We start from the raw sequence: 230,686 nt of genomic DNA, 5'->3' as shown, positions 1-230,686 counted from the left end.
TGGAACGTCGCCTGGCCGAAATTCGCGACCGGCAGACTCCTGCTTCTGCCGACCTGACGGAACGACCGGCCCAAGGCCCCCCCGCTTCCACCGAGCCGGCCGGAGCCGGCACCGCGGAGCCCCTCGCCGCTCCTACCCCGGAGGTCGTCGCCACCACCGAATCAGCTGCCCATATTCCGGCTCGCCCCGAAGCTGACGGCCCAGCGCAGGCCCCAGGCTCCGCCGGTGAAGCCCGGGCCGTTGCCCACTATGGCACCACTGCTCCCGCGGCCCAGGAGGCCGCGCCAGCCGCCGAGCCCGGGCAATCCGCCACCCCGCACGTTACGCCGGAGGTACACGTACCCGCCACCGAGACGGTAGCAGAAGCGTTGGAAAGTAGTCCCACCGTTGGCTCCTTGCCTACTTCTTCCGATGCACCCGCCTTGGAGGAAGACGAAGAGTACGTGGCGGAGCAGCCCGCCGTTGATTTTGCCAGTCTGCCTTTGCCCGAGCAGGGCGCCTACCTGCTGTCCCTGCTCCAGCGGCCTGATGCCCGCCAGAACCGGCGCCAGATTTTTGACTTGCACCGCCAGTACGAGGCAGGCGTACAGGCCGCCCGGCAGCGCGGCGGCGAAGCCGGAAGCCAACCGGAAGAGGTTGCCTCGGCTGAGCCGGCTGGGCACGCCGAACTCACCAAGGCCCTGCAGGATTTCCGTGAAAGCCGCTCCCGCGACGCGAAAGCCGAGGATGAGCAGCGGGCTAAGAACCTGGCCCACAAGCAGTACCTATTGTCCCAGCTTCGCCAGCTAGTGGAGTCGGCGGAAACCAAGGATAGCTCGGCCCGCATAAAAGCCCTACAGCACGACTGGAAAGCCACGGGCCCCGTGCCCCAGAAGGAAGCCCAGGAGCTGTGGAACAGCTACCACGCCCTACTCGATATTTACTACAACAACCGCGGCCTGTTCTTCGAGATGAAGGAGCTGGACCGCCGGCGTAATCTGGAGGCAAAAGAAGCGTTGATTGCCCGGGCCGGGGCGCTGCAGCAGCAGCCCAGCATCAATAAGGCCTTGCAGGAGCTGCGGCAGCTGCACGAGGAATGGAAGCACATCGGCCCCGTGCCCAACGAGCAGCGCGAAACGCTCTGGCAGCGCTTTTTGCAGGCTTCGGAGCAGGTCCACGATCGTAAAAAGGAGTTTCTCACGGCGCGGCAAACCCAGGAAAATGCCAACCTGGAGCGTAAGGCTGCCCTACTGGAGCAACTGCGGCCCTTTGGCGAGTTTCAGACGGAACGCGTAAACGAGTGGCGCGCCAAAACCGATGAGTTGCAGAAACTCAAGGAAGCCTGGGATGCGGCCGGCTTGGTTCCGCGCGACAAGGCCGAAACAATGAACAAGCAGTTCTGGGTAGCGTACAAGGGCTTTTTCCAACGGAAGAACCAGTTCTTTAAGGCCCTGGATGAGGAGAAGAATGCTAATCTGAAGCGCAAGCTCGAGTTGTGCGAGCAGGCGGAAGCGGCGTTGCAGAACCCGAACTGGGAAGAAGCCCGCGAAACTGTAATCCGCCTCCAGAAAGACTGGAAACTGATTGGGCGCGTGCCTGAAAAACAGTCTGACAAAGTCTGGAACCGTTTCCGCACGGCCTGCGACTCCTTCTTCGACCGCAAAAAAGAAGAAACCCGGCAACGGGAGCAACACGCCCAGCACCTGAGTCAGGAGCAAACCCAACACCTGACCCGCTTAGCCGAAACCGTGGCTACGCTCTCTGCTGAGCAGCCTGGTACGCTGGAAGGCTTCCGCCACCAGGTAGCCGAGTGGCAAGCCTTCGACGGGGCCGCTCGTCATGCCGACCGGGCCGAGGAAAGGTTTCAGGCCCTTATGGCCAAGTATCTTGATACCGTACCAGGACTTTCCTATGCCGAACGCAACGATTTGCTCTTCACTCTGCAAGTCGAACGGCTTAAATCGGCCCCAGATGCTCAGCAACTCCTCTATAAAAAAGAGCAAGCCCTACGGCGGGAAATTAATGAGCTGGAGAACGACATATCTACATTAAAAACCAATCTGGAATTCTTCGCCCGCTCTAAGAATGCCAGCCAGCTCCGGCAAGAGTATCAAGGCCGCATTGACGACGCGCAAAGCCGGATTGACGGGTTGAAAAAGCAGCTTCGCACTATCCGCAGCTAGTCTATTTTTCCGCAGGCGTGCAAAAATGCTCCCCACTCACATGGGGAGCATTTTTTTTATAAAACGATAAGTCAAGCACTTACCTATCCAGCCCGAGAATTTCTGATAAATCACTTTGCTGATTTAATCGGAGCTGCTACTTTTGTCCAACCTAAACGCCTCCTTAGCTCAGCTGGTAGAGCAACTGACTTGTAATCAGTAGGTCGCTGGTTCGATCCCGGCAGGGGGCTCACAGGCTTTCAAACCCGTTGTAAATCAATGATTTGCAACGGGTTTTTTCGTTCTGTGCCTCTTTCCTGTTGAACAGGCTCGCCAGACGTCCTGCTCTCCTACTGACTACACCAAAAAGCCCCGACAGTTGTGAGCTGTCGGGGCTTTTTGGTATGGGATGCAATAGGTAGTGTGGGGCAAGATACGGAGTACTGCTTAGGTTGGTTTTAGCTTCAGTGCTGGCACCAACTGGCTGAGCACCCACGGACTGGACTAAACTGTCGAGTCGTAAAGCCAGCACCGAACACCAGCAGCCATACCCACCACGGGGTGCCATTTTTCGCGCTGGTTGCCGTAGGCTAAGCACCGGGTGCCGTAGCTGCGGCCCCGCCCTTCTGGCCCGCCTTGGTGTTGTCGGTAGCTTGGTGCGCCTGGCCTACCTGTACTGGTGCCTCTGCTTTCTTGGTCTCTACCTGGGTAGCTGTGTTGCCGTCGCCTACTTGGTAGATGATGGTACTGTTCTTGACCTTCTGCTTTTTAGGCTGAACTGGAGGAAGTAGGCTAAACAGCCGACGGGGCGGGCTTGCTAGGCTGTTTCTATTAAGCTTTCCTCTTTTTTCCTAGCAAGCTTTCCTCACTTCTGCCTGAGCTTGCTTTATGGTGAAGTGAGTCCGGGAGCTTCGCAGATAAGCTTGTCAATGTTGACAGGCTATTTGAGCAGCTCTCTACAGGCTCCGGTTTGGAGCCAGTGCAGCTGGTTAGCAAGAAAACAACCCCAACCGCTAACACCACCAGTCGCAGACCTGCGCTCAACCGTTCAGGATGCCGAGGGCTCACGCGGCGTAGGGCACGGTCCCAAAAGGGCAGTCTGTCCTACCTCAAACGCGGGGTGCCGGGCCGCCAAGTTCAGCACGGGGTCAAATAGGAGTATCCGGCTCAGGATGGCGGCTATCAAGTGGGGCCAAGTTGGGGCCAGGTACAGCGCCCAACAGTACGCCAGGGGGCCAATGATGTGTAGCGCCACCGACTGCTCTTTTGCCTCTTACCGGGCGGGGTGCGGTGAATGGCAGGCATCAGCCGGCCCTGCATGAAGGCCAGCAGCGCCACAAACACCGGCCAGAATAAGAGCTCTACCATGCGCAGCCAGCCGGAATGGTGTGCGTGTAGCCGCCGGCATCCTCGTAGGTCTGGGTAGCCCAGCGTACGGTATCAGCCGTCTGAGCCGTGTGCAACTCGATGGCGGCCGGGGCGGGGGTGCGCTGGCAGTTGAGCAGACTGGAGCCTGCCAGCTGCCGGATAATCACAGCGGGCAGTAGGTCGCGCTTGCGAGCGACCTCGGCTTCGTTGCGAAAGGCGCGCCACACGGTCACCACGACGAACACCGCTGCTGACCAGAAGGTGGCGTAGCTCCACCAGGTGTCCTTGTCGTGCAGGTTGTAGTCGAGCACTACTACAGCCGCTGCGCAAGCAGGGCGTGCTGACGGAGCAGGAGTTTGAGGAGCAGAAGCGGCGGGTGCTGCGGTAGGTTCACTCTGCCCTGCTCTATATCTTGCACAATGCAACACGGCTACCTCTTGCGGGCTCTCATCCCTCTACTCCTGCTCCTTACTTCATTTATCGGTTCCGGTTGGGCCCCTTTCGCCGTGGATGAGCAGTTGCAGGTGCTGCTTCCCCATCCTGCCCAGGAGATGGATATGGCCAAGTTAACGGGACGCAGCCTGCCCAACACCCGGGTGCTCTGGACCACTGATTCCCTCGCGCTTTACCAGATTATACAGGTGAAGCTGACGCCAGAACAGATGGCAACGGTGATGGGCGAAGAGAACCGTCAGAAATACTACAATGGCGTACTCAAAGGCCTGCTCAACGCACAAACCGATGGCGTCCTGTTAGAGCGCACGTGGTTCTCTACGGCGGCGGGCCCCGGCATGGAAGTGAAAGTCAGAGCTCGTCATCAAAGCACGGGCAAACTGGTGGTGAAGTACTCCCGTAGCCTGCTGGCCAACGGGGTAGGCTACGCCTTCAACTTTATTCCCAAGGACCTAACCGATACGGCAGGTGTAAGTGGCGCTGAGCAGCGCCGCCGTTTCTTTTCCTCTATTCAGCTAATCCCCGCCCACAAGAAGTAGCCCACCGACCTGGTTTATTTCACCCGGCTATTCCCCCTCATGTCTTCGCTTCCGCCTACTGCCCCCGAAGCCCCACCCGCTGCTCCGCGGGGCATGCCCCCCCCTACTGCTACTGGTGCTCTGGTTCATCGGTAGCTGTGCCGTAGTCGTAGCCATCATCGTGCTCGAAGTCGCCAACTACTCGCGCAGCAACGACGACCTACAGTCGAGCACCTACCTGCTGTTGATTCTGAGCCTGGTAGCCGGCTTGCTTGGCATCATCAATGCCTGTGTCGACAAGAGCGTGGTCCGGGTCGTGGCAGTCGTTGTGGGCCTGCTGCCTGTGGAACTGCTTGCCCTATTGGTCTACGAAATATCTGATTCCTTCTCTCGGCAAACGTCCTATGAACAGCCGGAGGCCATGACCCGGGAGGACTGGCAGGAAGTGAAGCGCCGGGAAGAAATGATCCGCACCCACCCGTACACGGGGCGCGATTCCATCGAACCCTACTACACGGCCGAGCAGATGCCCAGCCTGACCGGCAAACCCGAATACCAGCCGGATCCGAGCAAGTCCTACGTAGAGTTGGGCCGGCTACTCAGCCGCCGGGCTACGCCTACCCTAGACTCTGCGCAGCCGCGCCCCGATACCGTCTTCGTCAGCTTCACCGTGGGTCCGTACGGCGGCATTTTTCAAGAGCAGATTCAATACCGGAATACTCCCAAAAGCGCAGCTCATAAGCAGGCGGAAGAGGCCGTGCTGTTGGCTGTGCACGACGTACCGCGCCTGCACCCCGGCCGCATCAACGGCAAGCCGGTGTCCGTGCGCATTCACGTGGCCGTCCCACTGCCAGGGCCGTAATACCTACTCAGCTGACCGGTGCCCGTGAGTAGCGTTCTTCGGCATATTGAGAGCATACGGAAAGCCCCTCCGATGTGGAGGGGCTTTTCGTTTCTACCCATGCCTCCAGTACTGCCTACTTAGGCTTGTTCATCTGCTCGTGCGACGCACTCATCCTGTCCAGGTACTGCTGCAGCGGCTCCATGCCCATCGCAGCGCGGCGCTTGTCCACGTTCTTGGGGTCGCGCAACGACCGGGGTACGGCCTTCCCCAGTCCCGGGCCTTTGTACTCCACCTGCGTGCCGTACTCCAACGGCTGACCCGCATTCAGGGCTACCCGGTCGGTCAGGTAGGCGTAGTTGACGGCGCTGGCATTCTGGCGCTTCACCTCGGGCAGCATCAGCCCCAGCACCTGCCGCTGGAAAGCGGGGTGCGCGTCGGCGTGCTGCACCAGCAGCCAGAAGTTGTTGGAGCTTTTCTCCCCCACCTGCCGGAAGCCCGGGTATCCGATCTGCCGCACGATCTTCTCCAGCACGGGTTGGTGGCGGGCATAGTTCTCCTTCTCCACCTGCTCCAAATGCCGGCCGGCGCTGTCGGGCAGTTGCTTGAACAGCTGCTGCATGGGCCACTGATCGACGTAGGCCAGGCTGTCCAGCGTCTTGCTCAGCTTCGGGTATAGCACGGGTGTGGTCTGGGCAGTCGCAGCGCCCACGCCCCACAGGGCAGCAAGTACGGCAAGTCGTTTCATCCCCAGCAAACTAGCGAATCCGTGCCAATTATGGAGTACTACCCCCAGGCGCTACTACCAGGAGTCGGCCAGCCGGCATTTATAAGGCTACCTCCTCAAGTTCCGTAAAATCTATGAAATAGAATGCAGCTCGGTAGCCCTCCAGCTTGCTAAAAATGTGTCGCAAATGCCCCCGCAGAATGTCGCGTTTAGCGGCCCTGCAGGGGCATTTTAGCCGCTACTTTTGCCCTGTACCCACTACACCACTACGCACATGGCAACTACTATTTATGTCAACCTACCCGTCAAGGACCTCAGCGCTTCGGTAGCCTTCTTCACCCAGTTGGGGTTTCACTTCAACCCCCAGATGAGTGACGAAAGAGGCACCTGCATGATCATCAGCGACACCATCTACGTGATGCTGCTGGTGGAGCCGTTCTTCCAGACGTTCACGGCCAAGCCCTTGGTCAATGCCCACCAGGCCAACGAAATGATTCTCTGTGTATCGGCCGACAGCCGCGCGGAGGTGGACCGCCTCGCTGACGCGGCCCTGGCCGCCGGGGGAATAGCCGTGCCGCAGCAGCCGCAAAACGACATGGAATTCATGTACGACCGCAACTTCCAGGACCTCGACGGCCACCTCTGGAATATTATGTACATGGACATGGACCTGGCCTGCGCCCAGCAGGCGGCTACTTCCGAAACGGCCGCCCAGTAACTAAGGGTGCAACCATTTGGAGTGGTGACGTCATCTGCTTGGTAAAGCCTCCTCTCCACCTCTTTACCATGCGTACACGACTACCTATCTGTCTGCTGCTCTTTTCCCTGGCAGCCTGCGCTTCCAAGAACGACGATGCAGAGCCCGACCCTTCTTGCATCGACGTGACCCAAATCAAGCCGGGCCCCTGCCCGGCCAACGTGGACCCGGTTTGTGGCTGCAATGGCAAAACTTATCTGAATAGCTGCGAAGCCGGCCGAGCTGGCCTAGTTTCTTCTACGCCGGGTGCGTGTAAGTAACTCTGGTAGGCCATATACAACAAAAGCCCCTTCACATCGGAGGGGCTTTTTACTTGTAGGAGGTAGAGCAGAAGGCTTACCGGCGGAAAAAGCCTTTGGCTTCCCAGGCCGCCACGTTCTGCGTGCGCACGAAGCGCGTTTCCATGTGGCCCCAGGCATCGTGCCGGTACATGACCGTTTTCCCGACTTCCCGCTCGTGCAGGGACAGGAGCCGATCGGCATGGGAGACGGCAGGCACAGCTTCTTCGCTGGCTTTGCGGGGGCGTTTAACTGAAGTTGACATACCAGGGCAACGCGGCCCTTCTCCAAAAGGATCCATCGGGCACCTGGCCACGAGTGGCGGCAACGCAGAAGTAAGCCCCTGCAGGAGAGAAGTGCCTTTTAAGGCACAACTTCCTCCCTTAGCAATTCGGCGGAAGTCGAGCGCGCCCCCCTCACCTTCGAGGAGGTCATGCAGCTCTACCGCCATGAGCCCCTGGAACTCAAGGAAGGCAGCACCAACTACCAGTCCCGGCGGCAGGTGCGGGATGCCTTCGTCTTCAACTGCCTCACCGGGTCCCGCTCCTCGGACCTGGCTCGCCTGAAGCCCTCGGACCTTACACTTGAAACGTTCCGCGACGAAGACGGCACCACCCGCCAGCGGCCCATTCTGGCCTACGACCAGCAGAAGATCAAACGCGATAAGAAAAGGTGCGCGTGGCCTTGGACCCGATTGCCTACGTAGTCCGTTATACTGTCTTCGACGGCAGCCTTCTGGCTCCGGTCGGTGAGGAATGCTTGCGCAGCTACCGTGAAAGTTTAGGCAGCCCGTAGTTCGGCCTCATAGTAGCAGTCCCAGTACCCATTATCGAGGCGGTAGACATTGACGCGGCGGACGAGACCCGTGCGAGGGTGTCGTTCCTTTACCTGGCCACGCCACACAATTCTATGGGGCCGGGCATCGGAACCGGGCTGTACGGGCTGGCCGAGGGTATAGGCAAAAGGTACGGGGGCTAGGCCAGACTCAAAGTCGGAAAAGGCTGCCGCTTCCGGAAAGGGTGCAGGTAGCACCGGATCTGCTGCCGAGCATGCTTCCTCATGCCAGGCCAGCGGTTCGCCGCACGCCAAACACAGGGAGGCATCACTCTCCTCGATAGGAAAAGCTTCTCCTGGCTGGCCAGGGAAAGCTACGGGGTCTACTTCCTCACCTGAGCCGATGTCCAGAAGTATTATTTGCGGACTCTTTTTTCTGACAGCCATACCCAACTAGCTAAATAGGTGAGCTAAATTAGCTTACGCTAACTATTTTGGCAAGACACTTCCTTGGCAGTGATTATGCGCTAGGCCTGCATATTAGTACGCCTGGTCGCTTCAGACGCAAGCCCCTGCTGCGAATACAGGGCGAGCAGGGGGCAACAGGTCAGCAACCAGGGAGCACATGCGGCTTTGGCCGCGCTTAGTGGCGTAGAGTAGCCTCTTGCCCAAGAATTGCTACGCTGGTCCGTCAACAGGACAGGGGTACACCTCTTGAGACGGGCCGCCAGAGGCGACGCAAAGAGTTGTTCTGTGTTTAGCACGAAGACATACCCTTTTCTTCGCTTTAGCTGCCTTCCTATTTTTTGTAGAGCAGCGCATAAGAGCCCTGACGCCGGCGGGACCGGGGCGGGCGCTCCGTGAACACGCTGGCCCAGGGGTGCATGCTTACGCAGACGCCGGCGCCTACTCATTGCCAGCAACTAAACCACCAAGAATACAGGCTGCATTTTGTAGTTTTCCGCCATGGTTAACTTCTTTTGCTTTTCTCTGCCGCTTGTCTTTCTATTGGCTCTAAGCAGCTGCCATTCCGCGCCTCCGGCCGCTAGTGCGGCTGCACCTGCGGCCCCGGCGCCAGGGTCTGGTTCCGGAGCAACGACGACGGCTGCGGCCCGTGCGGCCGTGGCCCGATACGTGCAGCAGCAACCTAACCCGGCTCTCTACCAGCTGGATTCAGCCCGCGTGCTGGAACTGGAGGCGCAGTGGCAGGTGCTTGTACCCCGCACCGACTGGGTTGGTCGCATGCCCAACAAAGCGGCTTTTACCGTGGACAAGGCCACGGGCACCGTTACTGGTTTACCCGTGAAGTAGCTGCTTACGCGCAGAGCCGACGCGCCCCGGCTGTCTTTGAAGGCGGACGCGTTAGGCTCCCGGTCTGTCTCTGCTACCTTCCTAGTACGTCACCGGTACAATGCTACTGGTTTCCGGCCTGCCTCTTTAGTACGAAAACCTTGGTGGTCGCTTACATGAGCATCCCGATGGCTACGCGGTGGTTCCCCATAACGAAGGGCCGCGCCAAGTTGCTACCTATCAGACCTTTCATGCTATGTAGAAGACCTGCTCAACTACCGAGGCTGGGATAAGACGCTGGCTAACCAGCGCCTGCTCCTGCCCTTCACGGACGAGGAACGCGCCTGAATGCAGAGGCCAGTGGCTGACCGTCTTCTACGCCTTACAGCCCTAGATGACGGCGTCCGCGCTGCCCGACGATGTATTTGCCCGCCTGGCCATGAGCACCCTCGTGCAGGGAGCCGGTGAAGGAACCCTGACTTACCTCAGGTACTTGCTCCGATATGCAAGCTACACACGGTATAGTTCCGTATACCTCCCCATGGCAACTACCTCGCTCTCCGACCCGGATTTCTCTTTCCAGCCTTATTCAACCAACGACCACGCGCTGGCAGACCTGGCGGCCTTGACGGGCTTATTCAATCCGGCGTTGCTTGTGGATGAGCTACTAGAGCCAGGCACCGGGGCCGCCGCCGAAGCGGCGGCCCCGGTGCCCAGAGCGAAGCCACCTGAGTAGGCTCTGGAGCCTGCACCGAGGGTTTGGTATGCTTGTTGCCGTTACACAGGGGTACCCTGTATTCCTCCATGTCTGATACGGAAGTAGCTTTTCGGGCCGCTCTGCATGATGAGCACCACGCCACGGCAGCAGTTTTACTAGCTCAATTGGTATCGGCTCACCACGCCCAGCGGGCTCCCCTATCTTTTGCCCAGGATATTCGGCTGCAACGCTACTGCCTGGATCTACTTTCCCAGCGTTCCGTAGCCGGGGCCGATGCCCTGCTTCGGATAGCAATTACCTGGGTGCTATAGCCCTGCCCTCCTCTAGCACGTAGGGGTTCCCCGCGCAGGACTGCGTATTTTATCCGTTCTACAGCTGAGCTGGCAGCGACTAGCAGAAGGGCACTATCCCCTAGTATACCTGGGGTAGGCAGGCTATTGCCGGAAATAAGTCAGGGCCGACCAGGGCGACCATTCCTGGCTGTGCCGCCGCCGAGCGGGGCGGGGTTGCCGGACTGGGCGGGGCCGCGGCAGGGCCGCCAGGCGAATTCGTGCCGGAAGGGTGGTATAGCGGGGTTGAATAGCTGGGCGCGGGGGCCCCCCAATAGCATTTTCAGCAAATAACGCGGGGCGCCCGTGCCGGTCGTAGAGCCAGCCTTGGTGCACCCAGCCCAGGTAGCGGCCCTGGGCCGTGTAGAGCAGTTCCTGCTCGAACCAGGCCACGACGTTACCTTTTGTATCGTACACCCCCTCGCAGGCATCATCAGCATATGCTACCGGAACGCCAGCCGTATTGTAGAGCGGAATCATCAGATGCAGGCATAAAATTCCGCTTACTAACGAAATCTGTCCGGTAACCGGATTGCCAGGCTTCAGCACCCGCCCCGTACGTGAGGCACTATTCAGCGTGGGAGCGTGCCGCTTACTCTGGACCGTTATCCACGCGGGCTTCCACCTGCTGCTGCACTGTAGGACTTACGGCCGAAAGTAAATCGTAGCCAGTGGCCGCCTCAATGGCATCCACGCTGGTGCGGTACTGGGTCCAGTCAGCGGCGAGGGCATTGGTGTTGGGCGTGTCCACGGCAATAACGCGGGTAGCTGCCGTAACCCGGGCCGCGTCTTGCTCGCCGGTGGGCAGGATAACAATAACTTTCCAGAGGTGGGCCGGTACGGTAATGCGCCCCTGATCCAGGGTAGTCCTGTACCCCCCGGTGCCCGTACCACCCCGGCCGTAGCTGCCACACACTACGTAGAGCTCGTTGGCGCCACCAGACAGTTGGCGCCGGCAGAACTCCTCCAGGCTGGCCCAGGTTTGCTGGTTGTTCCGTGGGGCCTGGGGCACCATATTCGTCATCAGGAAGGTAGCGGCGTTGTCAGCCACGGTGGCGGTGCGGTCGGCCGAAGGGCACTGGTGGCCGCGGTCGAAGCCCGAGCCAGCGTAGCTGGCGCTGGTGACGTGGTGCCAGGCAATGGGCAGCTCGTCGTCGGGTCGGAAAGTATCCTGCCGGGCCGCCGAGCCCAGCCAGCGCGTCGTCAGGTGCCAGCTCACCCAGTTGGGCTTGCCCTGGTCGCGGTGGTACGAGAGGGCAAACTGTGGTTTGAGCAGCAGGTAGTTGGATGGCGTGCGCGCGTCGGTTGTAGCGCCGCTGGGGTTACCCAGGGTAAGGTGCTCGGACAGGTCGGAAGCCGGGTGTAGGTCGTCGGTGGCGCAGGACCAGGTGCCGGCCAGCACAGCGGCACTCAGCACCCGGCGGACCCACTGGCGCGGGAGCGAAAGGAAAAGCATAGCACAAAGGTAAGACTAGCGGCTGCTTTCAGCCGAAGGAAAAGCAGTTGAGGCCGTTACCCCGCTGGGCCCTAAGCGCCCCGAAAGCTGCCCTCCCCGGCCGGGCGGGCCCTGACAAAGCGCTCCGGCAGGAAGAAGCCGTGCCCTACCTAGGCCCTCTTCCTGCCGGAGCGCTGGGCGCTTCCTGGGTGAAGCATCCTCTGCGGTGGTCTTTGGGCGCGAGCCGGGAGCCAGCCTGAATTTTACGGGTCCGTTTCCCTTGCGTACCTTTCCCCATGATTCGACGCTTTCTGGTGCTGGGGCTGCTCGGGCTGCTGGCCTCCTCCGGACGGGCGCAAAGTCCGCAAACCCGCCCCCTGTACCGAGCCTTGCAGCACGCCTCCTCCGATACGGCCCGCGTGCTGCTGCTGGCGGACTTGGCGGCAACTTACCGCTATTCCCGCTTTGACTCCGTACAGTGGTACGCCCGGCAGGGTCTGGCCCTGGCCCGGCGCATTGGGTATACCAAAGGGGAAGGACGTTGTCTTTCGCGCATTGCCCTGCTGCTGGGAGAACGGGGCAACCTGCCCCAGGCGCTGCGCGTCGACCTGCAGGCCCTGCGCCTTAACGAAGCCAGCCACGACCTGGAAGGCACGGCCCGGACGCTTAATCAGACCGGACTGCTGTATTTCGCCCTGGATGACTACCGCCCCTCCCTGCATTATTATTTCCGGGCCCGGCGGCTCTACCAGCAGGCCCACACCCAGGATACCTCCCAGCTCATCAGTGTGTTAACCAATCTGGGCGCCAGCTACGAAGGCCTGCACCGCTACGATTCGGCGGCCTTTTTCCTTCGCCGGGCCTGGCAGCTGACCACGCGCGCCCGCAGCCTTTCCCGCAGCTGCTGGGGCAACCCGGCGCCCTACGTGCTGCGCGAGCTGGGCCGGCTGCACGTTGCGCAGGGCCAGCCCGAAACGGCCCTGCGCTTTTACCGGCGCAGCGTACGAAGCGCCAGCCCCGAAAACGACCGGCGCAGCGCCAGCCGCTCCTACCAGTACATGGCCGAGCTTTACCAGGCCCGGCAGCAGCCAGACTCGAGCATCTACTATGCCCGCAAGGCCCTGGCCCTGGGTCAGTCGCTGCCGTTTATGGTGGGCATCGTCCGCAACAGCAAGTTGCTTACCCAGGCCTTTCGGCAGCGGCAGCAGCCGGATAGCACACTCAAGTACATGGGCTTGCTGCTCATGGCGCAGGATAGCCTGCATAACCCGCGGCGCATTAAGCAGTTGGATGCCCTGGGCTTTGCCGAGCAGCAGCGCCTACGCCAGCTGGAAGAAGAGCGTCGTGCTTTCGCCGGGCAGGTCCGCACCGCGGCTCTGCTAGCCGGCGTGGGCGTATTGCTGCTGGTGTCCATGCTGCTGAGCCGCAGCAACCGCCGCCAGCAGCGCACCAACCGGCACTTGCAGAGCCTCAACCAGCAGGTCACGCACCAGGCCCGGGAGCTTACGGCCCAGCGCGACCATCTGGCCCGCACCCTGCAGGAACTCAAAATTGCGCAAAGCCAGCTGGTGCTGCGGGAAAAAATGGCGTCGCTGGGAGAGCTGATGGCCGGCGTAGCCCACGAAATTCAAACCCCGGTCAGCTCGGTGCGCAAGTTCGCGGCTATCAGCGCCGAGTTGTGTACCGAGCTGCGGCAGGAAGTGGGCCGCCTTATCGAGCGGCCCTACGAACGGGAGCTGCTGGATGAGATGCTGCAGAACCTACTGCAAAATCAAACCCGGATGCTGCAGTTTGCCCAGCGGGCCGATTCTATTGTGCGCGGTATGCTGGAATACTCCCAGGAGGGCAGCGGCCCCCGCCAACTCACGCGCCTCAACGACTTAACCGAAGAATACCTGCGACTCACCTACCACGATGTGCGGGCCAAGAACCGCTACTTCACGGCGGCCCTGCTGCTGCGCCTGGACCCGGCCGTCGACTCGGTGCAGATCGTCCGGCAGGACATTGGGCGGGCCCTGGCGGGCGTGTTCAGCGCCGCGCTGCTGGCCGTGTTGCAGCGCCAAGCGGATGCGGAGCCGGAGGAAGGCTACATTCCGCAGGTAGAGCTGCACACCCGTCGCCTGGCCGACGACGTGGAAATCAGGGTGAGTGACAATGGCGTGGGGTTGTCGGCAGAAGCCCTGGCAACCTTGTTTCAGCGCTTCCCCACCCCTGACGCGCCCACTGACCTGAGCCTGCCGCTCAGCTATGACCTGATTACGAAAGGACTAGGCGGACAACTTACGGCTACGAGCCAGCCCGGGCGGGGCACCGAGTACCTCATTACCCTGCGGCTGCCGGCGCAACCTGCCACGGCCTAACTACGCGGCGAGCTACTGCGGAACCCGCACTCTACTATTTCGGCAACTACCCCCTTCCATTTTGAAAGGGCTAGCGGAGCCGCGCGCGTATCGCCCTAGCCAGGCTTTTATTATTACAATCTGATTATCAATAATATATATAACCACAAGCAAAAAACCGGGGGCGTCGGCACTGGTCTTGGCAATAGGCTGCCATCCACCAAACGCTACCTGCTTAATGCCTCTCTTCGACAACATCGCCAAAGCGGCCAAGGACTTCTTCATTGAAGAAACTACCCCCACGGGTCCGGCGCTGGCGGCTTCTGCCGGGCGTCCGTTGCCCGGAGTGGTTCCGCTGGCCTTCGGAACGAGTCCGGTTGCCGCCCCGCCTACCCCTGCTGGCATCACCCAACCCGAGCAGCGCCACCTCGACCACATTCAGAGCCTGCTTGCCGGCGACGGCAAAGACTTCGTGGCCTATACCAAAATGGTGAAGAGCCTGCAGGCCAGTGGCCTTTCGGGCCCGATTCTCTACCAGACGGCTTTCAACGCCTTCACGGCCGTGACGGGCCTGGACCTGACTACCCTGCTAAACTCGGCGGAACAGGTGGAGCTAAAGCTGACGGCCGACCGCAACCGGATTTTGGAGCGCCACCGCGAGAAGCTGGGCGAAATCCGCATTCCCAACGTGGCGCCCAGCGCCCTGGTGCAGCTGCAGCAGCAGGAGCAGCAGCTGCAACTAGCCCTCACGGAGCTGGCCCGCCAGCTGGAGGAAAAGCAGCAGCAGCTCCAGGCCACCCGCCAGCAGCTGCAGGAGCAGCAGCAGAAAGCCGCCGCGGCCCTGGCGTCCTATGAAATGGCCCACGCGGCGGCCGCCACTGAGCTGCAGGCCCACCGCCAGGCTACTCAGTCTTTCCTGCTGAAGTAACAACCCGGCCTTACGGCGCAGGAGAACACCCTGCGCCCTACCCCTTACTCTAGTCGCAGCCCTCGGCGGCGCACCGCTTTCATCTGCCACTTAATCTTCCTTTTATACCTATGAACACATCGTTTCCTTCTGAGCTCAAACCCGGCCTGAGCGGCACCTTGCCCAAGTGGCAACAGCCCGAAAAGGTGGCCGGCTGGGTGTTTCTGGGCGGCGTGGTGGCCGCCGGCGTGTACAGCTGGGGCACCATCGTGCCGTTCCTGGTAGATGTGGTGTTTGACACCGTGAAGCTCGGCATCGGGCTGGGGGTGCTGTTCGGGGCCTTTCTGCTCTTCACCACCCCCCGCATCAAGGCGGGCTTCTGGTACGCCGGGCAGCGGATTTTCCGCACGGCGGCGGGCATCTTCGTCAACACCGACCCCATCGGCATCATGGAGGACTACATCCGAAGCACCTCGCAGGAAGCTCGCAAGATGGAGGAGGAAGTCGGCCACGTGGAAGGCGCCCACGAGCTGGTGAAGCGCAAGCTGGAAGCCAACACCCTGCAGATGCGCGAGTACCTGGCCCTGGCCGACGCGGCTACCCGCCAGCGCGAACCCGACGCGGCCGAAAGCTACGCCTCCCGTGCCGCCCAACTGCAGGACTACAATCAGCGCCTGCTGCCCATGCTCACCACCACCCAGAACGTGAGCCTGGTGATGCGCCAGATCCTGAAAGCCGCCCTGCGCCAGATCGACAACAGCAAGTTCAAAGTAGGCCTGCTCAAGGACGAGTACGAGCTGGTGAAGCGCACCAGCAGCGGTATGCGGGCGGCCATGAACATCCTGCGCGGCGACCCGGACAAGAAGTACTTCTTCGACCTGGCCACCGACCGCGTGGCCCAGGACATGGCCCAGCAGCTCGGCCAGATCAAGCAGGCCATGCGCTACAGCCAGGAGTTCGTGAAGGAAATGGACATCCAGAACGGCGTCATGAGCGAGAAAGGCCAGCGCCTGCTGGAAAAGTACCAGAAGGGTGAGTTCAACGCCCTGCTCGACGAAAAGCCCGCCCCCATGACCACCGCCCAAACCCGCACCGCTACCACCGACGCCTACCGCAGCCTGCTCGACTAAGGCTTAGCAGTCTGCTTCGCTCCACTACCCCTCCTCACGTTTTAAACTCTCTTTCTCTCCCTATATCATGACAACTCGCGGTAAAATTGTATTGGGCGCCCTGCTCGTGGCGCTGCTCTACTTCGGCATCAACAAAGTGGTGTCCAGTGGGCTCCTCTTTAAAAAGGCGGCCACCGAATCGGTGGTGCTCAGCTCCATTGAGTTGCCTACGGCGGCCGGCGGCTCCCGCGCCAATGTGGCCGTGCCCCTGGCCCCCCTGCCCTCCAGCACGCCCGCCGAAAAAGGCACGCCCGTGGTGTGGGAGGTAATGGCCTGGAACTCGCAGATGGCGGGCATGCTCGCCAACGGTGGTCCCCGCACTACCCAGGGCTCAAGCATGGCCGCCGGTGGCCTGGATATGCAGATTGTGCGCCAGGACGACGTAGCCAAAATGCAGGCCGATCTGGTGAAAAACGCCCTGGACCTGCAGCAAAACCCCGAAACGCCGGGTTTGCTGGTAAGCATCATGGGCGACGGGCTGCCGGCCTTCTCGGCGGTGCAGCCGCAGCTGGAAAAAGCCGGCACCAGCCTCCAGATTATTCCTTACTCGGTAGGTAAATCGTTTGGCGAAGACAAGCTGATGGGCCCCAAGGAGTGGCTCGACAACCCCAAGGCGGCCCTGGGCAAAACCATTGCCTGCTACCTGCGCGACGGGGACCAGAACATTGCCCTGAAGTGGTGCGCCGACAACGGCCTGAAAGTCAACCCCGACGAAACCACCTACGACCCCGAAGCGGTGAACTTCTTGGCCTCTTCCGACTTCCTGGTGGCCGCCGAGAAATACATCATCGGTAAGCCCGAGCAGCGCACGAAGGTGGTAAATGGCAAGAATACTGGCGTGAAAGTAGACGTAGTAGCCGATGCCGTAGCCACCTGGACGCCCGGCGACGTGAACATTGCTCGCCAGAAGGGCGGCCTCGTCAACATCGTGTCTACCAAGGACTACTCGAACCAGATGCCCAACATCATGGTCACGACCAAGCGCTGGTACGATGCTCACCAGAAAGAAGTGGAAGGCCTGATTACTGCCTTCGCCGTAGCTGGCGACCAGGTAAAAAGCCACCCCGAAGCCCTGCAGCGCGCCGCCGATATTTCGGCTGAAGTGTACGGCGACAAGGACAAGCCCGGCGCGTACTGGCTGCGCTACTACAAGGGCGTGAGTGAGGCCGACCGCAACGGGGAGGTAGTGGAGCTGGGCGGCAGCAAGGCCTTCAACTTCGCCGATAACCTGGCCTTGTTTGGCCTCAACGAGGGCGGCACCAACATCTACGCGGCTGTGTACAAAACCTTCGGCGACGTGCAGAGCCGTCTCTACCCCCGAGAGCTGCCCAGCTACGTACCCCTGGACCAGATGCTGGACCTCGCCCCCCTGCGCAAACTGCAGGACAAATACCGCGGCAAAACCCTGGCCCCGGCCGAGCAGCAGCAGTTTGCCGCCGATGACGAAATCCGCCAGAGCGTGAGCCGCCGGGCCTGGAACATTGAGTTCAACACCGGTCAAAGCTCCTTCACGCCAGCCGCCGAGCGCCAGCTCCAGCAGCTCTTCAACGACCTGGTAGTAGCCGGCCGCCTGAAAGTAGCCGTGCACGGCCACACCGATAACGTGGGCGACCCACAAAAGAACCAGCAGCTCTCCGAGGACCGCGCCCTGGCCGTGGAGTACTGGCTGGAGCAGCGCAGCTCCAGCGCCTTCCCCGAAGGCCGCGTGCAGGTGTACGCCCACGGCGCCACCGAGCCGGTAGCCCCCAACGCTACCTCCGAAGGCAAAGCCAAGAATCGCCGCGTGGAAATCGTGCTGGGTAATTAAAGGGTGAATAGTGAAATGGTGAGGTAGTGATTGTCTGGCATCCTGAGCGCTCAGCAAAGGACCTCTGCAGCGGGTAAGTTTTGCTACCCCCAATAAAGCAAAAAAGGTCTTTTGCTGGGGGCTCAGGATGCCAGACGATTTTTCAATTCCTTCTTAGCCTTTCTCCCATGAAAGAACTCTTTTCTCCCAATGGCCGCCCCCCGCGTACAACGTTCGCGCTGATGATTGCTGCCCAGGGTGCCCTACTGCTGCTTCTGTGGCTGCTGTATCCGTTGCGCCTGTTCCCGTCTCTGGGCGACGTGCTCCGCTCTTTGGCGGATATGGTAACCACCCAGGGCCTGATTCAGGAGCTGTGGGCCAGCATGAGCACGGCCCTGCAGGCCCTGGGAGCCGCCACGGTGGTGGCCCTGCTCATTTCCTACCTCACGGCTCTACCCTTTTTCCGACCCTTGGCTTACGCGGCCTCCAAGATGCGCTACCTCACTCTCACCGGCCTAACCTTCTTTATGGCTCTGATGGTAAGCTCGGGCCACGAGGTGAAGCTATCAGTCCTGATTTTCGCCACCACCGTCTACCTCGTCACAGGCATGACTTCGGTGATCCTGACCACCACCCAACAGGAAATGGACCACGCCCGCACCCTAGGCCTGGGCGAGTGGCGCAGCTTCTGTGAGGTAGTAGTGCTGGGCAAGCTCGATGAGATGCTGGAAGTAGTGCGCCAGAACTTCGCCATTATCTGGACGATGATTACCCTGGTGGAAACCCTCTACCAATCGGAAGGCGGCATTGGGCTGCTGCTCTACAAGCAAAACCGCTACCTCCACCTCGATGGGGTAGTGGCCATTCAGCTTGTCATCCTGGCCGCTGGTGCCGCCCAGGACTACCTTTTCGGCCTGCTGCGTCGGGTGTTTTTCCCTTACTCTGAGCTGGCGGCCGTGCGGTGATGTAGCGGAGACGTTGCTTAGCCTAGAGACGCGACACTTCGCGTCTCGGCGTCAGCTGATGTTGTTTACGCCGGGTCGTTCATCCACAATTGTTCTTACGCCGAGACGTGAAGTGTCGCGTCTCTACAGCCGGGCACACTATTTCCGCATAACCCAACCATTCAGCTCACAAGTTCACCCTTGAAATGACCCCGTATTTCTATAAATCCCCGGTGCTCACCCTCGACAATGTGTCGATGGAATTTGCGGGTGAACCTATTCTGCGCGACATTTCAGCCCAGGTGCTCGACGTGTGCCGGCCGGGCATGAACCAGGGGCAGGTGGTCGGCTTCTACGGCCGCTCGGGCATGGGCAAATCCGTACTCTGCCGCATTATGGCCGGGCTGATGGCCCCGAGCAGCGGTACGGTGCTAGTAGGCCAGAAGCAGCACGCAGTAGCGCCCGGCGCGGTGGGCTTCGTGCAGCAGCAGTACCCGCTGTTCAACCACCGCACCTTGCACGACAACCTGCTGGTAGCCGCCGCCCGCAAGTACCCCGATGCCGCCGAAGCCCGCCGCCTGGCCGATTCCTACCTGGAGCGGTTTCAGCTGGCCGCGCACCGCAAAAAGTACCCCGCCCACCTCTCCGGCGGGCAGCGTCAGCGCGCCGCCATTGCCCAGCAGCTGCTCTGCTCCGACCACCTCATCCTACTCGACGAGCCCTTCTCCGGCCTCGACGTGGCCATGATTGACGAGGTCAAGAAAATTATCCTCGAAGTAACCACCATGGACGAGCTAAACACCGTCGTCATCGTTTCCCACGACATCCAGACCACCACCGCCCTGGCCGACCGGCTCTGGCTGCTGGGCCAGGAGCGGGACGCCAGCGGCCAGCTGGTGCCCGGCGCCACCATCAGTCCCCAGCACCAGTACAACCTGGCCGAAATGGGCTTGGCCTGGCACGAAAACGTGGAAGCCGAACCCGAATTCAACCGCTTCGTGGAGTACCTGAAAGATGAGATTCGGCAGAGCGCTTAACACAGAACGAGTTGCTGACCAAGGAAGCACCTTAGGTGCCGTCTTCGTGGCTTGGGTAACAGCAGTTCCTTCCACTACCTTCGCCTAGGTTACTCCATATACATGTTTACGTATTTCTCCCGTACACTCGCGCTCGTGGGGCTGCTGCTTAGCACCTCTATTCTGCAGTGCTTTCTACTAACAGCAACCGGCCAGTCACTGCCTCCCAGCAAGGTGCAAGAACCCGTGTATCGCTATGTGGAAGAAATGCCGCGGCTGCCTTACATAGGGGCCAGCACCGAAGCACTACAGAACGCGGTGCAACAGCGCCTCGTGTTCCCGCGGGGCACTATGCTGCCAGCGGATAAGCGCGTGTTTGTAGACTTCACGGTAGAAAAAGATGGTAAGGTAACCCAGTTGAAAATCCTCAAGAGCGCTGACCCGAGCCTAGACGCTGTTGTGCTGAACGCGGTACGCCAGCTGCCTACCTTTATTCCCGGCAAGCAAAATGCTCAGCCCGTGCGCGTTACGCTCACCCTACCGCTTACGTTGGTTATGAACCCCTGGGACCCAACGATGGATGCTACGGCCCTGCGCACCGAAGCCCAAACCTGCCAGTCGGGAATAGCGCGCCGCCAGCCCGGCGAAGCAGATACCACCTTTTTGCAGCGCGTGCTTCCCGTTTCATTTTACCTCGGTCGTAAGCCAATTATCTACGCATGGCGGTCAAGTGCCTTTGGTAAACAGCTGGTGTTTTCGGCCAATGGATATGGGGATAATGCTATCAACTTATTCCTCTTTGTGCTGGACCCATACCAAAACGATACTTACGCTGTGCATTCCTTCAATATGGAATCTATGGGTGACCTGACTACGGAGGAAGCCATTTTCTTCGCTGATGTTGATCAAGATGGACAGAAAGAATTGCTGGTGCTCAACGAATGCAGTTTGAAGGAGACCCTCCAGGATGATGACGGTAACGAGCTACACGGACGTGTCGCACACTACGAAACGCGGGTTTTTCAATACCAGGGCTTAAGCAACGCTGGCAGGCCGCAGTACCGCGAGGACCCGACGCCCCGCGACTACCTCAACGAATTACCCACGGCAGCGGCCGTCCGACAAGCCCTGGTTCGCCATCAACGGCCGAAGCCACCCCAGCAGAAGCCGGCGAACAAGAATCTGAAGTAGCCTTTGCCCCCACATTACTCTTGATTCTATCATTCTCACTACTAATTCCCCAAAATGCCCACCGGTACCCTCCTCCTCATCGACGACGAAGCCCGCCTGCGCCAGCTGTTGGCGCGGGTGCTGGAGCTGGAAGGCTACTCCGTGCTGCAAGCGCCCGATGCCACCCGCGGTCTGGAAATGCTCCAGCAGCACGCCGATGCTGTGCTGGTAGTGGTGTCCGATGTGAAGCTGCCCGACGCCCACGGCGTGGACCTGATTCCGAGGCTCAAGGCCAAGGCCCCCGATATTGAAATCGTGCTGCTTACCGCCTTCGGCACCATTCCCGACGGGGTGCGGGCCATGAAGCAGGGCGCCTTCGACTACCTCACCAAGGGCGACTTCGAGCAGCAGTTGGTGGTAGTGGTGGAGCGCGCCGCCGAAAAAGCCCGCCTGCGCCGCCGCGTGGCCGAGCTGGAGCGGCGCATGAGTCAGCGTTACAGCTTCGAGAGCATGATTGGCGCGGCCCCGGCTCTGCGCCGCGCCCAGGACCTGGCCCGCCAAGTAGCCCCTACGGATAGCACCGTGCTGCTGGAAGGCCCCACGGGAGCCGGCAAGGAACTCTTTGCCCAGGCCATTCACGAAGCCAGTGAGCGGAAACACAAGCCCTTCGTGGCCGTGAACTGCTCGGCTTTCCCCAAGGACTTGCTCGAATCGGAGCTATTTGGCTACAAGAAAGGCGCCTTTACTGGGGCCTTGGCCGATAAGAAAGGCTTGCTGGAGGAAGCTTCGGGCGGCACCTTGTTTCTGGATGAAATCGGGGAGCTGGAGCTGAATGTGCAGGCCAAGTTCCTTAGGGTGCTGGAAACGCGCCAGTTCACCAAGCTCGGCGACACCAAGCCTACCAGCGTGAACGTGCGCATCGTAGCTGCCACCAACCGCAACCTCAAGCAGGAAGCAGCCGCCGGTAACTTCCGCCCCGACCTCTACTACCGCCTTTCTGTCTTCACCATCAACGTACCTAGCCTGCAGGAGCGGGCCGCCGACGTGCCGGCCCTGGCCGAGTATTTCCTGCAGCACTTCGCGGCACAGCTGCGCAAGCGCCTACCCAGCCTGGAGCCCGAGTGCGTAGAGCTCCTCCAACGCTACGAGTGGCCCGGCAACGTGCGCGAGCTGAAAAACGTGCTGGAGCGCGCTGCCATCCTCGCCCCCGCCGACCAGCCCCTCTCGGCCGGCTACCTCCCCGACGAGTTCCACGCCCTACCCTCTCCTCTCAGCCCCGACGCCGACCCCACCGACCAGAGTCTGCGCGCCGTGGAAGCCCGCCATATTCGCCAGGTGCTCTACCAGGTGCAGGGCAACAAAACCGAAGCTGCCCGCCGCCTCGCCATCGGCCTCACTACCCTCTACCGCAAGGTGCAGGAGTACGGGCTGTGAACGATAGGCCAGGAAGTGAATAGAGATGAAGCCGCTGGAAGTTATCGAAGCCAAACGCAAGCATCTGGCCCGGCTAGCCAATCAGCAAGGTGCAGCCGGTGAGGTGCGCTTACTGCAGGAAATGGAGAACTGGGTGCCCCGGCCTCGTGGTAAAGGGTTAAAAATCCTCCTTGACTGCTTACGCGCAACGGGTATCAGCATTAAGGCAAGCAGCTTCGATGCTATTGAGCTTCCGAATGTTCAGGCACTGGATTTTACCAGCTCTGAACAGGTGCGAGAGCTACTACCAGAAATGGTATTTATTGAGATAAAAACAGCTAATCAAGCTCGGGTTAAAGCCGACTTCTCGGGCTTCTTCTTCGCGCTTACCGAAAGCGAAATACAAGCGGCCGACGCGCTGGGAAGCCGTCATAAAGTGGCGCTTCGCAACAACATCACGGGCGAAACCCGCATCACCTCCGTGCCTGAAATTCTCGGACGCGCGAAATCATCCAGTTGGCAATTATCTGTACAACTGTAAACTCCACTCATGTCCCTCAAACTAAAAATTCGTCTCAGCATTCTGGTAATGCTGACTTTGCTGCTGGGCTTGGGCGGGTACACGCTACTGACCGTGCAACAACTGAGCGTGGGGACGCGCAGTGTTCAACGGGCTAATTTCCGCTCAGTAGAGTATGGGGAGCAGATGTTGCGGGCCCTGGAGCAGTTACAGGATCAGCCCACAGCGCAAGCACCCTTGGTTCAGCTGCGGCGGGCCCTGACCCGCGAGGCCGCTAACATCACCGAAGCAGGCGAGCTGGAACTGGTAGATACGCTTACCCAGCAGGTAGCGGAGTATCAGCGCCTCGTGGATGACCGGGCGCCTGCCCCCCAGCAACTCGTAAAGCTGCACCAATTGCGGGCTGAAACTCACCGCATGATGCAGCTGAATGCGGCCTCGTTTAATCAGCAAACGGCACAAACGACCCGCTTTGCGGCGCGCTCACGCCATACCGTGCTCATGCTGCTGTTACTGAGCAGTGCTGTGGGGCTGGGGCTGGTTGTGCGGCTGCCGCGGGTAGTGCTGCGCCCCCTGCGCCGCCTGCGGGCCGATGTGGAGGACATAGCCAGCCCCGGGCCGGCTACCCGCGTTTCCATTGCCAAAAACGACGAGGTAGGTGCCGTAGCTCTGGCCCTCAACCGTGCCTTTGGCTACATGCAGGACCAACGCAGCGTAACGCGGGCCGCCCTGGCCACGGAGCGCAGCCGATTGGAAAGCCTCATTGAACACCTCGATGAAGGCCTGCTCCTGCTCGACCCCGAGCGGTGCGTGCTGCTGGCTAACCCCGTGGCCCGGGAACTACTAGGCCGCACGGCTGCCGACCTGGTAGGCCAGCGGGCCGAAGAGTTAAGCCGGGAATCGGGGCTGCTGCGGGAGCTGTTCCGCCCCTTGCTGGAGCAGGAATCGGTGCGGGCCGAGGAGGTGCCCCAGCCCGTCATGCTCACCATTGCCCGGCCCGACGGCGAAACGGCCTACTATCGTCTCACCGTCAGCCACATTGTAAGTCGCAACCGCGAAACAAGCCGCACGGAGTTTGTGGGGCACATTCTGTCCCTGCGCAACGTGTCGGATTTTAAAAAGCTGGACGAGGTGAAGTCGAACTTCCTGGCTACCGTTTCGCACGAGTTGAAAACGCCCCTGGCCAGCATCAACCTGAGTTTGATGCTGCTGCAAGACGAGCGCACCGACCCCGAGGAGCGCCTGCGCATCGCCGACGGCATCCGCGACGAAACCCAGCGCCTACTCGGCATGGTAGGTCAGCTGCTGGCCGTTTCGCGCCTTGATGCTGGCGCCGGCATTCAGCTTGACCTCCAACCAATTACCCTAGCCGAGGTGGTGGACTACGCTACCGATACCGTGCAGCCCCAACTCGACGACAAAGAGCTGCAGCTCCAAGTGCAGCTACCTCCCGACTTGCCCGCTGCCCGCGCCGACGTGGAGAAGACCACCTGGGTACTCATCAACCTGCTGGCCAACGCCATCCGCTATTCCCCGCGCGGTGCCGCCCTCACTGTGCGGGCTTCCTACCGCCAGGAGCAGTTGGAAATCAGTGTGCAGGACTGCGGGCCGGGCATTCCGCCGGAATACCACGAGCGGATTTTTCAGCGGTTTGCCCAGGTGCCCAATGCCTCGGGCCACAAGGGCGGCTCGGGGCTGGGGCTAAGCATTTCCCGCGAATTTATTGAGGCCCAGGGCGGACGACTCTGGGTGGAAAGCCAGCCCGGGCAAGGCAGCCAGTTTCGGTTTACGCTACCCCAAGCCGGCAGTGTGGCTCGGTAGCGTAAATCGTTTTCCCGGGCGCCGTCACAACCGCGCTGTTTTATGCTGCCTGATAGAAAGCTTCGGCCCACGCCAACCAGCAATGCGGTGCTTAAACTGCTGCCTAACGCAGGATGCCGGATGTTTTCTCATGTCACAAACGGCCACGGATTGACCTTGGCAGATGCACCGTAGCGCACCACCTTTGTGCATCCCTCCGGCGCATGGAGGCCCAGCCTTAACCGCCGACACCGTTCCCGTTCCTTTTCCACAACCACTACTCGAAGGCCAGGGCCCGCGCCCTGGCCTTTGTGCGTGGGGAGGCCCAGCCGGGACGTAGACGCAGGAAAAGGAACACGGTAGAATGCGCCGTATGTTTGCAGTACCATGAAAGCTACTGCTGACTCGCTCACTACCTTACTAGCCCAGCACGGGCTGCGGCAGACACCGGTACGCCGGGGAGTACTGCGGCTGCTAGCCTCCTCCCCCTTTGCGCTTACTAGCCACGAGTTGGAACAGGCCCTCGGCACCGATACTGACCGGATTACGTTGTACCGCACGCTTAAAACCTTCGAGGAAAAGGGCCTTATTCACCGCGTCATCGACAATACCGACGTTATCCGATACGCGGCCTGCTCGACCCACTGTACGGAGCACGCCCACTCCGATGACCACGTGCACTTCAAATGCACCCAGTGCCAGCACACCTACTGCCTCGACCACGTCACGATTCCGCCCGTGCTGCTCCCCCAGGGCTTCCGGGTAGAGTCGCGCGACTACCTGCTGGCCGGCATCTGCCAGCAGTGCCAGGGCGCAGCCTAGCGCGGCGTCGCTGCCATACCAAGGCCCGCCGGATGGTACCATCCGGCGGGCCTTGGTATGGCAGTGGCTGTAAACTTGCTCTGGCTAGTGGCCGCGGGCCAGCAGGGCAATGCCCACCACAATGCTGACTAGCCCCAGAGCCTGGGGCCAGGAAAGCGTTTCGCGGAGCACCACCAGCCCCAGCACGGCCGTCAGCAGCACCGAGCCGCCCACAATAACCGGCGTGCCCACCGAGGACGCCACCCCCCGGCTGAACACGATGAAGGTCAGGATTTCGGCCAGTCCTACCCCCACTCCGGCCGCCATAGCCAGGCCTACCCCCTTGCCGCTCAGCTCCAGGGGCTGGCCCTTCAGGCGCAGCCATACCAGCCACAAGCCACCCAAACCAGCGGCCACCAGCTGCAGAATTACTGCGCCGGCGGCGGCCGAAACGTGGTCGGCGGCCAGCTTGATAAAGAAGTTATAGAGGGCCAGGCACAGGGCCGTGAGCAGGGCCAGCACAAGCCACTGCATGCTACTCGGCTGCTAAACGAGCCAGCAGATCCTGCTGCAGTTGCTGCCAGTTGGCATAGTTCGCCGATTCGGCCCAGCGGACCTGCAGGGCCGAGCTGTTGAGCACGGCTTCCACGGCTTCCTGGGCCAGCTCCGCCAGGTCCTCGTCGGCCTCCATCCCATTCACGGCCAGGGTAAGGCCGGGCAGGAAATCGGGGGTAGGATGCCCCTGAATAGCCGCCACGATTTCGGCGGCGGCCAGGGCCTGGCTGGCTTCTTCCTCGTCCAGCTCCTCCTCAGCTTCGGCGGCGGTGGCCAGCACCTCGTAGAGCAGCGCTTCGTTGGGGTTGCTGCGGAATTCCTCGGCCAGGTCGGCCGCGGCATCGTTGTCGAAATTATGGTAGTCCCAGGTGGCCATGTAGTCTGTCAGTTGATAATGGGTGATTTCCGGTATTAGCTGGCTGCAAATAGAGCAGTAGCAGGTCCTAGCCCCTTCTCTACGATTCTCCACCGACCACGTTTGGCGGCAACCCAGCGGTAGTCATTTTTATCAGCCGCATCCAGGTGCCAGTCAATGTCTTCAGCCCAGTACAACATTTCTTGTTGCCACTGACACACAGCCTGCAGGATGATGCTCAACCCAGTATCCACGTTACGCTCATCCTGTACCCAGTTAAATTCAATCACATCCTCAAATACCCATTCAAGGACAGCATTGTCCTTAAACTGGCTCTGAAACCGCATTTTGATGATGGTCTGGTTATCGAAGTGCATAGCCTGCCGCTCATCCACGTACTCCCGGTTCTGCACGGCCACTTCCTTCAGACAGCTGTCGTGAAAACTGCGGTATGTGCGCATTAGCAGGTCGATATCAGCCTGACTTTGCAAAACCTGCCACATAGTAATCGTGCAGAGGGGTAGAGGATATGGTCTGGTTAGATACTGGTAAGCGGAATCGAGCTTACTTAAACTTCTCCTTCAGCAGCTCAATCTCAATGGCGGGGGAAATCTTCTCGTAGAGCACGTGGTAGGCGGCCGAGGTGATGGGCATGTTCACCTGCAGGCGGCGGTTCATCTCGTAGATGCTTTTCACGGCGTAGTAGCCCTCGGCAATCATATTCATTTCCAGCTGGGCCGACTTCACGGAGTAGCCCCGGCCCACCATGCTGCCGAAGGTGCGGTTGCGCGAGAACTGCGAGTAGGCCGTCACCAGCAAGTCGCCGAGGTAGGCCGAGGCCGACAGGTCGCGGGGCTGGGGGTTGACGGCGTGCACAAAGCGGCGGATTTCCTGCACGGCGTTACTCACCAGCACGGCCTGGAAATTGTCGCCGTAGCCCAGGCCGTGGGCAATGCCGCCGGTCAGGGCAATGATGTTTTTCATCACGGCGCAGTACTCAATCCCGTCGAGGTCCTGGGCGGGGTTGGCTTTTACGTAGCGGTTGCGCAGCAAGCGGCTGAAGTCCTCGGCCAGCTCGGCATCCGGGGAGCCGATGGTCAGGTAGCTCTGCTTTTCCAGGGCCACTTCCTCGGCATGGCAGGGGCCGGCCACTACCCCCAGCCGGGTGTGGGGCAGCCGGAACCGGTCGGCCACGTAGTCCGTCACCAGCACGTTTTTGCCCGGAATCATGCCCTTAATGGCCGAGATGATGCGCTTGTGCTTCAGGGCGTCGCGGTCCAGCTTGTCGAGGGTGCTTTGCACGAAGGCGGCCGGCACGGCCAGCACCAGCCAGTCGGCCTCGCGCACGGCGTCTTCCAGGTCGGTGGTAGGGTGCACCCGGTTCAGGTCGTGGGCCACGGAGGAGAGGTAGCGCGGGTTGTGGCGGGTGCGCAGCAGGTGCTGCACGTCGTCCTTGCTGCGCATCCACCAGTGGACGCGGCTGCCATTTTCGGAGAGAATTTTGGTCAGCGCGGTGGCCCAGGAGCCGCCGCCAAGCATGGCTATTTTTTCCAAGGGGTGGGAAGTGGGGAGTAGTGAAATGGTGAGCTGGTAAAATGGTGCGCTGGTGAGTTTGTCGATCAGGCCGCGCGGTTCGGCGCTACTAGCACGCCAGCGCACCATTTTACCAATACGTCAATCTTAGCTAAAAAAAACGGAAGGCCGCCCTGCTGTAGGCAAGGGCGGCCTTCCGCAGCAGATTACTGGCTCAGCTTGAGCGAGTAACGTCTTTACGGCTTATTCTTCCTCGGCCGGGCCTTCCTTCAGGGCCGCCTTGTCGAGGCTCTTGGCATCTTTCACGACTACCGCGGCCCCATCCTTGAGGGTTTTCGATACGGCCCGGAACGGCCCGCTTACTACCTGGTCACCGGCCTGAATGCCGCTCACGATTTCCATGTTCTCGAAGTCGCTGATGCCGGTTTTCACGGGGGTCAGCACGGCTTTGCCGTTGCGGATCAGGAAGACGACCTCCTGCACGTCGGGCGGCGCGCTGCTGGCCGCGGCCGGCGCGGCGCCGCCGGCACTGCCCCGGCCTACGCGCACTACCGGTGCCCCTTTTTGGGCCGAGCCGGCGGTGCGGGCGCTGTCGGAGCGGGTAGTAACGGCGGCCAGCGGCACGCTCAGCACGTTGGCCTTGCGGCTGGTGATAATGTCGACGGAGGCCGTCATGCCCGGGCGGAACGGCACAATGGTGCGGCCCTTCACCGTGCGCTGCAGCTGCCGGTACGACTCGGGCAGCAGGCGGATGCGCACCTCAAACTCCGTGACGGCCTCGGCCGTGAGGGCGTCCTTGGCCGTGTTGGCAATGGCCGTCACCAGCCCCCGGAACTTCTGGTCCTGGCTGGCGTAGGAGTCCACTTCCACGTCGGCCGAGTCGCCCAGGTCCACGTTGATGATGTCGTTTTCGTTTACGCTCACCCGCACCTCCATGTTGTTGAGGTTGGCAATACGCATGATTTCGGTGCCGGCCATCTGGGAGGTACCCACTACCCGCTCGCCCTTCTTCACGTTGAGCTTGCTCACGGTGCCGCTCACGGGTGCGTAGATGGTGGTTTTGTTGAGGTTTTTGCGGGCTTCCTCCAGGCTGGCCTGGGCGCTGCGCACGTTGCTTTGGGCCGCCCGAATGCTCTGGCGGGCCGAGTTGATTTCCTCCTGCGAGGCCTCGTAGGCGGCCTTGCTGGCCTCGTAATCGGCCTGAGAAATTACTTTTTGCTTGTAGAGTGAGGCGTTGCGGCGGTAGCTCAGCTCGGTTTGGCGGGCGTTGGCCAGCAGCTGCTGCAGCCGGGCCTGGCTCTGGCCCACGTTGGCCCGCTGGCTGCCCACCACGGCGCTCTGCTGGTTTACCATCGCCTCGTAGTTATCCGGGCGGATGCGCAGCAGCAGCTGCCCCTTCTTCACGGAGTCGCCTTCCTCCACGTACAGCTCCGTGATTTCGCCCGACACGTCAGGCGAAATCTTTACTTCCGTTTCGGGCTGCACTTTGCCCGAGGCGCTTACCTTCTCTACGATGGTAGTCGGCGCTGCTTTGGCCGCCAGCACTTCCGTACCGGCTGGTTTGCCAATCCAGCCCTGTTTTTTCGCCACCACGATGCCGCCAATCAATACCAGCATAATAGCCAGCAGAATGTACAGGGTGCGGTTATTTCGCATAAATCAAGGAGTGAAGAAGTGAAGGAGTAAGGGAGTAAAGGAGCAACTGAGTGGAACGACGGTTCGTACCTCACTCAGTTGCTCCTTCACTCATTCACAGTTGAATAGGCCGCCCCTGGTAGAAGTCCAGCACTTTGCGGCGGAAAATGAATTCGTACTTGGCCTGAATCATCGTCGACTCGGCGGCCGTGAGGTTGTTTTTGGCAATGTTGAACTCCGTGCCGTTGAGCAGGCCGTTGTTGAAGCGGATTTCGGCGTTGCGGTAGGCCGTAGTCAGGGCTTCTACCTGGCGGCGCGCGGAGAGGTAGCGGCGCTGCGCCGCAATGGCATCGGCGTAAGCCTGCTGAATGCTCTGGCGCAGCTGCAGGCGCGTTTGCTCGGCCCGCAGCTCCTGCTGCTGGATGTTGATTTGGGCGCGCTGCACGCTGGTGCGCGTTTGCAGCCCGTTCAGAATCGGGATTTGCAGCGAAAACTGCAGGCTTTTCCCCAGGTTATCTTTTAGCTGATTAGAGAATTTGGCGGGCAAAAACTCGGATTTCGGCTGGCCGGGCTGGAGCAGAAAATACTGGGAGGGTACTGGCTGCCCCGTTATGCCGGGCTGAAAGATGGGAATCTGCACCGCTTGCGTAGAATCGCCGCTGAATACCCGCGCCAGCCGCGACGAGGAGAAACCCGTGAAGATGCCGGCCCCGAAGGCCAGGCGGGGGTAGTAGCCACCGCGGGCAATATCGAGGCTGCGCTGGGCGGAGCGCACCCGCAGATCGGCGGCCTTAATTTCGGGTAGCAGGCTCTGGGCCGTCTGGTAGGTTCCGTCGGGGTCGGCCTCCAGCAGCGGCTGGTCATCGGGGTCAGCCAGTGGGGGCACCTCAATCTGAAAGCCCGTAGGTGAGGGCAAATTCAGCAGTTGCGTAAGCGAGAGGCGGGCCAGGTCGCGCTGGTTTTGGGCCGTAATCACGTTCAGCTCATCACTGGCCAGCTGGGCCTGAATGTCCAGTAGGTTGCTTTCCGGAATAGAGCCGGCCCGCAGCAGCTTTTGCGTGCGCTCTACCTGGGAGCGGGTGCTGCTTACGCGCACCTCATTGGTGCGCACCAGCTCCTCGGCCAACACGAGCTGCAGGAAGGCCGAGGCCACGTTCAGGGCCAGGTCATTGCGGGACTTCTCAATATCCAGCACGCTGGCCTCCGAGTCCAGGGCGTTGCGCTTTACCGTATTGCGCAGCTGAAAGCCCGAAAACAGCGTTACCTGGGAGTTGGCCGAGAAGTTGTTGGAGCGGATGGTCTGGCTAACGAAGTCGTTGGTCAGCGGGTCGAGGCTGGTGCCGTAGTTCCAGGCCTGGGTGCCCGAGAGGTTAGCCGTGGGCAGCAGCGTTGCCCGGCTCTGGCGCAGGGTAGCGTTCTGCAGCTCGGAAGTGAGTTGCTGCTGGCGCACCGTCAGGTTGTTTTGCAGGGCGTAGTCGATGGAGCGCTGCAGCGTCCAGGGGCCAGTGGGGGCTGCCGCCGGCAACGTTCCGGCCGGGGGCTGGGCCGGGGTAGCAGGCACGGTCGTTTGCGCCTGCCCCGGCCCGGCGGCCAGCAGTCCGCCCGACATACTCAGCAGCAGCCAGTAAAAACGCTTCATAGCAACAAAGAGAAAGGAAAGTGGGCAGTAGGGACCCTGGCCGCCGGGCCCCTGCGCGGAGACCGGCCACCAAAGGTATCAGGTGGCGCAGGGTGCCGGGTAGTAAATCAACCAACTCCGCAAAATTTACCGTTAACCGGAACGTTGCGGCGCTTAGTTCTTAGTCGATGGTGGGAATATACGTGACGCGGTGCACCCAGCGCAACTGCCGCAGGTACTCCAGGGTAATGGGGCGCAGGCTGGAGTCAACCTCGATAAACTGCCGGGCCACGTCGTTCTTGCCCTTGCGCGAGACGAACATGGTGGCAATGTTGCACTCATCGTGGGCAATGACGGAGGCAATAAAGGCAATGGAGCCCGGCACGTCGTCCGCGTCGAGGATGAGCGTATGCAGCGAGGCGGAGAAATCGGACGGAAAGCCATCCACTTCCACAATCCGGATGACGCCGCCCCCCCGGCTCTGGCCCACCACTTCCACGGCCTGGCCCGTGCGCTCGTCGCGCAATTGCAGGCGGATGGTGTTGGGGTGCATGGTGGAGGCGTTGCCTACCCCCTGAAACGTGTACTGGAGCCCGGCTTCCTTGGCGTGGTCGAAGGCTTCGCGGATGCGCACGTCATCGGTGGGCATGCCCAGCAGCCCGGCCACAATGGCGCGGTCGGAGCCGTGGCCCTCGTAGGTGCGGGCAAAGGAGTTGTAAAACGTAATGGTGGCGTGGGTGGGCGTGCTGCCCAGAATACGGATGGCGGCGCGGGCAATGCGCACTACCCCGGCGGTGTGCGAAGAACTGGGCCCTATCATCACGGGCCCAATCATGTCGAAAATACTGGATTTCTCTGCCATTGCGTAAAGGTAGAAGATGAGGCGACATGTAAATGGCAATAAGGCGAGAGGGAACGGGAGAATGATAAGAGCAGGCAGAAAGCGGCCCGAGGGTAGAGTAAAGTAGTCCGTAGGCTCTCAGGCTGAACCCAACCGCAGAATCTCTACGGAAGGTGTAGCGGTAGAAGGGTAGCCAGCGGTAGAGGTCCTGCGCCTGGGCTTAGCAAGACAGTCAGGGGATGCTGTTCAACGCCTCAGGAAACCGGTCACGTCCTTTCTCTCCCCTCCTTTTTCCCATCTTTGCAGCCACTTCCTACCTTCCACCTTCCGCCATGACTTCTCCGGAATCTGACTTTTCGCCGGCTGTGCTGGCTCAGCTCCGCCGCCTGCAGGAGCGCTACGCGGCCGACGACCAGGACCTGGCCGCCTACCTCGAAGGCCTCTACCATACCCGTTACCTCGGCTACTGGGACTACATTCAGCTGGATACGCTGCTAAGCTTGCAGCGCCCGCTCACCACTATTCCCGACGAGAAGATTTTCATCATCTACCACCAGATTACGGAGCTTTACTTCCAGCTCTGCCTCTGCGAGTACGAGCAGCTGGGCAACCTGGCTACCCCCACCGTGGAGGAGGTAGTGCTGCGCGTGGGCCGCATCAACCGCTACTTCGAAAACCTGATCGACTCATTCGATGTGATGGTGGACGGCATGGACAAGCAGCAGTTTCTGGAGTTTCGGATGGCCCTGATGCCGGCCTCGGGTTTCCAGAGCGTGCAGTACCGCATGATTGAGCTGGCCAGCACGGCCCTAAGCAATCTGGTACCCGAGGAGCGCCGCCGCCTGCTGGGCGAAGCTGCCGCCCACGACGAGCTGATGGGCTGCATCTACTGGAAATCGGGCGCTACGGTGGTCGAAACCGGCGCCAAGGCGCTTACGCTCATTGAGTTCGAAAAGAAGTACGCCGACAAGCTGCTGGAACACGCCCGCCACTTTGAGGGCCGCAACGTGTGGGCCGTGGTGCAGCGCCTCCCCCCCGGTCCCGAGGGCCGCGAGAATCCGCGCCTGCTGCGCCAGCTCAAGCAGCTGGACGTGTGCGTGAACGTGAACTGGCCCCTGATGCACTACAAATCGGCGGTGCGCTACCTGGAGCGCCGCCCCGATGCCATTGCGGCCACCGGCGGCACCAACTGGAAGCAATACCTGCCTCCCAAGTTTCAGCGCCGCATCTTCTACCCCCAACTCTGGACCGAGCAGGAGCTAGCCGACTGGGGCAAAGGCTGGGTGGAAAGCGTGCTGGGCGGGGAGTAGGCCGGCTTGCTCTTGCTTACTTGCTGCACCCCGCTGGCCGCCCCCCCCCTTCCGGCTGTTACCCTGAATTCACCGTGCCTATGCGCTTACCTCTGCTTGCACTCTTCAGGGTAGCCTTTTGGGGCGCGGCCCAGGCTCAACAAAAGCCGGTAACCGTTACGGCCACTGATTACCGGGGCTCTGGCGTCATCATAGAAGCGCAGAATACCAGTCCCGTCCGTACACTATTGTCCTGACGTGCGACTTGGTCAATATGCAGCCTACCGCGCCGTTACCAGTGCGCAAAGTGGTTGTGCCTTCCCAGAAGAAAGTGGTGCTGGTTCGGCTCCTTCCTGATGCGGGCCAGCCCTACCGGTACACGTACAATTTTCGGTAGTACTTAGGCAATACCCTGGGCGTTACTCTTACCCCAGACTACAGCTACAATCTTCCTTTCGAAGTTGGGCAAGAACATGCCGTCATCCAAGGCTACAACGGCACGTTTTCCCACGCCAATAAATCGGCAGTTGATTTTGGCATGCCTGAAAACACGGTGGTTTGTGCCGCCCGGGGGGAGTAGTGGCCGAAGTTAAGCAAGACTCTAACCCCGGCTGCCCGCTTAGTACCTGCAAAGAGCAGGGCAATTATATCGTCATCTTTCACGAAGACGGCACCTATGCTACCTATGTACATTTCCGCCACGAGGGTAGCCTCGTACAGCCCGGGCAAACCGTAACAAAAGGCCAACCCATTGGCTACAGCGGAAATACGGGCTGGTCCTCAGGTCCGCACCTGCATTTTGAAGTAGACACGCCCGGCGAGCCTGATAAAGCTACAGTGCCTGTGAAGTTCAGTGCTGGTGGCGAGGTAGTAGATCAGCTCCTACAGGGGCAGCGCTACACTTGGTAAATCAACCAACTCCCCAAACAGAGGCCCCTGCTTTTCTATATAGATAAGCAGGGGCCTCTGTTTGGGCGTAGCTATGGAATGACGTTTACTTTACTTGAAAGCTGACCTGGGTATCTTCCCAACCGAGCGTCACTTGGCCGCCTTTGTCAGCCGTGATGCGGAACTGCTCCAGGGTGTGGGGCGTGGCTGCCGGGGTAGCCTTCACGCGCAGCACATCGTCGGCAGGCTGATACTCGTAGGCGCCCCACTGGTTGGGGTTGCGGTTAAAGATGATGGTCCACTCCTTCTGGTTGGGAATGGTGAACAGGGCATATTTACCTGCGGGCAAGGGCTGCCCCTGCACGGTCACGTCCTGGTTTACGCTGAAGGTAGTAGCCTCATTGGCTCCTGTGCGCCAGACCTGACCGTAAGGAACCAGCCCCCCGAAAATTTTGCGCTCCTTGGCCGAGGGCTGGCTGTAGTGAATCGTGAACGTGGCCCTACCGGCCCCGCCAGTAACGACGGCCGGCGGACTGGGCCGGCCAGGTTTCTCCTCGGGGTCTTTCTTGGGGGAGCAGGCGGCAGCCGCTGCCAGCAGCAGCAACGTCAGCAGGGAGTACCACCGCGCGGGCGGATGAGGGCAGGGCATAGAAGAAGGGAACATACGCGGAAAGGCGGGCGGAGAAAGGCTCCGGCAGGCCGGAAAAGGCCCATCAGGATGCTATAGCAAGAATTATACCTTAACTGACTGGCGTTGGTTACCAGCCGACCTGGCGACGCAAAACTCTGGGGTGCGCAAGTAGCTACTCGGCATGCTTCCTCTTTGAAGCTAAATTTATTTCCCTGCTCCGCTGCGCACTGCTCTTGCCCGCCTCCTGCCCGCCCCGGCTGGTTACCTGGGCAGCGCCACACCCGCCACCGGCTCCAACCCTGCTCAATGCGAAAACCGGTCCCTGCAGTACTCCCGTAGAAGCACCCTTACCGGACAGATTGACAATAGCCGCGGCTAGGTTAAACTACTGGACGCGCGGCGTCAGAGCAACTGCCTCTCTGCCTTGCCCCGCTGGTACAGTGTCAGGGCTGGGGCTGCCCGCAGGTGACGACGCATTACCACGGTACCTACAGCTTCGCGGTTACCCCGGCCGGAAAATACGCGGTAGGCACACTTAAAGCTGATACTGCCCAACTCACCTACACACTCACGATTCAGCAGCTAGCCGTTCCTCCTCTTCCAAGCGCAGCCGGGAGGTAGCGCGGGTATCGGGAGTGCGCAGGTACACCACCAGGGAAAAGGCCGCACAGGCGGTTACGTACCAGTAAAACCAGGTTTCCACGCCGTAGTCTTTGGCCAGCAGGGCAACGTATTCTGCCGAGCCCCCGAAGATGGCCACCGTAAGGGCGTACGGCAGCCCCACCCCCAGCGCCCGGATTTCCGTCGGGAACAGTTCGGCTTTTACTACTGCATTGATGGAAGTGTAGCCGCTCACAACTACCAGCGCCAGCAGCAGCAGCCCGAAGGCTACCCCCGGGCTAGCCGCCTGGCCTAGGGCCGTAAGCAAGGGCACGGTGCCCAGGGTAGCGCCTATCCCGAAGAACACCAGCACCGGCCGGCGCCCCACTCGGTCGGAAATAGCGCCCATCAGGGGTTGCAGCAGCATGGCCACGCCCAGGGCTCCAAAGGAAACCAGGGTAGCCTGGTCCTTGGTAAAGCCGGCGGTGTTCACCAGAAACTTCTGCACGTAGGTAGTAAAGGTGTAAAACACCACGGTGCCGCCTAAGGTGAGGCCGACTACTGTCAGTACTTCGCGCGGGTGCTGGAGCAGAAGGCGTAGTTGGTCGAACTTCTGCGCGGGGGTAGCGGCGGCAGTTTGGCGGGTAAAGGCATCGGTTTCTTCCATGCTCCGGCGCAGGTACAAGGCCACCAGGGCCGCAGCGGCCCCAATGCCGAAGGGCACGCGCCAGCCCCAGGCGTACAGCTCCTCCGTGGTAAGGGCCTGCTGCAAGCCCAGCTGCACCAGCAAGGCCAGCAACTGCCCGGCTATAAGCGTTACGTACTGAAAGCTGGAGAAAAAGCCCCGGTTGCGCTGGTCGGCCATTTCGCTGAGGTAGGTGGCCGAGGTGCCGTACTCACCGCCCACGCTCAGGCCCTGGAGTAGGCGCGCTACCACCAGCAACACCGGCGCCGCTACCCCAATCTGCTGGTACGAAGGCGTGAGAGCAATGAGCAGGGACCCGCCGCACATAAGCAGCACCGAGGCCAGCAGGGCCGCTTTGCGCCCGGCGCGGTCGGCGTACACACCCATCAGCCACCCTCCCAGGGGCCGCATCAGAAAGCCCACCGCAAAAATGGCCGCCGAGTTCAGCAACTGGGCCGTAAGGTCGCCCTTGGGGAAGAAAGCCGGCGCGAAATACAAGGCAAAGGCCGAGTACACGTACCAATCGTACCACTCTACCAGGTTGCCCACCGACCCACTGAAGATCGAACGGATGCGCGAGGCCATGGTACGCGGTGCAGGAGGTAGGGAGTGCGGCATAAGCACGGGGTAGCAGGAAAGGAAAAGGCCCGAAAATAGAACAACTCAGGGAAGCAACCGGCTGTATACGCCGCTTCGGCAGCTTCTGCTACCTTTGGCCCCTTGTTCTTTGACTGTTGTTCAGTCAGCCGAGCGGCAGGTTGCCGGCCCCGGGCCGGCATGAAAAGGGAACCGGGTGCAATTCCCGGACAGACGCGCTACTGTAAGTATCAGCCCTCAAGGGCAAGTGCTTCCCCGCGTAGCCCATTACCCGGCAGGGTGAGAAGGGCGGGACGCATGATACAAGTCAGGAGACCTGCCCGCCGCTTTTGTTGAGAAGGCTCCTTCGCGACCAGAGGGCCTTGTCGGGTGCTGCTACGGGTGGGCTTCGGCTTCACCGGCCGGGTTTCAGATGCCGGCCGGGCAGCGGGAGTGCGTGCGTAGTGGGGCTCCGGGAAGGTAGCTACGCAAAACAGGAGCCGTGAGCGGCAGCAGAGGCAGAAACCTCATTTTCTCACTTTTCCTACCCTATGCTGACGCTGGAAGAAAAAATTAGCCGCGCTGAAACGCGCATTTTCAAAGCCGTTTTCCCCAACACCACCAACCACTACGACACCCTGTTCGGGGGCACTACCCTGCATATGATGGACGAGGTAGCCTTTATTACTGCCACCCGGTTCAGTCGCCTGAAAATGGTCACGGTATCCTCCGATAAGGTCGATTTCACCCACCCCATCCCCGGCGGCACGCTGGTAGAGTTGATTGGCCGCGTGGAGCACGTAGGCAACACCAGCCTGAAAGTGCGCGTGGAGCTGTTCGTGGAGCAGATGTACTCCGAGGACCGCCACCGGGCAGTATCCGGGCTATTTACCTTCGTGGCAATTGATGAGCACAAGCGGCCGGTGCGTATCTTGGGGCCTGATACTGCCACGACATAGCGGCCACCCTATTTTTTTGCAGTAGCAACCACCTCAGTGCGTACGGGTTATTTGCCCCGGCAAGGCTTTTTATAGACTCGCCCGAACCTTATCCGCCTGTTTCAAGGTTACACTAGCCAGTCCCTCCGTCGTATAGATATGGCAACCGACCCGCACTATACTCCTGAAATGAATGCCCGCCTGGAACAGTCGTTTCGGGAAGCGGACCTCGCCCGCGAAGAATTAACTGACTCTATGGCAAATTCTGTGGCCGCTAACTGCGACCTACTCCACCACGGCCTGGTAAGCGCCAAGGGTTTGGAAGTCACGACGGAAATGTACCGTCACTTGCTGGGGCAGTTGCTCCGCCATCCGTCGGGCGAGGTGCGCACGCAGGCCCTTACCCTGTTCAACGAGTCGATGGAAAAGTTCTGGCCTCGTTTGCAGAACTACCCGCCCCCATCTGGCGGCGAATAAGCCCTGCGTTGCTGTGCACTGATTTGCGGCGTCTGGTTTCAGAAGTTCTTTTCCGGGCTTCATGAAGCCAGACGCTGTTTTTGGCTGCGTATCTTTGCGGCCCCGAAACCTGGTTACCGGTTCAAAGGCTAACTCCCTTTCACCTCTCTCATGTCTTCTCAGAAACAAGAAATTGAGCTACTGCTCCCGCCGGAGGTAGCCTACGACGAGCTGGCCCGCTACCGCGCCCTGCTCGATGCCGCGGGCCTCGTGCCCGGTCAGGCCGATTTTGTGCACCTGCGCAAGCGCTCCATCGACGCGCGCGGCCGCCAGCCCCTGGTGCGCCTGCGGGCCGACATTTACCAGACGCCGCCCCCCACCGACCTGTTTGGCCCCTGGTTCCACTACCCCGATGTCAGCCGGGCCCGCCGCTCGGTGCTCATCGTGGGGGCGGGCCCGGCCGGGCTGTTTGCGGCGTTGCGGGCCATTGAGCTGGGAATAAAACCCATTGTGGTAGAACGCGGCAAAGACGTGCGCACTCGCCGCCGCGACCTGGCGGCCCTCAACAAGGAGCACGTAGTAAACCCCGATTCCAACTACTGCTTTGGCGAAGGCGGAGCCGGCACCTACTCCGACGGCAAGCTCTACACCCGCTCTACCAAGCGCGGCGACATTCAGCGCGTCCTGCGCCTGCTGGTGCAGCACGGTGCTACCCCCGATATTCTGGTGGATGCTCACCCCCACATCGGAACCAACAAGCTGCCCTACGTGGTGGCGGCCCTGCGCGAGAGTGTGCGCCAGGCCGGCGGCGAAGTGCGCTTCGATACCCGCGTAGATGACCTCATCCTCGAAGATAACCGCCTGCGCGGGGTAGTAACCGCCACCGGTGAAGCCCTGGAAGCCGACGCCGTGATTCTGGCTACCGGTCACTCCGCCCGCGACATCTACGAGTTGCTGCACCGCCGCGGCGTGCTCATCGAGGCCAAGCCCTTTGCCTTGGGCGTACGCGTAGAGCACCCGCAAGCCCTCATCGACCAGGCCCAGTACCGCCGCCAGGACCGGGGCGTGCTACCGGCGGCTTCGTACTCGCTGGTGCACCAGACGCAGTGGAAAAACCAGCAGCGCGGCGTTTTCTCGTTCTGCATGTGCCCCGGCGGCTTTATCGTGCCGGCGGCTACCTCGCCCGGCGAGGTAGTAGTGAACGGCATGAGCCCCAGCCGGCGCGACTCGCGCTTTGCCAACTCGGGCATTGTGGCAGCCGTGGAGCTGGAAGACATGGACGTGCGCCAGCACGGTGCCCTGGCGGGCCTGCGGTTTCAGCAGGAAATTGAGCAGCGGGCCTGCCGCCTGGCCGGTAATACCCAGCTGGCCCCCGCCCAGCGCCTCGGCGACTTCCTGAAAAGCAAAGTGTCGCCGCAGCTGCTGGAAACCAGCTACCAGCCCGGCTTGGTGTCGGTGCCGATGGACCAAGTGCTGGGGCCAGCCCTGGCCGAACGTCTGCGCCAGGGCTTCCAGAACTTCGGCCGCAAGATTCCGGGCTACGCCACCAACCTGGCCCAGATTGTGGGAGTAGAAAGCCGCACCTCCTCACCCGTGCGCATCCCCCGCGACCGGGCCACGCTGCAGCACCCGGAGGTGCAGGGCTTGTTTCCGTGCGGCGAAGGGGCAGGCTACGCCGGCGGCATCGTGTCGGCGGCCATGGATGGAGAACGGTGCGCGGAAGCGGCGTTTGCAGCCATCGGCACGAAATAATCGTTATAAGGAGAAATTAACCCTCTGTCATCCGGAGCGCGAGTATAGGACCTTTCCCGGGGGTAGCTTCCACTCCCCCAACTACCCAAGCAAAGCGGTAGAGGATGGGGTTCTTCGCTCCTGCTCCCGCATGACACCTTTTCTTTCCCTCGTATGAAAAAGACCCTTGTGTTGGGGGCTACTGATAACCCCTCCCGCTACGCCTACCGCGCGGTGCATCAGCTTAAAAGTCACGGCCACGAGGTAGTGCCCGTGGGTATCCGCAACGGCCAGGTGGCCGGCCTCGATATTCGCACCGACCGGCCCACGGCCGAGGGCATTGACACGGTAACACTGTACGTTGGTCCCCAGAACCAGCCCGGCTGGTACGACTACATCCTCGACCTGAACCCCAAGCGCATCATCTTCAACCCCGGCACCGAAAACCCGGAACTGGAGGAACTGGCTCAGCAGCGCGGCATCCGCACCGAGGAAGCCTGCACCCTGGTCATGCTGTCGGTCGGTAATTATTAAAATTCTGTTGTCTAGCCACCTATTCTTTCCTACTCGGCAACCACACTGTTCTCCTTCCCTAGCTACGTGTGGTAGGCGGTAGGTAAGAGTGGCTCTTGCCTGTTCACCGCATGAAGGCTGATAGGTGGCGTCAACAAACTCCACATCTTCCATATTTCAATTCCACACAGTCCGATTGAAGGCGTGCGATTTTTTCTTCTACGAACTGATTTACCGCCATTTCAATTCCACACAGTCCGATTGAAGGCTTTTACCTATCACTGAAGGATTATGGCAGAATACCATTTCAATTCCACACAGTCCGATTGAAGGCTCCCTCCCGTACCCGAATGTTGACCAAGCGGCTTAATTTCAATTCCACACAGTCCGATTGAAGGTCTGCCCGCCTTGCTATGCCGTAGGGTCTGTGAGGTATTTCAATTCCACACAGTCCGATTGAAGGTCAACCTCTGGGAAGAAATCATGAAGGATTCTACCTATTTCAATTCCACACAGTCCGATTGAAGGGGCGCTGCTGCTCCAGGCCAACGGCAAGCCCCTGATATTTCAATTCCACACAGTCCGATTGAAGGCCTGCGGAAGTTCCTCTCTGGAGAGTTGACCAAGAAATTTCAATTCCACACAGTCCGATTGAAGGACCATCAGCGGGAACATTCCCATGCTGGTCTTGTGCATTTCAATTCCACACAGTCCGATTGAAGGACTATCACTCAGGCCGGGGGAAGTACCTACTCCCAATTTCAATTCCACACAGTCCGATTGAAGGAAAGCAAGAGGTTTGCGGCTGACCAACTACCCCCCAATTTCAATTCCACACAGTCCGATTGAAGGCTTTTGGCGCTCCTTGCGCTTGTCCACGCGAGGAGCTATTTCAATTCCACACAGTCCGATTGAAGGTCCGAATCTTCGCCCGATACCTCCAGGTACACATCAGATTTCAATTCCACACAGTCCGATTGAAGGCAAAATACTGCGGGTCCTTGCTCGCCCCGTTACCGAATTTCAATTCCACACAGTCCGATTGAAGGCAGGGTAAGAGCAGGGATATAGACCCCCTCGGTAACATTTCAATTCCACACAGTCCGATTGAAGGTTGCCGGGAAGGTAGTCTCTAACCCCATCGTTTCATTTCAATTCCACACAGTCCGATTGAAGGGATGTTTCGCCGAGAGCGAGAGTAGTAAACATGGACATTTCAATTCCACACAGTCCGATTGAAGGTAGCGGAGTATCCTGTCTGCAAACCGCTGGAGATAATTTCAATTCCACACAGTCCGATTGAAGGAAAGCTGAGCGACTACTTAAACCTGAAAACAGAGACATTTCAATTCCACACAGTCCGATTGAAGGCTAGCGCGAGACATTATGCTGTACGCAGCTGCTCAATTTCAATTCCACACAGTCCGATTGAAGGCATAGTCGGCTACCTCGTAGATATGCACGGAGGTAAAATTTCAATTCCACACAGTCCGATTGAAGGCCAAAATACTGCGGGTCCTTGCTCGCCCCGTTACCGAATTTCAATTCCACACAGTCCGATTGAAGGTAGCAAGGCGGGCAGAACAGCCGGGAGGATGAGTAGAATTTCAATTCCACACAGTCCGATTGAAGGCGGCCGTCCGGATAGCCGATTCGGTTATCTCCTGAAATTTCAATTCCACACAGTCCGATTGAAGGTCGTGGAAATCAAAATTAAGAGGGTCCCGCTCAGCTATTTCAATTCCACACAGTCCGATTGAAGGTCCGGAGTGCCCTGCTGCTCGCGCCCACTCCGGAAGCTATTTCAATTCCACACAGTCCGATTGAAGGGCCACGATTGAGGCTAAGCGTGCCCTCGACTACCTATTTCAATTCCACACAGTCCGATTGAAGGTAATGCTCCCGTAAGGGTCGGCCCCGCTCCCGTACCATTTCAATTCCACACAGTCCGATTGAAGGCTTCCCTCAAGCCTCACCAGGTAGATTCGGTGGTGTATTTCAATTCCACACAGTCCGATTGAAGGGGGCTGACGCGTCTGTTCAATGATGCCAAGATTAGCGATTTCAATTCCACACAGTCCGATTGAAGGCCAGCAGCAGAAAAACAAGGAGCTAGCCGGAGACCGAATTTCAATTCCACACAGTCCGATTGAAGGCCGCACGGCGCCCTCGGCGGTGGTCAGGCTGGTAACATTTCAATTCCACACAGTCCGATTGAAGGGTAGAGCTCGTACACGTCCTTGATCGAGTCCAGGTAATTTCAATTCCACACAGTCCGATTGAAGGAGGTTTTGGCCTGGCCGTGCATGAGCTGGCTGGGTAATTTCAATTCCACACAGTCCGATTGAAGGGAAAGCGTCCGATGTAGCCGAGGAAGCCGAAAAAAAATTTCAATTCCACACAGTCCGATTGAAGGTTTCCAGCTCGTACGTTTTCTCCCAGCTCAGAATGTATTTCAATTCCACACAGTCCGATTGAAGGTTCCTGTACAAGGCTGGATCGCTTGCCACCTCAATCATTTCAATTCCACACAGTCCGATTGAAGGCCCCATGCCCGCAGCCACCATGGCCCGGTACGCCGAATTTCAATTCCACACAGTCCGATTGAAGGCTGAACTCTCCGAGCTTGCTTTCCAGATCGTTCCAGATTTCAATTCCACACAGTCCGATTGAAGGGGCGAAGCGTGCCCCAATCACGGTAGCCACGGCATCATTTCAATTCCACACAGTCCGATTGAAGGGGCGATAATCCGCCATTTGATGTGCGTGCGCAAACCATTTCAATTCCACACAGTCCGATTGAAGGGGCCTTCTCCATCGGCTGCGGCCTCGGTTATAATACATTTCAATTCCACACAGTCCGATTGAAGGTTTGTTACATGGCTAAAAGCCGTAAATCGCCCATCAAATTTCAATTCCACACAGTCCGATTGAAGGAGGTCCAGGATATTAAAGTCATGCTCTTCGGCGGTATTTCAATTCCACACAGTCCGATTGAAGGCCAGCGGCAGCCCGACCCACTGTACGCCTTGAGCCTATTTCAATTCCACACAGTCCGATTGAAGGTTTTCGGTCGCGCAAGCTCTGTTGCTGACCGCCCTATTTCAATTCCACACAGTCCGATTGAAGGTGGACACCCTGGAGTACCTGCTGGAGTGCTCCAGCCATTTCAATTCCACACAGTCCGATTGAAGGACAATTACGCAAGCTAAAAAAGAAAAATGCTCGTGAAATTTCAATTCCACACAGTCCGATTGAAGGATTTCTACAAGCCCGCCCCGGCCACCGTGCAGCGCTATTTCAATTCCACACAGTCCGATTGAAGGTCGGGCTATCCTGCAGCGTGCTCAGCACGGCATGCTATTTCAATTCCACACAGTCCGATTGAAGGCAGCTAGGGGCAGGCGGCTACCGGCCGCCAATACCAATTTCAATTCCACACAGTCCGATTGAAGGAAAGCGACGAAACGATTTACACCCCCTTCGGCCTGATTTCAATTCCACACAGTCCGATTGAAGGGAGAATAGCTTGGTAGGCGGGCAGCAGCAGGCCGATTTCAATTCCACACAGTCCGATTGAAGGATAGCGGCTTGAGCCGCCAGCGTGCGCGGGTCAACTATTTCAATTCCACACAGTCCGATTGAAGGCCTAGTACTATAAAAAAAGCCCCGGCCAGTAGGTCATTTCAATTCCACACAGTCCGATTGAAGGTCGGGGCGGGGAATGATCGGAATGTTGCGGAATTTATTTCAATTCCACACAGTCCGATTGAAGGCCGTTTCTTCGACAAGTTCTTTGTGGCCGAGTTCGATTTCAATTCCACACAGTCCGATTGAAGGCTGAGGTGAAGACGTGGCACTGCGACTGGAAAGCCCTATTTCAATTCCACACAGTCCGATTGAAGGTGCCTTTTTCGAGTAAAACTCAGAGGCTTTAAAATATTTCAATTCCACACAGTCCGATTGAAGGTCGTAGAGATTAACCATACTAAATATTTGATTTTTATTTCAATTCCACACAGTCCGATTGAAGGCCGGCCCCGGTGCTTGATGCCGTAGTCAGGCAGAATCATTTCAATTCCACACAGTCCGATTGAAGGGCAAGAACGCCGAGCCTCGCCGCTGGGTGACTACGAATTTCAATTCCACACAGTCCGATTGAAGGGTTGGCGTCGCGCACGCTTAGGCGGTAGCTACCCGCATTTCAATTCCACACAGTCCGATTGAAGGCAGCAGCAGAAGTACGTGACCATATCTGGAGCTACATTTCAATTCCACACAGTCCGATTGAAGGTGCTGGATTCAGGATGTGACAATAGTAGAGCTGATTATTTCAATTCCACACAGTCCGATTGAAGGGCGGCCTCGGCCATTGCCAACCGCAAAGTAGCCCTATTTCAATTCCACACAGTCCGATTGAAGGCGTTCGGCAGCATCATTATCCAGCGCTTCGAGCGCATTTCAATTCCACACAGTCCGATTGAAGGACGTGTTTACGTTGGTCGTAAACGAGTTGGTGGCCAAATTTCAATTCCACACAGTCCGATTGAAGGAGGAATTTGCTTCTATTGTTTCGGAAGTGAAGCTGATTTCAATTCCACACAGTCCGATTGAAGGCTGATGGCCGATCCCAATCAGAAAATCTTCCTGATTATTTCAATTCCACACAGTCCGATTGAAGGTCACCTTCAGGTCGGTGTGGTAGTCGCCGGCCCGCTATTTCAATTCCACACAGTCCGATTGAAGGCATCACCTCGTTCGTGCGCCGGGAAAAGCAGGTGCTATTTCAATTCCACACAGTCCGATTGAAGGAGAATAAGCCCATTACCAGCGGCACAGGGCAGAACGATTTCAATTCCACACAGTCCGATTGAAGGTCGGCACGGGTGTTTTTTGAGAAACCGGAGCACCTATTTCAATTCCACACAGTCCGATTGAAGGCCCTTGTCACCTACCTCACTCAAACGGCGGAAGGGATTTCAATTCCACACAGTCCGATTGAAGGCCTGGTGCAACTGCATTCGGAATTTTTCGTATGTTTATTTCAATTCCACACAGTCCGATTGAAGGGTTATTGCTGGCGCTGTTGCTGCTGGTGCTTATTTCATTTCAATTCCACACAGTCCGATTGAAGGTCTAATCGCGGTGGTCGTTCCGAAGCGGCTAGCGGAATTTCAATTCCACACAGTCCGATTGAAGGGCTTCGGCTGCAAGCATGGTATTATCCACGGCTACCATTTCAATTCCACACAGTCCGATTGAAGGCCCTCATGGGTGACGCGGAAATCGCTTTCGCTAAGCTATTTCAATTCCACACAGTCCGATTGAAGGGAAATAGTTACCGGCTCATACAGGAACACGGACGAATTTCAATTCCACACAGTCCGATTGAAGGGCACGGACAAGTCGCCCCCGGCCGCTAAGGATACCATTTCAATTCCACACAGTCCGATTGAAGGATGCTTGGTAGCCACGGGCAATCAACTCCTCCTTCAATTTCAATTCCACACAGTCCGATTGAAGGTCGGTGACGCTGGGTACCAACTCAATTTCGTAGGGCTATTTCAATTCCACACAGTCCGATTGAAGGGAATACCCGTTCCGCGCGCTGCTCCAGCGGCCCGACATTTCAATTCCACACAGTCCGATTGAAGGAGTGCTGCTTCGGGGACAACTCAGCCTGCTCATAGAATTTCAATTCCACACAGTCCGATTGAAGGACCGTGGTATGCAGGCTGCCTTGCCCGTTCAGCAGTGATTTCAATTCCACACAGTCCGATTGAAGGCTTTGCCCTCGTGCAGCACCGTCCCCTCGAAGCCGGATTTCAATTCCACACAGTCCGATTGAAGGGAGGTGAAGTATCGCAGTGATATTGAGCAGCTCAACCATTTCAATTCCACACAGTCCGATTGAAGGCGCGGCCGTGGAGCTGGACAGGAACAAGGCCACCGTATTTCAATTCCACACAGTCCGATTGAAGGCGGGCCGCTCTCAACTCTACCTGCGCGACGTGAACGTATTTCAATTCCACACAGTCCGATTGAAGGCTTGCCGGATTACGCCATAGATATGATCTTTATCCCAATTTCAATTCCACACAGTCCGATTGAAGGTTTACGGGCACATCACCGTGTGGATAGATACAAACATTTCAATTCCACACAGTCCGATTGAAGGGCTCTATTTTGGAAAATAGTTTGACATAGATTTTAATTTCAATTCCACACAGTCCGATTGAAGGTCCACCAACCAGGTGTGCAAACGACACCGCCCTGAAATTTCAATTCCACACAGTCCGATTGAAGGGGGAATATCTGCTAGCCCGCATCGGCGAGGAGGCGCTATTTCAATTCCACACAGTCCGATTGAAGGCAGGAGGCCGTGGGTCCCCTGGCTCAGGTGCTCGTAATTTCAATTCCACACAGTCCGATTGAAGGCCGGGTGAACAGCAACCGCACCTACTCCGTGAGCTATTTCAATTCCACACAGTCCGATTGAAGGCTCGTCGAACAAGTCCGGGTGCCAGCTTTCTTCTAATTTCAATTCCACACAGTCCGATTGAAGGACGGCTTACCTGGTCGGACCGCTGAAATAGGTCGGCATTTCAATTCCACACAGTCCGATTGAAGGTTACTGCTTCCCTATAGGTTGTTCTTTCCCTCTTACATTTCAATTCCACACAGTCCGATTGAAGGATGGGCAACTATTCATTCGCTACCTGGTAAACATTTCAATTCCACACAGTCCGATTGAAGGCCGGGGCCTGAGCAGCCAACGCTTCTTCCAGCGTAATTTCAATTCCACACAGTCCGATTGAAGGACTATTGAACAACTCCCTGCTGCTGGCCGGGGAGCAGATTTCAATTCCACACAGTCCGATTGAAGGTCTGATTCAGCAGGGAGAGGAACCGAGCAACTAACAAATTTCAATTCCACACAGTCCGATTGAAGGCCGCCTGCCCACCGACGAGCGGGCAGCCTACTCCCTATTTCAATTCCACACAGTCCGATTGAAGGGCTTTATTCCTGCCGAGCCCGACGTGCGCATTACCTATTTCAATTCCACACAGTCCGATTGAAGGGTGCTGTTTTGCGGCCGCGAGGGCTGCACGTAGCTGTATTTCAATTCCACACAGTCCGATTGAAGGCACGGCCCCGAAGCCTTGGAGACTCACGCCCCCGCCATTTCAATTCCACACAGTCCGATTGAAGGGGGCCGCTGGTCGCCACTATAGCGATTACGGTAGATGATTTCAATTCCACACAGTCCGATTGAAGGCAGCGCGTTGCTGCAATGCACGACCACGCCAGGCGGATTTCAATTCCACACAGTCCGATTGAAGGGGGTTCAGGTTGTTGAGAATCGTTCGGGCATACTCATTTCAATTCCACACAGTCCGATTGAAGGCTTATAGCGAGAGGTAGATTTTTTGCCGCCAATGAAATTTCAATTCCACACAGTCCGATTGAAGGATAGTGTTGTCGTGTTGGCCCCCGCTGAGTATTACGATTTCAATTCCACACAGTCCGATTGAAGGTTATTGAGCAGGCTCAGAATCTGCTCCTTTTGGGCTATTTCAATTCCACACAGTCCGATTGAAGGGTTTTTAGGCAACATTTTGCGCTGCAAATGGAAATTAATTTCAATTCCACACAGTCCGATTGAAGGTGCTGTCTTAGGTTTGCAGAGCCAACTAGTACGAAAATTTCAATTCCACACAGTCCGATTGAAGGCGGAAGGTGGCCGGGTTGTATACGCCAGGCATGGTCATTTCAATTCCACACAGTCCGATTGAAGGTGTCACCATCCGAAAAGGCCCGCAGCAGAATGTTCGCATTTCAATTCCACACAGTCCGATTGAAGGTCGTCACGAAAAGGCCGCTACTGAAGCCTGAAGCTACACTTTTGCCAGTAATCTTGCATAGAAAAGTCGTCGAATGGCAATACCAGGATTTTACTGGGGCAGCGACGACCTTTGACGGTCAGGCAGTTAGCTTTTTAACAGACTCTATAAGCACCCAACCCACAGGACATGCTACCTGACCGACGACGGCACGTCTTCACAGAAAGGTATCCAGACGATTACGCTCCTGACCCACTACCTGTTTCTCCAGCCACTGCTGGCTACGGCTCTTAAAGATTAACACGCTGTCCTCATCAGTATCCAGGAAGTCATGCGCTTTGGCGAGCAACTCTTTTAGCTTAACCTCCGAAATCTCGCCTTCGAAAACTGAATTCTGAATCCAGTTCAGGTAGCGGCGGCAGAGCTTAAGCATCTTACCTACCCGCTTCTCCCGAATATCATACACCAATAGTACGTACATCTTACCACCAAGCTTTAAAGGGTTTGTATTCCTCCATCTGCATCAGGTGTTTGGTCAGCTTGTAGCATTCAAGCTTGATCAGGTGCTGGTAGCTGACGCTACGCTTGAGGCTGCGGTGCTGAATCGTTTCCTTCAAGCGCTCCTCAAACACGCGTACCACCGTTTTCCTACCTGCTTCCTTGAGCACGCAGCGACCTAAATCCTGCATAAAATCCTTTGGTTGAATTTCCTTCTTATTGAGCACCCGAAAAATTAGGCGGTCCACCAACAGGGGTTTAAAGATTTCGGCCAGGTCCAAGGCCAAGGAGAAACGGCGGGTGCCGGGCTCGTGCAGAAAGCTGATGGTGGGGTTGAGCTGGGTATGATAAATCTGCGAGAGGCAGGCCGAATAGCAGAGCATGTTGCCAAACGACATGAGCGCATTCAGCTCGTTTTGTGGGGGTTGGGTGGTGCGGGTCCCGAAGGCGTAATCGGTGGGCACGAGACGGTCAAAGGCGCCGTAGTAGGTCTGGCGGATGTTGCCTTCCAGGCCCATCAGCTCATCCACGGCCGTGGCGAAGGGCAGCGCCGCTACGTAGCCTTCAATCTGGCCTATCTCCTGCCCTACCTCCCGGCCACGGCCCTGGTAATAGCGCAGGTTCTTGAGCAGATTGAACGCCGAGCCTTCCACAAACTTGCGGGCCAGGGTAATGCGCTTGGCTTTGGAGGTGTAGTGTTGGGTCTGCTGCACCTGCAGCTTGCCCGCCAGCAGATACTCTTTAGCCATAAACGAGCCGGTGTAGTGCTCGTAGTAATCGAAAAAGTGCACCGAAATGCCGCTCTTCCCCAGAAAGTTATAGAGTGATGAGTTCGCATCGAGCGAACCGAACACATACAGGTCGGATACGTCTTCCACCGGCAGGTATTTCACCTGCCCTGGCAGCCCCTGCTCATCATAGGCAGTGTATTGCAGCGTATTATCCTTGCGGGCCAGCCGGCCAGGGTTGAATAAGTAATAGGTCTTTCGCATGAGATTTTGGGCTTAGAAATACTTATCGGGCTTGGTAGGTTAAACCGCTAGTTCGATTACATCAACGTCGCGTCTGCTTTACTCGCCCACGTAGCAGAACTCATAATAGCTACATTGCCTGCAGAGAGGTTTGTTAATGACAGGTGGGCACTCGGGTTTAGTGACGATAAGCTCAATAGCAGATTCCCACTCCGGAATGGCGGCCCGCTCGACGTCCGTGAGCGTTACCGCGTGCGTCTGGCGGCTCTTTGGATATTCCAGAACGCCGGTAGGCCCTTCTATCCCGTGCCGCTCCAGCACATAGAGGTAGTAGTGCAGCTGCGCGACGCTGGCGTGCTCTAACTTATCGGAACGCTTAATTTCGTGGATTACCCGGTCCTGCGGATCATAGAAATCTATCTTAATGCCCGCAATCTGCACTTCTCGGAAGCGGGCTGCCCGTTGCGGATACGCCGTCTGGTGTAGCAGCGTACCATCGGCCACGTTGGCGTGCGTGTGCTGAAAGCTGATGCCATTGTGAAACAGCCACAGCTTGCGGTGGCAGATATGGTAGTAATTGATATGCTTGCCGGTGATGTGCATAACGCTAGCGCATGAGTTAAAAACAGGACGGGCAGCCTCATTGCTGAAGGCTGCCCGTCCTGTTTTAGCCGGCTATCTGATTCTCATAGTCAAAGTCACGCAGACGCTGAGCAATATCCTGCTCGGCCCGCTCTAAGGCATCGGCAGCGCCATAAGCTCCGGCAATGTAGCCGCCAGCCGGTAGCGCGATATAGACCGTAGCTCCGGCGGTTTCGTCCAATATAGGCTTCGCAGTCGGCTTTTCCGTGTCCTCACGCAGTTGTCCCCGAATAGCTCCGGCCAGATGATTCGCATTATCGCTTACGGCCAGCGCCAGTGTTTCCATCAGGCTGAAGGTGCGGGCCTGGTTGCTGGTAATGCGCCAGTTGATAAGAGCATAGGCCAAGGCTGGGATGTACTTTTCGCGGTGTTCCTTGGGGGCCAGCAGACAAGGGCCAAACACATTGCGCGTTTCGGTCCAGCCTTTATCCTTCAATTCCTGCGTTTTTGACGGGTGCAACTCGGGCTCCAGTGTGTTGGTGGAAACACAGAACAACGTGCGCAGGTCCACACATACATCGTACACAAACAGACCAGACGCGCGGCTATGGTCCGGAATCCAGATGCGGTTGGGCAGGTTACGCTTGGTATTGAGCAGCAAGGTATCCACATCGTCTTGAGATAGTTCGTTGCCCTTTTCGTCGCGTACCCGTACTGGATGATGGGTAGGATGCGAGGTGCGGTCAAACGTCAGATTCTCCCGCTCTCTTTCCAGGCCACCGAGCAGTGGATGCAGGGGGCGCATGGCCGAAATAGAGAGCGGGCTACGGCGCTTGATCGTAAACTCCCCGGTTTCAGCGCGCATATAGCCGCCTAACAGCTGATCTACATGGGTTGGGTCGCAGGGCGACCAGGGTTCTTTCTGCTCGAACTGTACTTCTGTGTTTTTGCCCTTCTTGATTTGCCAGTTGAAGGTAATGGGAGCTGGCGGCACGTTGAGGCCAGTAGTCAGCGCATCCATAATGCTGCGCTTCACTTGCTGCCCGCTGGAATAAGCTTGGCGGATACCGAACTGCGCATCCGTATAATATTTCTGGCCGTCCTGCACGGCAAAGACGGTGTGTTCGGCGTGGCGCAGGCCCCGGAGGTAGATGTAAGGATTCATTAGTTAAGAGAAATGAATGAGTTAAAAACTAATTGGAGCCACTGCCGGCTCGGCGGGCCACGTAGCGGAACCGGGTGAGAATGGCAAACAAAGGGAAGTTGTCTACAGGCATGAGCATAATCTGGCGTACTGCTTCATCAAAAGCAGGCACGTACTCCGTCGCACTGCTCTTGGCTTCTTCAAGAATTTCGGTCAGACGCTCGATAAACGCAGGACGATGCTTGACGAAGACCTTCTCCACTTGGCGGTCTAGCGTGGTTTTTCCTTGGGTGGCTGTACCAGCGTACTGCTGCAGCGCCTCCGCTAATCGGTCGGCGGCGGTATAGAGTTCCTGATTGTTGAGCATGGCAAGTATCCAGATTTGTTGAAAGGCAAATTGAATGGCGGCTTCTTCGGTTTTGACGGAAAGGGGCTTGGGAGCGTAATCGGGACCACCTACGTACTCGCGCAGTTTGGCGGGCTCAATTGCTGCTAGGCCGATAGCTCCCAGCTGACAGGCCCGAGCGAATCCGTAATAAGTGGCGTAGAGCCGTAATAGCGCATCGATACCCGCACTTTGCACGGCTTCCGGAAACAGAAATAGCCTACTGTTTAAGTCACGCACCCGATTTATTCCATCCAGATGCAGCGGTACAAACCCAATGGTGCGGTTGGTTTGAGCCAAGCTGTATACATAGGCCGTCAGGTTACGCTTATAGTGGCTCGCCAGAGAGAAAATTACCTGTACCCATTCTTTCGTCGGCATCGAAAGCGTGCCGCTGGTATCTGCTAGCTCAATAGTGAAGCCGTCCCAAGGGTGTGCAGCCTCAAATAGCGGGCTAAGTGCATGAGTAAGCCAATGGCCATTCCAAGTGTCAATTTGGTTGCCTTTCATGTTAGGACGTTGCTCCAGATAAGTGCGGTAGTGCGCCCAGCCCTGAAACAGCGTCCATAACACGTCATCTTCATCCAGCAGCAACGACAGTCCACCGCTGACGCCGATACCCAAGGCTCCGCCAATCCAGGAGCAGTAAATTTCTTCGGTGCCTACCGTGGGCCCTACGCCCGATACTTGCCCGGACGTAGTGCCTTCCACCCCAGCCGCCGGAAACCCGATTACAAAGCTGGCGTCAGGAGCCACATTGGCTATTTTGTGGTGCAGAGTAGCTAACTGAATATCCGCTTCGGTTTTGCCGGCTACCAGGTTGCCCTGCGCTACTTTCTGCGCAAAGGGTGAGCTGGGCACCCACTGCAGGTAGCGTTTGTGTGCGTAAAAAAGCGGGTAGAGCTGCTGCTCGAAAAACTGTCGGGCTGACAATTCTTCCCCGGTTTGCTCCCGGTAAAGTCTGAGCAGCCGCCGGCCGATATAGCTGGTATACATGGCTGAATGGATTATAGAAATGGATTGTGCTCTTCGAACTGGAGGCCTAGCTCTTCATATTCCTCATTGCCGGGCACTACGAACGGCATATTGCCTACTTCCAGCCGCTCATACTTGGTTTTATGGGCGTACATACTGCGCCAGCTCACCGGAATTTCCAGCATCGTACGCGCCTCCCACTTAGCATCGAGGTAGGCTTGCCGGTCTGCTTCCAGAATGCAGGCCGTCGACTCAATGTCCAGCACGTCCACCAATACCGAGCGGGCATTGTTACACAATTCTCGCAGCGTACACCGGTCACCGTCCCAAATGACGTGGGTACTGATATTGGACACTTCCAACGTCGGGTATACTACGTCGATGCGAGCCTGCAACTCTTGCTCCGGCAATACGTGGCCGTGGTCAGGCAGCTGGGCAAAGCTGGCTTCGACGATGGCGCGGTCGTAGGGCAGGCAGCTAGGCGCGGGTTCCAATACATGGACTGGCTTAAGCTTACCAATAGTGTCGGCAGTACGGCGGCGGTTTACGCGCCCAAACCGTTGCACCAATGCGTCCAGCGGCGCGGCTTCGGTAATCATCCGGTCAAAGCTGATGTCCAGACTTACTTCCACTACCTGCGTGGAAACCACGAGGCAGGGGCCAGGATTTCTTGGGTCATTAAAGTCATTTTCGAGGCGCTGTTCCCGCTCGGCCCGGTCACCGCGCTTGAAGCGGCTGTGCAACAAGAGCCGCTTAACATCAGGAAACTGGTGACGCAGTTGCTTATACCGTTGCTGAGCGCCTTGCACCGTATTGCAGATGACTAATACCTTTTCCCCAGCATCCAGCGCCGCCTGCAGAATATCATCAGCCTCTTCAGGCCAGGCCGCCGGGTTTTCGGGGTTACGAGCCATCTTATGCACGGCGTGCCGATCAAACTGGCGGAGAGTTTCAGGGGGTAAGGCTACTTCTGCCACGGCATCCGGGCCACCCAACCGGCGCAGCAATTCTTGGTAAAGCACCGAGGGCATAGTGGCCGTCCCGATGTGGATGCGGCAGCCCAGCCGGGCCAGTGCAGCCACAATTTCCAACACCATCGATTGGGCCTGGGCTGCATAGGTATGCACCTCGTCCAGAATAATATCCGCGCCGCGTATATCCAGGATGACCGCCTCATAGCCTGGTGTACCGAATACTACAGCAGCCAACTGATGCGGCGTTAATACCTTCACCGAGGCCCCTACCAAAGATTGGAGCTGTTTTTCTACTATGCCCCGCTCTTCTACCAGCTGTGAAATAGCATGTTGCAGCCGTACATGACCACCTGTGTTGGCCGCCAGCATCCGCCGAAACATGGAGTTAATAGAGGCTTGGAAGGGCAGCGTATAGAATACGCGCCCCCGGCAGCGGCGAAGCAGATAATCGGTTTTGCCGGCACCCGTGGGAGCTACTACCAGTGTGTGCTGTTGAGGCTGATCGGCCCGCTCCAGAGACAGGGGATACAAAGGCGCCGACCGATTGAAAAAGGACAGATCGGGCGTGGCAAAAAGGGTTGCCAACTGGTCAGCCGCATCGTGCTGAAGTGCGGAGGCGAAATGATCTGCTGCTTGCAGCACCCCGCGCCATGCGGACCAGCCTTTACGCTTGGCCTCACAGTGCTGCACCGCGAACTGCACCGCGGCTTCGGCTTCGGCCCTGGGTATGGGGCGCGTGGCAATACCCAGCTTTGCCAGCACAGCCAGCGCGCCGGGTGCCCAGTCATCCCAGCCAGCCAGATGGTCCCGCTGCCAGGTATGGCTTCGGTCTTCTAGGTCCAGGATGCCTTTACCAAACAGGTCGTTGGGCTGGTGCATAGGCTTATGGTGCGCCACTACCATATCGATTACAGCCGGCCAGTCTGCCCGCGCTACCAGCGGCAGAAACCCCAGCGACGATAACTCGTGCCGGTGCAGAATCGTGTTTGCGGCCAGAGTGGTTTTAGGTGCCCGTAGTTTACTCTGAAAGGCAGGATGTGCTTTGCCCAGGTCATGCAGGGCGGCCCCGAGCAACGTCAGGCGCTCATCGTGCCCGGTAGCCCGCGCCACGGCAGTAGCCACTTCCATAACGTGCCGGGTGTGGGCTTCAAGGCTAAGCTCGCCGCCGTGGCTGGCACTTTTGGCCAAGATATCGTCGGTATTCATAGCGCCGCGGCCACCTGGCGAATAGGGTTGCCGGTAATTTCCAGCCGTCCATGCATCGGAGCACCTTCTGCGAAACGGTTGAAGCCTACCAGAAAAGCCCCTGTTTCGGAGGCGTCTGCTGGGCGGAGTTCGAACCCGGCTAAGGCGTTAAAATCGGCCTCATCTAAGATCAGGGGCTCGGTGGGCAGGACAATATCTTCGTTGCGACATAGGCACAGATGCTGGCTGGCAGCCAAATCGGCTTCTTCCGCGCTGGCAAAGGCCAGGTGCAGTTCTGGCTCCAGTAGTACTCCCCGCATTAGAATAGCGCGAGGGCGCGTCATCTGCTGCTTTTTCTTCTCGTGAATCCAGCCCCGGGGTTGGGTCTGTTCCTGCTGCATACTCAGCCCGGTATAGGTCAGCTTATGCCGGAGAATAGCAGAAACGCCGAGCTTTTGGCGCATACCTTCAATGACTGAAGGAGTTAAGAATTGCTGGGAATAGGTTTCTCCGTCCCGAACGGCCGTCCATGGCTTGAGGTAGCCAAACGGGCCGGTGTACTTCACTGCGTAAAGCATAGTGCGAACTTGATAAATCGTGTAACAATCTACTCCAGCGCTCCGCATCCCAGCCCCGTCGAGTGGCCTACTCCTACGCACCAGGCAAACCGGATTTGCTCGGCGGTGCCGGTGACGATGACGGGGCACTGGCTGGCGCGGCACTGCACGGCTTTGTACCGGAACAGCTTGCTTTTCGCGCCGGGGTAGTCCCGGTCAAAGCGGACGGCGGCGCCGGTATCATCGAGGCCGGCTTGGCGAAGCTTGTGGCGCAGGGTTTGGGTCAACAGCTCGTCGGTGCGCGGGTCGTGGTAAGTAAGATGATCGGCCGGTTTGCCGGGCTGGGTTTCCCACTTCACAAATACAGGGCTGAGCACCCGAAACCACTGCTCACCATCCTGGAAGGCGGGCGGCGTGATAAGGCGGGCGTCGCGCACGGTCAGGCCCAGACCCGGCTCTGGCACCCGGATAATGCCGCCGACGAGCTGGTGAATCAGCTGCGGGTCGTGGGCGGAGATGCTCCAGTGGGCGCCGTCGCGGAACCAGAGGCCGCCACGGCTGCCCCGGCCGCCGCGCAGCCAGGAGAGGGAATAGAGCGAAAGGCCATCGTGGAGGTCGTCGTTGTGGCCCAGCCAGCGGTGGAAGGCGCCTTTCAGGGTAGGTAGGTGGTCGAATGGGACAGCCTGGCTGGCTGTGAGGTATAGCTGCAGACGCATTTCTGACTACTAATGATATTGGTAATTCGGCTCACCAATTTGAAATAATATATTTGTATTACCTAATAAAACCCTACGTCAAACATATATTTTTATTATAAATACTATTCCTATTAGTCACTAAAACGTAGCCGAAGCCGGCCAGGGGGTTCAGAGTAAACAGGCAGGTAGCAACATCCGGAAAATCAGCTCGCCATGCCAACCCCCGACACTTAGCCCACCAGCGCTACGGTTCCGAGCCAACGGTTAGCTTCGGGCCAGATGCTGCGGCGCGCTTATCATAGAAGGCTCTTTGCTTTATCAGCAGCAATAAGCTCCTTGAGAATTTTTCTGGCTGATTATCAGTGGCATTATATTTCCGCTGAGTTAGACAGCACCTTTTTTTACTTCCCAGGCAACCCCTACCCCTCACTTTCCATCTAGCCCCTCAAACGCCCTGCTTTGATCTGAACTTTACCCTTCCTTCCGTGACTGATGCTGACCTCATAGCCGCCTGCCGCCAAGGGAGCAGTCGGGCCCAGAAGCTGCTTTACGAGCGGTTTGCCGGGCTGATGCTCTCCGTGTGCCTGCGCTATCTGCGACGGCGCGAAGATGCCGAGGAAGCCCTCATTGTGGGGTTCACAAAAGTGTTCCGGGCCCTGGATCAGTACCGGCACGAAGGCTCCTTCGAGGGCTGGATTCGCCGGATTGTCGTAAACGAGGCCCTGGGCATGCTGCGGCGCAAAGAGCCCCTGCACCTGGCCATCGACGACCTGACCTACGAAACGCCCGCTACCCCCGCCGAAGCCGAAAGCCGCCTAAATGCCGACGATATGCTGGCCCTGCTGGCTGAGCTGCCGGCCGGCTACCGGACCGTTTTTAACCTGTACGCCCTGGAGGGCTACACCCACCCCGAAATCGGCGAGCTGCTCGGTATTTCGGAGGGCACCAGTAAGTCGCAGCTCAGTAAGGCCCGGGCCATGCTCCAGCGCCGCCTCGCGGTAGCCAGCGCCCAAGCCCAACCGGCGGCCTCCTCCACCCACACTCCGAAAGAACTGTATGCAACCGGAAGATATTGATAAGCTGTTTCGCGAGCGGCTGCAGGGCCACGCGCCTACCCCGCCCGCTTTCCTCTGGGCCGAAATTGAGGCCGAGATGCAGCCCCGCCGCAAGCGCCCTGTGCTATGGCTGGCTGCGGCGGCCGTAACGCTGCTCACACTGCTGGGCGGCGCCTGGTGGGTGCTGACGGGTAGCAGCCCCGGCCGCCCCGGCACCCGCGAAATGGCGGCTACTACGACCCGCCCCACGCCCGGAATCAGTAAAGAAAATATTTCTGCTCCCCAGGCAACGCCTACCCCCGCTTCTCCATCTAGCCTCCCAGAAGCCCAGGCCAATAAGCCAGCCGCCGTAGTGGCCACTACGGCACCTTCTTCCGAAGCCCGGTCTGCGGGTGTACAACCAGCCCCCGCTTCGGAGAACAGCCTGCCCGCCCGGCCCCAGGCTTCTACGGCCCCCGCGCCGCGCCAGCTCGCCCTGGCCAGTGCCCCCGCTGCTCCTACCCGTCCTACACTTCCGGAACGTGGACCGGACCCGGAGCTGGACCGCCCCGCGGAGTTGCCTACCGCTACGGTGGCCCTTACCGGCCCCATTGAAGTGGAAGTGCGCCCGGGCACGGAAGCTGCGGCTTTAGCGGCCGCGCCTACCCGCCGCCCCCGCCTGACTTCCTTGCTCCGGCAGGCCCGCAACGCCGTGAAAGGCGAGCGGGTGAGCCTCACCGAGGCCGGGCTACCCGAATCGGTAACGGTGCAGGCTCATGTGGCTGGTCGTACGCTTACCAAAACCATTCAACTCTAACTCTCCCGCTTTACGCGCCTTGTATCATGAAACGCTACTTTGCTCTCCTTGCCTTTCTGCTGATGGGTCTGGCCTCGACCAGCACTGCCCGCGCCGCCGCGCACCCCGGCAACGACGACACTATTCTGGTGAAGCTGCCCAACCAGGCTACCATGACGCTTTACGTCAAGGATAAAGCCCAGCTCCGGCAGATGCGCCAGTACAAGCTTGACTCCCTGCTGGTGCTGCTCGACGCTTACATCACCCAGGCTGAGGCCGCTGGCAAAAACTCTAAATCGGAGCAGGTGACCATGGAGTTCTATCCCGCCAAGGAGCAACCCGGCAAAAAGGTACCCGAGCAAATCCGTATTACGGTGCGCAACCAAGGCCCCGGCAGCCAGACCAAATCAGCGGACCGGGTGGACGTAGTACTGGGCCGGGCCTTTGGGATGACAGTGTATGACAAGCCCGATGACAAGGAAGGCGTGTCCGTTCGGATCAGCTCTACGCCAGACTCGGTAAAAGAAGCCCAGCGCAAAGCCAAGAATGATGAAAAATCTAACCGCGCCGTACACAGCAACTTTAACATCGACCTGGGCCTGAACACGCTGGTAAACCGTGAAACGCCCGTGGGCGGCGAGGGCTTTGACCTCCGCCCCATCGGTTCGCGCTACCTCAGCCTGAACTGGCACTATGACATCCGGGTAGGAGAAAAAGGCTCGCCCTTCCACCTGGTTACCGGTCCTGAGCTGGCCTTTAACAACTACATGCTAGACAAGAACTACCAGTTTTTTGATCTGGCCGGTCGCACGGTCGTCACCGTAGATCCGTTCTTCCCCGACCGGGAGCTACAGAAAAGCAAGCTGTCTGTTTCCAGCATCAACCTGCCGCTGATGGCTACGCTCAACTTCAAGAACAAGAAAGGCCGCGACGCCTTCCGCATCGGCGCCGGCGGGTTTGTGGGCTACCGCCTGGGCTCGCACACCAAAATCAAGTACGAGCAGGAGGGCAACACCAAGAAAGACAAGGACCGCGGCTCCTACAACCTGGCCGACTTCCAGTACGGCCTGCAGGGCACCATCGGCATCCGCGGCCTCGACCTCTTCGCCAAGTACAACCTCAACGACACGTTCAAAAACAACCGCGGACCCCAGGCTCAAACCCTCAGCTTCGGCATCTCCGTGCTGCAGTAGCAATGAATTGACCGTCCCGCGAGCCCCTAAGGGCAGCTTATAGGCAGAAAATAAAAGCCCGAGTGGGGCGACACCAATCGTTTAACGGATGGTGTCGCCCCACTCGGGCTTTAAACGGGTAAGGGGGTAGGCGTACTACCGGTATGCCACCCGCTGGGGCTGCTCTACGGCGCAACTTGCGCGTCAGACTGCTGGCTACCCCACTATTTCACCTCATGGCGGTAGAAGTTATCCAGCAGAATGGCCGCCGACACGGCAACGTTGAGGCTTTCGGCCTGGCCGCGGCCCGGAATGTGCAGGCGCTGGGTAAGGCAGGCTTCCACGGGGGGCGTCAGGCCGTGGCTCTCACTACCCATCACGAGCACGCCGGAGGGCTGCAGAGTCAGGCGGTGCACATTGTCGCCGTGCAGGTCGGCGCCGTACACGGGCAGATCAGAGGGTAGCGCGCTCAGCCAAGTAGGCAGGTCGCGCTGCCAGACGGGCACGCGGGTAAAGGAGCCCATCGTAGCCGACACAGTTTTGGGAGCCCAGGGGTCGGCGCACGTATCGGAGCAGACTACCCCGGCCAGTCCGTACCAGTCGGCCAGGCGGATGAGGGTGCCCACATTACCAGGGTCACGTACTTCGTCGAGGGCCAGGAAAAGCTGGCCGGCGGCGGGCTGCAGGGGTTTTTCCGGGGGCAGGCGGGCTACGGCTAGGGCCGTATTGTTGGTACTGAGCGTGCCCAGGCGGGTGAGTTCCTCTTCAGATACCACGTCCACGGGTAGGCCCGCCGGAATTTCCTGCCGGATTTTCTCACCGAATTCAGACGTAACCACCAGCCGTTCCGTTAGAATCCCGGAACTTAGCAGCTCCCGCACGCTTTTACCGCCTTCTACCAGGAAGGCCCCGTGCCGGGAACGGTACTTCTTCAGGTGCAGCGCGTGCACGTATTTCGCTACTGCTTTTGAAATCATATTCGCCAATTAAGGGTCGTGGCCCCACTGCAGGGCTTTTGTCGGGGAAAAACGGGGCGCGGGTGGCGCTGGGCAGCTTGCTGATAGCAGGCGGCCTGAGCGGCTGCTCGCCCCTGCGCTTGCTGAAACCAGGGCAGCGCCTGCTCAGCCGCGTAAAGGTAGAAGGCACTGAAAAGGCCGATGTTGAGCGGCTGCAAACACTGGTGCAGCAGAAGCCAAACAGCACCTTTCCGCTGCCAAAGGTAGCCATCTACCAGCTAGGCCGCTCCTTTTATAACCCCGAGCGCCTGCAACGCAAGCTCGAAGAGGACCGCACCCACTATGACCAGCTGATTAAGGCCGCCGGCACCGACTCGGCTGAGGTAGGCAAGCTGCTCACGAAGCGCGAGCGGCACACCCAACGCCACCAGCTGGCCCTCGACAAAGGCAACGCCATTATGCGCCTGGGCGAGCCGCCGGTTATCTACGACTCCACGCTGACGGCCGTGTCGGTGGAGCAACTGGGAACGTTCCTGAAGTCGAAGGGCTTTTTTCGCAGCTCGGTTTCCGTTACGGATACCGTGCCTACCCGGCAGTTTGCCCCCCTGCGCATCTTCACCCTCCGCTCGCCCTTCCACACCGATTCCCAGCGCGTCACGGTGGTGTACCGCATTCACGAAGGGCCAGCCTTTCACTACTCCCAGCTCGACTACGATATTGCCGACACGGCTATTTCGCGCCGGGTGCTGGCCAGCCAGCCCCAGAGCCTGCTCCGGGTAGGCAACCAGTACGACGAGGAACAGATTGGGGCCGAGCGCAACCGGATTGAGGACCTGCTCAAAAACCAGGGCTACTACGATTTTCGCCAGCAGTACATTACCCTGGAGGCGGATACCAGCTTCGCGCCTACCTCCGTGCGGCTGCGCACTATTATTTCCAAGCCTCTGCGCGGCGAGCAGCACCGCCTCTACACCGTCCGGCGGGTCAGCTTTATCACGGATGCCGGGCTGGTGCGCTTTGGCCGGCAGCGCGACACCATCATCCGCGACTCGGTGTACTACCTGGCGTATCAGCACAAGTTCAGCACCCGGGCCCTGGACCGCAAGCTGGTGGTGCGCCCCGGCGACGCCTACAGCGTGGCGAAAACCCAACTGACGCAGCGCCAGCTTTCCAACCTGGATATGTTCCGCTTCAGCACCGTTACGTACCGGCGCGTGCGGGGTGCGGAAGCGCCGGCCGACTCCGCCCGCGGCCTGCTCGACGCGACGGTGAATGCGTCGCCGGCCAAGAAATTCCAGGAAACCTCCGAGTTCGGGGCTACCTACGTGGCGGAAAAAACGGGCCCGTTTGGCAACGTGCGCCTGAAAATCAGGAACGTGTTTGGTGGGGCCGAGCTGCTGGAGTTTGGCTTGCGGGCTGGTTTCGAAGGACAATACAGCCTGGTTGGCCAGGTAGGCGACGTGAGCCGGGGCCGTAGCGTGCTGACTACTCAGTTGGGAGCCAACGTGAACCTGGTACTACCCCAGTTTCTGGTGCCGTGGCGGCCCAACCGCTACCTCAGTCAGTACAACCCGCGCACCCGCCTCAACGCCACGTACACCTACGTGCAGCGGCCGGACTACACGCGCACGAACGTTGAAGGCACGCTGGACTACATCTGGCAGCGCTCGGCTTTCCAGCAGTACGTGCTTACGCCCATTGACGTAAGCGTAATTCGGACTGCCAAAATAGATCAGGCGTTTGCTGACTACCTGCAAACCCTCCTGATCCGCCAGGGCTCACCGCTTTACCGCAGCTTCGATAACCTGTTTATTCCCAGCATCAACGCTACCTCGCTCTTTAATTCCAACGATTTCAACGAAACCCGCGACGCGCGCTACCTGCGGCTGTTCGCGGAAGTAGGTGGCCTGACCCGCAGCCTGTATCAAAAGCAGCCCTTGCTGAACAACCCCGAAAATCAGCAGGGCAACCGCCTGAAGATCTACGATTTCGCCAAGTTCACCGCTGATTACCGCCGCTACTATAAGCTGGGGCCGGAGTCTTACCTGGTGTACCGCCTGGCCGGCGGCGCGGCGGCGGCGCTTACTTCAACCCGTATTCAGAACACGGTTACCGGCGAGGTTGACAACGCCTACCTGATTCCGTACGACAAGTACCTTTTTGCCGGCGGTAGCTCCAGCGTGCGGGCCTGGAAGCCCCGCCGTCTGGGGGTGGGCTCCGCTACGCAGTACAAATACGACCCCGAGAATCCGGCTGACTTCCTCAAAGTAAACGGAGAAAAGGTGCGCGACTACGACCTGGAGCAACCTGGTGAACTCCTGCTGGAAGGCAACGTAGAGTACCGTTTTCCGCTTTACAGCTTTATTAAGGGTGCCGTGTTCACTGATTTTGGTAATGTGTGGATACTACGCAACCAGCCTATTAACCCCAATCAGAGCCAGACACAGCAGGACGAGCAGCGCCAGCGGCAGCAGGAATCTACCTTCCGCCTGAACAACTTCTACCGGCAATTTGCGGTGGGCTCCGGCATCGGCTTCCGGTTTGATTTCACCTTCCTGATTCTGCGCCTGGACGTGGCAACCAAGGTATACGACCCCACAGCACCGGGTAGCAAGTGGGCCATCCGCAAGTTCAGCCTGGCCGAAGACCAGACGGCGTTCAACTTAGGCATCGGCTACCCCTTCTAACAGGGCAAAGGTCAGCTAGCAACGAAAAACGCCCCACTACTGCAGTAGTGGGGCGTTTTTCGTTGCTAGCTGTTTTTTAGCTCAGTAGGCCAGCAACTCTTGCAGGGCGGCGCTTACCTTCTCGGGATTGGGGAGCATCTGCTTTTCCAGCTCTACGTTAAGGGCAATGGCGGGCAGGTTGGCGGCACCCAGGGTAAACACCGGCGCATCGAGCTGGCGGAAGCAGTGGCGCTGGATGCGGCCGGCCAGGCTTTCGGCGAAGGAGTTCAGCAGGGGTTCTTCCGTGAGCACCAGGGCTTTGCCGTGGCGGCGCACGGCGGCCTGCACGGCGTCCCAATCCAAGGGGTTCAAGCTGCGCAGGTCCAGGACTTCTACCTGACCGGGGAACTGCTTGCTGGCCGTTTTGGCCCAGTGCACGCCCATGCCGTACGTGATAACCACGCAGGTTTCGCCGTTGCGCAGCTTGGTGGCATCGGCTTCCTGCGCTACGGCCGCTTTGCCTAATGGAATAACGTAGCCCGCGGCGGGTTCTACGGTTTTGGCGTCTTCGGTACCGGGCACCTTGCTCCAATACAGGCCCTTGTGCTCCAGCAGCACTACCGGGTTGGGGTCGAGGAAGGCCGCGCGCAGCAGCCCCTTCATGTCGGCCGCGTTGCTGGGATACACCACCTTAATGCCCCGGATGGTGAGCAGGGTGCTTTCCACCGAGCCCGAGTGGTAGGGCCCGCCCCCGCCGTAAGCGCCCACCGGCACCCGAATCAGGCTTTGCACCGGAAACTTACCGTTGGAGAGGTAGCAGGATTTGCTTAGCTCCTCCACCAACTGGTTGAGGCCGGGCCAGATGTAGTCGGCAAACTGAATTTCGACAATGGCCTTGGCGCCCACGGCACTCATGCCGGCCGTGCTGCCCACAATGTAGGCCTCCTGGATGGGCGTGTTGAACACGCGGGCGTCGCCGTACTTTTTAGCCAGCAGGGCCGCTTCGCGAAACACGCCGCCCAGCTCCCCCCCTACGTCCTGGCCGTAGAACAAAGCTTCGGGGAACTCCCGCAGAATATCATCTACGGCGTGCAGGGCGGCATCTACCATCAGGGCTTTGTCGGCGCCGGCGGGGCTCCGCTCACCGGTTTCCTCGGTTACAGCCGGGGGCGCAAACTCGTGCTCAGCGAAGGTAGCCGGGTCGGGGGTAGGGGCAGCCAGGGCACGCTGGTAGTCGGCCAGCACGGTGGCACGGGCCTGGGCTCCTAGCTCCTGCAGATCGGCCTCTTCAAAGCCTAGTTCCAGCAACTGCTGATGAAAGCGGGGCAGCGGGTCCTGGAGGGTATGGTGGGCGAGATTGTCGCCGCGGTACCACTCGCGCCGTACGCCGCTGGTGTGGTGGCCCAGTAGGGGGCACTTGGCGTGCACCAGCACCGGCCCGCGCCGCTGGCGCACGTACTCGGTAGCCTGCTGCATGCCGGCGTAGCTGGCCAGAAAATCGGCCCCGTCGAACTGCAGGCGGTGCAGGCCTTTGAAGCCGGCCGCAAACTCGTAGGCATTCATGGCGCGCATCTCGCGGCTGGTCGCCGAAATACCCCAGTCGTTATCCTGCACCAGGTACATAATGGGCAGCTGGTGCAGCACCGCCATTTGCAGGGCTTCGGCTACCTCGCCTTCCGTCATGGCTCCGTCGCCGATGGAGCAGAGCACAACGGGCGGCACGGCGGGGGTAGCGGGAGCGGCACCCGAGCCTTTCGGAGGCAGACCTTGCCCTTCCAGGTACTTGATGCCGTGGGCCACGCCCGTAGCCGGAATGGCCTGCATGCCGGTGGCCGAGCTTTGGTGCGGAATGGTAGGCTGCCCCGGCCGCCGCAACGAGGGGTGACTGTAGTAGGTGCGCCCGCCCGAGAAGGGGTCGTCGCGCTTGGCCATCAACTGCAGCATCAGCTCGTAGGGGGCTACCCCCATGCCCAGCAGCATCGCATCGTCGCGGTAGTAGGGCGCGGCGTAGTCGTAGGGGGTCAGGTGGAAGGCGGCGGCCAGCTGAATGGCCTCGTGGCCGCGGGCGGTGGCGTGCACGTAGCGGGCGGTTACGGCCTTGTTTTCTTCGTAGAGACGAGCCAGCTCATCGGCCGTGCGCATCAGCAGGTAGGCCCGCCGCAGGGTGGCGCGGTCGGGCTGGATGGTAAACTCGGTTTCCAGAGTGGAGGTAGCGTCGGACAACATGGACGGGTGGTGGGGGTTGGTCCGGCGAAATTACGCAATGAATACGTGTTAGAACGGGTCTTCCTCCGAGTCGCATTCTATTCGCTACCCCTACTTGCTCAGGCCTCCCGCTGCCAGCACGCCCGGCCCGCTAGCGTTGGCAGCACGCTTGGTAATCTGCCATTAGCGGCGGCCGTTTACCTTCGCGCCCATGCTTACCGATTTGCTGATTACTCCTGCCACCGAAGCCGACCTCGCCGACCTGCTCCCCCTGGTTAACCGCGCTTATCGTGGCGACGCCTCCCGGCAGGGCTGGACCACCGAAGCCAACCTCCTGGACGGGCAGCGCACCGATGCCGAGGAGTTGCAAGAGCTGCTGCGGGCACCCGGTGCCACCTTCCTGCTGGCCCGCACCCCTGCCGGCCACCTGCTGGGTAGTGTGTATCTGAAAAACCAAGTGCCCGACCTGTACCTGGGCATGCTTTCGGTGGAACCGGCGCAGCAAGCCCAGGGCTTGGGTAAGTTTCTGCTGGCCGCTGCCGAAGCCCACGCCTGGCAGCAAGGATGCACCAGCCTCCTGATTTCGGTGATATCCGTGCGGGAGGAGCTGCTGGCCTGGTACGAGCGTCACGGCTTCCGGCGCACCGGCGAAACGGTTGCCTTCCCTACCGATACCCGTTTTGGCATCCCGCGCCAGAAGCTAGAGCTGTTGCTGCTGCGCAAGCCACTGGGGTAAAAGACCCAGCCGACATTCTCCCCCCGGCTGGCTGGGGCGGAGCCTTTACTGGACGGTGATTTTGCGGATGCGGTGCTTGTGGCCGTTGGCTACGTACAGGGTGCCCGATGCGTCCAGAGTTACGTCGCTGGGAAAGGCAATCTGGGCGCTGTTGCCCACGCCATCGGCGTAGCCTCGCTCCCCATTGCCAGCCACGGTGCTCACCTGTCCGTCGGCCGAAATACGCCGGATGCGGTGGTTGCCCATGTCGGCAACGTACACATTCCCCTGACAGTCGGCGGCGACGCCAGCCGGCCCCGAAAACTGTGCCGCAGCGGCATTGCCGTCAGCGTAGCCTAGTTCTCCACTGCCAGCCAGGGTGCTGACGACCCCGGCCGGGGAAATCTTGCGGATGCGGTTGTTCAAAAAATCCGCGACTAACAGGTTACCCGCACAATCAATGGTTACATCGGTAGGGGTAAAAAAGCGGGCGGCGGGGCCGGCTCCGTCGGCAAAGCCGCTGTTGGCCGCGGCGCTACCGGCCAGCGTGCTGACAACCCCGGCCGGAGAAATCTTACGGATGCAGTTATTGCCGCCATCAGCTACGTACATATTGCCTTGGGCATCGATAACCGGGCCACTCGGCGCGCGGAACCGGGCTTCGGTGGCGGCTCCGTCGGCATAGCCGTAGTAGCCGTTGCCAGCCAGGGTGCTGACGACACCCGATGGCGTTATCTTCCGAATCCGGTCTCCGTACTGCGTCACGTACACGTTGCCCTGGGCATCGGTAGCTAAGCCGTTGGGATAGTAAATCTGCGCCGTACCAACAGGGCCATCGACGTAGCCTTCCCCGCCGGTACCGGCGTAGGTGCTCACCACGCCGGCCGGGCTGATTTTACGAATGCGGCTGTTCCCGTAGTCGGCTACGTACACGTTGCCCTGAGCGTCGGCGGCTACGCTGCCGGGGCTGCTGAACTGGGCCGTAGTAGCCGAGCCATCCTGGAACCCGCCCAACTCGGTACCAGCCAATGTGCTGACCACATATACGGGGGCCGCGACGGGCTGCGGGGACTTCTCTTTGCACGACGCAATACTGAGGATACCAATAATTGCCCACAGCGGCCTGACGGGTAATTTCATAACACGAAAAGGGAATAGTGACTCTGGAATTGGGACCTAAAACGCCGGGCCGCGGGCGCAAAGATGAGTAATTGTTCGGACTGCACGGGATGGAATTTTAGCCTGCCACACCCCGGGCCCGGGCCCATCGGCTGGCACCTGTTTGTAAAGCCGACAAACCCCTACCTTTGCGGCTCAAAAATGGCGTCGGCCCTCCCCCTCTGTTTCGGGTAAACCCGGCGCAGTGCCGCGCCCGCGCCGAATTCCACAGTATGCATTCTAGCCCGTTTCCAACCCCGAGTTCCCAGCCCCGCTTCCGCGACACAGTGGAGCAATGGATGCGCCAGTTTCAGGACTGGCTGTGCCAGCAGCTTGAAGCCGCCGATGGGCTGGGCCGCTTCCAGGAAGATGCCTGGCAGCACCACGGCGGGGGGGGCGGCCGCTCGCGCGTACTCACCGGGGGCAACATTATCGAGAAGGGCGGGGTCAATTTCTCGGCCGTGGAGGGCACCATGAGCGAGCAGGCCGCCCGCGTGCTGCTGATGCCCGACCCGGGCTACTTTGCCACGGGTGTGTCGGTGGTGCAGCACCCGCGCAGCCCCCTGGTGCCTATCTCCCACATGAACGTACGCTACTTCGAGGCGGCTAGCGGGGAGGCCTGGTTTGGGGGCGGGCTGGACCTGACTCCCATCTACGTGGATGTAGCGCAGGCCCGCTGGTTTCACGAGCAGATCCAGGCCGTCTGCCAGCAACACGACGCCAGCTACTACCCCCGCTTCAAGCAGTGGGCCGATGAGTACTTCTACCTGCCCCACCGCCAGGAAACGCGCGGCATCGGGGGCCTGTTCTTCGACCGTCTCACGGTAGGGAAAGACGGTACGTTCGAGCACCTGTTTGCCTTTGTGCAGGCCGTAGGCGAAGTCTATGGCCGCAGCTACGCGGCCATCATGCGCCAGAATGCGGCCCTACCCTACTCCGACGAGCAGAAGCAGTGGCAGCTGGTGCGCCGCGGCCGCTACGCCGAGTTTAACCTGGCCTTCGACCGGGGGACGCGCTTCGGGCTGGAAACCGGGGGCCGCACCGAGAGCATTCTGATGAGCCTGCCGCCCCAGGCCGAGTGGCACTACAACCTGCAACCCCAGCCCGGCTCCCCCGAGGCCGCCACCCAACGGTGGCTGCAGAAGGGCATCGACTGGCTAACCGACCCTCCTACTACCGCTTGATCGAGCAACTCCAAGCCCTCGACCGTTGGCTGCTGTTGGGCGCCAACTCCCACCACACGCCCAAGCTGGATGCGTGGATGATTTTTTTCTCGGAGCGCCTGGTGTGGTTTCCGGCCTACTTCGTGCTGGTGGTGGTGCTTTGCTACCTCTTCCAGCGCCGCGCCCTGCTGCTGCTGCCCCTGCTGGGTCTCAGTGTAGCGTTGGCCGATGTTATTTCCAGCCGCTTTTTCAAACCTTACTTCGCCCGGCTGCGGCCCTGCCACGACGCTACCCTCTCCACAACCCTGAACCTGGTGAACGGTTGCGGCGGCCAGTTCGGCTTTCTTTCTTCGCACGCCGCTAACTCGTTTGCCCTGGCCGTTTTTATGGGCCTGGTGCTACCCGCGCAGTACAGAATCCCTAAAGTGCTGCTGTATATCTGGGCCGCATTGGTCAGCTACAGCCGCATGTACCTCGGGGCCCACTACCCCTCCGACGTAGTGGCGGGCGCTTTGCTCGGCTCCGCCACGGCGTGGGCCTGTGCGACGGCTTATCAGCGCCTAGCACCACGCTGGTGGCCGGTTACAGCTTCGTAAGATGAGATACTAACCCTATTCTACTGCCTATCCTGCCGTATTTCTGATGAATGATTAGTAGCCGTCTATTTTCCCTGCTAGCAGCCTTCCTCCTGGAAGCTACTGCTGTTGCCCAAGGAAACGCTAGTAGCTTTACTGCCGCGGCGGCTCCTGACACGCTACTCAGCTCCATTCCTCTCGCCGAGGTAAAAGTGCGCCCGAAAGCGACCACTGAGTTGTCAAGTATCGGCCGAAAACGATCTTCTCCCCATGGGGCTTTAGTTATTCCGGGATATCAATACGGGGTACTGTTTCGGCTTGAACCAGGTAGTGAAACCGGAATCGTAGAAACGATTACTGTCCGCCTGAAGCCCAACAAGCCAACAGAAGGGCGCATTCGCATTCGGCTGGTTAGCGTGGCGCCAGGAGCCTCACCTGCGCCCGGCGCGCATGACCTTTTGCCCGACGCGCCCGTGTACTCAGCGGCCTATCTTGCTGCACTCCCTACCCCCCTGCTCACGCTGAATATTGCTCGCAATGAGGTGCGGCTGCCGCCTGAGGGGGCCTACGTGCTGGTTGAAGGCCTGACCACCAGCCCAGTTGAAACGTGCGTACCGATGACGAAAGATGACCCTACCCCCTGGCAGATTATCACCGCTACCGATGCGCTGAACCCCGCTACGCACCGGCGTACTCCGGCCGGCAAGTTTCCGGCCGTTGCCTTCGCAACCTCTCTCACGTCCGTTGCCACAGTCTTTAAACACTGTCATCACCCAGCGTGGATACCCCGCCCCAGCTATAAACCCGGCCAACCCGACAACCTAGACGTTTCCTTGACGTTGCGCCCTGACTAGCTTTTCAGGCCATAAAAAAGCCCCCGCAGCACTATGCTGCGGGGCTTTCTGCTTCTTCAGAATTACTTATCTCCGGCGGGCTTTCGGTTGCCCGTGTGCCCATCGCCTTGGTCACCCTGACCGGGCTGGCTGGTTACTTTGGAGTTGTGGCGGTCATCCTGAGACAAGGAACGGTTGACGTCCACGGAGCTGGTAAATTCGCCTTTTTCGTTACGGCGCACGTAGCGCTTATCGCCAGGCGTAGGCTCTATCAATTCGCGTTTCGACATGATGTTCAGCGGATAGGTACCTTCCTGATACGCAGCTCTCTGCCCGCGGTTGGCTTATTTTCCCAGCAATTTCGCTACGTATTTGCCCACAATGTCAAACTCCAGATTTACGCGGTGGCCGGGCCGCAGATCCTGGAAAGTGGTGTGCTCGTAGGTGTAGGGAATAATAGCCACGCTGAAGCCGTCGTCGGTGCTGTTAAAGCAGGTCAGGCTGGTGCCGTTGATGCAGATGGAGCCTTTCTCCACGGTTACGCGGCCGGGGCCCGGCTCGTGGCGGAAGCGGAACAGCCAGGAGCCGTTCTGGTCCTCTACCGACTCGCACTCCGCCGTCAGGTCGACGTGGCCTTGCACGATGTGGCCATCAAAGCGGCCATTGGCGGCCAGGCACCGCTCCAGGTTCACGCGCTTGCCGGGAACCCACTGGCTCAGGTTGGTTTTCTGCAGAGTTTCATCAATGGCCGTTACCACGTGGGTGCCCGCCGCCGTGTCCACGGCCACCACCGTCAGGCATACCCCGTCGTGGGCCACGCTCTGGTCGATTTTCAGCTCAGGAGCGAAGCCGGAGGCTACTGTAAAGTGAATATTAGTGCCTTCGCGCCGCACAGCCCGAATGGTACCCAAGGTTTCAATAATGCCAGTGAACATATGCTTGCAATTAAAAGTCAGGAGGGAAAAGCAGGAACGAACCAGATGGGTGTTAAACAGCAATAGTGGTCAATTCCTCCTTCGTGATTCTTCCTATTGGTGCTACTTCCCCCTACCTTCCACAATGATTTTAAGGGTGTAAAGCAGTACCCGGAAATCCATGGCCAAGCTCATATTTTCGATGTAGAGAATATCGAATTTGAGCCGCTCCACCATTTGCTGCACCGTTTCGGCGTAGCCATATTTCACCTGTCCGAGGCTAGTGAGGCCGGGGCGGACGCGGTGCAGGTGGCGGTAGTGCGGGGCCAGCTGCACAATCTGATCAATGAAAAACTGCCGCTCCGGGCGGGGCCCTACAATGCTCATATCGCCCTTGATGACGTTCCAGAACTGGGGCAGCTCGTCGACGCGCACCTTGCGCATAAAGCGGCCCCAGGGCGTGATACGCGGGTCGTGGTCGGAGCTGAGGGCGGGGCCCTGCTTTTCGGCATCTACGTACATGGAGCGGAACTTATAAATGCGAAACGGGTGCCCATGCCGGCCAATGCGCTCCTGGGAATAGAACACCGGCCCGGGCGAGGAGAGCTTCACCATGATGGCGGCAAAGGCGTAGCCGGGCCAGGCCAGCAGCAGAAACAGCACCGAAACTACCACGTCGAGCAGGCGCTTGACCACGCGCTGCCAGGGCGACATCAAATCCTGCTTGATTTCAATCAGGGGCGTCCCAAATACGTGGCTGACCTTTACCGAGCCCAGCAGCATCTGGTAGAGGTCGGGCAGGATGCTGATACGGGCGGGCGTGCCTTCCAGCAGGGTCAGAATTTCCTCAATGGTGCGGTGTTCGGAAGGTTCAATGGCAATTATTACCTGCTCCACGTGCAGCACCCGAATCAGGGCCGGCAGCCGCCGGTAGGAGCCGCGCGCCGGTAGCTCAGCGGCCAGGGCCTCATCCACCACCTCGCCCAGGGGCGTAAAGCCGACCAACTGCAGGCCCAGGTGGCGCCCGGTACGGCGCAGTTCCTGATACGTTTCGCGGGCCAGCGTGCCGGAGCCGACCAGCAGGGTGTTGAACGTGATAATGCCGCCGCGCACCAGCCGCTGCACGCTGCTCACGGCCCACACCCGCAGCACGGCCGTAAGGGTGAAGTGCAGCAGAAAGTAAGCGGAAATCGTTTTGTAATAGCTGTGGTAATTCTGCACGCCTTGATCGTCGAGCAGCAGCACGAAAAAGATGATAATGGCGCCCAGAACAGAAACCTGCCCCAATCGGATTAGCTCCGAGAGGCGCGACTTGCGGAAAATGTCGCGGTATTCCCCCATCAGGGCGTACAGCACCGTCCAGAAACCGGCTATCAGCAGGGCTGAGCCGGAGAGGAAGGCTGCATCAGCCGCGAAGCGGTAGTTGCCGCTGATTTCCTGCAGCAGATACTTGCGCAACAGGAAAAAGCACATCCAGGCCAACAAGGCCGCCCCGAAGTCGGCTGCTATCAGCTTCAGTTTTTGGAGAGTACGAATCAAGAGGGAGGAAACTACCCGGCGGAGCCGGCAATCGGGGTAATTTTATGGGGCTAATGCTGTAATTTCGCGCTCCGTTCAAAGTTCTGCGCCGTGCTGGCCCAGTCTTTCGGAGTCGCGCAAAGGTAGGAAATACCCGCAATCTGCGGCGGAGCACTGCCTGCTCGCTCCCCATTCTTCGGTCCGAGCTGTTCCCCGGGCTTTTTCCTGCTTGTCTCATGCACGCTGATACCTACCGCCATCGTGGATTGCGCCGCGCTCTGGTAGAAGAGCTGCGCCGGAAAGGCATCCGCGATGAGCGGGTACTCACGGCCATTGGCACGGTGCCGCGCCACTTGTTTTTTGAGGCTGCCTTTCAGCCTCATGCTTACCAGGATAAAGCGTTTCCCATTGGGGAGGGCCAGACTATTTCACAGCCGTACACGGTGGCCTACCAAACTGAGTTGCTGCAAGTGCAGCCCGGCGAGCGGGTACTGGAAATCGGAACGGGCTCGGGCTACCAATGCTGCGTGCTGCTGGAGCTGACCCCGCACGTGTTCAGCATCGAGTACAACCAGGTTCTGTTTGAGCGCACTGCCCGCCGCCTAGCCACCTTGCACCGGCCCGCTCATCTGTTCTGCGGCGACGGCTCCCTGGGGCTACCCCAGCACGCGCCTTTCGATAAGATCTTGGTAACGGCCGGCTCCCCGGCGCTGCCGCGCCCCCTGCTGCGCCAGCTACGGGTAGGCGGCTCCCTGGTTATTCCCGTCGGCGATGAGCATACCCAGCGCATGGTGCGGGTAGTACGCGAAAGCGAGGAGGAGTTTTCCCGACAGGTGCTGGAGGAGTTTCGCTTTGTGCCCCTACTCGGCCAGGCCGGGTGGAAAGAATAAAGGCTGGGCGGCGAGAAGCTGGCTTACCTAAAGGGCCTATATTGTCTGTGTCAGGTAGATTGTATAGCCCCAGCTTGTGAAAAGACACCTTATCCTTCTCGCACTTTTAAGCGTGTCTGCCTCTGCCACGCACGCGCAAACCACGGCCGCTTGCCAGATTACAGGCAACATCAAAGGAGTAGGCAATCAGTCGGTCATTTTTTTCTACGACTGGCAGGGGCAGCAGCGCCGCGATACGGTACGGGCTCAAAACGACCGTTTCAGCTACACTGCGCACCCTACCGACGATGGTCAGCTCAATCTTAAGATTGTTCCGAGCCGCTTTACCACAATTTGGTTTGAGCCGGGGCAGGTAACAGTAACCGGCAGCATTGCAGAACCAGCTAAGCTCACTGTTACGGGTACTCCAGAGAATACCCTCACAACCTACTACAACCAGCGTATAAACTGGAAATTTGAGCAACGTGCCGCGGCACATCCCGACTCAATTCCAATTCTTGGCGCGTTAGTAGGCCAAGCCACGCGGGCATTTATAGCGGCGCACCCGAAAGCTCGAACCAGTGCCGACCTGCTCTACCAAGAGGCTAAATACAAAAACGACCGGCCGGTAGCCGAGTATGAACAGTTGCTACGACTTCTTTCCCCGACGGTTCAGAGTAGCCACCAAGGCCAAGCGGTAGCACGCCGCTTAACGGTGCTACGCAGTCAGCCCCAGATAGGTCAGCTGCTGCCCACCTTCACCATACCCGATACAGCCAATGTTGCCGTCTCGCTAGCCCGATTTAAGGGCCAGTATGTGCTGCTTGATTTCTGGGGCCATTGGTGCCGGCCCTGTATTCAGTCAATGCCACACTTAAAGCAACTCCAGGCGCAGTATGCCGCTCAGATGTCCATAGTGGGTATTGGCATGGAGTCAGCCGAGGATAAGCCGCTTTGGCTGAAAGCTATCCGGAAAAACCAACTTACCTGGACGCAGTTATCAGAACTCAAAGCAGATAAAGGAGTAATTGAACAGCTGCATGTGGAGCAGTTTCCTACGTACATGCTACTAGATAAGCAGGGCAAGCTGCTGGTCATGGCTTCGCAGCTAGGCCCCATTGAGGAGAAGCTAAGAAGCCTGGTTACGACGCCATAAAGGCTGCCCGGCGGAAAACACATGGCACACGGCGCCGCGTCCGTATCTTTGCGGCTTCAAGTGCTACCCCTTACTCTGCCGCAAAATGCGCAAACAAAAGCCCGTCAAAGACTCTTTTGTTCGGATGACCGAACTGGTGTTACCCAACGATACAAACACGCTTAACAACCTGATGGGGGGCCGCATGATGCACCTGATGGACGTAGCCGCGGCCATTTCGGCCCAGCGCCACTCCAACCGCATTGTCGTCACGGCTTCTGTGGATAACGTATCGTTCCGGGAAGGGATTAAGCTGGGCAGCGTCGTGACGCTGGAAGCGCAGGTAACGCGCTCCTTTAGCTCCTCTATGGAAGTGCACATCAACGTGTGGGCCGAAGACATTCCGAGCGACACCAAAATCAAATCCAACGAGGCGTTTTTCACTTTTGTGGCCGTAGACCAATCGGGCCGACCAATTGATGTGCCGGAGGCTGTGGCCGAGTCGGAAGAGGAAATTCAGCTATACGATGGGGCCCTGCGCCGTCGGCAGTTGCGCCTGGTGCTGGGCGGCCGTATGAGCCCGCACGAAGCCACGGAGCTGAAGGCACTTTTTAACATGGAATAGCAGGTTCTTTCGGCGGTCATAAAGTCTAGAAAAACCTGTATTTTCCGCTACCCCTGGCTGCTTGCCGAACTGTACCTGAATGGATACTGCCGCTACCCTCGCTTTCTTTCAAAACTTCTACACCGATGCTCCGCTGTACGTAGTAGCCGAACCTACTGCTGCCCCCCTTAACACTCCAGAAGCAACGGCACCAGCGACACCGGCGGCGGCTCCTACCCCAGCCCCGGCTGCTACGCCACCGCCTAATGTACCTGGCGCTCCTGCCCCGCCGCCTACCCCCGCTCTTTCCGGTAAGCTTCCTTCCCTGAGCAATCTGCCCCTGTCCGGCAACGCGGCTCCGGCTGCAGCGGCGGCTTCCGCTGCTCCGGTAGCAGAACGGGCACCAGTAGCTCCCGTTGCCTCGGCTCCTACCCCGCCAGCGGCCGCCGAGCCTTCGCGCCAGGCGGTTACGCTAACGGTAGCGCAGCTGCCGGCCGCCGCGGCCGCCCCGGCCGGCCGGGTGCAGCCAACGCCTACCCAGTCGCCGGTTGCGCACATTCCCTTCTCCACGCTGGGCAGCAACCCCAACGGCCTCGTGATTCTGGTGCGCGTATCCCCCGACGAGTTTCGGAAGCTGCCGCGCAATGTGTTTCTCAACAACCTCCTCAAGGCCATCCGCCTGATTGTGGAGGATGTGGTGCTGGTAAACGTGGAGCACCCGAGCTACCCGGTGGCGCTGTGCAGCTTGCGCCAGCATTTGGCAGCCCGGCAGTTCTTGGCGTTCGGCAAAAACCTGCTTGATGTGGCGGTGTATACCACCCAGCCTTACGAGCCCGTCCTGCTCTTCGGCGATACGGCTTTTCTGGGAGCCAGTGAAATCAGCATGCTAGAGTACGATGCCGGCCGCAAAAAACAGCTCTGGCAAGCCGTACAGCGCATGTTCATGAGTTAGCATAACAGGCTTTCAAGTAAGCTGGGCGCTGCTACCCATTGCAGAAGTGCTCAGCTTACACCTGAGAGCCAAAGACTCGTGTGGCTCTTCTTGCCACAACAAAAAAGGTCGGCCACGGTGGCCGACCTTTTTCGTTAAACTCTCCTACCCTCTACTTCAGCACCGAAGCCAGGGTAGCTTCCAGGGCTTCGCCGCGCAGGTTTTTGGCGATGATGCGGCCCTGGGGGTCAAGCAGGTAGGACTGCGGGATGGACTTGATGCCGTAGGTCTGGCCAGCAGCACTTTCCCAGCCTTTCAGGTCTGAAACATGGGTCCAGGTCAGCTTATCGTTCTGAATGGCCTTCAGCCACTTGCCGCGGTCTTGGTCAAAGGAAACGCTGTAAATCTCGAAGCCTTTAGTTTTGAACTTGTTGTAAGCCTTTACAACATTCGGGTTTTCCTGACGGCAGGGTCCGCACCAGGAGGCCCAGAAGTCGATGAGCACGTACTTGCCGCGCAGGCTGCTCAGGGTTACATCTTTTCCCTCGGGACTGGGCAGGCTGATTTCCGGTGCCTGCACACCTACTGCCGTGGTCCGCAGCGGCTCTAAGCGGGCTACCAGCGCTTTCGTGTAACGCGAATCGGGCCGGTTTTTCTTCAATACGTTGGCTACTGAGTCGGCCAGGGTAAAGTTATCATCGGGGTTGATAACGCTGGTCACCACAAACGCCGATACCACGGAGTTAGGGTTTTGGCGCACAAGGCGGGCCAGGTCGGAGGAGCCCCGGCTTTGCAAGGTCATGGCTTTTTGCTGCAGCGCGGCCAGCGAATCGGTGCGGCCGCTTTGCGCGGCTTGGGTGTAGCGCTGCTCCAGGCGCTGCATCTGCTGGCGCGAGGTCTGCATGGTGCGGTTAATCTGCTGGAGCAGCTCCGAATCGGGCGAGCCCTTCACGGTGTAGCTCTGGCCCAGCTGCTGCGCATCGCCGGTAAGCTGCACCTGCCGGCCGTTCTCCAAGGTCACCAGTGCCTGGTTCTGGTCATTGAGCTTCACCTGATAGATGCCTGCCTCCGGCAGGTTGCCCGTGAAGCGGAACTGGCCTTTGTCGTCCACCGTAGCCGTGTCGCGCGACACAAACTGCGTTTCCCCCAGCTCGGCTAGGTACACCTTGGTACCGGCAGGGGCATTTTGCAGCTGGCCGCTGAGCTGGTAGCTGCTGGCGTCAGCCGAGCCGGTAGCGCTGCTGGTGGGTGTCGTGTTTTTATTGCAGGCGTTGGTCATGCCCAGCAGGGCACCCACGTAAAGCAAGCTTTTCATCTTGTGCATCATTCGGAAAACTGACCGGTGGTGGCACCGGCACCGTGTGGCAATGGACGTAGAAACGGGCCGCAAGTTGCCACTTTTGGCGGGAATTGCGGCGGCGCTTCCTCAGCCTACCTACACGCAAGGCGCTGGGTTTGGTTCCGGCTTCCGGCGCAGGCTGCTGCGGGCCCTAATCCAGCGGAATATATTCGGCTATTTTCTGCCCCAGGGCCCGGCCGCGCAGGTTGCGAGCCAAGACTCGGCCTTCCGGGTCCAGCAGCACGGAGTACGGAATAGAGTGCACCCCATAGGCCCGGGCCCCCTCGCTTTGCCAGCCCCGCAGGTCCGAAACGTGATGCCAGGTCAGCTCGTCGGCGGCAATGGCCTGGTGCCACCGCGCCTTGTTCACGTCCAACGATACGCTGTAAATTTCCAGCCCGCGGCTGTGAAACTGGCCGTAGATTTTGCGCAGATTGGGGCTTTCCTGACGGCAAGGCCCGCACCAGGAAGCCCAGAAATCCACGAGCACGTACTTGCCGCGCAGGCTACTTAGCGCCAATTTGGTACCGTCGAGTCGAGGTAGGTTGATTTCCGGAGCTGCCGCCGAGGAGGCCTTGGCGGGCGCAACCGGCGGCACTGCGTTGGAAGTAGCCGGACGCTGACAGGAGCTTACCCCGACGGTGAAAAGGCCCGCAATACATACGCTACCAGACAAAAAGCGCATACCTGCATAAGTGAGGTAAAGGATGCTTGAAGTAAACAAAAAACCACTGGCCGTTGGGCCAGTGGTTTTTTGCAGACTAGCAAACAACGCTGCTTACGCTTCTAGTTTCTGGCGCAGGAGCTGGTTGGCCAGCTTGGGGTCGGCCTTGCCACCAGTCAGCTTCATCAGCTCACCCATGAACATGCCGGTCAGGCTCTTTTTGCCAGCCCGATACTCGGCTACTTTGGCCGGGTTGGCGTCCAGCACCTGCTGAATCATGGTTTCCAGGGCACCGGCGTCCGACTGCTGCAACAAGCCCTGGGCTTCGGCGGCGGCGGCGGCGGTTTGCGCCGGGTTTTCGAGCAGGTAGGGAAACAGCTGCTTGCTGGCTACCGAGTGGCCTACCTTGTTTTCGTCGATGAGTCCGATGATGTCGGCCAGGTGCTGGGGAGTGAGCGGGAACTGGTCGAGAGTTAGAGCGCGCTCATTAAGGTAGGCTTTTACGGGGCCGGTCACCCAGTTGGCGGCCGCTTTGGCGTTCGGGGTCAGGCGGGTCAGCTCATCGAAGAACAGGGCTACGTCCTTATCAGCCGTCAATACGTTGGCATCATAATCCGAAAGGCCCAGCTCACCGGTAAAGCGGGCGTACAGCTGCTGCGGCAGGGCTGGCAGCTCGGCCTGCACGCGGTGTAGCCACTCATCGTCGATGATAACCGGGGGCAAATCAGGCTCCGGGAAGTAGCGGTAGTCGTTCATCGTCTCCTTGCTGCGCTGCCCGCTGGTAGTGCCGGTCTGCGCGTCGAAGCCGCGGGTTTCACTGTCAATCACCTCGCCAGCTTCCACCAGGGCAATCTGCCGCTCGATTTCGTAGTCGATGGCGCGCTGCACATTGCGGAAGGAGTTCATGTTCTTCACCTCCACCTTGGTCCCGAACTGGTCGGCGCCTTTCAGCATCACCGAAATGTTGGCGTCGCAGCGCAGGGAGCCTTCCTCCATGTTGCCGTCGCAGATGCCCAGGTACTGCACCAGTTTCTTGATTTCCGAGAGGTAGGCGTAGGCTTCCTCCGAAGTTCGGATATCCGGCTCCGACACAATTTCAATCAGGGGCACGCCGGCGCGGTTCAGGTCCACAAGGGTTTCTACCTCCCCGGCCAAGTGCATGCTCTTGCCCGCGTCTTCCTCCATGTGAATGCGCGTGATGCCGATTTTCTTGGTCGAACCATCTGACAGGCGGACTTCTACGTGCCCGCCGGTGCAGATGGGGGTTTTATCCTGGGTAATCTGGTAACCCTTGGGCAGGTCGGGGTAGAAGTAGTTTTTGCGGGCAAACAGGTTGTCGCGCCGGATCTGGCAGTTGGTGGCCAGGCCCATTTTCATAGCGTACTCCACGGCCGTGTAGTTCACGCGGGGTAGCGTGCCAGGGTGGCCCAGGGTAATGACGCTGAGGTTATTATTGGGCAGAGCGCCGTACTCGTTTTCGTCGGAAGAGTACATTTTGCTGCGCGTGAGCAGCTGGGCGTGTACCTCCAGACCAATGACGGGCTGGTATTTGGCTTTAATGCTTTCGTCCATAGATAGTCGGGCGGGTAGGCCGCCGAGGCTGCAAGATACGGCACGGCTAGCTTTTGTGCTGCCAACTTTCAGCCAACAACCCGCAAGGTGCGCCTTATCCTCTGGCAGGCCTGGTAGCAGTTCTGGGTGGCGCTTCGGGTAACAAGGAAACAGAGCTTGTCAGCTTCTGGCTTAATCGTTGAAGACCGGAATGTAGGTAGCCTGGAAGGCATTGCCGGCCTGGTTGTAGGCGGCGGCCAGCTTCTGGTTCTGGGTGTTGTAGAGGTTGATGAAGCCGTTGAACTTGTCAGCGTCGGCTTTGGTGAGGGCGTCTTTGCGCTCCAGTAGCTCCTTCATTTGGGCAGCCTGGGTAGCGGCAAAGCCAGCGTAGAACTTCACCAGGTTGCGGGCCGCGTCGCGGTAGCGGGCATCTTTGCCGCGGAAGGCAGGAATGGCGGTTAGCTCGGTGGTAGCGGTTTTTGAGTCTTCTACTAGCTGCAGGCGGGCGGCTTCAAAAGCTGCCGGGTCTTGGGCGCTCATCGCATCGGTGAGCTTGGCCGTGGCCTTTTCAATGCGAAACTGGGCCAGGTACACCTTGTGCTGGTAGCTGTTCACCTCCGATACCTGGCGCATGTACTCGGCCAGGCGCTTGCCCTCGGGGTCGGCGGAAATAGTCATGTTGTGCCGCTTGGCAAACCGGCGCTGGGCTGCGTCCACGGAGTCGTTGACAACTTGCAGCTTGGCTTCGGCAATTTCCTGGAGCTTGAAGTACTGCTCCATGTTCTCAACCGTCGCCGTGCGGGTAGCGGCCAGCATATCCACCGCCTTGTAGTCCTCGGAGTACACTTTCAGCAGCTGGTAAAAGGCCTCGGTGGTTTGCTCCTTGAAGCCCTTATCATCCTTGAACGCGGGCATTTTGGCCACTTTATTCAGGGAAGCTTCGGTTTGCTTAATTAGGTCCTGGCGCTTGGCATCAATCTTCTTCTCGTTGTCGGAATGGGCCGACTTGCTGATGTAGCGCAGGTTTTTCTTGAGCATGGCCCGCTGTTCGGCCACAATAAAGTTATTGTAAGCGCCGGGGTCAGTAAAGGTTTGAGCCTGGGCGAGGGTAGCCAGGCCCGTGAGCAGGCCAGCGGTAATCAGGAGGGTAGAAAAGCGCATAGATTGGAAGTAAGGGTGATGGAGTTAGTTAATGGAAAATGTTACTGGAACGGCATAGCGGGTTGGAACTGTGAGGCCCGCTTTGCGGCCAGGCGCAAAGCGGCTCAGCTGCTTTACTACCCGCATGCTTTCCGCATCCAAACTGGGAAACAAAGAATTTTTCACGCGAATGTTGCGCACTTGCCCCTCTTCATCAACCACGAAATACACAAGCACTTTCCCCTGAATCCGGCTCGCCAGGGCATCCATGGGGTAGTGCAGATGTTGCGCAACGTAGCTCAATAGGCCGGGCATTCCAGCCGGGTACTGCGCTATTTCCTCCGCGTAGTGGCATGCCTCCGGAGTGCCCGTTGCGGACACACATTCCGTACTCTTTTGTATGCCCGCCACATACTGGTGCCGATGCCGGAGCCGGCCAGCTTGGTCGTAATAAAGTTGCGTTCCGTTCTGCCGCTTGCCTAGTTTTTCCTCCCGCCATTGCACTAGGCCGTTGGGTTGCCAGCGCGTGGTACTGAAGCTGGTGTCGCCCTGAGACCGGATACTGGCATGCACTACTTCCCGCAGATAGCTGTTGGCTACCGTAAACACGCTGTCGGTCCAGCGGCCGGGGCCAGTGATGTGGCGGTCCACAAGATAAGCTACATCATCATTGACGAAGATTTCCTGGAATCCGTAGTCGAGGTAGAAGGTTTTGACGGGCTGCTGAGCGGCCGCAGACATAGACAGCGTTAGCACTACCGCCAACGCAAGAAGATACTTCATATAATAACTTGACTACGTCGCCGCCAGCCTAGCAAATACAATACGCTTCACTAGGAGTCAGACGAATGGTAACAGACAAACAAAATGGGCGTTGAGCAGCAGTGAATTCACTATCGCCCAACGCCCATTGTCATTGCTCGGATGAACGGTCAAAAATACCGTCTTCCGCTTAACATCCAAGTTTAAGCCAGCTTCTCGCCTATCAACGCTTCGGCCTTATTAATAGCCGCACCCAAACCTGCTACGTTCTTGCCGCCGGCCGTCGCGAAGAAGGGCTGACCACCGCCCCCACCCTGGATTTCCTTGGCCAGCTCACGCACCAAAGCACTGGCATTGAGCTTGCCGCCTTTCGCCAGCTCGTCGTCCAGCATTACGGCCAGCTGGGGCTTACCATCGATTTCGGCGCCGAGTACGGCTACCAGGTTGGGCACCGCCTGGCGCAGGTTGAAGGCCAGGGTTTTGAGCGCGTCGGCAGAGGTAGCCTGCACCTGGGCGGCCAGGAAGTTCACCCCGTTGAGGGGCTTCACCTGGCCTACCAGCTGATCTTTCTGCTGATTGATGCTCTGCTGGGCAAACTGCTCGATTTGCTTGCGCAGGCCGGCAATTTCCTCGGTTTGCTTCTCGATGCTGGGGATGAGGTGCTGGGGGTTACCCAAGGCCTCGCGCACCTGGCCTAGCAGGTCGAGCTGCTGGTTCACGAAGGCTTCGGCGGCTTCGGCGGTTACGGCCTCAATGCGGCGCACGCCGGCTCCTACCGCGCTTTCCGAGGTAATCTTGAAGAAGCCAATGTCGCCGGTGGTGCGCACGTGGGTGCCACCGCAGAGCTCCACCGAGAAGTCCCGGTCGAAGGTGATGACGCGCACGAACTCGCCATACTTCTCCCCGAACAGGGCGGTAGCACCCAGGGCTTTAGCTTCGTCGATGGGCACGTTGCGGCGCTCATCCAGCGGAATCTGCTCCCGAATCTTGCGATTCACGATGGTTTCCACCTGCCGCAGCTGGTCGTCGGTTACCTTGGTGAAGTGAGAAAAGTCGAAGCGCAATAGTTTCTCGTTTACCAGGGAGCCTTTTTGCGCTACGTGGGTGCCGACTACCTCGCGCAGGGCAGCTTGCAGCAAGTGGGTAGCCGTGTGGTTGCGGCGAATCTGGTCGCGGCGGGCATGGTCAATCTGGGCCGAAAACTCGGCTTCCAGGTCCTGGGGCAGGTCGAGCACGGTGTGCACGATAAGGTCATTTTCCTTTTTCGTGTCCAGCACGCGCACCTTGCTTAGCGGCGACTCCAGAAAGCCCGTATCGCCAATCTGCCCGCCCGATTCGGCGTAAAACGGCGTCTGGTCGAGCACTACCTGGTACTCGGTTTTGCCTTTGCGGTCGGTGCGGCGGTAGCGCAGGATGCGGGCCGGGGCCTGCTCCTGGTCGTAGCCCACGAAAGCGGGCTGCTCTTCCGAGGGAGTTACAATGGTCCAGTCGCTCTGCTCAGCCTCTTGGGCGTTGCGGGAGCGATTCTTCTGGGCCTCCAGCTCTTTTTTGAAGCCTTCCTCATCTACGGTCAGTCCTTTTTCGCGGGCAATCAGGGCAGTAAGATCCAGCGGGAAACCGAAGGTATCCGACAGCTCGAAAGCCGTTTTGCCATCGATGCGGTTACCGTTCTGGCGCGCGGTTTCCTCCAGGGCATCCAAGCGGCGCAGGCCGTTTTCCAAGGTTTTCAGGAAGGCTACTTCCTCTTCCTCTATTACACGCTGCACAAACTGCTGCTGCTGCTTGAGCTCGGGGAAGATGCCGGCCATCTGGTCGGCCAGCACGGGCACTAGCTTGTAGAGGAAGGGCTGCTTCTGATTCAGACTCGAAAACGCGTAGCGCACGGCCCGGCGCAGAATCCGGCGGATTACGTAGCCAGCCTTCACGTTGCTAGGCAGCTGCCCATCGGCCACAGCGAAGGAGATGGTGCGGATGTGGTCGGCAATAACCCGGATGGCAATGTCGGTTTTCTCGTTTTCGGTGGCCGGCTGGTCGTTCACGGTGGCGGGGGCAGTGCCGTGGTACTGCAAGCCAGCCTCAGCGGCAATAAACTGAATCAGCGGCTGGAACACGTCGGTGTCGTAATTCGACTTTACGCCCGACACGGCCATCATCAGACGCTCGAAGCCCATGCCGGTATCCACGTTCTGGGAGGGTAGCTTGATGAGCGACTTGTCGGCGCGGCGCTCGAACTCCATGAACACGTTGTTCCAGATTTCGACAACCTGCGGGTGGTCGGCATTCACCAGCTCGGCGCCGCCTTTCTGGGCTACCTCGGCCTCGTCGCGCAAGTCGATGTGGATTTCGGTGCAGGGGCCGCAGGGGCCCGTGTCGCCCATTTCCCAGAAGTTATCCTTCTTGTTGCCGGGCAGAATGCGCTCCTCGGCCACATATTGGCGCCACAACTCCTGGGTTTCGGTATCGGGGCCGAGGCCGTCGCCTTTGTCGCCTTCAAAATAGGTTACGTAGAGGCGGTCCTTGGGCAGCTTATACACTTCCGTAAGCAGTTCCCAGGCCCAGGCAATGGCGTCTTTCTTGAAGTAATCACCAAACGACCAGTTGCCAAGCATCTCGAACATGGTGTGGTGGTAGGTGTCGTAGCCTACCTCTTCCAGGTCGTTGTGCTTGCCCGATACGCGCAGGCACTTCTGGGTGTCGGCAATGCGCTTGAAGGGGGCGGGCTTGTTGCCGAGGAAGTAATCCTTGAACGGGGCCATGCCCGAGTTGATGAACAGCAGCGTGGGGTCGTCCTTCACCACAATGGGCGCCGAGGGCACAATGTGGTGGCCTTTGGAGGCGAAGAAATCCAGGAACTGCTGGCGGACGTGGCTGGCGGTAGGGAGTGACATGATAGTAGCACGAAGCAGAAGCTTCGCGAAGTGTAAGGTTCGGAGGAATTGGCAGCGGCCGGTATTTTGGCTACTTTTCGCAAGTAAAAATAATTGCGCCAGCGGCAAAGGTAGCCCATCTTGCAGAAGTGAGAAATGAGAAATGAGAGCTCAGAGGCAGTCTGGTCTTTTCCTCCCGCTCTTTTTCAGTTCCCACCTCCTTCTCCCATCTCCATTCTAACTTCTCATTTCTAAAAAATGCCCTATAAAGAGCGCGACATCGAGAAGCAATACTTCACTATCGGTGAGGTAGCGGCCCAGTTCAACGTGGCTCCTTCCCTAATTCGGTTCTGGGAAACCGAGTTTGAGGAACTGCGCCCGCGCAAAAGCAAGAAGGGCAACCGCCTCTATACGCCCCAGGACATTGACATCTTCCGCACCATTTACCACCTGGTAAAGGAACGCGGCTATACCATCCCTGGGGCCCGCGACATGCTCAAGCAGAAAGGCCCCCAGCTCAAGGAGAAAATCGACGTGATTCAGAGCCTGGAGCGGGTCCGCAAGTTCATGGTTACGATGAAGAAGGAGCTGGACGCCATTGGTAAGGCCCAGCAGGGGTAGGAAATGGAATCTATACTACTTATTGCTGAGAAGGCAACCTTATTACCTGCTTTCAAAGAATCTATCCAAAAAGCCTTTCCATGTAGTGTAATTAATGATCAGCCGGGTTTAACTGGCTTTGTCGTTCAGGTTAAGAAGTCAAACCGGCTCTATGTAGATTATTATGGCTCATCACTGAGCGCTATACTTGGTTGGACCGAAACTGAACTTGCATTAATAGACCACCATTTTCCGGCTGGATTTCATTTGTATAATATTCATTATCGGAGCATCGAGACTATAAAGAAGGTAATTATGGAAGTCGCAGCATCTCAAAAAATGCTGATTGATAATGATTTTGGCACATTCCTGACAGCTGATAGCTTTGTGTCTAAGATAATGCAAAATCCTTATTGGGATTGGCGGAATGATAATTCTAGAGTATAGCTAACCCGTTATTATGCCTATTTCCACCCTCGACGATACCCTCCTCCACGAAGTCGCCCTTACTTTATTCCCCAACATCGGGCCGCAGCTGACGCGGCAGCTGATGAGTTACGGGGGCTCGGCCCGGAATGTGCTGCACCTGCCGCCGGGCAAGCTGCGCAAGATTCCGGGGGTAGGCCCCGCCACAGTGGCCATCCTGACCGGAGCAGAGCGTACGGCCGCCCTGAAGCAAGCGGAAGACAGCCTCCGGAAAGCGGAAAAGGAAGGAATGCAGCTGCTGTTCTACACCAGCAAGCAGTTTCCCGCGCGGCTCAAGCAGCTACCCGACGCCCCGGTGCTGCTCTACTACCAGGGCACTGCTAACCTGAACCACCCCAAAACTGTGGCTCTGGTAGGCACCCGCCAGGCCACCGACTACGGCCGGGAACAAACCGAGAAGCTGGTGCAGGGCATTGCCTCGCACCAGCCGCTCATCATCAGCGGCTTGGCGTATGGCATTGACATTGCCGCCCACCGGGCTGCGTTGCAGGAAGGCTTGGAAACCGTTGGCGTGATGGCCACGGGGCTGGATAAGCTCTACCCCCCGGCTCACCGTAAAACCGCCGAGAAGATGCTTACCCAGGGCGGCCTGCTCACCGAGTTTCCCTTCGGCACCCCGCCCGATAAGTATAATTTCCCGGCCAGGAACCGCATTATAGCGGGCCTGGCCGATGGCACGGTGGTAGTAGAAGCCGCCCGCAAAGGTGGTGCCCTTATCACTGCCGACCTGGCCCAGGGCTACGACCGGGACGTACTGGCCGTGCCAGGCCCGCTGGGCTCTGCGGTTTCAGAGGGCTGCCATGAGCTGATTAAGGCCAACAAAGCCGCGTTGTACTCAGAGCCCAAGGATGTGGAACAGCTGCTGAACTGGGACGCGGCACTGCACCTGGCGGGCAAGTTCAAGGGCCCGACCACTTACGATGCCGCTGACTTCTCCCCGGAAGAATTTCAGGTAATAACGGTACTCCAGGCGGCCACCAACCGCGAGGAACACCTTGATGCCCTGGCCTGGAAAGCCCAGCTGCCCGTACATACTGCCGCCTCTCTTTTGCTGGCGCTGGAATTCCGGGCCGTGGTGAAGGCCCTGCCAGGCAAACGATTTGCGCTGTTATAGGGCCCACCACTGACTAAACCGGGCTTCTTTACTGATCTGTTCTATTCAACCCACCCTTTCGTGCTGCTATATAACGGCGCTCTGCTTTCTGACTCGGATTTTGCCCTGAGCCTGCCCAACCGGGGACTTTATTTCAATGATGGCTTTTTCGAAACAATGGTGTGGGCCGAGGGCTCCGTACGGTACCTACCGCATCACTGGCAGCGCCTGAAGCGGGCTGCGACGGTGCTCGGCTATGTCTTACCGCCCGACCTAGCTTCTCCCCAGGCGCTTATTAATGCGCTAGCCGGGCTAGTAACCCAGCACCCCGAGTACCAACAGGCCCCGGCGCGGGTGCGGTTACAGCTTTGGCGCGATGGGGGCGGCTTGTATCTGCCTACTACCACCCACCCCAACTGGCTGGCTACCCTGCAACCCTTCGTGGCCCATGCTGCCCCCGTGACAACGGCTGATTTTGCCCGCTCTGTTCAGGTACATGCTTCCCCGGTTTCGTTTTGCAAGGGGCCCAATGCCCTACTCTACGTACTGGCCGCCCAGGAGCGGGCTCAGCGCAACCTTGATGAGCTGGTGCTTCTCTCCAGCGCCGGGCACGTAGCCGAAGCCGTGGCAGCAGCCATAGCCTGGATTCGCGAGGGCACAGTGTATTGCCCCACCGAGGCTACAGGGTGCGTGGCAGGCACCCGTTTGGCCCATCTCCGCGAGAAGGCGCACCAACTGGGCATAGAGTGGCAGGAAGGCCTCTTCTCTCCAAGCGAGCTAGTGGCTGCTGAAGCAGTATTTACGGCAAACGTGGCAGGCATCCGTCCAATTCAGCAAGTCGCGGCAGTTGCTATTAACTCGGTTGCTCACCCACTGTTACAGGCGTTGTGCGCGGCAGATACCCGCCACGACTAATACCTAGGTAGTATAGCAAGTATAACGGGCCACTCCCCACAGCTTAGTAGCTTAGCCATCCAGCCGACAGCGCATCTGCAGCCAGCTTTCCTCAAACTCAAGGAGGTCTGATTCCGTGACGTTATTCTGCTGTAATACTTCGGCCCGATTGGAATGACCAGCATCCAGGGAATATAACGCAATCCAGACGCGCTGACGCCGGCTCAATGTGGGAGGAGATATTGATATAGTGGGATAAGATAAAATGGAGCTAGTCATGCAGATGTATACGCACGGACCAGCTAATTGGATTTTTCTTTTATGATAGAAAAATATAAAGTTTCGTAGTAAAGCGAAAATACAAGCCTCCCCGACCTTTGCTACATACGCATTGCCGTGCGGCTGCGCAGCCGCAACCAACTGTCAATAAATTCGGCCAAATCCGCCTCTGTAACAGCGTTTTGCCGCAAAATCTCGGACCGGTCGGAGCGGCCCGCGCTTAGGGAGTACAGCGCGACCCAGGCGCGCTGCTGACGAGTTAGAAACGAAGCGCCGGTAAACACGGGAAATTGCGTAAAGGTTTCCTTCATATATCCCAATTACGGAATCAAAACGGAACTCGGATTTACCCCAGCACCACTTTTTGTATTATTTTCTTAACAAATCTAAGAATTCATATGTAGCTACGGGTATATCTATTCATAATTCTGCGGCATGCATACTGCTTTGAGTTTACCATCAGGCAGTTACTTTTCAGCCCTTCATTTCCCAAGTTGCTGCTCCAGGCCCGGGTAGGCCCACCCACTCCTTACTAGCGCAGCCTTACTTCCATTTCTTGGCCCCCGGGCCCGGACTGCATTCCCGCGACGCTCAGAGCCAGCAGCGGCAGCGCCACAATCACTGCTAGCACGCTGCCTGCCCTGGGACGCTGCGCTTCTCCTTGCCCTGAGTTGCGTACTCCGGTTACGTGGCTCTTAGCTATGCAGCCAGCCACGCAGTAGCCACTAAAGGGATGCTACCAGCCGAAACAGCCCGTTTAAAACCTGCACGAGCGAGCCAAACAACGCGCTGAAAGCTGATTCAGCAATAATTTCGACGATAAGCTCCGGCATATGGGAGTTCGAAGAGTAGGTACTACACGGCTACTGGCGCCTTAATGGCCGGCCAGGGGTCGTAGTTCGCTAGCTTGAAATCCTCGAATTGAAAACCAAAAATATCCTGCACGGCTGGGTTCAGGTGCATCTGGGGCAGCGGACGGGGCTCGCGCTCCAACTGCAGGCGGGCCTGCTCCAGATGGTTGCTGTAGAGGTGAGTATCGCCGCCGGTCCAGATGAACTCGCCGGGCTCCAGCCCTACTACCTGGGCCATCATCAGGGTAAGCAGGGCGTAGGAGGCAATGTTGAAGGGTACGCCCAGGAATACGTCGGCGGAGCGCTGGTACAGCTGGCAGCTGAGGCGGCCATCGGCCACGTAGAACTGGAACAGGGCGTGGCAGGGCGTAAGGCGCATGAGCGGCAGCTCGGCCACGTTCCAGGCCGATACCACCATGCGGCGGGAGTCGGGCTGGGTGCGCAGCAGGTGCACCATCTGGCTGATCTGGTCAATGCTTTGCCCATCGGGGGCCAACCAACTGCGCCACTGCTTGCCGTAAATGGGGCCCAGCTCCCCCTGCTCGTCGGCCCATTCGTCCCAGATGCTTACCCCGTGCTCCTTGAGGTAGGCAATGTTGGTGTCGCCGCGCAGAAACCAGAGCAGCTCGTAGAGGATGCTTTTCAGGTGCACCTTCTTGGTGGTGACCAGCGGAAAGCCTTCCTGCAGGTTAAAGCGCATCTGATAGCCAAACACCGACAGCGTGCCGGTGCCGGTGCGGTCGGTTTTGCGGGTGCCGTGGTCGAGGATGTGCTGCAGAAGGGTCTGGTACTGGCGCATGGGGTAGCGGGACTTGGCGAAATGAGAGGCCAAAAGTACAGAAACCCGCCTAGCCGCTCGCACCAACGGGCGAATTTCTGCGGGGCCGAACGGCTAGCGGGCCGTAATGCTGGTTAGCTCCAGGTAGTAGTACTCCTGTCCGCCAATCTGCGGCTTGCTTGCCCCGGTGTAGGCCCGGTAATTACCACTGAAAGTCACTAGTTGGCCCGGTTGCCGCAAATCAGCAGGCAGGGAACAGACCAGGCCATCGAGCACGGAATCAATGGAGCCGGGCACGGAGTATCGTACTACGTAGGTATTCAGGGCCGAATCGAACACGATGCGCCCTTCCCATTTATCGGCCTGCCTAACTACGTCGGATTTGGCTTCACAGGCGGCCTGGGCTGAGTCGTCGTCTTTTTCGCAGCTAGTCAGACCGAAGTATAATGTTCCGATAAGCAGGTAGGATAGTGTTTGTTTCATAGCGCCAGACGGGTAGGAAGATGTGTATAGGATCAGGAGCAATCGGGCGGGCTATAGGTTGCATTGGAGCGAGCTGACGGGGGGCCACGATGTGCGAAGCATCCGATTCGGCATACTGCCTGATAACAGCACATCTGGCTTCGAGAAACTCTTGCAGCTAGCGGCGCAATATCAGCGCATCAACCAGCTTACCTAAATACCCGAGTGGCGACTTAAAGACAACCACATCCCGCATAAGCCTACCTGAGCCATCGGCCTCGAAATAATATTCGTGGCGCATTCGCTTGAAAGCTCCCTGCTGCATTTCGTCGCAGAAATAGGTTGGCGGCTTCAACTCAGTCACTTTACTGGTGAGCGTCTGCCAAACCCTAAAGTGCCGGGCTCGGAAAGTAACCGAGTCGCCCAGCTGCAACACGCCGCTTCGAACCCCGCCTACAATTTCCTTCCGCGTTTGGCGCGTGGAAATGGCGTGCAAATCAACACGTAAGGCCAGCTGAAAGCAAACGGCCGGTGGAGCGTTAATGGGGGTCGTCACTTCGATGACTGGCATCTCCCTAATAAAACTTATAGCCTATTTTCATCTCTTCTTCAGAGGTGCCGGCTGCTGGTTCAAATCTAAGCTGCCGCAGCAGCAAACGGGCTTGCTGAATCATTACACTTTCTCCGGTGGCGCCTGACGGAATGGTGCTCTCCACAAGGTGCATGCGCACCACTTTACCGGCGGCATCTACTGTTAATTTCATCTTTACTTCGCCCTCTGTCTGGGCCCGCAGGGCGTCTACCGGATAAGTGATAAACTGCCTAACGTACTCATAATACCTATTGTCTTCTGGCAACATGCGCTTGTCCTGTATGCGCTGGCCAATGCCACGTTTTAGCAGAGCTACTTCCGTAGTAGCCGCAATGCGTAGTGAATCCTGGTATAGGCGCTGAGCTTGGGCAACAGAATCTTGCCGCGCCTTGGCTCGTAGTACCTGCGTTCCTCGTTGCTTGGCAGAAGTGATAGGCCCGGGCGTTGGTGCTGGCTTAGCTTCCCAGCGGTTATACGTTGTTTGGGCCCAGGCTGAGTTGCTCACACTGCAGAGAAGCGTTAGCAAAACCAGAGGCAACGTACACTGCTTGCTTGGTTGCATTGCTGATAGGTTACTGCCCTTGACTCATTTTTTAGAAAATACCCCACGCAGCTAAGCTTACGTGGGGTATTCTTCACTACTCGGGGGTCGTGGAATTTTACAGCGACTTCACGGCTGGGGTAGCAGGTGCGGGCGTTGCCGCCGCAGTTTTGGCGTCCTTCTTCATGCAGCAGGAGGCACCGGCAGTACCTTTTGAGCAGGTTTCTTTCTTGGCTTTCTTGCCTTTGCCCTCGTTGTGGCCCTCGTGGGCACTAGCAGATCCAACGAAAGCAAACAGGGCTAAAGCAAGCAGGGCGTTTTTCATGGGGAGAAGATAAGTTAGGAGGAAACAAAAGCAGGAAATTGGCAGTTGGCGTAAGGATATTCTCCCGGCCGGTTACTGCGGTTCTCTAAGGTAATGAAAGTAGCGCGAAGCCCCGTAAAGCGCCTCGCGTAGTACACTCACCCTATTGAAGAGGCAACACAACCAGCTGCCACGATTCGCGCCGCCCCTGCGGCGCGTTCCTACCTTATGCCGCTTCGCAAACTCGCTCATCTTACCCTCGTGGCCCTCGGGCTGCTCACGGCTCTGGCCGTGTTTTTCGTGGCCCAGCTGCGCTTCAACTATAATTTCAACGACTTCTACCCCGCCGGCGACCCGGACCTGGACTACTATATGCAGTACTCCGGCCGCTTCGGCAACGACAACGACTACGTGCTGCTGGGCCTGGAAGCTCCGCAGGGCCAAACCGTATTCGAGCCCCGCTTCCTGACCCAGGTGGATTCACTGACGCGCTTTATCCAGCAGCGGCGCCACGTCACGCAGGTGTCCTCGCCCACTAATGCCGTGAACCCGGTGGTGGAGGGGCTGGGCGTGTTCAACGTCCCCTACCTCCATCCCCAGGACCCAACCCGCCGGGCCCAGGACTCGGCGCTGGTGTACCGCACGCCGGGGCTGGTGGGCAACCTGATTTCGCGGGATGCGCGGGCCGCTACCATCCTGTTCCAGACCTCTCCCAACCTGAGCAAGCCCCCCGGCGACTCCCTGCTGGCGGCCGTCCGCACGGAGCTGCAGCGCCAGGGCTTCGCGGAAGAAGAGTACCACTTGGCCGGCAAAATGGTGGCCCAATCGGTGTTTGTGGACCGGCTGCAGGTGGAGCTGATGGTGTTTATGAGCCTGTCGGTGGTGCTGGTGACGGGGCTCTTGTGGCTGACGTTCCGGACCTGGTGGGGGGTAGTGCTGCCGCTGGTGGTGGTGCTGGGCGCCATTGTGTGGGGCCTGGGGGTGATGTCGGCCTTCGGGGTGAGCATTGACTTGATGACGGCCCTGCTGCCGGTGATGCTGTTCGTGGTGGGCATGTCCGATACTATCCACATCATCACGCGCTACGTCACGGAGCTGGGCTACGGAGCCAGCAAGCGGGACTCGTTGCTGATTGCCCTCAAAGAATCGGGGTTTGGCTCCGGGCTTTCGGCCCTGACCACCAGCATCGGCTTCTTCACCTTGATGACCAGCACTATCCGGCCCATTTACAACTTCGGGCTGTTTACGGGCATTGCTGTGCTGCTCACGTTTGCCCTGAGCTTCACCCTGCTGCCGGCCATGCTGGTGCTGCTGCGCAAGCCCCAGCTGCGGGTGCCCCGCGAAACCGGCCACAGCTGGGACGGGGTGCTGGGCCGCCTGTTCCGGGTGGTGCTGGCGCGGCGGCACTGGGTAGTGGCCATCAGCGCCCTAGTGCTGGGGCTATCGGTAGCCTCGGCCTCGCGCATCCGCATCAACTCAGCCCTGCTCGACGACCTCTCCCAAAACGACCCGGTAAAGCTGGATTTCAAGTTTTTCGAGCGGCAGTTTGCCGGCGTGCGCCCGTTTGAGCTGGACTTAAAGCCCGCTCCCGGCCGCACCATCTACGACTTGGAAGTGCTGCGCCAGACCGAGAAAATTGAGGGCTATTTGCAGCGCACCTACGGCCTGAACTTCGTGGCTTCGCCGGTTACCATCATCAAATCGGTGCGCAAGGCCCTGAACGGCGGCCTGCTGACCGAGTACCGCCTCCCCGACTCCGAGGCGGAGCTAGAGCGGCTGACGCGCAAGGTGAAGCTATTCCGGAAGAAGCCGGAGTTTCGGGCCCTGGCCCTGCCCGACGGCTCCGAAGGCCGCCTCACGGGCCGCATGCCCGATGTGGGCTCCATCCGGGCCGATAAGCTGAACACCGATCTGCGCCGTTACTTGCGCGCCTCCGTGGACAGCACCGTGCTGCACACCCGCCTCACCGGCTCGGCCAACCTCATCGACAAAAACAACGAAAACCTCACCCTGAACATGATTACGGGCATGAGCATCGACATTGTGATGGTCACGCTCATTGTGCTGCTGCTGTTTCGCTCCCTGCGCATGACCCTGGTGGTGCTCGTGCCCAACCTGGTGCCCATCCTGATTGTGGCGGGTGTGATGGGCGCGGCCGGCGTGAGCATGAAAGTGAGCACCAGCATCATCTTCACCATTGCCTTCGGCATTGCCGTCGATGACACCATTCACTTTATCAGCAAGCTCAAGCTGGTGCTGCTGCAGGAGCCTAGCCTGTTCCGGGCCGTGCGCAAAACCTACCTCATGGCCGGCAAGGCCGTCATCGTCACGTCTCTGATTCTGGTGGGCGGCTTCTCTACCCTGATTTTCTCCTCCTTTGATGGGACCTTCTACGTGGGTTTGCTTATCGGCCTGACGCTGCTGTTCGGGGTAGTAGCCGAGCTGACCCTGCTGCCCATCCTGATTCTGTGGTTCTACCGCCACAAGCCCAAGGAAATCCGGCAGCCCGTGCCGGCGCTGGGTGGGTAGGAAATTTTCCGGAGCAAGCAGAGCAGCTACCCGAGCAAACTCCACAGCCGGCTTCGCCGTTACTTTGCGCTATGACGAAACGCCTCCTGCCCCTTCTTTTTGCCTTCTCCTGCGGTTCTATCCTTGCGCAAACGCCCGCTACCCCTACGCCTGACAACGACCCGCTGCCCCGCCTGATTCAGGAGCGCCAGCAAATGGTGCGGGAGTATGAGGAAGCCAACGCCCAGCGCAACAGCCTCTTCGGCAACAAGCCCAGCAAAAAAGACCTGCAGGAAGTAGTCGACGCCCTGAAAGGCATTATCCGCAAAGACACCGAAATTGTGCGGGCCGTGCAGGCCGCTACCCTGCGGCGCACGGCCGCCGTGGTAGCCGAAAACCAGCAGGCCAAGCAGCAAATTACGGTAGCCCAGACCGACCAGAGCACCACCCGCCAGCGCTTCTACGACCTGCAAAACCAGATTGCCAACCTGGAGCTGCGCGACAAGCAGCGGGAAAAAAAGCTCCTGGACCTGCAAGCCACCGCCGACGAGGCCACGCAGGCCCGCACCAGCCGCGAACTGCTGGCCGCCGGCCTGGCCGTGCTCTGCGCAGGTTTGCTCTGGTACGTGCTCCGCCTGCGGGGCCGCCTGAACGCTGCTCCGGCGCGGCGGCGCAAATAGCCTGTCTTTCAGCCGCTCACGGTTGGGTAACCGCAAAGGCCTCTCCGTTGCAGCGGAGAGGCCTACCCGTAGAGAATTCGTCACTCACCAGCCGAACGGTCTGCAGGGGCGCGCAGAGGGACTTATTCCTCCGTCATTCCCGGGGCAAAGAGAGGCACTTTTACCGGCACCAGAAAGGAAAAAGAAGCTGTGCTTGTGACGCACGCAACCAGCCAGAACGGGAAATTTTGCCGGGCTCCTGTCAGCTATATATCTGGCATTACCCTCCCAAGACTTCTTTTCGCGTTCCACCTCCTCAATAAAAGAGCTGTTTTTCCGCTTTGTTTGTGACCTTCTTTCTGCTACATGCTTACCCCCGCCGCCCAGTACCTGACCTACGCCGAGGCCGTGATGCTGTACCAGCAGCTGCAGGCGAGTGGAGTAGATGCCCTGGTGAAAACCGGCGGGCCGCCCACTTTTCCCTTCGGAGAGGGCATGTATTATCAATTGCTGATTGAGGAGACGGACACCGTGGCCGCGCGAGCTGTGGTAGAAGCCTTTGAACTGCAACGCGCTACCTCGTTGGCGCCGCGCTGCCCCCGTTGCGGAACCCCGGATCCGGTGCCCGTCTTGCGCTTAGCTTGGTGGAAACGCTTGTTTTACGTGGGGACTACCCTGCACGAATGCCGGAGCTGCGGCGCGGAATTTCCCCGCTGACCTACTACTTTGCCGGGGTATCCGGTCTGCCCTGTGGCAGCTATAACCCTCCGTAAGCCTTGACCTCCTGGACCGAAGAACAGGCCCGCGCCCTCATTACCGACCCCGGCACGCTCAAGCGCGGCCAAGAACTGGCCGCCCCCGCCAGATGGAGCAACCTGGGCCGCACAGCTACCGCCGCCTGGGGCGAGTGCAAAGGCAGCGGCAGTCAGCCCTACCAAACCGGCCTCGACCTGACCGAGCCCGCCTTTAAGTGCTCCTGTCCCAGCCGGGTGTTTCCGTGCAAGCACGGCGCGGCCCTACTGCTGCTGCTGGCCCGCCAGCCCCAGTTGCTGAACGACCCTACCCCCCCGGCCTGGCTGCAGGAATGGCTGGAGAAGCGCCAGCAAGCTTCCGGCAAGAAAGCCGTCAAAGAAGCCGAGCTACCCCTCCCGGGCGCCGACAATGCCACTCCGGCCCCGGCTTCATCCGACAGTGAGCTGGCCCGGCAGAAGCGCGAGGCCCAGCGCATGAGCCGCATGCAGCGCGGCACCCAGGAACTGGAAATGTGGCTGGTGGACCTGATGCGGGCCGGACTGGCAGCCACTGAAAGCCATCCCCTGAGCTTCTGGGAAAACCAGGCGGCCCGCTTGGTTGACAACCAACTCCCTGGCCTGGCCACAGTGGTGCGGGAACTGCCCGACCTTCGCCACCAGAGTCCCGACTGGCCCGAGCGGCTGCTGGGCCGCCTAGGGGAGCTTTATCTGCTGACCCAAACGTTTCAACGCCTGCCGCAGCTCTCGGATGCCGCCCGCCAGGCTGTGCTGCAACTGGCTGGGCTGAATCTGAAGAAGGAAGATCTGCTGGCCACTCAGCCGGCGGTGACGGACGAGTGGAGGGTGCTCTCACTGGCCATCACCGAAGAAGACCGCCTGACGGCGCGCCGCTGCTGGCTGCAGGGCCAGCAAACCGGGCGCTTGGCGCTGCTAGTAGAGTTTTCCTTCGGGGGCCAGCCGTTTGCTACCGCCCTGGTGCCCGATGGCACCTACACCGGCACGCTCAGCTTCTACCCTGGTCTGCTGCCCGTGCGGGCCGTGGCCGGCTCCCTCACATTTGCTGGCTTAAGCTCCGATGCCGCCCCGCCTTACTCCCTTACCCTGCCTGAGCTGCTAAATGCCTATGCCAGCGCCCTGGCCCTCCAGCCCTGGCTGCGCGAGTGGCCGGTGCTGCTGGCGGGCGGCACACCTGTTTTCACCCCGGCTGGCCGCTGGGTGCTACAGTTTGCGGCAGAACCACCCACTGACCCTGCCGCGCCCGTCTCTTCTATCCCGAAAATCCTGGAAGTGCCCCTGCTCTGCGACAGCCTGTTTGGGTGGGAGCTGCAGGCGGTTGGCGGAGGCGCGCCGCTCACGGTGTTTGGAGAATGGACCGGCCGGGGCCTGCGCCCTCTGGTAGGCTGGGGCCCTGTTGTTGAACTTTCGCCTACTCTCTGATGCCCCACCCCGAAGCGCCTACCCCCCGCCTACCAGTACCCCCCCTCCGGCCCGAGGCCGATTGGCAGCAGCTGATGCGCGTGGCTCTGCTAGGCACCCGCCAAAGCCCCGACGCCCTGCCCACCGTGCCCGGTCTACCCCCAGCACCGGCAACCGGTGAAGCCCACCGCGAAAAGCACCTACTCCTGACGGCTGGAGCGCTGGCACTGATCCGCAAGGCCGGCTACCAACCCGCCCCCAGCACTGCCCCTGCCGTGCCACCCGCTCCCGCCGAAATGCAGGTGGCGCTTGGCCCCAACGGTGCCCAAGCCCTTCGTGTGCTGTTGGAAGGTCAATATGTAGAGCTGCTACCCGATTTCCTGGCGGCTATGGCCGAACACCAGCGGCGGGTGCCGCATCCGCAACTGGTGCACCTGCTGGAGTATGTGCGCACCCGCCCGGCCCTACACCCGGCAGCCACGGCGGTGCTGGGCCAACGCGGAAACTGGCTGGCGGCCCAGAACCCGGACTGGCAACCCCTGCTGGCCGCATCGATTCAAGCAGATGAGGGAATCTGGGAAACCGGCTCCCTGCGTCAGCGCGTTCTGTATCTGGAAAATCTGCGCCGCCACCATCCCACTCAGGCCCGCGAGTTGCTAACGGCCGTCCTACCCCAGGAGCCAGCCAAAAACCAGGCAGCCTTACTGGCCACGCTGGGCGAAAACGCCTCCCCCGACGATGCCGCCCTGCTGGAGCAGTACTTGGCTTCCAAAAGCAAGGAGGTCCGCCAAACTGTGTTACCCCTGCTAGCCAGGCTTTCCACCAGTACCCTGCCCGAGCGCCTGTGGCAGCGCGCCGAGCCACTCGTGCACTTGAAAAAAACCCTCCTGAACAAAAAGCTTCTGGTGGAGCTACCCGCTACCGAATGGGACAAAACCTGGCTGATGGATGGCATTGAGCAGCGCGACGCGCGCTTTCAGGGCGAAAAGACCGCCTTGCTGGGGCAGATGCTGGCCCTGCTCCCGCCCCGACGCTGGGAAGCGCACTGGAACCTCCTGCCCGCCCGCATCCTAGAGCTGGCCGCCGCTACTGAGTGGGCCGCGCTGTTATGTACCAGCTGGGCCGAGGCCGCCATCCTGCATCACGATGCCGAGTGGGCCAATGCTCTGTTACGCTGGCTGTTTGAGCTACCGCGCAAGCAGCCCTTCCCCCTGCCCATAGTCGGCCTGGTCCGGCAGCTCCCCCCCCAGCAGCTCCTCGACCTCGTGTTGCCTCTGCTGGAGGCGGCGCCGGAGTTTGGCCCGGAAGTACGCTGGCTGCCCCTGCTGCAGCTAATACCAGCGCCCTGGCCCGAACGCCTTACCCGCCGCGTGGTGGAGGTCCTACGCGCAGCTCTAAGTCGGCCCGAGCGGCTGCACCGTATTCAGTATGCCGCCAGTCAGCTGCTGGAGCACATGGGTCGCGTAGTGCCGGCGGCCCAGTACGACCTCTGCGCTCAGCCGCTGCAGCCGCTGCTTCAGGATGTGCCCTACCTCCACAACAGCCTCGCCCGCCTGCTCAACACCCTGCACTTCCGCCGGCAGCTCGACGAGGCGCTCAACGAGCCGCCTGGTCCGGGTTAGGCCTTTGGTAAACACTGCTTCAGCAGTACGCAAATAAAACCGTCATCCTTACTCTAGCGCCCGCGCAGTCGAAGCAGCTCTACCGCTTCTTAGTCCTCATTAGGCCAGTTAAAAGTCAGCTGACTACCTTTTCCTACCTCTCTTCCGCCTCCAAACCCTTCGCTTGTTTATGGCCTTAAATTCGTCCTCCGAAATCCTGCGTCCGCACGCCGAGGTGCAATATGCCGAAGAACTGGCCGCGCTGGCCGCCCTCGACGACCGGCCCAAGCCCCCAAACTGGCAGCTCTCGCCCTGGGCCGTGGTGACCTACCTGCTGGGCGGCACCCTGGACAACGGGTTCGTGATTGAGCCTAAGTACATTGGGCAGCGGCGACTGATGGAAATTGCTGTGGCTACCCTGGCCACCGACCGCGCCCTGCTGCTGCTGGGCGTGCCCGGTACGGCTAAAAGCTGGGTATCGGAGCACCTCACGGCGGCCATCAGCGGGCACTCCAACCTGCTCATCCAGGGCACGGCGGGCACTTCTGAAGATGCCATTCGCTACTCCTGGAACTACGCCCGCCTCATTGCCGAAGGACCTTCGGCGGCGGCCCTGGTGCCTTCGCCCCTGCTCAAAGGCATGCAGGAAGGCGCCTTGGTGCGGGTGGAAGAGCTGACCCGCATTCCTTCCGACGTGCAGGACACGCTCATCACAGTCCTTTCCGAGAAGGTACTGCCCGTGCCCGAGCTGGCTACCGAGGTGCAGGCCACCCGCGGCTTCAACGTTATTGCCACCGCCAACGACCGGGACAAGGGCGTGAACGAGCTGAGCAGCGCCCTGCGTCGCCGCTTCAACACCGTGGTACTACCCCTACCCACGTCCGTAGCCGAGGAAGTGCAGATTGTGCACTCGCGGGTGGAGAAAACCGGCCGGGCCCTGCAGTTGCCCGAAACCACGGCGGCCCTGGAGCAAATCAGCCGTCTCGTGACCATCTTCCGGGAGCTGCGCTCGGGCGTGACGGAGAACGGCAAAACTAAGCTCAAGAGCCCCAGCGGCACGCTCAGCACCGGCGAGGCTATTTCCGTACTCAACAGTGGCCTGGCCCTGGCCGCCTACTTCGGCGATGGCACCCTGCAAGCCGCCGACCTCGCCGCCGGCCTCACCGGCGCCGTCATCAAAGACCCCGTGCAGGACCGCGTCGTGTGGCTGGAGTACCTGGAAACCGTAGTAAAAGAGCGCGACGGCTGGAAGGACCTCTACCGCGCCTGCCGGGAGGTGGTTGAGTAAGTAATCGATTCTTGCATTCTAACATTTTAATAATGGTTAACATTGCCCTTCCAAAGTCTATTAGCTTAGATACAATAATTGCAGGCTTTGCTGCAATTGTTTCGTTTATTGCCCTGTATTTATCACATAGAAGTAATGTATTTTCTAAAAAAGCATTCTTATTAGCCAAAGAAGAATATGGAAACAAAACACCTTATTTCTCAATATATTTAGTAAATAGCTTCAGACTTATTGACAAAAATAGAAATACAAAAGCAATTGCATTCAATATAACTATTAATAACAAATCCGAAACAAGCAATTCATTTAAACCTATTTTAGAAATAGAGTATATTAGAGATGATAACTCTGTATTCAAAGCTAATTACGAACACAACCCAAAACTCTATGATCTAATAAATAAAAATAAATTAAATTCAGGGGTATTCGAAGATCATATAAATTTATCAGAGCGGACAGTTGAATCAAAATGGCTTTTATTCGAAGAATCTGATGTTTTTGTAAATTACAGAGCAGATATATACACTATAAAGATTCATGATCTAAACGGCAATGAAAAACAAATTTCTTCATCACTACTTAAAAATTTAGAACAATGATATTTCCACGCATAAAGAGATTCAAACATGATGTATTCAATGTTGTTGCAGATGGGGCTATATCTCTACCCGGAATCGGAGAAGGAAGGTTCATTCCTGCTGTCATTATCAACCCTATAACTAATAAGTCTATATCAGACATGATAAAGCTTCATCAAACTACGCCACCAGGTGATACATTAATGACGTGGTCGACACCTCTAATAGGAAATGAATATGTAGTATTGAATTTTGAATTTACCAAACCACTTATTGTACAATTTGGAATTAAGTTTGATATAAAAAGCCAAGGAATGCTTGTAGATGGTATAATTCAATCACGGGGGCTTTATCTTTGCATAGGCACAATTTATGACAAAGTTTCTGATCTGTCAGTTGATAGAATTCTAATTGATGTGCCAAATTTAGGTTTCGATAAGAAATGGAATAATATTATATATAATAGTTTATCCAAAAAATATAGAAAAGATGGCTTCAGCACTAAACAAGCACGCGAGGCCGCCAAAAAGCAATTAAAGAATTCAAGAGACTTTCTTCATATGAGGAGGAATTAATACCTTCCGCATATACATTACCATAAGTAGGATAGAGACCCCATTCTTTATACATAGCAACCAAATTTTACTTGTATGCAATTTGCTAAGGCAGCACATACAGCTTCTAATTATCCACATGACCTTTCCCGACCTACTTACCCGTCTCGACACCTTGCTCCAACAGCACCGGCCGGACTACTACGCCAGCCTGGGCCCACCGGCTACGGCGGCGGAGCTGGCCGCTTTTGAGGCGGAGTTTAACCTAGTGTTGCCAACGGAGCTGCGGCAGTGGTTTAGCTGGCACAACGGGCAGGAAGGCTACGACAGCTTCTTCCAGAACAACTGCCTCCAGTCGCTGGACAGCGCGGCCGAAAGCATGCGCATCAACAACGAGCTGCTGGCCGATGGCGACTTCGTGGCGAACTGGTGGCATCCAGCCTGGGTGCCCTTCCTGGAAAATGGCGGCGGCGACCATGTCTGCGTGGATTTGCACGGCACCTTCACTGGCCAGCCAGGGCAGATACTGGAGCACTGGCACGACTGGGAAGCCCGCACCGTGCTGTTCCCGAATCTGACCGCCTGGCTAACAGCCGTGGTACAGGTCTACGAACAAGCCGGCGCCGAGTCGGCGTTGCTGACTGATGAGCACCTGGAGGAACTAGAACCAGAGCATCCGAAAGGGTTTCCGCAGGAATTTGAAGCGGGGTAGGCTGCTTCCGGTACGTCGTTGCCTATGGCCACGTCCTACCTCCTTCAACTTCCCGAACCGAAAACCGATAGCCCGGCCAACTCTTTCCCTACCTGATGAGCCCATCTGAATCCATCCGCCGAATTGAAACTTGGCTGACGGTCCACGCCCCGCAAATTCTAACTGAGTCGCTGAACGATGGCGCTGCCGAAAGCGAGCTGAGTGGACTAGAGGCTGCCGTTGGCAGGCCGCTGCCTAATGACTACAAGGCCTTGTACCGCTGGCGCAACGGTCTGGATGAAGACGCTAACAACCTCGGTAGCCTATTCTACGGCCTGAGCTTTGTGCCTCTGGCAAGGGTAGCAGCTGCGTTTCAGAGTCGCTCACAAGACCCAGAAATGTTTCCGGCGGTATATGCGCAGGCCTTGGTAAAAGCCGATAACGTGTTGCATCCTTACTGGCTTCAATTAGGCTTCGACGGCTCACATACGTGGCTGTGCGTGGATCTTGACCCGGCTCCGGCGGGCCGCTATGGGCAAGTCATTCTCGTGGATGAGGAAACCCAAGCCGCTTTCCAGGTGGCCGAGTCTGTTGAGGCCTTGCTCGCCCAGTTCGCCGACGACCTGGAGCAGGGGCGCTACTTTCTGGAGCCCGACGCCCTGGAAGACGGCAACGAGTTTCTGGCCGCCGCGGAAAACATTGACGTGGTAAATTGGTACCAGGCGGCGCGGTGGCAAGGTGTGCTACCTCCTGCGGCCTATAACTAACCTATCTATGCTAACGCATCCGTTCTGGGGAATTGTGGAGGAAAGCTGGGCCGGCATGGCCCCGCAAAAGAAGTTTGATCTGCCGGGCTTTGAGCAGCCCGTGGAGGTATTTCTGGGCGAGGAGCTGTTTGAGGCAGACGAGGAATACGACCTTTCCCTGGCGCAACTCGACGAGTATGCGGCTACCTTCCAGGCCTTCATTGCGGAGGCTCCGCGCCTGCTCCCCGAGTTCCAGCAGCAGACCTTTGCCCGGTACCAGGAGCTGTATGCTTCTTTCTATGAGGACCCGGCCCAGTCGGGTGCCCCGGCGCTGCACCTGCGCACGCCCGAAGAGCATTTTGCTTATTTGCAGGACGTGGCTTACCTCCGCATTACGGAAGGGCAAACGCTCCGCCTGTCCATTCGCTACGGCCTTAATCCGGAACACGGCCTGGAAATCAGGTTTGAGGTGAACCAGCTGGCCGAAATGGGCGGCATTGCCGAAACCTGAGTTACCCCTATTGTAGTCCTACCCCCTTTATGCCTTCCGAACTCCGCCTCTTCGGCATCCGCCACCACGGCCCCGGCAGCACCGCCAGCCTCCTGAAAGCCCTGGACGACTACCAGCCCGACATGGTGCTGCTGGAGTGCCCCGCCGATGGGGAGAAGGCCCTGGCGCTGGCTTCCACCCCGGAGCTGAAGCCGCCGGTGGCCCTGCTCATCTACAACCCCAAGCAGCACGCCCAGGCCACGTTTCTGCCCTTCGCCCACTTCTCGCCGGAGTGGCAGGCGGCGCAGTGGTGCCAGCAGCACGGCGCCCACCTGCGCTGCTTCGATCTGCCGATGACGCTGCGCTTTGCCCTCCCGGATGCCGTGGAGCACGAGCCGCTGCCCCCGGCTGAAGTAGCCGCCGAAACAACTCTCGCTCCTACCCCAGCTACCGCGCCGACGGAAGCAGAAGTACCCGCGACAAACCCAGAACCCGCCGAAGCACTAGCCCTAGAAGAAGCTCCGCTGCACCTCGACCCCATTGCCCACCTCGCTCGCCTCGATGGCTACACCGACGGAGAGCGGTGGTGGGAAGCCCGTATTGAGCATAGCGCTGGCCACGCCGATACCTTCGGGGTGGTACTGCAGATGATGACGGCACTGCGCGAGGAGCTGGCCCAACCCGAATCGGAGGAAACTTTGCTGCGGGAGGCCTACATGCGCGAAACCCTGCGCGCTACCCTCAAGCAGGGCTATCAGCGGGTGGCCGTGGTGTGCGGGGCCTGGCACGCGCCGGTGCTACGGGCCGAAGAGCTGCCTACCTACGCCAAAGACGATAAAGCCCGCCTCAAAAGCCTGAAGAAAGCGCCCACCGAAGCCACCTGGGTGCCCTGGACCTACGAGCGCCTGGCCCGACAATCGGGCTACGGGGCGGGGGTGTTGTCGCCGGCCTGGTATGAGTTGCTGTTTCAGGAGCCCCACGAGCGGGTAGTCACGCACTGGATGGTGCGGGCAGCCCACCTGTTGCGTGCCCAGCAGATAGATGCGTCGTCGGCCCACGCCATTGAGGCCGTGCGCCTGGCCGAGGCCCTGGCCGCCGTGCGCGGACTGGCCCTGCCCGGCATTGAGGAACTGGAAGAAGCAGCCGTGAGCATCTTCGGGGGTGGCTACGCCGAGGCTCTTGAGCTGGTACATCAGCAGCTGGTAATAGGCGAAGCCCTGGGTGAAGTGCCCGAAGATCTATCCGCCTCGCCCTTGCAGCAAGACCTGGCCCAGCAGCAAAAAGCCCTCCGCCTCAAGCCCGAAGCCACCCACAAAACCCTGGCCCTCGACCTGCGCAAAGACCTGGACCTGAGCCGCAGCCACCTGCTCCACCGCCTGCAGCTGCTCAGCATCCGGTGGGGCCAGCCGCAGCGCGTACAAGGCAAAAGCGGCACGTTCCACGAGGTATGGGAACTGCAGTGGCGCCCGGAAATGGTGCTGGGCGTACTGGAAGCGGGCCGTTGGGGCAATACCATTCTGGCCGCCGCCAGCGGAGCCGCCCGTCACCGCGCCGACCAGGCCACCGACTTAGGCCAGGTCAGCCAGCTGCTGGAGGAGGCATTGCGCGCCGACCTCGGCCCCGCCCTGCCCGCGCTGGTGGCCCGCCTCGAAACCCTAAGCGCCGGTACCCGCGACGTAGCCCACCTGCTCACGGCGCTGCCCCCGCTGGTAAACGTGCTGCGCTACGGCAACGTGCGCCGCACCGAAACCGCCCAGGTAGCTCAGGTAGTGCACCATTTGGTGCCGCGCCTGTGCATTTCCCTGCCCCTGGCCTGCACCGGCCTCGACCGGGACGCCGCCAGTCAGCTCCTGGAGCAAATCGAGGCCGCGCACCAAGCCATTCGCCTGCTCCCCGAAGAGGATCAACAGGCGCACTGGTACGCCGCCTTGCACCTCATTGCGCGCCAACCAGCCAGCAGTGGCCTCCTGGCCGGCGTGGCCACCCGCCTGCTTTTCGATACCCAAGAACTCGCCCCCGACGATACGGCTACCCTGCTGGGCCTGGCCCTGGCGCCCGCCCAATCCACGGACTACGCCACTGCTTGGGTTGAAGGCTTCCTGCGGGGTAGCGGGCTGCTGCTCATCCACAACCGCGCCCTCTTCGACTTGCTGGATCAGTGGCTTTCTGGCCTCGATGAAGCTGTTTTTCAGGAAACCGTACCCCTACTACGCCGCTCCTTCGCCGATTTCAGTCAGCCCGAGCGCCAGCAGGTGCTAGCGCTGGCTACAGGTGGCCCAGCCGCCACGGCGGCCCCAGAAGCGGAGTTTGACCTGGAGCGTGGGCTGCGGGTGCTACCCGTGCTGCGAGAGCTACTGGGAGTTTAGATATCGACTTGCTATTCAAATCTGATAGTAGTGACTTATGTCAAGCTTGCTCAACAGGATCTGCAGTTTTCTTCGTCCTAGTCAATCTCCATTAGAAGTACAATTGCAAATGGTGTCCATTACAGGCCGAGTTGCTTATTGTGCATCTTGCTTAGAAACCGTTTTTGCTATCAAACAGCTTCACGAATCAGAACTGGAAGCTTTGCTTGCCTGCTTATGGGATTTCACTAGCAACCCAGACTTAAGTAATTGGGAGGAACATATCGTAGAATTTCTTCCAGAAGTAGTTGCTGAAGATTCGGACAGAGAACTAAATCTTCTGTGTCAACAACAGGCTGAAAACCTGAAAAAAATATACGCCTCTCTCCCGGCTAGCTTGCTCCGCTGCATCGATAGTGCAATAGAAGTTGGGCGAGGCAATTTGTACGCTGGAATTGTTGACCACAGTGAGTATACGCTTGCGCCAACAATGCAGGTAGTCCGTTACATGTTACTTGAAGGCTACCCATTGCCTAGCATTAACAACTTTCTTCGTTCACCTTTCTCAGAGCAGAACATGCACGGCTGGGGCGTACGTGTTGATCGAACCTTCTTTCAATAAGTCACCCCTCCCGCAGATAATATAAGCCTACAACACTAGCTTTTCGGCCCGAAACACATCATCGGCGGCCTGCAGCAGCTTGGCCCGGAGCTTCGGGTTGTAGTTCGGGTGGGCGGCCAGGAAGTCGCGGATGGTGCGGGCGGCGGTGGGCGTTTGGTAGGAGCCTAGGGTAGCTTGCAGCCAGGAAGCCGGAAAGAAGATGTCGCCGGTTTGCTGGATTTCTTCGAGCAGGGCCAGGCTTTGGGGTAGGTATTTCTCGGAGGTTGCGGCTCGCAGGGGGTGGTGCAGGTAGGCCAGCGCCGAAGTCACCCAGGCCTCTTTCTCGCGGTTTTTCTCCTCGCTGAGAGAGGCAAAGAAGGCGTCGCGCGTCTGCACGTCGGGCGAGAGGGCGGGCATCAGGAACTCCATGCGCTTTTTGCGGTCGGGGTTCTGGATGCGGGTGAGTTGGCGGGGTAGTATGGGGGTAGCAGCGGGGTAGTCGCGCACAGCCAGGGCGAGGGCCAGGGCGGTGTAGTCGTCTTCGGTGAGCTTCACGCCCGCGGGGGCCTGCTGCTGGTCCCAGAGCTGGTAGAGGCGCGTTTGCGCGTCCTTGGTCAGGGCCACCGACTGGTAGGCCTTGAACAGCAGCTTCTTAGAGTTGGCGGCTGGGTTTTGCTGCATGGCTTGCCATAGCTCTTTTTCCAGGGCCGGGGCCAGACCCAAGCGCTCCGCGGGCTTTAGTAGCTTCCAATATATATCGGTCAGCTGGCCCGTTAGCAGCTTGATGTTCAACTCCTCCTTCTCCTGGGGCAGCGTCCGGCGGTACACCTCCAGCAACTGGCGCGGCGACAGCGCCCGGCCGGTGAGCATGTTCTCGTAGAGGTTTACGTAGGCGGCAGCCCGCGCCACGGGGTTCTGCAACTTGCCCAAGTTAGCGGTCAGCTGTTTATCAACCGGAAACACCCCGTAGCCCAGGCCGGTAGAGTTGAACAACATAAACGCGGGAGCGGCTTGCCCTGCCGGCTGGGGTAGCACCACCTGGCGCTGGTTCATGTTCACGGTCATCTCCTTGGTGCGGCCATCGGGGTACACCAGCAGCACCTCAAATAGCTGGGGCCACAGCCGGTCCGATTTGTCCTCGGCCTGCTGGGTAATCACCACCTCGGTGCTGGTACCGTCCTTGGTTTGCAGCTGGTAGTCGAAGACAGGGCGGCCGGGCTGGTTGACCCACACCTGGTTCCAGGCCTGCAAATCGGCGGGGGTGCGCTCGTCGAGGATCTGGATGAGGTCGGGCCAGGTGGCGTTGCCGAAACTGTATTTCCGCAGGTACTCCTGCAGGCCCTGGCGGAAAGGCTCCTCGCTCATCAGCCGCTCTAACTGCCGCATCATAATGGGCGCCTTGTGGTAGATGATGTTGCCGTAGAGCGAGCCAGCGTCCTTCAGATTATCTAGGTCCTGGCGGATGGGGTTGGCGCCAGTAGTGCGGTCTACCCCGTAGGCGGCGGGGTAGTGGTCGATGACGAATTTGAGGTCGTAGTTGGAATTGGCTACGGCCACCTGGGTGATTTTGTCGGCCATGAAGTTGGCAAACACCTCCTTCATCCACACGTCGTTAAACCACTGCATGGTCACCAAATCGCCGAACCACATGTGAGCGGTTTCGTGGGCAATGAGGTTGGAGCGACTGATTTTTTGGTCCTGGGTGGCACCTTCGTCCAGAAACAGGGTGCTGGCTTTGTAGTCGATGGCGCCTACGTGCTCCATGCCTCCGTACTGGAAGTCGGGCAGGGCCACAAAATCGAACTTGCGGAACGGGTACGGAATGGCGGTGTACTGCTCCAGAAACTTCAGCGCATCGGCATGAATCTGGAAGATGGGGTCCAGGCTCAGCCGCACTTTATCCGGGTCGGTTTCGCGGTGCAGAAACTGCATCTCCCTACCCCCCAACGTGCGCGCAACCCGCGTGAACCGGCCGGCCGCAAACGAGAACAGGTAGGTGCTGATGGTATCCGAGGGTGCGAAGCGCAAAGTCTTGCTCGTGGCCGTGGACGTGGAATCTAGCAGCGGACCGTTGGCCAGGCCTTGCCATTCGGGCGACATCGTGAGCGTGAGTTGAAAGGACGCCTTCAGATTAGGCTGGTCGAAGACCGGAAACACGGTGCGGGCGCGGTCGGGCACGAGCAGGGTGTACAGAAAGTCCTCGTTGCGGTTGAGGCTCTGGTTGCCGGCCGTAAACTCAATCTTCACCTCGTTCGGGCCGGTTTGCAGGCTGGCGGGGGGTAGCACCAGGTGCTCCTGCCGGAAGTCAATTGTCGTGGGTTTACCATTCACCGTCAGGCTTTTTAGGTGGTCGGGCTGCTCCTTGAAATCGAGCTGCACGGGCTGGCTGGCATCGGTGAGGTGAAAGCGGACGGTTTCGGTGGCGGCAATGGGCTGCTCCTTGCGCGACGGCACGAACAGATGCAGCTCATAGCCCAGGCGGGAAAGGCGTCGGGAGCGGTCCTGGGCCAGCTCCTGACTGACGCCGGGCACTACGGCAACCGGGGCTGCGGCGGGGGTAGCAGGGGTAGAAACCATGAGTTTTTTAGAGCAGGCTACCAGGCCCAGGGCCAACAAAAACACGCTGCGGCGCGCGCCGGTACTATATTGAAGCTTCATTCCGAGAGAAATTCCATCAGGTCGAACACCCAAGGTAACGCAAACCCTCCGATGGACCAGCCCCTACCCCCACCTTCCGGCCCAACGCCGGTTCAGCTCTACCCCCTCGGCGACGCGGCCGTGGTGCTGCAATTCGGCGGAAGTATCAGTGAGGCTACGCACCGCACCATTCAGGCCGTGGGCGCCAGCCTCGACGCTCACCCGTTTCCGGGGTTGCTGGAATACGTGCCGGCCTTCACTACCCTCACCGTGTACTACGACCCGTGGGTGGTGAGCCAGGCAGGCCAGCAAGACCCCTACCAACGGGTTTCGGAGTCGCTCCGGCAGCTGCTGCACCAATTGCCCGAACTACCCGCCCCTGACGCGACACCTGTGGTCGAAATTCCGGTGTGCTACGGTGGCGCTTTCGGGCCTGATCTGGACCTGCTGAGCCGCTACACCGGCCTTGCGGCGGCGGACGTCATCCGCCTGCATACCGAGCCCGAGTACCTGGTGTATATGATTGGTTTTGCGCCCGGCTTTCCCTACCTGGGCGGAATGAACGAACGGCTGGCGGCCCCGCGCAAAACTCAGCCCCGGCCCCTGGTGCCGGCGGGCGCGGTGGGTATTGCCGGTCGCCAGACCGGCATCTACTCCCTCCCCACCCCGGGCGGCTGGCAGCTGATTGGGCGCACCCCGCGCCGCCTGTTCACGCCCGAGGCCGCGTCGCCGAGCTTGCTGCAAGCGGGCCAGCGGCTGCGGTTCGTGCCCATTTCTGAAGCCGAGTACCAGCACCTGCAGGAACATGAGCTGTAGCGTTCTTCGGCCGGGCCTGCTCACCACCATTCAGGATGGCGGCCGCCGGGGCTACCGGCAGGCGGGCGTGATTGTCAGCGGCCCCATGGACAGCCTGGCCCTGCGCGTAGCCAATCTGCTGGTGAACAACCCGCCCGGAGCGGCCGGCCTGGAAATCACCTTGCTGGGGCCTACCCTCCGGTTTGAAGCTGACCACCTGCTGGCCCTGACCGGGGCCGATTTATCGGCAACCTTGGATGGCGAATTGCTACCCCTCCACCGGCCTATAGCCGTCAGGCGCGGCAGTGAGCTGGCCTTCGGGCCGGCCCGCGCGGGCTGCCGGGCCTACCTGGCTTTTTCCGGAGGACTAGCGGTGCCGACGGTGCTGGGCAGCCAATCAACCTACCTGCGGGCCGGCCTGGGTGGCCTGGAAGGGCGGGCCTTGCGGGCCGGCGACGTGCTGCCCGCTCCCGGCCCAACGCCCGCCGGGCAACGCCTGCACCAGCAGTTGCTCAGCTCACAATCAGGCCCACGCTGGGCTACTACGGCTTGGTTTCCTGATCCGGCCCTGACGCCGGGGCTGGAAGCGGCGCCGGTCATCCGGGTCCTGCGGGGGCCGGAGTATGACTTGTTCACGCCGGCCAGTCAGCGGGCTTTCTGGGAGGAAGAGTTTACTGTGACGCCGCAATCGGACCGCATGGGCTACCGGCTGGCGGGGCCAGAACTGCAGCGCCGCGCCGAGCAGGAAATTCTCTCCTCAGCCGTTACATTCGGCACCGTGCAGGTACCCGCTTCCGGCGCGCCCATCGTCTTGCTGGCTGACCATCAGACCACCGGCGGCTACCCCCGTATCGGGCAGGTCATCACCGCCGACTTTTCCCACCTGGCTCAGGTGCCGCCGGGGGGTAGGCTGCGCTTTCAGGAGGTCAGCCTCACGGAAGCGCACTACTGGTACCTGCACCAGGAAAAAACCCTTCAGCAATTCCAACGGGGCCTCGCCCTTTTCCACTATCAATGAACCAACCCTACGCTGTCGACCTGAACTGTGACATGGGGGAAAGCTTCGGCGCCTACCCCCTGGGCCACGACGAAGCCATTCTGCCCTTCGTGACTTCCGCCAACATTGCCTGCGGCTACCACGCCGGCGACCCGGCCGTAATGAAGCGTACCGTACGTTTGGCCCTGCAGCACGGGGTAGCCATTGGGGCCCACCCCGGCCTACCCGACCTGGTAGGCTTCGGACGCCGCGAAATGGCGGTTTCGCCCGAGGAAGCCTACGACATGACGGTGTACCAGCTCGGCGCACTTGCGGCTTTCGTGCGGGCTGAGGGCGGCACAGTGCACCACGTAAAGCCCCACGGCGCCCTCTATAATATGGCCGCCGTGAACCCCGCCTTAGCCGAGGCTCTGGCCGAAGCCGTGTACCATGTGCACCCCGAAGCCTGCCTGTACGGGCTGGCCGGCAGCGCCCTCATCAACGCCGGCCAAAAGCTGGGCCTGGCCACCGCCCAGGAGGTGTTCGCCGACCGTACCTACCAGCCCAACGGCACGCTTACGCCCCGCCGCCAGCCCGACGCCCTAATTACGGACGCCGATAAGGCCATCAGCCAGGTGGTGCGCATGGTGAAGGACGGGCGGGTGCGCGCCCAATCCGGCGCGGACGTCGCCATTCAGGCCGATACCGTGTGTTTGCACGGCGACGGTGCCCACGCCCTAGCGTTTGCCCAACAGATTCGGGCGCGGCTGGAGCAGGAAGGCATTGCCGTGCGCACCCATCAGCCGGTTTCCGCGTGAGGCCGGCCCGCAACTGGGGCGTGCTGCTGGGCGCCGCCTTCCTGATGGCTACCTCGGCCGTAGGGCCGGGTTTTCTCACCCAAACCACCGTTTTCACCCAGTCGTTGGGTGCCAGCTTCGGCTTCGTTATCCTGACCTCTATTCTAATTGATATTGCGGTGCAGCTCAACATCTGGCGGGTTATTGCCGTGTCGGAGCTACGCGCCCCCGACATTGCCAACCGCGTGCTGCCGGGGCTGGGCGGCTTTATTTCCCTGCTGATTCTGTTGGGCGGACTGGCCTTTAACATCGGCAACGTGGGCGGGGCCGGGCTGGGGCTGGAGGTACTCACGGGCCTGCCGGTAGCTTGGTGCGCAGTGCTGGCGGCGGCCCTGGCACTTGCTGTTTTTCTGGTGCGCGAGGCCGGGCCGCTCATGGACCGGTTTGCCCAACTGATGGGCCTAGTCATGATTCTGGCCATTATCTACGTAGCCGTGGTTACCCAACCGCCGGTAGCCGAAGCCGCCCTGCGCACTGTCGTTCCCGCTACCATCGACTACCGGGCCATTATTACCCTGGTGGGCGGTACGGTGGGCGGCTACATCACCTTTTCCGGCGGGCACCGCCTCCTCGACGCCGGTATAAAAGGCCCAACAGCCCTGCCCGAGGTATCGCGCAGCGCCATTATGGGCGTATCAGTAGCTTCCCTGATTCGGGTGCTGCTGTTTCTGGCTACGCTGGGGGTAGTAGCCCGCGGCCTGGCCATTGATGAGGGCAACCCTACGGCTTCGGTGTTTCAACTAGCTGCCGGCTCCGTGGGCTACAAGTTGTTTGGGGTGGTGATGTTCGCGGCGGCCATTACCTCCATTATCGGCTCGGCCTATACCTCTATTTCCTTTCTTAAATCGATGCTGCCGGCCGTGGCCACCCATGAAAACCGCTGGATTATCGGGTTTATCCTTTTCTCGACCCTGGTATTCGTGTGGGTAGGCAAGCCGGTGAGTGTGCTGGTCTGGGCCGGGGCCCTGAACGGCTTTATTCTGCCCATTACCTTGGGCACCCTGCTCGTGGCCGCCTATCGCCCCAGCGTCATCGGCAGCTACCGCCACCCGCTGGCCCTGACGGTATTCGGAGTGCTGGTCGTGCTCCTGATGACATGGATGAGCGGCGCCGTACTGGTAGAGCAGGTAATGGGGCCAGGGAAATAACCACGCATGCAAGTACCAACTATCCTCCGTGCATGAGCAGGAGTTGGGGACTAGCCTACCCTATGGGTGTAATAGCTTTATACCCCTTGGGATTTGCTTTTACTACCCCCTGCCCCTTTCTCAACTCAGGGAGAGAAAGCCAATTTTTACTTCTGCCTTTACCTAGAACTCCCCATGCCCATCCGCGACATTCTGCAGCTTGGCCACCCTACCCTACGTGCGGTGGCCAAACCCGTAGCCGACCCTACCTCTGCCGAAATAGCCAACCTGGTCATGGACCTGACCGACACCGTGGCCCACTGGCGCGACACCACCGGCTACGGCCGGGCCATTGCCGCGCCCCAGATTGGCGAGCTGCAGCGCGTAATTCTGCTGCGCCTGCCGGGCCGTCCGGTGTGGCCGCTTATCAACCCCAGCATCGTGGCCCACAGCCCTGAGAAACTGGTGGTCTGGGATGCCTGCCTCTCCTTCCTGTCCATCTTCATGCAGGTGGAGCGCTACTCGTGGATTCGGGTGCGCTACCAGGACCTGGCGGGCCACTGGCACGAAACCCACGCCGGCCCCGAGGACGACCTGGCCGAACTGCTCCAGCACGAAATCGACCACCTCGACGGCATCTTGTCTGTTGACCGTATGGTGGACGTGAAGTCGCTCTGCTCCCGTGAGGAGTTCGAGCGCCAGTTCAAGGCCGACAGCCCGTACGGACGTGGTGGTGAAGTTGTGAAATAGTACCCCTATTTGTCATTCTGAGCCTCAGCGAAGGACCTCTACTGCTTTGCCGCAATGGCAATTAGTTACCGTCTGTAAAGGTCCTTCGTCCTCGCTTGATGCGCGACATGCTCAGGATGACAGTTTTGTAGTCATGCACTGCTGCTTCAACCTACTACCCCTACCTTGCGCCCATGGCCAACCCCTACTATCCCTTTCTCATCTACGACCTGCAGGAGCACGCTACCCCCGAGCGCCAATACCGCATTGTAGTCGACTTATCAGAAATGGACGACTACTACGCCGTGTTCGAAAAGCACGGTTTCAGCGGCAGCGGCGCTTCCTGGGCCGAGCACATCGAAACCATTGTAGAGGAACACGCCCCGGAGCTGCTGGACCACCTGGAGCTAGCCGGCGAAGACGAAATCTTCCGCGCCTACGCCGACAGCCGCGCCGCTACGCAACAGTTCCTGCACCTCGTCCACCCCATCTTCGCCGACCTAGGCAGCCTCAACAAATACCTCAGCCAAGCCGACCCGGGCGACTTCTTTGAATAGAGCAGGTTAGTACTATAAAATTCAAGTTGCGGATTAGAGCTAGTTGTTGCTTTAATCCGCAACTAAATAATGGTCACATAAAAACTGTCATGCTGAGCGCAGCCGAAGCATCTCTACCGCTTTGTTCTCCCGTCAGAAGTTAGCCAGAGGTAGAGATGCTTCGGCTGCGCTCAGCATGACAGTTTTATATAGTCGGCGCGGTAAGCCTATGCTTCCTTAAAATCCCGCGCAGCCGTCCTCGCTACCAATGGGGGCGCCATCGGGCATGGGTAAGGCGGGGGCGGGCTGGAATTTCTCGGGGGTTTCTTCGAACTGCTGTATGGTGCGCAGGGCGGCGAATAGGGTGGCTTTGCGGTTCTCATCTTTGTTCGATTTCACCTCTTTTTGCAGCCAGGTTTTCAGCTCGTCCACTTTCATAGTGGTCAGGGCCTTTACGCCGGTGGGCGCTTGTGGGGTAGCGGCCAGGGTCAACAGGCGGTTCAGGGTGAGCGTGTTCACTAGGCGCTGCAGCTCGCCAGGGTAGCCGGCTTCGGGCTTAGCCTGCCAGGTCTGCTTTATTAGTCGGTCGAGGACGGCGGCCAGACCAAGCTGCTCTTGGTGGCGGGCGTGGTACTCTTCGAGGCGGGCGGCGCGCTGGGGGTTCAGCAGAAACTCCAGGGTAGTAGCTGCCGCCGATTCGGCCGCGCCGGTGGGGTCGAAGGTCAGGCCGGTGCGGGCGCTGAAGGTTTCGCGGGTGCGCGGGTAGTTCACGGGGCGGGGCGGAATCTTAGCCAGCAGCTCTTCCGACAGGGCCAGCTCACGGGGCGAAATCGTGCGCATGAGCGCATCGAAGGCTTTCCACTGCTCGGCGGGTTCTACCAGGCGCGTTACGGTCTGGCCGTCGCCTTTCACGGCGTAGGTGTAGTAGAGGCCGCCGAGCACCTTGGAGGTGGCTTCTACCTGGTAGCGCTGCAGCAGGTACATGGGCACGAGCACTTCTTCCAGGGTAGCCATGGGCTGGTTGGGAGCAATGGCTTTTTCGGAGAAGCGGTCCAGCACGGCCCGGCGCACATCCATCACGTGATTCAGCTCATCGGCGGCGCTGGTGCCGTTGTCCCAGAGGTGGGCCAGCGGGTGGGCCCCGCCCTGGGCCCGGGCGTCGGCATCGGCCATGAACACGTAGCCATCCTGGAGGGTCTGGGTGATGATGTTCTTGAGCGCGGCGGCTTCATCGGCCTGCGGGCCAAAATCCTGGTAGCCGTAGAGAATGGCGCGCTTATCCCAAGTGCCGATTTCGGTGGTGTAGGCCTCGCTCAGGTCCACGGTGCCATCGGGGCGGAGTTTGAGGCGGGGCACGGGATAGTCCATCACCGACGACCGGTCCCGGGTGCTGGCAGCGTAGTTGTGGTAGAGGCCCAGAGTGTGGCCTACCTCGTGGGCCGCCAGCTGGCGCAGGCGGGCCATGCTTACGCGCAGCATTTCGGGGCTGGTGGGCTTGCCGTCCTCGTAAGGTTGCAGCAGCCCTTCGGCAATCAGGTAGTCCTGCCGCTCGCGCAAGGAGCCCAACGACACCTGTCCCTTGAGGATTTCGCCGGTGCGTGGGTCTACGATGGAGGAGCCGTACGACCAGCCGCGGGAGGAGCGGTGAATCCACTGAATCAGGTTGTAGCGGATGTCCATGGGGTCCACGCCTTCGGGGAGCATCTTCACCTGAAAGGCGTTGCGGTAGCCGGCTGCCTCGAAGGCCTGGTTCCACCACGCGGCCCCTTCCAGCAGAGCCGAGCGCACGGGCTCGGGCGTGCCCCGGTCGAGGTAGTACACGATGGGCTCCACCGGCTCACTCACGGCCGCGGTGGGGTCTTTCTTCTGGAGGCGGTGCCGCACAATCTGCCGCTTCTGAATGGGCTGGTCGATGGGCGCGGCGTAGTCCATGTATTCGTTGGCGAAGTAGCCAGCCCGCGGGTCGAAGGCGCGGGGCTTATAGCCAGCATCCGGCAGCTGAATGAAGGAGTGGTGCAGGTGCACCGTTACGGCGCTGGGGTCGGGCGTGACGGAGTTGATTTCGCGGCCTTTGCCCTTGCCCGTAAGCGTCACCACGGCTTCAAACTCGGTGTTCTGCGGAAACGACTTGGTGTTGGGCAGAAACACCGCCGAGCGGCTTTCCTCAGCCTTATAGGAGCCCTGCTTCAGGTCCTCGAGCTTGTCGGCGAGCTGATGGGAGTCGCGCAGCAGAAAAGGCGTCAGATCAATCAGCACCCGGTTTCCCTCCTGGGCTTCGGCCTTGAAACCCCAGAGCACCGACTGGGCAAAGGAATTCTCCACCGACTGCCGCTCCTCGGCGTTGGGGCTCACGGCCCGGAAATCGTAATTCGGTTGCAGCAGCAGCACCTTCGGGCCGCTCTTCATAAACTTCACAATGCGCGTCTGCCCGATCTGGCCGCGGTCCAGGCCCAGGTCGTTGGAGCCCACCCCGTTGGGTAGCGTGCTAACGTAGAGAATTTCCTGGTCGAGCTTGTCGATTTCCAGCAGCACCCGGCCCGTTTTCTCGTCCCAGTAAAACGGGAAAAAGCCCGGCGACTTTTGCATGCCTTTGGTTTTCTCGGCCAGGCTTTGGGCCGAAACCAGATGGGAGCTAACGAACAGGGAGCCAACCAGGAGCGAGTAGAGTTTTTTCATGCAGCGCGGAGAGGTAGTGAAGATGGCGGAAGGTAGCGAGGGATGCGCAGTATTCAGCAAAGGCCGCCGCAAGTGGTGCGCAGAACTCGTATTTTCTGCTCAGCAGCTAGCCGCCCGGAGCTACCCCCGCTTTGCGACTTTCAGCCTAATCGTTTGGCCCGACCGTCATGTCGAGCCTACCCAGTCACCTCGCGTACCCGCGTTGAACATCATTCCGAGCGCAGTCGAGACATCTCGCGTGCTGATGGTGGGCTAGTAATCAGACGTCAGCACGCGAGATGTCTCGGCAAGCTCGACATGACGGTCTTTTATGAATATGTTCTACAATGGCTGCATGTACGCCCAGCCTGTATATTGGCAACCCAAGGCCTATTTTGCGTTGTACCTCTTATTGAACATGCCCGCCAGCAGCCCATTACCGCACTTTACGTTCAACCCCAACGCCTACACCCTGAGGCTTTTCGAGCAGAAGGACATTGTCTGTGAATGCTGCAGTAAGCCGCGCCCGTACAGCTATGCCGGGCCAATCTATTGCGTGGCCGATGTGAACGACCTGTGCCCGTGGTGCATTGCCGACGGCAGCGCGGCCGCGAAGTGGGAAGCTGAGTTTCAGGATTGGGCTTCCGTGGAAGGCAATTCGCCCGATCCGGCCGAAGCATCGGCTCCTATCAACGCCGCCTCCCTGGAGGAAGTAGTGTCCCGCTCGCCCGGCTACAACTCCTGGCAGCAGGGCGTCTGGCTGACGCATTGCCAGGATATGTGCGTGTTCCTGGGCTACGTGGGCGGCGAGGATATCCGCCCGCTGCTCCCGGAACTACGCCCCGATTTGCAGGATTGGCCCGATGAGGAGTTTTTGCTCCGGCGCCTGTCGGCTGATGGCGGCCTGACCGGGTACTTGTTTCAGTGCCGCCACTGCGAGCAGCACCGGCTCCATATTGATTGTGATTAACGTAGTTTTCGGCTTCCCATTCCTACCCCCTGCTGTGTCTTCAACCTCTGCTGCCCGCTGGAAACTGGTGCTTGGCTCCTCCGCCGACGCCGCTAATGAAATTGCCCTGTCGCCGGATTACGGCCGCATGGATGAAGTGCTGACCCAGCTCTACGACAATAACGGCGAGCGAAAAGCCGGCCTGGGCGGCTCGGCCCCCAAGGTCAGCCGCTGGCTCGGCGACATTCGCACCTACTTCCCCTCTTCGGTGGTGGCTGTGATGCAGCAAGACGCCATGGACCGGCTAGGCCTGCACCAGCTGCTACTGGAGCCCGAAGTGCTGCGCACCGTGCAGGCCGACGTGCACCTGGTGGGCACGCTCATGTCCCTGAGTCGGGTGATGCCCCAGAAGGTGAAACACACGGCCCGCGAGGTGGTGCTGAAGGTAGTGCGCGAGTTGGAGCAGAAGCTGGCTAACCCGCTACGGCAGGCCGTGCAGGGCGCCCTGAGCCGGGCCGTGCGCAACCCCCGCCCTCGCTACCACGAAATCAACTGGGGCGCTACCATTCGGGCCAACCTCAAGCACTACCAGCCCGAGTACAAAACAGTGGTACCGGAAAAGCTCATCGGCTACGGGCGGCGCGGGCAGGCGCTTAAGGAAATTGTGCTCTGCGTGGACCAGAGCGGCTCTATGGCCTCCTCGGTGGTGTATGCCGGGGTATTCGGGGCGGTGCTGGCCTCCATCAAGGCCGTAAAAACCCACATGGTGGTGTTCGATACGGCCGTGGTCAACCTCTCGGAGGACCTGCAGGACCCGGTAGACCTGTTATTCGGGGTGCAGCTGGGGGGCGGCACCGACATCAACCTGGCCCTCACCTACTGCCAGCAACTCATCACCCGCCCCACCGATACCATCCTAGTACTCATCAGCGACTTATACGAGGGCGGTAATGAGCGGGAGATGATAAAGCGGGCCGCAGCCCTGAAAGCAGCCGGCGTAACCGTAGTGGCCCTGCTCGCCCTCGCCGACGACGGCGCCCCCTCCTTCGATAGGCGCGTGGCTGAGCAGTTCGCCGCCCTGGGCATCCCGAGCTTCGCCTGCACCCCAGCCCAGTTCCCGCAGCTCATGGCCGCCGCCATTCAGGGCCAGGAATTGAAAGCTGCGCCATTGTAGCGCAGCTGAACTAGAACTAGTTGCGCTATGTGCGAAATAGCTATCAATGTAGGCCTGCTGCAAGAATACTCCGAAGTTGATATTTCGGGTACTGCGGCCGGATTCGTCAAGCTAGCTGGTCGTTTAGTTAAAAATTCAACAGGTATATTCTCGCTCACGCTTAAGCGTAATGCGTACTTCCCGGTGACAATAAGCGAGGTATCATTGGAGCTAGTTGACCAATCGGAGGGCTTAATAGATGCGCAGATACACGGAACGGAGCTGAAGATTTCAGGAGACTCGCGGGCATTCCAGAAGTTGGCCGCTTTTTTAGAAAGCCTATCCTGCGTGCCTCCTGGTGGGCACTTTCACCTGGATTGGTTTAGCGACGAAGACCTGCTAGCGCCAACGACCTCTACGATGTCCTTCATCTTTTCAGTAGAAAGATAAGCTCGACTAGTACCGGAAAAATGATGCCGAAGCCCGGCAAACTACCGGTAACGATTTCGGTAGAATTTCTCTACTACCGGCACTAGCCTAACCTTATAAACCACTGTCCTATAGCTTGTAGCAAGCAGAATTGTAGAGCGACAGGTAGCAGCACCCACCCTTTTTTCGGTGTTTCTTTGTGGCTGCTTTTCGCATCGTTTACTGGTGCGTATTCATCCGTATTGCTTTAATCTGGCGCTACCCTATGCGGGGCGCCTTCTGCTTGCTTTTGGCGTTTATGATGAAAATAAAGAAGGCGGTTATTACCGCAGCGGCCCGCGGCGAGCGGCTCTACCCCGTAGCCGATACCATTCAGAAAGCCATGCTGCCGGTGATGGACGTGGATGGTCTGCACAAGCCCGTTATCCAGATTATTGCCGAAGAAGCCCTGAGCAGCGGCATCGAGGAGCTGTGCGTGGTGTGCGCCCCCGGCGACGGACCGCGCTACCTCGAAGCCTTCGGCTCCCTGCGCGACAACCTGCTTAAGTCCTACCAGGGCATCGACTGGGCCCGCGAAGAAGCCGAGAAAATCGACCACCTGCTTAGCCGCCTGCAGTTTGCCGAGCAGCACGAGGCCCGCGGCTACGGCCACGCGGTGTACTGCGCCCGTGAGTTTGTCGGCAACGAGCCGTTCCTGCTCCTGCTCGGCGACTACCTCTACGTTTCTGACGTGCCCCGGCAGCGCTGCGCCGCCCAGCTGCTGGCCCTGGCCGCGCAGGAAGGCTGTTCCGTGTCGGCCGTGAACCCTACCATTGAGCATCAGGTAAGCCGCTACGGCACCATCACGGGCAAGCACCTGGCCGGGCAGATTGGGGTATACCAGATTGATAAAATCATCGAGAAGCCCTCGTTAAGCCTCGCCGAGCTGGAGCTGCAGACACCCGGACTGCGGGCCGGCTACTACCTCTGCTTCTTCGGCATGCACGTACTCACGCCCGCCGTATTCAGCATTCTGCAGCCCCAGATGGAGGCGGGCGGCCCGAACGTGCTGCTCACCCCGGCTCTGCAGGAGCTGGCTACCACCGAGAAATACCTGGCCCTGGAGGTCAAAGGCAACCGCTACGACCTCAGCCGCAAGCAGGGCCTGCTCCGCGCCCAGATTGCCTTGGGCCTGGCCGGCGAAGCCCACGACGAAACCCTCACCACCCTGGTAGAGCTGCTGGCCGAAGCCAACAGCCGCAAAGGGAAGTAAAAGGCTGATAATAAATTGATCTGGAGCAGCAGGTTTGCCCGTCATTCCGAGCTGGTCGAGGAATCTCGCGCGCTGATGTTGAGGTTACCATTGCAACGTCAGCACGCGAGATTCCTCGACCAGCTCGGAATGACGGGCTATGTAAACAACAAGTGCACCTTAGCCTGCTCCTACCGTAGCGCCTACTTTATAAGATCGTACGCATCTGCATGAATGCATTCATAGATACCATCACCTCCCCGGACCCGGCGGCGCGCAACCGCTCGTTTTACGAACTGAGCCGCGGGCTGCCGGCACGGGAGTTGCTGCGCCATTTGCGGGAGCTGGACGAGTTCCGGAAAGCTACCCCCAACCTCTACGACAAGGTGCGGGCCATCTTGTTCCTGTACGCCGGCTTCCGGTTTTTCCTGCAGGAATCCAATGAAATTGCGCCCGTTGGCAAGATTCCCTACGCGGGCTTCGAGGATTTGCTGGGCCGCCGCTTTGAGCACGCCATCAGCACCTTTCTGCGGGAGCTGGACGCGCACGGACCGAATGCCACCCTGTTCAGTGCCCTGGCCGAAAGCTACCACCACCTTTCCTTCCAGATTCTGGCCGACCAGGTGCGCAAGAGCGTGCGCTCCAGCAAGGGCAACCAGTGGATGTTCCGCGTCGGCCACCAGGAAGAGCACCCGATTCGCATTCATCCGCAGCTGCTGCAGCGCCAGGAAGGCAGCCTGTTCTACCCCATCCTACACGAGAGTACCTCCGTGCGCATGGACCTGACGCACAGCGGCTGGTCGGATATTTTCTTCCTGGGCATGGACTACCCCGAAGGCGCGCGGGTAGTCAACCTGTCCATCGACCTGGGCGTATTCGGGCGCGATAAGGAAATTCTGCCACCCCTGCACGCCTACGTGCGCGTGATTCCGGACCCGGTGCTGCGCCTGACCAGCATCGACCTGAACACGACCAAGGACGTGCACGACCTGGCCGACCTGTTCAACTTCGGCAACGACTACCTGAGCCTGGTAAAGGCCGGCGTTATTGCCTCGGGCCTGATTCCGCCCTCCTTTGAAGGTACCAACCAGAGCCTGCCCGATATTCTGGCCCGCATGGTGGCCCCGGGCATGGGCATCGAGCTGGTAACCAAGGTCAACGACATTCCGAAAGGCTCGCGCTTTGCCGTTTCTACGAACCTGCTGGGCTCTATTATCAGCCTGCTGATGCGTGCGACGGGCCAGACCCGGCAGCTTACCGGCGGCCTCGACGAGAGCGAGCGGCGCCTGGTGGCTTCGCGGGCTATTCTGGGCGAGTGGATTGGCGGCTCGGGCGGCGGCTGGCAGGATTCCGGCGGCGTGTGGCCGGGCATCAAGGCCATTCAGGGCACGTTTGCCCAGCCCGGCGACCCTGAGTATGATATCAGTCGGGGCACGCTGCTACCCCGCCACCGGGTGCTGGAGGGTGAGGAAGTGCACCCCGAAATCGGGGAGAAAATCATGAACTCCCTGGTGCTCATGCACGGCGGCATGGCCTCCAACGTGGGACCCATCCTGGAGATGGTAACGGAGAAATACCTGCTCCGCGGCGAGCAGGAATGGGCCGCCCGTCAGCAAACCAACGAGGTATTCGACAACATCCTGGCCGCTATTCGGGAGGGTGATATTCAGAAGCTGGGCGCTAACACGGCCCGCAACTTCGAGGGGCCCATCAAAACCATTATTCCCTGGGCTTCTACCTACTTCACGGAGCAGCTCATTGCCAAGGCGAAGAAGGAGTTCGGGGCCGATTATTACGGCTTCCTGATGCTCGGCGGCATGTCGGGAGGTGGCATGGGCATGTTCGTGAACCCCGCGCGCTACGAAGACTACAAGCTGCGCGTGCTGGAGTTGCTGCGCCAGACCAAACAGGAGCTGTCGGCGGCCCTACCCTTTGCCATGGAGCCGGTGGTCTACAATTGGAGCATCAACCAGCGCGGCTCCTGGGGCAGCCTCCACCAGGGCGCCGAGGCCCTGATGCCGGAGCAGTACTACGCCATTCACGTCTCGCAGCTGGTAAAACAGGAGCCGGAAACCATTTCCTACATCCGGCGGGCCGAAATCGACTTTTTCACGACCTACTGCGAGCAAAACAACCTGGCCTACCCCCTGCTGCGCACCATTGTCAGCAACCTGTTCAAGGTCTCGGACCCCACGGCCCAGGGCAACCGCAGCACGGAAAACGAGAAGGCCGAGCAGATTAAAAAGGAAAACGGCTTCGACTACATTCAGCACGAAGACATCCGGGAGGAGCTGCAGAAGGGCCGCATCGGCCTTTCGCGCAACCGCCTTTCTGCCGAAACCACCATCGAGGACGTGCAGCCCCAGGACATCGTGCAGTTTGAGGCCCTGGCCGACTACGCCGAAACCGGCGCCGCCGCCATCCGGGCGGGCAAGGTGGCTGTGCTGAGCCTGGCCGCGGGGGTAGGCAGCCGCTGGACCAAGGGCGCGGGCGTCATCAAAGCCCTAAACCCCTTCGTGGAAATGGCCGGCGTGCACCGCAGCTTCCTGGAAATTCACCTGGCCAAAACCCGCCGCGTGGCCGAGCAGTACAGGGCGGTCATTCCGCACCTGGTGGCCACCAGCTACCTCACCCACGAGCCTATTCGCAAGCAACTAGCCGCCACCGGCAACTTTGGCTACTTGGGGCCGGTGTACCTCTCGGCGGGCCGCAGCATCGGGCAGCGGTTTGTGCCCACGGAGCGCGATTTGCGCTTTATGTGGGAGGAAATGCCCCAGGAAACCCTCGACGAAAACAAGCAGAAGGTTCGCGACGCGGTGCGGGGTAGCATGATTGCCTGGGCCAAAGGCAAGGGCGAAGGCACCGACTACGTCGACAACATCGCCGCCCAGCGCTTCTCGCCCCTGGGCCACTGGTACGAGGTATCGAACCTGCTACGGAATGGCACCCTGGCCCAGCTCCTGCGCGAGCAGCCCCAGGTGGAAACCATCATGCTCCATAACATCGACACGCTGGGCGCCGACGTGCACGCGGCGGCTCTGGGCTACCACCTGGCCTCGCGCAACGTGCTGACCTTCGAGGTGATACCGCGCCGCATTGAGGACCGCGGAGGCGGACTAGCCCGCGTGAACGGGCAGGTGCGCCTGCTCGAAGGCCTGGCCCAACCCCACGAGGAAGACGAGCTAGGCCTGAGCTACTACAACACCATGACCACCTGGATTCAGGTGGATGCCCTACTCCAACTCTTCGGTCTGACCCGCCAGGATTTGCAACAGGGCGACGAAGCCCAGCTGGCCCGTGCCGTGCGCAGCGTGGCCCAGCGCATCCCTACCTACGTGACCATCAAGGACGTAAAATACCGCTGGGGCCATGGCCAGGAAGACATCTACCCTGTCGCGCAGATTGAAAAGCTCTGGAGTGACATGTCGGCCCTGCCGGACGTGCCTTGCGGCTACCTGGTAGTGCCCCGCAGCCGCGGCCAACAGATGAAGGACCCCGTCCAACTCGATGCTTGGGTCACCGACGGCAGCAAGGACCACGTAGCTTCGCTGGCGCAGTTCGAGTAATTCACTGAGTAAGTGCTTAAAAAGCGTGGGGCTGCTGAAACCGGTAACAGGGATTCAGCAGCCCCACGCTTTTATGCGTAAGATGGGGGTAGCAGTGCGAAGTACTGGGAGCAGCTTTTGGCAGGTTTCCGCTTCGTGCGGCTACCTCTTACCTTGCACCCTGCATGAAAATACTTCTAGTGGAGGACGAGCCCAAGCTGGCCTCCTTCGTGAAAAAAGGCTTTGAGAACGAGGGCTACGAAATTGAAGTGGCCTACGACGGGCGCATGGGTCAGTCTTTGGCTCAACAGCAGCGCTACGATTTGGCCATTCTCGACGTGAACCTGCCCTACGTCAACGGCTTCGAGCTGTGCCGCCTGATTCGGGCCCAGGATGCTCACGTTCCGGTGCTGCTGCTCACCGCCCTCGACAGCCTCGACGATAAGGTAACCGGCTTTGAGGCCGGCGCTGACGACTACCTCGTGAAGCCCTTCGAGTTTAAGGAGCTGCTGCTGCGGGCGCGGGTGCTCACCCGCCGCCACGCTGAGGGGGCAGCCGTGAAGCAGGTACTCCGTATTGCCGACCTGGAGCTTAACCTCGACTCTAAAACCGTAACCCGCGCCGGCCAGCGCATCGACTTAACTACCAAGGAATACGCCCTATTGGAATACCTGCTGCTGAACCGAGGCAAAATTATTTCCCGCGTGGATATTGCCGAGAAGGTCTGGGAGCTCAACTTCGATACCAACACCAACGTCATCGACGTGTACGTGAGCTACCTGCGCAAGAAGCTCGACAAAGGCTACGATACCAAGCTGATTCATACAGTAGTGGGCATGGGGTACGTGCTGCGCGAGGGGTAGGCGGTGGTGAACCTGACAAGTAGTGGAGTGGTGAAATTGCACTCCTCCATCCTGTCATCCTGAGCAGAGCGAAGGACCTCTCCCGAGGATAATTACTACCCATGCGAAGCGGGAGAGGTCCTTCGCTCTGCTCAGGATGACAGACGTTTTATAAACTCGTTATTCACAACTCTACAAATTTACCCTTCACTCGCATGCTCATTCGCAACAAGCTGATACTGCGCTTTACCCTGCTGGTAGTGGGCATTCAGCTGTGCTTTTCCATCTTTATCTACTACTTCCACGCTACCACCCGGGAGCAGCGCTTTATCAACCGCCTGGCCGGAAAGGCCACCATGACGGCTCGCGTGCTGGTGCGGCGCGACAGTCTCAATAACGAGCTGCTGCGTACCATGCACCGCCGCGACCTGTTCACGGTGCCAGGCGAGCAAATCAGCATTTACGGTCCTGGCCAGCACCTGCTCTATACCAGCGCCGACAACCTCAGCCAGAAGCTGAACTCGCAATACCTCAGCCAGATTCAACCTAACCGCCCGGTGCGGTTTACGGATGGCCCCCTTGAAACCGTTGGGCTGTACTATGAGCGCAATGGGCAGCCGTACTGGATTTTTGCTTCGGGCCACGACGATTTTGGGCATCGGCAGCTCGAGAAGCTACGCCTGATTCTGCTGGCGGCCAACCTGGGGGCGCTGGTGCTCATCATTCTGGCCGGCTGGTACTTTGCTGATGAGTCATTGAAGCCCATTTCGCGCGTTATCAGCCAGGTGGAACGCATTACTGCCTCCCGTCTGAGCGCACGGGTAGACGAGGGTAACGGCACCGACGAAATTGCTCAACTGGCCCGCACCTTCAACCAGATGCTGGGCGGCGTGGAGCAGGCCTTTGAGTCGCAAAAAAGCTTTCTGAGCAACGCCTCCCATGAGTTGCGCACGCCCCTGGCCTCGGTGCTGGGCACCTTGGAAACCGCCTACGCCTACGATACGGACCTGACAGAGGCCAAGCGCAGCATCAGTTCGGCTACCGAGGAAATCAAGAAGCTCATTGAGCTGACCAATGGCCTGCTCAGCCTGGCGAAAGTAACCGATGCCTCTCTGCGCCGCGACCCGGTGCGCCTGGATGAGTGCCTGACCCAGGCCATAGCTTCGTGCCAGACCCGCTACCCTACCCGCCACCTACAGCAGCAATTTGGCCTGCTCCCGCCCGAGGTAGAGGATATGTTTATGGTGCACGGCAACGCCCAACTACTCACCACGGCCCTGCTGAACCTGCTGGACAACGCCTGCAAATACTCCCGCGACGGGGTGCAGGTGGAGCTCGGCTATCTGTCCGCGCACACTATTCAGGTGCGCGTAACTGATACCGGCATTGGCATGGAGCCCCACGAGCTGGAGCGCATTTACGAGCCGCTCTACCGGGCCGGCACCGACACCACAGCCCCCGGCTACGGCATTGGCCTGCCCATGACGCGCAAAATTGTGCTCCTGCATGGCGGTAAGATTGAGCTGACTTCTGAGGTAGGAAAAGGCACTACCGCTACCGTGCAGCTACCCGCCGCAGAATAGGAAAGTGATGAAATGGTGAGATGACCATGGTATGGCGAGGCGCGATGCCGTGCCATGCTCCGGCTTAACATCTTCTAATTCCTTTCTCATACGGTTTTAATCTCGCCGGGCCTGTTTTGCGCCATGGCTGGACTACCACCCGTACCTACTGCTGCTTCGCGCAACCGCTTATTACTGGGGTTGCTGCTAGTTACGTTGCTGCTGTCTACGGCCCTGAACCTGTATCTGCTGTTTCAGGGCCCGGAATACCCTGCCGAATACGAGCTGGATGCGCAACTGCCCGAGCTAGTAACCGAAGTAGAGCTCCAGCAGGTGCGCCGCGCGCTGGCTGAATGCCAGGCGGGCCACCCCGTTACTGCCGACACCTTATCTGCCGTTTCTGCCTCCAGTGGCCCCTAACCGGGGCTGCCCAGCCGCTACTAAGCGGCTTTTCTGTTTTCAACCCTTTCCATGCTTCCTCGCCAACAACACGTCCTGAATGCCCTGGCGGCTTGCGCCGCTGCCTGTGATAACTGCGCTGCTTTAGGTTTCGCCGACTTCTCTGCTACCCCCAACCAACTTCGCAGCCTTCAGCTCAGCCGCGACTGCGCCGATTTGTGCCGACTGGCTGCCGCTTTTGTGGCCCGCGAGGCTGAGCACACTATCTACATTCTGCGGGAGTGCGCCGAGCTGTGCCGGGCCTGCGCCAACGAGTGCACGCAGTTTGCCACCGACTACCACCGGGTGTGCACCGAAGCCTGCCGCCGGGGCGAAGATGCCTGCCGCACTGCCTTTGTATAAATATTCCGCTTTTAATCTTTTCTAATCTCAGCCTCACGTCGCTCTAATACCGGCAAGTGAGTTTTGCCGGATAAGCTCTCTACCTGTGTCTTTTCCTCAGCACCTTCCTATGCCTTCTTCCCTCCTGAAACCCTTCTGCTGGCTTCTGCTTCCGCTGGCCTCGGCTGCCCTGGCCGGCTGCGGCGCCACTACCCAGGCCGAAACCACCAAAGCAGAGGCCCCGCCTACCCTACCCATTACCCAACTCACGGCCCGCGACACCATCCTGACCCACGATTACGTGGCCGACATTCAGGCGGTGCAGAACGTGGAAATCCGGGCGCGGCTGGAAGGGTTTCTGGAGCAGATTTACGTGGATGAGGGGCAGGCCGTGCGCAAAGGCCAGCCCTTGTTCCGCATCAATGACACGGAGTACAAAAGCCGCCTGAGTCGCGCCAAAGCGGCCCTGAGCAGCGCCGAGGCCGCCGCCCGGGTAGCTCGCCTGGAACTGGAACGGGTAAAGCTGCTGACTGACAAAAACATCATTTCCAAGACGGAGCTGGAGGTAGCCCAGGCCAAGTACCACGCCGCCCAGGCCGACATTCAGCAGGCCCGCTCCACCGCTGCCAACGCCGCCCTGATGCTATCCTACACCCTGGTGCGCGCCCCGTTTGATGGCGTCATCAACCGGATTCCGCTAAAAATGGGCAGCGTGATTGAGGATGGCACCCTACTTACTACCGTCTCGGACATCGACGAGGTGTTTGCCTACTTCAACGTGTCGGAGGCCGAGTACTTGGAATATGTCAAGAAAAGCAAGCGCGACTCGGCCCGGAGTACCAACGTGGCCCACCTGCTGCTCGCCGATGGCTCCATCTACCCGGTGAAGGGCAAGGTAGAAACCGTGGAAAGCCAGTTCCAGGCCAACACCGGCTCCATTGCCTTCCGGGCCCGCTTCGATAACCCCCAGCAGCTCTTGCGCCACGGGGCCAGCGGCAAGGTGCGCCTGAGTAACACGGTGGAAGATGCCGTGCTGGTACCTCAGAAATCGGTGTTCGAGATTCAGGACAAGAACTACGTGTTCATGGTCGATAAGCAAGGCCGCGTGAAGCAGCACGCCTTCCAGCCCCAAACCCGCCTCTCCGACTTCTACGTGGTGAAAACCGGCCTTCAACCCGGCGACAACATTGTCTACGAAGGCGTCCAAGACCTGCGCGATGGTGCCATCATCAAGCCCCAACCCGTGGCCATGGACGATTTGATTGAAGAAGCGAGGTAGGTGGACGTCTTTATCTAAGCCTAGAAGCTCGGCTTAGAACTAGCTCCCCTCCTCAGATGAGGAGGGGTCGAGGGTGGTTGAAACCCCAGAACGACAATTGAAGCTAATCTCCGCTAGAGATGAGGTGAGCTAGAGCTAAAGACTAGCCATACGGTCATCAACCACCCCCAGCCCCTCCTCATCTGAGGAAGGGAGCTACTTCTAAGCTTAGCCTCAGTCCTTCCCTACCCCTTCCTACCCTCCCGATACCTCCCAACCTATGCTTGCACTCTTCATTCGCCGGCCGGTTCTCTCGCTGGTGATTTCCCTGTTTATCACCTTCCTGGGTGGGCTGGCGTTGTTCTCGCTGCCCATCACCCAGTTCCCGGATATCGTGCCGCCCTCGGTGACGGTAACGGCCCGCTACACCGGCGCCAACGCCGAGGTGTGCGCCAAGGCCGTGGCTACGCCCCTGGAGCGCGCCATCAACGGGGTGCCGGGCATGACCTACATGTCGTCGGTGAGCAGCAACAGCGGCCTGACGGTGATTACCGTGTTTTTCCAGGTAGGCACCGACCCCGACCTGGCGGCCGTGAACGTGCAAAACCGGGTGCAAACCATCATTGATGAGCTGCCGGAAGAGGTTATTCGGGCGGGGGTGAGCACCGAGAAGGAGGTGAACAGCATGCTGCTCTACCTCAACGTGATGAGCGAAGACCCGAAGGTCAGCGAGAAGTTCATCTACAACTTCGCCGACATCAACGTGCTGCAAGAGTTGAAGCGCATTAATGGGGTAGGCTTTGCCGAAATCATGGGTCAGCGCGAGTACTCTATGCGCGTATGGCTGCAGCCCGACCGCATGGTGGCCTACAACGTGTCGGCCGAGGAAGTGGTGGAGGCCATCCGGGCCCAGAACGTGGAGGCCGCGCCGGGTAAATCGGGGGAAAGCTCGGGCCAGGACGCCCAGATGCTGCAGTACGTGCTGCGCTACACCGGCAAGCTCTTCGAGCCCAAGCAGTACGAGGATATTGTACTTCGTGCCAACCCCGATGGCTCGGTGCTGCGCCTCAAGGACGTGGCCCAGGTGAAGTTCGACGTGCTCAGCTACGGCATGGTATCCAAGATTGACGGCAAGCCCTCGGCGGCCATCATGCTCAAGCAGCGCCCGGGCTCCAACGCTTCCGATGTAATCAAGCAGGTGAAGGAGCGTATGGCCGAGCTGAAGCAAACGTCCTTCCCGCCCGGCATGACCTATAACGTGGCCTACGACGTGTCGCGCTTCCTCGATGCCTCCATTCATGAGGTGTTGCGCACGCTGGTAGAGGCCTTCCTGCTAGTGTTCGTGGTGGTGTACCTATTCCTACAGGACTGGCGCTCTACCCTCATTCCGGCCCTGGCGGTGCCGGTGGCCCTCATTGGTACGCTGTTCTTCATGCAGCTGCTGGGCTTCTCCATCAACCTGCTCACGCTGTTTGCGCTGGTGCTGGCCATTGGCATTGTGGTCGATAACGCCATTGTGGTGGTGGAGGCCGTGCACGCCAAAATGCACGAGAAACACCTTTCCGCTATGGACGCTACCCTGGAAGCCATGTCGGAAATTGGGGGCGCCATTGTGGCCATTACCCTGGTGATGTCGGCGGTGTTCGTGCCGGTGTCGTTCATGGAAGGCCCGGTGGGCGTGTTCTACCGCCAGTTCTCGCTCACGCTGGCTATTTCCATCGTCATTTCGGGCGTGAATGCCCTGACGCTGACGCCGGCCCTGTGTGCCCTGCTGCTCAAGCCGGTAGCGCACGGCGAAACCAAAAAGCAAGGGCTGCTGGACCGGTTTTTTGCCGGCTTCAACCGCCGCTACGAGGCCCTGGCTACCCGCTACCAGTGGCTGGTGCGCACGGTGGCTAACCGCCGCATCATCACCATTGGCTTGCTCGTCGGCTTCTGCTTAGCTACCTGGGGCGTGAACTCCATCCTGCCCGCCGGCTTCATCCCGACCGAAGACCAGGGCATGATTTACGTGAACGTGACCACCCCGCCCGGCGCTACCGTGGAGCGCACCGAGAAAGTGCTCGACGAAATCCAGAAGGTAGCGGCCAAGTTGGGCCCGGTGGAATCGGTTTCGACGCTGGCGGGTTACAGCCTGATGAACGAGGTAGCGGGTGCCTCCTACGGCATGGGCATGATTAACCTCAAGGCCTGGGATGCCCGCCAGGAATCGGTAACCGACCTGATTGCTCAACTCAACGAGCAAACCAAGCACATCCACGACGCCGACATTCAGTTCTTCCCACCGCCTACGGTGCCGGGCTTCGGTAACTCCAGCGGCTTCGAGCTGCGCCTACTAGACAAAACCGGCCGCGGCGACCTGCCCGCCACCGCCAAGGTAGCCAACGAATTCATCACAGCCCTCACCAACACCCCGGCCGTGGGCGGGGCCTTCACCGGCTTCGACGCCAGCTTCCCCCAGTACCTCATCCACGTCGATCAGGACCAGGCGGCCAAAAAGGGCGTGACCGTGGACAAGGCCATGAGTACCCTGCAAACCCTGATGGGCTCGTTCTACGCCTCCAACTTCATCCGCTTCGGGCAGATGTACAAGGTGATGGTGCAGGCCGCGCCCGGCTACCGCACCAGCCCCGAGGACGTGCTAAAGATGTACGTAAAAAACGACCGGAACGAGATGGTGCCCTACTCCAGCTTCGTGCGGCTGGAGCGCGTGTACGGCCCCGAGCAGCTCACCCGCTACAACATGTACACCTCGGCCATGCTCAACGGCGACGTGGCCCCCGGTTTCTCGTCGGGCGACGTGATTAAGACCATTGAGGAGGTAGCGGCCAAGGAGCTGCCCCGCGGCTACAGCTACGAGTGGAGCGGCATGACCCGGGAGCAAATTCTGAGCGGCGACCAGGCCATCTACGTGTTTGCCGTGGTGCTTTTGTTCGTGTACCTGCTGCTGGCAGCTCAGTACGAAAGCTTCCTGCTACCCCTGCCGGTTATCCTAAGCCTGCCCACCGGCATCTTCGGCGCCTTCCTGTTCCTGAAGCTGCTGGGCCTGGAAAACAACATCTACGCCCAGGTTTCCTTGGTAATGCTCATTGGTCTGCTGGGCAAAAACGCCATCTTAATCATTGAGTTTGCGGTGCTCAAGCGCAAAGAAGGCCTCTCGGCCCTGGAAGCGGCCGTGCAGGGCGGCTACTCCCGTCTGCGCCCCATCCTGATGACCTCTTTCGCCTTCATTGCCGGCCTGATTCCCCTGACCATTGCTACCGGGGCCGGTGCCCTGGGCAACCGCTCCATCGGCACGGCCGCGGCGGGCGGCATGTTCATCGGCACCCTGTTCGGCGTGATTCTGATTCCGGGCCTCTACGTGCTGTTTTCAGGCCGGGATAAGAAGGAAAAGAAGCGCAAGCAGCTCGCCGAACCCACCGAAACCCTGGAACCCGCCCACGCCTAAAGAACGTGGCTCCCAGGGTTGAAACCCTGGGCTATGGAGTGAAAGCTACCACCCATAACCGCTACGTAGCCCAGGGTTTCAACCCTGGGAACCTGCACGATGCACCCGCCTTCCCATGACCTTACCAACTTCGATACGCCCCCTCGCCCATCGCCTACTCCCCGCCTTGGCCGCGCTGACCCTGGCGGTTAGCTGCCGGGTAGCGGCGCCCACCGTGCAGCCCGCGGCGGCCACCATGCCGGCAACTTTCCCAGCCACCGCCGCTACCACTGATTCTACCCCCTTGGCCGATCAGCCCTGGCGGCAGTTTTTCGGGGACCGAAACCTGGTGGGGCTCATTGATACGGCTCTGCAAGCCAACCCCGATTTGCGCACGGCTATTCAGCGTATTGAAATTGCGCGGGCCAACCTGCAGGTGCAGCGCGGGGCCCTGCTGCCGACTGTAAATGGGGTAGCCAGCGCCGGCGTAGAGAAGTTCGGTGACTACACCCTCAATGGCATCGGCAACTACGACACCAACCTTTCGCCCAATATTGAGGGTAGGCAGCGCATCCCCAACCCTACCCCCGATTTCTTTCTGGGCCTGCGCAGCTCCTGGGAACTGGACCTCTGGGGCAAGCTGCGCCAGCGTCGGCAGGCCGCTTACCTGCGGGTGCTGGCCTCTGAGAAAGGTCGGCACCTGGTAGAAACGGCCCTAGTGGCCGAGGTAGCGCGGCTGTATTTTAATCTGCTGGGGCTGGATAACGAGCTGGCGGTGCTGGGCAAAAACCAGCGCCTGCAGGAGCGGGCCCTGGAAATTGTAAAGGTGCAGAAGCAGGCCGGACGGGCCAACGAGCTAGCGGTGCAGCAGTTCACGGCTCAGCTACTGCGCACCCGCAGCCTGGAAGCCGAGGCCCAGCAGCGCATTGCCGCCTCCGAAAACGAGCTGAACCGTCTGCTCGGCCGCTACCCCCAGCGCATTGCCCGGGGCCTGCCCATCTTGCAGCAGCCTCTGCCCACCCAGGTGCAGGCAGGCCTGCCCGCCAGCATGCTCCTGCGCCGCCCCGATGTGCAGCAGGCCGAGTTGGAGCTAGTAGCAGCCCGCGCCGATGTATCGGCCGCCCGCGCGGCCTTCCTGCCGTCGCTCACGCTCACGCCCTTTATCGGCGTGAATGCCTACCGTGCCTCCGTGCTGTTTAACTCCCCCGGCTCCCTCGCCTACGGGCTGCTGGCCGGCCTGAGCGCCCCCCTGCTCAACCGCAACGGCCTCAAAGCCGACCTGCGCCGCTCGGCCGCCGAGCAGCAGATTGCCTACAACGACTACCAGAAAGCGGTGCAAACCGGCTTCGAGGAAGTGAGCACCAGTCTGCGCGGCATTGGCAACTACCAGCGCATGTTTGAGCTGCAGCAGCAGGAAGTCGAAGCCTTGAACAAGGCCGTCAGCGTGTCCGATGACCTGTATAAGGCCAACTACGCCTCCTATCTGGAGGTAGTAACCGCCCAGCGCAGCGTACTGGACGCCGAGCTGAACCTGACCAACACCCGCCGCCAGCAGTTCCTCCTGCTCATCGACCTCTACCGGGGCCTGGGTGGCGGCTGGACGCCCGCACCGGCAGCGGAGCCTCAACGGTAGTTACTATAGTCTACTGCGCAACGAGCGGCCTCGTCTGCTGACGAAAGCCGGAAAACAGCAGGGCTACGCCTGAGCATCTGCGCCGTTATTGCAACCTTACCGGGGTAGTGTTACTCTTTTCGGAGCATCACTACCCCGGTTTATTTTTGCTACGCTTTATCTGCCTGCTGCTGGCGCTGGCGCCTCTTGTGGCCGCCGCGGCTCCGTCCCCGCTACCCCTCTCGCCCCGCGAAACCCGCAACCTCACGACCCTAACCAAGCTAGTGGGCGACGTGAAATACTTCTACCCCAACCGCCACACGGCCCGCCTGAGCTGGGAAACCGTGCTGGTGCGCAGTATCCCGGCCGTACGCCGGGCCCCTACCGCTGCCGCCCTGGCCCGTACCCTCGACAGCCTGATTCGGCCCCTGGCTCCAGAGGTACGCATCCAGGTAGCGCCCGCAGCCGCCCCGGTTCCGGCGGCGCCCCTACCGGCGACCCCTGCTTACTATTTCTGGGAACACCACGGGTTAGGACTCGATAAAACCGGCCTGCCAGTAGTGCGGGTGATGATGCGGCTGGCCGGTTTGCCCTACGCCAGTGCTATTAGGCAGGAACCAAAAGCGGTGGTGGACAGCCTATTTCCCGATGGTCAGCACCAGTACGTAGCCGCCCTCACCGATTCTGTGCGCCTGGTGCTACCCCTCGTACTGACCCAAACCCAACACCGGCAGCCGCTGCAGCGCCAACAGGCGCGCCGGGTCCGGCGGCTTATGCCATCCGAGTCCTCCCACCGGCTGGCTACTGTGATGCTCACCTGGAACATTATTCAGCACTTCTACACCTACCGCGAGGTGCTGACCGAGGCGCAGTGGGAGGCCGCCCTAGCCCTGGCGTTGCAACAAGCCGCTAACACGACTACCCAAGCAGAGCTTTTGCAGGCGTGCCGGGTTCTACTGGCCCGCTTGCCCGACCGCCATGTGCGCATGAGCCCCAAAACCCGCACCGGCCTCTCCATTGTACCACCGCCTTGGGCCCTGCAGCTAGCCTGGGTCGAAGGGCAAGTGGTAGTGTGCCAGTCGCCCCAACGGCTGCGGCCGGCGTTGGCACCGGGCACGGTGGTAACACAAGTTAATGGCCGCCCCGTAGCTGAGCTTCTGACGGAACTTGAGGGTACCATTCCGGCCACCAGCCCCGCCGTAGCCCGGCAAGTAGCCACCGAAGCCCTGCTATCTGAACTGGCAGCTACAGCGTCCACCGCGAACCTAACCCTGCAGGACAGCTCAGGGGCTTCGTATTCTTATTCCCTCGCTTTCAAAACGGTGCAGGGCAGCCTGTACAATCAGTTGCCGCCGGTACAGGAGGTAGCACCCGGCTGCTTTTACCTGGACGCCAACCGCCTGCGCTACGCCGATTTCCGACGGGCCTTGCCCCAACTGCAGGCGGCGCGGGCTTTGGTAGTGGATATCCGCCAGCGTCCTACCTACGATTTGCTGCGGATACTACCCCACTTCTCCCCTCAGCCCCTTCTGCCCGACAGCACGGCTACCCCCGTGCTTCGGCAACCCAATTTCTACCATGCCGCTTTTCGCGGAGCTACCGCCCGGGCCCAGGCGCCGCAGCTGCCGCTCCTCCCGGCTCCAAAGGCCTTCTTGGTGGGCCCCCACACCTACAGTTACGGCGAAACCATTGCGGAGCTGGTGCGCCGTCACCACCTGGGGCTTTTGGTGGGTCAGCCTACCGGCGGCACAAATGGGGAAATGAACTTTGCGGCCGTGGGCCGTGCCTACCTGCTCAGCTGGACGGGGCGGCGGGTTATGCATCGGGGAGTAGGGTATCAGGGCAAGGGCATTGCGCCAGACATTTTGGTTACGCCTACTCGGCAAAACATCCGGCTGGGCCAGGACGCTGAGTTGGCCCGAGCCCTAGAGCGGCTACAGTTATCTGCGCCCCGGTAGCACACGAAAAATAAGCGCAGGTACGGGTACTACCCCGTGTTGAAACAGAGGAGTTAGCCTTCCTAGCAAGCTGAACTACAGGGCTCTTTCAGGTGAACGGTGGGCTAACAGAATCTGGAGAAGGGCTCAACACCGGCGGCCTGCCCCGCGTATTTCCTGCGTCCACCACCAACCACCTTTCTCATGGCTACTTCCCCTTCTCCTGCCACTACCTTCCGCCTGGGCGGCGATTTGACCATCAACCGCATGGGCTACGGCGCCATGCGTATCACCGGCGACGGCATCTGGGGACCACCCCAGGACCACGACGAAGCCATCCGGGTGCTGCAGCGGGCCGTGGAGCTGGGCATCACCTTCATTGACACCGCCGACAGCTACGGCCCCAACGTATCGGAGGAGCTAATTGCCGAGGCCCTGCACCCCTACAAGGCGGGGCTGATTATTGGCACCAAGGGCGGGCTGCTGCGCACCGGCCCCAACCAATGGCCCATTGACGCCAGCCCCAAGCACCTGCGCGAAGCCCTGGAAGGCAGTCTGCAGCGCCTCAAACTGGATAAGATTGACCTCTACCAGCTGCACCGCGTTGACCCCGAAGTGCCGTTTGAGCAAACCCTGGAGTTTCTGCAACAGGTGCAGGAGGAAGGCCTGGTGAAGCACATCGGCCTCTCGGAGGTAACCGTGGAGCAGATTCAGCAGGCCCAGCAATACGTGAAAGTGGTGTCGGTGCAGAACATGTACAGCGTAGACAACCGCAAGTGGGAGGCCGAGCTGAACTTCTGCGAGAAAAACGGCATGGCCTTTATTCCGTGGTATCCGCTGGCCGGCGGCAATGAAGAGGCCCTGAGCAAGCTGACCAAAATCGGGCAGAAGTATAACGCCAGCAAGCAACAGGTGGCCCTGAGCTGGCTGCTGCACCGCTCCCCCAACATCCTGCTAATCCCGGGCACCTCCAAGGTAAAGCACTTGGAAGAAAACGTGCAGGCCGCTTCCCTGGCCCTCACCCTGGAAGATATGGCCGAGCTGGAAAACCTCGGCGGCTCACCGGAAGGCGCCTAAGCCGTTTTTCAAAGCCGACATCCTGGTCTGGGGCAGCGCTATCCTTATCCTTGCTCCAAACCAGGATGTTGGCCGGGCTACGGCAGAGGCTGCCCGCTGATAATGCCGTCGAAATCTGCGTGTGGGCTACAGCAGCTTGCGTAACTTGCCGCTATATTGGGCCGTCCGGACCGGGCCCATCGGCGTTACTCATGAATAAAACTGTACAGATTGGTGACCTAGCCGTGGAGGTGGTGCGCAAGTCCATCCGCACCATGCGCGTAACTGTGTACCCACCGGTGGGCCGGGTACGCGTGGCCGCGCCTCTGCGCCTGCCCGATGAAACTATCCGGGAATTCGTGCTTTCCCGCCAGGCCTGGATTCATAGGCACCAGGCCCGGTTTGCCGCCCAGCCTCACGCCCCCACCCTGGCGTACTGCTCCGGTGAGACCCACTATTACCAGGGCCGGCCTTATCAATTGCGCGTGCACGCCACCACAGGCCGGCCCTGCGTAAAGCAAACGGAGGAATATATCCACTTGTTCGTGCGCGAAGACAGCACCCTCACCGACCGGGCCAAGGTGCTTGCTGCCTGGTACCGGGCTCACCTAAAAGAGCAGATTCCGGCTTTGCTGGCCCATTGGGAACCCATTGTGGGGGCCCGGGCGGAGGCCTGGGGCGTGAAGCAGATGAAAACCCGCTGGGGCACGTGCAACATCCAGGCCCGGCGCATCTGGCTGAGTCTGGAGCTGGCCAAAAAGCCCGTGGGCTGTCTGGAGTACGTAGTAGTGCACGAGCTGGTGCATTTGCACGAGCGCCTGCACAACGCCCGTTTCTGGGGCTTGATGGACCAGTTCATGCCCGACTGGCGCCAGCACAAGGCCGCCCTGCAGGCTCACCCCACCGGCCAGGAATCCGGCGCCGGCCCCGATGCCGATTAAACAGCCGCCCAGCCAGATCCGGCCCGGCAGTGAGAGCGGGCTTAAAACCAGGCCGCCGCTATTTCGCCCTAACGAGCTGGTTTACAGCAGGCATCTGCTACATTAGGCACCAGGACTATTCCCGGCTGCCTATGCTACCTGACTCCCTCCCTGCGCCTACCCTCCAGAAAGCACTTACGCCCCTGCAGCTGTGGGCTATTGCCGTGGGCCTGGTTATTTCAGGCGAGTACTTTGGGTGGAACTACGGCTGGGCGGTGGCCGGGCCGGTGGGGTTCCTGGTGGCCACTTCGCTGATTACGGTTCTGTACGTTACCTTCATTTTCAGCTTCACCGAGCTGACAGCGGCCATTCCGCACGCGGGTGGGCCGTTTGCCTATTCCTACCGGGCTTTCGGGCCGCTGGGCGGGTTGGTGGCGGGCTACGCCACGCTGGTGGAGTTTCTGTTTGCCCCGCCGGCCATTGCCGCGGCCCTGGGCAGCTACGCCCACTTTCTGTACCCCGTAGTGCCGGTGCTGGGCACGGCGCTAAGCTGCTACGTGGTGTTCATTGGCATCAACCTGCTGGGCATCAAGGAGTCGGCGCGGTTTTCCTTGGTGGTGACCCTGCTGGCGGTGGCCGAGCTACTGGTGTATATGAGCCTGGTAGCGCCGCACTTCAAGGCCGGCAACTTTCTGGCTCACCCCATGCCGGTCGGGGCGGCGGGCATTTTCGCGGCCCTGCCGTTTGCCATCTGGTTTTACCTGGCCATTGAAGGCGTAGCCATGGTGGCGGAGGAAGTGCAAGACCCCCGGCGCACTATTCCCAAGGGCTACCTCTGCGGCCTGGGCACACTCGTAGTACTGGCCCTGGGCGTAATGGTGCTTACGGGAGGCCTCGGCGACTGGCGCCGGCTTAGTTCCATCGACTATCCCCTGCCCGAAGCCTTGGGCATGGTGCTGGGCCGCCAGAGCCGCTGGACGCAGTTTTTTGCCAGCATCGGGCTGTTTGGGCTGATTGCTTCATTTCACGGCACTATCATTGGCTACTCCCGGCAGGTGTTTGCCCTGGCCCGTAGTGGCTACCTGCCCGGCTTTCTGGCCCAGCTAAACCCACGTTTCCGCACGCCGCACTGGTCCCTGGTGGCCGGCGGCGTAGTGGGCGCCGGGGCGCTGCTCACGGGCACCACGGCCCAGGTGATTATCCTGTCGGTGCTGGGGGCCGTGGTGATGTACGCTATGAGTTTGCTTAGCCTCTTTGCCCTGCGGCGCAAGGAGCCCCATCTGGAGCGGCCGTTCACGGCCCCGTTCTATCCCTACTTTCCGCTGATTGCCTTGGTACTGACCTTGGTCAGCCTGGCTGCCATCATCTATTACAACTGGTGGCTGAGCGTGCTGTTTTTTGCCCTACTAGGGGTAACCCTGGGCGTATACGTACTGCTGGGCCGCCACCGCCAGCCACTGCCCACCGATGCGCTGCTGGCTCCGACAGAACTGTTGTAGCAAGGCGCAGCGGGTTTTCCTGCCTGAACGATGGAGCCGCCCAGCCTACACCCACCATCAGCGGGCAAGCAGCCAGGAATACAGGTCTTTATCGTCAGTCAGTTACTCACTCCTTCTTGCCGCCGTATGTCCTACCAGCACACCATTCGCCAGCGGGTGTATACGTTTCCCGACCTGAAAACCCTGCTGGCCAAAGCCTCGCCCCTGCGTTCCGGCGACGTGCTGGCCGGAGTGGCGGCCGAAACCTACGAGGAGCGGGTAGCGGCCCAGCTGGCCCTGGCCGACGTACCGCTGCGTCAATTTCTCAACGAAGCTCTTATTCCGTACGAGCAGGACGAAGTAACCCGCCTCATTCTCGACACCCACGATGCCGCGGCCTTTGCCCCCATCCGCCACTTTACCGTGGGCCAGCTACGCGACTGGCTTCTCTCCGAAGCAGCCGATACGCTGGCGCTGCAGCAACTCGCTGCGGGCCTGACGCCGGAAATGGTTGCGGCCGTGAGTAAGCTGCTGCGCAACCAGGAGCTGATTGCCGTGGCCCGCCAGTGCGAGGTAGTAACCCGCTTCCGCAACACCCTGGGGCTGCGCGGCCACCTGGCCACGCGCCTCCAGCCCAACCACCCCACCGACGACGCCCGCGGCGTTGCCGCCAGCCTAGTGGATGGTCTGCTCTATGGCAGCGGCGACGCTGTGCTGGGCATCAACCCGGCCACCGACCACCCCGGCGTGGTCCGCAACCTGCTGGAAATGCTGGACACCGTGCGCGAGCAGCACCAGATTCCAACCCAAACCTGCGTGCTCAGCCACGTCACCACCACGCTGCAGCTTATTGAGCAAGGCGCGCCGGTAGACCTCACGTTTCAGTCCATAGCCGGCACGGAGGGCACCAATGCCAGCTTCGGCGTAAAGCTGGCGCTGCTGCAGGAAGCCTACGAGGCTACCCTGAGCCTACACCGCGGCACCGTGGGGCAGAACGTCATGTACTTTGAAACCGGCCAGGGTAGCGCCCTGAGCGCCGGTGCCCACCACGGCCTCGACCAGCAAACCTGCGAGGCCCGGGCCTACGCCGTAGCCCGGCACTTTAAGCCCCTGCTCGTCAATTCCGTGGTTGGCTTCATCGGGCCCGAGTACCTCTACGACGGCAAACAAATCATTCGGGCCGGGCTGGAAGACCATTTCTGCGGCAAGCTCCTGGGCCTGCCCATGGGTGTAGACGTGTGCTACACCAACCACGCCGAAGCCGACGAGGACGACATGGACACGTTGCTAACGCTGCTGGGGGTGGCGGGCTGCACCTACATTATGGGCGTTCCGGGTGCCGACGACATCATGCTGGGCTACCAGTCGACCTCTTTTCATGATGCCCTCTACCTGCGCCGTACCCTGGGCCTGCGCCCTGCCCCCGAATTTGCAGCCTGGCTTCAGCAGCAGGGAATCTTCGATGAGCACGGGCAGCAACTGCCCGCCGCAGCGGGGCACCGACTCCTACAGGCTGGCTTCGGCCGCTAGGCCGGTGGCCTCACGAAGCAGAGCCCGGAAAACAGCTTTCCCGCCCCCTTTTCCGTAAAGCGGTTGGTGAATTCCTCCGCTGAAAAACCCGCCGATCCATGACCAGACCAAACACGTTACAACGATTCCTCGACGCCCAGAAAACGGCCTACCCTGCGGCACTAGCCGAAATCAAACGCGGAAGGAAAACCAGCCATTGGATGTGGTACATCTTCCCGCAGATCCAGGGGCTGGGCTTCAGCGAAACTTCCCGGTTTTACGGCATCAAAGACCGTCAGGAGGCGGAAGAATACCTACAGCACCCCGTTCTTGGGCCTCGTTTGGTAGAAATATCCCAGGCTCTGCTAGCCCTGCCCGGCACCAACGCCACCGCCATCTTCGGCAGCCCCGACGACGTGAAGCTGAAATCCTCCATGACGTTGTTTTCCTGCGTGCCCAACGCCGACCCCGTCTTTGAGCACGTGCTGGACAAGTTTTTCCACGGAGACCCGGACGGCAAAACCCTGCAGCTCCTTCTGTCGCCAGGCACAAACTGAGCGGCCTTGCTGACTCCAGGTATGCCCTTGCGGCTTTCCTCTCACGTAGTAGCGTGCCCCTCCCATGCCCGACCGCCTCCCTACCGTCCCTACCCCCGCTCCGCCCGCCGACCCCTGGGCAGGCTTACGAGCCTTTACCGCCGCCCGCATTGCCCTCGGCCGTACCGGTACGAGCGTACCGCTGCGCGAGGCGCTGGCGTTTCGGCAGGCGCACGCCCACGCCCGCGACGCCGTGTACTCGGAGCTGGAAAAGGAGCGGCTGCTAACCGAACTACAGACGTTTCAGTTGCCTGTGTGCCACGTGCGCAGCCAGGCCGGGAGCCGCCAGCACTATCTGCAGCGTCCGGACCTGGGGCGCCACTTACACGAGGATGCCCGCCGCACGCTGCTGGCAGCGGCCCCGGCGGCGGCAGCTGTCGCCGTTATCCTGGCCGATGGGCTGTCGGCGGAGGCTCTGAACCGCCACGGCCTGCCTCTGCTGCAGCTTCTGCTCCCGAAACTGCAGCAGGCTGGCGTTCAACTTGCTCCGCTTGTTTTGGCCGAACAGGCGCGGGTAGCCCTCAGCGACGAAATCGGGGCGCTGCTGCGTGCTCAGTTGGTGCTTATCCTTATTGGCGAGCGGCCCGGCCTCAGCGCCCCCGACAGCCTGGGCGCCTACTTCACCTACGCCCCCCGCCCCGGTCTCACCGACGAAGCCCGCAACTGCGTTTCTAACATCCGGCCCGAAGGCCTGTGCTACCCCGCAGCTGCCGATAAGCTGTTTCAGTTGCTACAGGAGTCCCTGCGGCGGCAGTTGTCCGGCGTGGCGCTCAAGGATGAAACGGGGCTGCTTGGAGAGTAAAGCCCGGCTACACCAGTGAAATAGTACTATCTCTATCCTGTTGAGCTTGCTGCAGCATCTCTACAACTGGCAAGTTCCTGAGGCTTGCTCAACGAAGTGGTAGAGATGCTTCACCTTCGGCCGTGCCCCCTTATGCGCCACATGCTCAGCGTGACACATGGGTTCTAGCTACCAGACAAAATCCCGACTACCTACTTCTTCAAAACATCCTCAATTCGCGCCAGCTCTTCCGCGCTGAACTGCAGGTTATCCAGGCAGCGCAGGGAGTCGGAGAGCTGGTCGGGTTTGCTGGCGCCGATGAGTACGGACGTCACCCGCTCGTCGCGCAGAATCCAGCTCAGGGCCATTTGGGCCAAGCTCTGGCCGCGCTCCTGGGCCAGGGAGTTGAGCTGCTGTACTTGATTAAGGCGCTCGGGCGTGAGCTGATTTTCGGTGAGGAAGCCTACCCCCTTGGCCACGCGCGAATCTTCGGGAATGCCGTGCAGGTACTTGTCCGTGAGCAGGCCCTGGGCCAGGGGCGAAAACGGGATGCACCCTACCCCTTCCTCACCCAGCAAGTCCAGCAAACCGTCTTCCACCCACCGCTCAAACATCGAGTACTTGGGCTGGTGAATCAGGCAGGGCGTGCCCAGCTCGCGCAGAATCCGCATGGCCTCGGCGGCCTCCTGGGGCTGGTAGTTGCTGATGCCCACGTACAGGGCCTTGCCCTGGCGCACTACCTGGTCGAGGGCGCCCATGGTTTCTTCCAGGGGCGTGTCGGGGTCGGGTCGGTGAGAATAGAAGATGTCCACGTACTCCAGCTTCATCCGTTTGAGACTCTGGTCGAGGCTGGAAATAAGGTATTTGCGGGAGCCCCACTCGCCGTAGGGCCCTTCCCACATGTGGTAACCGGCCTTGGTGGAGATGATGAGTTCGTCGCGGTAGCCGCGGAAATCCTCTTTCAGAATGCGGCCGAAATTGGTTTCCGCCGAGCCGGGAGGCGGACCGTAGTTGTTAGCCAGGTCGAAGTGGGTCACGCCGCTGTCGAAGGCACGGTGCAGGGTAGCGCGGAAGTTCTGGAGCACGTCCACGTCGCCGAAGTTGTGCCAGAGCCCCAGCGACACGGCCGGCAGCTTCAGGCCACTGCGGCCGCAGCGGCGGTATTGCATGGAGGAATAGCGGGTAGGGTTTGGCTGGTAGGGCATGGGTAGGAAAAGGTAGATACCGTTAGGGCGGCAAGTACGCAGGAAGCCGGAAATACTTCGTACGGTGCCCGGAGTTTTTGCGCCGGCCAGCCTACTTTTCCCGACCTTTTGCCCGCCAACCCGGCCCGCGCCAGGCCCTACCCCCTCCCTCTGCCCCAACCGCCCGATGAGCACTCTGATTCCGACCTACCGGCTGCAGTACTTCGCCCGCCCCGACGACGAGGCGGCAGACGTGTTTTTCCTCGACGAGCACACGCACACCGGCGGTCCGCCCCTCGGGGTGCCGTACCGGGGCAACTACTACAAGATTGGCATCTGCCTGCGCGGCACGGCGGAGTTGAAAGCCAACCTGGAAACCTACGCCATTGAGCCCGGCAGCCTGATGCTCATTACGCCCCACATCATCAAGGAATGGACGTCTTTTTCCGCTGACCACGACAGCCTGTCGGTTTTCTTTACCCCGGAGTTTATCACCACCCGCAACCACATTCCCGTTGATCATTTTCAGTTTCTGGAGAATGCCACCCGTCATGTGCTACCGCTTGCAGACGCGGAGGCGGCTAGCATCACGGCATCGTTGCGGCTGTTGCAGCAGAAGTTTCAGGCCCCGGCTCCCTACCGCAACCAGGTCATCAAAAGCCTGATTAACAGCTTGCTCTTCGAGGTAGTGGGCCTCTACGACCAGCAGCAGGCGGCGCTCCAGGCCACCCAAACCCGCAGCCAGCTGCTCACGGCCGAGTTCAAGTACTTGGTAAACGCACACAGCACCTCCGAGCGCAGCGTAAAATTCTACGCCGACCATCTGTGCATCACGCCCAAGCACCTCACCGAAACGGTAAAGCAGACCACCGGCAAAACTGCCGGCGAGTGGATTGAGGAAGCCGTGATGCTGGAAGCCAAAGCCCTGCTGCAAAACCAGCAGCTCACCGTAGCCCAGGTCGCCGACCTGCTGCACTTCACCGACCAGTCGGCCTTTAGCCGGTTTTTCCGCAACAGCCTGGGCCTCTCCCCCACGGCCTATAAGCAGGCCAGCTGAGTAGCGGTAGCAAGCTGCAAACTAAAGCTAGTAAGCTAGTTCCCTTCCTCAGATGATTCCGCGCATCAAGCGGCGTGGGGTTAGGGGGGCTGATAGAGTAGAATAACTACAAAAGAACGTCATGTCGAGCTTGTCGAGGAATCTCGCTCGAATCGTTGAGTTAGCACTACAACGTCAGCACGCGAGATGTCTCGACCAGCTCGACATGACGTTATGGCTAGTTGTGATACTGTAGTTGCTCTGATGCCATTGTGTTAAACTTCCCCTTAAACCTAGGCCGCTTGAAGGAACTAGCCTTCTAGTCCTAGATAAAGCGTCCAATACTTCAGGGGCGCCTGCGCTTTCCGCCATTTCGCATAACCTTCCCGCCCTTTTGCCCTTCCCGGCGGCGGCCTCACGGAGCACCTTTGCAGTGTATCCGTCACTCATTTCCATTTCCTATGATTCTGATAACCGGCGCTACCGGCCACATCGGCTCCGTTGTTCTGGAGCAGCTCCTGCGTAAGCTCCCCGCCCACCAGCTCGCCGCCCTGGTGCGCGACGAAGCCAAAGCCGCCCACCTGCAGGCTCAAGGCGTCACCATCCGGGTAGGCGACTACCGCGACTCAGCCTCCCTGGAGCAAGCCATGCAGGGCATCAGCAAAGTGCTGCTGGTATCGGGCGGGGGCGACGAAGACGGCCTGCAGCAGCACTACAATGTGATAGATGCCGCCAAAAAGGCTGGCGTAGGATGCCTGGCTTATACCAGCCGTGCCCTCCAGGACCCCGCTACCCTCACCAACCAACTTATGGTGCGCCACTTCCAGACGGAAGACTACATCCGGGCCAGCGGCCTCTCCTACCTGCTGTTTCGCAACATCCTGTACATGGATACGCTGCCGCAGTTCGTTGGCCCGCAGGTGTTTGACAAGAGCATTCAGCTCCCGGCCGGCCAGGGCCGCGTATCTTTTGCCCTGCGCCGCGACATGGGCGAGGCCATTGCCAACGTCCTCGCCGATGATGCCTGCCAGAACCGCATCTTCACCTTCACCGGCGCCGCTACCTATTCCTTCACCGACGTAGCCCAGGCCCTGAGCGAGCTGTCCGGCCGGCCCGTGGAGTACACGCCCATTGAAGAGCAAGAGTTTATGGCCCGCCTACGTGCCCAGGGTCTGCCTGAGGTAGCCGTAGAGCGCATCACCGGCTTCCTCACCGACATCAAAAACGGCCAGGAATCCACCGTCACCACCGAACTGGCCGACTGGCTGGGCCGCCCGCCTACCCCGCTGAAAGAGGGAGTAAAGGAAATTTTCAAGCTGTAAGGTGAGTTTCACCACACAAAAGCCCGGCCCGAATTGCCGGGCTTTTGTGTGGTAAATGAGCGGCAATTGATGCAAGAAGTGAGGCTTATGTTTTAGCTTTAGGGACAGCTACAAAGCCGCATTACTTGTAAAATTTTCGTGCAGTGGAATAGTAGTTTACTCTACAAGCTTTGCGCGAGGCAGAGCTAGGAACTAATAGCATACTCTGCCCAACATGGTTTCAATACACACTGTTATTACTTCAGCCCCATGCAAAACCAGCTGATTCAAGAGCTGAAAGCCGTACTACCTGATGGGATGCACGTTCCGCTAGCTCTTGCTCAGTTATATGAATGGATTATTGACAAGCAGCTTTATAAGATAACTGAAAATGCCACCTACGGCTTTCTGTATCCGGAACAGGCAATGCAGGATAGTTGGACGGATAGTGCTAGAGAAGGAGGAACCAACATTGAGTTTGTCGCCTCGGGCAACGTCAACCTGAAGTATTGGTTTGGGAAAGAAATCGAGGAAATAAACCGCCGGCTATGCGTCTTTGGTCAAACAGGTAGCGACGGGTCTGAGTGTGCCTTGTGGCTAACAGATAGCGGCCAGACAAAAATTGTTCACTTGGGGTCTGGCTCTGGCTCCACGTTGACGTGTGTTCTAACGGAAGACGCCGTCGACTTTCTTCGACTACTTGCTATTGGCTACGATGAAATTTGCTGGCCCGAAGAGTTTGCCTACCCTCCTAATACACTGAATGACGAGTTCAGAGTCGCGCCCAACACAGCATTTCAGGAATGGGTAAAAAGCACCTTCAATGTTAGCATTCCTCAGAACGCACTAGAAATTATAAAACATCCGGCTAAAATGGACGATGATGCATCGGAGGATGAGTTCTTTAATTGGTACAGAAAATTCCTTGATTAAGTCCTGTGTGCTGTAGAAGCCTACCTTCTATCTGCCCCTACTTCCAAAAATCTCCCCGACCTTCGGCCACCTTATTGCTGTTTTCGTTGTTATCAACGAATCCCAAATACCCAAATCTGTTGGCTGAACAACCTACCTATACTGACCCTTACGCGCTGGAAAAAGAGCTGCGCAAGGTGCAGGCCCTCATGAAGCTCGAGCAGCAGGAGGACCTGGAGCAATTCAAAATCAAAAGCGCCCAGGCCACCATTGCCGAGCGCCAGAAGCGGGGCCTGACCTGGTACCCCGTTAAGATTACCTCCGAGGACATTGGCTTCGGTGGCAAGCTAGTCATTGAGCTGGAGCGCCCGGCCGGAGCCGGCGGGCTGCACCTGTTTCAGGTGGGCAAGAATGCCGCCCTGTTCGGAAATATTCCCGGCCGCGCCGCCACCGACCGCCCTACCCTTTCAGGTGTGATTACCAGCGTCAAGCGCAACAAAATCCTGCTGGCCACTACCAAGGAAGACCTCCCCGATTGGGTGGAGGATGGCAAGCTGGGCGTGGACCTGACCTTTGACGAGGTGAGCTACCGCGAGATGGAGTACGCCCTGGGCAAAGTGATGGGCGCCTACGAAAGCCGCCTGGCGGAGTTGCGCGACGTGCTGCTCGGTGCCAAGCCCGCCCGCTACAAGCCCGAGTCGGAAGCTACCCTGTACTACCCCTCGCCCCTGAACGAAAGCCAGTTGGCAGCCGTGCGCCACGTGCTGGCGGCCCAGGATGTAGCCATTATTCACGGCCCGCCCGGCACCGGCAAAACCACCACCCTGGTGCAGGCCATCCTGGAAACCATCCGGCGGGAGCGACGGGTGCTGGTGTGCGCCCCTAGCAACACGGCCGTGGATTTGCTCACCGAAAAGCTGGCCGAGCGCGGCGTGAACGTCATTCGCATGGGCAACCCTTCGCGGGTATCGGACCTCTTGCTGGAGCACACCCTGGATGCGCAGATTATGGCGCACAAGAGCTACCCCGAGCTGAAAAGCATGCGCCAGACCGCCGAGCAGTACCGCGAGCAGGCCGGCAAGTTCAAGCGTCATTTCGGCTGGGAGGAGCGCGAGGAGCGCCGCCAGCTTAAGGAGCAGGCCCACTTGCTGTTGCAGGAGTCGGACCAGTTGGAGCGCTACATTACGGAGGATCTACTGGAGCAGGTGCAGGTGATTACGTGCACGTTGGTGGGGGCTAGTAACCGCGCCATCCGCCACCTCACCTACGAAACCGTATTCATCGACGAGGCCGCCCAGGCCCTGGAGCCGGGCTGCTGGATTCCGATTACCAAGGCCAACCGCGTGGTGCTGGCCGGCGACCATCAGCAGCTGCCGCCCACCGTGAAAAGCGAGAAGGCCGCGGCCCAGGGCCTGCGGGAAACCTTGTTCGAAAAGTGCATCCGCCGCCAGCCCGAAACGGCCCGCATGCTGGAAATTCAGTACCGCATGCACGAGCAGATCATGGAGTTCAGCTCGGAGCAGTTCTACGAGGGCCGGCTGAAAGCCGCTCCTAGCGTGGCCCACGCCGACCTGCCCGACTACGACCTGCGCTTCGCCCCGGATATGGCCGTGGAATTCCTGGATACGGCCGGCTTCGGCTTCCAGGAGCTGGGCATCGACGAGAGCCGCTCCATTGCCAACCCCGAGGAAGCTGACCTGCTGCTCAAGCGCCTGGCCCAACTCCTGGAGCCCTACGACGCTGCCGACCACACCGAGGACCTGCTCACCATCGGGGTTATCGCGCCCTACCGCGCCCAGATCAACTACCTCAAGGACGCGGTGGAAGACAACGATGAGCTGGCAGGCCTGCTGGAGCACCGCATGCTCAGCATTGGCACCGTGGATGCCTTCCAGGGCCAGGAACGCGACATTATTGCCATCAGCCTCACCCGCAGCAACCCCCAAGGCGACATTGGCTTTCTCTCCGACGTGCGCCGCATGAACGTGGGCATGACCCGCGCCCGCCGCAAGCTCCTACTTGTCGGCGACTCCAGCACCCTGGGCTCCCACCCCTTCTACAAAGCCTTCCTCGACTACGTGGAAAGCATCGGGGCCTACCGCACCGCCTGGGAGCTGCAGTAAGTCAAGTGGTGAGTTTGTGAAATGGTGAGATAGTAAGCTGTCATTGCGAGGAGGCACGACGAAGCAATCCGTCCTTTTCGCAGCAGTACCCCTTAAGAATTGATAAGCCCTTGGCGACTGTGCTAACGTCAAGGGCTTATCAATTTAAAAGGCTTAGCACACGTAGAGGACCGATTGCTTCGTCGTGCCTCCTCGCAATGACAACTCACCACTTCACCACCTTCCTCCGTATTTTCCCCAGTGCCCCGTACTAACACGGAAAAGCCCCGTCAGCCTGAACGGGGCCTTTTTTTGTGCGTACCACCGCTACCACCCTACCCCTTCCCCGCTATGAAAACCTACACCATTGTACTCCACGGCGGCGCCGTAACCATGGACCCCGCCAAGATGACGCCCGATTTAGAAGCCGCCATCCGGGCAGGGCTGCAGGAGGCCTTGCAGGCCGGCTGGGAAATTCTGCACCGGGGCGGCTCAGCCCTTGATGCAGTAGAGGCCGCCGTGCGCAGCCTCGAAGACAACGAGCATTTCAACGCCGGCCGGGGTAGCAGCCTCAACAAGCAAGGCGAGGTAGAGATGGACGCCTCCATTATGGATGGTCGGACCCTGAAGGCGGGGGCCGTGAATAGCGTCAAGTACGTGAAGAACCCTATCAGCCTGGCGCGCACCGTCATGGAAAAGTGCCAGCACGTATACATATCCGCCGAAGGAGCCGTGGAATTTGCCCTGCAACACGGCCTGACCATGGAAGCGGTGCATTACTTCGAGACGGAAAAAGCCCGCGAGGAGTGGCTGGAAATCATTCAGGATGAGGAAAAGCAGCCGCAGGAGCACGATACGGTAGGTGCCGTAGCCCTTGACCAGGACGGTAACTTGGCCGTGGCCACCAGCACCGGCGGCATCGAGGGGCAGTTAAAAGGCCGCGTCGGCGACAGTCCCATCATTGGGGGCGGCTCCTACGCGGCCAACGAGGCCTGCGCCGTATCCTGCACCGGCGACGGCGAAGTAATTATGCGCGGGGCCCTGGCCCACGAAGTGTATGCTCTGGTGAAGTACCGCGGCCTCAGCGCCCCCGAGGCCTGCCGCGAGGCCGTGCAGCTGCGCGACGAAGATTTGAAGGGCGACAAAGGCTTCATTGCCATTGATAAAGACGGCAACGTGGCCATTGAAAGCAACACCAACATCATGCGCTGCGCCTACCGCGTGGGCGAGGCAGAACCGTTTGTGGCCGTCTGGCGCGAGGAAATTAAGTAGCCCGGCATCCCTTCCTCTCCACCTACTAGCCCCCTGAAACATTTTCCTGGGTAGGCATAGCCAATCTTGTTCCGTCGGTGCAAGCCGGTAAATGGCGCGGTGGAAAAGATTGGCCCTACGGCGGTGTTTTGCGCGGTGGTAGCTGGCTGGAGCAGTAGCTGGTCAGCAGCGTAGCCCAGGAGCATTTCGCAGACAGCCAAAGGGGCAATACCCAAAGCAGAGGGCCATTTCCTACCGCCATATAAACGCCCAGCCACTGCCCGATTAAGTGAGGCCAAAATTTTGCAAATGCCCGCTGCTGCCCTGCAAACGCACTCTGCTCCCCCCTGGCACCGACAATTCCGCCCTATTTCCGTAACTAGCCTACCGAAACCCAATTCTCCACCTCCAGCCCCGGACGTCCGCGTCCACCCCGAAGTATGGCTCAAATTAGCGGAAACAAAGTCGTTACCATCACCTACGACCTGAGCGTAACCGACGAAAATCAAGAGAAGGTTCTTGTGGAATCGGCCGAAGAAGACGCGCCGATGGTCTTCCTGTTCGGCCAGAGCGGCCTGCCCGAAGAGTTTGAGCGTCAGCTCGAAGGCAAGCAGGCCGGCGACGCATTCAACTTCAGCCTTACCCCCGACCAGGCCTACGGCGACTACGACCAGCAAGCCGTGGTAGACATCCCCAAGAATGTCTTCGAAATCGACGGTCAGATTGACGACGAGATGCTGCAAGTCGGCAACTTCCTGCCCATGGCCGACAACCAGGGCCACCACATGCAGGGCAAAGTAGTGGACATCGGCGCCGACTCGGTGAAGATGGACTTCAACCACCCCCTCGCCGGCATGGTCATGCACTTCGACGGCAAAGTAGCCGCCGTCCGCGACGCTACCCGTGAAGAACTCGACCACGGCCACGTCCACGGCGAAGGCGGCCACCACCACTAATAATATTGGTGCTTGATTGATAATAAAAACGGGGCCACTTGGCCCCGTTTTTAGTTGCTATGAACTTGGCTTGCTCTGTGTTTATAGTAGGCTGATTTTTTAGTATTTGATGCGCAATCTTACAGCTCGAAACTTTCCATTATGGAAATCCATGAAGTTACCATCGGGGATTTTATCGAATTGAACGGCTTGGTTGGAGTAGTCGTTGGTATTGGGTTCGACGAGGATGCGCCAGAGGCTAGCCATGTTGCCGTTTGGTTTGGAGCCGATGCCCAGCAGCGTATAGCAGAGGGAGGTTCTGAAAACCTTATACCTGAGGTATGGACCGTGCCCGTAGAGTACTGCAAGCGGGCTAACTCACCTATTTTTCGTCATTGATAGCAACGATATATAAGAATTAGGGTAGTTAAGGCCGGTCAATAAAATCAGGCCCGTTAACCACTACTTTGCATCTATCCTAATAACCTCAGCCACTGCCGCCCGCAGCTTCGGCCAGAACTCCTGGAAATCTTGCTCGTACGCGGGCAGCTCCGCCAGAAACGCGGCGCCTCCGGTAGCTAGCACGGCAGCGGCCGGCACCCGGCGCGAGAGTCCCAACAGGGCCCGCTCCAGGCCGGCGGGGTAGGCGTAGCCGGTAAGCCAGTCGTGAAGGCGCATGTAGTGCAGCATTTCCTGCAGGCGCTCGGGTAGCTCCTGGCGGCGCTGGTGGAGCAGGGTGTACAGGCGCTGAGCGAAGGCTGGGAGAGGTTCGGCTGCATCGGAGTGGTAGCGGGCAAAGTCGCGGGCCAGCAGGTGGTCGTACCCGACGTCGGCTACTACCCCCGCCCACTTGCCCAGGCCCGCCGCGCGCAGGCGGGCGGTGGTGCGGCGCACGGCCGGGTGGGCATCGGTGAAACTGTCGATAAAGCGGTGGAGCCGAATGCCTTGCTGCACGGTTTCGGGGTAGGCCAGCAGGCCGGCGCGGCCGCGCACGGCTTCGGCGGCGAAGTTGCCCACTACTACGTCGGCGTAATGCGGGGTAGTGGCGGGAGAGCCGGAAAGCAGCAGGTGAGCGAGGAAGTTCATGGGCGAGGGTACGAGGCGCAAAGATGGGACAACTGAACCTTCGGGCGCGGGCCGCGTATTTCCTGAACCATCCTACTCTACCAAAACCAAAACCTGACCATAATGGCTGAGCAAGTTGCCCAAAGTCACGACGTGACCAAGCTGATCGAACGAATCCAGGATATTAAAATAGCCATGCTGACCACCGCCGACGCGGAAGGTGGCCTGCATAGCCGTCCCATGTACACGCATAAGCCCGAGGCTGACGGCATCCTGTGGTTTTTCACCGAGAAAGATTCGGCCAAGATTTACGAAGTGCGCAAAGACCAGCACGTAAACCTGGGCTACTCCAAGCCCGACGACAACCTCTATGTATCCATCTCCGGCACGGCTTCTGTGCTGACGGATCAGGCTAAAATCAAGGAACTGTGGAGTGAAGGCCTGCGCGCCTGGTTCCCGAAAGGCCCCGAGGACCCCAATATTGCCTTGCTGCGCATTACTATCGACCGCGGCGAGTACTGGGATCAGCCCAGCAACGTGCTGGTGCGCGCCTTCGGCTACGTGAAAGCCGTAGCTACCGGCGAGCGGTACCAGCCCACCGGCGATGAGCACGCCCAGGTAAATCCTAAGTAATTTCTGCTTCTGCATCCTTACGGAAGAAGGGCCGGGAGTAATTCCGGCCCTTTTTCGTTGTTTCGTGCGGCGCTTTCCTACTTGGTAACGGCGGCCACGCCGCGGACGATGGTTCCTGCGGAGGGCGCCCAGATTGTCGCGGAAGCCCGCCGAGTTGTTCTGATACCGTATTTCTGGTGCTTACTACCCTTTCCATTCTTACCCTGCTGCCCAACCAGAAGCGCTGGGGCTTTGCGCAGATGGGCACCGCCCAGGGTCCCCTACGCCAGGTGCCGGGCCTGCAGTTTCAGAAGCTGCTGGGCAGCGGCGCGGGCGGCTTCGGGGCCCTGCCCAACCTGCGGCGCTACGGCCTGATGGCTGTGTGGGAATCGGCAGATGCGGCGGCGGCTTTCTTCGCCGGGCATCCGCTGTGGCAGCAGTATCAGCAGCGCACCGCCGAAATCTGGACTGCCGAACTGACGCCGCTGAAGTCGCATGGCCTCTGGGACGGCGTGAACCCTTTCGCCTACCCCACCGAAGCCCCGGAAGCCATTGCTGGCCCGGTGGCCGTGCTGACGCGTGCCTCCATCCGCCTGCACAAAACGCCCCGCTTCTGGCGCTACGTGGCCCCTACCAGCGCCACGGTGGCCCACGCGCCCGGCGTGCAGGCCGCCATTGGGCTGGGCGAGCTGCCGGTGGTGCGCCAAGCCACGTTCAGCCTCTGGGAGTCCCAGCAGGCCATGCAGGACTATGCCTACCGCAGCGAAAAGCACAAGCAGGTTATTAAGCTCACGCGTCAGGAGAACTGGTACGGGGAGGAGCTGTTCGCCCGGTTTCGGGTGGTGCGTACCACCGGCACCTGGGACGGCCGGGCGCTGTAAGAGGAGGTGCTGGCGTCAGCAACGTTTGCCGGCGGCGCGCCCTGGGGTAGAAGCAGCCCGGCCTCGGTTCTTTGCCGGGAACTCTTACCTCAATTTTACACACCTGCCTGCTTGCCTTGGCAGACGGCTCCCCCAAAGCAAAAAAATGCACTTAACGGGCTAAAAATCGAATTTATCGGGCGCTATCCTCTATTCAGCTACGTTTTCACGGCGCGCCAAGCCTGGGAGCTACTGAGGCCAGTGCGAAGGGCATACCGCAAAGTTTTCTATCTTGGCGAGCTACCATATTATTGCTATTCCCTATGATTTGTACAGTTGCCTCTTTGCAGAAGCGTATTGTTCCCTATTACCGTGCGCAGCCCTCAACTAGTGCAGTTGTTTGGTTTCCTACCTCTATATCACGTAGGCAAAGGGCCATTCCCCGTTTTCGAGGCTAGCTGACGCCCCGAGCAGAACAGGTAGATTTTTACAGAGGACAATCAACAGGGACTTTACGCTAGACTTTGCATCCTATGTATAGCTTCACCCTTATCCCCGGAACCGTTTTTGATGCCGAGGGTGGCCCAGCCGGCGAGCCGTATGCGCCGGGAAAGACCTATTCCTCTACCCGGCATGGCCGCTTCGTGATTGGTAATGTAGGCCCGCATACTAGCCCCGGGCGGTGGCCCTACTCGGTAGTGCCTTGGGGAGCCGATATTCGATTGGACGCGAAGGGCTACGTGGAGGTGTTCATGCAGGGTAAGTGGCAACACTTGCATACGTTGCCGGCTTGGCGGGAGAATTTCTTGCACGCTCCTATGCTAGCCAAAGATGAGCTAATCAACCGGTACGAAGAATTAAAACGGTCGGTAAATCCTGTTTTTGGGCTTTCCGCTGACGCCCCTCTACCCGGCAAATGGAAAAGCAAATTGCCTCCCAAATGGGTTTTTAATGATTTTGGGCAGGTAGCTATTAAGTATTTTATTGATCATAATGGCAACCGTAAGCTTGACACGAAGGTGAGGGCTGGGCAGAAGCGGGAGGGAATTCTCAGCGACTTCCTACACACAACCGCAGACTTTGAAATGGTTAAGATCCTGAACCAGGAGCTACATAGCCAAAAATCCATGCCGCTCGGAGGATCCCATGGCTGTGTGCATATGGTTCCCGATGTAATGCAAAACTGGATCAAGAAAGGTATCTTGAAGGTTGGAGCTGTACTCCAAATACATGAATATGCTGTCACGTTAGTGCCACGCGGCTTTGTGAAACCAGAGGGTACTGTAGGGCAGGAAATTCACTTCTTCCCAGGTGCCAAGAAAATAGCCTTGTACAATGTGGTCAAAAAGTAATGTGTTTATGCAAAAAATCCTGTTCAGCTTAGAGAATGGGGCACCGGTGCTGAGCCTTTTCTTGACGCTGGGCTGCACGGAAAAAAGGGAACCAATTACTGCTAAGGCTACTCCACCTGCTCCGAAACGCACTCCCAGCGTAGTAGAAGTGGTAGGGCACTATGCTGTTCAACTAGCGAAAGAAACCCGTCTGACCACTCCTGCGAGTCGTTTTTATGGCGGCGACACCTTGCCTAGCCTGAACTCAGACAGCACGATGTACATCCTGACCCCGGGTACTTGCACCGTTACGGCCACCCTAAATACCGAGCAGCAGCTAGAATCCGTTTACATCACGGCGCGTAAGGGCCCACAGGCAGAGCGCCCGGAGGTGGCCTCCCTCCCTGAGCCAGAGAGATTAGTTCGGTTGGGTGAGCTGCGCCGCGTTTTCGGCGAAGGCCAGATTAAGCCCGCCCTGCTCACCAAACAGGAAGCATGGCGGCGGTATCCGGTCGAGTTCAGCTACTTGCTTGCCCCCGGTAGTCGGGAAGCCAGAATTCGGGCCATGATGTTTACCCCTGAGTATTCCGACTCCGCCATGGTGCATTCTATCTCGGTAGAAAAATAAAGCAGCTACTATGCTACACCACCTGTTTCCAGAAGCACAACAGAGCCGACCAGAACCCGCAATATATTGGGGGACCATCGTTCGCACCCTGTGCGCCTTCACGGGAATAGCCCTGCTTCTAGGTAGTGTATTCAGTTGCGGCGCTGCATCCGATTCAACAAACACGGTCCTTTCCAAACCAGCCCATCCCACCCCGGTGCAGGCAGTAACCCACTATGCCCAGCAGATGGCACGCAGGGCGCGTTTTACTACCCCCACAAGCCGCCAGTATGGCAATGGAACTATCTCATATTCAGACAGTACCTCCTTTACGGTCGTTTTATCTGATTACACAGTACAGGTATATATGAACCGAGAGCAACAACCGGAAACTGTATTCATCTCGGCCTATCACCCTGCTCCTACCTCTGATACGGCGCAAAACAGAGTGGTCTATCCGGCTCCGCCAGATCAGCTAACAGCCTTGGGAAATCTACGGCACGTGTTCGGGCAGGGTAAGCAAGGTCCGGTTATGGAAGTAAAAGAGGCTAGCTGGCAGAACCATCCCGTCTTATTTGACTATCATCCCTCACCCAATGGAAGGCAAGTGCAGATTAGAGCCACCATGCCCGCCCCCAACTACACCGATTCATCAATGATTCACAGCATTATGCTGTCAGCCTATGAGCAGTAGTAACCCTTGTACACATTACTTTGTGCACGTATTTGCCAGGGCAACCACCTCCGCCAGCGCACGAGTTCAACCCTGATATCAGCCTGAGCAGTATCCTCCACCCGACTCTAGTTCTTGCACATTCCTTCCCCACGTATATGGCACTACAGGTAGATACCCGCATTCAGATTGGGGGTAAAGAAATTCTGGAGTTTACCAGCTTATCCATTAGCCAGTCCTTGTTCGGACACCACCATTTCAGCCTGAACATTCCCTTTGACCGGCTGGAGGGCAACACCGGCACGTTTCTCTCCAAAGCGCACAAGGAGCTCTGCGGCAAGAGCATTACCATTTCGTTCGGCACCGCCGACGATTTGCTGGGGGCCCTGGGCAACGGGGGCAAAACCGATTTCGACTTTACCTTTCAGGGCATCGTCACGCAGATAGAGGTCGGCAACCAGGGCGATTTGACCGGCTCGTTTCAGGTGCAGGGCTACAGCCCTACCTACCTGCTGGAAGATGCTCCCGTGCGCCGCACCTTTCTCAAGCAGGGCCTGGCGGCCATCTTCAAAAAGGTGCTGCAGCCCTACCCCGCCGACCTGCTGGCCCTGCGCGCCCAGCCCAAGCATACCGCGCCCATTCCCTACCTGGCCCAGTACGACGAAAGCAACTTTGCCTTTCTGCACCGCCTGGCCGCCCAGTACGGCGAGTGGTTCTACTACGATGGCAAGCAGCTGCAGCTGGGCCGGCCCGCGGGCAAGGAAATCGATTTTGTCAGCGACGGGGTACGGGCCTCCTTTAACCTGAACATCTCGCTGCGCCACTCGGCCTTTGTGGTGTCGCAGTACAACCTGCAGCAGCACAAGACGCTGAAGTCGTCCTCGGCGTCGCAGAGCGTGAGCTGGCTGGGGCAGAATCCGCTGGCTAGCTTTGCCCTCTCGGAGTCGGAGCGGCTGTTCCCGAACCCCATGCAGCTGCCCTCCGTGGTAGCCCTCGACAGCCAGGCCACCGCCGAGCAGGTAGCCGCCCGCTACAAGTCGCAGCACGCTACCAACCTGGTGAGCTGCAACGGCTGGGGCGAAAACCCCGATATGCAGCTGGGCAGTGTCATCAACGCCTCGGGGGTAGGCCTGGGCAGCTACGTGGAAAGTGAGGAGTCGTTTGGCAAGTACTTCGTTACCTCCATTGTGCACACCGTGGACGAGTTGGGCAACTACACCAACATGTTTGAGGCCGTGCCCTGGTCCTCGGAGCACCCACCCCTGGGCCCTTACCGCGCCCAGCCCGTAGGCCACCCCGAACTGGCCGAAGTATTCGACCTGCAGGACCCCGAGCGCCTGGGCCGGGTGCGCGTGCGCTACTACTGGCCCGTAGAGAAGCCCACCGACGCCGAAACCGACTGGGTACGCATCAGCACGCCCTACTCCGGCGACGGCAAAGGCCAGCTGTTTACTCCGGAAGTCGGCTCGCAGGTGCTAGTAGGCTACGAGCACAACCGCGCCGAGCAGCCCCTGATTCTGGGCAACCTCTTCCACCCCAGCAACAAACAGGGCGCCAAGTACACCAACCCCCAGAACAACCTGAAGGGCCTGCAGACTGCCGGGGGCAACAAGTTTGTGATGACCGACACGGCCGGCCAGCAGAAAATTGTCATTTCCAACTCCAATAATAAAGGCACCGCCATGGAGGTTGGCTTCAACGGCGACGGCAGCATTACGATTAAGAGCAACGGCCCGGTTACTGTGCTGGGCTCTACTATTACCCTTGAGGCTGGTGACAAGGGCGAAATCATGATGCACGCCCAGAATATCTCCATCATGGCCGAGGAAGAAATCAACGTAAGCTCGGCTACAAAAAATGTGGCGTTGGAGGCCAAGGAAATAGTACGTCTCAAATCCAAGGATTTAAAAGGCGCATTCGATAAAGAAGTCTCCTTAAACGCTGGTAGCAAAGTTCGTATCTCATCTCCAGACTCAGATGTGATTTAGCCTGAGCAAGCAGTAAGTACACTTTAAGAGCAGCAAGACACATGCCTCATCCACTAGAATATGCAGTTAATGGAGCATTAATGAAATGCAGTGAAGGCACGGTGCCGATGCCCTTCAAGAGCACCCCAAGAACCACTAAAATAAGCGGCCTTATTGCAGGCAATGCGTTAGATGTTATTCCGGTAGTTAATATCCCCTCTTTTGTAATATGCAAAAAGCTCACGCAGATGGCAGGAGGTACTCCCGTACCTTGCACACCCGTAACACTGGGCTGGGAAGATACCCATGATGTGAAGGTGGGAGGCGCTGAAGCAGTAGTATTTCAATCGTGCCTGCATTGTACGCTTGGTCAAGGCAAGATTGAATTTATAACTTCTGGGCAGCTGCCGTTGCCGCCGGCAGTAAGCCAGAGTATCAATGAAACAAAAAAGGACGGTAAAGACATATTAACACAAGCCCAAAAAGAACAGAATGCAGTAGGCGAGGCGGGCTTAGCAGAGGGACTGATTCCTATTTGGGGCAGCGGCAGAGATTTAATAAACGCGGTGCAAACGGGTGATAAAGTCGGAATGGCTTTAAATGCCGCCTTTTTAGTATGGGATGTAGCATCCGTAGTTGCCGGCGCTTTTTCCTTTGGCACAGCTACTGCTGCTATGATGGTGGGAAAAGCGGGCTTAAGAACGGCCCTGAAAGCGGCTGGTAAAGTGGCAGCAAAAGCCGCAGAAAAGAAAATGGTAGCATTTACGGCCAAATCAGCGGCCCTAAAGGAAGGTATTCCCGCCGCTATGAAGGGAATGCGCGAATTTGTTACGTGCAAATTGGTTAAAGGCTGCTTTCCAGCGGGAACGTTGATTGCCGTTGCGCAGGGATATGAGAAGATTGAGAATCTGCGGATTGGGAATTTAGTATGGTCGTGGGATGAACAAGCAGAGAATCTGGTGCTCAGCCCGGTGGAAATGACTCAGAAGAGCTATACCCACAATCTAGTGCATTTCCGGATAGGGTCCGAGCGCATCAGCGCTACGCCGGAACATCCGTTTCTAGTCGGACAACAGTGGAAGGAAGCAGCCGAGTTGAAAAATGGGGACGCCATTACTCGTTCCGACGGTGGAATTATGGTGGTGAACGATGTGGAACATGAGCTATGCGAACGAACGGAGGTATTCAATATAGAAGTAGGTAGTACGCACAACTATCTGGTGGGTCAATGGATGATTCTGGCGCACAACGCATGTGATGTACTAGAGGAAATTTATGCCCTAATTGGAAAAAGAAAACTAAATGCTCTTGGCTCAGAACTGCTCGAGACTATTAAACAATTCAAAAATAAAACTATTCATGTTGGCAGCAATAGGGTTATTATTGACAAACAAAGCATGACTCATATTTTAGGAAGGCATCATCCTTCGTTTAAACTTGACGAAAAAGCAGCAACTATGTTTCCTGCGCATACATCAGCAGATGATATTACAGATACGATACAAAAGATTTTGCATAAAAACCCTGAGAAGGTCGATAAACTATTGAAGAATGGCGGGCGTGGTCAAATTGATGAAACTATAGACGGGGTAAGGTACAGACTAGGAATGAAGGACAGAGGCCATATCGGTCAATTTTTCCCACTCGACTAAAATTCATACAATGCTTGAGATTCAGCTTTACCTAAGAAAACACTGGGGAGAAGTAGAGCAGTTTTCCGGTAACGAACGTTTCTTCTCTATAGCTGACAAATTAGCTATACTGGATTATTATAGCATGTCTCCCAATCTGAGGTACAACTACGGCAGAGTAGTAATAAAAGACGAATTCAGGTTGTTACTAGATGAAGAATGTGAATTAGATTTCTTTATTAGCTGTATTCAGGATGATAAAGACGAAATATTTTCCGGAAAAACTCATGTAATAGACAACTCTTACTTCAAGATGTCATTTCATTATCATGATAAATTAAAAATTGGTTTTGGACAAAAGAATATCACAGTTAGCAAAAAGGAATTTATTGATGCCTTTCGTACAACAGCCGAGACGTACTACCTGATGCTGGCGGAGGTAAAAGAGGATAGGGAGTACTACGAACAGCAAGCTCAACAAGTACGCACCGAATGGCAATATAATAGCCGTGCTTCGTGAGCTGACTGTTTTCGACTACAAGCGTGTTGGGAATTAGGCGAGCCGGTTCAAGCACATGGTGATGTTGGCCAGCAACAGCCAACTGGTATGGCCGGCGGGGGTGTACTCCTAGTACACAGCCGGCTGCCGGAAGCAGGTCAGCGAGGCAAACGTGCGTTTCACTACCCCTTCCCTCATTGCCATGCACAAGTTCTGCTGGGTGTTGGCCTTACCGGGCCTGAATCATTCCCTGACCAGTTTCCTCCACCGGTGGGGGCTTCCCTGTTCCCTGGGGCCACTTCCTTACCAGCGGCTGGGGTAGGGCCGGCCTCGGAGAATACCCGCGACCGTAAACTGGTTGATAAGCCCAGCGTACAAGCCGGTAATGCAGCCAGCGGGGCCGCGAGACGGGGCAACGAAACCGTAAACGGGGCAATCCAACGGGCCCGATAAGCCCTGTCCTGGTAACGTTTACCAAGAATGACGGCCCCTTAATAGAACAAAAAAGCCCCCGCAACCTGTGTTGCGGGGGCTTTTTAGCTTATTGAAAAAGCGCTTATACCCACTTGTTGTCCAGCACAGCGCCGTTGGCGTTGATTTTGTTGGCCGAAATGGTCAGGCTCAGCGTCATGGAGGTGTTCGTGTCGGCGCCACGGGCGTCGAAGTGCTCGGCGTAGCTTACGCAATAAGCCTCCTCAAAGGAAATCTCCTTCAGGGTCGAGTCTTGGTCGATGCGTTTGAAGGTGATTTTGCCGCTTTCACGCTTGTAGGGGTCTAGCATCCAGCTCGTCAGCGAAGCGCTGTCGGTTGAAACAATTGTCACTTTAATAGTGCCGCCCTGCACCTTTGACGAAGGACGTCCTTTGTCATCGATGGCTTGATCAAAGGAGTAGCTGCAGCTTACCACTTCGCAGTCACCGCTGCCAGCGGCGTTAAAGAATGCACTAAATGAGGCCATAATACAATGTGTAAGGGGTTAAAAATGAAAGGAAGGAATGGCACTTACTGTACTTTATTTCAAACCTGAGAAGCCGGCGGCTTTCGTAGCTGATCTTCTTTACTGCTGCTTGTACTCGGCGTTCCAGTCGCGGTTGGGGTCGTTGGGGTCGTCGCCTTTGGTCCCATCCAGCGACACCAGGAAGGTTTTGGCCGGGAAGTAGGGTACCATATGGATGTCGAGCAGGATGCGGTCCTTCTGGTTGGGGTCGCGCTCAAACTTCTTGATGGAGAACTTCTCAATCAGCTTACCGGGGCCGGCAATACCATCCAGGAAGCGCACTACCTGGCTCTGGATGTCCATGCGCATGTTGTGGTCCCAGTTCTCGAAGGCGCGACGGTTCAGGAAGTCAATCAGCACCTTGGTCACGTAGTCGAACACTCGAACTACAGAATAGGTCTGTAGGCCGATGTTGTCGCCGTTGAACAGGGTTTTGGCAGAGAAGGCCATAACCCGGCCGTACTCGTTTACCATCGGCACCAGCCCCAGCTTTTCCAGGTTGGCAATCTCGCTTTTGCGCAGCGGGAAGCGCACGCCATCTACCTCGTTCAAGGTGCCGTGCTTGCGCCCGGCCGTTACCTGTGAGGCCAGCGTGCTGTAAATGCGCCCAGCCAACGCCGAAGATGGGGGTACGAACAGGTCTTCCTCCTCGCCTACCTCCTCTAGCTTACCCCGGCCTACCAGCCAGTTACAAGCCATGATGATGTTGGACTTATGCGCCTCGCCTCCCGTGAGGTTAGCTTCCTCAAATAGCTCAATTACGTCGTCGGGGGTGTCGTAGTGCTCAAAGTCGGTGACCATCATCACCTTGTTTTTGTGCGCAATCTTGGCCCACTTATCAATTACCTTGTTGGAGCCCAGGTAGCCCGGCACTACCAGCAGTGAGTAGTTGTCGCGCAGGTCGAGGCGGTCGTAGTTCTGCTCCAGCTCATTGGACACGGCATCAATGAAGGTGGTATTGTCCAGGTCCTGCAGCTGCTCCTTGTCCGCGTTCAGGATGGAAATATTCTTCACCTCGTCCTGATCGGTGTTGCGGTAGAATAGCGCCACCGAGCGGTACGACTGCTCCATATCGTGCGTGGCCTCAATGGCTTTGCGCAGGTTATCCGTCAGCTGGTTGGTGGATGACTCTACCTGCGCCTCGCATTGCTGCACGGCATCGGCCACAGAATCGGCTTTGCTTAGCATCTCGTGCCAAAGGGCCAGACGCTTTTTCAGCTGCTGGCGGTCGGCCTTTTTGCTGTCTTCCGTCAGGAAAATCTTTTTGCGGGCCTTTTTCTCGGGGTTCAGGTTGGAAGCGCCATCGATGGTGGTTTCCAACAAATCGAAACCGCCAAATTTGGCCAGAGCCTGGGCGTTTTCTTCAAGACGAGGGGCAAGCTCCCGCTCCCGTGAGGGGGTAGCAGAAGAGGCGTTTTGTTCGGTTGCCATAGAGGGGAATTTCTATCGGATGATGAGCGGATAGGGCGAGCGGATATAAAAATCCGGGCCGGCTACTCCAGTTCGCTGATCATGGCCTGAATAGCCGCCAGGAAGGCTGCCTTGGTTTCAGGGGTTTCCAGCGCCGATTTCAGGATTTTGTTGGACTTCAGCTGCCGCAGCAGCTTCTGCAGATCATCGGTCTGCGTGCTCAGATCCTGCAGAAAGCTGCTCTGGTTGATGATGCCTTTTTTGCCGAAGTCGCCGAGCGACTCAAATTGCAAGTTCTCCGTCACGGTAGAGCCATCTTCCCGATCAAACTCTACTTCTACGGAGGGCTTGAAGTGGGCAAATACAGCTTCGGGGGTACGCAGGCCTTCTACAATTTGAGCGCGCAAGGGCGGATCGGAGGTGAGCTTTTGCACCAGCAGGGTGCGGTTCAGTGGAATATCTGAAATGGACTCTTGGGCACCATCCTGCTTCCGCTCCTGCCCTCCTATTCCGTAATTAAACATACGTTGTAGTATTTAAGCTAAACCAACCTGTATCAGGGTATTGGCAGAAAGCTTTACGTGCTTTTCCGGCCGTAAGGTACAGGAATTTGAAAAACTACCTAAAATAAAACACACAAATCTCAATTAAATAATATGCAAAATCCTATATGCTAGTCTATTGGCAAGATACTATTGCATAAAAGAAAAACCATGTATTTACATCGAATTAACCGCCACTACGGATATTCTCCTACCTTACCGCGCCGGTACTATACCGGTCACTGGCTTTGCTTGCTTTAAGGCCACACTATCTTTCCTTTTATCCTGCTTTCTAGTAATGTCTTACACAGATGAGTTAAAGCGGGCACTGCACATCGCCCAGGCAGTAGCCCACGAATACCGGCACGAATACTACGCCGCCTCTCACCTATTTACGGCGCTGCTCCACAATGAAATAGGCTTGGCTTCGTGGCTGGCGGTGGAGCTGGGCAAGGACATTCACTACCTGCGCGAATGGGCCGAAGTTCGGCTGGAAAGCCTACCGAAAGCCGTGCGCCCCCCGGAACTGCCCGGCGCCGACAAGGAAATTAAGGCCGTGCTGGAAGTAGCGGACTTAGTAGCGCTGCAGCTCTCCAAAGAAGAAACAGACCCGCTGTGCGCCCTGGCCGCTGTGCTGCGGCCGGGCCTGGTGTACACGCCCGAGCAGCTAAAATCCCTACCCCTCACCCAGCGCGAAGTGATGGAAGCGGCCGAGCCCGCCGCGCTGCAACCCGTAGCAGTAGGCACCGATGGGCAGGCCACTACCCCCCTCTCCGACCGTAACCCCGCCGGCAAAGCCGGCGCCCTGGCGACGTACTGCGTCAATAAAACGGCCCAGGCCGAAAGCGGTAAGCTGGACCCCATCGTGGGGCGCGACCGGGAAACGCGGCAAATGGCCGAAATTCTGGGGCGGCGCACCAAGCCCAACGTACTGTTGGTGGGCGAGCCAGGGGTAGGAAAATCGGCGCTGGTAGAAGGGTTTGCTCAGCAGATTGTGCAGAAGAAAGTACCGGGCCACCTGCAGCAGGTAGCGCTGTTTGAGCTGGACCTGGGCACGCTGGTAGCGGGTGCTTCGTACAAAGGCGAGGTAGAAGACCGCATTAAAAGCGTGCTCAGCGAAATCAAGCAGTACCACCGGGCCATTCTCTTTATCGACGAAATTCATGTACTGTTGGACCCCAAAGGCTCGGCGGGCGCGGGCATAGCCCAACTGCTGAAGCCGGAGCTGGCCCGCGGCGAAATCACGGTAATTGGAGCCACTACCAACGACGAGTACCGCCAGTACATTGAGGCCGATGAGGCCTTTAACCGCCGCTTCGATGTGCTGCGGGTAGAAGAGCCGAGCACGGTGGTGGCCGAACGGATGGTAGAGAGTGTGCTGCCCTACTACGCCGCACACCACGGCTTGCAGGTGGGCGAAGGCACCGTGGCCGAGGCTGTGCGCCTGGCCAAACGCTACCTCAAAGACCGGCAGTTACCCGATTCAGCCATTGACCTGGTAGACCGCACCATGGCCGCCATCCGGATGTTGGATGAACATGCCAGCGCCGAGCTGCTACAGCTCCAGCAGGATTTTGAGACGCTGGTTGCCCGCCAGCCTGACTTAACAGCACCCGACTACCTGAAAGAGTTGCGGTGGTTTCTGTATCAGGTTCAGAACCAAATTAGTCACCTATGGCTCAACCAGCTCGATCAGGAACAGCAGCCCGAGGCCCTGGAAACTGCCGAAGCTCTGGAAGCCTACGTGCGGGAACTGCTGGAAGCCGTGGTGAACCTCTCGGGCACTAAGAAGGACCGAGTGGAGCGGACGGATATAGCCGCCGTCGTGTCGGGCAAGACGGGTATTCCGCTGGGCAAGCTGCAGAGCAATGAGCGGGACAAGCTGCTGAACATGGACCAAACCCTGCAGCAGCGCGTAGTGGGCCAAAACCACGCCGTGAAAGCGCTGTGCGAGGCCATTCTGGAGTCGCGCTCCGGCCTCACGAAGGCCGGGCAGCCTATTGGCTCCTTTTTCCTGCTGGGTCCCACCGGCACGGGCAAAACCGAGTTGGCCAAGTCCCTGGCCGACTTCCTGTTCAACGACGAATCCTTCCTGATTCGCTTTGATATGTCGGAATTCAAGGAGGAGCACTCGGCGGCCCTGCTTTACGGTGCGCCTCCCGGTTACGTGGGCTACGAGGAAGGCGGCCTGCTGGTCAATAAAATCCGGGAGAAGCCGTACTCCGTGGTGCTCTTCGATGAAATTGAGAAGGCGCATAGCTCGGTGTTCGACATCTTCCTGCAGATTCTGGACGAAGGCCGCCTGCACGACCGACTGGGGCGGGAAGGCGACTTTTCGAATGCCGTTATCCTGTTCACCTCCAACATTGGCAGTGAGCAGATTATCCAGTCGTTTGGCGCGGGGCAAATACCGGCTACCAGCACGCTCATGGAAACCATGAGCCGCTACTTCCGCCCCGAGTTTCTGGCCCGCCTCACGGAAATTGTGCCCTTCGCGCCTATTTCCGAAGAGAACGTAGTCCAGATCTTCGACATTCACCTGCGCCCCCTGCAGGAGCAGCTCAAGCGCCAAGGCATTACGCTGGAACTTACGCCGGAAGCCCGGAGCTACCTGGCGCTGCTGGGCTTTACGCCGCGCTACGGGGCCCGGCCCATCAAAGGCGTCATTCGGCAGCAGCTCCGCCGCCCTATTTCCCGGATGATTATTGCCGGCGAGGTAGGCAAGGGCTCCGTCATTTCGCTTGATAAGCTGCCGGATGCCGAGGACCTCACCTGGCAAGTAGAAGCTACCGAAGAACCCGCGGAACAGTCAAGCATAGCAGAGTCAATTGGCTAGCTGAGCCGGGTAGCAAACTTTACCTACTCGCCTTTCTATGTAGTGCTAGTGGTTATTCTATGACGTATATCAATGCGGAGCTACGCCTGGCGGGGCAGACCTACCCGCTGGCCGCTTGCTCTTTTGGATTTCGCCAGTACACAGATGCGCGGGGCCGGCCTAACTCTAAAGTAGTGGGCCTGCCCCTGGAGTTGCTGCTGGAGGGGGACGAGGGCCCGGAACTGGCGGAATGGGCTACCTCGCCGGGCAGCCTGCGGAGTGGCGAAGTTGTTTTCTACCCCGACGACCCAACCCACCCCCGGCGCACCCTGGCTTTTGCCGATGCGCGCTGCGTGCAGCAACGGGTGCAGTTGGTGCCGGGCCAAGGGGCAGCGGCCTACCAATGCCTGCTTGTGCTCTCGGCCCAGCAGCTGGAGTTGGATGGGCAAGTGCTGGAGCAGCGCTGGAACAGACGGCCTAACACGCGAGCGGTGGCCCAAAGCCCGAAGGCCCGGCTGGCCGCTGCTCCCCCCGCTCGTGGCGGTGGGTTGATCCATTCCGTTAAAGCCACCCGTAGCAATGCCTTGCTCGACGACCTGCAAGGCTTGGTAGGGCCAGGGCTTGATGTGCGGAAGAAACTAGCCGTTTGGGTAGCGGGCGGCTTAGATGAGCATAAGGTACTGTCTGCCCTGCGGGGCTCGGTCGATAAACTAGTGGTATTCCAACGGCTGAGTGTAGCGGCTGATGCTCCTCATAAGGGGCTGTATGAACAGCGCGTTATCATTGATGACTACCAGAACATTCCCGGCGTAACAAAAGCCCCTTATGTAGAAAATGGGCTGCCGCCTCTGCCTATTCCGGCTAGTTTGTTTGGGGTAGCTGACCCAGCCTTTGACCTGCCCGCGCGGAACGCTCCTACCTTTACCAAGTATGCCCAGCTGCGAGAGGTAATGCCGGGAGAGAAGCTGTACAGAGTAACCAACGACCCACTGAGTGACCCCTATGCTATGACCGGTGGCTATTGGACCCGCACGCTGCCAGCCGGGCTGAATGAGGTTATTGGGGGCACCGCTGTGATGCCGGAATGGAACAACTTCCAGCGGGTGTATGAGTTTACCGCGCCCCCCTACGCCGACCCGGTGGCGAAGGAACCGAAATTTCATGTTTGGGAGGGCCCTACGGCAGCCCAACCCGTATCGGGCATTTATCCAGACAAAATCAACAACGGATATTGTTTGCAGGGTGGTGAACCACAGGTGTTTATTACCAATAACTTATCCCGTAGTCCTGATTTCAAAAACCATATTCGGGACATCACGCCACTTCACAAATCATGGTAAACGCCACCGAAAAATATAAGGCGCTGTTGCAGGAGGCTACACAGCTGTTTGATGCACTGCTGGCGCTCTATCTGCCTGATAAGGGCGCAGAACAGGATTTTGCGGCGCGAACAGTCCTTGATATTCAATCAAAGCGGACTGCCATGCTAGAACGGCTGGCCCGGGCTGAGCCGGTATCAACAGCCATGACGGCCACACTTATACAGGTTATTGGCCATTATTTGGACGGGCATTGGGATGACTACCGCGAAATTCCCACTGCTAATCCGGCAAAGTTTGCCCGCCGCGAGCAGCTACATGCCGACCTGGAGGCGCTAGTTAACAGAGTTGCGCAACTTCAGGTTGAAATGAAAAAATGAACTACACTGCGTGATGGAGCATATCAGTCGCAGGGGCTACATGTTTTCGAAAACGCTGGTGCTTATAGGTAGGCTTTGGGTCTTCTTGTCCGCTACCCAGTGCCACTCTATGCAGCTATCTGACAACCCGATTTCCACGCGTAAGCCCGAAGCATACTTTCTTACCGATACGGCCCTGACGCTCGCCCAAGCTATCCGGACGGATGACATAGCCAAAATCGACGCTATTTTCAGACAGCACCCTACCCTCGACCCTAATCTGGAAGGCAAACAGGGCGTAACGTTTTTGTTCTGGGCGTATGCTCACCACCACGTAAAGGCCATGCGGGCCCTGGCAGCCCACAAGGCCGACGTGAACCGCCCGCTGCATCTGCCCAATGCCCAAGGCGGCGTTGATGCTACCCACCTGATCAATATTGCGGCTGAGGGTCCGAAAGATGAACTACTGCTCACCCTTCTCGACCTGGGAGCTGACCCCAACGCCCGGGATGAGCGCAAGGAGCCGGCCCTGCACAACGCACTGTATGCCCACCAATACCAGCGGATGAAGCTGCTGCTCGACCGGGGCGCCGATATTAACATTACGAACAGCGCGGGGGCTACTCCGGCGGTGGTACTGGCCCGCCTCAACTACTTCGAGTTGGTGCATTACCTTCTGGAACGCGGAGCCGATTGGCGCAAAACCGATGGGGAGGTGGCTCTCTGGACCCAGGAAAATGACACGGGTAATGCCGAGGCCATTCAATGGCAAAAGAAAGTTAAGCAGCTACTTATTCGCCAGGGCGTGAAGTTTCCGGTGCCTTCGCCCGGGGCCCGACGCTACGCCACCATCCGGGAGCGGTGGGAGCAAACGCCCGAAGGCCGGGCCTGGCGGGAAAAGTTAGACGCTTTAGGCGCCCAGCCCGAGGTAGTAGGCAAGCCCTGGGTTGAGCAGGAAGACGCCGCCCGAACCGCCATGAAAGCCTGGATGAAGCAGCAGGGGATTCCGGAGCCGCCACTCATTATGCCTTCTCCAAAAGGCAACAAGTAAAAAGCAGCGGGAGCCACCTGGCCAGGTGGCTCCCGCTGCTTTTTACTTGTTGCGGTGGCTGAGCTTGCTACCCCTTTACAGGTAGTAAACTCACCTCGTAGGGCAGGTTCATGGCCGATTGGCTGGCTAGTAGCACCTGCAGCTCGTGGGCGGCGCGCTGCCACTCTGGCCCCGACATTCGGCTGGTGGCCGCGGGAGTTAGCTGCACCCGGATGCAGCGCACGAACCCCGCCGTGGGTGAGCCCCCCGTGCGGAAGCCCTTCTCGATGTGCACTTGGCTGAGCTGGCTGCCCAGCTCGGCCCAGCAAGCCGCCCGGATGTCCTCTAGCGTTACGATGCGGTTGCGGCTGAGCAGGTTTCTACGCAAGGCAAAAACTCGCTCCTCGGGCCGTGGCCGTTCCCGCCCCCCGGTAGTGGTAGTCACCAGCTGTACGGCATCAATGTAGTGCCCATCAAACACCTGCAGAAGGCTGCCGCTGGGAATGCGGTTGCCAGCCTCCCCGTCGCTCGACCAGTACTCCAGGTACACGCTGTCGTTGGCGTCGCGCGGGCGGAGCATAACGTAAGGGGCCGGGTCGCCGGTTTGCTCGATGTCGGCTTGGCCCATGCGCTCTTCCAGGCGGGCCAGGCTTTGGTTCAGCTCGCGCAGGGTGTTGGCCACGAAATCAGTGCCCGTGGCCGTGAAGGCGCGGCTTTCATCGCGGAGCAGCTCCAGCAGCTCCAGCAGGGCCTCCTTGCCTGAGCGCGCATCAAACCGCCCCGCCCCGTAGCGCAGGGTATAGGTGTCCGTGTCGTGCTCGTTGAGGGTGCTGAGGGTGGTGGAGCGGAAGACTACGTTGCGCAGGCTGTAAATATCCTTAATAGCCAGAAATGCTTCTTCTGAGGCCAACGGGAAGATATTCAGGGCGGGTTGCAAACGAAACAACTGCTTATTGAGTCGGCGGTTCAGCACCGGAAAGCAGTTGAGCCCGCAGGTAACGGTTGCCAGCGCCTCGGGGGGTAGGGCGTGCGAGAAGCGCACCTCTAGCCAGATCAGCGGCTGCGCCAGTGTTTCCAGCACCTCCGGGGCGAAGCGAGCGGCCAGAGCCGCCGGAAAAGCCTCGCGCAGATAAAACTGCAGCTCGGTGCCCGGGCCCGACTGCACCCGCACAAAGCCCGGAGCATACAGCTGCCGGACCTGTTCTTCTACCCGCTGCAGAAAATCGTACTCCTGGTGAAGCAATGGCTCCGCATCGGGGGCGGACGCCCGCAGGCCCTGGGCCACGTTGAGAGGAAGCCCACCCAGCAGCCACGTTTCGCCGGGCAGGTAGCTTACGTAGGCTTCACGACGGGGCTCATTCAACCAGTCGAAGTAAAAGGTCAGGTCGGCCAGGGATGCTACCTCGGGGTTCAGCTCCAACCCTATCCACAGCCGGCGGTACTCGGCGGGCTCGGGGCGGGCAGCCGCCGCCAGGGGCCGCTTCTGGCCCACCTGCTCCACACGCCACACTTGGTCGTCGGTAGCGAGGTAGCGCACAGCCCCATCCACTAAGCGCGTATTCTGCAAAGGCGAAAAGAAGGTGGCCGAAGCACTGGCCGAGCGCCCTAGCACGGGCCGCTGAAAAGCAAATTGCGCGTCGGCGGGCAGTTGCAGCAGGGGCTCCCGGGGGTAGGCCTGAGCAATGGCATGGGCGGGCCGGGGCGCATCTATCACGTCGGGGTTCAGCAGGCCTGCCAGGCGCTCTACCAGCCGATACTGCGTGTTGTTGATTTCCTGCCCGATTTTTTCCAGCTCCACGGCGCAGGCTTCCAGCAGCAGTTGCACCAGGGGGTCAAAGCCATCCAGATCTGCCTCGCTGTAGCCCCACATTTCGGCCGCTTTCTGGGTCAGGCGACTTTTAATTCCGGCTTTGGTAAAATCCTCGGATGGGTGCATAACGAGCAGGTAGCAAACTAGAAGCAGGGCTTCTTATCTATACAACGGAGAGCGGCGCCACAAACAGGCTAGCCCGGAAGGCAAAGGGTTCGTTGGTGCGGCGCAGCACGGCGCGCACGGTTACCTCCAGCCTTTTCCGGATGCGCTGGTTGACGCCTTTCATCTCAAAATCTTCAATACCCACGAGCACCTTCACTTGCTCCAGGCGCGGCTCGCGGGCGGCCACCATTTGCTCCACAGAGCGCTGCACGTTGTCTTTCCAGCGCATGTTGGTCATGGCCTCGAAATCCTGCTGCCACACCACGCAGCCAAAGGCCGGGTCAAACCTCGACTCGCCGAAGTGGGTGGTCAGCATCAGGTACAGGTGCTGGGCAATGGACTCCTGCACCGAGCAGCGGGCCAAAGGCTGCCGCTGCAACAGCTCCTCAAAGTTCAGGGGCAGGCGGTAATATTCGTTGCTCATGCGCGGGGTTCAGGCGGTAGTGGCGGGTAGGAACACGCGGCTATTTATAGCCAAAAATGCCCCGTTTGCGGCCTAACTCCCTGTCGATAGAGTCAATCATCTTTTCGACGGTAGCTTTCATGTCCTCAGAGCTGGGGTTTTGCAGGATAGCCACAAAACCCTGCCGGGCTTGCTCCAGCATCTCTTTCCGCTGCTCCTTGCTCATGTTGGTTGCTCGCAGGCGCAGGCAGTTGGCATTGGCAAAGTTTACCTGGTCTGATAGCAGGGCTACTTGGTCATTGCTTTCCTGCAGACGGCGCTGCAGGTCGGCCGCGCGGGCACTACCCCCACCGCCACCGCCAGAGCCTCCTCCCCCGCCCCCACTGCTCATCATAGCAGGCGCGGGCCGGTTGGCGGCAGCGGCCTGGTAGGTAGCCAAGAGCTGCTTGGTTTGCGCCAGTTCGGCGGCCATTTCCTCCTTGCCCGATACATCAATGCCCTTTTTATCCAAGGACTGGCGCAGGAAATCAACGGTGCTGCGGTTGCTGCGGAACAGGTCGAAGTCGCGCAGAATGTTGTGGGCCAGGCGCTTGTTGGTCAGGAACTGCATCTGAGTGGAGTCGCGGCGTAGCTCACTCAGGGTTACGGCAATGGCGTTGAGGTAGTCCTGGGTGCGCTTGTTCAAGTCGCCCACTACCAGGTCGTTGCTTTCCGTGCGCAGTTGGCGGTCGGTTAGCTCAATGCGCTGCAAATGGGAAGTCAGCGTATCCAGCTGCACCAGCAGCTTGTGCTGCTCGTCGCGGGTGCGCTCCAGCTCCCGCTTCAGCTTTTGGTTTTCTTCGGCAATGGAGCCGTCGGAGAACAGGTAGTAGGAGGCTATCAGGGGCAGGGCCAGGGCCAGCACGTAAAACAGCGCGAATTTCCAGAGGCGGGTATTGCGTTCGGCGTGGTTCAGGGGTTTCATGCGAGGGGGCAGGATAACGGGCCAGAGAGCTTAGAAAGGATTCCACCGCGAAACGGGCTTCTCCGGCGCAACGGCTGGGGCCACGGGGTTTTCGTTGATGAAGGTTTTCCAGCCTTCCTTGTTCTTACCGATGTACTCCAGCTGGGTGAGTTGCCGGAAAATAGTGGCCAGCAGCTGCCAGAGCGACAGGTGCTGGGCCAGGTGCTCGTGCACGCGGTGGTGGTCGTAGCGCATGGTTACTACCCCCTGCAAGGCGCTGAGCAGGATGGCCGGCACCGTTTCCGACCACTGCTCTATGTATTTCAGCAACTCCTCCCGCTCGGCTTCCGTCAGGCACTCCAGGGTTGTTTTTACCTGCTTGCCCATCCGCATCAGGGCATCCAGCAAGTAAATGGGCGGCTGCTCGGCAGCACTGAGGTGGAAGCTGGTCAGGTGCTGAGCCAAAGCAAACACCGTGCGCTCAGCCAGGAAATGCACATGCTCGCTGAGGGCGCTTTTCTTATCAGCGCGCAGCTTTACCTTATGAATGACTTTAAAGGCGTCGGTTTCTACCTCCTGCAGCACGTGCTCCAATTGGTGCAGCCACTGCAGCAAATCGGGGTGGCTGGACAGGGCCGTGCTGGGCGGAATGTAGCCCGCCACTACGCGCAGCGCCCCTTCGGCGTAGAGCAATTCCCCCACCACCAGATGAAAAGAGCTAACCGCCGACGTGTTTACCTGCTGGGTAGGCACAACGCTGAGCTGGTACTCCGGGCGGGTGTAGGGGTGGCGGGGCGGAACTTCCTCTACTGCCGGCTGCCCCATGGGCACGCGCACATAGGGGTTTACGGATACTACTACACTGAAACGTAGCTGCTCCGTGGCGGTCAGGTTAAACTCCTGTAGCAGCTGGGCTAGGCTGGTGTGTAAGGTCAGGGGCTCGTTGGCACTGGTAATTTCAATGCGGGCTCCGCCGGCCGTAATGGCCCGGCAGTACAGCAGCCGGGCCTGTATTTCCTGCTGCTGGTTTACATTTAGCAGTAGTTCCAGGGAAGGCAGCCCGTGCCCATCGGTGGGGAGCAGGCCGTAGCGGTGGGCACTCAGGCCAACGGCGGTAGCGTCGCGGAGGTGCTCGGTAGTAAACTGTTCAAGCTCGGTGAAATGACGGCGGGATATTTTCATCCCATCAACCCAGTTCACGGGGTAGTGCTTGATTTCGGGTAGCATAGTAAAAACAGAAAGGAAGGATAGAGAGCGAGCGGCGCAAGTTAGGGAAGCGGCGGCGGAACCAGGCCGGGGCTAGCGGGGCACGCGCCGGGCCACGATAATGTCGCCCTGCTTCAGGAAGTTGTCGCGGAAGCTATAGTCGGGGTCAAGGTAGCGGCGGGGCTTCCACCAGGCTTGCTTGGCATAGAAAACCCACCCGAACGGCTGCCCCTGCTCATCCAGGTACTGCAACGACTGATCGGGCTTGAGGGCGTTGTAGTCGGTCAGGAAGATGTGAAACAGGTCGCCCAGGTGCATTTCATACGGTGCCTTCGATGAGAAATCATGGTAGAGCGACTCCCCGAAGCGGCGCGACATCCAGAAGTGCAGCACCATAAAGTTGCTCAGGTCCATGCGCGCCAAGTCGGGGCCCTGCGCATTGGCCTGGTAGTGCCAGAGCTTGTAGTACTTCATCGGAATCCGGTTCCAGGCCCGGTATGCCTCATGGAAGAAGTACGGAATGACAGCAGCCAGCGTGGCCATGACAAAGGCCGTGGGCGGGGTGCGGTCTTCCAGGTTGGGCACCCACACCAGCAGGGCCACACCTAGGGCCCCGGCCATCCAGGCCAGCACGGTCATGACGGTGCCATGCGCCCAGTTGTCTTCATCAAACCAGGCCAGCCAGTTGCGCTGGGCAAACAAATGGAAAATACCCACCAGCAGCGAGGCCGCCTGCACCAGCATAAAGGTGATTTTATAGGAAAAGGGGCTGTACACCGCACCGGCCCCCAGCAAAGCAAACAACAGCAGGCTGCCGAGCAGATACAAAAAGATACTGACGAAGGAGGGGCTCCGCTGCAGGCCTGCCCGCGCATTTGAGAGCATATTGCCCGCTACGCTGCGGGCCTGGGTTTCGGGATTAAGGTTCAACATATGCGCTGACGATGGCTAATCGATAAAGAAAGCGGCCGGAGCAACCGAACGGCCGCTCTGAACTGTGCCGATTGTATAATATTGACGACCTGAAAGCCTTGCCTCCGTACTCACTTCAGCCAATCTTGGTAGATTCGAAGCCTTGGGTTCGACTTTTAAGTACTAGCCAATCGATTGTAAGTTGTCAGAAAAAAGATAGTATGCCAAACCCTAGCGTGGATGTATTTCATTTTGACACCCGGCTGATTCGCGCGGCCAGCCCCCCGGCTCCGGCCCCCACCGCCACGCCTGCGGCCCTGCTGCAGACGGTGCGGCGGCAAGGGTTTGACTTGCGCCTGGAGGTAGTACTGGCTGACTTACTGGCGCATGGCTACCGGTTCGATGAGTTTGTTATCCGGCCGGTCAGCCTGTTTGCCCGCCGCTACCGCGCCGATATTGGTACCGTGAGTGAGGAGCAGGCGGAGCGCTGGCAGGACCCTAAAACGGTTGTGGAGGTGCACCGCGAAGGCCTCTACGACGCCCTACCTCAGCAGCTGTTTCATCACCCGGGCAACCCCAACCAGCAGGGGGTACGGAGCATGATAGAGGACATCCAGGCCCAACGCCGCCGGGAAAAGTCCACACGCCGCTTTTTTGCCCCTTTCGAGCAGGAGTTCTACCGCTTCCGGGTGCTGCTGGAAGAAGAAGAGCGCCACTACATGACCAGTATATCGGGGCAGTGGTACAACGAGGTACTGGCCCGCTTCTGGGAGCTGGACCGCCAACTGCCCGCCCAGCATATTGCTACCCTGCTCTACCTGCTCCCGCTGGCTCACCGGATTGTGGGCGACCTGCCCCGCACCCAGCAGGTGTTTGAAAGTATTCTGGGCGTGCCCGTGCGCCTGCGCCCGGTGGCCCCGCTGCATTTCTCTCCCGAAACCCTACCCGCTGGCTCAACGGCCCAGGGCGCCACCCTCGGCTTTGGCGAGCTGGGCCGCGACTTTGTACTCAGTGGTGGCTACCAGGAAACGCTGCCGGCGCTGGAAATCAGCTTGCTCCAGCTTTCCACGGCCGAGCTGGAGGTATATCTGGATGCTACTACTTGGCAGTCGCAGGTACTGGAGTTGCTGTGCCGGTACTTTATTGCTTTTGAAACGGATGTTGTGATGCGCTACGAAATGACTCCCAGCAGCGAATCCTTCGTGTTATCAGATACCGGCGACACTGCAGTGCTAGGCTACACTACGGCCGGGTTGTAGCGGCTATGGCGCGGAATGGATCCACCTCGCCTCAACCAACCCTTTACCTTCAAATCAGAAAAGGACGTGATTGGGCCAGTTACCAAGGCGCATTAGCCATTCCCGCCAATTGCCCGTATTTTCGCCGGCTACAACGAAGCTGTACATCATGCCCGGTTACCATCCCCAGGATATCGAGAAGAAGTGGCAAGCCCACTGGAAAGAGCACAATACGTTCAAGGCTGAAAACCAGCCTGATAAGCCTAAATACTACGTGCTGGATATGTTTCCCTACCCCTCCGGGGCCGGGCTGCACGTAGGCCACCCACTGGGCTACATTGCCTCCGATATTGTCTCGCGCTACAAGCGCCTGCAGGGCTTCAACGTGCTGCACCCCATGGGTTTCGATTCGTTTGGCCTGCCCGCCGAGCAGTACGCCATCCAGACCGGGCAGCACCCGGCTATTACCACCGAGCAGAACATTGATACCTACATCCGGCAGCTTAACTCTCTGGGGTTCAGCTACGACTGGAGCCGGGAGGTACGCACCTCTGACCCCAGCTACTACAAATGGACGCAGTGGATTTTCCTGAAGCTGTTCAATAGCTGGTACAACCTCGACACCGACCGCGCCGAGCCGCTGAAAACCCTGCTCGACAAGTTTGCCGAAAACGGCAGCCAGGGTGTGCGCGCCGCCGGCGACGAGGAAGAGCGCCACGATTTCACGGCCGGCCAGTGGCAGATGTGGAGTGAGAAGCAAAAGCTGCAGGCCGTGCACCCCTACCGACTCGCCTACCAGTCAGACACCTACGTGAACTGGTGCGCCGGCCTGGGCACGGTGCTCTCCAATGACGAGGTGAAAGATGGCCTCTCCGAGCGCGGAGGGTTCCCCGTGGAACGTCGGTTAATGCCGCAGTGGAACCTTCGCATCACGGCCTACGCCGACCGTCTGCTCCAGGGACTCGATACCATCGACTGGCCCGAGGCTGTCAAGGAGATGCAGCGCAACTGGATTGGCAAGAGCATCGGGGCCGAGGTGACGTTTGCGGTGCAGGGCCACGAGCAGGCACAGATTAAGGTGTATACTACGCGTGTGGATACCATTTATGGCGCTACGTTCCTGGTGCTGGCTCCTGAGCACGAGCTGGTGCAGCAACTCACCACACCTGAGCAGCAGGCCTCCATCCAGGAGTATATCGATGCCACCAAGCGCCGCTCGGAGCGTGACCGGATGGCCGATACCAAAACGGTATCGGGCGCTTTCACCGGTGCCTACGCCCTAAACCCATTCACGAACGAGCCCATCCAGATCTGGATTGCCGACTACGTGCTGGCGGGCTACGGCACCGGCGCCGTGATGGCCGTGCCCAGCGGCGACCAGCGCGACTATGTGTTTGCCAAGCACTTCAACCTGCCCATCGTGCAGGTAGTAGACCAGCAGCAGATTGAGGAGCAGGCCGACCCGACCAAGGAAGGCACCTACCTGCACGGCCTCATCCAGAGCATGGGATATAAGGAAGCCACCCAAACCCTGATTCAGCAGCTCGAAGCGCGCGGCATCGGCAAGGGCAAAGTAAACTTCCGCCTCCGCGATGCCATCTTCGGCCGCCAGCGTTACTGGGGTGAGCCCATTCCGATTTACTACAAGGACGGTGTGGCCTACGGCGTAGCTGAAGCCGACCTACCCCTGGTACTCCCAGAAATCGACGAGTACAAGCCCACCGAAACCGGCGAGCCGCCCCTGGCCCGCGCCAAGGATTGGAAATACAAGGGCCAGTACGACTACGAGTTGAGCACCATGCCCGGCTGGGCCGGCTCCTCCTGGTACTTCCTGCGCTACATGGACCCCGAAAATCAGGAGCGTTTTGTGGGCCAGGAGGCCGAGCAGTACTGGCAGCAGGTAGATTTATATCTGGGTGGTGCAGAGCACGCTACGGGTCACTTGCTCTACTCCCGCTTCTGGCACCTCTTCCTCAAAGACCTTGGCCTGGTAACCGCCAATGAGCCCTTCCAAAAGCTCATCAACCAGGGCATGATTCTGGGTCGCTCGAACTTTGTGTATCGCATCAACGGTACTAATACGTTCGTGACCCTAGGCAAAAAGGATCAATATCAGACTACTGCTTTGCACGTCGATGTGAACATCGTCAACAACGATATTCTCGATACTGAAGCCTTCAAGAAGTGGCGTCCTGACTACGCCACGGCCGAATTTATTCTTGAAGACAACGGCACCTACGTAAGTGGGTGGGAGGTCGAGAAAATGTCAAAAGCGAAGTTTAACGTAGTAAATCCTGATGTACTGGTTGGTCAGTACGGGGCGGATGCGTTGCGCTTGTACGAGATGTTCCTCGGGCCGCTGGAGCAGTTCAAGCCCTGGAATACCAACGGCATGAGTGGGGTAGCGGGCTTCCTCAAGAAGCTCTGGCGCCTCTACCACCCCCAGGACGGTGACTTTGCTGTAACCGACGAAGCACCGAAACCCGCCGAGCTGAAGGCCCTGCACAAGGCCATCAAGAAGGTGGAAGAGGACATTGAGAAGTTCTCGTTTAACACCACCGTCAGCGCTCTGATGATTACCGTGAACGAACTGACGGCTCTGAATACGCATAACCGCGCCATTCTGGAGCCGCTCGTGGTGCTCCTCTCGCCCTACGCCCCGCACTTGGCCGAGGAGCTGTGGCAGAAACTCGGTCACGAGGCCGGGTCTATCAGCTCTGCCTCCTACCCCGAGTTCAAAGAGGAATACTTGGTAGAAGATACTGTGAACTACCCGGTAGCCATCAACGGCAAAGTGCGCGAGCAACTGCAGTTCCCGGCCACCGCCACCGCCGCCGAAATCGAGGCTGCCGTGCGCGCCACTGATATTCTGGCCCGCTACGCTGAAGGCAAAGAAGCTAAGAAGGTGATTGTGGTGCCCGGTCGCATGGTGAACGTGGTAGTATAGGTTTTTTTAGCTGTTAGCTGCTGGCTATTAGCTGTCAGCAAAAAGGCCCACTGGATAACTCCAGCGGGCCTTTTTATATTTATTATCTGTCATGGCGAGGACGCAGGACGAAGCCACCCTTTCTGACCAACGCCCTACCCCCTAAGATGTGACCAGCCCCTGATGATTGTGATACCATCAGGGGCCGGTCATAGTAGGAAGCGTGTCACGGGTGAGGGGAAGGATGGCTTCGTCCTGCGTCCTCGCCATGACAGATAGTACTTAGTACGCCGCTGTGAAGCGCTGGCGGATGTGCTCGGGGTTTTCTACCTCGTCGAGGAGGACGATGGCCAGGTCTTCGGCGGAGAGGATGCTGCGGCCCTCTTCGTTGAATACGGGGCTTTCGGTGCCGAGGCGGTAGTGGCCGGTGCGGCCCGTGGTAATGCCCTGGTGCATCTCAATGGCGGGGCTGAAGAACGTCCAGTCGAGGGTAGTGTTCTGCTTTAGCTCATTGAGGTAGTCGCGGGCGGCGGTAGCACCGGGCTTATACTCCTCTGGGAACTGTGGGCCGTCCACTAACTGCTGCCCGTTGATGTAGAGGCTGCCAGCTCCACCAATAGCAATCAGGCGCTTCACTCCCGATTTTTCCGTGGCCGCTTCAATGTTGCGGGAGCCTTGCAGGAAATCTTGGTAGAGGTTGGGGTTTGCCCAGCCGGCATTAAAGGAACTCAGCACCACGTCGTGGCCGGCCAGCTGCTGGGCCAGCTCGTCTACCTGGTTTACGTCGCCGGTTACCACCGTCAGGTTTTCGTGTTGCTCCGTGAGCTTGGCGGGGTCGCGCACAATGGCTGTTACCTGGTGGCCGCGGTTGAGGGCTTCGTGCAGCAGTTTCGGACCAACAAAGCCGGTAGCACCAATGAGGGCAATTTTCATACGCATGAAAGTGAAATGAGAAGTATAAAGTGGTTGTAACTGCGTTTGTTACAATCCAGGGCAAAAAAATTTACGAGGCTTGTTTGTCCTGCAACAGGATTTCGGTGGTGACTTGCTGCAGGGTTACGCCGGCCAGTACCTGTTCCAAAGCGTTTTGCGCCCGCAGCAGGGTAGTGTCAAGCGCGGCCTGAATATTGCGACCCACCAAGCAGGCCTGCAGGGGCTTGTCGTGGACGCTGAACAATTGTCCTTCCTCAACTACCTCCACGGCCCGGTACACATCGAGCAAGGAAATGGCGGCCGGTTGGCGCGTCAGGAAGGTACCGCCCGAAGCGGGGCGCACTTCCACCAGACCAGCCTTTTTGAGCTGCCCCAGCAGCCGCCGTATCACGACGGGATTGGTATTCACGCTCCCCGCCATCCGCTCCGACGTCAGCAATACATCATCCTCCTGCTGCAAGGCCAGCAAGGAAAGAACATGGACGGCGACGGAGAAACGGCTGCTAATCTGCATGATCAGGGGTAGGCGACGCCTTTGCGCTAGCAACTACTACCACGCGGCGAGGCAAATATACAGCTGTAACTACAATAGTTACACTAAGGTTTTAAAAATTGAAAAGCTTACCGAAAAGTGGCAGATGCTGATTATGCCCAAAACAACGCCGCCTGTCATCCTGAGCGGAGCGAAGGACCTCTACCGTGAGTAATCTATTACCACTACAACGAAGCGGTAGAGGTCCTTCGCTCCGCTCAGGATGACAGTTGGTGGCAGCCTTCCTCCCGTTCATATTGTCCTCCAAGGTTACTCTTGCTCAGCAGCGGCCAGCTCTTCCCGCTGTTTCCGGGGTAGGGAGGCGCGCACCAGGTCATATGAATGGTCGATCAGCTCGCGCAACTGCCGGCTGGGAATGCCTGTGCCCATGAGCACGGTGTTCCAGTGCTTCTTGTTCATGTGGAAGCCCGGTAGCACGTACTCGTACTGCTCACGCAGTTCCTGGGCTCGCTCCGGGTCACACTTCAGGTTAATGCTAGCGAAGGTGTTGATGTCAGTAAGGGCGAATACCTTGCCTGCTACTTTAAATACCAGCGTATCGGGGCCGAAGGGCGTTTCTTCGGTGACGCCGGCTTTCAGCAGGCAGTAGTCGCGGAAGTCTTCAATGTTCATGGCCGCTAAGTAAACCGATAAACGCAAAAAGACCGCCGGACTGGAGAGAGGAGCCGGGCGGTCTTCTATAAGAAAGGCTGGAAACTAGCGGAGAAACCAGCGGTAGAGCAGAATGATAAACCCTACCAGGAACATGGCCATGCTCAGCTTATTAATGAAGTGCATGGTGCGCAGGTTGAAGTTGGTGTGGCGGGTAGGATCAGGCTTGCGGAAAAAGTAACCGAGAGCCGGACCGAAGTTAAACAGGTCTTTGCGCATGATTGAAGTGCTGTCTGGTACGCTTTGATAACATCCGCCGGGGCAGAAAGATTTACAATCCGCAAGATATTCATTCGTCTATATCCGGGGCAGGAAGGCGGGCCGGCTTCGTTGTTTTCACACTATCAAAAGCCCCCATTTGTCATCCTGAGCGGGAGCGAAGGACCACTACCGTTAGTAATCCATTACCCCTACAACGAAGCGGTAGAGGTCCTTCGCTCCCGCTCAGGATGGCAGATAGGGGCTTCTCAGAATGATGTTCCTTATCGGAACAGTGACTCAATCCGCTGTTGGTTGTTCTGGCTCACAATTTTGCGCTTCACTTTCATAGTGGGCGTCAGCTCACCCGACTCTACGCTCCAGAGGGTAGGTAGCAGGGCCACTTTCTTGATTTGCTCCCATTGGGCGAAGGCCGCGTTGGCCTGCTGCACCAGTTGCTCGTAGAGCTGTTGCACCTGGGCGTGGGCGGCCAGGGCGGCGTCGGAGAGGTCGGTAGGCAGGTTGTGGCTTTTGGCCCAGGCCCGCAGCTCGGCGAAGGCCGGCACCAGCAGGGCCGCCGCGTACTTTTCCCCCTCGCCCACTACCATTACCTGCTCCACCAGCGGCGATTCCGAAATCTTGGATTCCAGGGGCTGCGGGGCCACGTACTTGCCGTTAGAAGTCTTGAACATCTCCTTCTTGCGGTCCGTGATTTTGAGGAATTTGCCCTGCACGAACTCGCCAATGTCGCCGGTGTGCATCCAACCTTCGGCGTCAATCACCTCGGCCGTGAGATCGGGGCGGTTGTAGTAGCCCTGCATCACGGAGGGCGAGCGGGTCAGGATTTCCCCGTCGGGGGCAATTTTCACCTCTACACCGGGAATAACAGGGCCTACCGCGCCAATAAAGTTACCTTCGGCTACAGGCTGGGAGGCGGCAATTACGGGCGCGGTTTCCGTCATGCCGTAGCCTTCCATCACGGGAATGCCGGCGGCCCAGAACACCCGCGCCAGGCGCGGCTGCAGGGCTCCGCCCCCGCTCACGATGTAGCGCACCTGTCCGCCCAATGCTTCGCGCCACTTACTGAACACCAGCTTGTTGGCAAGGGCCAGCTGCGTGTTGTACCAGAAGCCTTGGTCTTGCTGCGTGTCGTAGCGCAGGCCCAGGTCCAGGGCCCAGAAGAAGAGCTTTTTCTTGGCGCCGGTCAGCTTCTGGCCCTGGGCTACAATCTTGTCGTAGATTTTTTCGAGCAGGCGGGGCACGGTGGTAAATACCTGGGGCTGCACCTCGCGCAGGTTATCAGCAATGCGCTCTACGCTTTCGGCGTACCACACGCTAAAGCCCAGCAGCAGGTATAGGTAGGTGGCAGTGCGCTCGAAAATATGGCTGAGCGGCAGAAAGCTGAGCGCCTTCTGGCCCGCCGGCATGGGTAGGTAGCCGGTCAGGTTCTCGCAGTTATACAGAATGTTGCGGTGGCTGAGCATCACGCCCTTGGGCCGCCCCGTAGTGCCAGAGGTGTAAATCAGGGTCAGCAGATCATCGGGCTGCACGGCGGCTTTCAGCGCCTCCAGCTCCGCCGGGTTTTCACCCTGACCCAGCGCCAACAGCTCGCCGAAATGGCCTACCCCTTCCACCTTGTCGAAGGTGAAGATATGCTCCGGGCCGTGTTCTAGGCCTGCTACGGCCTGCTGCACCCGGCCCAGCAGCTTCTTGTCCTGCACCAGCACCACGCGCACGCCGGCATCCTGGAAGATGTGGCGGTAGTCCTCCACCGTAATGGTAGGGTACATGGGCACGCTCACGGCCCCCAGCTGAGCAATGCCAAAATCAGCAATGACCCACTCGGGCCGGTTAGCCGAAATGATGGCCACTTTGTCGCCGCGCCCGATGCCGAGTTGGCGTAGGCCCAGGCTAACCTGGTTGCTAAGCTCCTGCACGCGCGTAGTGCTGAGCGGCTGCCAGGTGCCGGACTTCTTTTCAACCAGACAATCGGCCTGGGGTGAGATGGTTACTAGGTGGGTAAGCAGGTCGAAGGTGCGGCGGATTTCCATGCAAAGGCAAACGAACAAGGGCTACAGTTGGATTCCTTGCTCCCGCAAAAATAGCCTGTTTGAGCCGCTACGAGGGGGTAGCCCATAATTTTACGGTAGCGTTGAATGACGGAAGCAAGAGCTGATAGTAATGTATTGTTGCTTTATCTATCACTTACACTTGTCGCTATCATTTACACCTGTATGTACACCTGTCATCCTGAGCGGCGCGAAGGACCTCTACCTCTGGCTAATTAAAAGAAGTTACCCCCGGTAGAGGTCCTTCGCGCCGCTCAGGATGACAACGATTGGTGCCCTACTAGATTTCTGCCCTACTCAACATTAGTTACTCCTCTACCTCAACCGCAACGTGTGCATTCAAACTGCGTCTTTGCTCACACTCAACTTTCCTACCCCATGAAGCACCTGCTACTCCCCGGCCTGCTCCTGGCCGCTACCCCCGCCCTGGCCCAAAAACCGGCCAACGAAACCGAGGCGGTAAAGCGCACCATCCAGACCTTCTTTGAGGGCATGCGCAAGGGCGACAGCACAATGGTGCGGGCCACCTTAGCTCCCGGCGCCGTGTTTCATACCATCAGTACCAAAGGCGGCCAGACCCAGCTGCGGCCCGAGAATCCGGCGAGCTTCGTGAAGATGGTGGGCACCCCGCACAAAGAGGTGTATGATGAGCGCATCACCTTCGATAAAATTCTGATTGACGCCAACCTGGCCAGCGTCTGGACGCCCTACGAGTTTTACGTGGGCAGCACCTTCAGCCACTGCGGCTACAACTCGTTTCAGCTGGTAAAGCTGGCCGACGGCTGGAAAATTGCTCACGTCATCGACACGCGCCGCAAGGAGAAGTGCAAGTAGCGGGGCGGTGCTGTCATTCTGAGCGCAGCGAGGAAGCTGGGTTTACTATGTAAGGCAAAACCCAGATTCCTCGCTGTGCTTGGAATGATAGTTTATAGGCTTAAAAAGCCGGAATACGCTTTACGGGCGTGTCATCTACTTTCCAGCAATCCAGCTCGTACAGCTCCCCGACCTGATCCAGGTACAGCGACACGAGCACCGGCACGCCGTCTTCGTCCAGAAACTGGGTGGTGGCTAGCTGCTGACCGAGGCGCCGATGAGGGGTAGCGCTGAGGAAACGAAGGCTGCCGGTTGCCTCGGCCGCTACCTCCGTCACTCGCACCGTATGCAGGGCCGCCAGCAGATGCTCCGCCTCCGGGGCATCCCGTAGCAGATAAATCAGCAGGCCAAGTTCCGGCAGGTTAAGAGGGCGCTGGTGCATGCTTCCGGGCCTGCCTTTGGTTGGTTTCTGCAGAAAGTCAGGCCGAGGAAGTATACGAACAGTCTGCTGCCTGAGTCCTACCCCTCCGATATCGACGAAGCCTGCCGCTGTTGCAGGTTGGCCAGTGCCACAATATCGGGCACTTCCAGCACCTTGCGCAGATACCCGCGTTGGGCCACCCGAATCATGGCTTGCCCGACCTCCGCCAAAGTAGATACGAAACGGGGCGTTACAGCCCGCAGCACCGGGTACAGCCAGTCGAAGTACTTGTAGTACGACAGTACGTGCTGCTGGCCCGGCGTAGCCTTCATAAAGCCCGGCCGGAACATATAGGCATCCTGGAAACCCAGTTGCAGCAGGGCGTTTTCGGTTTCGCCCTTTACGCGGGCCCACATCTGGCGACTTTTCAGAGTGCCATCGGTGCCGGCGCCCGACACGTAGCAGAAGGTTAGGCCGGGGTTGCGGGGTAGCAGCGTTTGGGCGAAGTGCAGGGTCAGGTCGTAGGTGAGGCGGCGGTACTCCGGCTCTTTCATTCCCACCGACGACACGCCCAAACAGAAAAAGCAGGCGTTGTAGCCTGTCAACTGGTCCTGAATCGGCGTCAGGTCCTGGAAGTCCGCGTGCAGGATTTCCCGCAGCTTGGGGTGCTGCCGGCCGCTGGGCTTGCGGCTCACGGACAATACCTGCTCTACCTCCGGGTTGTTCAAACATTCCAGCAGCACGCCCTCTCCCACCATGCCGGTCGTGCCGGTTACTATCACACGTAGTTTCATGGGGTAGCAGACGGATGAGCGACGCGGATGTTTTACGCCTGTATAAATTGTTGAATAGATACCTGAATCGCCTTGGTTCCTTTTACTTTGATTCTGTCGGCATGCTGGTTGAATATGCCCAGCATAGCTTGTTTGGCCATTGGATTTTTTACCCAATACTCTTGATCAATTCGTAGCACACTCATCAATAAATCTCCTTCATACAAATCTCCTTCAGCTAAAGGATCATCTGTCAGGATATGGATAGCTAAAGGGACTATGTATTGAAGGCCAATCTGCTGTCCAACTAATAATCGAAGTTGCTCGACGGACAATACACCAAGAGGGATTTTTCGATATACCTGGCACTTACGAAGCAAATTAGTAGGTACATCAGGAGACAATGTGTGCCCCTCTAGCTGTTCGAGCGTTTGGTGTAGGTGCATATACATTAAAAGATCGTAAGCTAGCTATTGACCATTAATCCCCTAACCCCATCAGGCCACATTCTGCATTAACTGCTTGCTGTAAAATGCACATAAAACTTGTGCGCTCAGCCTGTAACGTTTTCCCATATGGTTGCTGCTGTAGCTGTTGCAGCATCCTTGCTACAATCTCACTTCCCCAACGCAGCCTGCTGTAATAATCAAACCACGGAGCAATTATGCCTTCTGCTTGGAGTAGGAAAAACAGTTCATCCTCCATACCTCCGATGCGCTTCAGTTCTGAACTTCTACCAGATGAATTTTGGCTATCGTGAATTAGATATAAGTCCAGCATCTTTTGGGGAACTGCTTGGTGAGTAAACGCTACAGTTCTTTAATATCCACGCGGGTTAGTACTAGGCTGTTCTTCGTTATCAAGGTTTCTAATAAATCTCCCTCACAACGAAGCTGTCCTTTGTCGGATATAATTTCCAGGTAGTGGAGGTTATTAAATTCCTCAGCACCCGTTTTAAGACTGGGGTCGAGGTTTGCAATTGTTTGATAGGTAGTGCAGAACCCACTGCCAATAGTTACGCAATGCCCTTTGCGAAGCCGTATTGCTACTATTCCAGTCTGCGGGTCGAACGTACAAGTATCCGTAGCGGCGCCACCGCGCTTGATTGTGTGGGCTACGGCCCGCGTGCTGAAGAAGCCGCGCGGGGAGGTAGACAGCAGCTTATACCGTAGCAGCAAGTCGTGGTTCGTTCTATTGTAGACTACGAACCGATTGGTAAACGAGCAGGCGTTCAATAACGGGAGCAGCAACAGGCAGCCGGCAAATGTCGCCGCCCGTTGCAAATAACGCATTGTTATGCTGCTTGTCATCCTACCCCACCACCGGCTCCTCCAATCGTACCGGCTCAATCCATTTGCCATCCTCGCGCATGAGGTCGATGAGTTGGTCCACGGCTTGCTCTTCGGGCACGGATTTCTTGATGACTTCCTGGCCGCGGTAGAGGGCAATTTTGCCTTTGCCCACGCCCACGTAGCCGTAGTCGGCATCGGCCATTTCGCCGGGGCCGTTCACGATGCAGCCCATGATGCCGATTTTCACGCCCTTCAGGTGGTCGGTGCGCTTGCGGATCATGGCGGTGGTTTCCTGCAGATCAAACAGGGTGCGGCCGCAGCTGGGGCAGCTGATGTACTCCGTCTTGCTCATGCGGGTGCGCGCCGCCTGCAGGATGCCGAAGGAGAGCTGATTGAGCTGGTCGATGGTCTGGAGCCACTCGGCTTTGGGGCGCTCGGGCAGCAACTCGGTGCTGAGCACTACCCCGTCGCCGAGGCCATCGAGGAGCAAACCGCCCACGTCGGTGGCGGCGTAGAGCTGGGTTTGCTCGGGCGTGAGGGCGGGGTACTGGCGGTTGATGAGTACGGGGTTCGTAACGCCGCTGTGCAGTAGCCGGAAGAAGGCCCGCCGGATTTCCGGCATGGCATGGGCGTTATCCGTGTGCAGGATGAGGACGGCCGTGGTATCCTGGCGCAGCTGCTCCAGGGCGGCGGGCGTGAGCGAAGCCAGGTTCTGGAACACGAAGTTCAGCTCCGGGTGCCGGGCGCCGGCGGCGGCGTACTCAACTGGCGTGAGCACGGGGTAGTGCTCGGAGCGCTGGCCGCCATCCAGCCAGGCAGAGTAATCCACTACCTCCTTCAGGCCGTTGGGCAGCATAAACGGAATGGGCCGCTGGCCGGAGTACACGTAGTCGGCCCCGAGGTCGTTCATCTGGAACTTGTCGAGGAAGGCGGAGTAGAGGTGGCCGGCGGCGCGCAGGTCGGCGTACTCCAGGCCCGGCAGGCGCGAGAGGTCGGCCATCACCCGGGGCACGTTCTGCCCGCCCAGGTTCAGCACCTCGCGCGTAACGCGGCGGTGGTACTGGAAGGGGTCAATCGGCGATAGAGCAGCGTCGTTGCTGATTAGCTCCGGCTTGAACTCGTGCGCTCCAGCCGTAGCCCCCGCCGTAAAATCGTTGGTTAGCGGGGCAATGGGCTTGGCCTCCTGGGCGCGGGTAGTGTAGCGGTCAATCAGGGCGCGAGCCACGGGCGCTTCGGCTTCCGGCGCTTCGGTGAGCGACACGCGCACGGTGTCGCCAAGGCCATCTTCCAGCAACGTGCCAATGCCCACGGCGCTCTTGATGCGGCCATCCTCAGCCTCACCGGCTTCGGTTACGCCCAGGTGCAGGGGGTAGGGCTGCAGGCCTTCTTCATCGAGCTTCTGCACCAGCAGGCGGTAGGCCTGCACCATCACCTGGGTGTTGCTGGCCTTCATGCTCAAGACCACGTTGTAGTAGTTTTCCTCCTCGCAGAGGCGCAGAAACTCCAGCGCCGATTCCACCATACCCAGCGGCGTATCGCCGTAGCGGCTCAGGATGCGGTCCGAGAGGGAGCCGTGGTTGGTGCCGATGCGCATGGCCGTGCCGTACTGCTTGCAGATTTGCACCAAGGGCCGGAACCGCTCCCGGATGCGCTCCACCTCGGCGGCGTAGGTAGCATCGGTGTACTCAATGACGTCGAACTTCTTTTTGTCGGCGTAGTTGCCCGGGTTCACGCGCACCTTCTCCACGATGCGGGCGGCCAGCTCCGCAGCGTTGGGCGTGAAGTGAATGTCGGCAATGAGGGGCACGTTGCAGCCACGCTTGCGCAGCTCCTTCTTGATTTCCAGCAGGTTCTGGGCCTCCTTTACGCTGGGAGCCGTAATGCGCACGTACTCGCAGCCGGCCTCCACCATGCGCAGGGTTTGCTCCACCGAGCCCAGCGTATCCATAGTGTCCACGGTGGTCATGCTCTGTACCCGAATGGGGTTGAGCCCGCCCATGGGCAGGTCGCCGAGCTGGACTTCGCGGGACAAACGGCGCTTGTATTCGGTGAGGCTGGGGCAATAGATCTTATTCATAACCCGATGGGGAGGCTTTTTCAGAGGAATAACAAAGGTAAGCAAGGATTGTGCTCAACATAGGGGTAGGAAATGACGATGGTCGTTCAACGCCAAGACTCGAAGAGTCTTTATACTCGTTTAGCTAGCCGCAACTTCTGGCTGGCTCAACTGTCTTTACTGTAACTCCTACCCTTTTATCATGAACCAACTGAAATTTCTTGTGCTGGCCGCTGCCTTCCTCCTCCTAGCGTTGCCCGGACAGGCCCAGAAAGTGGACGTTATTAAGCTGCCCGAGCTGCAGAAGCGCCTGAGCCGGCCTACGGATACCACGTACGTGGTCAACTTCTGGGCTACCTGGTGCGCGCCCTGCGTGAAGGAGCTGCCCCACTTCGACCAGCTCACGACCACCTACGCCAAGCAGAAAGTGAAAGTGTTGCTGGTAAGCATGGACTACGCCTCCCAGCTCGACAAGAAAGTGAAGCCCTTCGTGCAGAAGCGGGGCCTGAAATCGGAAGTGGTGCTACTCAATGAAACCGACCCGAATACCTATCTTGACAAGGTAGACACCAAGTGGACCGGGGCCCTGCCGTTTACCATCATCCTGAACAACGCCAAGCACAAGCGTGCCACGTTTGAGCAGGAACTATCGGCTGAGGAATTGCAGAAACAGCTGCAAGCTTTCGTGAAATAACTCTCATTTCCGCGCTGAGCGAGGAACCTAGGGTAGACTGTTGAATGATAAACCTAGATTCCTCGCTTAGCGCGGAATGACACCCACATCTTTCTTCCTTCACCTTTTTTCCAGTCATCTTATGAAAAAGCTTCTTCCTTTTCTGGCGGCTTGCTTGGTGCTGGCCTTGAGCAGCTTTATCGTGCTTCGGCCGGCGGATGCGGGGTACCAAGTGGGCGACAAAGCCGCCGACTTCAAGCTCCGGAACGTGGACGGCAAGATGGTATCGTTGGCTGATAACAAGGCCGCCAAGGGCTACATTGTGGTGTTTACCTGCAACACCTGCCCCTACGCCAAGGCCTACGAGCAGCGCATCATCGACTTGAACACCAAGTACGCCGCACAGGGCTACCCCGTGGTGGCCATTAACCCCAACGACCCCGCCGTAGCGCCCGGCGACTCCTTCGCCGACATGCAGAAGCGGGCCAAGGATAAGAAGTACGCCTTCCCCTACCTCCAGGACGAAACCCAGCAGGTAGCACGGCAGTACGGTGCTACCCGCACGCCCCACCTGTACGTACTCACCCGCCAGGGCAACGACTTCGTAGTGAGCTACATTGGGGCCATCGACGACAACTCTGAGGACGCCAAACTGGTGAAGACCAAGTATCTGGAAAACGCCATGACCGACATCATTGCCGGTAAACCGGCCTCGGTAAACTCCACTAAAGCCATTGGCTGCACCATCAAGTGGAAGCGGGTGTAGCCTCGTTTTGCAGTTACTACCCATCAAAAAGCCCGCTATTCGGCGGGCTTTTTTTGTGGGCTGTCATGGCTAGTTACGCCGCTTGTCCGGCCCGGGTGAAGACTCCCTCCAGCGTATCGGTGCTGATGCCGGGCGTTTCATCGAGGGCCGCGTTGATCATGGCCTGGGCTACTATGCGGGCATGTACCGGGCGGTAGCCTCGCAGCGGCGGCACCGCGCCTACCACCGAGGCCAGCACCAACCCTACCTTCTCGCCCAGGCGCACCTGGGCGCGGCCGCCAGCCAGTACCCCGGGCTGCAGAATCCGGATGCGCTGGAAGGGCAGCCGCTTAATGTCGCGCTCCAGCTCTCCCTTCATCCGGTTGTAAAACACAAAGGAATCCGCATCAGCGCCAGCTGAGGAAACCAGGACAAAGGTTGAAACGCCGTTGGCAGCGGCAGCCTGGGCCGTGCGGTACTGGTAGGTATAATCGACTTTGTACTGGGCCTGCTGACTGCCGGCCTGGCGCAGCGTGGTGCCCAAGGTCGAAAACAGTACGTTGCCGGTGAGCAGTTCGTGCCAGCTCTGGAGCTGATCGAAATCCACTACGTGCTCTTCCAGCTTGGGGCTCTGGTAGCCCGTAGGGCGGCGAACAAACACCTTGAGGCGGTCAAAGCGGGCATCGAGCAGTAGTTGCCGCAGCAGGTGGTCGCCCACCAGCCCGGTGGCGCCAATAAGAAGAGCAGTGCGCATACACAAAAGGAAAGACGTTGGAAGATAAGCGAAGGGTAGCCCAGCCAGCCGAGGAAAACAGGTGAGGTGGCGCAGGCTAGGCAATGAAACGAATTACGGTCAGTCGCCCACGGTCAGCACCACTTTGCCAATGTGGGTGCTGCTTTCTAGCAGGCGGTGTGCCTCCGCGGCAGCGGCCAGCGGCATGGTGGTGTGCAGAACGGGCCTAAAGTGCCGCTCTGGCAGCAGGGGCCATACGTGGCGCTCTACCTCGGCAGCCAGGGCCGCCTTAAATTCGGCGGAGCGGGGGCGCAGCGTGCTGCCCGTAATGGTCAGGCGGCGGGCCATTACCTCCAGGGCATTAAACGGAGCGGTGCTACCCTGCATAGCATTAATAAACACGAGGCGGCCATCGTCGCGCAGCAGGCGCAGGTTTTTAGCCGTGTAGTCGCCGCCAATCATATCCAGAATCACATCGGCCCCGCCGGCCTCTGCCACTACCATTTCAAAATCTTCTTCCCGGTAGTTTACCACTACGTCGGCCCCCAGCGCTTGTACGGCCGCCCCCTTCTCGGCCGAGCCCACTGTAGTAACTACGCGGCTGCCCAGAACGTGGGCCAGCTGCACGGCCGTCACGCCGATACCGCTGCTGCCGCCGTGTACCAGCAAGGTTTCGCCGCGCTGCAGCTGGCCCCGCTGAAACACGTTGTGCCACACGGTAAACACCGTTTCCGGCAGACTGGCTGCCTCCGAGAAGGTCCAGCCTTCGGGCAGGGGTAGGCAGTGGCGGGCGTCTAGTGCAGCGTATTCGGCGTAGCCACCCTGGGCCAGCAGGGCGCACACCGCGTCGCCGACTTGCCAGCGCGTGACGGCCGCGCCGCACTGCTCCACGACTCCGGCTACCTCTAACCCTGGCACCAACCCGCTTACGTCGCCGCTGCCGCGGTACTTGCCCTGGCGCAGCAGTATATCGGGGCGGTTAACGCCGGCGGCGTGCACCCGCACCAGCACCTGATGAGGAGCGGGCTCCGGGCGGGGCAGGTGGTGCAGGGCCAGCACCTCGGGCCCTCCAGGTTCCGTAATCACAATGGCATTCATAGGCAGGAAGGCAAAAACTAGCGTACGTCAGCAACTACCCAAGCTGCCGGAAGTTTCTCTACGTTTTCAATGGCAACCCGTGTTTGCCTTAGCCGGTCAATTTTCGTTTCTAGTCTTATGAAAAATATTTCGCTGTTTCCTCACTTTCTCCGCACCGCCGGACAACTCACCGGCCTGGCCGCCTGGCAAACGGGCCGGCTGTTTCGCAAAGCCGCTGCTTCCGCCCTGGAATCGGTGCAGGAAGTGCTGCGGGCGGAGGTGCAGAAGGGCAATGTGCAGCTCGTGCGCGACTTTCTTACCAACAAAGCTCTACCGGCCGTGCGCACCCTGCTGCTGGAGCGCATGACGGCCCGCTTGCTGGTTCGCCTGGGGCTGCGGGGCGCCCTTGCCTCCAGCGTGGTGGGCTGGATTTTACCTCTGGTTCTCGAACAACTTATTAAGACAGGGCAGCGTATGGGAATCTTCGACAAGCTCCGCAGTAGTGCCTCAGTTCAGGAAGCTACCGCGCGCCTGGAGGACTTAAAAACTGCGACGTGGAAGCGCCTCAATCCGGACTACGGCTCTGGGGCTACCGTGCTGCCTGATGACGCAAAATTCCCCCCCGAGCTTCCGCCCAAAACCTGACAGAAACCAAAGCAAGATGTTAAAAATTCCCTACTCTGATTTTACTATAAATTATCATTTTTCGGGCCCCAGAGGGCAATCCGGCCGCATTTAAAGGTGCGTAAGTGGCCCGCAATGAAACGCCCCATCACCTCTTCGGAAGCAACGTCCTCTCCCTTTCCGCCTGCCCGCACCGCCCTGCGCGAATTATACCGCACAGTCCGCCATCTGCACTACACCGATCCATACGCCCAAGCCCGCCTGGCCCGCATTGCCGATCAGGCCGAATACTTTCTGCAAGCTTGGCCTGCCAATGAGTGGCCGGAGAACCTGCATGCCACCCAGGCCCTGCCCCCGCGCGAGGTATTACTAGCCTGGGTGGCCACAGCCAAAAGCGAATCTACCCGTCCTTGGACATACGCTGTCTGGCAGCAAGCCACAACCCTGCTACTGGCTACCTTGGTCCCTTTCACCTAACTGAACTCATAACAGTACCGCACTGAATGTCAGGGCTTATACTACAGAGTTGGGGCATTCAGTGCGTTTATCTTTGGTAGCACGGCTATTGCAATGTTATTTTACGTATATAGTATATAAGTATTTCTCTACATTCTCGACAGTGCCCCCGCGCCCTCGAACCTATTCACATCGTTTCTATGAACCATACCCTGCCTCTGGCTCAGCTTCAGCGCCTTTATCACCAGTTATCTAGCCTGCAGCAGAACGAGCCTACCCATCAGAAGCAATTACAACAGGCGGTACAATTCTTTATTGATGAAATTTTCTCCCTGCCCTACGGTCGCTTCCTGCACCTAGATGGTCCCGTCCTCCGTCAGCAATTTGCCTACCTCGACACCTTGCACCAGCAGTTGGAGCAGGGCCACTTGCAGCTAAGCCTCCCTGCCAACTGGCAGTTGGTGCTGGGCCAGATGCAACTGGTTTTAGAGGGAGTTATTTCGGCCGAAGCAGAGCACCGCTCCCAGCAATAGGAGCCGGTATCTATCATCATTCCGGAGTGCACGCACAGGTGTAGTTGCAAACTGCTCTTTCCACTTCAGTAAGAACAATGCTGCCGGCGCTATTTGCCTGGTAGTTGCTGCATTCACCGAATGACTTTGCGGCCGGCCACGGCCAGGAGTAGGCAGAAGTGAACCCTGACCAAATTACGCGGAGAGCTGAGGCAGTAATCAGGGTTGCGGGCAAGCTAATACGCTGTGTCCTGGCCGACGTTTAGGCCGTCGGTGAGTACTGGCACGGACTTACTGGCCACCCAGGCTATGCTAGAAGCTACCGCCGCTGGCCACGGAAGGAGAGGCGCCAAAAAGCCCCCGGCCGGGTGAGCCGGGGGCTTTTCAAGACGTATAGGCTACGCTAGTGAACCGATTTATCCCAGACGGAGGCTTCATACCAGGCCCGGCGCTTCTCCATCTGCCGCAATTGGGCCGTCCCGTCACCCGGCCTCGGGCGAAACAGGCCTACTACAAAGGTTATCAGTGCCATACAAGTCAAGATAAGGGTGCAGGTTTTTTATTACTACTAATTAAGACATATTTTATCTTATAATTGTTACAATATTTTTCTATTACTGGAAAGAGAATATGTTATACTTTCCCAACTGGGCCACACCTAGGGCTTTAGGCTAGTTGCAGCGCCGGACTACAACAGGCCAGCAACGGTAGTACAGACGAAGGGGAGTCTTCCGGGTAAAGTTTGGCCAGCGTCAAGTGGCAGCTCAGGAGCCGGCGGGGAACTCATGCCGTCTTAGAGGACGCAGTGGGGCAGCTCCTCATAGACCAGGGCTTGCGGAGCGTAGTATTACTGCTTGTCCGCTATAAGAGCACCAGAAAAAGAGTAGCTTTGAAACCCCTATATATGTCTTGGCCTTACTCATGGCGGCTCCTGCCCTTCTCTCCCGGCTTCGCCCCCTGCCCCTACCAGATAGGGGCTACCGAAGCCTACGAGGTGATTATGAGCACCCACCTGCATCGTGTACCGTGCTCCACACACGTGAAGAATATCCGGTAGAAGGATGGGGTACTTCTTACCCTCCTGCTTAGCGCAGGCCTAGCCATGCGAGTTGGTTATACAAGGGCCAGATTCATTTGCACGTCTGACTATCCTGAGCGTTCTGGCACCCTTATGTAAAATCCCCGGCCTGAATGAGCCTACAGGCAAAACAATATGGTGACCTCACAGCAGCACAAATACGACATATGGGCCTCTAATCTACTTTTTCTGGCCTTCGGGCTTAGCGTCGGTATGGGTTACCTCCGCCATCGGGGCTATTTTGCCAACGACCTACAGCCCAAGGATTACATCACCTTGTACCTCATCAATCCTATTTTGCTGGCCTGTTATTACTACATTCGAAAAGGACTTCGGCCAGTAAAGACCTTATTCCTGACACTATATGGCCTAGTGCTGATACAGATTATACGCACTGGAAGCCCTGTTTTTTCCGACGCTTCCCTGAAGACCTTCGACTTTGTATCGCAGCACTTTCTGCAACTGGGAGCCAGCCTCCTCATGCTCCTAAGCCTCTGGTCATCAAAGCACTCCGGCAATCAGCCCTCTCGCACTGCTTCAGGTGCTACTACCAGCCGTTGAAGAGGCGGCGGCGGAACCAGCCGGCCGATGAGGAGTGGAGTATGCAGTTGCTGAAGATACTGTTACGGAAGTAAGTATTCCCTTTTACCCTTTACCCACTCTCCTATGCCTAGACTCCTACGCCTTCTGCTGCTAAGCCTGACACTGCTGGCAGCCGCTTGTCAGAAAGATAACAGCGAGCCAAAACCCTCCATAGAAGGCCGCTGGACCCTTAAGCGCCTAGTGACTTATATGTATGATGCCAACGGGAAGTTATTGACACAAACAACTGACTCCACTTCCACGGCTCTTACTTTTTACACCGTCATTTCCAAAGATTCGATCCGCCATTATAGTGTGACGGACAACTTCCCGCTGGGCGGCAGCAAGCTCACCTACCTCAATGCCAATAGCTTTACCTATGATCAGGGTACGGTCGTCATCAAAGAACTTACGGCCCATACATTGGTGCTACGCTATATCCCCGAGAGAAAAATTGCGGGTCAACCTTATTTTGAAGGGGATGACGTCTACTCGCGCTAAAGCAGCAGGCCAGCGCTAGGAGCCATTACCTCATGTCGGCTTCTCACCATGCCTTCCGGCCACGCCAGCAGCAGGTGCCGCTGGCGTGGCTAGCGTCGACGTTGGTGGCCCGCTTCCGCTATTCTCATTTGCCTTCCTTCTGGCAACACTTCTACCTTGTCGCTACCCTTCTCCCTCACTACCATGGCCCACAGCGTGGGCACCGCAACGCCGGTGGCCAACTCCTCCCTAGTGGGTAACAGTACCAGCCAGGGCCAGCGAGAATCTGGCATTCCAGATAGCCGCAGTTGTATCCGAAAATGACGAGAAAGTCTTTACCGTAGGCCACCCTATTTCTACTCTATACCTCAACGCCTACTTTCCCTTCTGCTGCTAAGCCCGCCGCTGCTTACCGTCGCTTGTCAGCAAGAGAATGTTCTCCCGGAATCTACTCCCGCCCTGGAAGGCCGCTGGAATTATCTTAACACCACTACCTCCCATTTTAACCGCTCTGGTGCTTTGACCGGTACCCGCACGATTGCGGAAGGCCCTTCCTACCGCCAGATCAAGGGGGTACGATGCCCTATTTTGCCCGCCTGACCACTTTACCTTTCGCCTCCACCACACTAGAACGCCGCGGCTCTTTGGTTACAGCAGGTTCAAAGTTATTGTGCGTAAGCACGCCTCAGAGAAGCTGAGTATACGCTATTTTAAGACGTGTATAGCAGCGAACAGCAGGTATACGGATCGGAAGATAACTACACCCGGTGAAGGGCTTCTCCCGACGATAGAGAACATCTTCCCAGCAGGTGGTACAGGCCGGCATCTGCCACTGACACTACCTTATCCAGAGCGCAGGCCCCCGCGCTGGGCAAAGCAGGAGCGCCACTCGGTTCTACAGCCGTGCCCCTGTACTAGTGTAACAAAATTAGAAGCCTATACCCTGTATATTAACGTAGCCGAGGCGGAAAAGCTCCTGGGCAGAGGCGGATGAGGAAAAAGTATCAATACTCCTTTTGGACCGGATTTCTCTGCGGGGCACTGCTGGTGTGTTTGCTGTGGCTGGCATGGCTGTATTGGTGCTCCGGTACAGAGCAGTAGCAGTGGATATAAGCGGCAAGTGGCGCATTCTTTGTAGAGGCAAAGGCAACCTTCCTTTTCTTCTACTTCTCTTCTTATGCGTACTCTCCTACATGTACTCCTTGTTGCCGCTCTACCCCTGTGCCGGTTGACGGCGCAGACCCAAGCTGCTCCCAACGCCGCCACGACCCGTACTCCCGACGAGTATAGCACTGCCACCATCCGCCAGCATAATTCGCGGGAGTGGATTCTACTGGCTACCGATGCACACCTGCCCAAATCCCAGGACTACGTTCAGGACGCGCAAGGCAAAACGCGGGTCTGGAAATCCCAGGCAGCTGTTCTTAACTATCTGGCCCAACAAGGCTGGTTTATTTCTCCCATAGGTGTTGAGGCAACTTCTGGCTTTAGCCTCTTCCACTACCTGCTGCGCCGCCCGGCTCAATAAACCGGGCTAAGCCCGCATATGTAGTACATCCTCCCAGAAGGGGTTTTGCCTGACGTCTGCCACTTGCCTTGCCCCTTCCAGCGCCTCGCCTCAGCACTAGGCAAGACAATGCAGCCGTGGTTGGTGCTCAGCACTACGGGCTACCCTTCTAGGCAACGTCGCACGGCCCGCAAAGCCGCGTAAAATTGGGGGCGGCATCAGGCATAACGCTGATTGATGCGCAAAATAAACGGCCTATAAATGCAAGGATTAGAGAGTATTTAGCAATCAGCATCATATAGGCACAAAAAAAAGCCGTCCCCACCCGGAAACGGCTTTTGCAATGAAACCCGCTTTAATAGCCGTTAAAGCGGGTTTTTGATTTAAGTGGTGGCAGATTTGGGGGCGGGTGGCTCTGAATTGCGCGGCGCACCTGCTATACTTACAGCCCGGCTTTCTCGACAAGCAAGACCTTTTTATGAAACCCTTTGTACGTATAAGTGGATTACTGCTGCTTATATCTTCCTGTCATTCGGAAAGTATTCAGCACTTGCCTCTTCACGTGGAGGTGGTCACCACGGCACAAGGAGTTACACTGGTCAACCGTGATTCTTTCAAGTATCGACATCTCACGTTTGTAGTACGGTCAAGGAGGAATCCAGAGGGGTATTGGGCTATTGAAAACAAGGTATTTCCTGGGCAGAAAATTCAGGTTGCCTGGTCTGAATTCAAGAGCCATAATGACGGAAGAATTGCCATGCCTCCAACTTTCCGGCCAACCTCTCTAGATGTAATTGTAGATAGCACTAAGATGCTGTATGGGACTGCCACGTATCCTATCCCACAGAACAAGGGCAAGTAAAAGCAGCCCCACCTGCTCCAGACTCGGCCTAGGAAGGTGTAACGGTTGTTAGGAGCCGTCTATAACGCTTCACGGTGCTCTCACTAATACCGGTTACGTCTACAATCTGATGTATTGAGAGCCCGGCAGCAAGGGACGTCTTCACCTTTTTCAGCTTCTCCTCGTCCACCCCAGCGGGTCGTCCTAAATGTTTGCCTTGGGCCTTTGCCAGCTCAATGCCGGCTTGGCGCCGCTCCCCATTACTCTCGCGCTCGAACTCGGCCAGGGCCGCAAACACGGTCACGACCATGCGGCCCGCCGGCGTGCTTGTGTCAATGCCCAAGTCGAGGGCAACGAATCGCACATCGTTTGCAGTGAAGTCGGCAATGAGTTGAAGCAGGTGAGCCGTGTTGCGACCCAGGCGCGAGAGCCGGTTCACTAGGACCGTATCGCCGGGCCGGAGCATAGCCAGCATCTTGTCGAGTTCGGGGCGGCTCGTACTGGCGCCGGTTATCTTCTCCTGAAAGATGCGGTCGGCTCCAGCTGCCGTCAGCTCCTTAAGTTGGGTATCGAGGTTCTGATCTTTCGCCGATACGCGGGCGTAGCCAAAGTGCATGCAGTGGGTCAAAAAGGTTGGTTCAGAAAGATACGATTGTGGCCCTACTTTCTGGCCCCTGCTACCCTAAATAAAGTGGCCTCTCCGGATTAGGTTCCGGAGGGGCCACTATGGTACACCTTTCTGGCCTATGTATAAGGACTCATACCCTCGGTTACTCGGGCCTTATTCAGGCGTGCACTACCCTTCCTCTATGACACGTGAGGGCTTGTTCCCTCCCGCACTGTTCTCAGCGGAGAAATTCGTCCCTTGGCTCTGTACTTCTCTCTGCTCATTTCCCTCCGTACTGGTAAGGGGCTGGCTTCCTAATACGCTCGGCTCCTGTGGTAAGTCAGGCAACTGCTTCCACCAGTAATACCCATAGCCTACGCTCAGAAGTAGTACGGCCCCAAGGTGGTTCGCCCAACCGAAGAAGGCGACTACGACTAAGATGAGCAGAGATCGGACGAACGTTTGTCGACTCTTCACTGGTAAATTACGAGCGAACAGCCAGCAGATGATTACCACGGGCAGCACCTGCATCAACAGGAGGTAATACACCCCTTCTTCCCAAAACACAAGTCCAGCTAGTAGAATCACCGCCGTGAACAGAATACCAAGTTTAGGCGGACTCTTTCGGGAGCGATACGCCACGACGAGCAGCAGCCCGAGCGCTAGAATGCCGAAAAGGGTAACCAAGAAAATGAAGCCGCCAAGTAGTGCATTCATGCAAACAGAGGGTGGGTGAAGTACTACTCCTCCTGGAATAGACGGTGCTTATCGCTGCTCGCACACCCAGCGATGAGGGCCCTGCAGAGAAGCAAGAGCGGATGTAATGCTGTGGTCTGGTACATGCACTGAGCGGAGAGAGTACCAGGGAAAACGTAAAGTAAGTAAAGCTGAAAAGTAGCGCTTTCCCAAGAGGGACGCTATAACACCCATTATGTTAATGAGCGAATCTAAGATAAAGCTTTGGTGCAGACGCATTCGTGACTCATCCTTTTGTTTAATTTCAATGCTTGGTTTACTATCCTTTTTATTCGCACCCATTATTGTTTCTGTGCGGGGCGCTGCTCGTGTGCCTACTGTGGCTGGCGTGGCGGTACCTGGGGTGATATTTTGTGTAGACTGTACGGCAAAGGCGTATGTACGCACATGGAATTTTACTAGTTTGCTACGGGGTAGCGAGCTAGTTTCGTTTTGGCCCCACCCGCGCCCTTTCTTACCTCCTATCTATTGCAGTTTGATGTGTTCCCTGAGAGGCCATTTAGGCCTCTCCTGGTAGTTTATTGCCCTTTCGTTTCTTTCTACAATGCCTTCGTGCCCCAACTGCAACACTGAGCTGAAGAAGACCTTACTCCCTACTATGCTTGCTACTGTGTGACAGACTGTTTTGTTCTAATTAAGAAGCCCCACGCTGCTCATAGTTGACTAGCTTAGGGCTTTATTTGTAAGATATCTTACCCTATGAATCGACTCCTACCCCTACTCCTGCTGAGCCTGACGCTGCTCACGGCCGCCTGCCAAAAAGAAGAGGCTACACCGGTGGAAGCACCACTGGAAGGACGCTGGACTCCCCTTAGCACGACGGAGTATGCGTACTCGGCAACGGGAGCCCTCACCCAGAAGACCAACGTCCCGGTCCTACCCGATGTTTACCTACACATCACGCGGGACTCGCTTAGCTACCGTTCCACTCTGAACAACTTTTCCCTGGGCAGCTTCAAGCTCGTACGGCAAGGTAAGACCCTGAGCTACGGTACGGGTGCCTATTGCACCATCTTGGAGCTAACCGACCATAAACTCGTGCTGCACTACAAAGCCCAGAACGTGGCGCCAGGCAGTCCCTATACCGAGCCGGAAGACGTCTACACCCGGTAAGGCGTTTATGCCTACCTCCCACTACACCTTCCGCCTGCTCTGCTTCGGGCAGCAGCTGCCGCTGGTGTGGCTGGCGTTATAGATGCATCACAACTGCCTGTACCCCTACCCTATGACTGTAGCATCATCCCGCCGTAATCTGGTCATCGCGTCCAACCTGTTCCTGGCCTCGACGCTCCTGCTCAACCTGCCGCACTACTACATGCTGCTGCAAATCTTTAGCCCTTCCGCACTCACCGGATCAGGCAACGGCATCGCCGTCGTGATGGTGGCGCAAGGTCTGCTGAGCCTGGCCTTCCTACTAGCAGTGGGGCTGGGCATCCGCTACGGCCAAATCTGGGCGAAAGTGCTATTCGTCTTTTATGCCCTCTGGAACGCGTTCCTGGCACTTGGTTCACTTCGAGCGCCTACCCCTCCCAATCCGCTCGCTTGGGGGCTTATCCTCCTCCCACTCGGCTGCCTGCTGGTAGTCGGCTTTTTTCTCTTTCGTAATCCGGCCGCACCCAGTACTGAGAAACCCGTAGCGTAGCATCTCCTCTCCCTACTTTACTTTATGAACCGACTCTTACCCCTACTCCTACTGAGCCTGACGCTGCTCACGGCCGCCTGCCAGAAAGACGAAGCGCAGCCGGCTTCTACACCTACACTGGAAGGCCGCTGGCAATACCAGACCAGTGACGGCTACGACTATGATAAAACAGGAAAGGTCTTAGCCCACAAGCCGTATACCTTCAATTCGTATTATCTGCTCGTAACCCCGGATGCCCTACGCTACATGCGTCCTACTACAAATGATCAGTTTGATATTGACATTATACAGGGGCGCAAAGGAGACACGCTAGAACTGGGTCCTGGCTCTGATGCACGTCAGGCCATCATCACCGAATTGACCGAGCACGCCCTGACGCTACGTTTCTACAAGTGGTATGTAGATCCCCTTGACGGTTCCTACGGCTGTTTAGATGACCACTATACGCGTTGAGTCGCAATAGCTCATGCCCACGCCACCTTTCGCCGACCTTCCTTCGAGCAGCTGCCGCCGCTGGTGTGGTGGGAGTAGCCGTTGAAGAATTATCCTATTCCCTACCCTATGCTCCCAGCCGTATGCCGAGATTACCACATTGCCTCCCACCTGTACTTTGCTACGATGGCCCTTTATGGCCTACCCGCTCTGTACCTGATGCTTCCTCAACCGCTGGGCCCAGCGCGGCATCAAGGCATGGATACCAGTTCTATGGCCCTTATTGTAGGAACGGTCTTCCTGCTGCTAGGCCTACTTTAGGCCTACTTATAGGATTGGGCCTAGGAATACGGGCGGGAAAAATCTGGGCAAAAGTAGTGTTCTGCCTTTTTCTGGTGCGGGTAACCCTACAATTCTTTTACTACTGGTACACGCTGGAAAATATGAGCGCGTGGACCTGGAGCAAGAATCTATTTTCGCTGGCCTTATTGATGATCATTGCCTTCTTCCTGCTTCGCAGCAGCTTCACCCGCCGCCCCGCTGCGCCCGTTGCCGAGATGCCAGTGGAGTAGCAATTCCCTATTATGAATCGACTCCTACTCCTCCTGCTGAGCCTGACGCTGCTCACGGCTGCCTGTCAGAAAGAATCCAGCGAGGCAGAACCCAAGTCCTTGCTCGACGGCCGGTGGTATGCTAAAAGCGCCGACTACATCGAGTACGATTTTTCGGCCTACATCCCCAAAAGTGGTGGCGGATTTGGTGGCGGACGCCTGCTTACTGCTGCTTATCGCTGCTTAACCCGGAAATGAAAAACGCCCTGATTGCTACAATCAGGGCGTTTTAAGTAGGCACGCGTAGGCTAGGACAAAAAAAAGCCGTCCCCACCCGGAAACGGCTTTTCTGAAATCGTGGCGCGGAGAAAATTCCCACCCAACTCCGGCCCGATTCTGACCTTGGACTTAGTGCCGGAACAACAGTTCGCGGTACTTTACCAGGGGCCAGTCCTCATCGGCCACCATCAGCTCCAGCTTATCAACGGAGCGACGGATGGTGTCGAAATGTGCTTTGACGGTGTCGCAGTAGGCTATGGCCCGCTCGCGCGTATCGTCAATTTTGTTGGCCACTTTGCGGGCATTGATCATCTCATCCACTTGGGTTTTGATGGTCGTAATATGCCGTGAAATGGCTTTAATAGTGTCCAGGGTTACCGCCGTATTCTCGTCGTCGAGGCCTAGCTCGCGCAGACCCCGTACGTTGGTGATAAGCTTGGTTTGGTAGGCAACCGCCGTAGGGATGATATGGTTCACGGCTAAGTCGCCCATCACCCGGCTTTCAATCTGAATTTTCTTGATATAATCCTCCAGCAGAATTTCGTGGCGGGCGTGCAGCTCCACGTGCGAGAAGATGTTGTGACGCTCGAACAGCGAAGCCGCATCTTCTTTTACAATGGCATCCAGGGCCTGAGGCGTGGTAGGCACGTTGGAAAGGCCACGCTCGGCTGCTTCCTGTTTCCACTCGTCGGAGTAGCCGTTGCCTTCGAAACGGATATTCTTGGAGCTGATAACGTACTCGCGAAGCACGTCCACAATGGCTACCTCCTTCTTCTTGCCCTGCTCGATGAGCTTGTCGACCGACTGCTTGAAGTCAATCAGCTGCTCCGCTACAATGGCGTTGAGCGTGGTCATGGCCGACGAAGAGTTGGCCGAAGAACCTACCGCGCGGAATTCGAACTTGTTGCCGGTGAAGGCGAAAGGCGACGTGCGGTTACGGTCCGTGTTATCGAGCAGGATGGCCGGAATCTTATCGATGCCGAGCTTGAGGTAGATGTTGTCACCTTTGTCCAGGGGCACTTTGGCCGTGCGCTCCAGCTCATCCAGCACCGAGTCCAGCATCGAACCCACAAACACCGACATAATAGCGGGCGGCGCTTCGTTGGCACCGAGGCGGTGGTCGTTGCTAGCCGAGGCGATGGAGGCGCGCAGCAGGTCGCCGAAGCGGTGCACCGCCTTGATAGTGGTAATGAAAAAGGCCAGGAACTGCAGGTTTTCTTTCGGCCGACGACCGGGAGCCAGCAGGTTCACGCCCGTATCGGTGCTCATGGCCCAGTTGTTATGCTTGCCCGAGCCGTTGACGCCCGCGAAAGGCTTCTCGTGCAGCAGCACCTTGAAGTTGTGCTTGTCGGCCACGCGCTCCATGATGTCCATGAGCAGCTGATTGTGGTCGACGGCTAGGTTGGCATCCTCGAAGGTAGGGGCGCACTCAAACTGGTGGGGCGCTACTTCGTTGTGGCGGGTGCGAAGCGGAATACCGAGCTTATTAGACTCTTCTTCGAATTCCAGCATGTAGGCGTGCACCCGAGCCGGAATCGAGCCGAAGTAGTGGTCTTCTAGCTGCTGGCCTTTGGCCGGCGCGTGCCCAAACAACGTGCGGCCGGTCATCACCAGGTCGGGGCGGGCGTTATACAGGGCGCGGTCGACGAGGAAGTACTCCTGCTCGATGCCCAGGGTAGTGTGTACGCGCTGTACGTCCTTGTCGAAGTACTGGCACACGTCTACGGCAGCCTTCTCCAGCGCAGCCAGCGACTTCAGCAACGGAGCTTTATAGTCGAGGGCTTCGCCGGTGTACGCAACGAAGATGGTAGGAATGCACAGGGTCTTAGCTCCGGCCGTTTCGATGATGAAAGCGGGCGAGGTGGGGTCCCAGGCAGTGTAGCCGCGGGCCTCAAAGGTGTTGCGGATGCCACCGTTCGGGAACGAGGAAGCGTCGGGCTCCTGCTGCACCAGGGCCGAGCCCTTGAAGTTCTCAATCGGCCGGCCGTCGGAGTTCAGGTCGAAGAAGGAATCGTGCTTTTCGGCGGTAGCGCCGGTCAGGGGCTGGAACCAGTGCGTGTAGTGGGTAGCTCCCTTGGCCATGGCCCAGGTTTTCATGGCCGAAGCCACGGCATCAGCCACGCTACGTTCAACCGGCGAGCCTTGCTTGATAGCGGCCTGCAGTTTCTTGAAGTACTCGCCGGGCATAGTAGCCCGCATGGCATCCAGGTTGAATACGTTTTTGCCAAACGTCTCAGAGCGACGCTCACCGGCAATGGTGACGGCCAGCGGCTCGCGCTGGTCTACTAGTTCAAGAGCTTTAAAGCGAAGAATTGCCATGCTAGAATTAGGCGTGAGAGAACTTCAGGGGAATTATAGTGTCAAAGGTAGAAGGTAAAACGACCTTTTTGCAAGACACCCTATATTTTTTACCCTTATTTCGACAAAACCTACCTTTTTATCTGCCACCCTACCCTTTTTCCATACCACCATCTCAACAAGATGCTCGTGTTTTTGCAATAGCCTGTATAATATTTCATCTTCCTTCATATATACCTTATTCCCATAGCTGGGACACGCCGGTCTTCATCCAAAATCACGCGAGGCAGTATTTTCTTGGTAGATGGGCGAAGCTTTTACCTTTACGGGGTGAAAAACCGCTTTGCGTTTCAGCCGCGCTATTTTTTGTTCTGGCTGCTTTACTTCGTACTGGCGAAGGGGGTGTTTGTGGGCTACCACTGGTCGCTGACCCATACCCTGCCCATGAGTACTATAGCCGGTATCTTCGGCTACGGGCTCCGGCTGGACGCCGCTGCCACTGCGTATGTGTGCACGCTGCCCTTCTTACTGTTTATAGGAAGTGCACTGGCCGGGCCACGCTTTCCCTTCGAGCGGCTCGTGCGCTTTCTTACGGCGGTGCTGGGGGTCGTCGTAGCCGTGCTCACCGTAGCAGATCTGGAGTTGTACCGGGCCTGGGGCTTCCGGCTGGATGCTACCCCCCTGCAATATCTGAGTACGCCCGGAGAAATGGCTGCCTCGGCGGGAAGCGCCCCCGTGGCGCTACTGCTGCTCCTGTGGCTGGGGTTGCTTGCCCTGGGCTGGTGGCTGTATACTACGGTAGTAGGACGCGTACCGCGCCTGCCCGCTGGTTTTGGCCGGGGGAGGGCCGCACTGGCTGGCCTTCTGTATACGGCTTTGCTGGTAGTGCCTTTGCGCGGGGGCCTGCAGCAGATTCCGGTAAACCAGAGCGACGTGTACTTTTCGGACCGGCCCTTTGCCAACCACGCGGCAGTGAATGTGCCCTGGAACGTGGCAAACTCGCTGCGTTTGCAGAACGCGGGACCCAACCCCTACCAATTCCTGCCCGACTCCACCGCCACCCGCCTCACCCGGCAGTTCTATGCTTCTGCAGGCCCCGATACTGTTTCGCTGCTGCGCACCACGCGGCCGAATGTGCTCTTCATAATTCTGGAAAGCTTTACGGGCAAGTTGGTGGGCCACCTGGGCGGTGAACGAGGCGTGACGCCTACCCTCGACAGCCTAAGCCAGGTAGGCGTTTCGTTCCAAAACCTGTACGCTGCCGGCGACCGAAGCCAGAAGGGCCTGGTGGCGCTGCTGTCGGGCTACCCCAACCAGCCGACGACCAGCATTATTAAGTATCCGCGCAAAACCGAGCGTCTGCCCCACCTTGCCCGGGTACTACGGGCCCAGGGCTACGGCACGGCCTATTACCACGGGGGCGAACTGGCCTTTGCCAACATGAAGAGCTACCTCGTAACGGCCGGATACCAACAATTTACCGAGCGCGCCGACTTCGCCCGCCGCGACCAGAACTCCAAGTGGGGCGCCCATGACCATGTGCTGCTGGCCCGCCTGCTGAAGGAGTTACCCCAGCAACGCCCCCCGTTTTTCGTCACGGCCTTCACCCTGAGCAGTCACGAGCCCTTCGACGTGCCCATGCAACCGCACTTTTCGGGGGAGGATGAAGCTACCCGGTTTCGGAACTCCGTATACTATACCGACCACGTACTGGGGCAATTTCTGCAGCAAGCCCGGCGGCAGCCCTGGTGGGCGAACACGCTGGTGGTGCTGGTTGCTGACCACGGCCATCATCAGCCCGGCGACACGCCCAACCACGCCCCCGAGAAATTCCGGATTCCGCTGCTGCTCACGGGCGGCGCCCTGCGCCCTAGCGCCCAAGGCCAGCGCATCGCTAGTTTCGGCAGCCAAACCGACGTGGCCGCTACCCTCCTCGCCCAGCTCAAGCTACCGGCCCACACCTTCCCCTGGAGCCGCGACCTGCTGGCCCCTGCCCCGGCGGCCTGGCCCGGCGGCGCGGCCTTTTACTGCTTTACCGACGGATTCGGGGTAGCCACGCCGGCCGGAGTGGTAACGTACGACAACGTAGCTCGCCGCGAAATTGAGCACACGGGCCCTGTGCCGGCGGCGCAACTGCAATTCGGGCAAGCGTACGAGCAAACCTCCTTCGCCGATTTTTTGCAGAAGTAACGGGCCGCCTACCCCCTTCACTGTCCGAAAGCCAGCACCAGCTACATGAGTGAGTTGTTATTTGTGTATAACGCCGACTCTGGCCTGGGCAATGCCCTGCTAGACACCTTGCATAAAACGCTGGCCCCGGCTACGTACTCCTGTTCCTTGTGCGCTGTTACGTACGGAGCGGTGAGTATGCGGCCGGAGTGGCGCGCCTTTCTTAAAAATCTGCCGGCTCGCACCTCCTTCCTGCACCGCAACGAACTCCGACAACACTACCCTGCTTTGGCCTCCGAAGCCTTGCCCGCCATATTCTGGCGCGAAGCCGAGCCGACTCCGTGGCAGGTATTTCTATCGGCCCAGCAGCTCCGGCAGCTTGATTTGCCGGAGCTCATGCAGCTGATTCGGGAGCGGCTCCCTACTGGCAGATAAAGCAGCCGGAGCTGCTGGGTGCGCCAACGCAGAGCCCAGCAGCAGGGCTTTGCCACTTAGCCGGGGTAGTAGGGAATAAATACGCCCATCCGGCCCAGGGCATAGTCGCGCATGGCTTCCATTACCTGAGTAGTCGTGTTCATGACGTAGGGCCCCTGCTGCACCACCGGCTCGCGGAGCGGAGGGGCAGCCGCCAGTAGCACCACCACGTCGGAGGAGGCACAAAAGGTAATTTCTTCTCCTTCGGCCGCAAACTCTACCAGCGTCTGAGCAGATACCGGCTGATTTTGCAGCACTACCTCGCCCCGCACTACGTAGCACAGCACGGTTTCCGAAGGGCCGATGAGGGTAGTGTAGCTGGCGGTTGGGGCCAGGCGCAGGAAAGCCAGCCGCAAACCGGGCAGTAAGGAAGGCACCGGCCCCCGGACGCCGCTCCACTCGCCGGCAACGACCGTGAGTTGGACGCCTTCTGCTGGTTGTAGTAGCGGGAGGCGTTCGGCAGGCAGGTTGTGGTAGGCGGGCTGTTCCATTTTGCGGGCGGCTGGCAGGTTTAGCCACAACTGCAGCAGCTCCAGCCGGCCTCCACGGCGGCGCAAATCGGCCGGCAGGTTTTCGGCGTGAATAATGCCGCGGGCAGCCGTCATCCATTGCACACCCCCTGCCCCCACCGTACCATAATTGCCGCGGCTGTCCTGGTGCTCGACCTCACCTTCCAGCACCAGGGTCACGGTTTCGAAGCCGCGGTGCGGATGCGGCCCAAACGGGAGCCCATCGTTGTAGGGCTCAAACGTCACCGGCCCGATATGATGCAGCAGCAGAAACGGATCCAGAGCCGGCAGCCGCTCCGAGGGCAGCGGCTGCATAATAGGCAGGTCCTGGGCGTGGTTGGGGGTAGCGGGTAGTAGGGCGAGAATGGAGCGGGGTGCAGGCATCCGGCAAGTAAGCCACAAGGAAGCTCTACGAGGGAATTTTGCCTGAAAAATGTAACCAAAATTCGACCTCCGCAACCTGAAAGCTGACGGAGCGCACACCGATCAACTTTGCATACACAAGAACGCAACGCAGCCGATACTTGTCTGCTTATTTCCTGTGGGGCTAGCGGGGAAAAAGCAGGTTTCCTACCTACTCTTGGGGTAGGGCCTTTCTCCGGCCTTGCTATGCGCTATCCAACCCTACCTAGTATCTTTGTGGTCTTGCTTATGGAAACCAGAAAAGTTGCCTTTTATACGTTGGGCTGCAAGCTCAACTTCTCCGAAACCTCGGCCATTGGTCGGCAGTTTGAGGAGCACGGCTTCGTGAAAGCGGCCTTCGAGGAGGCGGCCGACATCTACGTCATTAATACCTGCTCCGTTACGGACCACGCCGACCGCAAGTGCCGTAAGGTGGTGAAGGAAGCGCTAAAGCACAACCCCGAGGCTTTTGTGGCCATTGTGGGCTGTTACGCCCAGCTTAAGCCCCAGGAAATTGCCGAAATTCCGGGGGTGCACGCCGTGCTGGGCGCCGCCGAGAAGTTTCAGCTGGTAGAAACCCTGGCGGGTTTCCAGAAGCCTGCCGCCGGGCAGCCGGGCCAGGTGTTTGCCTCCCCGATTTCGGAAGCCACCGAGTTTCACGCGGCCCACAGCTACGGCGACCGGACCCGCACCTTCCTGAAAGTGCAGGACGGCTGCGACTATTCCTGCTCGTTCTGCACCATTCCGCTGGCCCGGGGCAAGAGCCGCTCTAACTCGGTACAGAGCGTGGTGGAGCGGGTAGAAAAGCTGGCCGAAACCGGCGTCAAGGAAATTGTGCTGACGGGCGTTAACCTCGGCGACTTTGGCCTGCAGGGTCCAGAGCGGGAGCGGAAAGAAAATTTCTATGACCTGGTGCGCGCCCTCGATGAAGTGGAAGGCATCGAGCGGTTCCGCATCAGCTCGTGCGAGCCGAACCTGCTCTCAGACGAGATTATCCGCTTCGTGGCCCGGTCGAAGCGGTTTATGCCCCACTTCCACATCCCACTGCAGTCGGGCTCCAACAAGATTCTGGGCCTGATGCGCCGCCGCTACCGCCGCGAGCTGTACCAGGAGCGCGTCGCTCTGATCAAGGAAGTGATGCCCCACGCCTGCATTGGCGTTGATGTTATTGTGGGCTTCCCCGGCGAAACGGAAGCGGATTTTCTGGAAACCTACCAGTTCTTAAACGAGCTGGATGTTAGTTACCTGCACGTATTTCCGTACTCGGAGCGCGAAAATACACTGGCTCCTACCCTGCCCGGCCGGGTGCAGGACCGCCACCGCCATGAGCGTACCACCCAGTTGCGCGGCCTTTCGGAAAAGAAAAAGCGCTACTTCTACGAGCAGCACGTAGGCGCCGAAACGCAGGTGCTTTTCGAGGATGACGTGACGAATGGCCAAATGGAAGGCTTTACGCCCAATTACATCCGCGTCACGGCGAAATATGATCCACTGCTGGTAGGAGAAATGAAACGGCTACGTCTGACCTCCGTGAATCCTCAGAATCTCATGGAAGCCGAAGAGGTAGGCATTGAAGTGTTTCAGCACTAAGCGGCTAGCGCTATTTACCAAATGAAAAAACCGCCTCGATAGATCTATCGGGGCGGTTTTTTGTGAATTCTGCAGAATACTATTAGCGGGTGAGCTGCCGCTGCATCAAGTCCATCATCTGTTGCATCAGGCGCTGCTGTTCCTGCAAATGTTGATTGCGCAGCTCGGCTAGAGCCAGTTGATGAGCCATTTGCTGGGTGTACAGAGCAGTTTGCCAGCTGGTATCAGCCGCTGGGGCAGCGGGAGCCACGCTGGGTACTGAAGCATTTGGGGATAGTGGGCTGGCAATCGGGGTGGGCATTTCGGCGGCTACTTGGCTAGGCACATCAGCTGCTCCAGAATTAGAAGGGGCCGGCGTTGGTGCTGCAACCGGCTCAGGAGATGCTGCTGGTACTGCAGCAGGCATAGCAACGGGAGCAGCCGCAATTGCTGGGGCTGCTGCAGAGGTAGCAACCGTGGCAGCAGCTAGAGTATTAGCTACTCTTTCATGATGGGGAGCCGGGCTGCTGGGCGGTGAACTTAGCTGAGCGGAGGTGGAATCTTCTTCAATCAGCATAGGCCCGATACCTTGTAACAACCAACCCTTTGAAACACTTGGATAAACTTCGAATACTTTACATAAAAGGTCAAAACCAGGTTTATTCCGTTCATCCACAAGATGTTGGATAACCGTAGCGGTTTTGTCTAGGGATGCAGCAAAGGCATTTTTACTTATGCCCAAATGAGAAATCAACGCTACAAATCGTTGCCCAACTGTTTCCGTATTTGCCATTTGCCCAAATGATTTATTTCGCAAATGTATACAAAGCAGCGTACATCTTATTACTATGACGCTCTGCTATTTTTCTTTCTTGGCTTTTGCTACGGGCTGTAGCAGGGGCCGCAGCTGGAGGTTGGCAAAGGGAAATACGTACGTTTCACCGGGCAAGAACTCGAAATTATAGCGCGCTATACTTACGTAGTGGAATGGTAGTAGCACATCGGGGCACAGGGCAAAGTCTGTGACGCTAGCTTTGGCCCTGTCGGCTGTATCGAGGTGTAGCCTGCGCTTAGGGGTAGGGCTCTAGTCTTCATTGTCGTACCACTCACCCCCAGCCACATGGGCAAGCTGCGTAGAATCGCCGTAGGTGGCGGCTACGTCAGCCAGGTTGTCGCGTAGGCGGCGGCTAAGGGCAGCTTGCAGCCGCCGGCCCAGCTGAGCGGACGAGTCGGCTACTACATCAGCCAAGGTGAGCAAACGGCCGGTGCGCAGCTCGAACGTCAGGTGGTTGGTATCGGGCTGCTCAAACCCCTGGTACCCCTGGCGAAATTCCAGCGAGAGCAAATACTTCTGGTTGAGCAGCACTCCATAGGCAAGGCCAGTCAGGCCGTTGCCCTCACCCCACCAGGTTTTTCGGTCTTTATCAGAGCAGCACTCCCGCGCAACCTGGGCCAGTTGCCGGCGCGGACTGGCGGTTTATCTACCGCGCTGCTATAGCTAGTGACGTAGCCTAGTAGCTGCCGATTAATACGCCGGGCTACGGTAGCATCGGGCAGCCAGACCTGCGGTACCTGGAAGCGCTCCGCTTCGCCGGTAGTAGGGCCAGCGAATACCCGGGCCTGCCCACGGGCTAGAGCCTGAGCTTCTGCCCTTATCCTGCTTCCGAGCAAGTCCAGGCATAACATGACAAGCCGTTTCATTGGCCGCACCCAACCCAAAGGCGAATTTTACTCGAAGCGCAAAGACTCGATGGGGTCCAGGGCAGCGGCTTTGCTGGCGGGGTAGTAGCCCGAAGCCAGCCCAACGGTGATACAAATCAGCAACCCCAACGACATCCAGAGCCAAGGTACAATGAAGCCCCCTTGCTCCATAAATACCGTGAGCAGGTTGCCGCCCCCTACCCCGAGTACAATGCCCAGCAGCCCGCCCATCACACAAATGACAATGGCTTCGATCAGGAACTGCTGGCGGATTTGCAGGGAGGTAGCGCCCAGCGCCTTTCGAATTCCGATTTCCCGGGTGCGCTCCGTCACCGATACCATCATGATATTCATGAGGGCAATGCTGGCCCCGAGCAGGGTAATAAAGCCCACCAGAAACCCGCCAATTTTCAAGCCCCCCGAAAGCTCATCGAGCTTGGCGGCCATGGAGTCGGAGCGCTCCACCTCGAAGCTGTCTTCCTGGCCCAGGGCATCGTGGCGCACGGCGCGCATAATGCCGGTGGCCTGGCCCGTGAGATAAGTCAGCTGGTTGGGGTCGGAGGTGGCCGTTTTCACGTCGAAGGTTAGCTCACGCTGGCGGGGTAGCTGGTTGCCGGTTTCCAGTGGAATCAGTACCAGTCGGTCGGCACCGCCGCCCTGGCCGCTACTTCCACTTTTCTCCAGCACGCCCACCACCATAAACCGGCGGCCCATCAGGTACACGTATTTGCTCAGGACGCTTTCCGTGGGGTAGAGCTTGTCTTTCACCTCGGAGCCAATAATGGCTACGTTGGCTCCGTTATTTAATTCCAGCGGCGAGAAAGTACGCCCAATGCCGAGGTTATAGCTTTGAATACGCAGGTAGTTTTCGTCGCCGGCCACTACCTGAATGTTGGGATTCGTTTTCTGCCCGTTCGCCTTGACTTCGGTAACCCCGGAAATGAATGCCGATACTCCTACCTGCGCTTCGTCGCCCAAGGTTTCCTTGTACTTTTTAGCTTGCAGCAGGCTAATTGGCGGATACACCTTGCCCTTCACCCCGCCCCTTCGAGAACGGTTGGCATAGCCCTTCGCCTTCATTTCAAAGGAGTTAGCCCCAAGACTGGCAAACGTCTGGTTCAGCGAGTACTTCATTACATCAATGGCCGTCAGGATGCCTACCAACGACATAATGCCAATGCTCACAATAAGGGCCGTGAGGATGGTACGCAGCAGGTTGCTGTTGATGGAACGAAAAGCCTCTTTGATGTTTTCCAGCAGATGCATAGGGCAGGCAACAAGTAGACGCGGTGCGCAGAACTCAGGCCAGTTAATCTGGCCTTCTGGAGTGCGTGGGCAGATGCGCCCGGTCTCGCAAGGTAAGGGGTTTCGTGTAAACTCCCGCTGCCATTTGTTACCTTTAGAATCACGGATGTAGCCGGATTTTTCGGGTTCCACAGATTCCGGCCCTTGCTTTGGTTTGTAGCCTTGCCAGGGGTAGCAGCCTGCTCCCGAAAGCTCCACCCTTTGCCTGTTTCGTATGACTTTTTCTCGTCTGTTCGCCTTACTTCTGCTGCTGGCTACGGTCGCGCTGCAGCCGGCTGCGGCCTGGGCCAACCATATCTTCATCCCGATGGATAACACCCAGAAGGAGCATCTGAAAGCCTACGGGGTGGCCTATTGGCTGCTGGGCAAGCAGGTGGAGGTGGACTGGCTCCTGAATTACCGCGGCGGCTCGTTTGCGTGTGCGGTAACTCCCGGCGCCGAAAACGAAATGGCCGTACGCGGCATCACTTATCAGGTAATCAGCGAGGCCCAGTACACCAGCATCCTCTCCGAAATAGCTGACCCGAACGCCAACATGGACGTGATGAAGCTGGAGAAGGTGCCCAAGATTGCAGTGTACACGCCCAAAGGCAAGCAACCCTGGGACGATGCCGTAACCCTGGTGCTGACCTACGCCGAAATTCCTTACACTCAGATTTACGACGACGAAGTACTGCGCGGCGACCTGCCTAAGTACGACTGGCTGCACCTGCACCACGAAGACTTCACGGGCCAGTACGGCAAGTTTTACCGCAACTACAGCAGCCGCCCCTGGTATCAGCAGCAGCAGCGCGAGTCGGAAGCCACGGCCAAGCGCAACGGCTTTAGCAAAGTAAGCCTGATGAAAGCGGCCGTGGTGGTGAAAATGCAGGAGTTCATTGCCGGCGGCGGCTTTCAGTTTGCCATGTGCTCGGCCACCGACTCCTACGACATTGCCCTGGCCGGCCTGGGCGTGGACATGGTAGAAGGTATGTACGACGGAGACCCGGCCGACCCAGCCGCGCAGTCCAAGCTGAACTTCAACCGTACCCTGGCCTTCCAGAACTTCCACCTGGTGCGCGACCCGCTGGAATACGAGTACTCCGACATTGACATGGACCCGCGCGAGCGGCGCGTTTACGAAGACAACGACTACTTCCAGCTCTTCACCTTCTCGGCTAAGTACGACCCCGTACCCACCATGCTCACCCAGGACCACGAGCGCACCATCAAAGGGTTTATGGGCCAAACCACGGCCTTCCGTAAGTCGCTGATCAAGCCCGACGTGGTGGTAATGGGTGACAACAAGGCCTCGGGCGAGGTGCGCTACATGCACGGCACGCTGGGCAAGGGCACTTGGACATTTTACGGCGGCCATGACCCCGAGGATTACCAGCACTTCGTGGAAGAAGAACCCACCGACCTGGCCCTGCACCCCAACTCGCCGGGCTACCGGCTCATTCTCAATAACGTACTGTTCCCGGCGGCCAAAAAGAAGAAGCAAAAAACCTAAGCCACCTCCGCAGCTACCCCTCTGATTTTCAGCAGTAAAAGCTCCGCCAACATAGTTGCTGCGGAGCTTTTTTGCCTTTTATCTGCCAGGCGAGGTATCCGGCCCGGCCCCAAACTCGTTTGTAGCAGTTCACACCAACCTTGCTGTTATGCCTTCGTCTGCCTCTAACTATGGTTTTTCAACTAGCCAGAACGACGTCCGGACGGCCAACCCCCTGCCCCGCGCCGTTCTTCGTTCCAATAATTACTTGCTGCTGGATGGGGAATGGCGCTTTGCCCTGGACCCCGACGACACCGGATTGCGCGACGGCTGGTACTTGGCCCATCCCTACGAGCGAACGGCCCACTGGCCCGGCTCGGTAGAGGAACACATGGCCCAGGATCAACCCCAGGCTCCGCAGTGGCAAGACAAAGTGGTGGTGTGGTACGAGCGGGAATTCGCCCTCCCCGAGCGCGGCGACGCTGGGACACACTCCTTGTTTCAACTCACGTTTGGGGCCTGCGGCTACGAAACCCGGGTGTGGCTGAATGGGTTTCTACTCAAAACTATTGAGGGTGAGGAAGTCCACTACGGCGAGTACACCTCCTTCTCCTTTGAGTTGCGTGAAGAGCACCTGCGGCCCGTTAACCGCCTGACCGTGCGCATTGTAGACACTATGGATGCGGAAACGCCCCGGGGCAAGCAGGAGTCGCACGTATACAAGCGCGGCGGCATCTGGTACCAGACCTATACAGGGGCCGTGCGAAGCGTGTGGCTGGAAATGGTGGAACGCAACCGGCTCCGCTCCCGGGTGGGCGTCGACAGCATCATTGAGGATCAGATGGTGCGCTTCAACCTCACAACCCGCATTCACGACCCTGGCCTCTACACCCTGCGCCTGCAGGTGTTCGATAGGGTAGCTCCCACGCCCCAGCCCCTGGCCACCGCCGACTTTTCCCTGCGTCTGGAAGCCGGGCAGCGGCAGCAGCGGGTGGTAATGGAACTGGCTGGGGCCAAGCTCTGGGCACCCGGCTCACCCAACCTGTACCGCCTTGTGGCGCAGCTTGTTGATAGTGAGGGTTATTCTGCCGAAATTGAAACTCACTTTGGGCTTCGCAAAATTGAGTCGCGCGGCACGTACGTGTACCTCAATAACGAGCCCATTTACCTCGACGGTATTCTCTACCAGCCCGGTACGGCTACCTATGAGGAGATGCAGCGTCACATGCACGCTATGCAGGCCCTGGGCTGCAACCTGGTACGGGTGCACATTGCCGGCGTCGACCCGCGCATTTACAACCTGGCCGATGAGCTAGGGCTGCTGCTATGGGTAGAAGTGCCCAGCCCTCACTCTTCCACCACCAAAAGCCGGGAAAACCATAAGGCCGAGCTGCTGCGCATGCTAGCCCTGATTGAGTCGCACCCCTCGGTGGTTATCTGGAGCCTCTACAACGAGGACTGGGGCGCTCAGGACATTGCCACCAATCCCAAGACCCGCCGTTATATCGTTGACATGTATCACTACATGCACATCAACCACCCGCAGTTCTTGGTGGTGGATAACGATGGGTGGCAGCATATTTCCCAGGAGGGCCGGCTGAAATCGGACCTACTGACGGCCCACGTATATACGCCGGAGCTGGAGCGCTGGGCCGAGCTGCTGGACCGCATGGTGCAGGGCGACTTGGACAACGTAGCAGTGCTACCCTTGGTTATTGGTGACCCGTTCTTCTACGGTCGGCAAAAACCCCTGATAGTCAGCGAGTGGGGCGGATTTGGCTTTGCTGACTACGGCGGACCCCAGGGCTCCGAGGAGCGCACCGAGCGGATCAGGCAGTTCAAGCTGGAGTTGCGCAAGCGTCCCATTGCCGGCGACGTGTATACTCAGGCCACCAACATTGAGGATGAGCGCAACGGCTTGCTCGACCCGCACACCGGCGAGCTGTCGGTACCGGCCGGCCTGCTGGCTTCGCAAAGCCCTCCGGCCGACGCCCGCTCGTAAGCACCTACCTCGGCAGGTGCTGCCCTTACTTGGTTAAGCGCAGCACCTGCCGGGGCAGTTCCGGCAAATCGGCCGTTTTATCCGGATCCGTAGCCAGCGTCAGCTGAACCATCACCGGCTGGCCCTTAGCTACTCCGTAGGCAATCAGCTCGTAGGCCATACCTCCCCCCTCGGTAGGGTAGCTCAGGCGAAATCCTTTGGCGGGCGCATCCAGAATAAACCCTTCCAGGGGCTGACGCTCGGTGTGCTTGTGCTTCTTCTGAATTTGCTGCACAAACTGCTCGGGAAAGGTGCGCAGCATTCCGTAATCCAGATACATCCAGGTCATCTGGTACTCGGGGCTGCGGACCGAGTACTTGGAGTCCGCGGAACAGTTAGCTGGCAACGGTAGGTCGAGGCCGCAGAAATTGACGCTGGCGGCAGCAGGTGCGGTTGTTTGTGCCAATGCCCAACCCGGGGCAAGCAATAGGAAAAGAAAGAGAAGGATTTTCATCCGCTGACAGGTAGAGTTCAGGAGCCTAATATATGACTCCTAGCGCTACCGCAAGAATTGAATGAGAATCCATCTGCTTTTTTACCTGGCGGCTAGTGCATCCGGTCGTCGCGGACGGGCAGATTGGTGACAATCTCGCCCTCAATTTTAAGCAGCTCCTGCAGGCGGGCATCTACCTCCGCGGCATTGCAGTACTCCTTGGCCAGGTCCACGTAACTCACAAAATGACCGGCTTCGGAAACCATCAGCTCGTAGTAGAACTGACTTAACTCAGGATCGGGGATGTGCTTCCAGAGCAGCTTGAACCGCTCGCAGCTACGTGCTTCTATCAGAGCGCTTACTAGCAGCTGATCCATCAACTGCCGCTCCCGGGCACCACCCTTGCGTACATGGCTCATCAGCTGCACCACGTACTCGTCGCGCCGCGGACGGCCCAACTCGTGGCCGCGCTTACGCAGCTCCTGCAGCACCCGCGTAAAATGCTCCCACTCCTCGGCCACAAGGGCCGTCAGCTCTTCCACCAAGCGCGTTTTTTCGGGGTATTTCACAATGAGAGAAATACCGGTGCTGGCCGCCTTCTGTTCGCAGTAAGCGTGGTCCACTAAAATATCGACGATGTTCTTGCTGGCAATATCCACCCAGCGTGGGTCGGAGTTCAGCTTCAGTTTCAGAATGGTTTTCTCTTTCATGCTTTCAAGTAGTGAAGAGGAAAAGGGTGAAATTGTGAAGGGCAGAATGGGGCTACTCCGCCACTTCACTTTGCACTACTTCACAGATTCAATTAAAGAATTGCCACCGAATGCCAAACTGGAAGCGGCGGGGCATACCCACGTAGTAAGGCGTGGTGTAGTAGCCCGACTGAGGTAGGAACTGGTTGACGTAAGCCATTTTCAGGAACACGCCCACGGTTTTAATGTCGCCGCTCAGGAACACGTCCACCAGCGGTGTGTTCCGGATGGTGAAGTGATCCTGGAGGTAGAACTGCTGGGTACTGGGGCTGTAGTCGTAGGCCTTCCACCGCGACTGAAAGTACCCCTGCACGCCAACTTGCGTCAGCAAGGCCTTTTTGAACACGTAGCCCTGGTAGTAGAGGCGGGCGTCGCCGACCAGCGTGGGTACCCGGATGCCCTGCTTGTCGTCCTCGGCCCCTAGCGTGTAAGTCGCCTGGTTTTCCCAGAAAATAGAGCCCACGTGCGTGCGGTAGCGCACCGTGAGGCTGGTGAGCTGCTGGGCCTGCCCGCGCTGGGCCGGCAGAGCCTGCTGGTTGAAATACACCAAATCCACGATGTTGGCCAGGGTGCCCGTGACGTCCAGGTAGTGCTGGCCCAGTTGCCGGGCGGCGCGCACCTTCAGCTGCTGCACCTTGGTATTGCGGAAACCCGTGATGTAAGGAAGCTGGTAGTCAGCGCTATCGGCGCGCTGGCCCCAGCGGTAGTGGTTGCCGTAGAACTCCTGTTGGGTGAGGGTGGGCGCGTAGCTGGCCACCAGCACCTCCCCGCTCAATGGCCCTAGCCGGGCGCTGCCCCGGCCCCAGTACTCGCTGTCCTTGATGTTGATGGCCGGGCGCAGCTCCCCGGCCGTTTCGATGGCGAACTGCCGGTAGCGGAATGCCGCCGTGCCGCCCAGAAACAGCTGATTGCCAGCCCGGTCGGGCAGGGCCTCGCGCACCACAGCGGGCTGTCCGAAGGCGGCCCGGGTGACCAGCGAGTACGTACGCTGGCGGCCATAGAGGCGGTATTCAACTGTGTTGCTGTTGCCCATTACGCCCACCGTGTTTTCCAGCTGCCGGAACTCGGCCCGCTCATCGGTCTGGGCTGTGCTCAACCGGAACGCGGGGTAGAATAGCGGCGCGCTGGCCGTGGCCGTGGTCGTCAGTTGGTCGTCGGTGTACTTATTGAGCTGCCGGCTCCAGTCCAGAATGTGAAACACGGTCAGGCCCCGGCCGAGCAGGCGGTAGGTATGGGCCAGGCGCACCCGGTCGCGGGAGTCGCGGTTGATGGCCCGGCGCAGGCGCACCTGTTCCCGCTCGTAGTCAAAGAGCTTCGACAAGTCGATTTTGCCATTGCCTCCCTCCAGAGTATCGGTAGCCAGCGGCAGAATACCACCTTGCTCGGCCACCCGGTGCCGGGCCGTGCTGAAGTTGGCCACGGCATGGTAACGGTCATTGGGCGACTGGTAGCGCACGAAGAACAGGAAATTGCTGTGCTCCACCTGCCCCGTCTGGGTATTGGAAACGCCCAGGTACTTGTTGGAGCCGAACCGCTCGTAGGCAAAGCCCACGTTGAAAGCCTTCTTAATGCTACGGGCGTAGGACAGCTCAAACACCTGCTCGTAGGGGTTGCCCTGGAAAAAGCGGAAGAAGGTGTAGGGTGAGCGGGTGTCGTAGTACGGAACGGTAGCCGCGTCGCGCACATACCGGTCAAAGACGTTGCGGCCCAGGCGCGCGCCCAGCTGCAGGTTCGGCTCCCAGAGCAAGCGGCGCGAGGCCGTCCCGAAATTACCTAAGTCCTGCTGGTAAGTGCTGTCGTGGACCCAGTAGCGGGTTTGGGGCAGGCGCGTGAGGGTAGTATCCACCATGCGGCCCAGCGTATCGCCCCGGAATATATCGGCCTCCCGCAGGATAAAGGTTGTGTGGGCCCCGTAGCGCACTTTGGTCGAATCGTCCAGCACCTGGGCATGGCCGGTGCCCGGCAGCAGGCTGGCGCTGGCCAAGACGGCCGCAGCCAGCCCCGCGCGGACCGGCCGACGTACCCGGCAGCGCGCCGGCGAAGCTCCGAAAATGCGGGCCACCGGGCCCGGTAACAACGAAATCAGTAGTGGGTCAGACAACAGCGTGGGGCTGAAAGTACGGAGTCAGCAGCTCGGCCAGGCGGACTTCGCCCCCGGCCAGAAACTGAACGTCAATGGGAATGTAAAATACGGGCATGGCGGCCAAACTGTCCGCCAGTGTGGGCTCCAGCAGCCGGGCCGCATCCTTTTGCGTGGTGAAAACGCTCTGGCCGGGCCGTAATTGTGCGGCCAGCTGCTGCAGCTCGGAAGCCGCAAAGGTGTGGTGGTCGGGGAAGCGGGCGTGGTGGGCTACCCGGTAGCCTACCGCCCGCAGGTGTTCCAGCAGCGGCTCGGGCCGGGCAATGCCCGTGAGCAGCACCACTTCGGACCCTGGAATGGGGCTGGCTCCCGGCGTCACAGGCACTGGCAGGCCGTACCTGTAGCAGGAGAAAAGCACTGGCGCGGCGGGGCGGGCGTAGCGCCGAATGCGGCGCGTAATTTCCTGCCGGATGGTAGCCGACAATTGGGGCGTGCACTTCGTCACGATGATAATATCGGCCCGGGCGGCACCGGCGCGGCTTTCGCGCAGGCGGCCGGCGGGCAGCACGAAATCCTCGTAAAACGGGCGCTCCTGCTCCGTGAGCAGAATGGTACAGGCGGCCCGCACACGCCGGTGCTGGTAGGCATCATCGAGCACCACGGCGGTAGTGGCGGGCTCCTCCCGGAGCAGGCGCTGAATGCCGCTGACCCGGTCCTCGCTTACGACCACCGGAACGCCCCCCCCGAAGTGACGCAGTTGCTGCAGGGGCTCGTCGCCGATGGTAGCGGCGGTATCCGCGGGGGTAGCGCGGCGGTATCCGCGGGTGCGGCGGCCGTAGCCCCGGCTCAGCAGGGCGGGCCGCTGGCCTTGGGCCTGCAGCCAGGCCACCAGCCAGGCTACGTGGGGGGTTTTGCCCGTGCCGCCTACCCGCAGGTTGCCCACGTTCAGTACCGGCACCTCTTCGAAATAAGTAGCAGGCCGGCGCCCCGTTTCGTAAAGCCAGTTGCGCACCGCCATAACGCCGGCGTACAGCCAGCTAAACGGGGCAAGCAACAGGGTAAGCAAAGCTGGCATCGGGCGAGAAGAGGATAACAGAGGCGCAAAAATAACGGGTTGCTGACAGCTTACGAGGGCGTCCCGGCCTATAATGAGGGCCCAGGCCACGGTTTTTTGGCAGAAACAGCGGTAAATGCCGACTATTGGGCCGCTTTCCGGCTTAGTCTCCTACCCGATGTTGCCGCAGCAGCCCCCGCTGGAAAGCCCTGCTCCCGATGATAATTTATCAGTTCCTACAACGGGGAGAGTATCACGTTGATTTTTGCGAAGATTTCAAGGTAGTGCTACCGCTGGGAGAGCACAAGCTCGTCTGCGCCGCGCTGGACGAGTGCAGCATGGGCCAGGACAGCCACTTCGCCGCTACGCTCGGGGCCAAGCTGCTCCGTAAAGCGGTACAGGAGTACCACTACCAGGCGCTATACCAGCTCCGGGCCGCTCCGTTGCCCTTGCCGGCAGAACTCAGGCTTCTAGTAGCAAGCGTATTCCAGGGGTTTCGAGATATGAGCAATCAGCTCCTGCTCACCACAACCGAGCTACTTACCACGCTGGTTGTCCTATTGCTGGACACGGCCCGCCGCGAGGCCGTGCTGCTGGCGCTCGGCCTCGCGGCGGTGGCCGTAAACGGTGAGCTTATACGCTTCGAGCGGCTAAACCGGCCCGATTATCTGGCCTATCATCTAGGTGAAGACTTCGATACGTGGTACGCTCGGTAGCAACAGTACTTGCATGTAGTTGCCTGCCGGGATATTAGCCTGGCCACGGACGGCATCGACAGCTTTTAGCCCGCCACCGCTCCGACCAGCAGCCGGTAGCCCACCGGCTGCTGGTCGACGAAGAACTAACCGAGCGTGCCGAAATGCTCAACATCAAGGTTCGCCGGCTGAAAAATGCTGCGGGTCTGGTTCCGACCGATGATGTGGCTATCATCCGGGTGCGGCTGCCGTAGCGGCACCTCCTCGCCCGCTACGGCAGCCGTATGCGCCGCGCCGCCGTACAACGGGGCACCACGTACTGCTTGCGTATGTCTTTTGCCAACCGTCTGACGCGCTTCCTGACCGAATTTCCTCTCCCCCCGCCCTTGCCCGAGAATGTGCAGGCCTACAGCCCCTACCAGGAGCCAACGCCTCGGGCCTTGTTTACCCAGTTTGCCCAGCGCTACTACCAGGGTGAGCAGCCGCGGGTGGCCCTGCTGGGCATCAACCCCGGCCGCCTAGGCAACGGCCGCACCGGCGTAGCCTTCACCGACCCCGTGGCTTTGGCCGCTTGGGGCATCGAAAACACGCTACCGCGCCGCCGGGAGCCGTCCAGCGAGTTTGTGCAGGCAGTGGTGCAGGCCATGGGCGGCCCCCAGGCTTTTTATCAGCGCTTCTTTCTCGGCTCGCTCTACCCCCTGGTACTGCTGCGTGAGGGGCTGAACTACAATTTCTACGATTCGTCGGCCGTCACGGCAGCCCTGTGGCCCAGCATTCAGGAGGCCGTGCTTCGCCAAACCACCGAGGTGGGGCTTGCCCGGCACGCGGCCATCTGCCTGGGCCGCCGTAATGGCCAGTACTTCACCCGGCTCAACGAGGAGTTACACCTCTTCGACCAGCTTCATATCCTCGACCATCCTAGATTTCTGATGCAGTACAAGCGCCGCGCCCTGGCCGAAAACGTAGCGCGCTACGTGGAGGTGCTTAACTCAGTCTAACAATAGAGGAGTGCACGGGGGGATGATTAAGCTACATATTTGCGCTTCATTGTCAGCGCCATCAACTAAGGTTCGTGGTGCACGATGGTTACAGCGCGGGCGCCGCTCAACGATGCGCCGTACCTAGGCGTTTCTACCGTACGCCCGGCGCATTCTTCATTCCTCATCCTTACCTGCTTCGTACGAATAGATGCCTACCGTTCAAGATCTTGCCCGCGTGCTGGAGCGGGCCGCGCCCCTCGCCTACCAGGAGTCCTACGACAATGCCGGCCTGCAGTGCGGCGACCCGCAGATGGAAGTGCGCGGGGTCCTGATTGCCCTGGACTGCACGCCGGCCGTAGTAGACGAGGCCGTGCGCCGCGGCTGCAACGTAGTGGTAGCCCACCACCCACTCATCTTCAAACCCCTCAAGCGCCTGACTGGGGCCAACGAGGTGGAGCAAACGCTGCTCAAAGCCATCCGGCACGAGGTAGCCCTGTACGCCGCCCACACCAACCTCGACAACGTGCGCCACGGCGTAAACCGCAAGCTGGCCGACAAGCTGGGTCTTACCAACCTGCGCATCCTCGACCCCAAACCCGGTTTGCTGGCCAAGCTGATTACTTATGTTCCCCTCGCGCATACGGAGGCAGTATTGCAAGCTCTCTACCGAGCTGGCGCGGGTCAGGTCGGCGACTACTCCGGGTGCAGCTTCCGCACCGAGGGCACCGGCACGTTCACCCCCGGCGCCGGCACCGACCCGTTTATCGGCCGGCAGGACAAACCTGAAACCGTGCGCGAGGAGCGCGTGGAAGTACTGCTACCCCTGCATCTGCAGCACACCGCGTTGCGGGCCCTGCGTCAGGCGCACCCCTACGAAGAGGTAGCCTACGAAATCATCCGGCTCGAAAACACTACCCAGGATGTAGGGGCCGGCATGATCGGGGACTTGCCCGAAGCCCTCAGCCCCCGCGAGTTCCGGCAGCGGCTGAAGCAGGCCCTGGGCGTGCCCGTAGTGAAGCATACAGAGTTCGAGGGGCCAATTAAAAAAGTGGCCGTGTGCGGTGGCGCCGGTAGTTTTCTCATTGGCAAAGCCCGCGCCGCCGGAGCCGACGCCTACGTGACCGGCGACTTGAAATACCACGAATATTTCGCTTCTGAAGGCCGGTTACTGCTCTGCGACGTAGGTCATTTTGAGAGCGAGCAGTTTACCGGGGAAATCTTCCGGGATTTGCTTATGGGTAACTTTGGAAGTACTTTTGCGCTCTTAATTGCTGAGACCCTCACCAACCCCGTCCGTTATGATTTCTAATCCCTCCGCGGAAACCCCCGTTGCCAGTAAGCTGGAAGCCCTTCTGAACCTGCAGCGCATTGACTCGCAACTGGACGAAATCCGGCGCGTGCGCGGCGACCTGCCCGAAGAAGTTCGGGACTTGGAGGACGAAATTGCAGGGTACGAGGTGCGCGTAGGCAAATTCGATGAGGAAATTGCCGCCCTCAACGACCAGATCAAGCAGCGCAAGCAGAACGCCAAAGACGCCGATGGCCTGATTAAGCGCTACGAAGATCAGCAGCAGAACGTGCGCAATAACCGCGAGTACGAGGCCATTGCCAAGGAAATCGAGTTGCAGAAGCTGGAAATCCAGATTTCGGAAAAGAAAATCAAAGAGGCGCAGTACCAGATTGAGCTGAAAAACACGGAAATCAGCGGTACCAAGCAGCGCCTGGAAGAGCGCAAGAAAGACCTTGACAATAAGAAGGCCGAGCTGGAAACCATCGTGAGCGAAAGCGAAGCCGATGAGAAAAAGCTTATGGAGGAGCGCTCCACGGCTGTGCAGCCCGTAGAAGACCGTCTGCTAACGGCTTACACGCGCATCCGGGGCAACGTGCGCAACGGTTTGGCCGTGGTAACGGTGAAGCGCGACGCCTGCGGCGGCTGCTTCAACACGGTACCCCCCCAGCGCCAGGCCGACATCATTGCCCACAAAAAAATTATCGTGTGTGAGCACTGCGGCCGCGTCCTGGCCGACGTAGAGGCCCGCAACGCGTAAGCGGTACTACCCTTTTATGAAGAGAACGGCCTTTTCCGGGGCCGTTCTTTTTTTGTCTAATGAAGTTTCTCGCCGAGGTTCGCAGGAGGAAGCGCAGAGGAAAGCAGAGCCTGTTCTGGCTACTGCTGTTCTCTTCTGCTTTCCTCTGTGCTTCCTTCCGCGAACCTCGGCGCGAGACCTTAGCCGGGCCAGGCCTCTCCGTTCCCCAGGCCCGCGCCTACGCCGAGGTGCTAAAGCTGCGGCCCGTCGCGGCGCGCGCACTTCTGAAAGAAGCCCCTGCGGCGGCTGGCACACTCCTGGTGCAAGACTGCCTGGCCATTACCGAGTTGCTCATCAGCCAGGATGCCAGCCGCTACGCGGCCACTGTGGAAGCGCAGGACCGGCGACTGACGGCTCTGGAAAAATCGGCGGAAACGGGTGCGCTGCGGGAGTATGTTCGCGCAGAAATCCGGCTGCACCAGGCGGCCGCGCAGGTGGTGTTCGGGCACGAGGTGCAGGGGGCCTGGAGCCTGCGCCAGAGCTACCAACAGATGCAGCAAGTAGTGCGCCGCTACCCCCAGTTCCTGCCGGCGCGGAAAACGCTGGGCATGATGCAGTTCTTCATTGGGTCCCTGCCCGAGTCGTACCGCTGGTTTCTGAAGCTGCTGGGGCTGCCGGGCAGCGTCGAGGCCGGTTTGCACAATCTGCGCCGGGCCGCCACCGAGCCCAACGATTTTCAGTTGGAAGCCCGCCTGATTCTGGCCCTGCTGGAGGAAACCTACTACAAGCAGCCCGAAGCCGCCCTGGCCCTAATTGAAACCCTGCGCCGCCAGCAGCCCGACAACCTTCTGTTCAACTACCTACTAATCAGCCAACTTAAAAAGCAGCACCACACCGAGGCTGCCCTGGCCGCCTACCGCACCCGGCCCTCCGGCCCAGGCTACCTGCCCCTGCCCTACCTGCACCACATGGCCGCCGACCTGCTGCTCTACCAAAGCCAATACGCGGCTTCCGCGCGGGCCAATCAGCTGTTCCTGGCGGAATATCAGGGTCAGCACTACCGGAAAGACGCCTACTTTAAGCTGTACCTGGCGGCCTGGCTGGGCGGCGATGCTCCCGCGGCGGCGCAGTATCGGCGCCGCATTGGGGCGGGCGGCCGTACTGTGCTGGAAGAAGATACCTACGCTCAGCGCTTTTTCGAGGACAAGCTGCCGCTAAACCAGTACCTGACCCGTGCCCGCCTACAAATCGACGGGGGCTACTACCGCGAGGCGCTGGTTTCACTCAACGGCTTCCGCGCCACGCCCACTACCCCCCTGCGCGACCGGCTGGAAGAGCCTTACCGCCGCGCCCGGGTCTGGCAGCTGCTCGGCCGCTCCGACTCGGCCCGCCTGCTTTACGCCCGCACCATTGCTCTGGCCGGCAGCGCCCCCTACTACTTCGCGCCGCAGTCAGCGCTGCAGTTGGGGTATTTGTATCAGATGGAGGGTCAGCAGAACATGGCTAAAGTGTACTTCCAGAAGGCCCTCAACTATTCCCGGCACGAATACAAGAATAGCACTGATACCAAGGCGAAGCTGGCCCTGCGGGAGTTGGAGTGAGGTAGTTACCCATACAACCAACTGCATACAAGCTGGTTGCGGCACCGGACTGGTGGCAGAAGCAGGCAGCAAATTAGGCAACTGCCCGCCGAAAGAAGGAAGTACGTTTCCCGAACTCCAGCCCCGCAGTGCCGCGCCCTTAGCATCGTTTCTGCCCGCTTCCTGGCATCTGCCCCTGCGCCGGACCACCGTGGCCCTAGTACCTTTGCCTTGTGCTGACCCTCCTTCTTGCCGAGCTTCCCGCCGACTTCCGCGCCCGTGCCCTGCATTGGGCGGCGGGTCTCCCTCACTGTGCCTACTTTGAACCCAACGACTTAGCCTATCCCGGCGGCCCGTTCCGGCGCCTGCTGGCCGTGGCCGAACAGGTGCCGGCTGGCCCTACCACCCTGTCCGAACTGCACACTTGGCTGGCGGGCCAAGCGGGCGCCGCACCCCGGTGTGGCTTTCTTACCTACGACCTTAAAAACGAACTGGAGGCCCTGCACAGCGCTAATCCCGCCGGTTTGGCCTGGCCTGATCTGCACTTTTTCACCCCCACTATCTGGCTGGAGTGGCACGAAGACCGGCTGGAAATCAACGCTCCCGAACCAGCCGAGGTACTTCGTCAGATTCGGGCGCTGCCGCTGCCGGCAGCGGCAGCGCCCGACGTTCCGGACCTGCGGCCTCGCATGGCCCGCCCCGACTACCTGGCTGCCGTGCGCCAGGTCCAGGAAGACATTCTGAATGGGGAAGTGTACGAGTTGAACCTGTGTCAGGAGTTTTATGCCGACACGGTACGGCTGCAGCCGGTCGAAGTCTTTCTGCAGCTACAAGCTGCCTCACCTACGCCCTTTGCCGGATTTTTCCGCCACCACGACCATTTTCTGCTATGCGCCTCGCCGGAGCGGTTTCTGCGCCGGCAGGGCCCCACGGTGCTATCCCAGCCCATTAAGGGCACCATCCGCCGGGGCGCTACCCCCACCGCCGACGAGCACCAGCGTCACACTCTGCTCCATAATGAGAAGGAGCGTGCTGAAAATCTGATGATTGTGGATTTAGTGCGCAATGACCTGGCCCGCGTGGCTCGTCCCGGGACCGTACAGGTGCCGGAACTGTTCGGACTCTACCCGTTCCGGCATGTCTGGCAGATGATTTCCACCGTGCAGGCTCAACTTCGCCCCGGGGTTGGCCTAGTGGACACTCTCCGCGCTACTTTCCCCATGGGCTCGATGACGGGCGCGCCTAAAATCCGGGCCATGCAGTTGATTGAGCACTACGAGCACAGCCGCCGGGGCCTCTACAGCGGCAGCATCGGCTACGTCCTGCCCTCTGGCGACTTCGACTTCAACGTGGTTATTCGCAGTTTGCAGTACCGCCAAGACACCGGCTACCTTTCCTTTCAGGTTGGCTCGGCCATCACTTACGACTCGGTGCCGGAGCAGGAATACGCCGAGTGCCTGCTTAAAGCTCAGGCCCTGCTGGAAGTGCTACAAGTGAAATTGTGAACCGGTGAGCAGATGCCCAAATCACGCAAGTAGGGCATTTGCTCACCGGTTCACAATTTCCGCCTTGCTCACCTCTGCCATTCTGTCATTTTAGGGAGTAATCTGTTACCTTTGCCGTTCTCTGAACTGTGAAGCTGACGCCCGTTACGGCCTTTCCCATGTCCCAACCGCTAATTACCCTCGACTTTCTCGATACGCCTACCCTGCCCGCGCCCGCCGTTGACGCTATTACCCACGAGCACGAGCCCTCGGGTGAGGTGCGCGTGAATCCGGCTACGCGCACGGGCCGGAGCCGCAAGCTCTACATTGAAAGCTACGGCTGCCAGATGAACTTCTCCGATTCCGAAATCGTGTCGAGCATCCTGTTTGAGCAGGGTTTTGACACAACCGAGGAGCTGGAAGGCGCTGACTTAGTACTGCTTAATACCTGCTCTATTCGGGAGAAAGCGGAGCAGACGGTGCGCATGCGCTTGGCTCAGATCAACGGGCATAAGAAGCGCAACCCGGGCTTGCTGGTGGGCGTGCTGGGCTGCATGGCCGAGCGCCTGAAAAGCAAGTTTCTGGAAGAGGAAAAGCTTGTGGATCTGGTGGTAGGACCCGATGCCTACCGCGACTTACCCCAGCTGATTCAGCAGGTAGATGGTGGGCAGAAGGCCGTGAATGTGCTGCTGAGCCGGGAGGAAACCTACGCCGACATCACGCCCGTGCGCCTGAATAGCAACGGCATCACAGCCTTTATCAGCATCATGCGCGGCTGCGACAACATGTGCTCCTTCTGCGTGGTGCCCTTCACCCGGGGCCGCGAGCGGAGCCGCGACGCCCACAGCATCGTGCAGGAAGCCCGCGACCTGGTAGCCCAGGGCTATAAGGAAGTGACCCTGCTGGGCCAGAACGTGGACTCCTACAAGTGGGCCTCAGAGGATGGCCTGGAACAGGTAAACTTTGCCCAACTGCTGGAGCGGGTAGCCCTGATCAGCCCCCAACTGCGGGTGCGCTTCTCCACCTCCCACCCCAAGGACATCACCGATGAGGTGCTCTACACCATGGCCCGGCACGAGAACATCTGCAAGTATATCCACCTACCGGCTCAGAGTGGTAACTCACGCATTCTCAAACTGATGAACCGCACCTACGACCGACCCTGGTACGAGGAGCGCGTGCAGGCTATTCGCCGCATTCTGGGCGAAGACTGCGCCATCAGCACCGACATGATTTCGGGCTTCTGCTCCGAAACCGAGGAAGAGCACCAAGATACCCTAAGCCTGCTCGACTTCGTGCAGTATGATATGGGCTATAACTTCTTCTACTCGGAGCGCCCCGGCACGCTGGCCGCCCGCAAGCTGGAAGATGATATTCCGCTGGAAGTAAAGAAGCGCCGTTTGCAGGAGGTAATTGACCGCCAGCAACTGCACGCCCGGGCCCGCTATGCCCGCATGGTGGGCCGGGTGCACCGGGTGCTGGTAGAAGGCCGCTCCAAACGCTCCGATGAGCAACTCAGTGGCCGCAACAGCCAGAACCAGGTAGTTATCTTCCCCCGCGGCGGCGCCCAGAAAGGCGACTACGTTGACGTGCTGGTGACGGGCACGACAGGGGCCGCGCTACTGGGCGAGATGGTGTAAGCTTCTGTCAGGCTGGGTCTTACCTTATTCTTCTGTTCCTGGCCACGGGTACCTGGGTAGCCACTGACTTGTGCGGTCAGCGCAGCCGGGCTGACCCGGAATGCGCTGTTTATCCACGCCCCGCAAAATAAACTACCCCTCTTTTTCGTCTACCCCACGAAAACCAACTCCCGACCTTGACTCCTTCCGAAATACAATCTATTAAGCAGCGGTTCGGCATTATCGGCAACGCGCCGTCGCTGAACTACGCCATTCAGGTGGCAGCGCAGGTAGCGCCCACCGACATGACGGTGCTGATTACCGGCGAAAGTGGCTCAGGCAAAGAGTCCTTCTCCAAAATTATTCACGCCTTATCCCCGCGCAAGCACGGCCAGTTTATTGCCATCAACTGCGGGGCCATTCCCGAGGGCACCATCGACTCGGAGCTGTTCGGCCACGAGAAGGGTTCGTTTACGGGCGCCCAGGAAGCCCGCAAAGGCTATTTTGAGGTAACCAATGGGGGCACCATCTTCCTGGATGAAATTGGGGAGATGCCACTGGGCACCCAGGCCCGCCTGCTGCGCGTGCTGGAAAATGGGGAGTTCATCCGGGTGGGCTCCTCGAAGGTGCAGAAGACTGACGTGCGCGTGGTGGCTGCTACCAATGTAAATCTGCTCGATGCCGTGCGCGAGGGCCGCTTCCGCGAAGACCTGTATTATCGCCTGAACACGGTACCCATTGCAGTTCCACCACTACGTGAGCGAAACGATGATATCTACTTACTATTTAGAAAGTTTGCTACAGATTTTGCCGACCGCTACCGGGTTAAGCCCATCAGTCTGACCCCAGACGCCGTGCAGGAGCTGCAGCGCTTCCGCTTCCCCGGCAACATCCGCCAGCTCAAGAACGTGGCCGAGCAGATGTCGGTGCTGGAAACAGAGCGTGAAGTGGACGCCCGCCGCCTGCGCAACTACCTGCCCGCCGACCAGAGCAGCCGCCTGCCCATGCTGGTGAGTGCGGCCGGCTCGGCCACCGACGGGGCCGGCAATGCCTATTCGGAGCGGGACCTGCTCTACAAGGTTCTCTTCGATATGCGCCGCGACATGACTGACCTGAAAAAGCTGGTACTGGACCTGGCCGGCGGCCAGCGACCCCACGAGGCCCAGGAGCTGCTGCGTCAGAACAGTCACTTGTTCACCAACGTGAGCGTGGCCCCTTACGACGGCAATCCGGCCCGGCCCCTGCGCCCGGCCGGCCCCGAAAACAGCCCCGCGGAGTACATCCTGAATCCGCGTGACCTATCCGGGGACGACGATGCCGCCGACTACGAGGAGGAGGCCCAGCGGGTGGAAGACATTCCGCACGAAACAGAGGAGGAAACGCTGAGCCTGGAGGCCAAGGAAAAGGAAATGATCATTAAAGCCCTTAAAAAGCACAACAACAAGCGGAAGTACGCTGCCCACGACTTAGGAATTTCCGAGCGCACGCTCTACCGCAAACTCAAGCAGTATGATCTGGAACAAGCGTAACTGGGGCGTTGGCCTGCTGCTGCTACTTCTCTTGCCTCTGCTCAGCGGCTGCGGGGTGTATTCCTTTAGTGGCACGAACATCCAGCCGGATGTAGAAACTATTTCCATTGCCACCTTCGCCAACAACGCCAACAACGGCCCCTCGTTTCTGGCCCAGCGGTTTACCGAAGATTTCAAGGATTACTTTCAGCGCAACACTACCCTGCGGCTGGTACCGCGCGGGGGCGACCTACAGTTTGAAGGTGAAATCATTGCCTATGATTTCGCCCCGGCGGCTATTCAGAGCACCAACGGGCAAGACCAGGCGGGAGCCAATCAGCTCACGATTCAGGTGCGGGTGAAGTTCACGAATACCAAAGATCCTAAGCAGGACTTCGAGCAGACTCTGCAAACTACCCAGCCTTTCCCCGCTACCCGCGACATTACCAGCATCAACAACGACCCAGCGGCCCTGCGCATCCTGTTTCGCAACATTATCACCGACGCCTTTAATAAGTCGGTGGCCAACTGGTAACCTAAAAATGTTGAGTTTTGCGGCCGGAGCCGCCCTGCTACGGTTACGCTACCAGCGCGGCTTCAGTCGTCTACTACTACCCTGCTCTGCCGGCGGGCATCCACTACCTGCCCATTCGCCTTCCGGCTTCCACTGTTTCTATCTGTATGACTCGCGCGTCGCTCCTGCACATTCTGGACCATGTTAACAGAATCTCGGACACCGAAGTCCGGGAGTTGGAGCAGCTGGCGGCTACCTTCCCCTACTGCCAGACGGCGCACGTGCTGCTGGCCAAGGCCGCCCACGACCGGGGCAGTATGCTGGCCAGCCAGCGCCTGCGCCGCGCCGCTACCTACGCCGCCGACCGAGAGCTGCTCCGGCAGCTACTCGAGCAGCGTAGCTTACCAAGCGAAGTCGTAGCAGCCCCCGATAGCCCGGAGCCAGCCGTGGCCGTCGTTGTTAGCGCAACCGCGCCTCCCTCGCAGCCGGTAGTTTCCTCGGTCCTTGGACCGGCTGCGGAAACCCAGCCCGCGGCAGAGGAGGAGTCTTCCGCCGACGTTGCCCCCTTATCTACTCCCGAAGCAGAGATGGCGCTGGCCCCTGCTGCTCCAGCCGAGGGGCTGCCTGAACCCGCGCCCATTGCGGCACCTCTCGCGGAAGGGGCTGCGGCGTCCGCAACCGCCGCTCCACTGCTGTTGCCCTCGCCAGAAGCTCCTTTCCTCGACGAAATACCCGCCGAAGCTTCCCCTACCACTGCTCCCCATTCACCGGCACTGCTCCCCAACGGCACTCCGGAAAAACCGGCCACTGAGCTTTCGGCAGAGCCAACCGAAGTAATAGAAGCTACGGCATCCAACTCCGCCCTCCTTCCCCCCACCGACGAGTTGCTGCCAGCCGTTGCGCCGCCTATTCGTCCGCCCGTGGAAGCAGGTATCTCCCGTTTTGAATTTGGCTTTACCGAGCCAGAGCTGCCGGTGCCCTCCGGGTATCAACTGCCTGGCCTGGAAGAAGAGGCGGAGCTCCCCCCCCTGGCGTCGGTAGCTTCGCCCCAGCCCGCACTCGCTCCGTTTCGAGCCGATGAGGACCTGGGCTATGCCCTAAGTGTCGGTAGCCGCCTCGGGTATGACCTTCAGCCCCACGATGGGTACACGCTGGATTTGCCGCTCGACACTTTCTTCGAGCCCGATGCCTTACTCCTGGCCTACGTCCGCAACAACCAGCCCAAGCCCGCTACCTCTTCCCTGGACCTGATCAACCGCTTTCTGAAAACCCAGCCCCGCATTAAAACACCCGCCGGGGCTCCCTTACCCGCCGAGGAACAAGCGGATTTGTCGGCCCGCAGCACTAGCGTGGCGCCCGCTCTAGCATCCGAAAGTCTGGCCAAAATCATGGTAAAGCAGGGGAAGAAGGATAAAGCTATTGAAATATATGAGCGCCTGATGGAGCGCCAGCCGGAAAAAAAGGCGTACTTTGCCGAGCAAATTCAACAACTGCAACAACCTTCGGAGTAGATGTACTACGCTCTTATTGCCCTGATTCTTCTCATTTGTTTGCTGCTGGCGCTGGTAGTACTAGCCCAAAACCCCAAGGGCGGCGGCATATCCAGCCAGTTTGGCGCGGGTGGCGCGGCCCAGCTTATGGGTGTAAAGCGCACTGGTGACCTGCTGGAAAAATTAACCTGGGGCTTTGCCATTGCCCTGATGGTACTTAGCCTGGGCACCCACGTTATTGGAGGAGCTTCATCCGCTGGTCCGGCCCGTAGCATTAACCAGCAAAAGGCTCTGGAAACGCGCATTCCGGCTACTCCAGCCCCGGCCGGACCCGGCGCGACGGCTCCCAGCGCTCCGGCTGGGGCTCCCGCCACTGCTCCCTCGGCCGCGCCGGCTACTCAGCCGGCTCCTGCTCAGGGCCAGTAGCCTCCGCAGCTTTTATCAGATAAGCCGGCGGTTCCTCACGGGGAGCTGCCGGCTTTTTTGTGATATCCGCAACGAGCTGGTGCGCAGCAAATCGACCTTAGCCCCGAATTTTCTACCCAACTAATTCCAACCCTACTGCAAAGGTAGCGTACAGTCGCGCGGTACCGGACGGAAAGGGAACTTTTTCTGTCAGCTCTGACAGCCGCTACGTGCAAAGCTGACCGAAACAGTGCCTGAATCGTTCATTCTGTCAGGTTCTGGCAAGCTGGCACAAGAAGTGCGACACCGCCGATACCGTCTTACTTCAAGTAAACCTTTCAACCAAAACGTACAATATGTCGCTTAGCATCAAACCGCTGGCTGACCGCGTAATCATTGCGCCGGCCGCTGCCGAGGAGAAAACCAAATCGGGCATTATCATTCCCGACACGGCCAAGGAGAAACCCCAGCGTGGCGAAGTAGTTGCCGTAGGCGAAGGCAAAGTGGCCGACAACGGCACTACCATCAAGCCCCAGGTAAAAGCTGGTG

The 230,686-nt window shown here is 58.9% G+C and carries 210 protein-coding genes, 1 tRNA gene, 1 CRISPR repeat array and 1 riboswitch (2 of these 213 cut by a window edge); of the genes, 134 read left to right on the top strand and 77 right to left on the bottom strand.

Translation table 11 applies throughout. The annotated features are described in order from the left end of the window. Positions 1-2,162 carry the 3' portion of a DUF349 domain-containing protein gene (locus K3G63_RS04185; protein ID WP_220612822.1) on the top strand. Its footprint begins 70 nt before the window's first position, so 2,162 of the gene's 2,232 nt are visible here — the last part of the coding sequence; its start codon lies off the left edge, out of view; the stop codon is at positions 2,160-2,162. Positions 2,163-2,319: 157 nt separating this feature from the next. Beyond that, a tRNA-Thr gene (locus tag K3G63_RS04180) sits at positions 2,320-2,392 on the top strand. Between the two features lie 1,110 nt (positions 2,393-3,502). On the opposite strand, the gene K3G63_RS04175 is transcribed toward K3G63_RS04180, so the two are convergent. After that, entirely contained in the window at positions 3,503-3,820 is a 318-nt protein-coding gene (locus K3G63_RS04175) for a hypothetical protein (protein WP_220612821.1), read from the bottom strand. 108 nt (positions 3,821-3,928) lie between these two features. On the opposite strand from K3G63_RS04175, the gene K3G63_RS04170 reads away from it, so the two are divergent. Together K3G63_RS04170 and K3G63_RS04165 are read left to right on the top strand one after the other, a co-directional pair. Continuing rightward, positions 3,929-4,501 carry a hypothetical protein gene (locus tag K3G63_RS04170; protein ID WP_220612820.1) on the top strand — a complete coding sequence of 191 codons (573 nt, stop codon included), beginning with the start codon at positions 3,929-3,931 and terminating at the stop codon, positions 4,499-4,501. Positions 4,502-4,616: 115 nt separating this feature from the next. Then, positions 4,617-5,342: a hypothetical protein gene (locus tag K3G63_RS04165; protein WP_220612819.1), complete on the top strand. Its 726-nt coding sequence runs from the start codon at positions 4,617-4,619 to the stop codon at positions 5,340-5,342. 115 nt (positions 5,343-5,457) lie between these two features. Here K3G63_RS04165 and K3G63_RS04160 read toward each other — a convergent pair whose 3' ends face one another. Further along, positions 5,458-6,069, bottom strand: a complete 612-nt coding sequence (locus tag K3G63_RS04160) for a DUF6624 domain-containing protein (protein WP_220612818.1) — start codon at positions 6,067-6,069, stop codon at positions 5,458-5,460. 253 nt (positions 6,070-6,322) lie between these two features. On the opposite strand from K3G63_RS04160, the gene K3G63_RS04155 reads away from it, so the two are divergent. Beyond that, on the top strand, positions 6,323-6,766 hold the full coding sequence (locus tag K3G63_RS04155; protein WP_220612817.1) for a VOC family protein: 444 nt from the start codon (positions 6,323-6,325) through the stop codon (positions 6,764-6,766). 68 nt (positions 6,767-6,834) lie between these two features. Beyond that, a complete protein-coding gene (locus K3G63_RS04150) occupies positions 6,835-7,065 on the top strand; it encodes a Kazal-type serine protease inhibitor (protein WP_220612816.1) in 231 nt (76 codons plus the stop codon). A 76-nt stretch (positions 7,066-7,141) separates the two neighbouring features. Here the strand turns inward: K3G63_RS04150 and K3G63_RS04145 are convergent, their stop codons facing one another. Further along, on the bottom strand, positions 7,142-7,348 hold the full coding sequence (locus K3G63_RS04145; RefSeq protein WP_220612815.1) for a hypothetical protein: 207 nt from the start codon (positions 7,346-7,348) through the stop codon (positions 7,142-7,144). A gap of 168 nt (positions 7,349-7,516) precedes the next feature. Here K3G63_RS04145 and K3G63_RS04140 point away from each other — a divergent pair, with 168 nt between their 5' ends. Continuing rightward, a complete protein-coding gene (locus K3G63_RS04140) occupies positions 7,517-7,789 on the top strand; it encodes a hypothetical protein (RefSeq protein WP_220612814.1) in 273 nt (90 codons plus the stop codon). A gap of 74 nt (positions 7,790-7,863) precedes the next feature. Here K3G63_RS04140 and K3G63_RS04135 read toward each other — a convergent pair whose 3' ends face one another. Then, a complete protein-coding gene (locus K3G63_RS04135) occupies positions 7,864-8,304 on the bottom strand; it encodes a hypothetical protein (protein ID WP_220612813.1) in 441 nt (146 codons plus the stop codon). 675 nt (positions 8,305-8,979) lie between these two features. Between K3G63_RS04135 and K3G63_RS04130 the strand changes: the two genes are divergently transcribed. The 3 genes from K3G63_RS04130 to K3G63_RS04120 all read left to right on the top strand — a co-directional run bounded on the left by K3G63_RS04130 (position 8,980) and on the right by K3G63_RS04120 (position 10,176). Next, positions 8,980-9,168, top strand: coding sequence for a hypothetical protein (locus K3G63_RS04130; RefSeq protein WP_220612812.1), 189 nt, complete (start codon positions 8,980-8,982; stop codon positions 9,166-9,168). Between the two features lie 520 nt (positions 9,169-9,688). Then, the gene (locus tag K3G63_RS04125; protein WP_220612811.1) at positions 9,689-9,883 is read left to right on the top strand and encodes a hypothetical protein; all 195 of its coding nucleotides are present in this window, start codon (positions 9,689-9,691) and stop codon (positions 9,881-9,883) included. A gap of 68 nt (positions 9,884-9,951) precedes the next feature. Further along, positions 9,952-10,176 (top strand): hypothetical protein, encoded by a 225-nt coding sequence (locus K3G63_RS04120; protein ID WP_220612810.1) that lies wholly within the window; start codon positions 9,952-9,954, stop codon positions 10,174-10,176. A gap of 123 nt (positions 10,177-10,299) precedes the next feature. On the opposite strand, the gene K3G63_RS04115 is transcribed toward K3G63_RS04120, so the two are convergent. Together K3G63_RS04115 and K3G63_RS04110 are read right to left on the bottom strand one after the other, a co-directional pair. Beyond that, positions 10,300-10,674 carry a 4-fold beta flower protein gene (locus tag K3G63_RS04115; RefSeq protein ID WP_220612809.1) on the bottom strand — a complete coding sequence of 125 codons (375 nt, stop codon included), beginning with the start codon at positions 10,672-10,674 and terminating at the stop codon, positions 10,300-10,302. A 112-nt stretch (positions 10,675-10,786) separates the two neighbouring features. After that, entirely contained in the window at positions 10,787-11,650 is an 864-nt protein-coding gene (locus tag K3G63_RS04110) for a DNA/RNA non-specific endonuclease (RefSeq protein ID WP_220612808.1), read from the bottom strand. 275 nt (positions 11,651-11,925) lie between these two features. On the opposite strand from K3G63_RS04110, the gene K3G63_RS04105 reads away from it, so the two are divergent. The 11 genes from K3G63_RS04105 (at position 11,926) to K3G63_RS04055 (ending at position 25,515) form a co-directional block, all read left to right on the top strand. Beyond that, a complete protein-coding gene (locus tag K3G63_RS04105; protein ID WP_220612807.1) occupies positions 11,926-13,989 on the top strand; it encodes a tetratricopeptide repeat protein in 2,064 nt (687 codons plus the stop codon). Between the two features lie 217 nt (positions 13,990-14,206). Continuing rightward, complete coding sequence (locus tag K3G63_RS04100; RefSeq protein ID WP_220612806.1) at positions 14,207-14,896, top strand: hypothetical protein; 690 nt, start codon at positions 14,207-14,209, stop codon at positions 14,894-14,896. A 110-nt stretch (positions 14,897-15,006) separates the two neighbouring features. Further along, positions 15,007-16,005 carry a PspA/IM30 family protein gene (locus K3G63_RS04095; protein ID WP_220612805.1) on the top strand — a complete coding sequence of 333 codons (999 nt, stop codon included), beginning with the start codon at positions 15,007-15,009 and terminating at the stop codon, positions 16,003-16,005. Between the two features lie 67 nt (positions 16,006-16,072). After that, positions 16,073-17,851: an OmpA family protein gene (locus K3G63_RS23015; protein ID WP_310794556.1), complete on the top strand. Its 1,779-nt coding sequence runs from the start codon at positions 16,073-16,075 to the stop codon at positions 17,849-17,851. Between the two features lie 167 nt (positions 17,852-18,018). Continuing rightward, positions 18,019-18,795 (top strand): ABC transporter permease, encoded by a 777-nt coding sequence (locus K3G63_RS04085; protein WP_220612804.1) that lies wholly within the window; start codon positions 18,019-18,021, stop codon positions 18,793-18,795. A gap of 185 nt (positions 18,796-18,980) precedes the next feature. Beyond that, on the top strand, positions 18,981-19,811 hold the full coding sequence (locus K3G63_RS04080) for an ATP-binding cassette domain-containing protein (RefSeq protein WP_220612803.1): 831 nt from the start codon (positions 18,981-18,983) through the stop codon (positions 19,809-19,811). 102 nt (positions 19,812-19,913) lie between these two features. After that, entirely contained in the window at positions 19,914-20,981 is a 1,068-nt protein-coding gene (locus K3G63_RS04075) for an energy transducer TonB (protein WP_220612802.1), read from the top strand. Positions 20,982-21,035: 54 nt separating this feature from the next. Continuing rightward, positions 21,036-22,394: a sigma-54 dependent transcriptional regulator gene (locus tag K3G63_RS04070; protein WP_220612801.1), complete on the top strand. Its 1,359-nt coding sequence runs from the start codon at positions 21,036-21,038 to the stop codon at positions 22,392-22,394. Positions 22,395-22,419: 25 nt separating this feature from the next. Next, the gene (locus K3G63_RS04065; RefSeq protein WP_220612800.1) at positions 22,420-22,914 is read left to right on the top strand and encodes a hypothetical protein; all 495 of its coding nucleotides are present in this window, start codon (positions 22,420-22,422) and stop codon (positions 22,912-22,914) included. Positions 22,915-22,923: 9 nt separating this feature from the next. Continuing rightward, positions 22,924-24,714, top strand: a complete 1,791-nt coding sequence (locus K3G63_RS04060) for an ATP-binding protein (protein WP_220612799.1) — start codon at positions 22,924-22,926, stop codon at positions 24,712-24,714. Between the two features lie 366 nt (positions 24,715-25,080). Further along, entirely contained in the window at positions 25,081-25,515 is a 435-nt protein-coding gene (locus tag K3G63_RS04055) for a Fur family transcriptional regulator (protein WP_220612798.1), read from the top strand. Positions 25,516-25,599: 84 nt separating this feature from the next. On the opposite strand, the gene K3G63_RS04050 is transcribed toward K3G63_RS04055, so the two are convergent. From K3G63_RS04050 to sdaAB, 7 genes are all read right to left on the bottom strand, one after another. Next, on the bottom strand, positions 25,600-26,028 hold the full coding sequence (locus K3G63_RS04050) for an EamA family transporter (protein ID WP_220612797.1): 429 nt from the start codon (positions 26,026-26,028) through the stop codon (positions 25,600-25,602). 1 nt (position 26,029) lies between these two features. Next, the gene (locus K3G63_RS04045; RefSeq protein ID WP_220612796.1) at positions 26,030-26,425 is read right to left on the bottom strand and encodes a DUF4259 domain-containing protein; all 396 of its coding nucleotides are present in this window, start codon (positions 26,423-26,425) and stop codon (positions 26,030-26,032) included. Positions 26,426-26,460: 35 nt separating this feature from the next. Then, positions 26,461-26,865 carry a hypothetical protein gene (locus K3G63_RS04040; RefSeq protein WP_220612795.1) on the bottom strand — a complete coding sequence of 135 codons (405 nt, stop codon included), beginning with the start codon at positions 26,863-26,865 and terminating at the stop codon, positions 26,461-26,463. A gap of 103 nt (positions 26,866-26,968) precedes the next feature. Then, on the bottom strand, positions 26,969-27,958 hold the full coding sequence (locus tag K3G63_RS04035) for an NAD(P)H-dependent glycerol-3-phosphate dehydrogenase (protein ID WP_259404254.1): 990 nt from the start codon (positions 27,956-27,958) through the stop codon (positions 26,969-26,971). A gap of 222 nt (positions 27,959-28,180) precedes the next feature. Next, a complete protein-coding gene (locus K3G63_RS04030) occupies positions 28,181-29,593 on the bottom strand; it encodes an efflux RND transporter periplasmic adaptor subunit (RefSeq protein ID WP_220612794.1) in 1,413 nt (470 codons plus the stop codon). A gap of 94 nt (positions 29,594-29,687) precedes the next feature. Further along, entirely contained in the window at positions 29,688-31,211 is a 1,524-nt protein-coding gene (locus K3G63_RS04025) for a TolC family protein (protein WP_220612793.1), read from the bottom strand. Positions 31,212-31,371: 160 nt separating this feature from the next. Beyond that, the gene (sdaAB, locus tag K3G63_RS04020; protein WP_220612792.1) at positions 31,372-32,052 is read right to left on the bottom strand and encodes an L-serine ammonia-lyase, iron-sulfur-dependent subunit beta; all 681 of its coding nucleotides are present in this window, start codon (positions 32,050-32,052) and stop codon (positions 31,372-31,374) included. 311 nt (positions 32,053-32,363) lie between these two features. Here sdaAB and K3G63_RS04015 point away from each other — a divergent pair, with 311 nt between their 5' ends. Beyond that, complete coding sequence (locus tag K3G63_RS04015) at positions 32,364-33,341, top strand: tryptophan 2,3-dioxygenase family protein (protein WP_220612791.1); 978 nt, start codon at positions 32,364-32,366, stop codon at positions 33,339-33,341. Between the two features lie 558 nt (positions 33,342-33,899). Further along, positions 33,900-34,229: a M23 family metallopeptidase gene (locus tag K3G63_RS04010; protein WP_220612790.1), complete on the top strand. Its 330-nt coding sequence runs from the start codon at positions 33,900-33,902 to the stop codon at positions 34,227-34,229. 85 nt (positions 34,230-34,314) lie between these two features. Here the strand turns inward: K3G63_RS04010 and K3G63_RS04005 are convergent, their stop codons facing one another. Together K3G63_RS04005 and K3G63_RS04000 are read right to left on the bottom strand one after the other, a co-directional pair. After that, positions 34,315-34,872, bottom strand: a complete 558-nt coding sequence (locus tag K3G63_RS04005; RefSeq protein ID WP_259404253.1) for a DUF2911 domain-containing protein — start codon at positions 34,870-34,872, stop codon at positions 34,315-34,317. A gap of 535 nt (positions 34,873-35,407) precedes the next feature. After that, positions 35,408-36,742 carry an MFS transporter gene (locus tag K3G63_RS04000; RefSeq protein ID WP_259404252.1) on the bottom strand — a complete coding sequence of 445 codons (1,335 nt, stop codon included), beginning with the start codon at positions 36,740-36,742 and terminating at the stop codon, positions 35,408-35,410. 120 nt (positions 36,743-36,862) lie between these two features. Next, positions 36,863-37,060: riboswitch (cobalamin riboswitch) on the top strand. 191 nt (positions 37,061-37,251) lie between these two features. On the opposite strand from K3G63_RS04000, the gene K3G63_RS03995 reads away from it, so the two are divergent. The 4 genes from K3G63_RS03995 (at position 37,252) to K3G63_RS03980 (ending at position 40,359) form a co-directional block, all read left to right on the top strand. Continuing rightward, complete coding sequence (locus K3G63_RS03995) at positions 37,252-37,659, top strand: acyl-CoA thioesterase (RefSeq protein ID WP_220612789.1); 408 nt, start codon at positions 37,252-37,254, stop codon at positions 37,657-37,659. Positions 37,660-37,797: 138 nt separating this feature from the next. Beyond that, positions 37,798-38,115 carry a hypothetical protein gene (locus K3G63_RS03990; protein WP_220612788.1) on the top strand — a complete coding sequence of 106 codons (318 nt, stop codon included), beginning with the start codon at positions 37,798-37,800 and terminating at the stop codon, positions 38,113-38,115. Between the two features lie 150 nt (positions 38,116-38,265). Next, complete coding sequence (locus K3G63_RS03985; protein ID WP_220612787.1) at positions 38,266-39,846, top strand: NAD(P)/FAD-dependent oxidoreductase; 1,581 nt, start codon at positions 38,266-38,268, stop codon at positions 39,844-39,846. A 153-nt stretch (positions 39,847-39,999) separates the two neighbouring features. After that, positions 40,000-40,359, top strand: a complete 360-nt coding sequence (locus tag K3G63_RS03980) for a CoA-binding protein (RefSeq protein WP_220612786.1) — start codon at positions 40,000-40,002, stop codon at positions 40,357-40,359. A gap of 153 nt (positions 40,360-40,512) precedes the next feature. Further along, positions 40,513-48,204: a CRISPR direct-repeat array (repeat unit 29 nt; unit sequence ATTTCAATTCCACACAGTCCGATTGAAGG). Positions 48,205-48,400: 196 nt separating this feature from the next. Here the strand turns inward: K3G63_RS03980 and cas2 are convergent. The 8 genes from cas2 to K3G63_RS03940 form a co-directional block, all read right to left on the bottom strand. Next, positions 48,401-48,664: a CRISPR-associated endonuclease Cas2 gene (gene cas2, locus K3G63_RS03975; RefSeq protein WP_220612785.1), complete on the bottom strand. Its 264-nt coding sequence runs from the start codon at positions 48,662-48,664 to the stop codon at positions 48,401-48,403. Position 48,665: 1 nt separating this feature from the next. Then, positions 48,666-49,673: a type I-B CRISPR-associated endonuclease Cas1b gene (gene cas1b, locus K3G63_RS03970; RefSeq protein ID WP_220612784.1), complete on the bottom strand. Its 1,008-nt coding sequence runs from the start codon at positions 49,671-49,673 to the stop codon at positions 48,666-48,668. A 78-nt stretch (positions 49,674-49,751) separates the two neighbouring features. After that, positions 49,752-50,255, bottom strand: a complete 504-nt coding sequence (cas4, locus tag K3G63_RS03965) for a CRISPR-associated protein Cas4 (RefSeq protein WP_220612783.1) — start codon at positions 50,253-50,255, stop codon at positions 49,752-49,754. Between the two features lie 64 nt (positions 50,256-50,319). Then, the gene (locus K3G63_RS03960) at positions 50,320-51,399 is read right to left on the bottom strand and encodes a CRISPR-associated protein Cas7 (RefSeq protein WP_220612782.1); all 1,080 of its coding nucleotides are present in this window, start codon (positions 51,397-51,399) and stop codon (positions 50,320-50,322) included. Positions 51,400-51,427: 28 nt separating this feature from the next. Further along, on the bottom strand, positions 51,428-52,759 hold the full coding sequence (locus tag K3G63_RS03955) for a hypothetical protein (protein WP_220612781.1): 1,332 nt from the start codon (positions 52,757-52,759) through the stop codon (positions 51,428-51,430). 11 nt (positions 52,760-52,770) lie between these two features. Beyond that, positions 52,771-54,918 carry a CRISPR-associated helicase Cas3' gene (gene cas3 / locus K3G63_RS03950; protein WP_220612780.1) on the bottom strand — a complete coding sequence of 716 codons (2,148 nt, stop codon included), beginning with the start codon at positions 54,916-54,918 and terminating at the stop codon, positions 52,771-52,773. Beyond that, positions 54,915-55,475, bottom strand: a complete 561-nt coding sequence (locus tag K3G63_RS03945) for a hypothetical protein (RefSeq protein ID WP_220612779.1) — start codon at positions 55,473-55,475, stop codon at positions 54,915-54,917. The genes cas3 and K3G63_RS03945 overlap by 4 nt, the downstream gene beginning before the upstream one ends. A 29-nt stretch (positions 55,476-55,504) precedes the next feature. Beyond that, positions 55,505-56,170, bottom strand: coding sequence for a CRISPR-associated endoribonuclease Cas6 (locus K3G63_RS03940; RefSeq protein WP_220612778.1), 666 nt, complete (start codon positions 56,168-56,170; stop codon positions 55,505-55,507). Between the two features lie 467 nt (positions 56,171-56,637). Between K3G63_RS03940 and K3G63_RS03935 the strand changes: the two genes are divergently transcribed. Genes K3G63_RS03935 through K3G63_RS03925 form a run of 3 tightly spaced genes read left to right on the top strand, consistent with a single transcriptional unit; the run spans position 56,638 to position 59,175 of the window. Further along, positions 56,638-57,228 carry an RNA polymerase sigma factor gene (locus K3G63_RS03935; RefSeq protein WP_220612777.1) on the top strand — a complete coding sequence of 197 codons (591 nt, stop codon included), beginning with the start codon at positions 56,638-56,640 and terminating at the stop codon, positions 57,226-57,228. Beyond that, positions 57,209-58,003 carry a hypothetical protein gene (locus tag K3G63_RS03930; protein WP_220612776.1) on the top strand — a complete coding sequence of 265 codons (795 nt, stop codon included), beginning with the start codon at positions 57,209-57,211 and terminating at the stop codon, positions 58,001-58,003. Before K3G63_RS03935 ends, K3G63_RS03930 begins: the two co-directional genes overlap by 20 nt. A gap of 26 nt (positions 58,004-58,029) precedes the next feature. Next, positions 58,030-59,175, top strand: a complete 1,146-nt coding sequence (locus K3G63_RS03925; protein ID WP_220612775.1) for a porin family protein — start codon at positions 58,030-58,032, stop codon at positions 59,173-59,175. A gap of 203 nt (positions 59,176-59,378) precedes the next feature. Here the strand turns inward: K3G63_RS03925 and K3G63_RS03920 are convergent, their stop codons facing one another. After that, positions 59,379-60,131 carry an RNA methyltransferase gene (locus tag K3G63_RS03920; protein WP_220612774.1) on the bottom strand — a complete coding sequence of 251 codons (753 nt, stop codon included), beginning with the start codon at positions 60,129-60,131 and terminating at the stop codon, positions 59,379-59,381. Between K3G63_RS03920 and K3G63_RS03915 the strand changes: the two genes are divergently transcribed. Next, positions 60,122-62,797: a BamA/TamA family outer membrane protein gene (locus tag K3G63_RS03915; RefSeq protein ID WP_220612773.1), complete on the top strand. Its 2,676-nt coding sequence runs from the start codon at positions 60,122-60,124 to the stop codon at positions 62,795-62,797. The two genes, K3G63_RS03920 and K3G63_RS03915, sit on opposite strands and share 10 nt — an antisense overlap. 81 nt (positions 62,798-62,878) lie before the next feature. On the opposite strand, the gene K3G63_RS03910 is transcribed toward K3G63_RS03915, so the two are convergent. Further along, a complete protein-coding gene (locus K3G63_RS03910) occupies positions 62,879-65,002 on the bottom strand; it encodes a thiamine pyrophosphate-dependent enzyme (protein ID WP_220612772.1) in 2,124 nt (707 codons plus the stop codon). 190 nt (positions 65,003-65,192) lie between these two features. On the opposite strand from K3G63_RS03910, the gene K3G63_RS03905 reads away from it, so the two are divergent. Further along, positions 65,193-65,717 carry a GNAT family N-acetyltransferase gene (locus K3G63_RS03905; protein ID WP_220612771.1) on the top strand — a complete coding sequence of 175 codons (525 nt, stop codon included), beginning with the start codon at positions 65,193-65,195 and terminating at the stop codon, positions 65,715-65,717. 45 nt (positions 65,718-65,762) lie between these two features. On the opposite strand, the gene K3G63_RS03900 is transcribed toward K3G63_RS03905, so the two are convergent. Then, positions 65,763-66,836, bottom strand: a complete 1,074-nt coding sequence (locus K3G63_RS03900; protein WP_220612770.1) for an NHL repeat-containing protein — start codon at positions 66,834-66,836, stop codon at positions 65,763-65,765. A gap of 251 nt (positions 66,837-67,087) precedes the next feature. Here K3G63_RS03900 and hemF point away from each other — a divergent pair, with 251 nt between their 5' ends. The 3 genes from hemF (at position 67,088) to K3G63_RS03885 (ending at position 69,446) form a co-directional block, all read left to right on the top strand. Continuing rightward, positions 67,088-68,038, top strand: a complete 951-nt coding sequence (hemF, locus tag K3G63_RS03895; RefSeq protein ID WP_220612769.1) for an oxygen-dependent coproporphyrinogen oxidase — start codon at positions 67,088-67,090, stop codon at positions 68,036-68,038. Further along, positions 68,035-68,613, top strand: coding sequence for a phosphatase PAP2 family protein (locus K3G63_RS03890; protein WP_220612768.1), 579 nt, complete (start codon positions 68,035-68,037; stop codon positions 68,611-68,613). The genes hemF and K3G63_RS03890 overlap by 4 nt, the downstream gene beginning before the upstream one ends. A 437-nt stretch (positions 68,614-69,050) precedes the next feature. Then, positions 69,051-69,446 (top strand): hypothetical protein, encoded by a 396-nt coding sequence (locus K3G63_RS03885; RefSeq protein WP_220612767.1) that lies wholly within the window; start codon positions 69,051-69,053, stop codon positions 69,444-69,446. Positions 69,447-69,508: 62 nt separating this feature from the next. Here the strand turns inward: K3G63_RS03885 and K3G63_RS03880 are convergent, their stop codons facing one another. The 3 genes from K3G63_RS03880 to K3G63_RS03870 form a co-directional block, all read right to left on the bottom strand. After that, complete coding sequence (locus K3G63_RS03880) at positions 69,509-69,715, bottom strand: hypothetical protein (RefSeq protein ID WP_220612766.1); 207 nt, start codon at positions 69,713-69,715, stop codon at positions 69,509-69,511. Between the two features lie 54 nt (positions 69,716-69,769). Beyond that, a complete protein-coding gene (locus K3G63_RS03875) occupies positions 69,770-70,360 on the bottom strand; it encodes a riboflavin synthase (RefSeq protein WP_220612765.1) in 591 nt (196 codons plus the stop codon). A gap of 102 nt (positions 70,361-70,462) precedes the next feature. After that, complete coding sequence (locus tag K3G63_RS03870) at positions 70,463-71,878, bottom strand: sugar transferase (protein ID WP_259404251.1); 1,416 nt, start codon at positions 71,876-71,878, stop codon at positions 70,463-70,465. Positions 71,879-72,093: 215 nt separating this feature from the next. Between K3G63_RS03870 and K3G63_RS03865 the strand changes: the two genes are divergently transcribed. The 4 genes from K3G63_RS03865 to K3G63_RS03850 all read left to right on the top strand — a co-directional run bounded on the left by K3G63_RS03865 (position 72,094) and on the right by K3G63_RS03850 (position 75,417). After that, on the top strand, positions 72,094-72,747 hold the full coding sequence (locus tag K3G63_RS03865) for a protein-L-isoaspartate(D-aspartate) O-methyltransferase (protein WP_220612764.1): 654 nt from the start codon (positions 72,094-72,096) through the stop codon (positions 72,745-72,747). A gap of 112 nt (positions 72,748-72,859) precedes the next feature. Beyond that, complete coding sequence (locus K3G63_RS23010) at positions 72,860-73,882, top strand: TlpA disulfide reductase family protein (protein ID WP_220612763.1); 1,023 nt, start codon at positions 72,860-72,862, stop codon at positions 73,880-73,882. Between the two features lie 85 nt (positions 73,883-73,967). Further along, complete coding sequence (locus tag K3G63_RS03855; RefSeq protein WP_220612762.1) at positions 73,968-74,486, top strand: acyl-CoA thioesterase; 519 nt, start codon at positions 73,968-73,970, stop codon at positions 74,484-74,486. A gap of 79 nt (positions 74,487-74,565) precedes the next feature. Next, positions 74,566-75,417, top strand: a complete 852-nt coding sequence (locus K3G63_RS03850) for a hypothetical protein (protein WP_220612761.1) — start codon at positions 74,566-74,568, stop codon at positions 75,415-75,417. A 151-nt stretch (positions 75,418-75,568) separates the two neighbouring features. Here K3G63_RS03850 and K3G63_RS03845 read toward each other — a convergent pair whose 3' ends face one another. The 6 genes from K3G63_RS03845 to alaS all read right to left on the bottom strand — a co-directional run bounded on the left by K3G63_RS03845 (position 75,569) and on the right by alaS (position 83,740). After that, on the bottom strand, positions 75,569-76,723 hold the full coding sequence (locus K3G63_RS03845; protein ID WP_220612760.1) for a TlpA disulfide reductase family protein: 1,155 nt from the start codon (positions 76,721-76,723) through the stop codon (positions 75,569-75,571). 163 nt (positions 76,724-76,886) lie between these two features. After that, the gene (locus tag K3G63_RS03840) at positions 76,887-77,420 is read right to left on the bottom strand and encodes a TlpA disulfide reductase family protein (protein WP_220612759.1); all 534 of its coding nucleotides are present in this window, start codon (positions 77,418-77,420) and stop codon (positions 76,887-76,889) included. Positions 77,421-77,513: 93 nt separating this feature from the next. After that, complete coding sequence (gene gatB / locus K3G63_RS03835; protein ID WP_220612758.1) at positions 77,514-78,971, bottom strand: Asp-tRNA(Asn)/Glu-tRNA(Gln) amidotransferase subunit GatB; 1,458 nt, start codon at positions 78,969-78,971, stop codon at positions 77,514-77,516. Positions 78,972-79,142: 171 nt separating this feature from the next. Then, positions 79,143-80,111 (bottom strand): hypothetical protein, encoded by a 969-nt coding sequence (locus tag K3G63_RS03830; RefSeq protein WP_220612757.1) that lies wholly within the window; start codon positions 80,109-80,111, stop codon positions 79,143-79,145. Positions 80,112-80,135: 24 nt separating this feature from the next. Then, positions 80,136-80,873: an energy transducer TonB gene (locus K3G63_RS03825; protein WP_220612756.1), complete on the bottom strand. Its 738-nt coding sequence runs from the start codon at positions 80,871-80,873 to the stop codon at positions 80,136-80,138. Between the two features lie 182 nt (positions 80,874-81,055). Then, positions 81,056-83,740 (bottom strand): alanine--tRNA ligase, encoded by a 2,685-nt coding sequence (gene alaS, locus K3G63_RS03820; protein ID WP_220612755.1) that lies wholly within the window; start codon positions 83,738-83,740, stop codon positions 81,056-81,058. Between the two features lie 237 nt (positions 83,741-83,977). Between alaS and K3G63_RS03815 the strand changes: the two genes are divergently transcribed. Genes K3G63_RS03815 through K3G63_RS03800 form a run of 4 tightly spaced genes read left to right on the top strand, consistent with a single transcriptional unit; the run spans position 83,978 to position 86,813 of the window. Beyond that, positions 83,978-84,340, top strand: coding sequence for a MerR family transcriptional regulator (locus K3G63_RS03815; protein ID WP_220612754.1), 363 nt, complete (start codon positions 83,978-83,980; stop codon positions 84,338-84,340). A gap of 3 nt (positions 84,341-84,343) precedes the next feature. Continuing rightward, entirely contained in the window at positions 84,344-84,766 is a 423-nt protein-coding gene (locus tag K3G63_RS03810) for a hypothetical protein (RefSeq protein ID WP_220612753.1), read from the top strand. A 13-nt stretch (positions 84,767-84,779) separates the two neighbouring features. Beyond that, positions 84,780-85,919 (top strand): DNA-processing protein DprA, encoded by a 1,140-nt coding sequence (gene dprA / locus K3G63_RS03805; protein WP_220612752.1) that lies wholly within the window; start codon positions 84,780-84,782, stop codon positions 85,917-85,919. 60 nt (positions 85,920-85,979) lie between these two features. Beyond that, positions 85,980-86,813, top strand: a complete 834-nt coding sequence (locus K3G63_RS03800) for an aminotransferase class IV (protein ID WP_220612751.1) — start codon at positions 85,980-85,982, stop codon at positions 86,811-86,813. A gap of 359 nt (positions 86,814-87,172) precedes the next feature. Here K3G63_RS03800 and K3G63_RS03795 read toward each other — a convergent pair whose 3' ends face one another. From K3G63_RS03795 to K3G63_RS03770, 6 genes are all read right to left on the bottom strand, one after another. Then, the gene (locus tag K3G63_RS03795; protein WP_220612750.1) at positions 87,173-87,382 is read right to left on the bottom strand and encodes a hypothetical protein; all 210 of its coding nucleotides are present in this window, start codon (positions 87,380-87,382) and stop codon (positions 87,173-87,175) included. Between the two features lie 544 nt (positions 87,383-87,926). Continuing rightward, the gene (locus tag K3G63_RS03790) at positions 87,927-88,721 is read right to left on the bottom strand and encodes a thymidylate synthase (protein WP_220613867.1); all 795 of its coding nucleotides are present in this window, start codon (positions 88,719-88,721) and stop codon (positions 87,927-87,929) included. A 93-nt stretch (positions 88,722-88,814) separates the two neighbouring features. Next, complete coding sequence (locus tag K3G63_RS03785) at positions 88,815-89,183, bottom strand: hypothetical protein (RefSeq protein ID WP_220612749.1); 369 nt, start codon at positions 89,181-89,183, stop codon at positions 88,815-88,817. A 157-nt stretch (positions 89,184-89,340) separates the two neighbouring features. Then, complete coding sequence (locus tag K3G63_RS03780; protein ID WP_220612748.1) at positions 89,341-89,733, bottom strand: SRPBCC family protein; 393 nt, start codon at positions 89,731-89,733, stop codon at positions 89,341-89,343. A 4-nt stretch (positions 89,734-89,737) separates the two neighbouring features. Then, positions 89,738-90,022, bottom strand: a complete 285-nt coding sequence (locus tag K3G63_RS03775; RefSeq protein ID WP_220612747.1) for an energy transducer TonB — start codon at positions 90,020-90,022, stop codon at positions 89,738-89,740. A 391-nt stretch (positions 90,023-90,413) separates the two neighbouring features. Further along, a complete protein-coding gene (locus K3G63_RS03770) occupies positions 90,414-90,620 on the bottom strand; it encodes a hypothetical protein (protein ID WP_220612746.1) in 207 nt (68 codons plus the stop codon). A gap of 207 nt (positions 90,621-90,827) precedes the next feature. Here K3G63_RS03770 and K3G63_RS03765 point away from each other — a divergent pair, with 207 nt between their 5' ends. From K3G63_RS03765 to K3G63_RS03705, 13 genes are all read left to right on the top strand, one after another. Further along, entirely contained in the window at positions 90,828-93,128 is a 2,301-nt protein-coding gene (locus tag K3G63_RS03765) for an RND family transporter (RefSeq protein ID WP_220612745.1), read from the top strand. A gap of 71 nt (positions 93,129-93,199) precedes the next feature. Continuing rightward, positions 93,200-93,787: a hypothetical protein gene (locus K3G63_RS03760; protein ID WP_220612744.1), complete on the top strand. Its 588-nt coding sequence runs from the start codon at positions 93,200-93,202 to the stop codon at positions 93,785-93,787. Positions 93,788-94,132: 345 nt separating this feature from the next. Then, the gene (locus tag K3G63_RS03755; RefSeq protein ID WP_220612743.1) at positions 94,133-94,483 is read left to right on the top strand and encodes a hypothetical protein; all 351 of its coding nucleotides are present in this window, start codon (positions 94,133-94,135) and stop codon (positions 94,481-94,483) included. 59 nt (positions 94,484-94,542) lie between these two features. Next, positions 94,543-95,955, top strand: coding sequence for a hypothetical protein (locus K3G63_RS03750; protein ID WP_220612742.1), 1,413 nt, complete (start codon positions 94,543-94,545; stop codon positions 95,953-95,955). Further along, positions 95,955-97,556 (top strand): DUF5691 domain-containing protein, encoded by a 1,602-nt coding sequence (locus tag K3G63_RS03745; protein WP_220612741.1) that lies wholly within the window; start codon positions 95,955-95,957, stop codon positions 97,554-97,556. Before K3G63_RS03750 ends, K3G63_RS03745 begins: the two co-directional genes overlap by 1 nt. 169 nt (positions 97,557-97,725) lie before the next feature. Continuing rightward, positions 97,726-98,823: an AAA family ATPase gene (locus K3G63_RS03740; protein ID WP_220612740.1), complete on the top strand. Its 1,098-nt coding sequence runs from the start codon at positions 97,726-97,728 to the stop codon at positions 98,821-98,823. Between the two features lie 32 nt (positions 98,824-98,855). Further along, positions 98,856-99,422: a hypothetical protein gene (locus K3G63_RS03735; protein WP_220612739.1), complete on the top strand. Its 567-nt coding sequence runs from the start codon at positions 98,856-98,858 to the stop codon at positions 99,420-99,422. Beyond that, positions 99,419-99,976, top strand: coding sequence for a hypothetical protein (locus K3G63_RS03730; RefSeq protein WP_220612738.1), 558 nt, complete (start codon positions 99,419-99,421; stop codon positions 99,974-99,976). Before K3G63_RS03735 ends, K3G63_RS03730 begins: the two co-directional genes overlap by 4 nt. Before the next feature lie 118 nt (positions 99,977-100,094). Continuing rightward, positions 100,095-100,667: an SMI1/KNR4 family protein gene (locus tag K3G63_RS03725; RefSeq protein WP_220612737.1), complete on the top strand. Its 573-nt coding sequence runs from the start codon at positions 100,095-100,097 to the stop codon at positions 100,665-100,667. A gap of 95 nt (positions 100,668-100,762) precedes the next feature. Beyond that, on the top strand, positions 100,763-101,413 hold the full coding sequence (locus K3G63_RS03720; RefSeq protein ID WP_220612736.1) for an SMI1/KNR4 family protein: 651 nt from the start codon (positions 100,763-100,765) through the stop codon (positions 101,411-101,413). Between the two features lie 7 nt (positions 101,414-101,420). Then, positions 101,421-101,903: a DUF6985 domain-containing protein gene (locus tag K3G63_RS03715; protein WP_220612735.1), complete on the top strand. Its 483-nt coding sequence runs from the start codon at positions 101,421-101,423 to the stop codon at positions 101,901-101,903. Positions 101,904-101,932: 29 nt separating this feature from the next. Beyond that, a complete protein-coding gene (locus K3G63_RS03710; protein WP_220612734.1) occupies positions 101,933-104,248 on the top strand; it encodes a DUF5682 family protein in 2,316 nt (771 codons plus the stop codon). Between the two features lie 37 nt (positions 104,249-104,285). Beyond that, positions 104,286-104,849 carry a hypothetical protein gene (locus tag K3G63_RS03705; RefSeq protein ID WP_220612733.1) on the top strand — a complete coding sequence of 188 codons (564 nt, stop codon included), beginning with the start codon at positions 104,286-104,288 and terminating at the stop codon, positions 104,847-104,849. Between the two features lie 27 nt (positions 104,850-104,876). Here the strand turns inward: K3G63_RS03705 and K3G63_RS03700 are convergent, their stop codons facing one another. After that, on the bottom strand, positions 104,877-107,486 hold the full coding sequence (locus K3G63_RS03700; RefSeq protein WP_220612732.1) for a M1 family aminopeptidase: 2,610 nt from the start codon (positions 107,484-107,486) through the stop codon (positions 104,877-104,879). A gap of 51 nt (positions 107,487-107,537) precedes the next feature. On the opposite strand from K3G63_RS03700, the gene pxpB reads away from it, so the two are divergent. The 6 genes from pxpB (at position 107,538) to K3G63_RS03670 (ending at position 112,506) form a co-directional block, all read left to right on the top strand. After that, positions 107,538-108,281 (top strand): 5-oxoprolinase subunit PxpB, encoded by a 744-nt coding sequence (pxpB, locus tag K3G63_RS03695; RefSeq protein WP_220612731.1) that lies wholly within the window; start codon positions 107,538-107,540, stop codon positions 108,279-108,281. Then, entirely contained in the window at positions 108,271-109,278 is a 1,008-nt protein-coding gene (locus K3G63_RS03690) for a biotin-dependent carboxyltransferase family protein (RefSeq protein ID WP_220612730.1), read from the top strand. The genes pxpB and K3G63_RS03690 overlap by 11 nt, the downstream gene beginning before the upstream one ends. Continuing rightward, entirely contained in the window at positions 109,275-110,054 is a 780-nt protein-coding gene (locus K3G63_RS03685; protein ID WP_220612729.1) for a LamB/YcsF family protein, read from the top strand. Before K3G63_RS03690 ends, K3G63_RS03685 begins: the two co-directional genes overlap by 4 nt. After that, positions 110,051-111,241 carry a divalent metal cation transporter gene (locus K3G63_RS03680; protein ID WP_310794555.1) on the top strand — a complete coding sequence of 397 codons (1,191 nt, stop codon included), beginning with the start codon at positions 110,051-110,053 and terminating at the stop codon, positions 111,239-111,241. Before K3G63_RS03685 ends, K3G63_RS03680 begins: the two co-directional genes overlap by 4 nt. Before the next feature lie 174 nt (positions 111,242-111,415). Further along, positions 111,416-111,970, top strand: coding sequence for a peptide deformylase (locus tag K3G63_RS03675; RefSeq protein ID WP_220612728.1), 555 nt, complete (start codon positions 111,416-111,418; stop codon positions 111,968-111,970). A 173-nt stretch (positions 111,971-112,143) separates the two neighbouring features. Then, positions 112,144-112,506 carry an Imm51 family immunity protein gene (locus K3G63_RS03670; RefSeq protein ID WP_220612727.1) on the top strand — a complete coding sequence of 121 codons (363 nt, stop codon included), beginning with the start codon at positions 112,144-112,146 and terminating at the stop codon, positions 112,504-112,506. A 216-nt stretch (positions 112,507-112,722) separates the two neighbouring features. On the opposite strand, the gene K3G63_RS03665 is transcribed toward K3G63_RS03670, so the two are convergent. Beyond that, on the bottom strand, positions 112,723-115,161 hold the full coding sequence (locus K3G63_RS03665; RefSeq protein ID WP_259404248.1) for a zinc-dependent metalloprotease: 2,439 nt from the start codon (positions 115,159-115,161) through the stop codon (positions 112,723-112,725). 310 nt (positions 115,162-115,471) lie between these two features. On the opposite strand from K3G63_RS03665, the gene K3G63_RS03660 reads away from it, so the two are divergent. The 19 genes from K3G63_RS03660 to eutC all read left to right on the top strand — a co-directional run bounded on the left by K3G63_RS03660 (position 115,472) and on the right by eutC (position 140,226). After that, the gene (locus K3G63_RS03660; RefSeq protein WP_220612726.1) at positions 115,472-116,110 is read left to right on the top strand and encodes a CbrC family protein; all 639 of its coding nucleotides are present in this window, start codon (positions 115,472-115,474) and stop codon (positions 116,108-116,110) included. Positions 116,111-116,144: 34 nt separating this feature from the next. Further along, the gene (locus K3G63_RS03655) at positions 116,145-117,263 is read left to right on the top strand and encodes a VWA domain-containing protein (RefSeq protein ID WP_220612725.1); all 1,119 of its coding nucleotides are present in this window, start codon (positions 116,145-116,147) and stop codon (positions 117,261-117,263) included. A 27-nt stretch (positions 117,264-117,290) separates the two neighbouring features. Beyond that, entirely contained in the window at positions 117,291-117,692 is a 402-nt protein-coding gene (locus K3G63_RS03650) for a hypothetical protein (RefSeq protein ID WP_220612724.1), read from the top strand. Between the two features lie 277 nt (positions 117,693-117,969). Continuing rightward, positions 117,970-118,923: a UTP--glucose-1-phosphate uridylyltransferase gene (locus tag K3G63_RS03645; protein ID WP_259404247.1), complete on the top strand. Its 954-nt coding sequence runs from the start codon at positions 117,970-117,972 to the stop codon at positions 118,921-118,923. A gap of 209 nt (positions 118,924-119,132) precedes the next feature. Further along, on the top strand, positions 119,133-122,468 hold the full coding sequence (locus tag K3G63_RS03640; RefSeq protein ID WP_220612723.1) for a UTP--glucose-1-phosphate uridylyltransferase: 3,336 nt from the start codon (positions 119,133-119,135) through the stop codon (positions 122,466-122,468). A 164-nt stretch (positions 122,469-122,632) separates the two neighbouring features. Next, on the top strand, positions 122,633-123,310 hold the full coding sequence (locus tag K3G63_RS03635; RefSeq protein WP_110979406.1) for a response regulator transcription factor: 678 nt from the start codon (positions 122,633-122,635) through the stop codon (positions 123,308-123,310). A gap of 194 nt (positions 123,311-123,504) precedes the next feature. Continuing rightward, a complete protein-coding gene (locus K3G63_RS03630; protein WP_220612722.1) occupies positions 123,505-124,872 on the top strand; it encodes a HAMP domain-containing sensor histidine kinase in 1,368 nt (455 codons plus the stop codon). A 123-nt stretch (positions 124,873-124,995) separates the two neighbouring features. Further along, on the top strand, positions 124,996-125,271 hold the full coding sequence (locus tag K3G63_RS03625) for a hypothetical protein (protein ID WP_220612721.1): 276 nt from the start codon (positions 124,996-124,998) through the stop codon (positions 125,269-125,271). 51 nt (positions 125,272-125,322) lie between these two features. Further along, on the top strand, positions 125,323-125,652 hold the full coding sequence (locus tag K3G63_RS03620) for a four-helix bundle copper-binding protein (protein WP_220612720.1): 330 nt from the start codon (positions 125,323-125,325) through the stop codon (positions 125,650-125,652). A gap of 109 nt (positions 125,653-125,761) precedes the next feature. Next, complete coding sequence (locus K3G63_RS03615) at positions 125,762-126,910, top strand: efflux RND transporter periplasmic adaptor subunit (RefSeq protein ID WP_220612719.1); 1,149 nt, start codon at positions 125,762-125,764, stop codon at positions 126,908-126,910. Between the two features lie 259 nt (positions 126,911-127,169). Then, on the top strand, positions 127,170-130,337 hold the full coding sequence (locus K3G63_RS03610) for an efflux RND transporter permease subunit (RefSeq protein WP_220612718.1): 3,168 nt from the start codon (positions 127,170-127,172) through the stop codon (positions 130,335-130,337). A 115-nt stretch (positions 130,338-130,452) separates the two neighbouring features. After that, entirely contained in the window at positions 130,453-131,949 is a 1,497-nt protein-coding gene (locus tag K3G63_RS03605) for an efflux transporter outer membrane subunit (protein ID WP_220612717.1), read from the top strand. 146 nt (positions 131,950-132,095) lie between these two features. Then, a complete protein-coding gene (locus K3G63_RS03600; protein ID WP_220612716.1) occupies positions 132,096-133,886 on the top strand; it encodes a S41 family peptidase in 1,791 nt (596 codons plus the stop codon). 183 nt (positions 133,887-134,069) lie between these two features. Beyond that, on the top strand, positions 134,070-134,942 hold the full coding sequence (locus K3G63_RS03595) for an aldo/keto reductase (RefSeq protein WP_220612715.1): 873 nt from the start codon (positions 134,070-134,072) through the stop codon (positions 134,940-134,942). A gap of 191 nt (positions 134,943-135,133) precedes the next feature. Continuing rightward, positions 135,134-135,862, top strand: a complete 729-nt coding sequence (locus K3G63_RS03590; protein WP_220612714.1) for a M48 family metallopeptidase — start codon at positions 135,134-135,136, stop codon at positions 135,860-135,862. Between the two features lie 131 nt (positions 135,863-135,993). Continuing rightward, positions 135,994-137,340 (top strand): ethanolamine permease, encoded by a 1,347-nt coding sequence (gene eat / locus K3G63_RS03585; RefSeq protein ID WP_220612713.1) that lies wholly within the window; start codon positions 135,994-135,996, stop codon positions 137,338-137,340. Between the two features lie 126 nt (positions 137,341-137,466). Beyond that, complete coding sequence (locus K3G63_RS03580) at positions 137,467-138,849, top strand: ethanolamine ammonia-lyase subunit EutB (RefSeq protein ID WP_220612712.1); 1,383 nt, start codon at positions 137,467-137,469, stop codon at positions 138,847-138,849. Positions 138,850-138,947: 98 nt separating this feature from the next. Beyond that, the gene (locus K3G63_RS03575; protein WP_220612711.1) at positions 138,948-139,385 is read left to right on the top strand and encodes a DUF1810 domain-containing protein; all 438 of its coding nucleotides are present in this window, start codon (positions 138,948-138,950) and stop codon (positions 139,383-139,385) included. A gap of 64 nt (positions 139,386-139,449) precedes the next feature. Then, positions 139,450-140,226 (top strand): ethanolamine ammonia-lyase subunit EutC, encoded by a 777-nt coding sequence (gene eutC, locus K3G63_RS03570; RefSeq protein ID WP_220612710.1) that lies wholly within the window; start codon positions 139,450-139,452, stop codon positions 140,224-140,226. Between the two features lie 191 nt (positions 140,227-140,417). On the opposite strand, the gene mgrA is transcribed toward eutC, so the two are convergent. Further along, the gene (gene mgrA, locus K3G63_RS03565) at positions 140,418-141,410 is read right to left on the bottom strand and encodes an L-glyceraldehyde 3-phosphate reductase (RefSeq protein WP_220612709.1); all 993 of its coding nucleotides are present in this window, start codon (positions 141,408-141,410) and stop codon (positions 140,418-140,420) included. A 166-nt stretch (positions 141,411-141,576) separates the two neighbouring features. Here mgrA and K3G63_RS03560 point away from each other — a divergent pair, with 166 nt between their 5' ends. The 6 genes from K3G63_RS03560 to K3G63_RS03535 all read left to right on the top strand — a co-directional run bounded on the left by K3G63_RS03560 (position 141,577) and on the right by K3G63_RS03535 (position 148,947). Further along, positions 141,577-142,446: an AraC family transcriptional regulator gene (locus K3G63_RS03560; RefSeq protein WP_220612708.1), complete on the top strand. Its 870-nt coding sequence runs from the start codon at positions 141,577-141,579 to the stop codon at positions 142,444-142,446. Positions 142,447-142,886: 440 nt separating this feature from the next. After that, positions 142,887-143,747, top strand: a complete 861-nt coding sequence (locus tag K3G63_RS03555) for an SDR family oxidoreductase (RefSeq protein WP_220612707.1) — start codon at positions 142,887-142,889, stop codon at positions 143,745-143,747. Between the two features lie 249 nt (positions 143,748-143,996). Then, positions 143,997-144,659, top strand: a complete 663-nt coding sequence (locus tag K3G63_RS03550) for a hypothetical protein (RefSeq protein WP_220612706.1) — start codon at positions 143,997-143,999, stop codon at positions 144,657-144,659. Between the two features lie 119 nt (positions 144,660-144,778). Further along, entirely contained in the window at positions 144,779-146,761 is a 1,983-nt protein-coding gene (locus K3G63_RS03545) for an AAA domain-containing protein (protein ID WP_220612705.1), read from the top strand. A 330-nt stretch (positions 146,762-147,091) separates the two neighbouring features. Further along, positions 147,092-148,012 carry an isoaspartyl peptidase/L-asparaginase family protein gene (locus K3G63_RS03540; protein WP_220612704.1) on the top strand — a complete coding sequence of 307 codons (921 nt, stop codon included), beginning with the start codon at positions 147,092-147,094 and terminating at the stop codon, positions 148,010-148,012. Positions 148,013-148,431: 419 nt separating this feature from the next. Next, positions 148,432-148,947, top strand: a complete 516-nt coding sequence (locus K3G63_RS03535) for a peptidylprolyl isomerase (RefSeq protein WP_220612703.1) — start codon at positions 148,432-148,434, stop codon at positions 148,945-148,947. Between the two features lie 441 nt (positions 148,948-149,388). Here the strand turns inward: K3G63_RS03535 and K3G63_RS03530 are convergent, their stop codons facing one another. Further along, complete coding sequence (locus tag K3G63_RS03530; protein ID WP_220612702.1) at positions 149,389-150,012, bottom strand: ACP phosphodiesterase; 624 nt, start codon at positions 150,010-150,012, stop codon at positions 149,389-149,391. A gap of 102 nt (positions 150,013-150,114) precedes the next feature. Here K3G63_RS03530 and K3G63_RS03525 point away from each other — a divergent pair, with 102 nt between their 5' ends. The 8 genes from K3G63_RS03525 (at position 150,115) to K3G63_RS03490 (ending at position 158,192) form a co-directional block, all read left to right on the top strand. Next, the gene (locus tag K3G63_RS03525; protein ID WP_220612701.1) at positions 150,115-150,624 is read left to right on the top strand and encodes a pyridoxamine 5'-phosphate oxidase family protein; all 510 of its coding nucleotides are present in this window, start codon (positions 150,115-150,117) and stop codon (positions 150,622-150,624) included. 176 nt (positions 150,625-150,800) lie between these two features. Beyond that, the gene (locus K3G63_RS03520; protein WP_310794554.1) at positions 150,801-151,484 is read left to right on the top strand and encodes a spheroidene monooxygenase; all 684 of its coding nucleotides are present in this window, start codon (positions 150,801-150,803) and stop codon (positions 151,482-151,484) included. A 512-nt stretch (positions 151,485-151,996) separates the two neighbouring features. Continuing rightward, positions 151,997-152,815 (top strand): hypothetical protein, encoded by an 819-nt coding sequence (locus tag K3G63_RS03515; protein WP_220612700.1) that lies wholly within the window; start codon positions 151,997-151,999, stop codon positions 152,813-152,815. 256 nt (positions 152,816-153,071) lie between these two features. Next, complete coding sequence (locus K3G63_RS03510; RefSeq protein ID WP_220612699.1) at positions 153,072-153,422, top strand: hypothetical protein; 351 nt, start codon at positions 153,072-153,074, stop codon at positions 153,420-153,422. Positions 153,423-153,432: 10 nt separating this feature from the next. Beyond that, complete coding sequence (locus K3G63_RS03505; RefSeq protein ID WP_220612698.1) at positions 153,433-154,095, top strand: hypothetical protein; 663 nt, start codon at positions 153,433-153,435, stop codon at positions 154,093-154,095. 137 nt (positions 154,096-154,232) lie between these two features. Continuing rightward, on the top strand, positions 154,233-156,062 hold the full coding sequence (locus tag K3G63_RS03500; RefSeq protein WP_220612697.1) for a type VI secretion system Vgr family protein: 1,830 nt from the start codon (positions 154,233-154,235) through the stop codon (positions 156,060-156,062). A gap of 41 nt (positions 156,063-156,103) precedes the next feature. Beyond that, entirely contained in the window at positions 156,104-157,693 is a 1,590-nt protein-coding gene (locus tag K3G63_RS03495; protein WP_220612696.1) for a PAAR-like protein, read from the top strand. A 10-nt stretch (positions 157,694-157,703) separates the two neighbouring features. Beyond that, on the top strand, positions 157,704-158,192 hold the full coding sequence (locus tag K3G63_RS03490; RefSeq protein ID WP_220612695.1) for a hypothetical protein: 489 nt from the start codon (positions 157,704-157,706) through the stop codon (positions 158,190-158,192). 535 nt (positions 158,193-158,727) lie between these two features. Here K3G63_RS03490 and tssD (K3G63_RS03485) read toward each other — a convergent pair. The 3 genes from tssD (K3G63_RS03485) to K3G63_RS03475 form a co-directional block, all read right to left on the bottom strand. Further along, positions 158,728-159,129 (bottom strand): type VI secretion system tube protein TssD, encoded by a 402-nt coding sequence (gene tssD, locus K3G63_RS03485; RefSeq protein ID WP_073287881.1) that lies wholly within the window; start codon positions 159,127-159,129, stop codon positions 158,728-158,730. 99 nt (positions 159,130-159,228) lie between these two features. Then, a complete protein-coding gene (locus K3G63_RS03480) occupies positions 159,229-160,599 on the bottom strand; it encodes a DUF5458 family protein (RefSeq protein ID WP_220612694.1) in 1,371 nt (456 codons plus the stop codon). A gap of 62 nt (positions 160,600-160,661) precedes the next feature. After that, the gene (locus tag K3G63_RS03475; protein WP_220612693.1) at positions 160,662-161,102 is read right to left on the bottom strand and encodes a type VI secretion system contractile sheath small subunit; all 441 of its coding nucleotides are present in this window, start codon (positions 161,100-161,102) and stop codon (positions 160,662-160,664) included. Positions 161,103-161,418: 316 nt separating this feature from the next. Between K3G63_RS03475 and K3G63_RS03470 the strand changes: the two genes are divergently transcribed. The 4 genes from K3G63_RS03470 (at position 161,419) to K3G63_RS03455 (ending at position 166,664) form a co-directional block, all read left to right on the top strand. After that, positions 161,419-163,956: an ATP-dependent Clp protease ATP-binding subunit gene (locus tag K3G63_RS03470; RefSeq protein WP_220612692.1), complete on the top strand. Its 2,538-nt coding sequence runs from the start codon at positions 161,419-161,421 to the stop codon at positions 163,954-163,956. 59 nt (positions 163,957-164,015) lie between these two features. Further along, positions 164,016-165,275 (top strand): type VI secretion system tube protein TssD, encoded by a 1,260-nt coding sequence (gene tssD, locus K3G63_RS03465; RefSeq protein ID WP_220612691.1) that lies wholly within the window; start codon positions 164,016-164,018, stop codon positions 165,273-165,275. Continuing rightward, complete coding sequence (locus K3G63_RS03460; protein ID WP_220612690.1) at positions 165,269-165,634, top strand: hypothetical protein; 366 nt, start codon at positions 165,269-165,271, stop codon at positions 165,632-165,634. The genes tssD (K3G63_RS03465) and K3G63_RS03460 overlap by 7 nt, the downstream gene beginning before the upstream one ends. Positions 165,635-165,743: 109 nt before the next feature. Next, the gene (locus tag K3G63_RS03455; protein ID WP_220612689.1) at positions 165,744-166,664 is read left to right on the top strand and encodes an ankyrin repeat domain-containing protein; all 921 of its coding nucleotides are present in this window, start codon (positions 165,744-165,746) and stop codon (positions 166,662-166,664) included. A gap of 67 nt (positions 166,665-166,731) precedes the next feature. Here the strand turns inward: K3G63_RS03455 and K3G63_RS03450 are convergent, their stop codons facing one another. The 5 genes from K3G63_RS03450 to K3G63_RS03430 all read right to left on the bottom strand — a co-directional run bounded on the left by K3G63_RS03450 (position 166,732) and on the right by K3G63_RS03430 (position 172,103). Continuing rightward, positions 166,732-168,579 carry a type VI secretion system baseplate subunit TssF gene (locus K3G63_RS03450; RefSeq protein WP_220612688.1) on the bottom strand — a complete coding sequence of 616 codons (1,848 nt, stop codon included), beginning with the start codon at positions 168,577-168,579 and terminating at the stop codon, positions 166,732-166,734. Between the two features lie 37 nt (positions 168,580-168,616). Continuing rightward, positions 168,617-169,042: a GPW/gp25 family protein gene (locus K3G63_RS03445; protein WP_220612687.1), complete on the bottom strand. Its 426-nt coding sequence runs from the start codon at positions 169,040-169,042 to the stop codon at positions 168,617-168,619. Positions 169,043-169,082: 40 nt separating this feature from the next. Next, positions 169,083-169,985, bottom strand: coding sequence for a hypothetical protein (locus K3G63_RS03440; protein WP_220612686.1), 903 nt, complete (start codon positions 169,983-169,985; stop codon positions 169,083-169,085). A 30-nt stretch (positions 169,986-170,015) separates the two neighbouring features. Further along, positions 170,016-171,191, bottom strand: a complete 1,176-nt coding sequence (locus tag K3G63_RS03435; protein WP_220612685.1) for a hypothetical protein — start codon at positions 171,189-171,191, stop codon at positions 170,016-170,018. 72 nt (positions 171,192-171,263) lie between these two features. Further along, a complete protein-coding gene (locus K3G63_RS03430) occupies positions 171,264-172,103 on the bottom strand; it encodes a TssN family type VI secretion system protein (protein ID WP_220612684.1) in 840 nt (279 codons plus the stop codon). A 200-nt stretch (positions 172,104-172,303) separates the two neighbouring features. Between K3G63_RS03430 and K3G63_RS03425 the strand changes: the two genes are divergently transcribed. After that, entirely contained in the window at positions 172,304-173,341 is a 1,038-nt protein-coding gene (locus K3G63_RS03425; protein ID WP_220612683.1) for a hypothetical protein, read from the top strand. A 148-nt stretch (positions 173,342-173,489) separates the two neighbouring features. Continuing rightward, positions 173,490-176,267, top strand: a complete 2,778-nt coding sequence (gene leuS, locus K3G63_RS03420; protein WP_220612682.1) for a leucine--tRNA ligase — start codon at positions 173,490-173,492, stop codon at positions 176,265-176,267. A gap of 261 nt (positions 176,268-176,528) precedes the next feature. Here the strand turns inward: leuS and K3G63_RS03415 are convergent, their stop codons facing one another. From K3G63_RS03415 to K3G63_RS03395, 5 genes are all read right to left on the bottom strand, one after another. Next, positions 176,529-177,179, bottom strand: a complete 651-nt coding sequence (locus K3G63_RS03415; RefSeq protein WP_220612681.1) for an NAD(P)-dependent oxidoreductase — start codon at positions 177,177-177,179, stop codon at positions 176,529-176,531. A gap of 70 nt (positions 177,180-177,249) precedes the next feature. Further along, a complete protein-coding gene (locus K3G63_RS03410) occupies positions 177,250-177,693 on the bottom strand; it encodes an Rrf2 family transcriptional regulator (protein WP_220612680.1) in 444 nt (147 codons plus the stop codon). Positions 177,694-177,981: 288 nt separating this feature from the next. Next, positions 177,982-178,344: an MmcQ/YjbR family DNA-binding protein gene (locus K3G63_RS03405; protein WP_220612679.1), complete on the bottom strand. Its 363-nt coding sequence runs from the start codon at positions 178,342-178,344 to the stop codon at positions 177,982-177,984. Between the two features lie 84 nt (positions 178,345-178,428). Further along, a complete protein-coding gene (locus K3G63_RS03400; protein ID WP_180754489.1) occupies positions 178,429-178,602 on the bottom strand; it encodes a DUF6728 family protein in 174 nt (57 codons plus the stop codon). Between the two features lie 263 nt (positions 178,603-178,865). Beyond that, complete coding sequence (locus tag K3G63_RS03395; protein ID WP_220612678.1) at positions 178,866-180,632, bottom strand: long-chain fatty acid--CoA ligase; 1,767 nt, start codon at positions 180,630-180,632, stop codon at positions 178,866-178,868. 396 nt (positions 180,633-181,028) lie between these two features. Here K3G63_RS03395 and K3G63_RS03390 point away from each other — a divergent pair, with 396 nt between their 5' ends. Continuing rightward, complete coding sequence (locus tag K3G63_RS03390) at positions 181,029-181,484, top strand: nuclear transport factor 2 family protein (protein ID WP_220612677.1); 456 nt, start codon at positions 181,029-181,031, stop codon at positions 181,482-181,484. A 100-nt stretch (positions 181,485-181,584) separates the two neighbouring features. On the opposite strand, the gene K3G63_RS03385 is transcribed toward K3G63_RS03390, so the two are convergent. From K3G63_RS03385 to ispG, 5 genes are all read right to left on the bottom strand, one after another. Next, positions 181,585-181,905 carry a DUF6984 family protein gene (locus K3G63_RS03385; protein ID WP_220612676.1) on the bottom strand — a complete coding sequence of 107 codons (321 nt, stop codon included), beginning with the start codon at positions 181,903-181,905 and terminating at the stop codon, positions 181,585-181,587. A gap of 77 nt (positions 181,906-181,982) precedes the next feature. Further along, positions 181,983-182,678 carry an epimerase gene (locus K3G63_RS03380; protein ID WP_220612675.1) on the bottom strand — a complete coding sequence of 232 codons (696 nt, stop codon included), beginning with the start codon at positions 182,676-182,678 and terminating at the stop codon, positions 181,983-181,985. 32 nt (positions 182,679-182,710) lie between these two features. After that, complete coding sequence (locus K3G63_RS03375) at positions 182,711-183,103, bottom strand: contact-dependent growth inhibition system immunity protein (protein WP_220612674.1); 393 nt, start codon at positions 183,101-183,103, stop codon at positions 182,711-182,713. Between the two features lie 34 nt (positions 183,104-183,137). Beyond that, complete coding sequence (locus tag K3G63_RS03370; protein WP_220612673.1) at positions 183,138-183,437, bottom strand: hypothetical protein; 300 nt, start codon at positions 183,435-183,437, stop codon at positions 183,138-183,140. A 531-nt stretch (positions 183,438-183,968) separates the two neighbouring features. Continuing rightward, positions 183,969-186,026 carry a (E)-4-hydroxy-3-methylbut-2-enyl-diphosphate synthase gene (gene ispG / locus K3G63_RS03365; protein ID WP_220612672.1) on the bottom strand — a complete coding sequence of 686 codons (2,058 nt, stop codon included), beginning with the start codon at positions 186,024-186,026 and terminating at the stop codon, positions 183,969-183,971. Between the two features lie 181 nt (positions 186,027-186,207). Here ispG and K3G63_RS03360 point away from each other — a divergent pair, with 181 nt between their 5' ends. Both K3G63_RS03360 and K3G63_RS03355 read left to right on the top strand, forming a co-directional pair. Then, complete coding sequence (locus tag K3G63_RS03360) at positions 186,208-186,699, top strand: TlpA disulfide reductase family protein (protein ID WP_220612671.1); 492 nt, start codon at positions 186,208-186,210, stop codon at positions 186,697-186,699. Positions 186,700-186,820: 121 nt separating this feature from the next. Beyond that, complete coding sequence (locus tag K3G63_RS03355; RefSeq protein WP_220612670.1) at positions 186,821-187,444, top strand: thioredoxin family protein; 624 nt, start codon at positions 186,821-186,823, stop codon at positions 187,442-187,444. Positions 187,445-187,517: 73 nt separating this feature from the next. On the opposite strand, the gene K3G63_RS03350 is transcribed toward K3G63_RS03355, so the two are convergent. Both K3G63_RS03350 and K3G63_RS03345 read right to left on the bottom strand, forming a co-directional pair. After that, positions 187,518-188,177, bottom strand: a complete 660-nt coding sequence (locus tag K3G63_RS03350; RefSeq protein WP_220612669.1) for an NAD(P)H-binding protein — start codon at positions 188,175-188,177, stop codon at positions 187,518-187,520. Positions 188,178-188,276: 99 nt separating this feature from the next. Next, the gene (locus tag K3G63_RS03345; RefSeq protein ID WP_220612668.1) at positions 188,277-189,254 is read right to left on the bottom strand and encodes an NAD(P)H-quinone oxidoreductase; all 978 of its coding nucleotides are present in this window, start codon (positions 189,252-189,254) and stop codon (positions 188,277-188,279) included. 117 nt (positions 189,255-189,371) lie between these two features. Between K3G63_RS03345 and K3G63_RS03340 the strand changes: the two genes are divergently transcribed. From K3G63_RS03340 to K3G63_RS03330, 3 genes are all read left to right on the top strand, one after another. Further along, positions 189,372-189,878: a hypothetical protein gene (locus K3G63_RS03340; RefSeq protein ID WP_220612667.1), complete on the top strand. Its 507-nt coding sequence runs from the start codon at positions 189,372-189,374 to the stop codon at positions 189,876-189,878. A gap of 114 nt (positions 189,879-189,992) precedes the next feature. Continuing rightward, the gene (locus K3G63_RS03335; RefSeq protein WP_220612666.1) at positions 189,993-190,334 is read left to right on the top strand and encodes a hypothetical protein; all 342 of its coding nucleotides are present in this window, start codon (positions 189,993-189,995) and stop codon (positions 190,332-190,334) included. A 179-nt stretch (positions 190,335-190,513) separates the two neighbouring features. After that, positions 190,514-190,846, top strand: coding sequence for a hypothetical protein (locus K3G63_RS03330; RefSeq protein ID WP_220612665.1), 333 nt, complete (start codon positions 190,514-190,516; stop codon positions 190,844-190,846). A gap of 382 nt (positions 190,847-191,228) precedes the next feature. Here the strand turns inward: K3G63_RS03330 and K3G63_RS22695 are convergent, their stop codons facing one another. Beyond that, a complete protein-coding gene (locus K3G63_RS22695; RefSeq protein WP_259404245.1) occupies positions 191,229-191,357 on the bottom strand; it encodes a hypothetical protein in 129 nt (42 codons plus the stop codon). Between the two features lie 372 nt (positions 191,358-191,729). Here K3G63_RS22695 and K3G63_RS03325 point away from each other — a divergent pair, with 372 nt between their 5' ends. The 4 genes from K3G63_RS03325 (at position 191,730) to K3G63_RS03310 (ending at position 194,493) form a co-directional block, all read left to right on the top strand. After that, positions 191,730-191,882 carry a hypothetical protein gene (locus K3G63_RS03325; RefSeq protein WP_220612664.1) on the top strand — a complete coding sequence of 51 codons (153 nt, stop codon included), beginning with the start codon at positions 191,730-191,732 and terminating at the stop codon, positions 191,880-191,882. Positions 191,883-192,569: 687 nt separating this feature from the next. Next, the gene (locus tag K3G63_RS03320; protein ID WP_220612663.1) at positions 192,570-192,986 is read left to right on the top strand and encodes a hypothetical protein; all 417 of its coding nucleotides are present in this window, start codon (positions 192,570-192,572) and stop codon (positions 192,984-192,986) included. Positions 192,987-193,018: 32 nt separating this feature from the next. Continuing rightward, positions 193,019-193,225 (top strand): hypothetical protein, encoded by a 207-nt coding sequence (locus K3G63_RS03315; protein WP_220612662.1) that lies wholly within the window; start codon positions 193,019-193,021, stop codon positions 193,223-193,225. Positions 193,226-194,142: 917 nt separating this feature from the next. Next, on the top strand, positions 194,143-194,493 hold the full coding sequence (locus K3G63_RS03310) for a hypothetical protein (protein WP_220612661.1): 351 nt from the start codon (positions 194,143-194,145) through the stop codon (positions 194,491-194,493). A gap of 869 nt (positions 194,494-195,362) precedes the next feature. On the opposite strand, the gene K3G63_RS03305 is transcribed toward K3G63_RS03310, so the two are convergent. Beyond that, positions 195,363-195,929 (bottom strand): recombinase family protein, encoded by a 567-nt coding sequence (locus K3G63_RS03305; RefSeq protein WP_220612660.1) that lies wholly within the window; start codon positions 195,927-195,929, stop codon positions 195,363-195,365. A gap of 180 nt (positions 195,930-196,109) precedes the next feature. Further along, positions 196,110-196,637 carry a hypothetical protein gene (locus tag K3G63_RS03300; protein ID WP_220612659.1) on the bottom strand — a complete coding sequence of 176 codons (528 nt, stop codon included), beginning with the start codon at positions 196,635-196,637 and terminating at the stop codon, positions 196,110-196,112. 738 nt (positions 196,638-197,375) lie between these two features. Between K3G63_RS03300 and K3G63_RS03295 the strand changes: the two genes are divergently transcribed. The 6 genes from K3G63_RS03295 (at position 197,376) to K3G63_RS03270 (ending at position 199,559) form a co-directional block, all read left to right on the top strand. Next, positions 197,376-197,789, top strand: coding sequence for a hypothetical protein (locus tag K3G63_RS03295; protein WP_220612658.1), 414 nt, complete (start codon positions 197,376-197,378; stop codon positions 197,787-197,789). A gap of 112 nt (positions 197,790-197,901) precedes the next feature. Then, complete coding sequence (locus tag K3G63_RS03290) at positions 197,902-198,318, top strand: hypothetical protein (RefSeq protein WP_220612657.1); 417 nt, start codon at positions 197,902-197,904, stop codon at positions 198,316-198,318. A 24-nt stretch (positions 198,319-198,342) separates the two neighbouring features. After that, on the top strand, positions 198,343-198,771 hold the full coding sequence (locus K3G63_RS03285; RefSeq protein ID WP_220612656.1) for a hypothetical protein: 429 nt from the start codon (positions 198,343-198,345) through the stop codon (positions 198,769-198,771). Positions 198,772-198,879: 108 nt separating this feature from the next. Continuing rightward, on the top strand, positions 198,880-199,071 hold the full coding sequence (locus K3G63_RS03280) for a hypothetical protein (protein WP_220612655.1): 192 nt from the start codon (positions 198,880-198,882) through the stop codon (positions 199,069-199,071). Between the two features lie 74 nt (positions 199,072-199,145). Beyond that, complete coding sequence (locus K3G63_RS03275; protein ID WP_220612654.1) at positions 199,146-199,322, top strand: hypothetical protein; 177 nt, start codon at positions 199,146-199,148, stop codon at positions 199,320-199,322. A 12-nt stretch (positions 199,323-199,334) separates the two neighbouring features. After that, positions 199,335-199,559: a hypothetical protein gene (locus tag K3G63_RS03270; protein ID WP_220612653.1), complete on the top strand. Its 225-nt coding sequence runs from the start codon at positions 199,335-199,337 to the stop codon at positions 199,557-199,559. A 150-nt stretch (positions 199,560-199,709) separates the two neighbouring features. Here the strand turns inward: K3G63_RS03270 and K3G63_RS03265 are convergent, their stop codons facing one another. Then, complete coding sequence (locus K3G63_RS03265; RefSeq protein WP_220612652.1) at positions 199,710-201,899, bottom strand: glutamine synthetase III; 2,190 nt, start codon at positions 201,897-201,899, stop codon at positions 199,710-199,712. 309 nt (positions 201,900-202,208) lie between these two features. Between K3G63_RS03265 and K3G63_RS03260 the strand changes: the two genes are divergently transcribed. Then, positions 202,209-204,068, top strand: coding sequence for an LTA synthase family protein (locus K3G63_RS03260; RefSeq protein WP_220612651.1), 1,860 nt, complete (start codon positions 202,209-202,211; stop codon positions 204,066-204,068). Between the two features lie 45 nt (positions 204,069-204,113). Then, entirely contained in the window at positions 204,114-204,482 is a 369-nt protein-coding gene (locus tag K3G63_RS03255; RefSeq protein WP_220612650.1) for a hypothetical protein, read from the top strand. Positions 204,483-204,538: 56 nt separating this feature from the next. Here K3G63_RS03255 and K3G63_RS03250 read toward each other — a convergent pair whose 3' ends face one another. After that, positions 204,539-205,414, bottom strand: coding sequence for a pirin family protein (locus tag K3G63_RS03250; RefSeq protein ID WP_220612649.1), 876 nt, complete (start codon positions 205,412-205,414; stop codon positions 204,539-204,541). A gap of 267 nt (positions 205,415-205,681) precedes the next feature. Between K3G63_RS03250 and mtaB the strand changes: the two genes are divergently transcribed. Further along, on the top strand, positions 205,682-207,022 hold the full coding sequence (mtaB, locus tag K3G63_RS03245) for a tRNA (N(6)-L-threonylcarbamoyladenosine(37)-C(2))-methylthiotransferase MtaB (protein WP_259404244.1): 1,341 nt from the start codon (positions 205,682-205,684) through the stop codon (positions 207,020-207,022). An 82-nt stretch (positions 207,023-207,104) separates the two neighbouring features. On the opposite strand, the gene K3G63_RS03240 is transcribed toward mtaB, so the two are convergent. The 3 genes from K3G63_RS03240 to K3G63_RS03230 all read right to left on the bottom strand — a co-directional run bounded on the left by K3G63_RS03240 (position 207,105) and on the right by K3G63_RS03230 (position 209,968). Beyond that, positions 207,105-207,818: a hypothetical protein gene (locus K3G63_RS03240; RefSeq protein ID WP_220612647.1), complete on the bottom strand. Its 714-nt coding sequence runs from the start codon at positions 207,816-207,818 to the stop codon at positions 207,105-207,107. A gap of 267 nt (positions 207,819-208,085) precedes the next feature. Then, positions 208,086-208,367 (bottom strand): hypothetical protein, encoded by a 282-nt coding sequence (locus K3G63_RS03235; protein WP_220612646.1) that lies wholly within the window; start codon positions 208,365-208,367, stop codon positions 208,086-208,088. A gap of 362 nt (positions 208,368-208,729) precedes the next feature. After that, complete coding sequence (locus K3G63_RS03230; RefSeq protein ID WP_220612645.1) at positions 208,730-209,968, bottom strand: ABC transporter permease; 1,239 nt, start codon at positions 209,966-209,968, stop codon at positions 208,730-208,732. A 253-nt stretch (positions 209,969-210,221) separates the two neighbouring features. Here K3G63_RS03230 and K3G63_RS03225 point away from each other — a divergent pair, with 253 nt between their 5' ends. Together K3G63_RS03225 and K3G63_RS03220 are read left to right on the top strand one after the other, a co-directional pair. Beyond that, a complete protein-coding gene (locus K3G63_RS03225) occupies positions 210,222-211,499 on the top strand; it encodes an asparagine synthetase B (protein WP_220612644.1) in 1,278 nt (425 codons plus the stop codon). Positions 211,500-211,647: 148 nt separating this feature from the next. Further along, positions 211,648-213,480 (top strand): glycoside hydrolase family 2 protein, encoded by a 1,833-nt coding sequence (locus K3G63_RS03220; RefSeq protein WP_220612643.1) that lies wholly within the window; start codon positions 211,648-211,650, stop codon positions 213,478-213,480. Between the two features lie 25 nt (positions 213,481-213,505). Here K3G63_RS03220 and K3G63_RS03215 read toward each other — a convergent pair whose 3' ends face one another. The 4 genes from K3G63_RS03215 to lpxK all read right to left on the bottom strand — a co-directional run bounded on the left by K3G63_RS03215 (position 213,506) and on the right by lpxK (position 217,856). After that, positions 213,506-213,925: a hypothetical protein gene (locus tag K3G63_RS03215; protein WP_220612642.1), complete on the bottom strand. Its 420-nt coding sequence runs from the start codon at positions 213,923-213,925 to the stop codon at positions 213,506-213,508. A 140-nt stretch (positions 213,926-214,065) separates the two neighbouring features. Continuing rightward, positions 214,066-214,662: a tRNA-(ms[2]io[6]A)-hydroxylase gene (locus tag K3G63_RS03210; RefSeq protein WP_220612641.1), complete on the bottom strand. Its 597-nt coding sequence runs from the start codon at positions 214,660-214,662 to the stop codon at positions 214,066-214,068. An 88-nt stretch (positions 214,663-214,750) separates the two neighbouring features. Beyond that, positions 214,751-216,802, bottom strand: a complete 2,052-nt coding sequence (locus K3G63_RS03205) for a putative porin (protein WP_220612640.1) — start codon at positions 216,800-216,802, stop codon at positions 214,751-214,753. Continuing rightward, positions 216,795-217,856: a tetraacyldisaccharide 4'-kinase gene (gene lpxK, locus K3G63_RS03200; RefSeq protein WP_220612639.1), complete on the bottom strand. Its 1,062-nt coding sequence runs from the start codon at positions 217,854-217,856 to the stop codon at positions 216,795-216,797. Before lpxK ends, K3G63_RS03205 begins: the two co-directional genes overlap by 8 nt. A 197-nt stretch (positions 217,857-218,053) precedes the next feature. Here lpxK and K3G63_RS03195 point away from each other — a divergent pair, with 197 nt between their 5' ends. The 12 genes from K3G63_RS03195 to groES form a co-directional block, all read left to right on the top strand. Continuing rightward, positions 218,054-218,551, top strand: a complete 498-nt coding sequence (locus K3G63_RS03195) for a hypothetical protein (protein WP_220612638.1) — start codon at positions 218,054-218,056, stop codon at positions 218,549-218,551. Positions 218,552-218,859: 308 nt separating this feature from the next. Next, positions 218,860-219,528 carry a uracil-DNA glycosylase family protein gene (locus tag K3G63_RS03190; protein WP_220612637.1) on the top strand — a complete coding sequence of 223 codons (669 nt, stop codon included), beginning with the start codon at positions 218,860-218,862 and terminating at the stop codon, positions 219,526-219,528. Positions 219,529-219,718: 190 nt separating this feature from the next. Beyond that, complete coding sequence (locus tag K3G63_RS03185) at positions 219,719-220,819, top strand: Nif3-like dinuclear metal center hexameric protein (protein WP_220612636.1); 1,101 nt, start codon at positions 219,719-219,721, stop codon at positions 220,817-220,819. Beyond that, positions 220,809-221,558, top strand: coding sequence for a zinc ribbon domain-containing protein (locus K3G63_RS03180; RefSeq protein ID WP_220612635.1), 750 nt, complete (start codon positions 220,809-220,811; stop codon positions 221,556-221,558). The genes K3G63_RS03185 and K3G63_RS03180 overlap by 11 nt, the downstream gene beginning before the upstream one ends. A 59-nt stretch (positions 221,559-221,617) precedes the next feature. Beyond that, on the top strand, positions 221,618-223,138 hold the full coding sequence (locus K3G63_RS03175) for a DUF3808 domain-containing protein (protein WP_220612634.1): 1,521 nt from the start codon (positions 221,618-221,620) through the stop codon (positions 223,136-223,138). 212 nt (positions 223,139-223,350) lie between these two features. Further along, positions 223,351-224,622: an aminodeoxychorismate synthase component I gene (pabB, locus tag K3G63_RS03170; protein WP_220612633.1), complete on the top strand. Its 1,272-nt coding sequence runs from the start codon at positions 223,351-223,353 to the stop codon at positions 224,620-224,622. Positions 224,623-224,780: 158 nt separating this feature from the next. Further along, entirely contained in the window at positions 224,781-226,241 is a 1,461-nt protein-coding gene (gene miaB, locus K3G63_RS03165) for a tRNA (N6-isopentenyl adenosine(37)-C2)-methylthiotransferase MiaB (protein WP_220612632.1), read from the top strand. A 176-nt stretch (positions 226,242-226,417) separates the two neighbouring features. Further along, a complete protein-coding gene (locus K3G63_RS03160) occupies positions 226,418-227,749 on the top strand; it encodes a sigma-54-dependent Fis family transcriptional regulator (RefSeq protein ID WP_220612631.1) in 1,332 nt (443 codons plus the stop codon). Next, entirely contained in the window at positions 227,730-228,263 is a 534-nt protein-coding gene (locus K3G63_RS03155; RefSeq protein WP_259404243.1) for an LptE family protein, read from the top strand. Before K3G63_RS03160 ends, K3G63_RS03155 begins: the two co-directional genes overlap by 20 nt. Before the next feature lie 146 nt (positions 228,264-228,409). Further along, positions 228,410-229,753: a hypothetical protein gene (locus K3G63_RS03150; protein ID WP_220612630.1), complete on the top strand. Its 1,344-nt coding sequence runs from the start codon at positions 228,410-228,412 to the stop codon at positions 229,751-229,753. Then, positions 229,754-230,158: a preprotein translocase subunit SecG gene (gene secG, locus K3G63_RS03145; RefSeq protein ID WP_220612629.1), complete on the top strand. Its 405-nt coding sequence runs from the start codon at positions 229,754-229,756 to the stop codon at positions 230,156-230,158. Positions 230,159-230,493: 335 nt separating this feature from the next. Then, on the top strand, positions 230,494-230,686 hold the 5' portion of the coding sequence (gene groES / locus K3G63_RS03140) for a co-chaperone GroES (RefSeq protein ID WP_045687497.1). Its footprint extends 98 nt past the window's final position; the window shows 193 of its 291 coding nt (coding positions 1-193); the start codon lies at positions 230,494-230,496; its stop codon lies off the right edge, out of view.

Source organism: Hymenobacter sp. HSC-4F20 (assembly GCF_019599275.1).
In the GTDB taxonomy this organism is placed as follows: Bacteria; Bacteroidota; Bacteroidia; order Cytophagales; family Hymenobacteraceae; genus Hymenobacter.
Note: the sequence above shows the minus strand (reverse complement) of the source record. Positions and strands in the feature narration are given on the sequence as shown.

Coding starts and splice junctions, on each gene's coding strand:
- K3G63_RS03405 (WP_220612679.1), bottom strand. CDS start 178,344: ATGAACATTGAAGACTTCCGCGACTACTGCCTGCTGAAAGCCGGCGTC.
- hemF (WP_220612769.1), top strand. CDS start 67,088: ATGCATTCTAGCCCGTTTCCAACCCCGAGTTCCCAGCCCCGCTTCCGC.
- tssD (WP_220612691.1), top strand. CDS start 164,016: ATGACGTATATCAATGCGGAGCTACGCCTGGCGGGGCAGACCTACCCG.
- K3G63_RS03635 (WP_110979406.1), top strand. CDS start 122,633: ATGAAAATACTTCTAGTGGAGGACGAGCCCAAGCTGGCCTCCTTCGTG.
- K3G63_RS03815 (WP_220612754.1), top strand. CDS start 83,978: ATGCCCTATAAAGAGCGCGACATCGAGAAGCAATACTTCACTATCGGT.
- K3G63_RS04080 (WP_220612803.1), top strand. CDS start 18,981: ATGACCCCGTATTTCTATAAATCCCCGGTGCTCACCCTCGACAATGTG.
- K3G63_RS04115 (WP_220612809.1), bottom strand. CDS start 10,674: ATGATTCCGCTCTACAATACGGCTGGCGTTCCGGTAGCATATGCTGAT.
- K3G63_RS03590 (WP_220612714.1), top strand. CDS start 135,134: ATGAATAAAACTGTACAGATTGGTGACCTAGCCGTGGAGGTGGTGCGC.
- K3G63_RS03925 (WP_220612775.1), top strand. CDS start 58,030: ATGAAACGCTACTTTGCTCTCCTTGCCTTTCTGCTGATGGGTCTGGCC.
- K3G63_RS03455 (WP_220612689.1), top strand. CDS start 165,744: ATGCAGCTATCTGACAACCCGATTTCCACGCGTAAGCCCGAAGCATAC.
- K3G63_RS03190 (WP_220612637.1), top strand. CDS start 218,860: ATGTCTTTTGCCAACCGTCTGACGCGCTTCCTGACCGAATTTCCTCTC.
- K3G63_RS03385 (WP_220612676.1), bottom strand. CDS start 181,905: ATGCACCAGCGCCCTCTTAACCTGCCGGAACTTGGCCTGCTGATTTAT.
- K3G63_RS03740 (WP_220612740.1), top strand. CDS start 97,726: ATGGCCTTAAATTCGTCCTCCGAAATCCTGCGTCCGCACGCCGAGGTG.
- K3G63_RS03195 (WP_220612638.1), top strand. CDS start 218,054: ATGATAATTTATCAGTTCCTACAACGGGGAGAGTATCACGTTGATTTT.
- K3G63_RS03505 (WP_220612698.1), top strand. CDS start 153,433: ATGCTACACCACCTGTTTCCAGAAGCACAACAGAGCCGACCAGAACCC.
- K3G63_RS03625 (WP_220612721.1), top strand. CDS start 124,996: ATGGCTGGACTACCACCCGTACCTACTGCTGCTTCGCGCAACCGCTTA.
- K3G63_RS03730 (WP_220612738.1), top strand. CDS start 99,419: ATGATATTTCCACGCATAAAGAGATTCAAACATGATGTATTCAATGTT.
- K3G63_RS03770 (WP_220612746.1), bottom strand. CDS start 90,620: ATGAAAAACGCCCTGCTTGCTTTAGCCCTGTTTGCTTTCGTTGGATCT.
- cas3 (WP_220612780.1), bottom strand. CDS start 54,918: ATGAATACCGACGATATCTTGGCCAAAAGTGCCAGCCACGGCGGCGAG.
- K3G63_RS04120 (WP_220612810.1), top strand. CDS start 9,952: ATGTCTGATACGGAAGTAGCTTTTCGGGCCGCTCTGCATGATGAGCAC.
- K3G63_RS03450 (WP_220612688.1), bottom strand. CDS start 168,579: ATGCACCCATCCGAGGATTTTACCAAAGCCGGAATTAAAAGTCGCCTG.
- K3G63_RS03825 (WP_220612756.1), bottom strand. CDS start 80,873: ATGAAGTATCTTCTTGCGTTGGCGGTAGTGCTAACGCTGTCTATGTCT.
- K3G63_RS03425 (WP_220612683.1), top strand. CDS start 172,304: ATGCCAAACCCTAGCGTGGATGTATTTCATTTTGACACCCGGCTGATT.
- secG (WP_220612629.1), top strand. CDS start 229,754: ATGTACTACGCTCTTATTGCCCTGATTCTTCTCATTTGTTTGCTGCTG.
- K3G63_RS04125 (WP_220612811.1), top strand. CDS start 9,689: ATGGCAACTACCTCGCTCTCCGACCCGGATTTCTCTTTCCAGCCTTAT.
- K3G63_RS03775 (WP_220612747.1), bottom strand. CDS start 90,022: ATGTTGCCAGAAGACAATAGGTATTATGAGTACGTTAGGCAGTTTATC.
- K3G63_RS03940 (WP_220612778.1), bottom strand. CDS start 56,170: ATGCGTCTGCAGCTATACCTCACAGCCAGCCAGGCTGTCCCATTCGAC.
- K3G63_RS03720 (WP_220612736.1), top strand. CDS start 100,763: ATGAGCCCATCTGAATCCATCCGCCGAATTGAAACTTGGCTGACGGTC.
- K3G63_RS03850 (WP_220612761.1), top strand. CDS start 74,566: ATGGATACTGCCGCTACCCTCGCTTTCTTTCAAAACTTCTACACCGAT.
- K3G63_RS03985 (WP_220612787.1), top strand. CDS start 38,266: ATGTCTTCTCAGAAACAAGAAATTGAGCTACTGCTCCCGCCGGAGGTA.
- K3G63_RS03540 (WP_220612704.1), top strand. CDS start 147,092: ATGAAAACCTACACCATTGTACTCCACGGCGGCGCCGTAACCATGGAC.
- K3G63_RS22695 (WP_259404245.1), bottom strand. CDS start 191,357: ATGGCACTGATAACCTTTGTAGTAGGCCTGTTTCGCCCGAGGCCGGGT.
- K3G63_RS04140 (WP_220612814.1), top strand. CDS start 7,517: ATGCAGCTCTACCGCCATGAGCCCCTGGAACTCAAGGAAGGCAGCACC.
- K3G63_RS03650 (WP_220612724.1), top strand. CDS start 117,291: ATGTGCGAAATAGCTATCAATGTAGGCCTGCTGCAAGAATACTCCGAA.
- K3G63_RS03905 (WP_220612771.1), top strand. CDS start 65,193: ATGCTTACCGATTTGCTGATTACTCCTGCCACCGAAGCCGACCTCGCC.
- K3G63_RS03555 (WP_220612707.1), top strand. CDS start 142,887: ATGATTCTGATAACCGGCGCTACCGGCCACATCGGCTCCGTTGTTCTG.
- K3G63_RS04085 (WP_220612804.1), top strand. CDS start 18,019: ATGAAAGAACTCTTTTCTCCCAATGGCCGCCCCCCGCGTACAACGTTC.
- K3G63_RS04145 (WP_220612815.1), bottom strand. CDS start 7,348: ATGTCAACTTCAGTTAAACGCCCCCGCAAAGCCAGCGAAGAAGCTGTG.
- K3G63_RS03605 (WP_220612717.1), top strand. CDS start 130,453: ATGACCTTACCAACTTCGATACGCCCCCTCGCCCATCGCCTACTCCCC.
- K3G63_RS03345 (WP_220612668.1), bottom strand. CDS start 189,254: ATGAATGCCATTGTGATTACGGAACCTGGAGGGCCCGAGGTGCTGGCC.
- K3G63_RS03175 (WP_220612634.1), top strand. CDS start 221,618: ATGAAGTTTCTCGCCGAGGTTCGCAGGAGGAAGCGCAGAGGAAAGCAG.
- K3G63_RS03280 (WP_220612655.1), top strand. CDS start 198,880: ATGCTCCCAGCCGTATGCCGAGATTACCACATTGCCTCCCACCTGTAC.
- K3G63_RS03745 (WP_220612741.1), top strand. CDS start 95,955: ATGCCCCACCCCGAAGCGCCTACCCCCCGCCTACCAGTACCCCCCCTC.
- K3G63_RS03475 (WP_220612693.1), bottom strand. CDS start 161,102: ATGTTTAATTACGGAATAGGAGGGCAGGAGCGGAAGCAGGATGGTGCC.
- K3G63_RS03430 (WP_220612684.1), bottom strand. CDS start 172,103: ATGTTGAACCTTAATCCCGAAACCCAGGCCCGCAGCGTAGCGGGCAAT.
- K3G63_RS03980 (WP_220612786.1), top strand. CDS start 40,000: ATGAAAAAGACCCTTGTGTTGGGGGCTACTGATAACCCCTCCCGCTAC.
- K3G63_RS03265 (WP_220612652.1), bottom strand. CDS start 201,899: ATGGCAATTCTTCGCTTTAAAGCTCTTGAACTAGTAGACCAGCGCGAG.
- eutC (WP_220612710.1), top strand. CDS start 139,450: ATGCCCGACCGCCTCCCTACCGTCCCTACCCCCGCTCCGCCCGCCGAC.
- K3G63_RS03370 (WP_220612673.1), bottom strand. CDS start 183,437: ATGCTGGACTTATATCTAATTCACGATAGCCAAAATTCATCTGGTAGA.
- K3G63_RS04025 (WP_220612793.1), bottom strand. CDS start 31,211: ATGAAGCGTTTTTACTGGCTGCTGCTGAGTATGTCGGGCGGACTGCTG.
- K3G63_RS03270 (WP_220612653.1), top strand. CDS start 199,335: ATGAATCGACTCCTACTCCTCCTGCTGAGCCTGACGCTGCTCACGGCT.
- K3G63_RS03490 (WP_220612695.1), top strand. CDS start 157,704: ATGCTTGAGATTCAGCTTTACCTAAGAAAACACTGGGGAGAAGTAGAG.
- K3G63_RS03470 (WP_220612692.1), top strand. CDS start 161,419: ATGTCTTACACAGATGAGTTAAAGCGGGCACTGCACATCGCCCAGGCA.
- cas1b (WP_220612784.1), bottom strand. CDS start 49,673: ATGCGAAAGACCTATTACTTATTCAACCCTGGCCGGCTGGCCCGCAAG.
- K3G63_RS03390 (WP_220612677.1), top strand. CDS start 181,029: ATGAAGCACCTGCTACTCCCCGGCCTGCTCCTGGCCGCTACCCCCGCC.
- K3G63_RS03810 (WP_220612753.1), top strand. CDS start 84,344: ATGGAATCTATACTACTTATTGCTGAGAAGGCAACCTTATTACCTGCT.
- K3G63_RS03615 (WP_220612719.1), top strand. CDS start 125,762: ATGCCTTCTTCCCTCCTGAAACCCTTCTGCTGGCTTCTGCTTCCGCTG.
- K3G63_RS03705 (WP_220612733.1), top strand. CDS start 104,286: ATGTCAAGCTTGCTCAACAGGATCTGCAGTTTTCTTCGTCCTAGTCAA.
- K3G63_RS03460 (WP_220612690.1), top strand. CDS start 165,269: ATGGTAAACGCCACCGAAAAATATAAGGCGCTGTTGCAGGAGGCTACA.
- K3G63_RS03315 (WP_220612662.1), top strand. CDS start 193,019: ATGTCGGCTTCTCACCATGCCTTCCGGCCACGCCAGCAGCAGGTGCCG.
- K3G63_RS03210 (WP_220612641.1), bottom strand. CDS start 214,662: ATGAAAGAGAAAACCATTCTGAAACTGAAGCTGAACTCCGACCCACGC.
- K3G63_RS04105 (WP_220612807.1), top strand. CDS start 11,926: ATGATTCGACGCTTTCTGGTGCTGGGGCTGCTCGGGCTGCTGGCCTCC.
- K3G63_RS03305 (WP_220612660.1), bottom strand. CDS start 195,929: ATGCACTTTGGCTACGCCCGCGTATCGGCGAAAGATCAGAACCTCGAT.
- K3G63_RS03725 (WP_220612737.1), top strand. CDS start 100,095: ATGACCTTTCCCGACCTACTTACCCGTCTCGACACCTTGCTCCAACAG.
- K3G63_RS03400 (WP_180754489.1), bottom strand. CDS start 178,602: ATGCGCAAAGACCTGTTTAACTTCGGTCCGGCTCTCGGTTACTTTTTC.
- K3G63_RS03295 (WP_220612658.1), top strand. CDS start 197,376: ATGAATCGACTCCTACCCCTACTCCTGCTGAGCCTGACGCTGCTCACG.
- K3G63_RS03685 (WP_220612729.1), top strand. CDS start 109,275: ATGAACCAACCCTACGCTGTCGACCTGAACTGTGACATGGGGGAAAGC.
- K3G63_RS03900 (WP_220612770.1), bottom strand. CDS start 66,836: ATGAAATTACCCGTCAGGCCGCTGTGGGCAATTATTGGTATCCTCAGT.
- K3G63_RS03380 (WP_220612675.1), bottom strand. CDS start 182,678: ATGAAACTACGTGTGATAGTAACCGGCACGACCGGCATGGTGGGAGAG.
- K3G63_RS04015 (WP_220612791.1), top strand. CDS start 32,364: ATGACTTCTCCGGAATCTGACTTTTCGCCGGCTGTGCTGGCTCAGCTC.
- K3G63_RS03765 (WP_220612745.1), top strand. CDS start 90,828: ATGCCGCTTCGCAAACTCGCTCATCTTACCCTCGTGGCCCTCGGGCTG.
- K3G63_RS03495 (WP_220612696.1), top strand. CDS start 156,104: ATGCCTCATCCACTAGAATATGCAGTTAATGGAGCATTAATGAAATGC.
- K3G63_RS04000 (WP_259404252.1), bottom strand. CDS start 36,742: ATGCCGCACTCCCTACCTCCTGCACCGCGTACCATGGCCTCGCGCATC.
- K3G63_RS03670 (WP_220612727.1), top strand. CDS start 112,144: ATGGCCAACCCCTACTATCCCTTTCTCATCTACGACCTGCAGGAGCAC.
- K3G63_RS03995 (WP_220612789.1), top strand. CDS start 37,252: ATGCTGACGCTGGAAGAAAAAATTAGCCGCGCTGAAACGCGCATTTTC.
- K3G63_RS03795 (WP_220612750.1), bottom strand. CDS start 87,382: ATGAAGGAAACCTTTACGCAATTTCCCGTGTTTACCGGCGCTTCGTTT.
- K3G63_RS03665 (WP_259404248.1), bottom strand. CDS start 115,161: ATGAAAAAACTCTACTCGCTCCTGGTTGGCTCCCTGTTCGTTAGCTCC.
- K3G63_RS04050 (WP_220612797.1), bottom strand. CDS start 26,028: ATGCAGTGGCTTGTGCTGGCCCTGCTCACGGCCCTGTGCCTGGCCCTC.
- K3G63_RS03840 (WP_220612759.1), bottom strand. CDS start 77,420: ATGCGCTTTTTGTCTGGTAGCGTATGTATTGCGGGCCTTTTCACCGTC.
- K3G63_RS03285 (WP_220612656.1), top strand. CDS start 198,343: ATGAACCGACTCTTACCCCTACTCCTACTGAGCCTGACGCTGCTCACG.
- K3G63_RS03220 (WP_220612643.1), top strand. CDS start 211,648: ATGCCTTCGTCTGCCTCTAACTATGGTTTTTCAACTAGCCAGAACGAC.
- K3G63_RS03715 (WP_220612735.1), top strand. CDS start 101,421: ATGCTAACGCATCCGTTCTGGGGAATTGTGGAGGAAAGCTGGGCCGGC.
- eat (WP_220612713.1), top strand. CDS start 135,994: ATGCTACCTGACTCCCTCCCTGCGCCTACCCTCCAGAAAGCACTTACG.
- K3G63_RS03535 (WP_220612703.1), top strand. CDS start 148,432: ATGGCTCAAATTAGCGGAAACAAAGTCGTTACCATCACCTACGACCTG.
- K3G63_RS03510 (WP_220612699.1), top strand. CDS start 153,072: ATGTACATCCTGACCCCGGGTACTTGCACCGTTACGGCCACCCTAAAT.
- K3G63_RS03930 (WP_220612776.1), top strand. CDS start 57,209: ATGCAACCGGAAGATATTGATAAGCTGTTTCGCGAGCGGCTGCAGGGC.
- K3G63_RS03480 (WP_220612694.1), bottom strand. CDS start 160,599: ATGGCAACCGAACAAAACGCCTCTTCTGCTACCCCCTCACGGGAGCGG.
- K3G63_RS03790 (WP_220613867.1), bottom strand. CDS start 88,721: ATGCGCCAGTACCAGACCCTTCTGCAGCACATCCTCGACCACGGCACC.
- K3G63_RS03660 (WP_220612726.1), top strand. CDS start 115,472: ATGAATATGTTCTACAATGGCTGCATGTACGCCCAGCCTGTATATTGG.
- cas4 (WP_220612783.1), bottom strand. CDS start 50,255: ATGCACATCACCGGCAAGCATATCAATTACTACCATATCTGCCACCGC.
- K3G63_RS03710 (WP_220612734.1), top strand. CDS start 101,933: ATGCCTTCCGAACTCCGCCTCTTCGGCATCCGCCACCACGGCCCCGGC.
- K3G63_RS03375 (WP_220612674.1), bottom strand. CDS start 183,103: ATGCACCTACACCAAACGCTCGAACAGCTAGAGGGGCACACATTGTCT.
- mgrA (WP_220612709.1), bottom strand. CDS start 141,410: ATGCCCTACCAGCCAAACCCTACCCGCTATTCCTCCATGCAATACCGC.
- K3G63_RS03330 (WP_220612665.1), top strand. CDS start 190,514: ATGAACCATACCCTGCCTCTGGCTCAGCTTCAGCGCCTTTATCACCAG.
- K3G63_RS03990 (WP_220612788.1), top strand. CDS start 37,798: ATGGCAACCGACCCGCACTATACTCCTGAAATGAATGCCCGCCTGGAA.
- gatB (WP_220612758.1), bottom strand. CDS start 78,971: ATGGACGAAAGCATTAAAGCCAAATACCAGCCCGTCATTGGTCTGGAG.
- K3G63_RS03225 (WP_220612644.1), top strand. CDS start 210,222: ATGACTTTTTCTCGTCTGTTCGCCTTACTTCTGCTGCTGGCTACGGTC.
- pxpB (WP_220612731.1), top strand. CDS start 107,538: ATGGACCAGCCCCTACCCCCACCTTCCGGCCCAACGCCGGTTCAGCTC.
- K3G63_RS03515 (WP_220612700.1), top strand. CDS start 151,997: ATGTATAGCTTCACCCTTATCCCCGGAACCGTTTTTGATGCCGAGGGT.
- K3G63_RS03675 (WP_220612728.1), top strand. CDS start 111,416: ATGCCCATCCGCGACATTCTGCAGCTTGGCCACCCTACCCTACGTGCG.
- K3G63_RS03735 (WP_220612739.1), top strand. CDS start 98,856: ATGGTTAACATTGCCCTTCCAAAGTCTATTAGCTTAGATACAATAATT.
- K3G63_RS03575 (WP_220612711.1), top strand. CDS start 138,948: ATGACCAGACCAAACACGTTACAACGATTCCTCGACGCCCAGAAAACG.
- K3G63_RS03785 (WP_220612749.1), bottom strand. CDS start 89,183: ATGAAACAAACACTATCCTACCTGCTTATCGGAACATTATACTTCGGT.
- K3G63_RS03415 (WP_220612681.1), bottom strand. CDS start 177,179: ATGAAAATTGCCCTCATTGGTGCTACCGGCTTTGTTGGTCCGAAACTG.
- K3G63_RS03530 (WP_220612702.1), bottom strand. CDS start 150,012: ATGAACTTCCTCGCTCACCTGCTGCTTTCCGGCTCTCCCGCCACTACC.
- K3G63_RS03875 (WP_220612765.1), bottom strand. CDS start 70,360: ATGTTCACTGGCATTATTGAAACCTTGGGTACCATTCGGGCTGTGCGG.
- leuS (WP_220612682.1), top strand. CDS start 173,490: ATGCCCGGTTACCATCCCCAGGATATCGAGAAGAAGTGGCAAGCCCAC.
- miaB (WP_220612632.1), top strand. CDS start 224,781: ATGTCCCAACCGCTAATTACCCTCGACTTTCTCGATACGCCTACCCTG.
- K3G63_RS03340 (WP_220612667.1), top strand. CDS start 189,372: ATGAAAAATATTTCGCTGTTTCCTCACTTTCTCCGCACCGCCGGACAA.
- K3G63_RS04095 (WP_220612805.1), top strand. CDS start 15,007: ATGAACACATCGTTTCCTTCTGAGCTCAAACCCGGCCTGAGCGGCACC.
- K3G63_RS03830 (WP_220612757.1), bottom strand. CDS start 80,111: ATGCGCTTTTCTACCCTCCTGATTACCGCTGGCCTGCTCACGGGCCTG.
- K3G63_RS04155 (WP_220612817.1), top strand. CDS start 6,323: ATGGCAACTACTATTTATGTCAACCTACCCGTCAAGGACCTCAGCGCT.
- K3G63_RS04135 (WP_220612813.1), bottom strand. CDS start 8,304: ATGGCTGTCAGAAAAAAGAGTCCGCAAATAATACTTCTGGACATCGGC.
- tssD (WP_073287881.1), bottom strand. CDS start 159,129: ATGGCCTCATTTAGTGCATTCTTTAACGCCGCTGGCAGCGGTGACTGC.
- mtaB (WP_259404244.1), top strand. CDS start 205,682: ATGGAAACCAGAAAAGTTGCCTTTTATACGTTGGGCTGCAAGCTCAAC.
- lpxK (WP_220612639.1), bottom strand. CDS start 217,856: ATGCCAGCTTTGCTTACCCTGTTGCTTGCCCCGTTTAGCTGGCTGTAC.
- K3G63_RS04160 (WP_220612818.1), bottom strand. CDS start 6,069: ATGAAACGACTTGCCGTACTTGCTGCCCTGTGGGGCGTGGGCGCTGCG.
- K3G63_RS03855 (WP_220612762.1), top strand. CDS start 73,968: ATGCGCAAACAAAAGCCCGTCAAAGACTCTTTTGTTCGGATGACCGAA.
- K3G63_RS03845 (WP_220612760.1), bottom strand. CDS start 76,723: ATGATGCACAAGATGAAAAGCTTGCTTTACGTGGGTGCCCTGCTGGGC.
- K3G63_RS03645 (WP_259404247.1), top strand. CDS start 117,970: ATGATGAAAATAAAGAAGGCGGTTATTACCGCAGCGGCCCGCGGCGAG.
- K3G63_RS23015 (WP_310794556.1), top strand. CDS start 16,073: ATGACAACTCGCGGTAAAATTGTATTGGGCGCCCTGCTCGTGGCGCTG.
- K3G63_RS03620 (WP_220612720.1), top strand. CDS start 125,323: ATGCTTCCTCGCCAACAACACGTCCTGAATGCCCTGGCGGCTTGCGCC.
- K3G63_RS03865 (WP_220612764.1), top strand. CDS start 72,094: ATGCACGCTGATACCTACCGCCATCGTGGATTGCGCCGCGCTCTGGTA.
- K3G63_RS03150 (WP_220612630.1), top strand. CDS start 228,410: ATGACTCGCGCGTCGCTCCTGCACATTCTGGACCATGTTAACAGAATC.
- K3G63_RS04045 (WP_220612796.1), bottom strand. CDS start 26,425: ATGGCCACCTGGGACTACCATAATTTCGACAACGATGCCGCGGCCGAC.
- K3G63_RS03410 (WP_220612680.1), bottom strand. CDS start 177,693: ATGCAGATTAGCAGCCGTTTCTCCGTCGCCGTCCATGTTCTTTCCTTG.
- K3G63_RS04060 (WP_220612799.1), top strand. CDS start 22,924: ATGTCCCTCAAACTAAAAATTCGTCTCAGCATTCTGGTAATGCTGACT.
- K3G63_RS03560 (WP_220612708.1), top strand. CDS start 141,577: ATGAGCACTCTGATTCCGACCTACCGGCTGCAGTACTTCGCCCGCCCC.
- K3G63_RS03355 (WP_220612670.1), top strand. CDS start 186,821: ATGAAAAAGCTTCTTCCTTTTCTGGCGGCTTGCTTGGTGCTGGCCTTG.
- K3G63_RS03155 (WP_259404243.1), top strand. CDS start 227,730: ATGATCTGGAACAAGCGTAACTGGGGCGTTGGCCTGCTGCTGCTACTT.
- K3G63_RS03335 (WP_220612666.1), top strand. CDS start 189,993: ATGAAACGCCCCATCACCTCTTCGGAAGCAACGTCCTCTCCCTTTCCG.
- K3G63_RS04100 (WP_220612806.1), top strand. CDS start 14,207: ATGCCTCTCTTCGACAACATCGCCAAAGCGGCCAAGGACTTCTTCATT.
- K3G63_RS03580 (WP_220612712.1), top strand. CDS start 137,467: ATGTCCTACCAGCACACCATTCGCCAGCGGGTGTATACGTTTCCCGAC.
- K3G63_RS04170 (WP_220612820.1), top strand. CDS start 3,929: ATGCAACACGGCTACCTCTTGCGGGCTCTCATCCCTCTACTCCTGCTC.
- K3G63_RS03395 (WP_220612678.1), bottom strand. CDS start 180,632: ATGGAAATCCGCCGCACCTTCGACCTGCTTACCCACCTAGTAACCATC.
- K3G63_RS03360 (WP_220612671.1), top strand. CDS start 186,208: ATGAACCAACTGAAATTTCTTGTGCTGGCCGCTGCCTTCCTCCTCCTA.
- K3G63_RS03435 (WP_220612685.1), bottom strand. CDS start 171,191: ATGCTACCCGAAATCAAGCACTACCCCGTGAACTGGGTTGATGGGATG.
- K3G63_RS03945 (WP_220612779.1), bottom strand. CDS start 55,475: ATGCTTTACGCAGTGAAGTACACCGGCCCGTTTGGCTACCTCAAGCCA.
- K3G63_RS04030 (WP_220612794.1), bottom strand. CDS start 29,593: ATGCGAAATAACCGCACCCTGTACATTCTGCTGGCTATTATGCTGGTA.
- K3G63_RS03610 (WP_220612718.1), top strand. CDS start 127,170: ATGCTTGCACTCTTCATTCGCCGGCCGGTTCTCTCGCTGGTGATTTCC.
- K3G63_RS03230 (WP_220612645.1), bottom strand. CDS start 209,968: ATGCATCTGCTGGAAAACATCAAAGAGGCTTTTCGTTCCATCAACAGC.
- K3G63_RS04065 (WP_220612800.1), top strand. CDS start 22,420: ATGAAGCCGCTGGAAGTTATCGAAGCCAAACGCAAGCATCTGGCCCGG.
- K3G63_RS03185 (WP_220612636.1), top strand. CDS start 219,719: ATGCCTACCGTTCAAGATCTTGCCCGCGTGCTGGAGCGGGCCGCGCCC.
- K3G63_RS04150 (WP_220612816.1), top strand. CDS start 6,835: ATGCGTACACGACTACCTATCTGTCTGCTGCTCTTTTCCCTGGCAGCC.
- K3G63_RS03760 (WP_220612744.1), top strand. CDS start 93,200: ATGACGAAACGCCTCCTGCCCCTTCTTTTTGCCTTCTCCTGCGGTTCT.
- alaS (WP_220612755.1), bottom strand. CDS start 83,740: ATGTCACTCCCTACCGCCAGCCACGTCCGCCAGCAGTTCCTGGATTTC.
- K3G63_RS03630 (WP_220612722.1), top strand. CDS start 123,505: ATGCTCATTCGCAACAAGCTGATACTGCGCTTTACCCTGCTGGTAGTG.
- K3G63_RS03690 (WP_220612730.1), top strand. CDS start 108,271: ATGAGCTGTAGCGTTCTTCGGCCGGGCCTGCTCACCACCATTCAGGAT.
- K3G63_RS04110 (WP_220612808.1), bottom strand. CDS start 11,650: ATGCTTTTCCTTTCGCTCCCGCGCCAGTGGGTCCGCCGGGTGCTGAGT.
- K3G63_RS03445 (WP_220612687.1), bottom strand. CDS start 169,042: ATGAGCAACGAATATTACCGCCTGCCCCTGAACTTTGAGGAGCTGTTG.
- K3G63_RS03955 (WP_220612781.1), bottom strand. CDS start 52,759: ATGTATACCAGCTATATCGGCCGGCGGCTGCTCAGACTTTACCGGGAG.
- K3G63_RS03290 (WP_220612657.1), top strand. CDS start 197,902: ATGACTGTAGCATCATCCCGCCGTAATCTGGTCATCGCGTCCAACCTG.
- K3G63_RS03640 (WP_220612723.1), top strand. CDS start 119,133: ATGAATGCATTCATAGATACCATCACCTCCCCGGACCCGGCGGCGCGC.
- K3G63_RS03500 (WP_220612697.1), top strand. CDS start 154,233: ATGGCACTACAGGTAGATACCCGCATTCAGATTGGGGGTAAAGAAATT.
- K3G63_RS03325 (WP_220612664.1), top strand. CDS start 191,730: ATGTCTTGGCCTTACTCATGGCGGCTCCTGCCCTTCTCTCCCGGCTTC.
- K3G63_RS04055 (WP_220612798.1), top strand. CDS start 25,081: ATGAAAGCTACTGCTGACTCGCTCACTACCTTACTAGCCCAGCACGGG.
- K3G63_RS03910 (WP_220612772.1), bottom strand. CDS start 65,002: ATGTTGTCCGACGCTACCTCCACTCTGGAAACCGAGTTTACCATCCAG.
- K3G63_RS03255 (WP_220612650.1), top strand. CDS start 204,114: ATGAGTGAGTTGTTATTTGTGTATAACGCCGACTCTGGCCTGGGCAAT.
- K3G63_RS03320 (WP_220612663.1), top strand. CDS start 192,570: ATGCCTAGACTCCTACGCCTTCTGCTGCTAAGCCTGACACTGCTGGCA.
- K3G63_RS03310 (WP_220612661.1), top strand. CDS start 194,143: ATGCGTACTCTCCTACATGTACTCCTTGTTGCCGCTCTACCCCTGTGC.
- K3G63_RS03525 (WP_220612701.1), top strand. CDS start 150,115: ATGGCTGAGCAAGTTGCCCAAAGTCACGACGTGACCAAGCTGATCGAA.
- K3G63_RS03595 (WP_220612715.1), top strand. CDS start 134,070: ATGGCTACTTCCCCTTCTCCTGCCACTACCTTCCGCCTGGGCGGCGAT.
- K3G63_RS03755 (WP_220612743.1), top strand. CDS start 94,133: ATGCTTACCCCCGCCGCCCAGTACCTGACCTACGCCGAGGCCGTGATG.
- K3G63_RS03180 (WP_220612635.1), top strand. CDS start 220,809: ATGATTTCTAATCCCTCCGCGGAAACCCCCGTTGCCAGTAAGCTGGAA.
- K3G63_RS03960 (WP_220612782.1), bottom strand. CDS start 51,399: ATGAATCCTTACATCTACCTCCGGGGCCTGCGCCACGCCGAACACACC.
- K3G63_RS03300 (WP_220612659.1), bottom strand. CDS start 196,637: ATGAATGCACTACTTGGCGGCTTCATTTTCTTGGTTACCCTTTTCGGC.
- K3G63_RS03250 (WP_220612649.1), bottom strand. CDS start 205,414: ATGCCTGCACCCCGCTCCATTCTCGCCCTACTACCCGCTACCCCCAAC.
- K3G63_RS03880 (WP_220612766.1), bottom strand. CDS start 69,715: ATGTCGAAACGCGAATTGATAGAGCCTACGCCTGGCGATAAGCGCTAC.
- ispG (WP_220612672.1), bottom strand. CDS start 186,026: ATGAATAAGATCTATTGCCCCAGCCTCACCGAATACAAGCGCCGTTTG.
- sdaAB (WP_220612792.1), bottom strand. CDS start 32,052: ATGGCAGAGAAATCCAGTATTTTCGACATGATTGGGCCCGTGATGATA.
- K3G63_RS03550 (WP_220612706.1), top strand. CDS start 143,997: ATGCAAAACCAGCTGATTCAAGAGCTGAAAGCCGTACTACCTGATGGG.
- K3G63_RS04075 (WP_220612802.1), top strand. CDS start 19,914: ATGTTTACGTATTTCTCCCGTACACTCGCGCTCGTGGGGCTGCTGCTT.
- K3G63_RS04005 (WP_259404253.1), bottom strand. CDS start 34,872: ATGTTCCCTTCTTCTATGCCCTGCCCTCATCCGCCCGCGCGGTGGTAC.
- cas2 (WP_220612785.1), bottom strand. CDS start 48,664: ATGTACGTACTATTGGTGTATGATATTCGGGAGAAGCGGGTAGGTAAG.
- K3G63_RS04070 (WP_220612801.1), top strand. CDS start 21,036: ATGCCCACCGGTACCCTCCTCCTCATCGACGACGAAGCCCGCCTGCGC.
- K3G63_RS03700 (WP_220612732.1), bottom strand. CDS start 107,486: ATGAAGCTTCAATATAGTACCGGCGCGCGCCGCAGCGTGTTTTTGTTG.
- K3G63_RS04040 (WP_220612795.1), bottom strand. CDS start 26,865: ATGCGCACATACCGCAGTTTTCACGACAGCTGTCTGAAGGAAGTGGCC.
- K3G63_RS03780 (WP_220612748.1), bottom strand. CDS start 89,733: ATGCCAGTCATCGAAGTGACGACCCCCATTAACGCTCCACCGGCCGTT.
- K3G63_RS03350 (WP_220612669.1), bottom strand. CDS start 188,177: ATGCGCACTGCTCTTCTTATTGGCGCCACCGGGCTGGTGGGCGACCAC.
- K3G63_RS03440 (WP_220612686.1), bottom strand. CDS start 169,985: ATGAAACCCCTGAACCACGCCGAACGCAATACCCGCCTCTGGAAATTC.
- dprA (WP_220612752.1), top strand. CDS start 84,780: ATGCCTATTTCCACCCTCGACGATACCCTCCTCCACGAAGTCGCCCTT.
- K3G63_RS03920 (WP_220612774.1), bottom strand. CDS start 60,131: ATGATTTCAAAAGCAGTAGCGAAATACGTGCACGCGCTGCACCTGAAG.